This window comes from Thioalkalivibrio sp. ALE25 (assembly GCF_000377285.1).
Classification (GTDB): Bacteria; Pseudomonadota; Gammaproteobacteria; order Ectothiorhodospirales; family Ectothiorhodospiraceae; genus Thioalkalivibrio.
The window spans coordinates 108,450-321,045 of the sequence record NZ_KB897925.1; the positions used below are offsets into that span (position 1 = coordinate 108,450).

Annotated in this window: 215 protein-coding genes, 4 tRNA genes, 1 other RNA gene and 3 pseudogenes (1 of these 223 running past the window's edge); 147 read left to right on the forward strand and 76 right to left on the reverse strand. The window is 67.3% G+C overall.

Annotation, left to right across the window (positions count from 1 at the left end):
- From hemH to C996_RS0100650, 15 genes are all read left to right on the forward strand, one after another.
- On the forward strand, nucleotides 1-345 hold the 3' end of the coding sequence (gene hemH, locus C996_RS0100575; protein WP_018865549.1) for a ferrochelatase. 750 nt of this gene lie to the left of the window's left edge; only the last 345 of its 1,095 coding nucleotides appear in the window; its start codon lies off the left edge, out of view; its stop codon occupies nucleotides 343-345.
- A 22-nt stretch (nucleotides 346-367) separates the two neighbouring features.
- Nucleotides 368-1,126 carry a molybdopterin-binding protein gene (locus tag C996_RS0100580; RefSeq protein ID WP_018865550.1) on the forward strand — a complete coding sequence of 253 codons (759 nt, stop codon included), beginning with the start codon at nucleotides 368-370 and terminating at the stop codon, nucleotides 1,124-1,126.
- A 538-nt stretch (nucleotides 1,127-1,664) separates the two neighbouring features.
- Nucleotides 1,665-2,432, forward strand: a complete 768-nt coding sequence (locus C996_RS0100590; RefSeq protein WP_026279138.1) for an ABC transporter permease — start codon at nucleotides 1,665-1,667, stop codon at nucleotides 2,430-2,432.
- Nucleotides 2,433-2,575: 143 nt separating this feature from the next.
- A complete protein-coding gene (locus C996_RS0100595; protein ID WP_018865553.1) occupies nucleotides 2,576-3,358 on the forward strand; it encodes an ATP-binding cassette domain-containing protein in 783 nt (260 codons plus the stop codon).
- Nucleotides 3,359-3,417: 59 nt separating this feature from the next.
- A complete protein-coding gene (locus C996_RS0100600; protein WP_081618736.1) occupies nucleotides 3,418-4,209 on the forward strand; it encodes a GntR family transcriptional regulator in 792 nt (263 codons plus the stop codon).
- Nucleotides 4,206-5,951, forward strand: a complete 1,746-nt coding sequence (locus tag C996_RS0100605; protein ID WP_018865555.1) for a fumarate reductase/succinate dehydrogenase flavoprotein subunit — start codon at nucleotides 4,206-4,208, stop codon at nucleotides 5,949-5,951. Before C996_RS0100600 ends, C996_RS0100605 begins: the two co-directional genes overlap by 4 nt.
- 12 nt (nucleotides 5,952-5,963) lie before the next feature.
- Complete coding sequence (locus C996_RS0100610; RefSeq protein WP_017942684.1) at nucleotides 5,964-6,197, forward strand: ferredoxin family protein; 234 nt, start codon at nucleotides 5,964-5,966, stop codon at nucleotides 6,195-6,197.
- An 11-nt stretch (nucleotides 6,198-6,208) separates the two neighbouring features.
- Nucleotides 6,209-7,168, forward strand: coding sequence for a HEAT repeat domain-containing protein (locus C996_RS0100615; protein ID WP_018865556.1), 960 nt, complete (start codon nucleotides 6,209-6,211; stop codon nucleotides 7,166-7,168).
- 49 nt (nucleotides 7,169-7,217) lie between these two features.
- Nucleotides 7,218-7,541: a ferredoxin FdxA gene (gene fdxA, locus C996_RS0100620; protein WP_018865557.1), complete on the forward strand. Its 324-nt coding sequence runs from the start codon at nucleotides 7,218-7,220 to the stop codon at nucleotides 7,539-7,541.
- Nucleotides 7,542-7,547: 6 nt separating this feature from the next.
- Nucleotides 7,548-7,772, forward strand: a complete 225-nt coding sequence (locus C996_RS0100625) for a hypothetical protein (protein ID WP_026279139.1) — start codon at nucleotides 7,548-7,550, stop codon at nucleotides 7,770-7,772.
- Nucleotides 7,772-8,119: a gamma-butyrobetaine hydroxylase-like domain-containing protein gene (locus C996_RS0100630; protein WP_018865559.1), complete on the forward strand. Its 348-nt coding sequence runs from the start codon at nucleotides 7,772-7,774 to the stop codon at nucleotides 8,117-8,119. Before C996_RS0100625 ends, C996_RS0100630 begins: the two co-directional genes overlap by 1 nt.
- A gap of 5 nt (nucleotides 8,120-8,124) precedes the next feature.
- Complete coding sequence (locus C996_RS0100635) at nucleotides 8,125-8,901, forward strand: ferredoxin--NADP reductase (RefSeq protein ID WP_026279140.1); 777 nt, start codon at nucleotides 8,125-8,127, stop codon at nucleotides 8,899-8,901.
- Nucleotides 8,902-8,932: 31 nt separating this feature from the next.
- Entirely contained in the window at nucleotides 8,933-10,567 is a 1,635-nt protein-coding gene (locus C996_RS0100640; RefSeq protein WP_018865561.1) for an electron transfer flavoprotein-ubiquinone oxidoreductase, read from the forward strand.
- A gap of 50 nt (nucleotides 10,568-10,617) precedes the next feature.
- Nucleotides 10,618-11,367 carry an electron transfer flavoprotein subunit beta/FixA family protein gene (locus C996_RS0100645; protein WP_018865562.1) on the forward strand — a complete coding sequence of 250 codons (750 nt, stop codon included), beginning with the start codon at nucleotides 10,618-10,620 and terminating at the stop codon, nucleotides 11,365-11,367.
- Between the two features lies 1 nt (nucleotide 11,368).
- Nucleotides 11,369-12,346, forward strand: a complete 978-nt coding sequence (locus tag C996_RS0100650; protein WP_018865563.1) for an electron transfer flavoprotein subunit alpha/FixB family protein — start codon at nucleotides 11,369-11,371, stop codon at nucleotides 12,344-12,346.
- A 56-nt stretch (nucleotides 12,347-12,402) separates the two neighbouring features.
- Here the strand turns inward: C996_RS0100650 and C996_RS0100655 are convergent, their stop codons facing one another.
- Complete coding sequence (locus C996_RS0100655) at nucleotides 12,403-13,158, reverse strand: GntR family transcriptional regulator (RefSeq protein WP_018865564.1); 756 nt, start codon at nucleotides 13,156-13,158, stop codon at nucleotides 12,403-12,405.
- A gap of 433 nt (nucleotides 13,159-13,591) precedes the next feature.
- On the opposite strand from C996_RS0100655, the gene C996_RS0100660 reads away from it, so the two are divergent.
- From C996_RS0100660 to C996_RS0100700, 8 genes are all read left to right on the forward strand, one after another.
- Nucleotides 13,592-14,941 carry an ABC transporter substrate-binding protein gene (locus C996_RS0100660; protein WP_018879627.1) on the forward strand — a complete coding sequence of 450 codons (1,350 nt, stop codon included), beginning with the start codon at nucleotides 13,592-13,594 and terminating at the stop codon, nucleotides 14,939-14,941.
- A 280-nt stretch (nucleotides 14,942-15,221) separates the two neighbouring features.
- Nucleotides 15,222-16,058 (forward strand): DMT family transporter, encoded by an 837-nt coding sequence (locus C996_RS0100665; protein ID WP_018865566.1) that lies wholly within the window; start codon nucleotides 15,222-15,224, stop codon nucleotides 16,056-16,058.
- 430 nt (nucleotides 16,059-16,488) lie between these two features.
- Nucleotides 16,489-17,067, forward strand: a complete 579-nt coding sequence (locus tag C996_RS0100670; protein WP_018865567.1) for a 2OG-Fe(II) oxygenase — start codon at nucleotides 16,489-16,491, stop codon at nucleotides 17,065-17,067.
- A gap of 107 nt (nucleotides 17,068-17,174) precedes the next feature.
- A complete protein-coding gene (locus C996_RS0100675; protein WP_038035511.1) occupies nucleotides 17,175-19,310 on the forward strand; it encodes an adenosylcobalamin-dependent ribonucleoside-diphosphate reductase in 2,136 nt (711 codons plus the stop codon).
- Nucleotides 19,311-19,329: 19 nt separating this feature from the next.
- Nucleotides 19,330-20,031 carry a hypothetical protein gene (locus C996_RS0100680; protein ID WP_018865569.1) on the forward strand — a complete coding sequence of 234 codons (702 nt, stop codon included), beginning with the start codon at nucleotides 19,330-19,332 and terminating at the stop codon, nucleotides 20,029-20,031.
- A gap of 211 nt (nucleotides 20,032-20,242) precedes the next feature.
- Entirely contained in the window at nucleotides 20,243-20,671 is a 429-nt protein-coding gene (locus tag C996_RS0100685; protein ID WP_018865570.1) for a hypothetical protein, read from the forward strand.
- A gap of 351 nt (nucleotides 20,672-21,022) precedes the next feature.
- A complete protein-coding gene (locus tag C996_RS0100690; protein ID WP_018865571.1) occupies nucleotides 21,023-21,217 on the forward strand; it encodes an AlpA family transcriptional regulator in 195 nt (64 codons plus the stop codon).
- 56 nt (nucleotides 21,218-21,273) lie between these two features.
- Nucleotides 21,274-22,833: a replication endonuclease gene (locus tag C996_RS0100700; protein ID WP_231367121.1), complete on the forward strand. Its 1,560-nt coding sequence runs from the start codon at nucleotides 21,274-21,276 to the stop codon at nucleotides 22,831-22,833.
- A gap of 63 nt (nucleotides 22,834-22,896) precedes the next feature.
- Here the strand turns inward: C996_RS0100700 and C996_RS14465 are convergent, their stop codons facing one another.
- The 12 genes from C996_RS14465 to aroB form a co-directional block, all read right to left on the reverse strand.
- Nucleotides 22,897-23,511, reverse strand: a complete 615-nt coding sequence (locus C996_RS14465) for a hypothetical protein (protein WP_155985223.1) — start codon at nucleotides 23,509-23,511, stop codon at nucleotides 22,897-22,899.
- Nucleotides 23,511-23,879 carry a hypothetical protein gene (locus C996_RS14470; protein WP_155985224.1) on the reverse strand — a complete coding sequence of 123 codons (369 nt, stop codon included), beginning with the start codon at nucleotides 23,877-23,879 and terminating at the stop codon, nucleotides 23,511-23,513. The genes C996_RS14465 and C996_RS14470 overlap by 1 nt, the downstream gene beginning before the upstream one ends.
- An 11-nt stretch (nucleotides 23,880-23,890) precedes the next feature.
- On the reverse strand, nucleotides 23,891-24,628 hold the full coding sequence (locus C996_RS13885) for a TIGR04255 family protein (protein ID WP_081623656.1): 738 nt from the start codon (nucleotides 24,626-24,628) through the stop codon (nucleotides 23,891-23,893).
- A 177-nt stretch (nucleotides 24,629-24,805) separates the two neighbouring features.
- Nucleotides 24,806-24,882, reverse strand: a tRNA-Ile gene (locus C996_RS0100705).
- A 104-nt stretch (nucleotides 24,883-24,986) separates the two neighbouring features.
- On the reverse strand, nucleotides 24,987-26,897 hold the full coding sequence (gene rpoD / locus C996_RS0100710) for an RNA polymerase sigma factor RpoD (RefSeq protein ID WP_018865574.1): 1,911 nt from the start codon (nucleotides 26,895-26,897) through the stop codon (nucleotides 24,987-24,989).
- Between the two features lie 215 nt (nucleotides 26,898-27,112).
- Nucleotides 27,113-28,894: a DNA primase gene (gene dnaG, locus C996_RS0100715; protein ID WP_018865575.1), complete on the reverse strand. Its 1,782-nt coding sequence runs from the start codon at nucleotides 28,892-28,894 to the stop codon at nucleotides 27,113-27,115.
- A 66-nt stretch (nucleotides 28,895-28,960) separates the two neighbouring features.
- Nucleotides 28,961-29,371, reverse strand: a complete 411-nt coding sequence (locus C996_RS0100720) for a DUF86 domain-containing protein (protein WP_018865576.1) — start codon at nucleotides 29,369-29,371, stop codon at nucleotides 28,961-28,963.
- The gene (locus tag C996_RS0100725) at nucleotides 29,356-29,754 is read right to left on the reverse strand and encodes a nucleotidyltransferase family protein (RefSeq protein WP_018865577.1); all 399 of its coding nucleotides are present in this window, start codon (nucleotides 29,752-29,754) and stop codon (nucleotides 29,356-29,358) included. Before C996_RS0100725 ends, C996_RS0100720 begins: the two co-directional genes overlap by 16 nt.
- Nucleotides 29,755-29,882: 128 nt before the next feature.
- Complete coding sequence (gene gltB / locus C996_RS0100730; protein ID WP_018865578.1) at nucleotides 29,883-34,346, reverse strand: glutamate synthase large subunit; 4,464 nt, start codon at nucleotides 34,344-34,346, stop codon at nucleotides 29,883-29,885.
- A gap of 415 nt (nucleotides 34,347-34,761) precedes the next feature.
- A complete protein-coding gene (locus tag C996_RS0100735; RefSeq protein ID WP_026279141.1) occupies nucleotides 34,762-36,624 on the reverse strand; it encodes an SPOR domain-containing protein in 1,863 nt (620 codons plus the stop codon).
- 11 nt (nucleotides 36,625-36,635) lie between these two features.
- Complete coding sequence (locus tag C996_RS0100740; protein ID WP_018865579.1) at nucleotides 36,636-37,805, reverse strand: deoxyguanosinetriphosphate triphosphohydrolase; 1,170 nt, start codon at nucleotides 37,803-37,805, stop codon at nucleotides 36,636-36,638.
- A 4-nt stretch (nucleotides 37,806-37,809) separates the two neighbouring features.
- Nucleotides 37,810-38,919 carry a 3-dehydroquinate synthase gene (aroB, locus tag C996_RS0100745; protein WP_018865580.1) on the reverse strand — a complete coding sequence of 370 codons (1,110 nt, stop codon included), beginning with the start codon at nucleotides 38,917-38,919 and terminating at the stop codon, nucleotides 37,810-37,812.
- 179 nt (nucleotides 38,920-39,098) lie between these two features.
- Here aroB and rpsU point away from each other — a divergent pair, with 179 nt between their 5' ends.
- The 4 genes from rpsU to hemE all read left to right on the forward strand — a co-directional run bounded on the left by rpsU (nucleotide 39,099) and on the right by hemE (nucleotide 42,373).
- Nucleotides 39,099-39,314, forward strand: a complete 216-nt coding sequence (gene rpsU, locus C996_RS0100750; protein ID WP_012981683.1) for a 30S ribosomal protein S21 — start codon at nucleotides 39,099-39,101, stop codon at nucleotides 39,312-39,314.
- A 40-nt stretch (nucleotides 39,315-39,354) separates the two neighbouring features.
- Complete coding sequence (locus C996_RS0100755) at nucleotides 39,355-39,804, forward strand: GatB/YqeY domain-containing protein (protein WP_018865581.1); 450 nt, start codon at nucleotides 39,355-39,357, stop codon at nucleotides 39,802-39,804.
- Between the two features lie 98 nt (nucleotides 39,805-39,902).
- The gene (locus tag C996_RS0100760) at nucleotides 39,903-41,309 is read left to right on the forward strand and encodes an FAD-dependent oxidoreductase (RefSeq protein ID WP_018865582.1); all 1,407 of its coding nucleotides are present in this window, start codon (nucleotides 39,903-39,905) and stop codon (nucleotides 41,307-41,309) included.
- A gap of 8 nt (nucleotides 41,310-41,317) precedes the next feature.
- The gene (gene hemE / locus C996_RS0100765) at nucleotides 41,318-42,373 is read left to right on the forward strand and encodes a uroporphyrinogen decarboxylase (protein WP_018865583.1); all 1,056 of its coding nucleotides are present in this window, start codon (nucleotides 41,318-41,320) and stop codon (nucleotides 42,371-42,373) included.
- A gap of 278 nt (nucleotides 42,374-42,651) precedes the next feature.
- Here the strand turns inward: hemE and C996_RS0100770 are convergent, their stop codons facing one another.
- On the reverse strand, nucleotides 42,652-43,257 hold the full coding sequence (locus C996_RS0100770) for a hypothetical protein (protein WP_018865584.1): 606 nt from the start codon (nucleotides 43,255-43,257) through the stop codon (nucleotides 42,652-42,654).
- Nucleotides 43,257-45,635: a penicillin-binding protein 1A gene (locus C996_RS0100775; RefSeq protein WP_026279142.1), complete on the reverse strand. Its 2,379-nt coding sequence runs from the start codon at nucleotides 45,633-45,635 to the stop codon at nucleotides 43,257-43,259. Before C996_RS0100775 ends, C996_RS0100770 begins: the two co-directional genes overlap by 1 nt.
- Nucleotides 45,636-45,778: 143 nt before the next feature.
- Between C996_RS0100775 and C996_RS0100780 the strand changes: the two genes are divergently transcribed.
- From C996_RS0100780 to C996_RS0100805, 6 genes are all read left to right on the forward strand, one after another.
- Nucleotides 45,779-46,846, forward strand: a complete 1,068-nt coding sequence (locus C996_RS0100780) for a pilus assembly protein PilM (protein ID WP_018876524.1) — start codon at nucleotides 45,779-45,781, stop codon at nucleotides 46,844-46,846.
- Nucleotides 46,843-47,406: a PilN domain-containing protein gene (locus tag C996_RS0100785; RefSeq protein WP_018865587.1), complete on the forward strand. Its 564-nt coding sequence runs from the start codon at nucleotides 46,843-46,845 to the stop codon at nucleotides 47,404-47,406. Before C996_RS0100780 ends, C996_RS0100785 begins: the two co-directional genes overlap by 4 nt.
- The gene (locus C996_RS0100790; protein WP_018865588.1) at nucleotides 47,406-47,987 is read left to right on the forward strand and encodes a type 4a pilus biogenesis protein PilO; all 582 of its coding nucleotides are present in this window, start codon (nucleotides 47,406-47,408) and stop codon (nucleotides 47,985-47,987) included. Before C996_RS0100785 ends, C996_RS0100790 begins: the two co-directional genes overlap by 1 nt.
- A complete protein-coding gene (locus C996_RS0100795) occupies nucleotides 47,987-48,529 on the forward strand; it encodes a pilus assembly protein PilP (protein ID WP_018865589.1) in 543 nt (180 codons plus the stop codon). Before C996_RS0100790 ends, C996_RS0100795 begins: the two co-directional genes overlap by 1 nt.
- An 18-nt stretch (nucleotides 48,530-48,547) precedes the next feature.
- Complete coding sequence (gene pilQ / locus C996_RS0100800) at nucleotides 48,548-50,701, forward strand: type IV pilus secretin PilQ (protein ID WP_196799338.1); 2,154 nt, start codon at nucleotides 48,548-48,550, stop codon at nucleotides 50,699-50,701.
- Nucleotides 50,702-50,805: 104 nt separating this feature from the next.
- Nucleotides 50,806-51,357 (forward strand): shikimate kinase, encoded by a 552-nt coding sequence (locus tag C996_RS0100805; RefSeq protein WP_026279143.1) that lies wholly within the window; start codon nucleotides 50,806-50,808, stop codon nucleotides 51,355-51,357.
- Nucleotides 51,358-51,650: 293 nt separating this feature from the next.
- Here C996_RS0100805 and C996_RS0100810 read toward each other — a convergent pair whose 3' ends face one another.
- Both C996_RS0100810 and C996_RS0100815 read right to left on the reverse strand, forming a co-directional pair.
- Nucleotides 51,651-52,112, reverse strand: a complete 462-nt coding sequence (locus C996_RS0100810) for a nuclear transport factor 2 family protein (RefSeq protein ID WP_018865592.1) — start codon at nucleotides 52,110-52,112, stop codon at nucleotides 51,651-51,653.
- Nucleotides 52,088-52,498: a nuclear transport factor 2 family protein gene (locus C996_RS0100815; RefSeq protein ID WP_018865593.1), complete on the reverse strand. Its 411-nt coding sequence runs from the start codon at nucleotides 52,496-52,498 to the stop codon at nucleotides 52,088-52,090. The genes C996_RS0100810 and C996_RS0100815 overlap by 25 nt, the downstream gene beginning before the upstream one ends.
- A gap of 136 nt (nucleotides 52,499-52,634) precedes the next feature.
- Here C996_RS0100815 and C996_RS0100820 point away from each other — a divergent pair, with 136 nt between their 5' ends.
- Entirely contained in the window at nucleotides 52,635-53,525 is an 891-nt protein-coding gene (locus C996_RS0100820; RefSeq protein WP_018865594.1) for a PfkB family carbohydrate kinase, read from the forward strand.
- Between the two features lie 56 nt (nucleotides 53,526-53,581).
- Here the strand turns inward: C996_RS0100820 and C996_RS0100825 are convergent, their stop codons facing one another.
- The 15 genes from C996_RS0100825 to C996_RS0100895 form a co-directional block, all read right to left on the reverse strand.
- Nucleotides 53,582-53,851 carry an HPr family phosphocarrier protein gene (locus C996_RS0100825; RefSeq protein WP_018865595.1) on the reverse strand — a complete coding sequence of 90 codons (270 nt, stop codon included), beginning with the start codon at nucleotides 53,849-53,851 and terminating at the stop codon, nucleotides 53,582-53,584.
- Complete coding sequence (locus tag C996_RS0100830; RefSeq protein WP_018865596.1) at nucleotides 53,823-54,248, reverse strand: PTS sugar transporter subunit IIA; 426 nt, start codon at nucleotides 54,246-54,248, stop codon at nucleotides 53,823-53,825. Before C996_RS0100830 ends, C996_RS0100825 begins: the two co-directional genes overlap by 29 nt.
- A 51-nt stretch (nucleotides 54,249-54,299) precedes the next feature.
- Nucleotides 54,300-55,172 (reverse strand): RNase adapter RapZ, encoded by an 873-nt coding sequence (rapZ, locus tag C996_RS0100835; protein ID WP_018865597.1) that lies wholly within the window; start codon nucleotides 55,170-55,172, stop codon nucleotides 54,300-54,302.
- A 7-nt stretch (nucleotides 55,173-55,179) separates the two neighbouring features.
- A complete protein-coding gene (gene hprK / locus C996_RS0100840; RefSeq protein ID WP_018865598.1) occupies nucleotides 55,180-56,211 on the reverse strand; it encodes an HPr(Ser) kinase/phosphatase in 1,032 nt (343 codons plus the stop codon).
- A 51-nt stretch (nucleotides 56,212-56,262) separates the two neighbouring features.
- Nucleotides 56,263-56,730 (reverse strand): PTS sugar transporter subunit IIA, encoded by a 468-nt coding sequence (locus C996_RS0100845; protein WP_018865599.1) that lies wholly within the window; start codon nucleotides 56,728-56,730, stop codon nucleotides 56,263-56,265.
- 3 nt (nucleotides 56,731-56,733) lie between these two features.
- On the reverse strand, nucleotides 56,734-57,072 hold the full coding sequence (gene hpf, locus C996_RS0100850; protein ID WP_018865600.1) for a ribosome hibernation-promoting factor, HPF/YfiA family: 339 nt from the start codon (nucleotides 57,070-57,072) through the stop codon (nucleotides 56,734-56,736).
- A 16-nt stretch (nucleotides 57,073-57,088) separates the two neighbouring features.
- A complete protein-coding gene (locus tag C996_RS0100855) occupies nucleotides 57,089-58,570 on the reverse strand; it encodes an RNA polymerase factor sigma-54 (protein WP_018865601.1) in 1,482 nt (493 codons plus the stop codon).
- 89 nt (nucleotides 58,571-58,659) lie between these two features.
- The gene (gene lptB, locus C996_RS0100860) at nucleotides 58,660-59,430 is read right to left on the reverse strand and encodes an LPS export ABC transporter ATP-binding protein (RefSeq protein ID WP_018865602.1); all 771 of its coding nucleotides are present in this window, start codon (nucleotides 59,428-59,430) and stop codon (nucleotides 58,660-58,662) included.
- The gene (lptA, locus tag C996_RS0100865) at nucleotides 59,427-59,954 is read right to left on the reverse strand and encodes a lipopolysaccharide transport periplasmic protein LptA (protein WP_018865603.1); all 528 of its coding nucleotides are present in this window, start codon (nucleotides 59,952-59,954) and stop codon (nucleotides 59,427-59,429) included. Before lptA ends, lptB begins: the two co-directional genes overlap by 4 nt.
- Nucleotides 59,935-60,480: an LPS export ABC transporter periplasmic protein LptC gene (gene lptC, locus C996_RS0100870; RefSeq protein WP_018865604.1), complete on the reverse strand. Its 546-nt coding sequence runs from the start codon at nucleotides 60,478-60,480 to the stop codon at nucleotides 59,935-59,937. Before lptC ends, lptA begins: the two co-directional genes overlap by 20 nt.
- A gap of 38 nt (nucleotides 60,481-60,518) precedes the next feature.
- Complete coding sequence (locus tag C996_RS0100875) at nucleotides 60,519-61,058, reverse strand: HAD family hydrolase (protein WP_018865605.1); 540 nt, start codon at nucleotides 61,056-61,058, stop codon at nucleotides 60,519-60,521.
- The gene (locus tag C996_RS0100880) at nucleotides 61,058-62,035 is read right to left on the reverse strand and encodes a KpsF/GutQ family sugar-phosphate isomerase (RefSeq protein WP_018865606.1); all 978 of its coding nucleotides are present in this window, start codon (nucleotides 62,033-62,035) and stop codon (nucleotides 61,058-61,060) included. The genes C996_RS0100875 and C996_RS0100880 overlap by 1 nt, the downstream gene beginning before the upstream one ends.
- Nucleotides 62,032-63,009, reverse strand: coding sequence for a calcium/sodium antiporter (locus C996_RS0100885; protein WP_018865607.1), 978 nt, complete (start codon nucleotides 63,007-63,009; stop codon nucleotides 62,032-62,034). The genes C996_RS0100880 and C996_RS0100885 overlap by 4 nt, the downstream gene beginning before the upstream one ends.
- Before the next feature lie 56 nt (nucleotides 63,010-63,065).
- Nucleotides 63,066-63,992 carry an NAD-dependent epimerase/dehydratase family protein gene (locus C996_RS0100890; RefSeq protein WP_018865608.1) on the reverse strand — a complete coding sequence of 309 codons (927 nt, stop codon included), beginning with the start codon at nucleotides 63,990-63,992 and terminating at the stop codon, nucleotides 63,066-63,068.
- Between the two features lie 15 nt (nucleotides 63,993-64,007).
- Nucleotides 64,008-65,105 (reverse strand): LLM class flavin-dependent oxidoreductase, encoded by a 1,098-nt coding sequence (locus tag C996_RS0100895; RefSeq protein ID WP_018865609.1) that lies wholly within the window; start codon nucleotides 65,103-65,105, stop codon nucleotides 64,008-64,010.
- A 102-nt stretch (nucleotides 65,106-65,207) separates the two neighbouring features.
- On the opposite strand from C996_RS0100895, the gene C996_RS0100900 reads away from it, so the two are divergent.
- The 11 genes from C996_RS0100900 (at nucleotide 65,208) to hisC (ending at nucleotide 74,582) form a co-directional block, all read left to right on the forward strand.
- Nucleotides 65,208-65,861: a hypothetical protein gene (locus tag C996_RS0100900; RefSeq protein WP_018865610.1), complete on the forward strand. Its 654-nt coding sequence runs from the start codon at nucleotides 65,208-65,210 to the stop codon at nucleotides 65,859-65,861.
- Nucleotides 65,862-65,935: 74 nt separating this feature from the next.
- A complete protein-coding gene (locus C996_RS0100905; RefSeq protein WP_026143123.1) occupies nucleotides 65,936-66,769 on the forward strand; it encodes an ABC transporter ATP-binding protein in 834 nt (277 codons plus the stop codon).
- Nucleotides 66,762-67,544, forward strand: a complete 783-nt coding sequence (mlaE, locus tag C996_RS0100910) for a lipid asymmetry maintenance ABC transporter permease subunit MlaE (RefSeq protein ID WP_017942738.1) — start codon at nucleotides 66,762-66,764, stop codon at nucleotides 67,542-67,544. Before C996_RS0100905 ends, mlaE begins: the two co-directional genes overlap by 8 nt.
- A 27-nt stretch (nucleotides 67,545-67,571) precedes the next feature.
- Entirely contained in the window at nucleotides 67,572-68,030 is a 459-nt protein-coding gene (gene mlaD / locus C996_RS0100915; RefSeq protein ID WP_018865611.1) for an outer membrane lipid asymmetry maintenance protein MlaD, read from the forward strand.
- Nucleotides 68,031-68,076: 46 nt separating this feature from the next.
- Nucleotides 68,077-68,721 (forward strand): ABC transporter substrate-binding protein, encoded by a 645-nt coding sequence (locus tag C996_RS0100920; protein WP_018865612.1) that lies wholly within the window; start codon nucleotides 68,077-68,079, stop codon nucleotides 68,719-68,721.
- Entirely contained in the window at nucleotides 68,718-69,035 is a 318-nt protein-coding gene (locus C996_RS0100925; RefSeq protein WP_018865613.1) for a lipid asymmetry maintenance protein MlaB, read from the forward strand. The genes C996_RS0100920 and C996_RS0100925 overlap by 4 nt, the downstream gene beginning before the upstream one ends.
- Before the next feature lie 90 nt (nucleotides 69,036-69,125).
- Nucleotides 69,126-70,385 (forward strand): UDP-N-acetylglucosamine 1-carboxyvinyltransferase, encoded by a 1,260-nt coding sequence (gene murA / locus C996_RS0100930; protein ID WP_017942742.1) that lies wholly within the window; start codon nucleotides 69,126-69,128, stop codon nucleotides 70,383-70,385.
- Nucleotides 70,386-70,422: 37 nt separating this feature from the next.
- Nucleotides 70,423-71,073, forward strand: a complete 651-nt coding sequence (hisG, locus tag C996_RS0100935) for an ATP phosphoribosyltransferase (RefSeq protein WP_017942743.1) — start codon at nucleotides 70,423-70,425, stop codon at nucleotides 71,071-71,073.
- Between the two features lie 11 nt (nucleotides 71,074-71,084).
- Complete coding sequence (locus C996_RS0100940) at nucleotides 71,085-72,152, forward strand: 3-deoxy-7-phosphoheptulonate synthase (RefSeq protein WP_018865614.1); 1,068 nt, start codon at nucleotides 71,085-71,087, stop codon at nucleotides 72,150-72,152.
- A gap of 37 nt (nucleotides 72,153-72,189) precedes the next feature.
- Complete coding sequence (hisD, locus tag C996_RS0100945; RefSeq protein WP_018865615.1) at nucleotides 72,190-73,491, forward strand: histidinol dehydrogenase; 1,302 nt, start codon at nucleotides 72,190-72,192, stop codon at nucleotides 73,489-73,491.
- Nucleotides 73,488-74,582 carry a histidinol-phosphate transaminase gene (gene hisC, locus C996_RS0100950; RefSeq protein ID WP_026279145.1) on the forward strand — a complete coding sequence of 365 codons (1,095 nt, stop codon included), beginning with the start codon at nucleotides 73,488-73,490 and terminating at the stop codon, nucleotides 74,580-74,582. Before hisD ends, hisC begins: the two co-directional genes overlap by 4 nt.
- Nucleotides 74,583-74,811: 229 nt before the next feature.
- Here hisC and C996_RS0100955 read toward each other — a convergent pair whose 3' ends face one another.
- The 6 genes from C996_RS0100955 to C996_RS0100980 form a co-directional block, all read right to left on the reverse strand.
- Nucleotides 74,812-79,341: a DEAD/DEAH box helicase gene (locus C996_RS0100955; protein WP_018865617.1), complete on the reverse strand. Its 4,530-nt coding sequence runs from the start codon at nucleotides 79,339-79,341 to the stop codon at nucleotides 74,812-74,814.
- Between the two features lie 18 nt (nucleotides 79,342-79,359).
- Nucleotides 79,360-79,662, reverse strand: coding sequence for a hypothetical protein (locus C996_RS0100960; RefSeq protein WP_018865618.1), 303 nt, complete (start codon nucleotides 79,660-79,662; stop codon nucleotides 79,360-79,362).
- Between the two features lie 65 nt (nucleotides 79,663-79,727).
- Complete coding sequence (locus C996_RS0100965) at nucleotides 79,728-80,933, reverse strand: alkaline phosphatase family protein (protein ID WP_018865619.1); 1,206 nt, start codon at nucleotides 80,931-80,933, stop codon at nucleotides 79,728-79,730.
- A gap of 10 nt (nucleotides 80,934-80,943) precedes the next feature.
- The gene (locus C996_RS0100970) at nucleotides 80,944-81,264 is read right to left on the reverse strand and encodes a BolA family transcriptional regulator (protein ID WP_018865620.1); all 321 of its coding nucleotides are present in this window, start codon (nucleotides 81,262-81,264) and stop codon (nucleotides 80,944-80,946) included.
- Between the two features lie 113 nt (nucleotides 81,265-81,377).
- The gene (locus tag C996_RS0100975) at nucleotides 81,378-81,677 is read right to left on the reverse strand and encodes a type II toxin-antitoxin system RelE/ParE family toxin (RefSeq protein ID WP_018138965.1); all 300 of its coding nucleotides are present in this window, start codon (nucleotides 81,675-81,677) and stop codon (nucleotides 81,378-81,380) included.
- Nucleotides 81,674-81,898, reverse strand: coding sequence for an addiction module protein (locus C996_RS0100980; protein WP_018138966.1), 225 nt, complete (start codon nucleotides 81,896-81,898; stop codon nucleotides 81,674-81,676). Before C996_RS0100980 ends, C996_RS0100975 begins: the two co-directional genes overlap by 4 nt.
- A 118-nt stretch (nucleotides 81,899-82,016) precedes the next feature.
- On the opposite strand from C996_RS0100980, the gene C996_RS0100985 reads away from it, so the two are divergent.
- The 3 genes from C996_RS0100985 to C996_RS0100995 all read left to right on the forward strand — a co-directional run bounded on the left by C996_RS0100985 (nucleotide 82,017) and on the right by C996_RS0100995 (nucleotide 85,430).
- Complete coding sequence (locus tag C996_RS0100985) at nucleotides 82,017-82,685, forward strand: haloacid dehalogenase type II (RefSeq protein ID WP_018865621.1); 669 nt, start codon at nucleotides 82,017-82,019, stop codon at nucleotides 82,683-82,685.
- A 98-nt stretch (nucleotides 82,686-82,783) separates the two neighbouring features.
- Nucleotides 82,784-83,953 (forward strand): GNAT family N-acetyltransferase/peptidase C39 family protein, encoded by a 1,170-nt coding sequence (locus tag C996_RS0100990; protein ID WP_026279146.1) that lies wholly within the window; start codon nucleotides 82,784-82,786, stop codon nucleotides 83,951-83,953.
- On the forward strand, nucleotides 83,946-85,430 hold the full coding sequence (locus C996_RS0100995; protein ID WP_018865623.1) for a RimK family protein: 1,485 nt from the start codon (nucleotides 83,946-83,948) through the stop codon (nucleotides 85,428-85,430). The genes C996_RS0100990 and C996_RS0100995 overlap by 8 nt, the downstream gene beginning before the upstream one ends.
- 152 nt (nucleotides 85,431-85,582) lie before the next feature.
- On the opposite strand, the gene C996_RS0101000 is transcribed toward C996_RS0100995, so the two are convergent.
- Entirely contained in the window at nucleotides 85,583-86,128 is a 546-nt protein-coding gene (locus tag C996_RS0101000; protein WP_018865624.1) for a glycine cleavage system protein R, read from the reverse strand.
- 573 nt (nucleotides 86,129-86,701) lie between these two features.
- Between C996_RS0101000 and C996_RS13890 the strand changes: the two genes are divergently transcribed.
- Nucleotides 86,702-87,352, forward strand: a complete 651-nt coding sequence (locus C996_RS13890; RefSeq protein ID WP_081623657.1) for a TauD/TfdA family dioxygenase — start codon at nucleotides 86,702-86,704, stop codon at nucleotides 87,350-87,352.
- Nucleotides 87,349-88,296 carry a hypothetical protein gene (locus C996_RS14475; RefSeq protein WP_155985226.1) on the forward strand — a complete coding sequence of 316 codons (948 nt, stop codon included), beginning with the start codon at nucleotides 87,349-87,351 and terminating at the stop codon, nucleotides 88,294-88,296. The genes C996_RS13890 and C996_RS14475 overlap by 4 nt, the downstream gene beginning before the upstream one ends.
- A gap of 110 nt (nucleotides 88,297-88,406) precedes the next feature.
- Here the strand turns inward: C996_RS14475 and C996_RS13895 are convergent.
- The 3 genes and pseudogenes from C996_RS13895 to C996_RS0101020 form a co-directional block, all read right to left on the reverse strand.
- Nucleotides 88,407-89,175 (reverse strand): annotated as a pseudogene (locus tag C996_RS13895) (SDR family oxidoreductase).
- Between the two features lie 43 nt (nucleotides 89,176-89,218).
- Nucleotides 89,219-89,731: pseudogene (locus tag C996_RS13685) on the reverse strand (virulence RhuM family protein); the annotation flags it as partial.
- A gap of 96 nt (nucleotides 89,732-89,827) precedes the next feature.
- A complete protein-coding gene (locus C996_RS0101020; protein WP_018865627.1) occupies nucleotides 89,828-90,649 on the reverse strand; it encodes a TatD family hydrolase in 822 nt (273 codons plus the stop codon).
- Between the two features lie 391 nt (nucleotides 90,650-91,040).
- On the opposite strand from C996_RS0101020, the gene pepN reads away from it, so the two are divergent.
- The 6 genes from pepN to C996_RS0101050 all read left to right on the forward strand — a co-directional run bounded on the left by pepN (nucleotide 91,041) and on the right by C996_RS0101050 (nucleotide 98,919).
- The gene (pepN, locus tag C996_RS0101025; protein ID WP_018865628.1) at nucleotides 91,041-93,680 is read left to right on the forward strand and encodes an aminopeptidase N; all 2,640 of its coding nucleotides are present in this window, start codon (nucleotides 91,041-91,043) and stop codon (nucleotides 93,678-93,680) included.
- A gap of 261 nt (nucleotides 93,681-93,941) precedes the next feature.
- The gene (locus C996_RS0101030) at nucleotides 93,942-94,382 is read left to right on the forward strand and encodes a hypothetical protein (RefSeq protein WP_051076886.1); all 441 of its coding nucleotides are present in this window, start codon (nucleotides 93,942-93,944) and stop codon (nucleotides 94,380-94,382) included.
- A 146-nt stretch (nucleotides 94,383-94,528) separates the two neighbouring features.
- On the forward strand, nucleotides 94,529-96,094 hold the full coding sequence (locus C996_RS0101035; protein WP_018865630.1) for a TolC family protein: 1,566 nt from the start codon (nucleotides 94,529-94,531) through the stop codon (nucleotides 96,092-96,094).
- Nucleotides 96,094-97,518 carry a multicopper oxidase family protein gene (locus C996_RS0101040; protein WP_018865631.1) on the forward strand — a complete coding sequence of 475 codons (1,425 nt, stop codon included), beginning with the start codon at nucleotides 96,094-96,096 and terminating at the stop codon, nucleotides 97,516-97,518. The genes C996_RS0101035 and C996_RS0101040 overlap by 1 nt, the downstream gene beginning before the upstream one ends.
- Nucleotides 97,519-97,620: 102 nt before the next feature.
- On the forward strand, nucleotides 97,621-98,007 hold the full coding sequence (locus tag C996_RS0101045; RefSeq protein ID WP_018865632.1) for a copper resistance CopC family protein: 387 nt from the start codon (nucleotides 97,621-97,623) through the stop codon (nucleotides 98,005-98,007).
- 3 nt (nucleotides 98,008-98,010) lie between these two features.
- A complete protein-coding gene (locus tag C996_RS0101050; protein WP_018865633.1) occupies nucleotides 98,011-98,919 on the forward strand; it encodes a copper resistance D family protein in 909 nt (302 codons plus the stop codon).
- Between the two features lie 26 nt (nucleotides 98,920-98,945).
- On the opposite strand, the gene C996_RS0101055 is transcribed toward C996_RS0101050, so the two are convergent.
- On the reverse strand, nucleotides 98,946-100,067 hold the full coding sequence (locus tag C996_RS0101055) for a S1C family serine protease (protein WP_018865634.1): 1,122 nt from the start codon (nucleotides 100,065-100,067) through the stop codon (nucleotides 98,946-98,948).
- A gap of 42 nt (nucleotides 100,068-100,109) precedes the next feature.
- Between C996_RS0101055 and C996_RS0101060 the strand changes: the two genes are divergently transcribed.
- From C996_RS0101060 to C996_RS0101085, 6 genes are all read left to right on the forward strand, one after another.
- Nucleotides 100,110-100,859 carry a Nif3-like dinuclear metal center hexameric protein gene (locus C996_RS0101060; RefSeq protein WP_018865635.1) on the forward strand — a complete coding sequence of 250 codons (750 nt, stop codon included), beginning with the start codon at nucleotides 100,110-100,112 and terminating at the stop codon, nucleotides 100,857-100,859.
- A gap of 322 nt (nucleotides 100,860-101,181) precedes the next feature.
- A complete protein-coding gene (gene petA / locus C996_RS0101065; protein WP_026279149.1) occupies nucleotides 101,182-101,784 on the forward strand; it encodes a ubiquinol-cytochrome c reductase iron-sulfur subunit in 603 nt (200 codons plus the stop codon).
- Complete coding sequence (locus C996_RS0101070) at nucleotides 101,785-103,194, forward strand: cytochrome b N-terminal domain-containing protein (RefSeq protein ID WP_018865637.1); 1,410 nt, start codon at nucleotides 101,785-101,787, stop codon at nucleotides 103,192-103,194. It begins immediately after the preceding gene.
- Entirely contained in the window at nucleotides 103,194-103,937 is a 744-nt protein-coding gene (locus C996_RS0101075) for a cytochrome c1 (RefSeq protein ID WP_018865638.1), read from the forward strand. The genes C996_RS0101070 and C996_RS0101075 overlap by 1 nt, the downstream gene beginning before the upstream one ends.
- Before the next feature lie 106 nt (nucleotides 103,938-104,043).
- The gene (locus C996_RS0101080; protein ID WP_017942770.1) at nucleotides 104,044-104,670 is read left to right on the forward strand and encodes a glutathione S-transferase N-terminal domain-containing protein; all 627 of its coding nucleotides are present in this window, start codon (nucleotides 104,044-104,046) and stop codon (nucleotides 104,668-104,670) included.
- Entirely contained in the window at nucleotides 104,667-105,095 is a 429-nt protein-coding gene (locus C996_RS0101085) for a ClpXP protease specificity-enhancing factor (protein ID WP_018865639.1), read from the forward strand. Before C996_RS0101080 ends, C996_RS0101085 begins: the two co-directional genes overlap by 4 nt.
- A 67-nt stretch (nucleotides 105,096-105,162) precedes the next feature.
- Here C996_RS0101085 and C996_RS0101090 read toward each other — a convergent pair whose 3' ends face one another.
- Genes C996_RS0101090 through C996_RS0101100 form a run of 3 tightly spaced genes read right to left on the reverse strand, consistent with a single transcriptional unit; the run spans nucleotide 105,163 to nucleotide 108,780 of the window.
- Nucleotides 105,163-106,542 (reverse strand): FAD-binding oxidoreductase, encoded by a 1,380-nt coding sequence (locus tag C996_RS0101090; RefSeq protein WP_018865640.1) that lies wholly within the window; start codon nucleotides 106,540-106,542, stop codon nucleotides 105,163-105,165.
- A 9-nt stretch (nucleotides 106,543-106,551) separates the two neighbouring features.
- The gene (locus C996_RS0101095; RefSeq protein ID WP_018865641.1) at nucleotides 106,552-106,908 is read right to left on the reverse strand and encodes a YraN family protein; all 357 of its coding nucleotides are present in this window, start codon (nucleotides 106,906-106,908) and stop codon (nucleotides 106,552-106,554) included.
- On the reverse strand, nucleotides 106,909-108,780 hold the full coding sequence (locus C996_RS0101100) for a penicillin-binding protein activator (RefSeq protein ID WP_018865642.1): 1,872 nt from the start codon (nucleotides 108,778-108,780) through the stop codon (nucleotides 106,909-106,911).
- A 78-nt stretch (nucleotides 108,781-108,858) separates the two neighbouring features.
- Between C996_RS0101100 and rsmI the strand changes: the two genes are divergently transcribed.
- From rsmI to lpxC, 19 genes are all read left to right on the forward strand, one after another.
- Entirely contained in the window at nucleotides 108,859-109,695 is an 837-nt protein-coding gene (gene rsmI / locus C996_RS0101105; RefSeq protein ID WP_026279151.1) for a 16S rRNA (cytidine(1402)-2'-O)-methyltransferase, read from the forward strand.
- A 312-nt stretch (nucleotides 109,696-110,007) separates the two neighbouring features.
- Nucleotides 110,008-110,353, forward strand: an RNA gene (rnpB, locus tag C996_RS13855) — RNase P RNA component class A.
- 287 nt (nucleotides 110,354-110,640) lie between these two features.
- On the forward strand, nucleotides 110,641-111,081 hold the full coding sequence (mraZ, locus tag C996_RS0101110; protein WP_017942776.1) for a division/cell wall cluster transcriptional repressor MraZ: 441 nt from the start codon (nucleotides 110,641-110,643) through the stop codon (nucleotides 111,079-111,081).
- Between the two features lie 5 nt (nucleotides 111,082-111,086).
- Nucleotides 111,087-112,013, forward strand: coding sequence for a 16S rRNA (cytosine(1402)-N(4))-methyltransferase RsmH (rsmH, locus tag C996_RS0101115; protein ID WP_018865644.1), 927 nt, complete (start codon nucleotides 111,087-111,089; stop codon nucleotides 112,011-112,013).
- Complete coding sequence (ftsL, locus tag C996_RS0101120) at nucleotides 112,013-112,297, forward strand: cell division protein FtsL (protein ID WP_018865645.1); 285 nt, start codon at nucleotides 112,013-112,015, stop codon at nucleotides 112,295-112,297. Before rsmH ends, ftsL begins: the two co-directional genes overlap by 1 nt.
- Entirely contained in the window at nucleotides 112,285-114,000 is a 1,716-nt protein-coding gene (locus C996_RS0101125; RefSeq protein ID WP_018865646.1) for a penicillin-binding protein 2, read from the forward strand. Before ftsL ends, C996_RS0101125 begins: the two co-directional genes overlap by 13 nt.
- Complete coding sequence (locus tag C996_RS0101130) at nucleotides 113,997-115,538, forward strand: UDP-N-acetylmuramoyl-L-alanyl-D-glutamate--2,6-diaminopimelate ligase (RefSeq protein ID WP_018865647.1); 1,542 nt, start codon at nucleotides 113,997-113,999, stop codon at nucleotides 115,536-115,538. Before C996_RS0101125 ends, C996_RS0101130 begins: the two co-directional genes overlap by 4 nt.
- A complete protein-coding gene (murF, locus tag C996_RS0101135) occupies nucleotides 115,535-116,905 on the forward strand; it encodes a UDP-N-acetylmuramoyl-tripeptide--D-alanyl-D-alanine ligase (RefSeq protein WP_018865648.1) in 1,371 nt (456 codons plus the stop codon). The genes C996_RS0101130 and murF overlap by 4 nt, the downstream gene beginning before the upstream one ends.
- Nucleotides 116,886-117,968 carry a phospho-N-acetylmuramoyl-pentapeptide-transferase gene (gene mraY, locus C996_RS0101140; RefSeq protein WP_018881643.1) on the forward strand — a complete coding sequence of 361 codons (1,083 nt, stop codon included), beginning with the start codon at nucleotides 116,886-116,888 and terminating at the stop codon, nucleotides 117,966-117,968. The genes murF and mraY overlap by 20 nt, the downstream gene beginning before the upstream one ends.
- 4 nt (nucleotides 117,969-117,972) lie before the next feature.
- Nucleotides 117,973-119,316: a UDP-N-acetylmuramoyl-L-alanine--D-glutamate ligase gene (gene murD, locus C996_RS0101145; RefSeq protein ID WP_018865650.1), complete on the forward strand. Its 1,344-nt coding sequence runs from the start codon at nucleotides 117,973-117,975 to the stop codon at nucleotides 119,314-119,316.
- Complete coding sequence (ftsW, locus tag C996_RS0101150; protein ID WP_019583714.1) at nucleotides 119,313-120,518, forward strand: putative lipid II flippase FtsW; 1,206 nt, start codon at nucleotides 119,313-119,315, stop codon at nucleotides 120,516-120,518. The genes murD and ftsW overlap by 4 nt, the downstream gene beginning before the upstream one ends.
- A complete protein-coding gene (gene murG, locus C996_RS0101155; protein ID WP_018865652.1) occupies nucleotides 120,515-121,609 on the forward strand; it encodes an undecaprenyldiphospho-muramoylpentapeptide beta-N-acetylglucosaminyltransferase in 1,095 nt (364 codons plus the stop codon). The genes ftsW and murG overlap by 4 nt, the downstream gene beginning before the upstream one ends.
- On the forward strand, nucleotides 121,606-123,036 hold the full coding sequence (gene murC / locus C996_RS0101160; protein WP_018865653.1) for a UDP-N-acetylmuramate--L-alanine ligase: 1,431 nt from the start codon (nucleotides 121,606-121,608) through the stop codon (nucleotides 123,034-123,036). Before murG ends, murC begins: the two co-directional genes overlap by 4 nt.
- Complete coding sequence (gene murB / locus C996_RS0101165; RefSeq protein ID WP_018865654.1) at nucleotides 123,033-123,995, forward strand: UDP-N-acetylmuramate dehydrogenase; 963 nt, start codon at nucleotides 123,033-123,035, stop codon at nucleotides 123,993-123,995. Before murC ends, murB begins: the two co-directional genes overlap by 4 nt.
- Entirely contained in the window at nucleotides 123,992-124,930 is a 939-nt protein-coding gene (locus C996_RS0101170; RefSeq protein ID WP_018865655.1) for a D-alanine--D-alanine ligase, read from the forward strand. The genes murB and C996_RS0101170 overlap by 4 nt, the downstream gene beginning before the upstream one ends.
- Nucleotides 124,931-124,995: 65 nt before the next feature.
- Complete coding sequence (locus C996_RS0101175; RefSeq protein WP_026279152.1) at nucleotides 124,996-125,718, forward strand: cell division protein FtsQ/DivIB; 723 nt, start codon at nucleotides 124,996-124,998, stop codon at nucleotides 125,716-125,718.
- Between the two features lie 23 nt (nucleotides 125,719-125,741).
- Nucleotides 125,742-126,977: a cell division protein FtsA gene (gene ftsA, locus C996_RS0101180; RefSeq protein ID WP_018865657.1), complete on the forward strand. Its 1,236-nt coding sequence runs from the start codon at nucleotides 125,742-125,744 to the stop codon at nucleotides 126,975-126,977.
- 97 nt (nucleotides 126,978-127,074) lie between these two features.
- A complete protein-coding gene (ftsZ, locus tag C996_RS0101185; protein ID WP_017942791.1) occupies nucleotides 127,075-128,232 on the forward strand; it encodes a cell division protein FtsZ in 1,158 nt (385 codons plus the stop codon).
- A 124-nt stretch (nucleotides 128,233-128,356) separates the two neighbouring features.
- Complete coding sequence (gene lpxC / locus C996_RS0101190; RefSeq protein WP_231366535.1) at nucleotides 128,357-129,277, forward strand: UDP-3-O-acyl-N-acetylglucosamine deacetylase; 921 nt, start codon at nucleotides 128,357-128,359, stop codon at nucleotides 129,275-129,277.
- A 16-nt stretch (nucleotides 129,278-129,293) separates the two neighbouring features.
- Here the strand turns inward: lpxC and C996_RS0101195 are convergent, their stop codons facing one another.
- A complete protein-coding gene (locus tag C996_RS0101195; RefSeq protein ID WP_018865659.1) occupies nucleotides 129,294-129,734 on the reverse strand; it encodes a DciA family protein in 441 nt (146 codons plus the stop codon).
- A 45-nt stretch (nucleotides 129,735-129,779) separates the two neighbouring features.
- Here C996_RS0101195 and C996_RS0101200 point away from each other — a divergent pair, with 45 nt between their 5' ends.
- The 4 genes from C996_RS0101200 (at nucleotide 129,780) to C996_RS0101215 (ending at nucleotide 136,073) form a co-directional block, all read left to right on the forward strand.
- Entirely contained in the window at nucleotides 129,780-130,670 is an 891-nt protein-coding gene (locus C996_RS0101200; RefSeq protein WP_026279153.1) for a M23 family metallopeptidase, read from the forward strand.
- 422 nt (nucleotides 130,671-131,092) lie between these two features.
- Nucleotides 131,093-133,891, forward strand: a complete 2,799-nt coding sequence (secA, locus tag C996_RS0101205; RefSeq protein ID WP_018865661.1) for a preprotein translocase subunit SecA — start codon at nucleotides 131,093-131,095, stop codon at nucleotides 133,889-133,891.
- A gap of 12 nt (nucleotides 133,892-133,903) precedes the next feature.
- The gene (gene argJ, locus C996_RS0101210; protein WP_026279154.1) at nucleotides 133,904-135,115 is read left to right on the forward strand and encodes a bifunctional glutamate N-acetyltransferase/amino-acid acetyltransferase ArgJ; all 1,212 of its coding nucleotides are present in this window, start codon (nucleotides 133,904-133,906) and stop codon (nucleotides 135,113-135,115) included.
- Nucleotides 135,096-136,073 (forward strand): Nudix family hydrolase, encoded by a 978-nt coding sequence (locus tag C996_RS0101215; protein WP_018865663.1) that lies wholly within the window; start codon nucleotides 135,096-135,098, stop codon nucleotides 136,071-136,073. The genes argJ and C996_RS0101215 overlap by 20 nt, the downstream gene beginning before the upstream one ends.
- Before the next feature lie 33 nt (nucleotides 136,074-136,106).
- On the opposite strand, the gene zapD is transcribed toward C996_RS0101215, so the two are convergent.
- Genes zapD through pilB form a run of 5 tightly spaced genes read right to left on the reverse strand, consistent with a single transcriptional unit; the run spans nucleotide 136,107 to nucleotide 141,425 of the window.
- A complete protein-coding gene (gene zapD / locus C996_RS0101220) occupies nucleotides 136,107-136,877 on the reverse strand; it encodes a cell division protein ZapD (protein WP_018865664.1) in 771 nt (256 codons plus the stop codon).
- Nucleotides 136,878-136,933: 56 nt separating this feature from the next.
- Entirely contained in the window at nucleotides 136,934-137,578 is a 645-nt protein-coding gene (gene coaE, locus C996_RS0101225; protein WP_018865665.1) for a dephospho-CoA kinase, read from the reverse strand.
- 9 nt (nucleotides 137,579-137,587) lie between these two features.
- Nucleotides 137,588-138,451: an A24 family peptidase gene (locus C996_RS0101230; protein WP_018865666.1), complete on the reverse strand. Its 864-nt coding sequence runs from the start codon at nucleotides 138,449-138,451 to the stop codon at nucleotides 137,588-137,590.
- Between the two features lie 3 nt (nucleotides 138,452-138,454).
- Entirely contained in the window at nucleotides 138,455-139,666 is a 1,212-nt protein-coding gene (locus C996_RS0101235; protein WP_018865667.1) for a type II secretion system F family protein, read from the reverse strand.
- Nucleotides 139,667-139,709: 43 nt separating this feature from the next.
- Entirely contained in the window at nucleotides 139,710-141,425 is a 1,716-nt protein-coding gene (gene pilB / locus C996_RS0101240; RefSeq protein WP_018865668.1) for a type IV-A pilus assembly ATPase PilB, read from the reverse strand.
- 216 nt (nucleotides 141,426-141,641) lie between these two features.
- Here pilB and C996_RS0101245 point away from each other — a divergent pair.
- The 32 genes from C996_RS0101245 (at nucleotide 141,642) to rplQ (ending at nucleotide 156,726) form a co-directional block, all read left to right on the forward strand.
- Nucleotides 141,642-141,726: transfer RNA gene (locus tag C996_RS0101245), tRNA-Tyr, on the forward strand.
- 56 nt (nucleotides 141,727-141,782) lie between these two features.
- Nucleotides 141,783-141,856, forward strand: a tRNA-Gly gene (locus C996_RS0101250).
- Nucleotides 141,857-141,931: 75 nt separating this feature from the next.
- Nucleotides 141,932-142,007 (forward strand) — tRNA-Thr (locus C996_RS0101255).
- A gap of 66 nt (nucleotides 142,008-142,073) precedes the next feature.
- Nucleotides 142,074-143,264 (forward strand): elongation factor Tu, encoded by a 1,191-nt coding sequence (tuf, locus tag C996_RS0101260; RefSeq protein ID WP_018865669.1) that lies wholly within the window; start codon nucleotides 142,074-142,076, stop codon nucleotides 143,262-143,264.
- 5 nt (nucleotides 143,265-143,269) lie between these two features.
- On the forward strand, nucleotides 143,270-143,581 hold the full coding sequence (rpsJ, locus tag C996_RS0101265; protein WP_018865670.1) for a 30S ribosomal protein S10: 312 nt from the start codon (nucleotides 143,270-143,272) through the stop codon (nucleotides 143,579-143,581).
- 110 nt (nucleotides 143,582-143,691) lie between these two features.
- Nucleotides 143,692-144,336: a 50S ribosomal protein L3 gene (gene rplC / locus C996_RS0101270; RefSeq protein ID WP_018865671.1), complete on the forward strand. Its 645-nt coding sequence runs from the start codon at nucleotides 143,692-143,694 to the stop codon at nucleotides 144,334-144,336.
- 4 nt (nucleotides 144,337-144,340) lie between these two features.
- Nucleotides 144,341-144,946 carry a 50S ribosomal protein L4 gene (gene rplD, locus C996_RS0101275; RefSeq protein WP_018865672.1) on the forward strand — a complete coding sequence of 202 codons (606 nt, stop codon included), beginning with the start codon at nucleotides 144,341-144,343 and terminating at the stop codon, nucleotides 144,944-144,946.
- Entirely contained in the window at nucleotides 144,943-145,239 is a 297-nt protein-coding gene (gene rplW / locus C996_RS0101280; RefSeq protein ID WP_017941073.1) for a 50S ribosomal protein L23, read from the forward strand. The genes rplD and rplW overlap by 4 nt, the downstream gene beginning before the upstream one ends.
- A 2-nt stretch (nucleotides 145,240-145,241) precedes the next feature.
- Nucleotides 145,242-146,063: a 50S ribosomal protein L2 gene (gene rplB / locus C996_RS0101285; RefSeq protein ID WP_018865673.1), complete on the forward strand. Its 822-nt coding sequence runs from the start codon at nucleotides 145,242-145,244 to the stop codon at nucleotides 146,061-146,063.
- A gap of 12 nt (nucleotides 146,064-146,075) precedes the next feature.
- Nucleotides 146,076-146,348 (forward strand): 30S ribosomal protein S19, encoded by a 273-nt coding sequence (gene rpsS, locus C996_RS0101290; RefSeq protein WP_018139876.1) that lies wholly within the window; start codon nucleotides 146,076-146,078, stop codon nucleotides 146,346-146,348.
- Between the two features lie 9 nt (nucleotides 146,349-146,357).
- Nucleotides 146,358-146,699 (forward strand): 50S ribosomal protein L22, encoded by a 342-nt coding sequence (gene rplV, locus C996_RS0101295; protein WP_018865674.1) that lies wholly within the window; start codon nucleotides 146,358-146,360, stop codon nucleotides 146,697-146,699.
- A 2-nt stretch (nucleotides 146,700-146,701) separates the two neighbouring features.
- The gene (rpsC, locus tag C996_RS0101300) at nucleotides 146,702-147,382 is read left to right on the forward strand and encodes a 30S ribosomal protein S3 (RefSeq protein WP_018865675.1); all 681 of its coding nucleotides are present in this window, start codon (nucleotides 146,702-146,704) and stop codon (nucleotides 147,380-147,382) included.
- Between the two features lie 10 nt (nucleotides 147,383-147,392).
- Nucleotides 147,393-147,806: a 50S ribosomal protein L16 gene (gene rplP, locus C996_RS0101305; RefSeq protein WP_017941078.1), complete on the forward strand. Its 414-nt coding sequence runs from the start codon at nucleotides 147,393-147,395 to the stop codon at nucleotides 147,804-147,806.
- On the forward strand, nucleotides 147,806-148,000 hold the full coding sequence (rpmC, locus tag C996_RS0101310; RefSeq protein ID WP_018865676.1) for a 50S ribosomal protein L29: 195 nt from the start codon (nucleotides 147,806-147,808) through the stop codon (nucleotides 147,998-148,000). The genes rplP and rpmC overlap by 1 nt, the downstream gene beginning before the upstream one ends.
- A gap of 4 nt (nucleotides 148,001-148,004) precedes the next feature.
- A complete protein-coding gene (rpsQ, locus tag C996_RS0101315) occupies nucleotides 148,005-148,271 on the forward strand; it encodes a 30S ribosomal protein S17 (protein WP_018865677.1) in 267 nt (88 codons plus the stop codon).
- A gap of 22 nt (nucleotides 148,272-148,293) precedes the next feature.
- The gene (rplN, locus tag C996_RS0101320) at nucleotides 148,294-148,662 is read left to right on the forward strand and encodes a 50S ribosomal protein L14 (RefSeq protein ID WP_017941081.1); all 369 of its coding nucleotides are present in this window, start codon (nucleotides 148,294-148,296) and stop codon (nucleotides 148,660-148,662) included.
- Between the two features lie 7 nt (nucleotides 148,663-148,669).
- The gene (rplX, locus tag C996_RS0101325; RefSeq protein WP_018865678.1) at nucleotides 148,670-148,984 is read left to right on the forward strand and encodes a 50S ribosomal protein L24; all 315 of its coding nucleotides are present in this window, start codon (nucleotides 148,670-148,672) and stop codon (nucleotides 148,982-148,984) included.
- A gap of 17 nt (nucleotides 148,985-149,001) precedes the next feature.
- On the forward strand, nucleotides 149,002-149,541 hold the full coding sequence (gene rplE / locus C996_RS0101330) for a 50S ribosomal protein L5 (RefSeq protein WP_018865679.1): 540 nt from the start codon (nucleotides 149,002-149,004) through the stop codon (nucleotides 149,539-149,541).
- 15 nt (nucleotides 149,542-149,556) lie between these two features.
- Nucleotides 149,557-149,862: a 30S ribosomal protein S14 gene (rpsN, locus tag C996_RS0101335; RefSeq protein ID WP_018865680.1), complete on the forward strand. Its 306-nt coding sequence runs from the start codon at nucleotides 149,557-149,559 to the stop codon at nucleotides 149,860-149,862.
- A gap of 14 nt (nucleotides 149,863-149,876) precedes the next feature.
- Nucleotides 149,877-150,269, forward strand: a complete 393-nt coding sequence (rpsH, locus tag C996_RS0101340) for a 30S ribosomal protein S8 (protein WP_017941085.1) — start codon at nucleotides 149,877-149,879, stop codon at nucleotides 150,267-150,269.
- 10 nt (nucleotides 150,270-150,279) lie between these two features.
- Nucleotides 150,280-150,810 carry a 50S ribosomal protein L6 gene (gene rplF, locus C996_RS0101345; RefSeq protein WP_018865681.1) on the forward strand — a complete coding sequence of 177 codons (531 nt, stop codon included), beginning with the start codon at nucleotides 150,280-150,282 and terminating at the stop codon, nucleotides 150,808-150,810.
- 10 nt (nucleotides 150,811-150,820) lie between these two features.
- The gene (gene rplR, locus C996_RS0101350; RefSeq protein ID WP_017941087.1) at nucleotides 150,821-151,174 is read left to right on the forward strand and encodes a 50S ribosomal protein L18; all 354 of its coding nucleotides are present in this window, start codon (nucleotides 150,821-150,823) and stop codon (nucleotides 151,172-151,174) included.
- Nucleotides 151,175-151,200: 26 nt separating this feature from the next.
- Entirely contained in the window at nucleotides 151,201-151,707 is a 507-nt protein-coding gene (gene rpsE, locus C996_RS0101355; protein ID WP_018865682.1) for a 30S ribosomal protein S5, read from the forward strand.
- A gap of 3 nt (nucleotides 151,708-151,710) precedes the next feature.
- Nucleotides 151,711-151,890 carry a 50S ribosomal protein L30 gene (gene rpmD / locus C996_RS0101360; RefSeq protein ID WP_017941089.1) on the forward strand — a complete coding sequence of 60 codons (180 nt, stop codon included), beginning with the start codon at nucleotides 151,711-151,713 and terminating at the stop codon, nucleotides 151,888-151,890.
- A 2-nt stretch (nucleotides 151,891-151,892) separates the two neighbouring features.
- Nucleotides 151,893-152,324 (forward strand): 50S ribosomal protein L15, encoded by a 432-nt coding sequence (rplO, locus tag C996_RS0101365; protein ID WP_018865683.1) that lies wholly within the window; start codon nucleotides 151,893-151,895, stop codon nucleotides 152,322-152,324.
- Nucleotides 152,325-152,327: 3 nt separating this feature from the next.
- Nucleotides 152,328-153,674, forward strand: a complete 1,347-nt coding sequence (gene secY / locus C996_RS0101370; RefSeq protein WP_018146441.1) for a preprotein translocase subunit SecY — start codon at nucleotides 152,328-152,330, stop codon at nucleotides 153,672-153,674.
- A gap of 15 nt (nucleotides 153,675-153,689) precedes the next feature.
- Complete coding sequence (gene rpmJ / locus C996_RS13905) at nucleotides 153,690-153,803, forward strand: 50S ribosomal protein L36 (protein ID WP_018881305.1); 114 nt, start codon at nucleotides 153,690-153,692, stop codon at nucleotides 153,801-153,803.
- Nucleotides 153,804-153,869: 66 nt separating this feature from the next.
- Nucleotides 153,870-154,226: a 30S ribosomal protein S13 gene (gene rpsM, locus C996_RS0101375; protein WP_017941092.1), complete on the forward strand. Its 357-nt coding sequence runs from the start codon at nucleotides 153,870-153,872 to the stop codon at nucleotides 154,224-154,226.
- A 21-nt stretch (nucleotides 154,227-154,247) separates the two neighbouring features.
- Nucleotides 154,248-154,637 carry a 30S ribosomal protein S11 gene (rpsK, locus tag C996_RS0101380; protein ID WP_017941093.1) on the forward strand — a complete coding sequence of 130 codons (390 nt, stop codon included), beginning with the start codon at nucleotides 154,248-154,250 and terminating at the stop codon, nucleotides 154,635-154,637.
- Nucleotides 154,638-154,652: 15 nt separating this feature from the next.
- Complete coding sequence (gene rpsD / locus C996_RS0101385; protein WP_018865685.1) at nucleotides 154,653-155,273, forward strand: 30S ribosomal protein S4; 621 nt, start codon at nucleotides 154,653-154,655, stop codon at nucleotides 155,271-155,273.
- Between the two features lie 30 nt (nucleotides 155,274-155,303).
- Entirely contained in the window at nucleotides 155,304-156,293 is a 990-nt protein-coding gene (gene rpoA / locus C996_RS0101390; protein ID WP_018865686.1) for a DNA-directed RNA polymerase subunit alpha, read from the forward strand.
- Between the two features lie 43 nt (nucleotides 156,294-156,336).
- Nucleotides 156,337-156,726 (forward strand): 50S ribosomal protein L17, encoded by a 390-nt coding sequence (rplQ, locus tag C996_RS0101395; RefSeq protein WP_018865687.1) that lies wholly within the window; start codon nucleotides 156,337-156,339, stop codon nucleotides 156,724-156,726.
- Nucleotides 156,727-156,847: 121 nt separating this feature from the next.
- Here rplQ and uvrA read toward each other — a convergent pair whose 3' ends face one another.
- Nucleotides 156,848-159,700: an excinuclease ABC subunit UvrA gene (uvrA, locus tag C996_RS0101400; protein WP_018865688.1), complete on the reverse strand. Its 2,853-nt coding sequence runs from the start codon at nucleotides 159,698-159,700 to the stop codon at nucleotides 156,848-156,850.
- Between the two features lie 173 nt (nucleotides 159,701-159,873).
- On the opposite strand from uvrA, the gene C996_RS0101405 reads away from it, so the two are divergent.
- From C996_RS0101405 to lnt, 7 genes are all read left to right on the forward strand, one after another.
- Nucleotides 159,874-161,244, forward strand: a complete 1,371-nt coding sequence (locus tag C996_RS0101405; RefSeq protein WP_018865689.1) for an MFS transporter — start codon at nucleotides 159,874-159,876, stop codon at nucleotides 161,242-161,244.
- A 109-nt stretch (nucleotides 161,245-161,353) separates the two neighbouring features.
- Nucleotides 161,354-161,830: a single-stranded DNA-binding protein gene (ssb, locus tag C996_RS0101410; protein ID WP_018865690.1), complete on the forward strand. Its 477-nt coding sequence runs from the start codon at nucleotides 161,354-161,356 to the stop codon at nucleotides 161,828-161,830.
- 47 nt (nucleotides 161,831-161,877) lie between these two features.
- On the forward strand, nucleotides 161,878-163,230 hold the full coding sequence (miaB, locus tag C996_RS0101415; RefSeq protein WP_018865691.1) for a tRNA (N6-isopentenyl adenosine(37)-C2)-methylthiotransferase MiaB: 1,353 nt from the start codon (nucleotides 161,878-161,880) through the stop codon (nucleotides 163,228-163,230).
- Between the two features lie 5 nt (nucleotides 163,231-163,235).
- The gene (locus C996_RS0101420) at nucleotides 163,236-164,264 is read left to right on the forward strand and encodes a PhoH family protein (protein WP_018865692.1); all 1,029 of its coding nucleotides are present in this window, start codon (nucleotides 163,236-163,238) and stop codon (nucleotides 164,262-164,264) included.
- Nucleotides 164,254-164,766, forward strand: a complete 513-nt coding sequence (gene ybeY / locus C996_RS0101425) for an rRNA maturation RNase YbeY (RefSeq protein ID WP_018865693.1) — start codon at nucleotides 164,254-164,256, stop codon at nucleotides 164,764-164,766. The genes C996_RS0101420 and ybeY overlap by 11 nt, the downstream gene beginning before the upstream one ends.
- Nucleotides 164,759-165,691, forward strand: coding sequence for an HlyC/CorC family transporter (locus C996_RS0101430; RefSeq protein ID WP_018865694.1), 933 nt, complete (start codon nucleotides 164,759-164,761; stop codon nucleotides 165,689-165,691). Before ybeY ends, C996_RS0101430 begins: the two co-directional genes overlap by 8 nt.
- A gap of 5 nt (nucleotides 165,692-165,696) precedes the next feature.
- On the forward strand, nucleotides 165,697-167,199 hold the full coding sequence (lnt, locus tag C996_RS0101435) for an apolipoprotein N-acyltransferase (RefSeq protein WP_018865695.1): 1,503 nt from the start codon (nucleotides 165,697-165,699) through the stop codon (nucleotides 167,197-167,199).
- A gap of 18 nt (nucleotides 167,200-167,217) precedes the next feature.
- On the opposite strand, the gene C996_RS0101440 is transcribed toward lnt, so the two are convergent.
- Complete coding sequence (locus C996_RS0101440) at nucleotides 167,218-167,757, reverse strand: zinc ribbon-containing protein (RefSeq protein WP_018865696.1); 540 nt, start codon at nucleotides 167,755-167,757, stop codon at nucleotides 167,218-167,220.
- 107 nt (nucleotides 167,758-167,864) lie between these two features.
- A complete protein-coding gene (locus C996_RS0101445) occupies nucleotides 167,865-168,716 on the reverse strand; it encodes a DUF2189 domain-containing protein (RefSeq protein ID WP_018865697.1) in 852 nt (283 codons plus the stop codon).
- A 246-nt stretch (nucleotides 168,717-168,962) separates the two neighbouring features.
- On the opposite strand from C996_RS0101445, the gene leuS reads away from it, so the two are divergent.
- The 8 genes from leuS to C996_RS0101485 are packed head-to-tail and all read left to right on the forward strand — an operon-like array spanning nucleotide 168,963 to nucleotide 176,609.
- Complete coding sequence (leuS, locus tag C996_RS0101450; protein WP_018865698.1) at nucleotides 168,963-171,554, forward strand: leucine--tRNA ligase; 2,592 nt, start codon at nucleotides 168,963-168,965, stop codon at nucleotides 171,552-171,554.
- Complete coding sequence (gene lptE, locus C996_RS0101455) at nucleotides 171,551-172,090, forward strand: LPS assembly lipoprotein LptE (protein ID WP_018865699.1); 540 nt, start codon at nucleotides 171,551-171,553, stop codon at nucleotides 172,088-172,090. The genes leuS and lptE overlap by 4 nt, the downstream gene beginning before the upstream one ends.
- Entirely contained in the window at nucleotides 172,090-173,127 is a 1,038-nt protein-coding gene (gene holA / locus C996_RS0101460) for a DNA polymerase III subunit delta (protein WP_018865700.1), read from the forward strand. Before lptE ends, holA begins: the two co-directional genes overlap by 1 nt.
- Nucleotides 173,128-173,131: 4 nt before the next feature.
- The gene (locus C996_RS0101465) at nucleotides 173,132-174,436 is read left to right on the forward strand and encodes a glutamate-5-semialdehyde dehydrogenase (RefSeq protein ID WP_018865701.1); all 1,305 of its coding nucleotides are present in this window, start codon (nucleotides 173,132-173,134) and stop codon (nucleotides 174,434-174,436) included.
- A 45-nt stretch (nucleotides 174,437-174,481) separates the two neighbouring features.
- The gene (gene nadD / locus C996_RS0101470; protein WP_018865702.1) at nucleotides 174,482-175,132 is read left to right on the forward strand and encodes a nicotinate-nucleotide adenylyltransferase; all 651 of its coding nucleotides are present in this window, start codon (nucleotides 174,482-174,484) and stop codon (nucleotides 175,130-175,132) included.
- An 8-nt stretch (nucleotides 175,133-175,140) separates the two neighbouring features.
- Nucleotides 175,141-175,533, forward strand: coding sequence for a ribosome silencing factor (gene rsfS / locus C996_RS0101475; protein WP_026279156.1), 393 nt, complete (start codon nucleotides 175,141-175,143; stop codon nucleotides 175,531-175,533).
- A gap of 15 nt (nucleotides 175,534-175,548) precedes the next feature.
- Nucleotides 175,549-176,019: a 23S rRNA (pseudouridine(1915)-N(3))-methyltransferase RlmH gene (rlmH, locus tag C996_RS0101480; protein WP_018865704.1), complete on the forward strand. Its 471-nt coding sequence runs from the start codon at nucleotides 175,549-175,551 to the stop codon at nucleotides 176,017-176,019.
- Nucleotides 176,016-176,609, forward strand: a complete 594-nt coding sequence (locus tag C996_RS0101485) for a nucleoside triphosphate pyrophosphatase (protein ID WP_196799337.1) — start codon at nucleotides 176,016-176,018, stop codon at nucleotides 176,607-176,609. The genes rlmH and C996_RS0101485 overlap by 4 nt, the downstream gene beginning before the upstream one ends.
- Nucleotides 176,610-176,630: 21 nt before the next feature.
- On the opposite strand, the gene C996_RS0101490 is transcribed toward C996_RS0101485, so the two are convergent.
- Both C996_RS0101490 and C996_RS0101495 read right to left on the reverse strand, forming a co-directional pair.
- A complete protein-coding gene (locus C996_RS0101490) occupies nucleotides 176,631-177,053 on the reverse strand; it encodes a DNA polymerase III subunit chi (protein ID WP_018865706.1) in 423 nt (140 codons plus the stop codon).
- A gap of 16 nt (nucleotides 177,054-177,069) precedes the next feature.
- Nucleotides 177,070-178,563: a leucyl aminopeptidase gene (locus tag C996_RS0101495; protein ID WP_018865707.1), complete on the reverse strand. Its 1,494-nt coding sequence runs from the start codon at nucleotides 178,561-178,563 to the stop codon at nucleotides 177,070-177,072.
- 88 nt (nucleotides 178,564-178,651) lie between these two features.
- Between C996_RS0101495 and lptF the strand changes: the two genes are divergently transcribed.
- Genes lptF through C996_RS0101510 form a run of 3 tightly spaced genes read left to right on the forward strand, consistent with a single transcriptional unit; the run spans nucleotide 178,652 to nucleotide 181,469 of the window.
- A complete protein-coding gene (gene lptF, locus C996_RS0101500) occupies nucleotides 178,652-179,758 on the forward strand; it encodes an LPS export ABC transporter permease LptF (RefSeq protein WP_018865708.1) in 1,107 nt (368 codons plus the stop codon).
- Nucleotides 179,755-180,828 (forward strand): LPS export ABC transporter permease LptG, encoded by a 1,074-nt coding sequence (lptG, locus tag C996_RS0101505; protein WP_018865709.1) that lies wholly within the window; start codon nucleotides 179,755-179,757, stop codon nucleotides 180,826-180,828. The genes lptF and lptG overlap by 4 nt, the downstream gene beginning before the upstream one ends.
- Nucleotides 180,825-181,469 carry a GDSL-type esterase/lipase family protein gene (locus C996_RS0101510; protein ID WP_026279157.1) on the forward strand — a complete coding sequence of 215 codons (645 nt, stop codon included), beginning with the start codon at nucleotides 180,825-180,827 and terminating at the stop codon, nucleotides 181,467-181,469. The genes lptG and C996_RS0101510 overlap by 4 nt, the downstream gene beginning before the upstream one ends.
- Nucleotides 181,470-181,682: 213 nt before the next feature.
- On the opposite strand, the gene C996_RS0101515 is transcribed toward C996_RS0101510, so the two are convergent.
- Nucleotides 181,683-182,222 carry an RDD family protein gene (locus tag C996_RS0101515; protein WP_018865711.1) on the reverse strand — a complete coding sequence of 180 codons (540 nt, stop codon included), beginning with the start codon at nucleotides 182,220-182,222 and terminating at the stop codon, nucleotides 181,683-181,685.
- A 59-nt stretch (nucleotides 182,223-182,281) separates the two neighbouring features.
- On the opposite strand from C996_RS0101515, the gene C996_RS0101520 reads away from it, so the two are divergent.
- Nucleotides 182,282-182,635, forward strand: coding sequence for a PilZ domain-containing protein (locus C996_RS0101520; RefSeq protein ID WP_018865712.1), 354 nt, complete (start codon nucleotides 182,282-182,284; stop codon nucleotides 182,633-182,635).
- A 7-nt stretch (nucleotides 182,636-182,642) separates the two neighbouring features.
- Here C996_RS0101520 and glp read toward each other — a convergent pair whose 3' ends face one another.
- From glp to mobA, 3 genes are all read right to left on the reverse strand, one after another.
- A complete protein-coding gene (gene glp, locus C996_RS0101525) occupies nucleotides 182,643-183,899 on the reverse strand; it encodes a gephyrin-like molybdotransferase Glp (protein ID WP_018865713.1) in 1,257 nt (418 codons plus the stop codon).
- A 13-nt stretch (nucleotides 183,900-183,912) separates the two neighbouring features.
- The gene (gene mobB, locus C996_RS0101530) at nucleotides 183,913-184,449 is read right to left on the reverse strand and encodes a molybdopterin-guanine dinucleotide biosynthesis protein B (protein WP_018865714.1); all 537 of its coding nucleotides are present in this window, start codon (nucleotides 184,447-184,449) and stop codon (nucleotides 183,913-183,915) included.
- A 63-nt stretch (nucleotides 184,450-184,512) separates the two neighbouring features.
- Complete coding sequence (mobA, locus tag C996_RS0101535; protein ID WP_018865715.1) at nucleotides 184,513-185,223, reverse strand: molybdenum cofactor guanylyltransferase MobA; 711 nt, start codon at nucleotides 185,221-185,223, stop codon at nucleotides 184,513-184,515.
- Between mobA and C996_RS0101540 the strand changes: the two genes are divergently transcribed.
- From C996_RS0101540 to C996_RS0101555, 4 genes are all read left to right on the forward strand, one after another.
- Nucleotides 185,222-186,784, forward strand: a complete 1,563-nt coding sequence (locus C996_RS0101540; protein ID WP_026279158.1) for a nodulation protein NfeD — start codon at nucleotides 185,222-185,224, stop codon at nucleotides 186,782-186,784. The genes mobA and C996_RS0101540 overlap by 2 nt on opposite strands.
- A gap of 39 nt (nucleotides 186,785-186,823) precedes the next feature.
- The gene (locus C996_RS0101545) at nucleotides 186,824-187,636 is read left to right on the forward strand and encodes a slipin family protein (RefSeq protein ID WP_018865717.1); all 813 of its coding nucleotides are present in this window, start codon (nucleotides 186,824-186,826) and stop codon (nucleotides 187,634-187,636) included.
- 3 nt (nucleotides 187,637-187,639) lie between these two features.
- Entirely contained in the window at nucleotides 187,640-188,545 is a 906-nt protein-coding gene (gene xerD, locus C996_RS0101550) for a site-specific tyrosine recombinase XerD (protein WP_018865718.1), read from the forward strand.
- Between the two features lie 92 nt (nucleotides 188,546-188,637).
- The gene (locus C996_RS0101555; protein ID WP_018865719.1) at nucleotides 188,638-189,351 is read left to right on the forward strand and encodes a DsbC family protein; all 714 of its coding nucleotides are present in this window, start codon (nucleotides 188,638-188,640) and stop codon (nucleotides 189,349-189,351) included.
- 224 nt (nucleotides 189,352-189,575) lie between these two features.
- Here C996_RS0101555 and trxA read toward each other — a convergent pair whose 3' ends face one another.
- Nucleotides 189,576-190,451, reverse strand: coding sequence for a thioredoxin (gene trxA / locus C996_RS0101560; RefSeq protein ID WP_018865720.1), 876 nt, complete (start codon nucleotides 190,449-190,451; stop codon nucleotides 189,576-189,578).
- Between the two features lie 336 nt (nucleotides 190,452-190,787).
- Here trxA and parE point away from each other — a divergent pair, with 336 nt between their 5' ends.
- The gene (gene parE, locus C996_RS0101565; RefSeq protein ID WP_018865721.1) at nucleotides 190,788-192,674 is read left to right on the forward strand and encodes a DNA topoisomerase IV subunit B; all 1,887 of its coding nucleotides are present in this window, start codon (nucleotides 190,788-190,790) and stop codon (nucleotides 192,672-192,674) included.
- 118 nt (nucleotides 192,675-192,792) lie between these two features.
- Entirely contained in the window at nucleotides 192,793-194,007 is a 1,215-nt protein-coding gene (locus C996_RS0101570) for a hypothetical protein (RefSeq protein WP_231367122.1), read from the forward strand.
- 92 nt (nucleotides 194,008-194,099) lie between these two features.
- Here the strand turns inward: C996_RS0101570 and C996_RS0101575 are convergent, their stop codons facing one another.
- The 4 genes from C996_RS0101575 to C996_RS0101590 all read right to left on the reverse strand — a co-directional run bounded on the left by C996_RS0101575 (nucleotide 194,100) and on the right by C996_RS0101590 (nucleotide 199,450).
- Nucleotides 194,100-194,840 (reverse strand): PEP-CTERM sorting domain-containing protein, encoded by a 741-nt coding sequence (locus C996_RS0101575; RefSeq protein ID WP_018865723.1) that lies wholly within the window; start codon nucleotides 194,838-194,840, stop codon nucleotides 194,100-194,102.
- A gap of 371 nt (nucleotides 194,841-195,211) precedes the next feature.
- Nucleotides 195,212-196,315, reverse strand: a complete 1,104-nt coding sequence (locus tag C996_RS0101580) for an alkene reductase (protein ID WP_018865724.1) — start codon at nucleotides 196,313-196,315, stop codon at nucleotides 195,212-195,214.
- A gap of 329 nt (nucleotides 196,316-196,644) precedes the next feature.
- Nucleotides 196,645-197,808, reverse strand: a complete 1,164-nt coding sequence (locus tag C996_RS0101585) for a glycerate kinase (RefSeq protein ID WP_018865725.1) — start codon at nucleotides 197,806-197,808, stop codon at nucleotides 196,645-196,647.
- 280 nt (nucleotides 197,809-198,088) lie between these two features.
- Nucleotides 198,089-199,450, reverse strand: a complete 1,362-nt coding sequence (locus C996_RS0101590) for a GntP family permease (protein ID WP_018865726.1) — start codon at nucleotides 199,448-199,450, stop codon at nucleotides 198,089-198,091.
- Between the two features lie 94 nt (nucleotides 199,451-199,544).
- On the opposite strand from C996_RS0101590, the gene C996_RS0101595 reads away from it, so the two are divergent.
- The 4 genes from C996_RS0101595 (at nucleotide 199,545) to putP (ending at nucleotide 206,301) form a co-directional block, all read left to right on the forward strand.
- Complete coding sequence (locus tag C996_RS0101595; RefSeq protein WP_018865727.1) at nucleotides 199,545-200,180, forward strand: Spy/CpxP family protein refolding chaperone; 636 nt, start codon at nucleotides 199,545-199,547, stop codon at nucleotides 200,178-200,180.
- Between the two features lie 71 nt (nucleotides 200,181-200,251).
- Nucleotides 200,252-200,902, forward strand: a complete 651-nt coding sequence (locus tag C996_RS0101600; RefSeq protein WP_018865728.1) for a cupin domain-containing protein — start codon at nucleotides 200,252-200,254, stop codon at nucleotides 200,900-200,902.
- 96 nt (nucleotides 200,903-200,998) lie between these two features.
- The gene (gene putA, locus C996_RS0101605; RefSeq protein ID WP_018865729.1) at nucleotides 200,999-204,694 is read left to right on the forward strand and encodes a bifunctional proline dehydrogenase/L-glutamate gamma-semialdehyde dehydrogenase PutA; all 3,696 of its coding nucleotides are present in this window, start codon (nucleotides 200,999-201,001) and stop codon (nucleotides 204,692-204,694) included.
- A 131-nt stretch (nucleotides 204,695-204,825) separates the two neighbouring features.
- Nucleotides 204,826-206,301, forward strand: a complete 1,476-nt coding sequence (putP, locus tag C996_RS0101610; protein ID WP_018865730.1) for a sodium/proline symporter PutP — start codon at nucleotides 204,826-204,828, stop codon at nucleotides 206,299-206,301.
- Here the strand turns inward: putP and C996_RS0101615 are convergent, their stop codons facing one another.
- The gene (locus tag C996_RS0101615; protein ID WP_018865731.1) at nucleotides 206,302-206,640 is read right to left on the reverse strand and encodes a GIY-YIG nuclease family protein; all 339 of its coding nucleotides are present in this window, start codon (nucleotides 206,638-206,640) and stop codon (nucleotides 206,302-206,304) included.
- A 14-nt stretch (nucleotides 206,641-206,654) separates the two neighbouring features.
- Nucleotides 206,655-206,981 (reverse strand): DUF3634 family protein, encoded by a 327-nt coding sequence (locus tag C996_RS0101620; protein ID WP_018865732.1) that lies wholly within the window; start codon nucleotides 206,979-206,981, stop codon nucleotides 206,655-206,657.
- 350 nt (nucleotides 206,982-207,331) lie between these two features.
- Between C996_RS0101620 and C996_RS14695 the strand changes: the two genes are divergently transcribed.
- Nucleotides 207,332-207,778: a hypothetical protein gene (locus C996_RS14695; protein ID WP_231366539.1), complete on the forward strand. Its 447-nt coding sequence runs from the start codon at nucleotides 207,332-207,334 to the stop codon at nucleotides 207,776-207,778.
- A gap of 94 nt (nucleotides 207,779-207,872) precedes the next feature.
- On the opposite strand, the pseudogene C996_RS0101630 reads toward C996_RS14695, so the two are convergent.
- From C996_RS0101630 to C996_RS0101665, 8 genes and pseudogenes are all read right to left on the reverse strand, one after another.
- Nucleotides 207,873-208,046: pseudogene (locus C996_RS0101630) on the reverse strand (pirin-like C-terminal cupin domain-containing protein); the annotation flags it as partial.
- Between the two features lie 4 nt (nucleotides 208,047-208,050).
- Nucleotides 208,051-208,389, reverse strand: a complete 339-nt coding sequence (locus C996_RS0101635; RefSeq protein ID WP_038032830.1) for a DUF3634 family protein — start codon at nucleotides 208,387-208,389, stop codon at nucleotides 208,051-208,053.
- Nucleotides 208,390-208,495: 106 nt separating this feature from the next.
- Complete coding sequence (locus C996_RS0101640; protein WP_018865736.1) at nucleotides 208,496-209,443, reverse strand: nitroreductase family protein; 948 nt, start codon at nucleotides 209,441-209,443, stop codon at nucleotides 208,496-208,498.
- Between the two features lie 237 nt (nucleotides 209,444-209,680).
- On the reverse strand, nucleotides 209,681-210,190 hold the full coding sequence (locus C996_RS0101645) for a hypothetical protein (protein ID WP_018865737.1): 510 nt from the start codon (nucleotides 210,188-210,190) through the stop codon (nucleotides 209,681-209,683).
- Nucleotides 210,187-210,501, reverse strand: coding sequence for a hypothetical protein (locus tag C996_RS0101650; protein WP_018865738.1), 315 nt, complete (start codon nucleotides 210,499-210,501; stop codon nucleotides 210,187-210,189). The genes C996_RS0101645 and C996_RS0101650 overlap by 4 nt, the downstream gene beginning before the upstream one ends.
- 6 nt (nucleotides 210,502-210,507) lie before the next feature.
- Nucleotides 210,508-211,683, reverse strand: coding sequence for a hypothetical protein (locus C996_RS0101655; protein WP_018865739.1), 1,176 nt, complete (start codon nucleotides 211,681-211,683; stop codon nucleotides 210,508-210,510).
- Nucleotides 211,684-211,728: 45 nt separating this feature from the next.
- A complete protein-coding gene (locus C996_RS13690) occupies nucleotides 211,729-212,211 on the reverse strand; it encodes a hypothetical protein (protein ID WP_038035519.1) in 483 nt (160 codons plus the stop codon).
- 181 nt (nucleotides 212,212-212,392) lie between these two features.
- The coding region (locus C996_RS0101665; RefSeq protein ID WP_026279159.1) for a transposase at nucleotides 212,393-212,596 on the reverse strand (204 nt) is incomplete at its 5' end.

Genomic DNA, 212,596 nt, shown 5'->3' on the forward strand with positions numbered 1-212,596 from the left:
TCGCGCTTCGGGCGCGAGGAGTGGCTGCAGCCCTACACCGACAAGACCATGGAGGCCCTGCCGGGGCAGGGCGTGCGCTCGGTGGACGTGATCTGCCCCGGCTTCTCCGCCGACTGCCTGGAGACGATCGAGGAGATCGGCGACGAGAATCGCGAGATCTTCCAGGAGGCCGGTGGCGAACGCTTCCACTACATCCCGGCCCTGAACGACCGCGCCGACCACCTCGACTTCCTGGCCGGGCTGCTGCATCAGCATCTGGCGCCGTGGCTCAACGATCCGGACAACGCCCCCGAGGCGCGTGCCGCGGCCCGCGAGCGCGCGCTCGCGCTGGGCGCCAAACAGTAGCGCGGCGATGGAACGACCCGCGATGGCTGAACGGGAGCCGGGCGAGATCGAGATCGGCGCCGTGATCATTGGCGACGAACTCCTCAGCGGCAAGCGCCGGGACCGGCACCAGGCGCACCTGACCGAGGCGCTCGCCGAGAAGGGCCTGGAGCTATCGTGGATTCGGATCGTGGGTGACAACGCTCGCCTGTTGGTGCAGACGTTCCGCGAAACCCTGGCAAGCGGAGCCGAGGTGTTCAGCTTCGGCGGTATCGGAGCGACCCCGGATGATCGCACCCGCGCCTGCCTGGCCGAGGCGCTGGGTCGCCCGCTCCAGCGCCATCCGGAATTTGTCGATCTGCTGGAACGCCGCTTCGGTGACGAGGCCTATCCGCATCGTATCCGCATGGCCGAATTGCCCGAAGGCGCCAGCCTGATCCCGAACCCGATCAACGGTGTGCCCGGGTTTCGCTGCGAACGGCATTATTGTGTACCCGGATTTCCTGCCATGGCCGAGCCCATGGCGCGCTGGGTGCTGGACCAACGCTTCCCCCAGCGCAACGCGGAAGCAGGTTCAGTGGAAGAGAGCCTGATCCTGCAAAACACCACCGAGAGCTCGCTGGTGCCGGTGCTTGAGGCAATAGAGGCCGCATTCCCGGACCTGCGTATTTCCTGCCTGCCGCGCATGGATCGCGACGCGCCGCGGGTCGAATTGGGCGTACGCGGTCCCCGCGCCCGCGTCACCGAAGCCCATGCACGGCTACGCCAGACTTTGATCGAAGCGGGCTTCTTGGCCCACTGAGTCCTGGAGAGGTGCGCGATTCAATTCGCGTTTCCCCGATGGTCGGCGGCCTGCCGATCCTTGCCGCACTTGTCATCATGCACCTCGTATTTTCGGATTTGAGCGCCCCGTCGTGGGGCGCGTTCGCCCTTACGTGATGCACGGGGTCCGTGTCGCCGCCTGGTTCCCTTTCCCTCTGAACCGATAAGCCCTCTTCGAAACAGCATCTTAACCCCCTTTCTCGATGCCCCCGGGGCATTGGCATGGATGCTGCAAACACTTCCAGGCGTAAGAACACGTCAGAACAAGTTGAGTCGTGGCGTTACCGATCAATCCATTGGGCAAGACCTGATGGCCTCGAGGGAAGGGGTTTCAAATGACGAACAAGACTGTGCCGGTAGCAGACGAGACGGTGGAGAGTTCTCCTTCCGCGCCCGACAACCCGACGTCGACGGCCCCGGCAGCAGATACCGCGCCTTCGTCACAGGAAGCGCCTCGATCGGGCGCGTCTTCGCCTGGTGGAGCGGGTGACGCTTCTATCGGGGAGCGCCTGAAGGCGTTGAGCGCTACCTGGTGGGCGCGCTACAGCGTCCGGGCGCTATCGGTGGTGGTGCTGATCGGCCTCTGGCATCTGGCCTCCGTCAATGACTTCCGACTGCTCCTCAACTTCGAGAATGTACCCCGGCCCGGCGTTGTGGGCGCGGTGCTGTTGGATCTGTTGTCGTCCGATACTTTCTATCGGCATATCGGTGCCAGCGTCGAGCGCGTCGCCATCGCCTTTGGGTTAGCCACCGTCTTGGGTGTCGCCCTTGGTGTATTCATGGGCCGCAATCGTTTTGTGGAGGATGTCTTCTCTCCCTACGTGGAGATCTTCCGGCCCATCCCGGCGGTGGCCTGGATCCCGCTGGCGATCCTGATGCTCCCTACAGAACAGAGCAGCATTATTTTCATTACCTTTCTCGGGGCCTTTTTCCCGATCGTGCTGAACACCATGCACGGGGTTGATCAGACACCCAAGGACCTCGTGCGGGCCGCCCGCGCTCTGGGCGCTTCCAGTACCTCGATTCTGATTCATGTCGTCCTGCCGGCGGCGCTGCCCAGCATCGTGGCGGGCATGGCCATTGGTATGGGCATCGCATGGTTCTCGCTGCTGGCAGGCGAGATCATCAGTGGCCAGTACGGGATCGGCTACTTCACCTGGAGTTCCTACTCATTGATTCAGTACCCGCAGATCATTGTCGGGATGGTAACGATCGGCCTCCTGGGGACCCTGTCCACGCTGTTGGTGCGCTATGGCGCCCGGCCGTTCCTGCGCTGGCAGCGTTAGGACCAGCCGCACCTCTTTCGGATCATGCTAAGCAACGGGATAGCACAATGAGAATTGGAAATTTCTGGGCCTTTGGCGAAGGGCCCTCACGCAAGAAACCCGCACCGGGTGGGGCGCTGGCGGGTCGTGCCGAGGCAGGCCGAGTGCAGATCTCCGATGTGTCCATCGAGTTCAACACCAATGGCCGCCGTAACCTGGCGGTGGATGGAGCGAATCTGGAGATTGAGCCGGGCGAATTCATCTGTCTGCTGGGGCCTTCGGGTTGCGGCAAGTCGACCTTGATGAATGCGGTGGCCGGCTTCGTCGCGCCCACGGCGGGGCGTGTCGAGGTGGATGGCAAGCACGTGCGCGGGCCGGGGCCGGAGCGCGGCATGGTCTTCCAGCAGCACTCGCTGTTCCCCTGGAAGAGCGTGCGCAAGAACGTCGCCTTTGGCCCCCGCATGGCCGGTCACTCGAGGACCGAGTCCGACAGTATCGCGCGCACCTTCCTCGGGATGGTGGGGCTTTCGGCTTACGGCAACCACTTTCCGGCGCAATTGTCCGGGGGGATGCAGCAGCGGGTCGGCATCGCGCGCGCCTTGGCCAATTACCCTGACGTATTGCTGATGGACGAGCCGTTTGGGGCGCTCGATGCCCAGACCCGCTCGATGATGCAGCAAAACCTGGTGGATCTGCGCCAGGAGTTCCACACCACCATCGTGTTCGTCACACATGACATCGAGGAGGCTGTGTTCCTGGCGGACCGGATCATCGTGATGAGCGCGAGTCCGGGCCGGTTGATCAAGGATATCCGCGTCGACATCCCGCACCCGCGCACCCACGAGGTAGTGACCGAGCCCCGATTCGTCGAGCTGAAGAAGCAGTGTCTGGACCTGATTCGGGCCGAGACGACTCGGGCATTCGAGCAGCAGGGGCGGTCGGTCTAGAGCCGAAGAGCTACTGGATCCTCTTACACCTCATAACTTGTTATGATAGGCTAGTACATATGATCGATACGCACCGCCAAGCAGGGCTTGCAAGCACGGGACTCCCGCGTCCCGTGAGCCGGTCTGGCGGATCCGGGTCGCTCTACGGCTGGGTCCGCGACAGTCTGCGTCGCGAGATTCTCCAGGGAGTGCGCGCGCCAAACGAACGACTGGCCACCGAGAAGGAGCTGATCGAGGCCTTTGGGGTCAGCCGGATCACCGTGCGCAGGGCGCTTCGCGAGTTGCGCGCAGAAGGTCTGGTGGTAACCGCGCAGGGGCGCGGAATATTTGTCGCCCGCCCGCGGGTGAGCCAGGAGCTGCGGCGCATGGAGGCCTTTGGCGAGACGGTGACCCGTCAGATCGGTGAGGCCGATGTGCGCCTGCTTTCCATGCAGGAAATGACGCCGCCATCGCGGGTGACGCGCGAACTGGGGCTAGCGCCCGAGGACTCGGTCACCCGCATTCGCCAGGTGCAGTGCTTGCGGTCGGAGCCGGTCATGGTCAGTGAGAGCTTTCTGCCGCTGGCCATTGGGCGGCGCATATTCAGCCGCGATCTCACGGTGGACACCTTGTCCGTACTCAAAAATCGCCTGGGCCTCAGGGTGCGGAGTGCCCGTATCGAAATCGAGGCCTGTCACCCGGAGCCGGGGGTACAGGAAGCACTGGCGCTTCCGGTGGAGGCCCCGGTCCTGAAACTCATCCGTGTCTTTCTCGACCGCAGCGGTCGTGCCTTTGACGTGGAGTGTCTGTCGTTCCGCGAAGACACCTTCAACTGCAAGTTCCGTACGGATCCCAATGAGGAGTACCTATGAAAGTCAGCGAAATCGAAACAGTCGAGATGGATGTCCTGGTGATCGGCGGCGGGACCGGCGGTCCTCTGGCGGCCGTCACCGTCAAGGAAGAGAACCCCGAGCTGGATGTCATGTTGCTGGAAAAGGCCAACGTGAAACGTTCCGGCGCGATTTCCATGGGGATGGACGGCCTGAACAACGCCATCATCCCGGGTCGGGCCACGCCCGAGCAGTATGTAAAGGAGATCACCACGGCGAATGATGGCATCGTCCATCAGAAGGCGGTCCTGGCCTATGCCGAGCGTTCCTACGACATGATCCAGAAGCTGGACTCCTGGGGTGTGCACTTTCAGAAGGACGAGACCGGCGATTACGACGTGAAGAAGGTCCATCACATGGGTAGCTACGTGCTGCCCATGCCCGAGGGGCACAACGTCAAGAAGATCCTGTACCGGCGCCTGCGCCGTAACCGGGTGAAGGTGGAAAACCGTTACCAGGCCACCCGCCTGCTGAAGGATCGCGACGGCAAGATCGCCGGCGCCTTTGCGGTGAACACCCGGACCTCCGAGCCCATGCTGATCCGTGCCAAGGCCGTAATCATGGCAACGGGTGCGGCCGGGCGTCTTGGCCTTCCCACCTCCGGCTATTTGTACGGCACCTACGAGAACCCGACCAATGCGGGCGAGGGGCACGCGATGGCCTATCACGCCGGCGCCGACCTGGCGAACCTGGAGTGTTACCAGATCAACCCGTTGCTGAAGGACTACAACGGTCCGGCCTGTGCGTACGTGACCGGCCCGTTGGGCGGCTACACCGCGAATGCCCAGGGCGAGCGTTTCATCGAATGCGACTACTGGTCGGGCCAGATGATGCTGGAGTTCTACCGCGAGCTGGAAGGGGGCAAGGGCCCGGTCTACCTGAAGGTGGATCACCTCGCCGAGGAGACCATCCAGGAGATCGAGACGGTCCTGCATACCAACGAACGCCCGTCGCGCGAACGCTTCCATGCCGGGCGTGGTACCAACTATCGCGAGCACATGCTGGAGATGCACATCTCCGAGGTCGGTTTCTGCAGCGGCCACTCGGCTTCCGGGGTGTGGATCAACGAACACGGCGAGACCACCGTGCCGGGCCTGTATGCGGCCGGAGACATGGGCTCGGTGCCGCATAGTTACATGCTCGGTGCATTCGTATACGGCCAGATCTGCGGCGAGAGCGCGACGCGTTACGTCAGTGACTGGACTGACGCACCACTGGACGAGTCGCTGATTGCCGCAGAACTCGAACGCGTGATGGCACCGCTGAATGCGGAGGACGGCATTCCGCCGGAGCAGATGGAATACAAGGTGCGCCGCCTGGTGAACGACTACCTGCAGCCGCCCAAAGTGACCAAGAAAATGGAGATCGGACTCAGCCGCATCCTGCAGGTGCGCGAGGACCTGGCCAGGCTCCACGCCCGGGATCCCCACGAACTGCTGCGGGCCCTCGAGGTGCATGCGATTGTCGACTGCGCCGAGATGGCGGCGCGCGCCTCCATGGCACGCAAGGAGTCCCGGTGGGGGTTGTACCACTACTCCATCGACCACCCCGAGCGCGACGACGAGAACTGGTTCTGTCACAGCCGCCTGTACAAGGGCGAGGACGGAACCATGTGCACCGGTACGCGCCCGGTGGACCCCTACATCATCCCGCTGGATGACGACGAGCTGTCGGCCTATCAGTCCATGCGGATCGAAAACACCGACGAAGTCGCCGCCGAATAAAGGGGAAGTGACATGCCTGTAGCGAACCACAAGACGACTGTCCCGGTGGTCGTCGATGAAGAAAAGTGCATCGCCGACAAGGGGTGCCGGGTCTGCATCGACGTCTGCCCGCTGGATGTCCTGCTGATCGACGAAGTCACGGGCAAGGCCCATATGCATTACGACGAATGCTGGTACTGCATGCCGTGCGAGAAGGACTGTCCGACCGACGCGGTCACCGTGAATATCCCGTACCTGCTGAGCTGAAGGTGAACCCGATGAGCCAATACAACGACCCCGAACTGCAGGACATTGCAGACAAGCTGGCCTCCAACGATGTGGAAATGCGCCGAGTGGGGGTGCTTGCCCTGGTGGACAGTGCCGAACCTGAAGCCGCTGATCTGCTGACAATGGCCCTGAAGGACCCCGACCCTTCGGTCCGCCGCGAGGCGGCCAAGGTGGTCGACGAGTTCGAATCCGCCGACATTGCGGATGCCTTGCTGGCAGCCCTCAGCGACAGCGACGAAGCGGTCCGCAATGCTGCAGCACACGCCCTGGCGGACCTGAAGGATACCGATGCGGCGCAGCCGTTACTCGGTGCGCTGAAAGGCAGCGACGATCCATTTGTCATCGTCGGGGTGCTGGGGGCCCTCAAGCCTATGCGGCTTGCCGAGAGCTGCGAACCGGCTCTGGCCTTGCTTCAGCATGCGGATGCCGCCGTGCGTCGTGAGGCGGTATCCGTCCTCGGATGGCTGCGTTCCCCGGCGAATCTTCCGGTCCTGATCGAGCGGGCGCGCGAAGACGCCGACCCGGACGTGCGGCGGGTGGCCGTGAGCGCCCTGTCGTACGGCGATCCGGACTCGATTGGCGATGCCCTGCTGGCCGGGTTGCAGGACGAGAATTGGCAGGTCCGAGCCGAAGCGGCCTCCATGATTGGCAAGCTGCGACTGCGGTTGGCCCTGCAGAGTCTGATCGAAGGCACGCGCGATTCCTTCTGGCAGGTACGTGAGAAGGCCGTTGAGGCCCTGGGCACTTTGGGTGACCCGAAGGCTGTGGAGGCAGTGGGCGTGTGCACCGACGACCCGGTGTCGAACCTGCGCAAGGCCGCGGTTGGCGCCCTGGGCGAGATTGGGGATGCCAAGGCGCAGGCGTACGTGGAAAGCGCGATGGACGACCCGGATCCCGATGTCCGCAAGACCGCCCTTTGGGCCCAGTCGAAGCTGCGCGTGGCGAGCTGATTCGCCGCGTGCTTCACCGAGAGCGACACGTCGCCATACGGAGGCAACCGTGACTTACGTAGTGAACGAGAACTGTATCCGGTGCAAGTACACCGATTGCGTCGAAGTGTGTCCGGCGGACTGCTTCCACGAGGGCCCCAACATGCTGGTGATTGACCCGGTGGAGTGCATCGACTGTGACCTGTGTGTGCCGGAATGTCCGCCCGAGGCGATCCAGCCGGAAGGTGAGTTGGCCGAGGATCAGAAACATCTCCTCGACTTGAATGCCGAGCTAGCGGCTATCTGGCCGCTAATAACGTCGGCAAAGGACCCGCTGCCCGACGCGGAAGAGTGGATCGAACGTTCGGGCAAGCTGGCCGAGCTGGAGCGCTGATTCGTTATGTCTCGCCTTGTCATTACAAGCTGGGTAACGCGTGGCGCCTTTCTCGGGGCTTGGCTGGCCGGCGTGGCCTCCATGCTGGGTGCGCGTCCGGTGGACGACCCGGATAACCCCCTGTTGTGGCCGCCGGTCACCACCCTGGTGATCGAGGAAACTGTGCTCGCCGAACTGGCTCGCACCTGTCCCGTGGAGGGCGGCCCGCTGGCCGCCGGAGGGCGCGCGTAATGAGCATGCAACCGCCGAAGGAGATCCGCCTGCAGGGGCAGGCCGGCGAGGTTCAGTTTTGCTGGCCGACCGGCGAGGTTACCTGCAAGCGTTTCGAGGCATTGCGGCTGGCGTGTCGCTGCGCCCATTGCACTCTGGCCCGGCGTCGGGACGAACCGGTGACAGACGCCACTCAAGTGGACGTGGTCGACATCGTTCCGTTCGGGGTCAGTGGGGTGCGCTTCGTGTTCTCCGATGGCCACGAACAGGGTATCTATCCGTGGCGTTATTTGTGGGAGATCAGCGCCCGGGCCCCGGCCCATTCAACCAATGATGGAAACACAACCCGACTCGAATCTGGGAGGTAGACCCCATGGCAGCCTGTGACCCACAAGAAGTGCTGAGCGTGCACCACTGGAATGAAACGTTGTTCAGCTTCAAGACCACGCGCGATCCGGGCCTGCGCTTCGAGAACGGTCATTTCGTAATGATCGGCCTCGAGGTGGAGGGCAAGCCCTTGCTGCGGGCCTACAGCATCGTGAGCCCGAATCACGAGGAGTACCTCGAGTTTCTGAGCATCAAGGTGCCGGATGGTCCATTGACCTCGCGCCTGCAGCACATCAACGAGGGTGATCAGCTCCTGGTAAGCCGCAAGGCGACTGGCACGCTGGTGATCCACGATCTGCTGCCGGGCAAGAACCTGTATCTGTTCGGCACGGGCACTGGCCTCGCACCCTACATGAGCATTATCCGCGACCCGGAAACCTACGAGCGATTCGAGAAGGTGATCCTGGTCCACGGCGTGCGCTACAAAAGCGAGCTGGCCTACCAGGAATACCTGACCGAGGAGCTCCCGAACCACGAATACCTCGGCGAGCTCGCGCAGGAGCAGTTGCTCTATTACCCGACGGTCACGCGCGAGGACTTCGTTCACCAGGGCCGCATCACGGACCTGATCGAGAACGGCAAGATGGCTGAAGACCTCGGTCTGCCGCAGCTCGACCCGGAACAGGACCGCGCCATGATCTGTGGCAGCCCGGCGATGCTCGAGGACCTGTCGAACCTGCTGGATCAGATGGGCTTCACCGCCTCGCCCAAGACGGGCGTGCCGGGTGAGTACGTGATCGAGCGGGCCTTTGTCGAGCAGTAGTCCGGCGGCGCCGACTGAGCGGGAGATCACCATGGAACGCGAGCAGATCGAGATGGATGTGGTCATCGTCGGTGCGGGGCCTGCGGGCCTCGCGGCCTCGATCCGGCTGCGCCAGTTGGCGCAGGACCAGGGCCGGGACGATCTCTCGGTCTGCGTACTGGAAAAGGGGCCCGAGGTCGGGGCGCATATCCTTTCCGGTGCGGTGATCGATCCGCGCTCGCTCGACGAATTGATCCCCGACTGGCGCGATCTCGGAGCGCCGTTGAAAACGTCCGCCGTGGATGATCACTTCCTGTTGCTGCGCGAGCATGGAAGCCTGCGGCTGCCCACTCCCGGCGCACTGCGTAACGAGGGAAATTATGTGGGCTCGCTGGGCAACCTGTGCCGCTGGCTGGGCGAGCAGGCGGAGGCACTGGGGGTGGATATCTACCCGGGCTTCGCGGCGGCCGAAGTGCTGTACGACGAACAGGGTTCCGTGCGCGGTGTGGCCACCGCGGACACCGGCTTGCAGCCGGACGGTACGCCCGGCCCGCAGCACGAGCCCGGTGTGGAGATCGTGGCCGGGCGAACCCTGCTGGCGGAGGGCTGCCGTGGATCGTTGAGCCAGCAGGTGATTGCCGCCTACGAACTGGATCGAGATGCCGATCCGCAGACCTACGGCATTGGCATCAAGGAGGTCTGGGAAGTAGATGAATCCGTCCACCGCCCGGGCACCGTGGTGCATACCGTCGGCTGGCCCGTGGACGCCCGAACCTACGGCGGCGGCTTCCTGTACCACTTCGACGAGCGCCGCGTGTCCGTGGGGTTCGTGGTCGGACTCGATTACGCCAACCCGAACCTCTCGCCTTACCAGGAGATGCAGCGGTTCAAGACCCACCCGGAGATTCGCCGCCATCTCGAGGGTGGGCGCCGCCTGTCCTATGGTGCGCGGGCCTTGGTCGAAGGAGGGGTGCAGTCCTGCCCCAAGCTGGAATTCCCTGGCGGGATGCTGGTGGGAGATGCCGCGGGCCTGCTGAACGTGGCGCGCATCAAGGGCACCCACACCGCCATGAAGTCCGGGATGCTGGCGGCGGAGGCGGTGTTCGAGCATTGGGCGAACGCCTCCGAGCCAGCGGCGGCTACTGGCGTGGACCGGGCGTTGGCGGATTCCTGGGTCTGGTCCGAGCTTAGGCGCGCGCGCAATATCCGCCCCGCCTTTGCCCGCTGGGGATTGTGGGGCGGGCTGGCGTATGCCGCCGCAGACACCTATTTGTTCGGTGGCCGTGCGCCATGGACGTTCTCCCAGCACGCGGATCACGAGCAGTTACAGCGCCAGTCGGAGGCCTCGCCCATCGAGTATCCGGCGCCGGACGGGGAGCTTACATTCCCGTTGTTGTCGTCGGTGCACCTTTCGAACACCAACCATGACGAGCATCAGCCCTGCCATCTTCGGTTGCGTGATCCCGACGTCCCGATCCAGGTGAACCTGGCCGAATTCGGGGCGCCGGAGACACGCTACTGCCCAGCCGGGGTGTACGAGATTGTCGATGGCGACCAGGGGCCGCGCCTGCAGATCAACGCAGCCAACTGCGTGCACTGCAAGACCTGTGACATCAAGGACCCTACCCAGAATATCCAGTGGCAGGTACCGCAAGGCGGCGAGGGCCCGATCTATTCGGGCATGTAGGCCGCATCGAGGCCGATTGCCGGGCCGCAAAGTCAACGGGAGTGAATGCGATGAAAGTACTGGTCGGCGTAAAACGCGTGATCGATTACAACGTGAACATCCGCGTAAAGTCGGATGGTAGCGGTGTCGAGACTGAAAATGTCCGGATGTCCGCCAATCCCTTCGACGAGATTGCGCTGGAGGAGGCCGTACGCCTGAAAGAGGCTGGCATCTGCAGCGAATTGCTGGCGGTGACGGTGGGTGACGAGGCCAGTCAGGAGGTTCTGCGCAGCGCCCTGGCAATGGGCGCGGACCGCGCGATCCGGATCGATGTGCCGGAATCGCCGCAGCCCCTGAACGTGGCCGCGTTACTGGCCGCGGTCGCGCGCGAGGAAGCCGTCGACCTGGTGCTTCTTGGCAAGCAGGCGATCGACGATGACGCCAACCAGACCGGGCAGATGACCGCTGCATTGCTCGGCTGGCCCCAGGGTACCTTCGCGTCCGAGTTGACCATCGAAGAGGGCCGGGCGCGGGTAGCACGCGAGATCGATGGCGGGCAGCAGACCGTTGAACTGGACCTGCCCGCCGTGGTGACAGCGGACCTGCGACTCAACGAGCCCCGGTTCGTGAAGCTGCCCGCGATGATGAAGGCGAAGAAACGCCCCATCGAGGAGCGCACGCCCGAGGCCCTGGGCGTGGATATGCGTCCGCGGGTGGAGCGGGTCAAGGTTTCCGAGCCCGTTCCCCGCGAGGCGGGTGTGAAGGTCGCGGACGTGGACGAACTGCTGGACAAGCTGCGCAACGAAGCGGGGGTGATCTGAGATGGCGAACACGATACTGGTTGTAGCGGAGACGGCAGGGGAGACACTGGCCGCCAGCACCTTGTCCACCCTGACGGCCGCCCGCGAACTGGACGGTCCCATCGACGTCCTGGTAGCGGGTGCACGCCCCGCGGCGGCGGCCGAAAGCCTCGCCTCGATGGCCGGGGTCCGCCGTGTGCTGGTTGCCGAGGCGCCTCATCTGGCAGGCGGCCTTGCTGAGGATCTTTCCGGGTTGGTGGCTGGACATGTCGAGCACTACAGTCATGTGCTGGCGCCCGCCACCACGTTCGGGAAAAACCTGCTCCCCCGGGTGGCGGCGCTGGTCGACATCCAGATGGTCTCGGATGTCACCGTGATCGAGGACGCGGAGACGTTCGTGCACCCGATCTACGCGGGCAATGCCAACGAAACCTTGCGAGTGCTGGAGCCGCACAAGTTGCTGACCATACGCCCGACTGCGTTCGCCAAAGAGGTAGTGGGCGGCGGTGAGGCCCAGCTTGAACGCATTGACGTCGGTGAGACCCTGGCCCAGTCCCGCGAGGTCGAACTCCAACTCGACGAGTCGGACCGGCCGCAACTGGAATCCTCCGGGATCGTCGTTTCCGGGGGGCGAGCCTTCGGCAGCCTGGAGAAATTCCGTCTGCTGGAGGAACTGGCAGCGGATCTGAACGCCGCCGTGGGCGCCTCGCGGGCAGCCGTGGATGCCGGTTATGCCCCCAACGACTGCCAGGTGGGACAGACCGGCAAGGTGGTCGCACCGGAGCTGTACATTGCGGTGGGCATCTCCGGCGCCATTCAGCACCTCGCCGGCATGACCGGATCCAAGGTCATCGTCGCCATCAACAAGGACCCGGATGCCCCGATCTTCGGCGTGGCCGACTACGGCCTGGTCGGCGACCTGTTCGATATCCTGCCGGAGCTCCACGAGAAGATCCGGCAGCTGCGAAGCGAGCCGGCACCCGGTCTGGCAGAAGCTTGAGTCGTGTCCTGGCGGGGTAACCGGCGCGTACAGTGGCGGTTACCCCACGGGATCGGTTACGAACGATCGATCTCGAATCGATACTTGAACGAGTCGCCACTGAAAAACAGAAACTCGTAGTCGATGGGCCGTCCGGAGCGATCGTGGGTTAGACGTTCCACCTGCAGAACCGGGTCGGCTGCCGACAGGCCCAGCTCCTTCTGTACTTCGTTGTTCGCGAGCCCGGCATCGATGCTGATGTTGGCTGCACCCAGCGGGATGCCCGAGAGGTTCTCCAGGATCGGGAAGATGTCGCCCGAAAGATCCTGATTGAACAAGGGGCGCCCCACATCCAATGGGAAATAACTGACTTCCAGTGACACTGGGACCCGGTTCAGGTAGCGCACCCGCTTCACTTCGACCACCGAGCCGCTTGTTGCACCCCCAAGGTCGAGTGCGTCGCGCACATTCTTGGGCGGGACCATTTCTTCGATTGAAACCACCCGCGCCGTTGCTTCGTAGCCCTGGGCCGCCATGGCCTCGCCAAAGCCTTCCAGGCGCCGCACGTTCTGCACCGCCTTCGGCTTGCTGACAAAACTGCCCTTGCCCTGTGAGCTGAAGATCAGGCCTTCGTTGTGCAGGTCACGCAGTGCCTGACGAATGGTAATGCGGCTGACGCCGAACCGTCGGGTGAGTTCGCTCTCGGATGGGAGCTTCTGGTGCGGCTGGTAGGTGCCGTCGAGGATCCTTTGGCGCAATGTTTCCTTGATCTGGACATACAGGGGCTGCGGGGATTCCTGAAGCGTTTGGCGGTCCGGGGTGCTGGATTCCATGGGCGCGTCTCGTTCCTCGATTCAACTCATCATATCGTGTCATAGAAGGAGTGAGATGGGTAGGGGAACGGACGGTTTGGCTGAGCGAAGTCGGCCGCGGGGTGCCGAATACGGCAGGTGTATTGCTTGTCATGATTGCTGGCGTTCACAGCCGTTATCCGGCACTCCAATAGCGCAGGGATTCCCCAGGTTGGGGCGGTGACGGGCATGGCGGCGGAAGCCGAGGTATTCCTTATTGAAGAATAAAACTCAAGGAAAACAGAAAGGTGCGGATTGTTTTCCCTCGATTGCGGAGTGCGGCACGGAATCTGCTGCGTATCCGGTAGATCAGTCATGGCCTGTTAGTACAGGCAAGTCCCCGAGCCGGGTCTAGTCGGCTGATCAAACGTTGGATGCGCCATTTTGGCGGACACTTAATTTTGGGAGAAGAACCATGCGTTGGAAGCCAATCGTTGCCGGTGTAGCAATCGCGGCCTTTTCCGGGGCCGCGGTGGCCGAGACGATCCAGATCCGGGTCGGGCACCAGAGTCAGGTCACCAATACGGTATCGGGCGGGGTCGTCATCGAACGCCTGCGTCTATTCGAGGAACACTTGCCAACCGATGGCAGATACGAAGATGTCGATTTCGTCGTCCAGTACGCCGACTTCGACTCCGGTCCGCCGATTACCAACCGAATGATCGCCGGGCAGCTCGAGTTCGGGGTCATGGGCGACTACCCGCTAATCGTGAACGGCGCGACCTTCCAGAATACTGGTCGTGCCGAGTCCTTGTTCGTTGCCATGACTGGGTACAACGCCCGCGGTACGGGTAATGGCATTGTGGTTCCAGTCGATTCCCCTGCGCAGAGTCTGTCGGATCTCGCCGGCCAGCAGCTTTCGACGCCGTTCGGCAGTGCCGCCTGGGGTATGACCCTGGATGCGCTGAGCCAGGCCGGTATCCTGGATGACATCCAGCTTCGCGACCAGGGGCCACCGGTCGGGGTAGCGAATATCCGTACGGGTAACATCGATGCTCATTCGAACTTCACCCCGTGGTCCGAGGTGATGGAGTATCGCGGGTTTGGCCGTAAGGTCTTCGACGGTAGCGAAGTCGGCCAGCCGACGTTCCATGGGACCGTGGTCCGTGACGACTTCGCGGAAGAGCATCCGCGTGTGGTTGAGGCGTACATTGCAGCCACGATGGAGGCGCAGGACTGGATCATGGAAGACCCCATGCGGGCGGCGACCAAGCTGGAAGAGTGGACCACGATCGAGAAAGAGGTCCTGTACCTGTACTTCAGCGAGGGCGGCATTACGTCGGTCGATCCGACCCTGAAACCCGAGTGGGTGGACGCGCTGAAGTATCACCATGCGACGCTGCAGCGGGAGCGTTCGGTCCCCGAACTGGACTTTGACCGCTGGGTGGACGACAGCTTCGTGCGAGCCGTCTACGAGGCTCAAGGCAAGGACTACGAGGAGCAGCTGGGCAAGATCACCCGATCCGAACCGGGCGCGCCCGGACTTCCGCCGGCCGAGGTCTGGTTCGCCGAAGAAGGCATTATCAAGTACGACTCCATTGGCGAGATGCTGGCCGCGGTCGAAGAGGTCGAGGAGTCAGGTTCCGACGAGGTTCGTGCGACGTATGTCTACGACCACGGCACGGGCCTCAAGCTGTTCGGCCACGTGGCGTCGTTCGTGGAAACCGAGGACGACTACGTCGCGTTCATGCGGGCCGGTGACGCCGAGGAATATGCCAGCGAGAACGGTGGCACCACTGTCGAACTGGCCGCCCTTCGTTACTAGGGTTCTATCCATGTAGCGGGTTATCCGACTCGCTTGTCTGAGGAAGCCATGGCCGCTCCGATCGGCCATGGCTTTTTTCCTGACACAGGGCCGGCTGTCGCATTCGCAACGATGAAGCCGAGGGAGCAATCCAGCCTCTGTGCCCCACTGAACTCGCGGTGCGATTTTCGGCACCATGCCCTGCTCGTCACGCAACCGCTCGGGTTGCTCGGCCACCGCCGCCTCCCTCGGGGTATGGATGCATCGCATCCTCCTGTCAGATAGAAGGAATCCGACGCCGATGCCGGTGCGCTTAGCAACGCTGATGTCAGTGGCGCTCATAGCGTTCGCCGCCAATTCCATCCTGACGCGTGCCGCGTTCACCTCAACGTCCATTGATCCGGTCAGCTTTACCGCGATCCGGCTTGTCTCCGGAGCGATCATGCTGTGGCTGATCGTTCGGGCCCAGCCGACCCTTCCAGAAGGACGGGGCAGTTGGGGGTCAGCGCTCGCACTCTTCGTGTACGCCATCGGGTTTTCGTTCGCCTACATTTCCCTGACCGCGGCGACCGGAGCGCTGCTGCTGTTCGGCGCGGTCCAGGTGACCATGGTCAGTTGGTATCTGGCGGCCGGCGCACGATTGACGTCTCGCCAATGGATAGGCTTCGCCCTGGCTTTAGCAGGACTCATCTGGTTGCTGTCGCCCGGGCTCTCGGCACCGCCCCCGATTCCTGCTGCATTAATGATCGTGGCCGGCTTCGCTTGGGGTGTCTACACGCTGCGGGCGAGTGGCAGTGGCGATCCGACCCGGGTCACGGCATCCAACTTCCTCCTGGCGAGCTTGCCTGCGCTGGTCCTGGCGGTGGCTTTCAGTCCAGGCGCCGTCGTGGACATTCCGGGTGCACTACTGGCCGCGGCGTCGGGCGCCCTGGCCTCCGGTCTGGGATATGCGGTCTGGTACGCCGCGCTCAAGCTCATTCGGACCTCCACCGCTGCGGTTGCCCAGCTGAGCGTGCCGGTGATCACCGCCATTGCAGGGATCGGCCTCCTCGCGGAGCCGTTGACCCTGCGTCTGGTGTTCGCCGGCATTGTCGTGTTGGGTGGTATTGCGCTGGTGGTCGTAAAGCCGAAGAGCTGAAGACCGATGTTCGGCAACGTCGGAGAACGCGACGTCAGGCGGCATTGGATCTGCCGATGACGTCCTGGCTCAGGAAAATCGGAATGACCTCGTCGGCGGTTGTCATTATTTCGCCCCGTTCTGGTGTATAAGCAAGTCTTTTATTGGATAGCGCGTTGGCAGGGGGCCTCGGCGCTTTCGACCCGCCGTTCCGGCGGCTGCCGCATACCAAACACGGTAGGCGGCAGAAATTACTGATCGCGCATCCCCGTGCGATGTTGGATGAGGCTACAAGGGCTTGAAAACTGAACTGGTGATCCCCGCTCCCGACACAACCACTCCGCCAAGCGCGGTGTCCGGGGCTGTAGTTCCTGCGGCAATGCTCGGGGAGGGAGCATTCGGAGATACTTCCGTTCCCGACTGGCTGTATGGGCTCGCCGCCGGCGAGCCCGTGGTCTGGCCCGATTTCCTGCCAGCGGACACGGTCGATGCGCTGCATGACGAGGTCTATGCCCTGCGTGATGCCGCGCAGCTGGCGCAGGCGCGGATCGGTCGGGGTGGCGAGCGCCATCGCGACCGGGCCACCCGCGGTGACTGGATCCACTGGCTGGATGGTGCCAGCCCGGCCCAGCAGGCATTTATGGAGCGCCTGGATGCGTTACGGCTGGAGGTGGGCCGGTCGCTGATCCCGGGCCTGTTCGAGACGGAATCGCACTTTGCCCTGTACCCGCCCGGCACCCATTACGTCCGGCATGTGGATGCCTTCCAGGCCGGCAACTGCCGCCGGCTGTCGCTGGTGTTCTATCTGAACCGCGACTGGCACGAGCAGGACGGCGGCCAGCTCGCGATCTATGACGATGCCGGCCGCGAATGCCAGCGCATCCAGCCGACGGCTGGCACGCTGGTGATGTTCCTGAGCCAGACCGTGCCGCACGCGGTCCTGCCCACCCACCGCTGGCGCGCCAGCATCGCCTCCTGGATGCGCGTACGCGAGCTTGCCAACCCGCTCGCCGGGCTCGACCGCTTCTGACGCTTCTGAAACCGGTCGCGGCGCGTTCTTGCAGCCTGCGGCGCCGGCGCCCATGATCGGAGAAGGGCCTCAGCGCCCTTCGATCGAGCGCAACGCGGCGGGCCAATATGGGCAAGAGCCGGCAAAGGCAGGGCAACAATCGCCTCCCCCGAGACACGTCGTCCGACGTGCCCCTGCAGCCCTCTTCGGCTTCGATCTGGGCCGAGCGCTATCAGCTGCGTGACGCCCAGGGCGAGCCGGTGGATGCCTCGATGGAGGCGATGTTCGACCGTGTCGCCCGGGCCCTCGCCGCGGTCGAGGCGCCGGACAAACGCGCGTCGATCGAGCGCGAGTTCCGCTGGGCGCTGGACAACGGCGCCATCCCGGCCGGGCGCATCCTGGCCAATGCCGGGGCCGAGGCGTACACGCCGCAGACGACCCTGATCAACTGCACCGTCTCGCGCACGATCCGCGACTCGCTGCAGGCCATCCTCGAGGCCAATACCGCCGCCGGCCTGACACTCAAGGCCGGGGCCGGCATCGGCTACGACTTCAGCACCCTGCGCCCGAAGGGTGCGCTGGTCGCGGGTGCGGGCGCGCCGACCAACGGTCCGGTCGCCTTCATGCAGATCTTCGACCAGACCTGCCGCACCATCGGCGCGGCCGGTGGCCGCCGCGGGGCGCAGATGGCGACGCTGGATATCGGCCACCCGGACATCGAGCGCTTCATCCTCGCCAAGCGCCGCAAGGGGCGGCTGACCCAGTTCAATCTGTCCGTGCTGGTGCGCGACGCCTTCCTGGAGGCCGTGGAGCGCGACGATGAATGGGCGCTCGCCTTCCCGCTGTTGCCCGTCGAGCAGGACCGGGTGGCGACATCCGAGCTTGTCTATCGCGACTGGCCGGTGGTCGAGGACGGCTACCGCGTCGACGACCAGGGCCGGGTCGCCTGCCGTATCTACCGCCGCGTGCGCGCCCGCGAGCTGTGGGACACCCTGATGCGCAGCACCTACGACGTCGGCGAACCCGGCGTCATCCTGATCGATCAGGTCAACCGCGAGAACAACGCCTGGTTCGACGAGGTGATCCGGGCGACCAACCCCTGCGGCGAGGAGCCGTTGCCGCCGGACGGGGCCTGCCTGCTGGGGTCGGTGAACCTGACCCGGTTCGTCTCCGCGTCGTTCACCGCAGACGCCGCCTTCGACTGGGCGCGCTTCGAGCGGGTGGTGCGCGTGTTCACGCGCATGCTGGACAACGTCGCGGATATCTCCGGGCTGCCGCTGCCGGAGCAGCGCGCCGAGATGCTGCGCAAGCGCCGCCACGGCATGGGCATCCTCGGGCTCGGGTCGGCCCTGGCGATGCTGGGGGAGACCTACGGCTCGGAGTCGGCCGCCGACTTCACCGCAGAGGTCTGTCGTCGCCTGGCGCTGGAGAGCTGGCGCGCCGGGCTGGAGCTCGCGCGCGAGAAGGGCCCGGCGCCGATCATGGACGAGGACTTCACGCTGACCGCGGACATGCTCCGGCGTCAGCCGGCGCTGGCCGAGGCCGGCTATCAGGCGGGCGACGTGCTGAAGGGTCGGGAGCTGCATGCTCGCTTCAGCCCCTACATGCAGCGCATCGCCGAGGAGGATCCGGCGCTGGTCGCGGCGCTGGCCGAGGAGGGCGCGCGCTTTACCCACGCCACCTCCATCGCGCCCACCGGGACCATCAGCTTCTCGGTCGCCAACAACGCGAGCAACGGCATCGAGCCGACCTTTCTCCACCACACCACACGCAACATCCGCCGCCCCGGTCGACGTACCCGCGAGGCCGTGGACTGCTACTCATTTGAGCTGCTGGCCTACCGCGCCCGGGTCGATGCCGAGGCGGGGCCGGGGGATCTTCCCGCCAACGCGATCACCGCGGATCGGGTCAGTGTGGATGCCCACATCCGCATGCAGGCCGCCGCGCAGCCGTGGGTGGACTCGGCTATCTCCAAGACACTCAACGTCCCGAGCGATATCCCGTTCGAGGACTTCCAGCAGGTCTACCTGCAGGCCTGGCGGGCGGGGCTCAAGGGCTGCACCACCTACCGGCCCAACCCGCAGGCCCGGATGGGCGTGCTGGTGGACCCCGAGCGCCTGCGCAGTACCTGGTACACCTTCACCCTGGCGGACGGCCGGGAGCTGACCCTGCGCGGCGACGAAGAGGTCGAATACGAAGGCCAGGTCCACACCGCCGCGAATCTCTTTGCCGCGCTGGACGAGGGCTACTACGACGACGTCTGACGCCGTCGGGGAGGACACGATGCACCGGATCGACCAGCCCATCATCGCCTTTCGCCGCTCGGACACCCCGCAGGGCGAGGTCGCATCCGGCGGCGATGACCACCCGCTGGGCAAGCGCATCCCGTCGCGCCCAGAGGGCGAACTCGAGTCGGTCACCGAGAAGGTGCGCTACTGGACCCAGGACGGGCCGCAGACGGTCTATCTGGTGGTCAGCTTCGTGGCAGTCTCCGGCACGGTCAGCGGCGAGCGCGTGACCATCGAACGCCCGATCGAATTCTTCCTGCCCACCGGACAGCACTCCGAGTCCTACCAGTGGATCTCCGCCACCATGCGCAGCCTCTCGCTGGCGGCCCGTGGCGGCTACGCCGCACGCGCTCTGCGCGACCTGCGCAAGGTCACCTGGGACCGCGGCCCGGTCCGCTGCGGCGAAAACGAGTACGGCAAGCCGCTGTACCACCCCTCCGAGGTCGCCGCGATCGCCCACGCCCTGCAGCGCATCCTCCAGCGCCGCGGCTTCCTCGACCCGGAGGGCCACCCCCGCCCGCTACGCGAACTGGTCGCCAACTACCGCGACCGGGACCGGACCCCGGAAGTCTCCGCCAACCTGGAAGCCCCGCATCGGGTGGCCACCCCCGCCGCCTCCTGCCCGCAGTGCGATGGCCACCTCGAAATCATCGACGGCTGCCCGACCTGCCGTGACTGCGGCTATTCGAAGTGCTAGTGCCTTCGGGCGAAGGCGGGCGGGACCCGAACGGCTGGCGACTCTGAAACGAAGAAAACGAACCGGGTACCAGGCGCCGACACGCGATCGACCAAAGGCTCGCCCGGCCCTGAAGCCGCATGGATAACCCCTTGGCTTGCGGGGCCGCCGTAGAAATCTCGAAGGGGGTCTCGTAGTCTCCTCGGCCAGTCCATTCCGCTTTGGAGACATCGTGGCCCACATCCTGAACCCGTACGCTGACGATCAGCCCGAGCCTAAGCATATCGTGCTGCGCGCCCGCAGTGGCCAGGCGGTCTCCGCTGATTTCACCCTGCAGGATCGGCGGGGGCGCCAGAGCGCGGCGGAATATCTGTTTCATCTCTATTCCACCATCAAGCAGAAGCTGGACGAGCCGGTCCTGGATACCGCTGCGCCCTCGCCGGACGACCAGACCGCCATGCAGCGACTGATCCTCTACTCGGCGGGTGCCCATGACACCATGTTCGGCACTTTCAATGGTTCCAATACCTCCTCGGAGATGCCGGAGGAGGAGCGCAACGAGTTCGTCGAGATCTTCCTGCTGGCCTGCGCCACGGTCATCGAAGGCCAGCGAATCACCGTCGACCTCCAGCGCGGTCTCATCACCACCGAGACTGCCTGATCGTGAGTCGGGACAGGCCTTGCCTTTCGACCCGCCTTCACCAGAGAGGCAAAAAGCAAGGTCTGACCCTCCGGGCTGCGAACAAGAGCAACGCACCATCACCAACAATCGAGATTTGGAGCCCGCGATTCGCAATCTGACGAATGCTCTCCGTAAGCATCTTCAGGCTGAGTCGCAGTAGCAGCGGGGCGCGGGCGGGAGAGCGGCTTGTCCGCCCCGCCCGCCCGCGCTGCCGTATCCATCACGCATACACCTAGCGGCTAGATGTAGTACGTCTGGCGGCCATTGGGGATTCCGGTGGCTGTATCCCGGCGTTTGAATGATCGCGTCAATCCACGACGGAGCGCGATCATGCCCGACCAACTTCTGAACACCACGCAAGCCGCCCACTTCTTGGGCGTAAGCAAAGCCTTCCTCGAACGTGACCGCTGGGCGGGTGCTCGTATCCCGTTTATTCGTGTCGGTAGCCGTGCAGTCCGCTATCGCTTGAACGACCTGAACGACTATCTCGATCGTCAGGTTCGCCACTCCACGGCCGAAGGGTAAGTCCTGTGGCTGGACGCATGAGTACGACAGGCCAGGAGAGGCGGGGTCACACCCTCTTGGAGACTGGTTTTCATATCGACGGTTTCCAGAATGACTGGCGTTTTGAGGTTCGCCCCCGGCGTTGGCCGGATGGCAAGACGACTTTCCACCGTTGCCCGATCTGGGCGCCGAAGGGGTGGGACTACCCTCGGGACCACCTGGCGCATATCGAGCTTTGCCTACGGGTGTTGCCCATTCGGTGGCGTGCGATCTGTGAGAACCGATATCGCGAACGGTTGGAAAGAGACGGTCGAAGAGCCGCCAATCTGTGGCTGCTCGGACTCCGCCAACGAGCGAAGCGGGCGCCGGTCGCTCTGACCGCCAGTGATGAAGCCCTACGGCATAAAGCGGGCGAGCTGGCCAGGAAATGCGAGAAGCTCACGCTCGACGGTGCGCGTGCGATCGCTGAACACGCCGGGGCGCCTCGTGCCAGTGCGAAGACAGACGACGGAGAACTTCGACGCTACCGGTGCGGACGGTGGTGGCGCCGTCAGGTTCGCCAGCTTCAACTTGTCGCCGTGGAGGCTGTCGGTCGCGAACTCGCTTTGGTCTCCCTTCGAAAGCAGCTCTATCTGACCGACGTAGGGCATGCACTCGTGCGCCAGCGGAACCTGCGTAATCAGGCCACCCTTTCCACGATGGAAGCCGTCAACGAATTGGGCGATTCCTTTCGCCTGGACGAACTGGCAGAGCGATCGGTCTCGAACCCCCGCCTCAGGCGCAACGAACTCATGGCGAGAATCGCCGGTACGGAGATCGACGCGCGTGCCCAAGGCTATCGAGCCTTGTTCGTCACCATGACGTGCCCATCTCGCTTTCATGCGACGTCGGCCAAAACGGGGGAGGCGAATCCTCGGTTCGACGGTTCCACCCCAAAGGACGGGGCCGATTATCTGAACAAGGTATGGGCGAACGTCCGCCGCTGGTTCAAGGACGCCAGCGTGCCTTTCTACGGCATCCGGGTTCGTGAACCTCAGCACGACGGCACTCCACACGATCACTACCTGTTGTTCACGCCTCCCGATCAAGAGGCTCGCGTAGTGGAGATCATGCAGAGTTGGGCACTGAAGGACTCACCCAACGAACCCGGGGCCAGCCGCCATCGTTCTACCGTCGAATACATCGACTACAGCCGGGGCACTGCCACCGGCTACGTCGCCAAATACGTCAGCAAGAACATCGACGGCTATGGCCTGGAGGACCCATCTGTCGGACAAGTGTCAGAAACCCCGGCACAACGGGTCCAGGCATGGGCCTCGGCTTGGCGTATTCGCCAGTTCGCGTTCTACGGAACCCCGGCGGTAGGCATCTGGCGAGAGTTACGCCGCCTTCGAGGGGGTGCAGAAGATCCCATCCGATCCGCCGCGCTCGCAGCAGACGCAGGCCAATGGGACCGCTTCGTAGAAGAACTGCGCCGTTGCCCACTGGCCTTAATGAAGGCCTGGAGTGACGAGCTCGGCGCGTATGGAGAAGAGAAGGGTAATCAGGTGCTGGGCGTTGAGGCGCCGGGTTCGGACGTTTTCGTCGAAACGCGAACCCACACCTGGGAGCTTCGGAGTGCAGCGGGGCGCCCGTAGGGTGTCCCGCCTTGGAGTCCTGTCAATAACTGTACGCGCGGGGCACGATTGCAGGCATAGGGGCTATAGATCACTTCGGTCAACGCGTTCGTGAAGCCTCGTGAAGTGGATTGACAGCTTCAAAAGAAAAATATAGAAGCCTGCATTGCTGAGACGGAACAGTCGTGCGCCTACGGCGTTTTGGAACTCCTCCAGAGGAACGTTGTATACGTTGTCCAGTATCACGATCCGATCCGCGTCGTTTATATTTGACTCCGCAGGGAAGTGCGCAATGCTTGAAACACGATTGCTTCGAACGCTCTGGATGAACCCTGAGATCCTTGGCGCATCAAAACGCTCATGAGTTAGGAGGGTCTCGTAGTCCGAAAGTTTTATGGCTGGAGCGACGAGTACGCGCCGTCTTGGGCGACCTTGATTGTTCGGATCGATGTCGCAGCTGTTCGACAAAATCACGCCTGTAATGTGTTTTTGTTCGCCCGTTGAAGGGTCTCTTATCGGGATGTGAGTCCAAGCGTCGCCTTGAAGTACCTCGCCCACTTCTCGGTCGGTCGGGCTCCAGAAGAAGGCATCGATATCCGGGGTGTTCCCAAGCTGTCGTATTAATTCATCGTAGGATGAACCGCTGAGGTAATCCGGTAGATGAAGTTCAATCGCTTTAGCAAAGTCCTCGCGGTTCATCAGCTTGTTTCATAGAGGTCCCAAGCGTTATCAAAAAGGATCCCTAAAGCTTCTGTGTCAACCTCGTTTTGACGAGGGGAGAGTGCTTCGACGGCATGAGCTACGGCCGCGGCAAATTCTTCATGTTGGTTGAAGCGGAATGAGCTTGGTGTCCACGTCATCATAGAGGAGGGGTCAAGGCCTTCAGCATGGATACCCATGTTTTGCTCTTCGCCAAAATAAAATGAGGCCGGATGGGTGTCGGGGACGGTTGACGTCAACGCAATGGCCAAAGTTGAGGTCGCGCCTAAGATCATCCCGCCTGCGAATCGTGCGGTGCTGCCTGGCGGAGGAAGGGATTCATTACCTTGTTCGACGATAGGGTCCATTCTGTCATACCTCATTCAGGGCCTAGTTCTTGAAGCGTATCGCTAGTCAAAAGACTAAAGAAAATCTCTTTTTCAGTCGAATGAAGTTCTTCAATTATGTTGTCTGCGCGTTCCCAAAAATCACCCATATTGTTTTTCTGGATGCTGTCGACATCGATAAGTACACCCCGTAGGTCTTCCTTTGTCTTGCTTGACTGGACGCGGGTCTTTGTGAATATGCTAATGAAGTTCGTTATGCCATTAACATGATGTTCGCAATGGATCCGTTGTGTGCTGGGTGATGTGTTTAGGTTAGCAACTTTCAAATCGACATTGAGTTTAGAAAGGTCGTCAGGTGCTTCTTGTGACTCAATTATATTTCGATATTTAAGGGAGCAACGTTCTGCTGATTGAAGCTGATCTGTTTTCTTTAAAGAATTTAGCGTGTCGACGATTGCGCGCTTAAACGCATCCCAGCCTGGGTAGGGTCTTTGGACCGTGATGGCGAGAAGCTTTGGCCCAATCGCAATCTGGTACGTATCACCGACCAAGCGTTTTAGGGGCTGGTATTGAAGGCTTGGGTCGCTCGATACCAGGTGTTTGGGCAAGTCGGAGGCTGGCAGCGATTCAAGCTTCGTCACGTAGTTCTTCAAGTCGGGCAGCATCATCCCTGGGAGCAAGTCGGCCGAGCTGTCGCTATCCGGCACGAAGCGGATCTCGAAGGTTGCTTCGAAGATGGGTATGTGCTTCAGGCGAACGGGAAGATTCACAGTGGCCGGAACCTTGAATGTCGTGGGCGGATGTTCGCTCGGCGTTGGAGCGTCATCCGGCTAGGTTGTGACTCTACAGTATTAAAATTTGCTGGGAAGGGAAAGACGGAAGTGCCTACATTTCGCATACATGGGTAATTGTCGGCGATCGCCATTGGGCATAAGCCATTGAAAAATTGGTGGGCCCGGCTGGACTCGAACCAGCGACCAAGGGATTATGAGTCCCCTGCTCTAACCAACTGAGCTACAGGCCCGTATTCGGGGAGGGTACAAACGCCTGCGGCGCCATTCTACCCGGAAAGGGAGAGATGGCGCCGCAGCGGCAGGGCAGGTTCCGGCCGTCCGGCCGGGACGCCGGTTACTCGGCGTCGGTGTAGGTGCGCAGCAGTTCGGCGCGAGTCGGGTGGCGCAGCTTGCGCAGGGCCTTGGCCTCGATCTGGCGGATGCGCTCGCGGGTGACGTCGAACTGCTTGCCGACTTCCTCGAGGGTGTGGTCGGTGTTCATGTCGATGCCGAAGCGCATGCGCAGGACCTTGGCCTCGCGCGGGGTCAGCGTGGAGAGGATCTCGCGGGTGGCCTCGGTGAGGCTTTCCTGCGCGGCGGAGTCCGACGGCGAGGCGACCTTTTCGTCCTCGATGAAGTCGCCCAGGTGGGAGTCTTCATCGTCGCCGATCGGGGTCTCCATGGAGATCGGTTCCTTGGAGATCTTCAGCACCTTGCGGATCTTGTCCTCGGGCATCTCCATGCGCTCGGCCAGCTCTTCCGGCGTGGCCTCGCGGCCCATCTCCTGCAGCATCTGGCGGGAGACGCGGTTGAGCTTGTTGATGGTCTCGATCATGTGCACCGGGATGCGGATGGTCCGGGCCTGGTCCGCGATGGAGCGGGTGATGGCCTGGCGAATCCACCAGGTGGCGTAGGTCGAGAACTTGTAGCCGCGGCGGTATTCGAACTTGTCCACCGCCTTCATCAGGCCGATGTTGCCTTCCTGGATGAGGTCGAGGAACTGCAGGCCGCGGTTGGTGTACTTCTTGGCGATGGAGATCACCAGGCGCAGGTTGGCCTCGACCATCTCCTTCTTGGCGCGGCGGGCCTTGGCCTCGCCGATGGACATGCGGCGGTTGATCTCCTTGATCTCGGAGATGTTCAGGCTGGCCTCGTGCTCGATCTCGGCGAGCTTCTTCTGCAGGCGCACGATCTCGTCCTCGTGCTCGGCGAGGGCGGTGGTGTACTTGCCCTTGGCCTTGCAGGCTTCCTTGATCCAGTCGAGGTTGGTCTCGTTCTTGGGGAAGCTGTCGATGAAGGTCTTGCGCGGCATCTGCGCCTGTTCCACGGCCAGCGCCATGATACGGCGCTCGTGGCGGCGGATCTGGTCGATGCTGCCGTGCAGCTGGGTGGTCAGCTGGTCGACCATGCGCGGGACCAGCTTGAACTCCATGAAGTACTTGGCGGTGGCCTCGCGCGCGACGGCGTAGGCCTCGCGGTTGCCCTTCTCGAAGGCCTTGTGGGCCTTGGCGTGCAGCTTGCGCAGCTTCTCGAAGCGTTCGCGGGCCTCTTCCGGGTCCGGACCGGTGTCGACCGGTTCGGCGGCTTCTTCGTCTTCCTCGGCGTCCTCCACCTCGTCGACGATGGCATCCAGCTCGGCGCTGGCCTGCTGCTCGGCAGCCGCCGCGGCGGCTGCCTTCTGCTCGTCCTGGGCCTTCTGCGCCTGTTCCGGCGTCACCAGGCCGCGGGCCACGGCCTCGCCGTTGGCGTGGTCGTTCGGGTCGATGAAGGAGACCACCAGATCGGTCAGGCGACCGTTGTTTTCGACGATCTGGTCGTACTCGTGGATCAGTCGTTCGATCGCGCCCGGGTGGTGAGCCAGCGCGAACAGGACCTGCATCAGGCCTTCCTCGATGCGCTTGGCAATGCGGATCTCGCCCTCGCGGGTCAGCAGCTCGACCGTGCCCATCTCGCGCATGTACATGCGCACGGGGTCGGTGGTGCGACCGAAATCGGAATCGGCCGAGGCGAGCGCGGCCACGGCATCCTCGGCGTCCTCGTCGGCGGAGACGGAGCCGTCGGACAGCAGCAGGCTGTCGGCGTCCGGGGCCTGCTCGTGCACCGCGATGCCCATGTCGTTGATCATCGCGATGATGTCCTCGACCTGGTCAGAGTCGATGATCGAGTCGGGCAGGTGGTCGTTCACCTCGGTATACGTGAGGTATCCCTGCTCCTTGCCCTTGGCAATCAGTTCCTTGAGCTGGGATTGCTGCTCTTCACGATTCATTGCGGTCATACTCCGAGGTGCTTGGTCGAGCCGCTACAGGACGGCTCTAGGAAATTGGGGCGCAGAAAAATCAATCCTGTATTGTAGCAGAAGATTCTTATATTGCCGGTTGCCGGACGCTGATTGCGGTCAAGGCCCTGCGCGGCTCGTCGCGCGGCGCCCTCCAGCTGTCTGAACAATGCGGGCAATCGCGTCCGCTTCAAGGCCCGGGCTGGCTATTGCGGCCGGTCGAATCGCTGCAACTGCTCGGTAAGACGGGCGAGCTCGGCGCGTTGTTCCGTCCCCAGTTCGGTGCCGGGGCGAGTCAGTTCACGAATTCGCGAGCGGTAGTGCTGGCGCAGGAGCTGGCGGGCGCAGTCCAGTGCCGTCTGCCGGGTGACGGCCACCTCACCGTCGTCCAGGGCCTGGTGGGCCAGGGCCATCAGGCGCTGGAAGTGGCGTTCCTCGCGGAAGCGTTCCAGCAGTCCGGCGGTATGCCGCTCGGGGTTTTCGTCCAGGGCCGCAAGGAGCTCGCGCAGGGTGGCCGCGGCCACGCCGGGAAGTTCGACGAGCTGGCGGATTTCCGGTTGCGACCAGTCGAGTTCCGGGTGTTGCAGGACACGCGCTAGGAGGGCGCCCCACAGGGCCGGCGGGCTTTCGCCGCCGGGTGCCCGGCTGGCGGTGGGGTTGGCCGGAAGATCGCCCCCCGAACCCGAGGCCGTCGCGCGGGCGGGTTCGGGGGGCTGCTCGGACAAGACCTGTTCCAGGCGCTCGTGGCTCAGATGGGTCTCCTCGGCGATGCGTTCGACCAACTGGTCGCGGAACAGGGGATCGCGCGTGGTGGCGACCAGCTTCATCGCGGCATGCGCGAAGCGGGTGCGGCCTTCGGCGGTGTCGGTCGGGTGCTCCTCGCGCAGCAGCCGGACCAGCGTCTCGGACAGGGGCAGGGCACCGGCCAGCCGTTCTTCCCAGCCGGCGAGGCCGTCACGCAGCACCAGGCTGTCGGGGTCGTCCCCCTCGGGCAGAAACAACACGCGCACCTCGCGCAGGCCCTGGATCGCGGGCAGGGCCTCGGCCAGCGAGCGCCAGGCCGCGCGGCGCCCGGCGGCGTCGCCGTCGAAGCACAGGGTGATGCGCGAGACCTGGCGGAACAGGCTGTCCAGGTGGGCGCGGGTCAGGGCGGTGCCCATGCAGGCCACCGCGCGCCGAAAGCCGGCGCGGGCCAGCCCGACCACGTCCATATAGCCCTCGACCACCACGATGTCATCCAGCCGGGTGCCGGCCTTGCGCGCCTCGAACAGGCCGTAGATGGTCTGTCCCTTGTGGAAGACCTCGCTCTCCGGGCTGTTCAGGTACTTCGGCTCGCCGTCTTCGATCAGGCGCCCGCCGAAGCCGGTAATGCGCCCGCGCCGGTCGCGGATCGGGAACATGATGCGCGCACGGAAGCGCTCGCGGATGCCGCCGTCGTCGCGTCGCGCGGCCAGGCCGGCATCCACCAGTTGCTGCGGGGTGAAGCGGGGCTTGAGGGCCTCAAGCAGGCCCGAGGGCGGGGCCCAGCCGATCTGGTAGTCGCGGGCCGTGGTGCCGTCGATGCCACGGTTTTTCAGGTATTCGACTGCCTTCGGCGTCTGGCGCAGCTGCTGCACGTAGTAGTCGGCGGCCGCGTTGAGGGCCTCGTACAGCGGGGCGTGGGCCTCGCGTTTGTCGTCCCCTCCGGCCTCGCGCGGGACCTCCAGTCCGGCCTGTTCGGCCAGCTGCTCCACCGCCTCGGGGAAGCTCAGGTTCTCGTACTCCATCAGGAAGCTGATGGCCGTGCCGTGCGCCCCGCAGCCGAAGCAGTGATAGAACTGTTTTTGCGGCGAGACATAGAACGACGGCGTCTTCTCGCCGTGGAACGGACAGCAGGCGGCGAACTCGCGCCCGGCCTTCTTCAGGCTCACGCGGCGCTGGATCACCTCGACGATGTCGCTGCGCTCGAGCAGCTCGTCGATAAATGCCTGTGGAATGAGGCCTGCCATGGGGGTCTGCTGGGGTGCCTGAGCCGTGGGGGTATCCGGATGATACCGGCTGCCGCGGCTTGTGGGTCAGATGCGGTCGGAAACCACGCGTGCGAAGGCCCGAAAATCATCCAGATGCCGGGAGCAGACCGAGTGGGTGATGTCCCAGTTGATGCGTTCGTAGTTGTGCACGGCGATGTTGCGGAAGCCGACCGCCTTCTTGAGTCGCTCGGCCAGGGTCTGCTCGATCACGCCGCCTTCGACGAGGCGGTCGAACGTCTCGCCCATGGTGTTGGGCGGCGGGAGGTCGAGCGAGGTGACCAGGTGTGCCCCGATGTCTACGCATTGCTGCACGGCGCGCGACAAGTTCAGGGCAATGATGTCCTGAGTGTCCGGGTCCCGGGCCAGTTCCTCGGCCGTGGCGGGGCAACGCTGGCTGACCCGGTTAACGCAGTACCGTAGGGTCTCGAGTTTCTGCTCGACTACGCGCGGGTCCACGCGTCTCTCCGCTCGGCCAGGATGCGATTACGGTAGGGCAGGAAATCGGCCTGCTCGATCAGGTGACGGGTCAGGTAGCGCGCGTGGGTCTCGTCGCTGCCAAGCACGCGGATGCCCCGAGTCATGATCTCGCCCAGCAGGGGTTCGCCCGCCTGAGTCAGGTCCACGAGGTCCACCGGACGCCCGGTGGCCGCGGCCAGGGCATCGATCAGCTCGATGCGTGCCTGGGTATCCAGAGGCGATCCGGCGCTGACGGCGAGGTCGAGGTCGCTGTCGAACCGTGCGCCGCTGCGAGCCAGCGATCCGAACAGGATGGCCAGCTCCAGTTCCGGATGTTGTTCCAGCGTGCGCCGGATATCCGCAATTTCGGCTCTCGTTTCCATGGCCTCGAGTCTAGCAGGAGTATCGGCTTGCCCGACGGTTCTCCAAACGCCTCGGTTCCGCACTGAGACGGGCCAAAACAAAACGGGCCCCGTGAGGGGCCCGCGTCGTCGTGCCGCCGGGTGGCGGGTCAGGCGGCCTGGCGCAGGTTGGCCAGCAGGCCCCGGAGTTCGGAGGCCTTGGGCTTCACCAGCCAGAACGAGCCCTGGTAGTCGTCGAAACGTTCCAGGATCTCGCGGCCCCAGGCGCTGTCCGTCTCGTGCACGAACTCGGTGATGAGTTCCTCGAGATAGTTGCGGTGCGCCTCCATGTCCTCGGTGTCGAGGCGGTGCAGGTCGATCAGCTCGTTGTTGATGCGGTCCGGGAAGTCGTTCTCCCGGTCCAGCACGAACGCGAAGCCGCCGGTCATGCCCGCGCCGAAGTTGATGCCGGTGTTGCCCAGCACCACCATCACGCCGCCGGTCATGTACTCGCAGCCGTGGTCGCCGATGCCTTCCACCACGGCGATCGCGCCGGAGTTGCGCACCCCGAAGCGTTCGCCGCACTGGCCGGCGGCGAACAGCTTGCCGCCGGTCGCGCCATACAGGCAGGTGTTGCCCATGATGGTGGTGTCCTGGCTGGCGAAGCCCGAGCCTTCCGGCGGGCGGATCACCAGCTTGCCGCCGGTCATGCCCTTGCCGACGTAGTCGTTGGCATCGCCTTCCAGGTACAGGTGCAGGCCGCCGGCGTTCCAGACGCCGAAGCTCTGCCCGGCCGTGCCCTTCATACGCACGGTGATCGGGGCATCGGACATGCCCTGGTTGCCGTGGCGCTTGGCGATCTCGCCGGACAGGCGCGCGCCGATCGAGCGGTCGGTGTTGGCAACGTCGAAACGGTACTCGCCACCGGCCTTGTTCTCGATCGCCTCGAGCATCTCGGCGACCATCTTCTCGGCCAGCTCGCCCTTGTCGAACGGCTCGTTCTTCGGCTCCTTGCAGAAGCGTGGCTTGTCGGCGAGGTCGCCGCTGGCCAGCAGGCCGTTCAGGTCCAGGTGCTGCTGCTTCGGCGTCTCGCCCGGCAGGATCTCCAGCAGATCGGTACGGCCGATCAGATCCGTCAGGCTGCGCACGCCCAGCTTCGCCATCCACTCGCGGGTCTCGCGGGCGACAAACTGGAAGTAGTGCATGACCATCTCGGGCAGGCCGATGAAGTGGTTCATGCGCAGCACCTTGTCCTGCGTGGCGACACCCGTTGCGCAGTTGTTCAGGTGGCAGATCCGCAGGTACTTGCAGCCCAGCGCGACCATCGGGCCGGTGCCGAAGCCGAAGCTCTCCGCACCCAGGATCGCCGCCTTGATCACGTCGAGGCCGGTCTTCAGGCCGCCGTCGGTCTGCAGCCGCACCTTGTCGCGCAGGTCGTTGCCGCGCAGGGTCGCGTGGGTCTCGGTCAGGCCCAGCTCCCACGGGGTGCCGGCGTACTTCACCGAGGTCAGCGGGCTGGCGCCGGTGCCGCCGTCGTAACCGGAGATGGTGATCAGGTCGGCGTAGGCCTTGGCCACGCCGGCGGCGATCGTGCCAACCCCGGCCTCGGAGACCAGCTTCACCGAGACCAGCGCATCCGGATTGACCTGCTTGAGGTCGAAGATCAGCTGCGCCAGGTCCTCGATGGAGTAAATGTCGTGGTGCGGCGGCGGCGAGATCAGGGCCACGCCCGGATTCGAGTAGCGCAGCTCCGCGATCATCTTGTTGACCTTGTGGCCCGGCAGCTGGCCGCCCTCGCCGGGCTTCGCGCCCTGGGCAACCTTGATCTGCAGCACCTCGGCGTTGACCAGGTAGTGCGGGGTCACGCCGAAGCGGCCGGAGGCCACCTGCTTGATCTTGGACATGCGCTCGGTGCCGTAGCGGGAGACGGCCTCGCCGCCCTCGCCGGAGTTGGAGCGCCCGCCTAGGCGGTTCATCGCGGTGGCCAGGGCCTCGTGGGCCTCCGGCGACAGCGCGCCCAGGCTCATGCCAGCGGAGTCGAAGCGCGGCAGGATCTCGGCCTCGGGCTCGACCTCGTCCAGCGCGATCGGCTCGATGTCGTCGCGGACCTTCAGCAGGTCGCGCAGCACGGTCACCGGGCGTTCGTTCACCAGGTCTGCATATTCCTGGTACACGCCGTAGTCGCCGGACTGCACGGCGCGGTGCAGGGTCTGGATCACGTCCGGGTTGTAGGCGTGGTACTCGCCACCGTGGACGTACTTCAGCAGGCCGCCCTGGCCGGCGCTCTTGCGCGGGTTCCAGGCGCGCTTGGACAGCGTCTCCAGGTCCGCCTCGATATCGGCGAAGCGGGTGCCCTTGATGCGGCTGGTGGTGCCGGTGAAGCAGGTGTCCACGACCTCGTCGGCCAGGCCGACGATCTCGAACAGCTGCGCGCCGCGGTAGCTGGCGATGGTGGAGATGCCCATCTTCGACAGGATCTTGAACAGGCCCTTGTTGATGCCGCGGCGGTAGTTCTGCGCCAGGGTCAGTGGGTCCGCGTTCGGGATCTCGCCGGACTCGCACATGCCGTGCAGCGCGGAGTAGGCCAGGTACGGGTAGATCGCAGTGGCGCCATAGCCGAGCAGGACCGCGAAGTGGTGCGGGTCGCGCACGGTGGCGGTCTCGGCGACGATGTTCGCGTCGGTGCGCAGCTTGGCGCGGATCAGGGCGTGATGCACCGCGCCCACGGCCAGCGCGGCCGGGATCGGGCGGCGTTCCGGGTCGATGCCGCGGTCCGACAGCACCAGCACCACGGCACCGCCGCGCACGGCCTCCACCGCGTTTGCGGTCAGGGCCTTCACGGCGTCTTCCAGCGAACCGGAGTGGACGTCGTAGTTGAGGTCCATGCGCTCGATGCGGAAGGCGTCCTCGGTCTGGTTGCACAGCTCGCGGAACTTGGCCTCGGACAGCACCGGGGAGTCGGATACCAGGCGGTGGGCGTGGTCCGGGGTCTCCTCGAACAGGTTCTGCTCGCGGCCGAAGCAGGTCTCCAGCGACATCACGATGCTCTCGCGCAGCGGGTCGATCGCCGGGTTGGTGACCTGGGCGAACTGCTGGCGGAAGTAGTCGTACAGTGAGCGGGTGTGCTGCGACAGCACCGCGAACGGGGTGTCGTCGCCCATCGAGCCCACGGCCTCCTGACCGGCCTCGGCCAGCACGCGCAGGATCTGGTCGCGCTCCTCGAAGGTCACGTCGAACAGCTTTTCGTAGGTCTCCAGGCGCTCGGCCGGCATCGGCTCGCCGGAGAACAGCTGGTTGTCGTCCAGCTGGCTCTTCAGGTGTTTCTCGTGGGCGCGCAGCCACTGGCGGTAGGGCTGGCGCGTGCGGTTGATGCGGTCGACGTCCTCGGGCTGCAGCAGCTCGCCGGACTCGGTGTCCACGGCCAGCATCTGCCCGGGCTTCAGGCGACCCTTGGCGACCACGTCCTCGGGGGCGTAGTCATATACGCCGATCTCCGAGGCCAGGGTGATGTGGCGGTCCTTGGTGATCACGTAGCGCGCCGGGCGCAGGCCGTTGCGGTCCAGGGTGCAGGCGGCGTAGCGGCCGTCGGTCAGCACGATCCCGGCCGGGCCGTCCCAGGGCTCCATGTGCATGGAGTTGTATTCGTAGAAGGCGCGCAGGTCGGAGTCCATGTGCGCGACGTTCTGCCACGCCGGCGGGACCAGCAGGCGCATCGCGCGGAACAGGTCCATGCCGCCGGCCAGCAGGACCTCCAGCATGTTGTCCAGGCTCTGCGAGTCGGAGCCCTCCAGGTTGACCAGCGGCTCCAGCTCGGCCAGTTCCGGCAGCTTCTCGGTGGCGAACTTGTGCTGGCGTGCGACCGCCCAGTTGCGGTTGCCCTGCACGGTGTTGATCTCGCCGTTGTGGGCGAGGAAGCGGAACGGCTGCGCCAGGCCCCACTGCGGGAAGGTGTTGGTGGAGAAGCGCTGGTGGAACACGCAGATCGCGGTTTCCAGCTCCGGGCGCTGCAGGTCGCGGTAGAACACCGGCAGGTTCTCCGGCATCACCAGGCCCTTGTAGGAGACCACGCGCGCGGACAGGCTCGGCACGTAGAACACCGGGTCGTCGCCCATTGCGATCTCGGCGCGGCGGCGTACCACAAACAGGGCGCGCTCGAAGTCATCGCCGTCCATGTCGGCCGGGGCGTTGATGAACACCTGCAGGATGTGCGGCTGGCTCTTCAGGGCCTCGGCGCCACAGGCGTCTTCCGGGTTGACCGGGACCTCGCGCCAGCCGGCAAGCGTAAGCGGGCCGCGCTCGATCGCGTCCTCCACGGCGGCACGCGTCTCGGCGATCTTTTCCGGATTGATGAATACGATACCGGCGGCGAAGCGCTCGGCCAGTTCGATGTTCGACTCCGAGGCCAGGGTGCGCAGGAAGGCCTCGGGGGCCTTCATCAGCAGCCCGCAACCGTCGCCGGTCTTGCCGTCCGCGGCGATCGCGCCGCGGTGGGTCATGCGTTCCAGTGCCTTGATTGCCGTGTCCACCACCCAGTGGCTGGCGACGCCGTCCATGTGCGCAATGAGGCCGAAGCCGCAGTTGTCGCGCTCGAATTCGGGGCGGTAGAGGGTGCCGTTCAGTTGGTTCTGTCGCATCGGTGAACTCCGGTCGCAGCGCGCAGGGCCTTGCGCGGGCGCGGTACGTGGGTCAGGGCCGTCCCTGGGAACAAGAACACGAAAAAAGGCGCAGGAATATAGCGAACCGCCATTCTGCCGGCAAACCGGGCCCGGTCAAAAAGACACGACACCCGCGCAGGTAAAGCCCGGCGAGGCTATTCACCACGAAGCACACGAAGGCACGAAGAAGGTCAAGGCATTTTCACCACAGAGGACACGGAGGGCACAGAGAAAAGAAAGGAATTGGTGATACTTGGGCGAATGCGGCTTTAAAGGCGCCTTGCCCTTCAACCCTGATTTTCTCCGTGTCCTCTGTGCACTCCGTGGTTCAAAACGCCCTTGAAGTTGACCTTCTTCGTGCCTTCGTGTGCTTCGTGGTGAACAAGGCCCTTGATCAGTCGCGGACGGCGTTCTGGACGGAGCCGATGGAGCGGATCCAGGGCTCGTCGTTGCGCACTGCGGCCGGCAGGTCCTCGGCGGCGCGCTGGGCGGCCGCCCGGTCGGAGAAGACTCCGGCCAGGATGACCACGAAGTCGCGGTTGTTGACCCGGGTCGGGATGTAGCGGATGGCACCCAGATCGTGCTGGTCCGCGTATGCGCGTGCGGCCTCCATGTTCGGCGCGGCCAGCAGCTGGATGGTCGTGGCGCTGCCGTCCTGGTTGTTCAGCCAGTCGCGGTCACTGGCCAGACGCGCGGCGTCGGCGTCGTCCACGGCCGGTGCTTCGGCGGCGGGTTCCGGCTCGGGTTCCGGTTCCGGCTCTGGCGCCGGTTCCGGTGCGGGCTCGGGGGTTGGCTCCGGCTCGGGTGCTGGCTCCGGCTCCGGAGCGGGTTCTGCGTCACCGGCTTCTGCGGTGGGTTCAGGTTCGGGTTCGGGTGCTTCTGCGGCCGGTTCCGGGGAGTCGGTCCCGGGCGCGGACGGTTCGGCCGCGGCCGGCGGGGGCAGATCCAGCGGGTCGGCCACGGCGATCTCGTCATCGTGCGCGGGCGCCGGCTCGGGCCTGGGTTCGGGCTCGGCCTCGGTGACGCGCGGTTCGGGCAGGGGTAGCTCGATGATCTCGCTGTCGGCGGGCGCGGGCTCGCCCTCCAGCAGTTGCCAGGCGACCGGTGCGGCGATCCCCAGTGCCACGGTGATGGCGACGGCGGGTACGAACCAGCGCTGGTTCCAGAACGCGGCGTTTTCCGGTGCCGGGGGCTCGGGGATACGGTCGTCGGCCGCAATGCTGCCCGGCTCGCTCGCGGAGCTCTCCGGGGCGGGAGGCTCGGCGGTGGAGGCGGACAGGGCTTCGGCCGCGGGCGTGAAGTCCTCGTCGTCGCGGCTCGCCCGGAGGCTCGGTTCCGGTTCCGGGGCGGGCTCGGGGGTCGGCTCGGGCTCCCTGCGAGCGGCGTGAAAGGCCGGTTCTTCTGTGTCCGGTTCCGGGTCGGGGGTATCGACCTCGGCGGCGTCCCCTGCGGCCACGCCGGGCGCGGCACTGCCGGTGGTCGCCGCGGCGCCGGCCCGGCGCTCGCTGCGGCACTGGCGTTCGAGAAAGCTGTTGGCCTCGCGGTTGAGGTTGCCCGGCAGGCCCTGGCTGGTGGTCTGCAGGTGGGCAATGGCGTCCGCGTCCAGCAGGCGGTCGGGGTCGGTCAGGCCCGCCGCCTGCAGGCGGTGGCGCAGGTAGGCGGCGGTCTGTTCCAGGTTGAAGGCGCGCAGGCTGACTCGGGTGACCTGATCCTCGTCGGAGGGATCGGGCAGGTACAGGCGGCGGCGCAGCAGGCCGCCGGACCCCACCAGGATGATGCGCGGGGCGCGGCCGTGCTTGGCGAGGACCTCGCTGCGCATCCGCATCAGATTGTTGACGATGTCGGTCCCCACCAGGTGGGCGTCGTCCATAGCAATGACAGGGTCGACGCCGTCGGCGACGCGGTCGGCCAGCAATTCGGTCAGGGGGCGGTCGGGGTCGTCCGCGTTCTGCGAGCGCAGGTAGTTGCGAATGGTGTTGTCCACCGATTCGAACTGGGTATTGATCCGTGCGCGGAAGGCAATCAGCTCGAACGGGTCGGGCAGCATGGCCAGCAGCCGCATCAGCTGCAGGCTGCGTCCGGAGCCGTTCTCCCCGGTCATCAGGACGACCGCCCCGGGGCCGTTCAGAGCAGCCCGTGCCGATTCCAGCTGGCCGTCCAGCAGCGGGTCGCCGTAGATGAAGGTCTCGTCGGGGGCGTCGTCAAACGGCGGCGCGTGCAGGCCGAGTTGTTCCAGGCATTGTTCGGAAAGCGCCATCGGATTCGGTCTCAGGTCAGCGTGCCCAGGTCGAACAGGCGGTGGTGTTCGCGGATGGCGTGGCGGTCGGTCATGCCGGCGATGTAGTCGGCGATGGCGCGTTGCAGGGCGTGCGGATCATGCGCGGCGATTGCGTCTGCGTGGCGCTGGAAGTTCTCGGGCATCAGGCGGGGCTCGGACTCGAACGCGGCGAACAGGTCGTGGATCAGCTGACGTGCCTTGTGCATGACCCCGTGGACCTGATGGTGATGGTAGAGGTTCTCGCGCAGGAAGCCCTTGAGTTCACGCGCCTGCTCGGCCACCTCCGGGCTGAAGCGGATCAGGGCCTCCCCGGCGCGGCGGACGTCATCGGCGGACTGCGGGCGGTGGCGGTCGATGGCCGCCTGGCTGCTCCCGATCAGGTCGCTGACCAGGGTGTCGATCATGCGGCGCACGGTCTCGTGCTGGGTTCGCCGTGGATCCAGATCCGGATAGCGGGCCTGGACCTTCTCGCGGCAGTCGCGGAACAGGGTGACCTCGGCGAGGCGGTCCATGGTGAGCAGACCCGAGCGAAGGCCGTCGTCGACGTCGTGATTGTTGTAGGCGATCTCGTCGGCCACGTTGGCGAGCTGGGCCTCCAGGCTCGGCTGTTCCTTCTGCAGGAAGCGCACCCCGACCTCGCCCAGCTGGCGGGCCTTTTCGGGCGAGCAGTGCTTGAGGATGCCCTCGCGCGTCTCGAAGGTCAGGTTGAGGCCGTCGAACTCGGCGTAGTGGCGCTCCAGCAGATCGACGATGCGCAGGGACTGCAGGTTGTGCTCGAAGCCGCCGTGCTCGCGCATGCAGGCATTCAGGGCGTGCTGCCCGGCGTGCCCGAACGGCGTGTGGCCGAGGTCATGCGCCAGGGCGATGGCTTCGACCAGGTCCTCGTTGAGTTGCAGGGCGCGCGCGATCGAGCGCCCGATCTGCGCGACCTCCAGCGAGTGGGTCAGACGGTTGCGGAACAGGTCGCCCTCGTGGCTGATGAAGACCTGGGTCTTGTACTCCAGGCGGCGAAAGGCGCTGGAGTGCACGATGCGATCGCGATCGCGCTGGAAGTCGCTGCGGTGGCGGGGGGCGGGCTCCGTCTGAGCGCGCCCGCGCGAGTGCGCGGGATCGCAGGCCCAGGGTGCCAGTCCCGGTGTGAGGCTGCCGGGCGTGGTCATGGCCTCAGGCGACACGGGCATGCTCGCGCAGGGTATGGTCCAGGGCCGCCGGATCGAATGCGTCGGTCAGCACGGCCTCGCCAATGCCGCGCAGCAGGACCAGCCGCAGGCGGCCACTGGCGACCTTCTTGTCGATGGCCATCAATTCGCGGAAGCGCTCCGGGGTGACCTCGGCCGGGGGCTCCAGGGCCAGGCCGGCGCGTCGGATCAGGGCCTCCGCGCGTTCGCGGCCGGCGCGGTCCAGCCAGCCCATGCGCTCCGACATGCGTGCGGCCATGGCCATGCCGGTGCCGACGGCCTCGCCGTGCAGCCAGGCGCCATAGCCCATGCCGGCCTCGATCGCGTGGCCAAAGGTATGGCCCAGGTTCAGCAGAGCGCGGATGCCGCCCTCGCGCTCGTCGGCGGCGACGATCTCGGCCTTGCAGGCGCAGGAACGGCGAATGGCGTAGGCCAGCGCCTCCGGGTCCAGCGCGCCGAGGGCGTCGATGTGCTCCTCCAGCCAGGCGAAGAAATCGGCGTCGCGGATCAGGCCGTATTTGATGACCTCGGCCAGGCCGGCCTGCAGCTCGCGCCGGGGCAGGGTCTTCAGGGTGTCGGTGTCGATCACGACCGCGCGCGGCTGGTGGAAGGCGCCGATCATGTTCTTGCCCAGCGGGTGGTTGACCCCGGTCTTGCCGCCCACAGAGGAGTCGACCTGGGCGAGCAGGGTGGTCGGCACCTGCACAAAGTCGATGCCGCGCTGGTAGATGGCGGCGGCAAACCCGGCGATGTCGCCGACCACGCCGCCGCCGAGGGCGACAATCCGGCTGCCCCGGTCCAGGCGAGTCTCCAGAAGCCGGGTCAGGATGCTCTCCACCGTGGCCAGGGTCTTGTGCTGTTCGCCGTCGGGCAGTTCGATCCACAACGGCTCGCCGTCAAGGTCGCAGGCCGCGAGGCTGCGGCGCAGGGCGTCGCCGTACAGGGGGCCCACGGTGGTGTTGGTCACCACCGCGACGCGCCGGCCCGCCAGCGCCGGGCGCAGGTGTTCCGGGGCGGCCAGCATGCCCGGCCCGATGTGGATCGGGTAGGCGCGCTCGCCCAGTTCGACATTGAGGCTTTCCATGTACGCCATCATAGCGTGCGGGCCGATGATGGCGTAAGCCGGGCATGCGCCGTGCTGCGGATCGCTTCACGGACTTTTGCAATTGGTGCGGGTTGGATTACCATAGGGAGTTCTGCATGGTCGCCCGGAGTGTTGGCGGCCGGTTTTGTTGTTTTTGATCGAAAAGATCCAGCATCCGTTTCGGAGATTGTATGCCGCACGTACGAGTTCGTGAGAATGAGCCCTTCGAGGTCGCCCTGCGCCGTTTCAAGCGCACCTGCGAGAAGGCCGGCGTGGTCGCGGAAGTCCGCCGCCGCGAGTACTACGAAAAGCCGACCACCGAACGCAAGCGCAAGGCCGCGGCCGCGGTGAAGCGCCAGTTGAAGAAGAACTCCCGCGACATGACCCGCCGGGTGCGCCTGTACTGAACCCCTGTCCGGGTAGCTGCCCGGACCCGAGGACCCGACCATGTCGCTCAAGGCCCGGTTGCAGGATGACGTGAAGCAGGCCATGCGGGCCCGGGAGAAGGACCGCCTGGCGGCATTGCGCATGATTCAGGCCGAGGTGTCGCAGTTCGAGGTCGACGAGCGGCGCGAGGCCGACGACGACACCGTTCTGGCAATCCTCAATCGCATGCTCAAGCAGCGGCGCGACTCCATCGATCAGTACCAGAAGGGTGGTCGCGAGGATCTCGCCGCGCGCGAGGCCGCGGAGATCGCCATCATCGAGGAATACATGCCGGAGCCGCTGGATGCGGCGGCCCTCGATCAGCTGGTGCAGGAGGCGATCGCCGAGACCGGCGCCGCGGCCCCCGGCGACATGGGCAAGGTGATGGGCGTACTCAAGCCCCGGGTCTTCGGTCGTGCCGACATGGGTGTGGTGAGCCAGAAGGTCCGGTCCGCACTGGGGCATTCTTGACCGTTACGCTCGTTTGAGCGAAACGGACCATTCCTGAACGCATGAACGGTTGAACCCCGTGGCGTCATGCCGCCGGTTCCCGTCGGAGCGAGTGATCCATGGCTTCCAATCCGATGCAGTTCCTGGACCTGCCGCGCCAGGACCCTCAGAAGACCCCCGCCGAGATTCGTATCCACGAGTTCGGCGAGATCATTGGTCAGTTCGACCCGGCGACCGCGGGGCAGCAGGCGGGCCGCTGTCTGGCTTGCGGCAATCCCTATTGCGAATGGAAATGCCCGGTCCACAACTTCATCCCCAACTGGCTGAAGCTGGTGGAGGAAGGCAACCTGTTTGCCGCGGCCGAGCTCTCGCACAAGACCAACTCCCTGCCCGAGGTCTGCGGCCGCGTGTGCCCGCAGGACCGTCTTTGCGAGGGCGCCTGCACCCTGAATGACGGCTTCGGCGCGGTCACCATCGGCTCGGTCGAGAAGTACATCACAGACGAGGCATTGAAGGCCGGCTGGCGCCCGGATCTCTCTGACGTCACCGCGACCGGCAAGCGGGTCGCGGTGATTGGCGCCGGCCCCGCGGGGCTGGGCTGCGCCGATATCCTGGCGCGTAACGGCGTGCAGGCGGTGGTGTTCGATCGCTATCCGGAAATCGGTGGCCTGCTGACCTTTGGTATCCCGCCGTTCAAGCTGGAAAAGCACGTCATCCGCACCCGCCGCGAGATCCTCGAGGGCATGGGGGTCGAGTTCCGTCTGAATACCGAGATCGGCCGCGACATCGCGATGGACGCCCTGCTGGAGGAATACGATGCCGTGTTCCTCGGCATGGGCACCTACACGGCGATGCAGGGCGGCTTTCCCGGCGAGGACCTGCCGGGCGTGTATCCGGCCCTGCCGTTCCTGATCTCCAACATCCGCCAGGTGATGAACTGGCCGCAGGAAGAGGGCGGCGAGTTCATCGACATGGCCGGGCAGCGCGTGGTCGTGCTGGGCGGCGGCGATACCGCGATGGACTGCAACCGCACCTCGATTCGCCAGGGCGCCGCCTCGGTGACCTGCGCCTACCGGCGCGACGAAGAGAACATGCCCGGCTCGCGCAAGGAAGTGGTGCATGCGCGCGAAGAGGGCGTGCACTTCGAATTCAACGTGCAGCCGGTGGAGATCGTCGGCGACGGCAAGGTGGAGGGCGTAAAGGTCGTGCGCACCCAGATGGGTGCCCCGGACGAACGCGGCCGCCGCCGTCCCGAACCGGTCCCCGGCTCCGAGCACGTGATCCCGGCCGACCGGGTGCTGATCGCCTTCGGCTTTCGTCCGTCGCCCTCCGACTGGTTTGCCGACTACAAGATCGGTATCGACGAGGGCGGGCGCGTGCAGACCGCGGGCGAGCATGCCTTCCAGACCGGCAACCCGAAGGTGTTTGCCGGCGGCGACATGGTGCGCGGCTCCGACCTGGTGGTCACCGCCGTCTTCGAGGGCCGCGAGGCCGCCGAAGGCATCCTCGAATACCTCGGCGTCTGAGCCTTTCGATGTCCAATAGCCTGAAAAACGATCGTCTCCTGCGGGCCCAGTTGCGCGAGCCGGTGGACCGTCCGCCGATCTGGATCATGCGCCAGGCCGGTCGCTATCTGCCGGAATACCGCGAGACCCGCGCGCAGGCCGGCAGCTTCATGAGCCTTTGCCAGAACCCGGAACTGGCCTGCGAAGTCACCATGCAGCCGCTGCGCCGGTTCCCGCTGGACGCCGCGATCCTGTTCTCCGACATCCTGACCATTCCGGATGCGATGGGGCTGGGGCTGTACTTCGAGACCGGCGAGGGCCCGCGATTCCGCGAGCCGGTCCGCACGCTGGAGGCGATCGAGAACCTCCCGGTGCCCGACCCGGAGCAGGAACTGCGCTACGTGATGGATGCGGTGCGCCTGATCCGCCGCGAATTGGACGGCCAGGTGCCGCTGATCGGCTTCGCCGGCAGCCCGTGGACCCTGGCGACCTATATGGTCGAGGGCCAGGGCTCGCGCGACTTCGCCGAGACCAAGCGTCTGATGTACGGCGAGCCGCAGGCGATGCACGCCCTGCTGCAGAAGGTGGCCACCGCGGTCACCGACTACCTCAACGCCCAGATCCGCGCCGGCGCCCAGTCGGTGATGATCTTCGACACCTGGGGCGGTTCCCTGACCCCGCGCGCTTATCGCGAGTTTTCGCTGGCCTACATGCAGCGCATCGTCGATGGCCTGATCCGCGAGAACGACGGTCGCCGTGTGCCGGTGACGCTGTTCACCAAGGGCGGCGGGGCCTGGCTGGAGACGATGGCCGATACCGGGGCGGATGCCCTGGGCCTGGACTGGACCATCGAGATCGGCGAGGCCAGCCGGCGGGTCGGTGACCGTGTCGCGTTGCAGGGCAATCTCGACCCGTCGGTGCTCTACGCGCCGGAGGCCGTGGTGCGCGAGGAGACGCAGCGGGTGCTGGACGGTTTCGATCGCGATACCGGGCATGTCTTCAACCTGGGCCATGGCGTTCACCCGGGCATCGATCCCGAGCGCGTCGCGGCGATGGTGGATACGGTCACGAACTACCGCCGATAGCGGCATGCGGTTCGCCGCCGCCCGGGCTGGCCGCCGGGGTGTTACTAGGAGCCTGTCGGATTTGGGAGTGATCTGCTGCGCGTATGGGAGAGCGGCCCCTGTTCCGCTCTCTCTCGTTACATAGTCCCCACTATGCGCCTCGAGAGACCGAAAAAAGGGTCTCACTCTCCCATCACGCTCGCGACGACCACCCAAGCCCGATAGGCTCCTGGGCGATCGCAGCGCGCCGGCGGCGCTTGATCTCGATCCCCTGGTTAGTCCGCTGCTGCCGGCGCTTCTTAGGCGTCGGCCTCTGCCAGCAGCCTTTCTACCTCCGCGCGCGTGGCCCGGGGCATCGGTCGCCCGTCCACCGGGGAGGGGGGCGACTGGCGCAACCCGTCCAGCGGGAAGACCGTGAGTTCCACGTCGGTGTCGTCGGGGCCGCGAAAGGCGAGGAAGGGAATACGCTGCTCGCGGCCCTGACGGCTGCGATAGCGGCGTTCCCCGGTCTCGCACTGGATACCCCGTTCACCCAGTTCCAGGATTACCTCCTCCACGGTCTCGGCAAAACCATGCAGATTGAGCAGGGGCTGGGATTCGACCAGGCCCTGGAGCAGGGGGCCGACCAGGCGCGGCTCGAGATGGCGCAGGCGCTCCATCACGATCAGGGCCGCCGCCAGTCGTTCACGATAGGCGGCGCGGCTGGCCGGGCTGGCGAACAGCCGACTGCGCTCGATGGCGGCATCCTGGATCTCCAGATTGCCGGGCATCTCGTGACGGTTGTCCACTCCCAGGTGCTCGGCGGCCTTGCGCTTGGCGAGCGCAAAGTCGCGGATGCCGTCGTCAAGCATGATGCGCGCGGCCTCCTGCGCCAGTTCCTGGCGGATACGCGAAGGGGCGCCCATCAAAACACCAGTTCGGGTTGCTGACTGCCGCTGTCGCCGTCTCCGTTGCTCCCCGGGATCACGTGGCCGCGCTCCGGGATCTGATGGGGCAGTAGCCACTGGTTGCGCGCGCCCGGCGTGTCGTCACTGGGCGCGCGCTGGCCATTCGGCAGGATGGCGACGCGCACGAGGTCGTCGGGGCGCTCCAGCGGGCGTTCCGGCTCATCCGCCAGAACGCTCCCCATGAAGCGCGTCCAGATCGGCAGTGCCGCACGTCCGCCGCTTTCGCGCCGGCCCAGTTCGCGATTGTCGTCAAACCCGATCCAGGCGGTCGCGACCAGGTCCGCGTTGAACCCGGCGAACCATGCGTCGCGGTAATCGTTGGTGGTGCCGGTCTTGCCGGCCAGGTCGGAGCGCCCGAGCTCCAGGGCGCGCCGGCCCGTGCCCGAGGTGATGACGCCGCGCAGCATCTCGCCCATCTGCCAGGCGACCCCGGGCTGCAGGACCGGAGTGGGGTCGGTGTACTGCAGGGGCCCGCTGCTCGCGACCAGCGGCAGGTCCTGCCCCCTGGGGCTGGAGCAGGGGGCCGGGCAGGCGCGTTCGGTGGGGGCCTCGTAGAGCACCTCGCCATCCACGGTCTCGATGCGGGTGATGATCCAGGGGCTGTTCAGGCGGCCGCCGCTGGCGAATACCCCATAGGCGTTGTTGAGCTGCAGCGGGGTCAGGGTCCCCGTGCCCAGGACCATGGACAGGTTGTTTGGCTGGGTTTCCAGGTCCAGGCCGAAGCGGGTCAGTTCCAGGTGGACGTTCCCGGTACCCAGGCGGTCCAGCAGCCGGATAGACGCGAGGTTGCGGGAGTTGGCCAGTGCCTCGCGCAGGGTAGTCTCGCCATGGAAACGCCGCGTGTAGTTCTGGGGCCGCCATTCCGCCCCGAGCGCCGGGTCGTTGAAGACCATCGGGGCGTCGATGACGGTCCCTTCGGGGCGGTAGCCCTCGCGCAGGGCGAGGGCGTACACCAGTGGCTTGAAGGCCGAGCCGGGCTGGCGCTGGGCCTGGGTCGTCCGGTCGTAGCGGTTCTCGAAGAAATCGAACCCGCCGGCCAGGGCTGTGATGGCACCGTCCTCCGGGGCCTGCGCGATCACGGCCCCGGTAACCTCCGGCTTCTGCGCCAGGCGCCAGCGCCCGTCGGTGTAGGGGCGGATGCGGATGACGTCGCCGCGGGCGAAATCGGGCGATCCGGCCCATTCGCGGTCCTCCGGCAGGATTGTCTGCTCGCCGATGCGGCCACCGTCGACCCGCAGGGTCCCGTCCTCGTCCAGGCCCAGCACCACTGCGGGAAAAAGCAGGCGTCCGTGGATGCCGATGGCCTTCAGTGCCCGTTCGCGGGCATCGGAATCGTCCAGGGTGGCCTCCGGAATGCGCATCTCCGGACCGCGAAAACCGTGACGCTCGTCATATTCCAGCAATCCTTCCCGGAGGGCCTGATTGGCCGCTTCCTGCTGGCGGGAATCAATCGTGGTGTGCACCTGGAGCCCGCGGCGATAGGCCTCGTCACCCCACAGGTTCACAACCATCTGGCGTGCCATCTCCGCGACCCAGTGGGCGTCGATTTCGGTCGCGGCGGTGTGGCGTTCCGACAGGACCGGGCGCGACACCGCCGTTTCGAAGGCGGCCTCGTCGATTGCGCCGGTCTCCAACATCCGTCGCAGCACATAGTTGCGGCGGATCTCGGCGCGTTCGGGGCTGGCGACCGGGTTGGTCGTGGAGGGGGCCTTGGGCAGGGCCGCGAGGGTGGCGATCTCGTCCAGTTCCAGATCCTCCAGCGACCGGCCGAAGTAGACCCGCGAGGCAGCCTCGATACCGTAGGCCCGCTGGCCCAGATAGATCTTGTTCAGATACAGCTCGAGGATCTCGTCCTTGGACATTTCCTGTTCCAGACGGATGGCCAGGAAGATCTCGCGGAGCTTGCGTTCATACGTACGGTCGCGCGTAAGAAAGATGTTGCGCGCCAGCTGCATGGTGATCGTGCTGCCGCCCTGGGTGCGCTGGCCGCCGGTGGAGACGAGGTTCAGCGCGGCCCGGGCCAGGCCCATCACGTCCACGCCGGGATGATCGTAGAAGCGCTCGTCCTCGGCTGCGATAAAGGCGTCGCGAACCTGCTGCGGGATGGCGTCGATCGGCACCGGGATGCGCCGTTCTTCCGCGAACTCGCCCATCAGGCGTCCATCCGCACTGCGTACCTGCAGGGGTGTCTGCAGGCGTACGTCCCGCACGGCGTCCGCCTCGGGGAGGGTGGGCGCATAGTAGATGTACAGGGCCGCCAGGGCGACGGACAGGCCGATACCGGCTGCCAGAATCAGGGCCAGCAGCGCCGAAATAATCTTCAAGACCGGATTCATGACAGCAAAAAAAGTGAGGCCAAGGTGAGAAGTCGCATTCAATGCGACTTGCAACCTCGAAGTCGCGGTGTATATTGTGAACGAGCTAGCATACGTGATTGTAACGCTACCAGTTACTTTCGTTGGGGTATACAGGGGGATGTGTGCTGAGTCTCGGAAAATCCAAACATGGGGTCCTGGGCGTGGACATCAGCTCGGCAGCCGTCAAGGTGCTGGAGCTGGCGCGACAGGGTAAGGGGTACCGGGTCGAGGCCTTCGCGGTCGAGCCGTTGCCGGACGGGGTGATGGTCGACAAGGTCTGTCAGGACACCGAGGCCGTGGGCAATGCCCTGGCCCGGGCGGTCAAGCGGTCCGGGACTCGACTCAAGCATTGTGCGATGGCCGTCCCCTCTTCCGCTGTCATCACCAAGACCATTCAAATGTCGGCCGCGCTGGGCGATGCGGAACTCGAAGGCCAGGTCTTCGTGGAGGCCGATCAGTACATCCCCTACACCCTCGAAGAGGTCAACCTGGACTTCCAGGTCCTGGGCAAGAACGAGAAGAACCCGCAGATGGTGGATGTCCTCGTGGTGGCCTCGCGCCGCGAGAACGTCGATTCGCGCGTGGCCATTGCCGAGGCCGCCAAGCTGACCCCCGAGCTGGTGGACGTCGAGGCCTACGCGATCGAGCACACCGCCGAGCGCCTGATGGAGCAGATCCCCGATCGCGAAAGCAAGCCTATCGTGGCGGTGGTGGACGTCGGCTCCTCGGTCACCGCGGTGTACGTCGTCAGCCAGGACGAGGGCGTGGTCTACACCCGCGAGCAGAATTTCGGCGGTCGCATGCTTACCGAGGAGATTATGCGCCGCTACAGCATGAACTATCAGGAAGCCGGGTCCGCCAAGATGAGCGGTGACCTGCCGGCCGACTACGGCAGCTCCATCCTCGAGCCCTTCAAGCAGACCATGGTCGACCAGATCCAGCGGCTGCTGCAGTACTTCTACGTCACGCGCCCGCAGGACACCATCGACCACATCCTCCTGGGCGGCGGGTGTGCGGCCATCCCGGGTGTGGACGAACTGCTGGAGGAGGCTGCCGGCACGCCGGTCTCCATCGCCAATCCGTTCCGCGGCATGGCGCTGGCCAAGCGGGTCAACCAGGAACGCTTCGCCAATGATGCCCCGGCGCTGATGACCGCCTGTGGCCTGGCCATGCGGGGGTATGCGTCATGATCTACATCAACCTCCTTCCCTGGCGCGAGAAGGCCCGCGAGCAACGGCGCAAGCAGTTCTTCGGTGCGGCCGGCGGCGCCGCCGTGGTCGGCGTCCTGCTGGCCTTCGCCGGCTACAGCTTCATGGGCGCGCTGATTGACCATCAGCAGTCGCGCAACCAGATGCTGGAGAGCGAGATCCGCGAGCTGGACCGCCAGATTGCCCGGATCCGAGATCTGGACGAGCAGCGCGAGGCGCTTATCGCCCGCATGGAAGTGATCCAGACCCTGCAGGCCCGCCGTCCCGAGGCGGTCCACCTGTTTGACCAGCTGGTCGAGACGCTGCCCGATGGCACATTCCTCAGCGAGGTTCGTCAGGAGGGCGAGAATGTCCGGCTGGTCGGGCGTTCCGAGTCCAACACGCGGATCTCCGCGCTGATGCGCCGGATCGACGCGTCGCCCTGGCTGGGCAGTTCCAACCTGCAGATCATCGAGACCCGGGAAGAGGGCCGTCTCCAGGTGCGTGACTTCCGTCTGGATGCCACGCAGACCCGGCCGGATGCCGAAGAGGGGGATTCCTGATGGATCTCAAGGAACTCAACCAGATCGACTTCAACAACATCGGGGAGGCCTCCTGGGGCGTCAAGGGCCTGATCCTGGTCGTGATTGTCCTGGCCATCCTCGGTCTGTCCTACTACCTGTTCATCGGTGATCAGCGCACGGATCTCGAGCGCGCGGAGAGCCGTGAGCTGCAGCTGCGCGACGAGTTCGAGGACAAACAGCAGCGCGCTGCCAACCTTCAGGCCTACGAGGACCAGCTCGAGGAGATGGAGCGCATGTTCGCCTCCCTGCTCGAGCTGCTGCCCAGCAGCGCGGAGATCCCCAGTCTGCTGGTGGACATCTCGCAGACCGGATTGCAGGCGGGGCTGGAAATCGAGCTGTTCGAGCCCCGCGGCGAGAACCGCCGTGACTTCTACGCCGAGGTCCCGATCCGGCTGCGGGTCCGCGGTGGATACGAGGACCTTGCCGAGTTCGTCAGCGGGGTGTCGGCCCTGCCTCGGGTGGTGACCATGCACAACATGCATATCCGTCCCGGTGATTCCGACAATGACCTGCTGATGGATGCGGTCGCCCGTACCTACCGCTACCTGGAGGAGAACTGATGAAGCATTCTTCCATGCAGGTGGTGTGGCCCGGGTTGGCCCTGGTGCTGGCGGGTGGCTTCCTGCTTTCCGGCTGCACCCAGGATAACCGCGACCTCGAGCGCTATATCGCCGAGGTAAAGGAGCGCCCTGGGAGCGGGATCGAGCCGATCCCGACCCTGGACCCGCACGAACCGTACCTCTATCCCGGACATACGCGGTCGCCGTTTGACTCGTCGGTAATCGCGCAGCCGGAGCTGGCGGCGGCCGAGGGGCAGCCGGGTGATGCCGAGGTCGATCCCGATCGCCCGCGCGAGTTCCTCGAGGGCTTCCCGCTGGATTCCCTGCGTATGGTCGGGTCGCTGGAGCAGCATGGCGTTCGCTATGCCCTGGTCCGAACCCCGGACCGCGGGGTCCAGCGGGTAACGGAAGGCAACTACATGGGACAGAACCACGGCGAAATCGTCGAAATCACGCCCACCCAGATCCGGCTGATCGAGGTGGTGCCGGATGCCTTCGGGGGCCATGTGGAACGCGAGAATTCGGTAGCGCTGACCGAATAGCGGTTGGGGGAGAAGAACATGATGACGAGCATTCGCCGCAAGGTCGGCATAACCAACAGGGGATTCAACATGGGTTCTTCCATGCGCGCTTTCGCAGGGACGGTCGTGGCCGGCCTGCTGTTCATGGTGTCCCAGGGGGTGGCTGCCACCGAACTGGAAGAGATCCGGGCCGGCAGCCTGAGCGGGGACCGGGTGCAGGTGAACCTGCGCTTCTCCGAAGCGCCGCCTTCCGACATCCGTGCCTTCGCGATTGATTCGCCGCCGCGTATTGCGCTGGATCTGCCCAACGTGGGCAACTCGTTGCCACAGCGCGAGACCGACCTGAACGTGGGGCCCATCCTGCGCGCAAGCTCCGTAGAGGCGGGCAACCGCACGCGCGTGGTCCTCAATCTGACCCAGGCCTCCGAGTACCAGACCCGGGTGGAGGGCAATAACCTGATCCTGACCCTGGGTCGCGGGGTCTCCGAGGCGGATGCCCGAACCCAGCAGGTCGTGGACCGCGCGGGTGAACCGACCCCGGTCACCCGCAGTGCGCGCCCGGTCGAGATTACCGGAATCGACTTCCGTCGCGGGAGCGAGGGCGAGGGTCGCGTCGAGGTCGATCTCTCGCGCTCCGGCGCCGAGATCAACGTCCGTGAGCAGGCGGGGCGCATCGAGATGACCTTCCCCCGCGCGATGATCGACGAAGCCCTCGAGCGCCGCCTCGACGTCGTCGACTTTGCCACCCCGGTGCATATGATCGACACCGTCGCGGAACGTGACCGCGTGCGTATGGAGGTCGAGGCGCGCGGGGAATACGAGATCCTGTCCTACCAGAGCGACCGCCAGTTTGTCCTCGAGGTCGCCCCGATCTCCGAGGCGGAGCGCCAGGCCCGTGCGCGTGAGGAAGAGGAATTCGAGGGTGAACGCCTGTCGCTGAATTTCCAGGACATCGAGGTGCGCTCCGTCCTGCAGCTGCTGGCGGACTTCACCGATCTGAACATCGTGGTCAGCGATACCGTGGGGGGCAACATCACGCTGCGGTTGAACAACGTCCCCTGGGACCAGGCGCTGGACATCATTCTGCGCGCCCGCGGCCTCGACAAGCGCATGGACGGCAACGTCCTGTACGTCGCCCCCAGCCAGGAGATCGCCGCGCGCGAACGCATGGAGATGGAGGCCGAACGTGATCGCCAGGAGCTCGAGCCCCTGCGCACCGAGTTCGTGCAGATCAATTTCGCCCAAGCCGAACAGATCGCTTCCCTGATCCGGAGTGACGAGGGGGCGCAATTCCTTTCCGAGCGCGGCAATGTCACGATCGATAGCCGCACAAATACGCTGCTGGTGCAGGACACTCAGAGCCGCATCGAGGACGTGCGGCGCTTGGTCTCGACGCTGGATGTGCCGGTGCAGCAGGTCCTGATCGAGACGCGTATCGTCATTGCTCGAGACAGCTTTAATCGCGAACTTGGTGCCCGTTTTGGTGTTTCTGGTTCGCGTGGCGAGGGGCGACGGACTCAGCTCGGTGCGGGTGGGTCTCTTGACGGCGCGAGTGCCGCGCGAGGGACGTCTTCTGGCAGCCGAGGGGCCGGTGAGTTGGCGACCGGGGTCGAACTAGGCAATCGTTTGAATAGTTCGTTACCTGCAGGGAATGACGCAGGTCGTGCTGGCATCAGTATTCTGCGAAGCGGGGTGTTGCTGGATCTTGAACTCTCGGCGTTGGAGGTTGAGGGCCGGGGCGAGATCATCTCCAGCCCGCGTGTTATCACGGCAAACGGTCAGACCGCGTATATCAAGGACGGTCAAGAAATTCCGTATCAGGAGGCGACAGCATCCGGGGCGACCTCTACCCAGTTCATCGAGGCTCTTCTGGCGACCGAGGTAACCCCTCAGATCACGCCCAACGGTAATGTCATTCTCGACATTCGCGTGAACAAGGATGAGCCTGATTTTGCCCAGGCGGTACTCGGTGTGCCGACTATCAACAAGCGTGAGGTTGAGACACAAGTCTTTGTCGGGGACGGAGAGACGGTGGTTCTTGGTGGTGTCTACGAAATCGAGAGCAGCGAGTCTCTGGAAAAGGTGCCATTCTTTGGTGATATACCGTTCTTGGGTAATTTGTTCCGGAATCGTGCGACCGAGAATGCGAAGGCAGAGCTGTTGATCTTTGTGACGCCGCGGGTGCTTGACTAGGCGCACGGAGCGCCCGTTGCGCGCGAGGTTTAACGTCCGAACCAGAAAGCCGGGGCCTGTCCCTGGCTTTTCTTTGGTGGGTGCAGCCAGTAGCCTTGGTGACCATGCAGAACATCGTATTGGTAGGCCCGATGGGGGCCGGCAAGAGCACTATCGGGCGTGGCCTGGCCGGGCTGCTGCGGCGTCCCTTCTTCGATACCGATCAGGAGATCCAGCGGCGTACCGGCGTGGATATCCCGACCATCTTCGAGTTCGAGGGCGAGGCGGGGTTTCGCAAACGCGAGACGGCAATGCTGGAATCCCTGCTGCAACAGGAGGGGGCTGTCATCGCCACGGGCGGCGGGATTGTCGAACGCCCGGAGAACCGCGAGCGGCTGCGCGATCAGTTCGTGATCTACCTGCGCGTCCCGGTTGAAGAGCAGTTCCGCCGCACTCGGCGCAACCGCAAGCGTCCGCTGATCGCGGAGGCGGCGGATCCGAAGGCGCGGCTGCAGGAGCTGTTCGAGGCGCGAGACCCGCTCTATCAGGAGATCGCCAGCCTGACCCTGGAGGGCAAGGGTCGCCGTGTGCGCGACGCCGTCAAAGGCGTGTGCTCGGCCCTCCAGGTCCAGCGCCCCGACCTCTGCCAACCCCGCTCCGACGCTGGGTCGAATTGACCACGAAGCTCACGAAGACACGAAGTAGGTCAAAAGCGTTTTGACCACAGAGGTCACGGAGGACACAGAGAAGGGAAAGGATTTGTGTGCCACTTAGCCCACAAAGGTACGAGATCGTCCCGATTCTTTGGTTTTCGAACCCTTGAACCACAGTGGTTGTGAACGTCCCCGGCAGACGTGACATCCCCTTACCGGCCGCCCAAGAATTCAGCCCTTCTTCGTGTTCTTCGTGCCCTCTGTGGTGCAACCGCCCTTGACCTTCAATTCCGCGTGGGCCTGCGTGGTGCAGGCGGCTAGTGGCGGGTGTTGCCGCCGCCGTCGGGGACGAACATGCCTTCCTGGGAGGGGGGCGAGCGGCGGCCGTGCGAGGCGTGATGGAACAGGAGCCGCCAGCGCGAATCCACCCGCCGCCAGGTCTGGCTGATCAGGATGGTCCCGGTCGGCGCCACGTCGCCCGGGCGGGTGATCGCCTCCTCGATGACCAGGCTGATGACTTCGCCGCTCTCGTGGCGCCCCACGATCTTCGGCTCGATGCCGATATTCAGTTCGCGCGCGAAGACCAGCAGCCAGCTCTCCATCACCTCCGCCACGCCGCGGTGCGCGCGCGGGCTGCCCGGGTGGATGCAGACGATGTCCGGCCGCTCGGCCCACAGGCGCATCATCTGCTCGATGTCGGCGGCGCGGAACGCGGTGTAGTACGCCTCGACGCAGCGGTCGGCATCGGTCTCCATCAGTGCATGCCCCCGGTCGGCCATTCCGGGGCCGGTTCCGGGTCCGGGCTGGCGTGGTGGAGCACCATGCGCCAGCTGTCGCCCACCTGGCGGTAGCCGTTGGTCGCCAGCATCACGCCCCGGCGCTCGCCGTGGACGTAGAGGTTTTCCCGCAGGACGTGCAGGACGAGGTCATCGCCCGGGATCGCCGTCACCTGGGTGCGGTGGACCACGACGCCGCGCATGCCGGGCAGAATGTCGTCCCAGCTCTCCAGGATCACGTCCGTGCCCTGCAGACGCTCGCCCCCGGGGTGGATGCAGACGCACTCGTCGCTGTCGTGCCAGACCTCGCGCATGCCCTGCGGGTCGCCCGCCTGAAAGGCTTCGTAGAACGCGGCTTCCGCGGACTGGGGAGAGGGGAACGTGGCCATACGCGTTGGGGGAGCTCCAGAAACGGAATGCTTATTGTCGCAGGAGCGCTTCCCGATGACGAATGCGGGGCGGGCCGGGAGATGACGTGGTCGGCTCGAGCCGCCAGAATGGCGCCCCCGGACCTCTGGAGCCCGCATGGCACGCATCCTCGCCACCGGCATTGTGACCCTCGACCATACCCTCGACGTCGCCGCATTTCCCGCCGAGGACGCGGAGATCCGCGCGCTCGCCAGCACGACCCAGCCCGGCGGCAACGCCACCAATACCGCGGCGATCCTGGCCCAGTTCGGGCACCGCCCGGGGCTGGCCGCGGTGATTGCCCGGGGCGCGGGCGGGGATGCCCTGGTCGAGCAGTTGCAGGCGCGCGGGCTGGACGTACGGCACTGCGTGCGGCGGCCCGGAGCGACGCCGACCTCGCATATCCTGCGTTCCCGGGCCACCGGCAGCCGTACCATCGTCCACCACCGCGATCTCCCCGAACTGGAGGAAGCGGATGTCTCCGGCGTGCCCTGGTCGGAATACGACTGGCTGCACTTCGAGGGCCGTAACCCCGAAGCCCTGGTCGCGATCCTGGCAGCCACGCGCGCAAGTATCTTCGACCAGCCCGTATCGCTGGAGCTGGAGAAACCCCGTCCCGGCCTGGAGGCCTGCCTGGAGTATGCCGACGTCCTGATGCTTTCGCGGGACTGGGCCGCCACCGTGGCGGATACACCGGAGGACGCGCTGCGGCAGATGGCGAGCCGCTTCCCCGACCGCATCCTGACCGTGACGGCCGGAAGCGCCGGGGCCTGGCTGGCTGCCCGTGGCGCGATCCACCACTGTGCACCCACGCCCGGTCTGCAGGTCGTGGACAGCGTGGGTGCGGGAGATGCCTTCAATGCCGGCCTGATCGATGCACTGGTCTCCGGCACGCCCCCCGAGCAGGCTTTGTACGCGGCCGTGCGCCTGGCCGAGCGCAAGCTCGCGCAGCGCGGGTTCGAGGGGCTGGCGGCGGCGGTGTCCGACCTCGGTGCCGGGCCGGGTTAGGGCCGGGAGAAGGGGGATAGCCGCCTGTTCAGCGGCACACAGGCGTCAGTGGAGGGTCAGGCCTCTTCGCCGAAACGGTCGGCCACCAGTTCGGTCAGCGCGTCCAGCGCCTCGGGGGCGTCCTCGCCTTCGGTCTCGATGGTGATCTCGCTGCCCTGGGCCGCGGCCAGCATCATGACCCCCATGATGCTCTTGCCGTTGACTTCCTGCTGGTTGCGGGAGACGGTGACATCGGCGGCGTACTGGCTGGCCAGGCTGACAAACTTGGCCGCAGCACGCGCGTGCATCCCCAGGCGGTTAACGATGGGGACTACGCGCTGCGGCATCGCTGCACTCCTGGTCGCAGAGAAGGATTCCGTCATGCCCGCCGGACAGGGCCTTGTTGACCAGCTCGGTCAGCGGGAGATGCTGGTAGTTGAGGACGCGGATCAGCATCGGCAGGTTGATCCCGGCGATCACGCGCGCGTTGGCCCCGCGAGCCACTCGGCTGGCGACGTTGGAGGGGGTGGAACCGAACATGTCGGTCAGGATCAGTACCCCGGCGCCACTGTCCAGAGTGGTCAGGCGCTCGCGGGCGCGGGCCAGGACCTCGTCGGGGTCGTCGTTCTGGGACATCGCCATGGACTCGCAGTCATCGGGCAGGCCGCCAAGCATGCTTTGTGCGGTCTGCAAGAGGGTGTCGCCCAGGTTTTGATGCGTGATCAGAATGAGACCAACGCCCATGGATCTGCTCCAATTGCGGGTTCCGTAGGGGCCTGCCCCCGCGCTTCGTGGTTACTGCTTGCCCAGCTCGCGGTGACGGGTGCTAACAGTAACATGTTCCCGGTCCCGCCACGCCCCCGCAAGGCGTTCGACCAGGTATACCGAGCGGTGTCGGCCGCCGGTGCAGCCGATCGAGACCGTCACGTAACTGCGGTGGTCCTCCAGCAGCCGCGGGAGCCACTGCGAGAGAAAGCCCTGGATGCTGTCGAACATGGCCGCGACCTCCCCGTGCCCCTCGAGGAACTCGCATACGGCCGGGTCGCGGCCGGTCAGGCCGGCCAGCTCGCGTTCGTAGTAGGGGTTGGGCAGACAGCGCACGTCGAATACGAAGTCCGAGTCCATCGGCGCGCCGTGCTTGAAGCCGAAGGACTGGAACAGCAGGGACAGCTCGTGCTCTCCGCGCTCGCCCATGCGGTCGCGCAGGGTACGGGCCAGGTCGTGCATCGACAGCCGCGAGGTGTCCACCGTCAGGTCGGCCTCCGCCGCGACGTGGCCCAGCCACTCGCGTTCGCGGTCGATGGCCTCCACCAGGGGCACGCCATCGCGCGCCAGCGGGTGACGCCGCCGGGTCAGGTGGTAGCGCCGCAGCAGTACGTCGCTTGAGGCCTGCAGGAACAGGACCTCCACCTGCAGGCCCTCCGCCCGTAGCCCGGCCAGCAGGCTGGCAAACCCCTTCAGGGCCTCCAGCCCGCTGCGCACGTCGACGCCGACCGCCAGGTGGCGATCGCCCTCGGTGTCGTAGTGGCCCTGGCGCACCTGGCGAATCAGGTCCGGCAGCAGCGGCAGCGGGAGGTTGTCCACACAGAAATAGCCCGCGTCCTCCAGGGTGTGCAGGGCGACGGTCTTGCCGGATCCGGACAGACCGCTGACGATCAGCAGGCGCATGGCGGACTCAGCCCTCCGGGTCCGGGTTAGGGACGGTCGTGGCGGGCACGGCCCGGTGGTAGGGCGGCTCCTCGGCCTCGCCGCTCATCTGCCGGCGCTGGCGGGCGCGCAGGTCATCCCCGGCGATGTAGCCCTGCATGTGCAGCATGTGGTTGCGCACGGCGGCCTCGATCATCACCGCGATGTTGCGACCCGGCGCCACCGGGAGGCTGATCAGCGGAATCCGCAGGCCGAGGATGTCGATCTCGCCGCGGCGCCCGTTCAGCCGGTCGTCGGGGACCGGCGAGGGCTCGCCGTGATCGCGCAGGTCGATAATCAGCCGCAGGTACTTGCCGCCCTTGATTGCGGAGTCGCCGTACATCGCGCGGATGTTCAGCACCCCCAGGCCGCGTACCTCGAGCAGGTCCTGGAGCAGGGCCGGGCAGTGACCGCGCACGATGTCGGGGGCGATGCGCGCGAACTCGGGGGCATCGTCGGCGATCAGGCGGTGCCCGCGCGAGATCAGCTCCAGCGCCACCTCGCTCTTGCCGACGCTGGAGGCCCCGCTGATCAGGACGCCGATGCCGAGGATCTCCATGAACACGCCATGGCGCACCTCGAAGTGCGCCAGACGCTGCTGCAGGAAGTAGCGCAGCAGCGCGATGATCTCGTGGCTGCTGGTGCTGGAGCACAGGATCAGCGGCAGCGCCTCCTGCGGGGCATGGGGCATCTCCGAGAACGGGCAGGTGTCCTCGGCGAAGATCACCGCGGTGGTGCCGGTGCGGGCCATCTCCAGGATCAGGTCGTTGCGCTGGTCGTCGCTGAGGCCGGCGATGTAGCGGGCCTCGAAGTCCCCGATGACCTGGATGCGGTTGGGTCGGATCAGGTTGAGGTGGCCGGCCAGAGGCAGGTCATCCCCGTCCTCGCCGACCAGCTTGCGGTCGGGGGCGGCGTGCTCGCCATGCACGAAGCGCAGATCCAGGCGGTTGCCCATAGCCTGGATCAGGCTCTCCACGTTGATGTCGCGGGCAATCCCGCCTTCGCCCAGTGCCTCGTTCATGAGCAGGGCCGGCGGGGATCGGTGGCGTGGCAGGGTGCGGGGCGCACGGGATCAGCCCTCGCGGAAGCGGCGGACGAGTTCCTGTTCCAGGCTGGCGGCATCGCCGGCCCGGCGCAGGGCGGCAATGGTGTCCGGTTGCGAAAGCCCGCGCGCCAGCTGGGCCAGCAGGTCGAGGTGATCGCTGGTGGCGGCCTCCGGGACCAGCAGAGCGATCAGGATATCGACCGGCTCGTGGTCCATGGCGTCGAAGTCGACGCCGCTCTCCAGGCGCAGGACGGCCACGCGCGGAGCCTCGAGATCGGCCAGGCGGCCATGGGGGATCGCAACCCCATGGCCCAGGCCGGTGGAGCCCAGCTTTTCGCGCGCGGACAGGGCCTCGAAGATCGCGGTGCTGCCCGGTCCGCCGGCATCACCGCCGCCGGCGAGGAGTTCCGACAGGGCCTCCAGGGCCCGCTTCTGACTGGAGCATTCCGGCTCCAGGCGGATGCGCTCGGCGGTGATCAGCTCGGCAATGGACATGGGTCAGGAGGCCTGCTCACGGTTGCGCTGGGCGCCCTCGGCCCGGTGATGATCCTTGACCTTTTCCTTGTGCTTGATCAGCTGGCGGTCGACCTTGTCGATCAGCGCGTCGATGGCGGCGTACATGTCCTCGTGGGAGGCCTCCGCGTGGATGTGATTGCCGCTGACCTGGAGATTCGCCTCGGCCTTGTTGAACTGGTTCTGGGTCTTCTCGTGGGTCAGCACGACGTGCACGTCGATGACCTTGTCGAAGTGGCGTTCCAGCTTCGCGAACTTCTCGTTGACGTAGTCGCGCAGGGCGTCGGTGAGGTCCACATGGTGGCCGGTCAGGTTGATCTGCATGGTCGGGACTCCTTGGTTACTTGTGGCCGGTGGGCATGGAGGCCATCTGCCGGCGTTCGCTGGATGAAGGGATGTGCATCGCCTCGCGGTACTTGGCCACGGTGCGACGCGCCACATTGATGCCCCGGTCCGCCAGGATCTGGGCGAGCCGGGCATCGCTGAGCGGCTTGTTCGCGGGTTCGTCGTCGATCAATTCGCGAATCATGGCACGGATGGCGGTGGCGGAACACTCGCCACCGTCGTTGGTGCCGACATGGCTGGAGAAGAAATACTTGAACTCGAAGACCCCGCGCGGGGTGTGCATGTATTTCTGGGTGGTCACCCGGGAGATGGTCGATTCGTGCATCTCCAGGATCTCGGCGATATCGCGCAGGATCAATGGCTGCATCGCGACCTCGCCGTGTTCCAGGAAGCCTTGCTGGCGATGGACAATCGCCTCGGCGACGCGCAGCAGGGTGTCGTTGCGGCTGTGCAGGCTCTTCAGGAACCAGCGCGCCTCCTGCAGCTGGTCGCGCATGAAGGCACTGTCGCGGGCATCCGATACCTGGCGCACCATGCCGGCGTAGAGGTCGTTGATACGGATGCGTGGCGCGATTTCCGGGTTCAGCTCCACGCGCCAGCCCTCCGGGGTGTGGCGCACGTAGACATCGGGCACCACGTATTCGGAGGTGGCGGCACTGATCTGCGCGCCCGGCCGCGGGTTCAGGGTGCGGATCAGGTCCAGGGCGCGCGCCAGTTCGTCCGGGTCGCGCACACCCGACTGGCGTTGCAGGGCTTTGTAATCGCGCTTGCCCAGGCTGTCCATGCCGTGTTCCAGGATCGCCCGGGCGGCCTCGCGGGCGGGGGCGTCCGGGGCCAGTTCGCGCAGCTGAATCTCCAGGCATTCGCGCAGATCGCGCGCGCCCACGCCCAGGGGGTCGCACTGCTGGATCCAGTGCAGGACTGCCTCGACCTCATCCACGCCGACGGGCTCTTCCTCGCCGCGGCTGATGGTCTCGGCCAGCGTCTCGAGGTCGCCTTCGAGATAGCCGTCGGGGCTGATCGCGTCGATCAGGGCCGCGCCGATGCGCTGGTCGCGCGGAGTCAGGTGGCTCAGGTGCAGCTGCCACAGCAGGTGGTCCTGCAGGCCCTCGCCGTCGTCGTCGCTGGTGTTTTCCAGCGGGTCGCGGTCATCCACGCCCTTGGGGGCGGGCGGCGGTTCGTAGATGTCGTCCCAGCGGCTGTCGGTGGTGAGCTCCTCGGGAATCACGTCATCGCTGGTGGTAGTGGCCTCCATGCGGTCGCCTTCCACCACCTCGCCCTCCGCGTCCAGGCGCTCGGCCCCGCCCATGTCGTCCTCGTCTTCCACCTGTTCGAGCATGGGGTTGCTCTCCAGCGCCTGCTGGATCTCCACCTGCAGCTCGAGCGTGGACAACTGCAACAGGCGGATCGCCTGCTGCAGTTGCGGGGTCATGGTGAGCGTCTGACCCAGCTGAAGATTCAGGCCGGGTTTCAGCATTGGCTGTGCGGGTCGCGGGTGACCATAAGAGCGATCTTAAATGCTGCCTCGTGGTTTGTGCACCGGCGCGGGTTGTGCGCGTGCCGGAATCACAGGCGGAAATTCTCGCCGAGATAGACCCGGCGCACCTGGGGGTCGGCCAGTAGCTCGTCGGGTGTCCCGGCGGCCAGCAGGCGCCCCTCGCTCAGAATATAGGCCCTGTGGCAGATCCCGAGGGTCTCGCGCACGTTGTGATCGGAGATCAGAACCCCGATGCCGCGCGCTGCAAGGTGGCGAATTACATCCTGGATATCGCCCACCGAGATCGGGTCCACCCCGGCAAAGGGCTCGTCCAGGCAGATGAATTGCGGGTCACCGGCCAGGGCCCGCGCAATCTCGGCGCGCCGACGTTCGCCGCCGGACAGCGCGATCCCGGGGCTGTGGCGCACGGTCTCGAGCTGAAACTCCTCGATCAGCGCGTCGCCGATACGCCGGCGTTCGTGGCGGTCCAGTCCGGGACGCAGTTCCAGCACGGCCTGCAGGTTGTCCCACACGCTCAGGCGGCGAAAGATCGAGGCCTCCTGGGGCAGGTAGCCGAGACCGGCGCGGGCGCGCACGTGGATGGGCGCGCGGGTGATGTCGTGCCCGCCCAGGGTGATGCGCCCGGCGTTAGGGCGGATCAGCCCGACCAGGCTGTAGAAGCAGGTGGTCTTGCCGGCGCCGTTGGGACCCAGCAGGCCGACCACCTCGCCCGGTGCGAGGTCGACATCCACCTGGTCGAGCACGGTGCGCTGGCCGTAGCGCTTGGTCAGTTCGCGCCCGATCAGGCGATCACGGGCCTCGGCGGGTGCTGGCGCCGGGCTGGTGGCGGGTGCGTTCATTCGTCGTCGCGTGGCTGGATGGTGATGCGTACGCGTTCGCTGTCGTCCTCGCCGCGTTCGGCCTCGATCACGTCGGTGGTCAGGTCGTAGGTGATGCGCTTGCCGCGCGCCTCTTCGCTGGCGGTGATCACATGGGCCTGGTCGGTGAGGATCATGCGGTCATCGTTCAGCAGGTAGTCGATGCGCAGCGCGGTGGCGATGCGCATCTCGCCGGTCTCGGGGTCGGGGGATTCCAGGCGGGCCGGCTCGCCGTGGGCCTCCATCTCGTAGGGGCGACGATCCCGGGTGCGCACGTAGACCGTGTCGGCCTCCAGCGTCATGTCGCCGCGGATCACGATCACGTCCCCGGTGTAGGTGCCCAGGCCCTGGCGTTCGTCCATCTCCGCGTGGTCGGCGGTGATCTCCACCGGCAGCGAGGGTCCCGACCCCTGCTGGCCCAGGGCCGGCGTCGCCAGCAGGGCGGAGAGGAGGCCGGCCGCCGCAAGCAGGCCCGGCAGGCGGCGGCTATTCGGGATCGGGGTCATGCGCGGGGTCCTCCTCGCTCGCCTCGCTGTAGAGCGAGTACACGTCATGGAACAGCTCTATGGTATCCGCTCGCGAGTCCACGCGCAGGCCGGTGCCGCGCTGGAACAGCCCGGGCTGGTTCAGGGTGGAGAGGGCGTCCGAGGTGGCGACCATGGTGTCTGTGGCGATGCGTACATCCCGCGAGTCGATGACCGTCTGCACGCGTTCGCCGAGGGCTGGTTGTACGCCGTGGGTGGGGCCGACCAGGTCCAGGGTTTCGTCAGCCGGGCGGTGCAGGGCCGCCGGGGCGGTCCAGCGCCATTCGATACCGCCATCGGCGAACAGGTCGAGTTCCGGGTCATCCACCCACTGCGGCCCGTCGCGGCCGAATTCGCGCAGTCGGGTGCCCTGCAGCCGGTGGGTCCGCTCACCGTCGTCGCTGGTGGCGTGCAGCGTGAATCCGTCGATCTGCAGGGTCACCTCGCCCTCGGGCGGGGTGACCTCGGCGGTTGCGGGGCTTGCGCACGCCAGCGTGAACAGGACCAACGGCGGCGCCAGACCGTACCGGTTGCGTCTCCGCCGGCTCATCCGTTCAGGTAGGTCTCGAGCAGGGCGTCCAGCCGGTCCTGCGCGGCCAGCAGCCCCTCGCAGGCCTCGCGCACGGCGCCGCGCCCGCCGTGGGCCTCGGTGACCCACTGGGCGTGGCGGCATACCAGCGGGTGGGCGTCCCCGACCGCGATCCCGAGCCCGACCCGCTGCATGGCCGGCAGATCGACGATGTCGTCGCCCATGAAGGCGGCTTCCGCCGGGTCATGGCCGGTGCGCTGCAGCAACTCGTGCAGGGCCTCGCCCTTGTCGCGGCGGCCCTGGATCAGGTGCTCCACGCCCAGGTCCCGCATGCGGTGTTCGACCACCCCGGAGGTGCGCCCGGTCAGGATGGCGATGTCGAGGCCGCCGTCCAGCGCCAGGCGGATCCCGTGGCCGTCGCGGCTGTTGAAGGCCTTGTACTGCTCGCCGCCATCGCCCAGGAACAGGCTGCCGTCGGTCAGCACGCCGTCCACGTCCAGGATAAGCAGGCGTACGGCCTGCTGGCGGGTGCGCAGGGTCGCGGCATCCAGGTTCATCAGGCCACCCCGGCGCGCAGCAGGTCGTGCATGTTGATCACGCCGACCAGGCGCTGGTCGGCGTCGGTGACCGGCAGGGCGTTGATGCGCCGGCTCTCCATGGTCTCGAGTGCCGTGACCGCCAGCCAGTCGGGCTGCGCGGTGTGGCCGCCGGTGGTCATCGCCTCGCCGATGGTCAGGCCGTCCAGGCTGTGCCCGGCATCCAGGGTGCGGCGCAGGTCGCCATCGGTGAACACGCCCTGGATGCGGTCGTCGGCGCCGGCCACGATCACCAGCCCGAGGCCCTTGCGGGTGATCTCGAACAGGGCGTCCTTCAGCGGGGCCTCCGGCGTGATGCGCGGGATCGCGTCGCCGGTATGCATGATGTCGGCGACATGCACCAGCAGCCGCCGGCCCAGCCGGCCGCCGGGGTGCGAGCGGGCGAAGTCGTTGGCGGTGAAGCCGCGTGCATCCAGTACCGCGACCGCCAGGGCGTCGCCCATCGCCAGCGCCGCGGTGGTGCTGGAGGTGGGGGCCAGGCCCAGCGGGCAGGCCTCGCGCTCGACACTGACATCGAGGTGCACGGTGGCGTCGGCGCCCAGGCGCGAGCCGGGGTTGCCGGTCATCGCGATCAGCGGCACGCCCAGGCGCCGGATCAGCGGCAGGATGGTGAGGATTTCGTCGGTCTCGCCGGAGTTCGACAGCGCGATGACCACATCCTCGCGGGTGATCATTCCGAGATCGCCATGGCTGGCCTCGCCCGGGTGCACGAAGAACGCGGGGGTGCCGGTGGAGGCCAGGGTCGCGGCCAGCTTGCTGCCAATGTGCCCGGACTTGCCCATGCCGGTGACGATCACGCGGCCCTTGCACTCGAGGATGCAGCGGCAGGCCTCGAGGAAGCTGTCGTCGATGCGCCGGGCGAGGTTGTGCACGGCCTCGGCCTCGTCGTTGAGGACGGCCAGGGCCAGGTTGCGGGTGGTTTCGGGGTTGAAGTTCATGCAGTTGCCGTAATTCCCAAATAGACAAGGTAGCTTGCGAAGGCGACGAGGAGAAGGGCGCCCTGCCAGCGCAGGATCTGTCCCCGGCGGCCCAGCGCGATCAGGAACAGGGCCACCGTCAGTGCCAGCATCACGGGATAGTCGCGTGCGAGGACGTCGGCGTCGATTGCCAGCGGCGCGATCAGGGCCGGAACGGCCAGCACCGCGAGCAGGTTGAACAGGTTGGAGCCGACCACGTTGCCGATCGCCAGCCCCGCCTCGCGGCGGAAGGCGGCGACCACCGATGTGGCCAGCTCGGGCAGGCTGGTGCCGATCGCGACGATGGTCAGGCCGATGACCAGATCGCTGACTCCCAGTTGTTCGGCGATTTCCACCGCGCCCCAGACCAGGGCCTGGCTGCTGGCCAGCAGGAGCAGCAGCCCGAACACCAGCCACGCGATCGCGGGACCGAGGCGATCGCTGTCCGGGATGGTCTCCACCATGCCGCGCACGACTTCGGGGGCATCCTCGCCCGAGGCCTGTTGCGCGCGGCGGGCGGTCAACGCCATCCAGGCGGTGAATGCGGTCAGTCCCGCGAGCAGGGCGATGCCTTCCATCCGGCCCAGCTCGCCGCCGACCAGCAGGAGCAGTACGCCGAAGCTGACCAGCAACAGGATCGGCAGTTCGCGGCGAACCATGCCGCGGCCAATCGCCAGTGGTGCGACCACCGTGGCGGCCCCCAGCACCAGTGCGATGTTAGCGATGTTCGAGCCGATCGCGTTGCCTACCGCCACGCCCGGGTTGCCCTGCAGGCTCGCGAGGACCGAGACCACGAGTTCCGGGGCCGAGGTGCCGAAGGCGACAACGGTCAGGCCGATGACCAGCGGGCTCACGCCGACCCCGCGGGCAAAGGCGGAGGCGCCGAACACGAAGCGGTCGGCACTCCAGGTCAGCAGGATCAGGCCGACGATGACGGCGGCGATGGGTAGGGCCATGGGGCAGACGGGTCCCGAACGGTCAGGCCGCGATTGTAGCGGATCGGGGCGCTGTGTCAGTGGCGCAGGCGCTCCAGGCACGCGGTGGTACTGACCCGCGGGACCCAGCCGAGCTGCTCGCGAGCGCGGGTGCAGTCCAGCACCAGCGGGCCGTCCAGCCCGCGCACCCACCCGGGGTCGCCCGCGCGGGCGCTCAGGCGCCAGGCCAGCGGGTGCAGGGCGCGGATCAGCCCCAGGGGGACCGGTACCCCCCAGCGCCGCTGGTGGTGAGCCATGGCCCGCAGTGACCAGGCGGGTTCGGCCCCCAGATTGAAGGTGCCCTGTGTGCGGGTGGTCACGCTGCGGGCGATCGCCGCCGCGGCGTCGTCCTCCCACAGGATCTGCACCGGTTGCTCGCCCCCGGCGGGATAGAGACGTCCGCGGGCGATCTGCAGCAGCAGCGGGTGCGCATGCGGCCCGACGATCGCGGGCGGACGCAGGATGGTCACGCGGCATTCAGGGTGTTCGCGGGCGAGGGCGCGCAGGGCCTGCTCCACGGCCACCTTGTCCTCCGCATAGGGGAAGCGCGGTCGGGTCGGGTGGTCTTCGGTCAGGGGCTGCGGGCTGTCCGGCCAGGGGCCGTAGACCGCGGCGCTGGACAGGAATACGAGGTGGCGCACGCCGGCGGCGATGGCGGTCCGAAAGACCTGATCACTGAGGGCGACATTCTGCTGCCGGACCCAGGCACGGTCGTGGCGGCGGCCGTGGCCCCCCATCAACTGGAAGGCGAGGTGCACCAGGGTGTCGACCCCGGCCAGATCCTCCGGCCGGAGCCGCGTCAGGTCGCCCACACGGGCCTCGCAGAGGGCGGCGCCTCCCGGCGGGGGGAGTGCCGGCGGAGTCCGGTCCAGCGCGAGGATGCGCAGGATCGCCGGCTCGCGCGCCAGGGCGGGCAGCAGGGCCTGTCCCACGCATCCGGCCGCGCCGGTCACGGCGATATGCATGGGTCCGTGTGGCCCTCAGGTCGCGCTACGGGCGACGGCTGGAGCGGGATCGGCGAACGCGGGCATGACCTCCTCCGCGAAGCAGTCCATGGACTCCTCGGCCAGGGCCTGCGGGACGGCGCCGGCGCCGAAGGCGAGCAGGACCTGGTCGACCCCCGCCTCGCGCAGTCCCTCGATGCGCTCGCGACACTCGGCGGGCGTGCCGACCAGCGTCATGCCCAGCATATCGAGGATCTTCAGGTTGATCCCGGCCTTGACCAGATGGCGGAAGCGGCCCAGCGAACGGTAGTAGTCGTAGCCGTCGATCAGGCGTTCCAGCACCGGCAGGGTCTGCTGGAACATGTGGCGATAGAACCACTCGAACGCGGGCTTGGCCTCGCGCCGGGCGCGTTTGCCGTCCGGCAGGCACAGCACCCCGAGGGTCATCCCGACGCGCGGCGGATGGGCGATATCGGTGCGCGAGGCGTCCCAGGCCTCGTGGTACAGGCGGATGTCCTCGCGGATCATCTGCCAGGGCTTGAACGGGCCCGCCAGCGCCCCGATGCCCTGCTCGGCCGCCCAGGTGAAGGATTCCGGGCTGACCGCGGCGGTCCAGATCGGCGGGTGCGGGGCCTGCACCGGGCGCGGCATCACGGGTACGTCGTCCAGGTGATGGAACGGGCCGTCCTGGGTGATGCGGCCGGTCGCGAAGGCCTGGCGCAGCGCGTCCAGCCCGGCATCGACCCGCGCGCGGGACTCGCTCATCTCGGCCCCGAATGTGGCATATTCGCGCGGCGAGAAGCCGCGCCCGATCCCGAGGTCCAGCCGACCGCCGGAGAGCTGGTCCAGCATGCCGACCCGCTGGGCCACCCGCAGCGGGTGGTGGTAGGGCAGGGGCACTACGCCGAGCCCCAGGCGCAGGTGCTCGGTGCGCTGGCTGGCGGCGGCCAGGACCAGGTCCGGCGCGGTGGAGTGCGAGAACTCCGGCATCAGGTGATGTTCCACCAGCCAGGCGGTGCCGAAGCCCAGGCGGTCGGCCCGCTCCCACAGGCGCAGGGTGTTCTCCAGCACCTCCGATTCGGAGGTCTGCAGGAAGTCGGGCACCGAGAGTTCATGGAACAGGTCGAAGCGCATGGCGCAACTGTGCCGCGCGCACGGGGGCGATACAAGCAGACTGCGCGAGGATACGGTTACAACGTGGTGATGGCCGGGCGGTGACGGCACGGAAGGAGAGACATGACGAACGATCAGGAAGCGCTGGCGCTGCAGGCCGCCGGAGTCGCGGGCCCCGGCGAGGACTGGTGGGAAGGCTTCTTCCCGGAGGATCTGCCGCGCGAGTGGCAACTCGAGTATTACACCCACTATCACAGCCGCCTGCTGCTGCCCGCCGCGCTGTGGCTGGAGACCTCGGCCCCCGCGTTCGGCGACTGGGGCGAGGCCGTCGCCCCCGCGCTGCGGCTGACGCTCGAGTGGCCGGCGGAGGTTACGCCCGAGTCGGGGGCCGCGCGGGCGCTCGCGCTTGCCGAGGCCGCGGGCCCCTGTCTGCAGGCAGTGGCGCCGGGGCCGATGACGGCGGCGCAGGTCTCGGCGATCCGGGAGGCGCTCGAGGCGGCCGGCCTGGCGCGACTGATGGTCTATGGACCCGGTGAGCCACATACGATCACCCACGCCGAGGCGGCTTTGTTTTATCCGGCCCCGACGGGATCGACGACCGTGGGTGGAGCCTGGCAGATCACCCCCGAGCCGGGCCTGGGCGCGCCGGGCTGGCGTGCGCTGGTGGAGGCCCTGGGTGCGGCCGGCGGAAGCGGCGAGACTCCGGTCTTCCTGCGGGCCCGCCCGGACCGTCTGTCGGACTTTCGGACCATCGCCCAGCTACTGGGAATGGGATGAGCATCTCCCCGTGGGTTTGACGGTCCACCGGCCGGCGGCCAGACTTCCGGGTTCCTTAATGGCGAGGAGCGCGCGTGGCTGACCCGGCAGTGGCAGACAGTCCGCATATCGTGATCGAGAACCTGCGTTTCCGGCGCGGGCGCAAGGTGGTCTTCGACGACCTGTCGATGCGTATCCCGCGCGGGCAGGTGACGACCGTGATGGGCCCCAGCGGCAGCGGCAAGACGACCCTGCTGCGCCTGATCGGCGGACAGCTGCGCCCGGATGCGGGGCGCATCTGGGTGGATGGCCAGGAGGTGGCGAAGCTCTCCACCCGCCGCCTGTACGCCCTGCGCAAGCGCATGGGCATGCTGTTCCAGAGCGGCGCGCTGCTGACCGACCTTTCCGTATTCGAGAACGTCGCCTTCCCGCTGCGCGAGCACACCGATCTGCCGGAGGATGTGCTGCACGCACTGGTGCTGCTGAAGCTGGAGGCGGTGGGTCTGCGCGCGGCGCGCGAGCTGGACCCGGCCTCGCTGTCCGGGGGCATGGCCCGGCGCGTCGCCCTGGCGCGGGCCATCGCGCTGGACCCGGACCTGATCCTCTACGACGAACCGTTCACCGGGCTGGATCCGATCACCATGGGCCAGATCGTCAGCCTGATTCGCCAGACCAACGAGAGCCTGGGGCTCACCAGCGTGCTGGTCTCGCACGATGTGGCGGAGGCCATGGCGATCTCCGACCATGTGGTGCTGATCGCCAATGGCCGGGTGGTGGATGCCGGGCCGCCGGACGAGCTGGAGGCGCGCGCCTCCGACTGGAGCGCGCAGTTCCTGCAGGGCCGCCCGGACGGGCCGGTGCCGTTCCACTATCCGGGCGCGTCCTATCGCGACGACCTGCTGGGACAGGGGGAGCGCCGCGATGACTGACGCGATTGCCTCGCTGGGCCGGACCACGATCAACGCCCTGGTGGTGTTCGGTCGCGCCTTCGTCTTCCTGATGCGGGTGCTGGCGAGCCTCGATATCGTCATCCGTCGGTTCGGCCTGACGCTGGCCCAGGTGTATTCGGTGGGCGTGCGCTCGCTGCTGATCATCATCGTGTCGGGGCTGTTCGTCGGCATGGTGCTCGGGTATCAGGGCTACATCACGCTGGTGAACTTCGGCGCGGCCGAGGCCCTGGGCGGGGTGGTGGCGCTGTCGCTGGTGCGCGAGCTGGGGCCGGTGGTCACCGCGCTGCTGTTCGCCGGCCGCGCCGGCTCGGCGCTGACCGCGGAGCTGGGCCTGATGAAGACCACGGAGCAGCTCTCGGCGATGGAGATGATGGCGGTGAATCCGTACCGCCGGATCTTCGCGCCGCGCTTTGTCGCCGGATTCCTCTCCATGCCGCTGCTGGCCGCGATCTTCAGCGCCGTGGGGGTGATGGGGGGCTACCTCGTCGGGGTGGGGCTGCTGGGCGTGGACAGCGGCGCCTACTTCTCGCAGATGCAGTCGGTGACCGACTGGAACGAGGATGTGCTGTCCGGCGTGATCAAGAGCATCGTGTTCGGCTTCGTGGTGACCTGGATCGCGGTGTTCCAGGGCTTCAACGCGCAGCCGACCTCCGAGGGCATCTCGCGCGCGACCACGCAAACGGTGGTGGTCGCGTCGCTGGCGGTGCTGGGCCTCGATTTCATCCTGACCGGGCTGATGTTCGGCGCGGGCTGACCAACGTATTGCTAGGCAGGTGCAATAATGAAAGTACGTTTCTTCGAGCTGGCGGTGGGTGTCTTCGTACTGCTGGGCATCGGGGCGCTGTTCTACCTGGCGGTCCAGGTCAGCAACGTGACCGACTACCACGACCGCGACACCTACACGGTGACCGGCTACTTCGACAACATCGGCGGGCTCAAGACCCGGACCCCGGTCACGGTCTCGGGTGTGCGCATCGGCCGGGTCGCGGATATCCGCTACGATCCGGAGCGCTTCCGCGCCGAGGTGACCCTCGCCATCCGCTCGGAGCACGACTATCTGCCGATGGATACGCAGGCGGCCATCCATACCGCGGGGCTGCTGGGCGAGCAGTACATCGCCCTGGAGCCGGGAGGCGACTACGAAACCCTGCAGGACGGCGACGAGCTGATGTTTACCCAGTCGGCCCTGGTGCTGGAGAACCTCATTGGTCGTTTCATGACCAACATGGGTAGTGACTGATTCGCCCAAACCCGGAGCAAGAGACATGACACGGTTGCGTGACTATATGTGGAGCCTGCCGCTGGGGCTGATGGTCCTGCTGCTGGCGGCGCCGGCCCAGGCCGACAATCCCGCCGAGATCATCCAGCAGTCCATCGACGCGGTGTACGAGGAGCTGCGCGCCAACGAGTCGCGTGCGCAGGAGGATCCCGACTTCGTGATCGGTGTCATCGAGGACAAGATCCTGCCGGGCGTGGACGTCAATGGCATGGCCCGGCTGGTCCTGGCGCGCCACTGGCGGGATGCCAGCAGCGAGCAGCAAAGCCGGTTTACCGAGGCCTTCAAGAACACGCTGCTGCAGGCCTACGGGGTGCAACTGGCCGACCATCTGGACAAGGATGTGCGCGTGATCGAGCGCCGCTCGCGCCAGGACGAGCGCATGGCGGTGGTGGCCACCGAGGTGGTGATGGGCTCCGGCCAGTCGAACATCCAGGTGAACTACCGCCTGCGCCCGGTGAACGGCGAATGGAAGGTCTTCGATGTCGAGGCCGAGGGGCTCAGCTTCGTGGGCAACTTCCGCACCCGCTTCAACGAGGAGATCAACCGCGACGGTCTGGACGCCCTGATCGAGCGCCTGGAAGACGGGGACGAGAGTCTGGTCGAGGACGCGGTGGGCGATGCCATCCAGGACAACGGGGCCGGCAACCCGTGAGCGATGCACAGATCCGGGCCGATGACGGTGGCCTGGTCGTCAGCGGGCCGCTGACCTTCGCCACCGTCTCCGGGCTGGAGGCCCGGGCGCGCGGGCTGATGGCGCACCTGCCGGAGCATGCACGGGTGGACCTGTCCCGGGCCGGACGCATCGACAGCGCCGGCGTGGCCTTCCTCGTCATCCTCTGGCGCCGGGCGCGGGAGCAGGGCCGCACGCTGGTCTTCGAACCCCTGCCGGACGGGCTTCGGCCGCTGCTGGGGCTGTATGACCTGGAGGCGATCATCACCGACTCCGCGGCCCGATCCGTGGCCTGACCCGGGCGAACGGGCGAGTGCCGCGCGGATTCGTTATCATGGCGCGTTTCGCCGGGCCATGGTCGGTCCGGCGGTGAATCCGGGCACCCCATGGACAAGCTGATCATCACCGGAGGCGGCCGACTCGAGGGTCAGGTCTGGATCTCCGGGGCCAAGAACGCCGTGTTGCCGATCCTGTCCGCCACCCTGCTGGCGGACGGGCCGATGACCATTGGCAACGTCCCGCACCTGCAGGACGTCACCACGACCATGGAGCTGCTCGGGCGCATGGGCGTAAGCCTGACGGTCAACGAGCGCATGCGCATCGAGGTCGACCCCACCACGCTGACTCAGTGCGTGGCACCGTACGATCTGGTGAAGACCATGCGCGCCTCCATCCTGGTGCTGGGGCCGTTGCTGGCGCGCTTCGGCGAGGCCGAGGTGTCGCTCCCGGGTGGCTGTGCGATTGGCTCGCGGCCGGTGAATCTGCACCTGCGTGGCCTCGAGGCCCTGGGCGCCGAGATTGATGTCGACGGCGGCTACATCCATGCGCGCGCGGATCGCCTGAAGGGCGCGCGGGTGGTGTTCGACCAGGTCACCGTGACCGGTACCGAGAACCTGCTGATGGCCGCGACCCTGGCCGAGGGCGAGACTCTGATCGAGAACGCCGCGCGCGAGCCGGAGGTGATCGATCTGGCGGACTGCCTGACGGCGATGGGGGCGAAGATCCAGGGCGCCGGCACCGACACCATCCGGGTGCAGGGCGTGGAACGCCTGCACGGCTGCGAATACGACGTGATGCCGGATCGAATCGAGACCGGTACGTTCCTGGTTGCGGCGGCCGTGACCCGCGGGCGCGTACGCTGCCGCAATACCCGTCCCGAGCTACTGGATGCGGTCCTGGCCAAGCTGGTCGAGGCCGGTGCCCGCGTGGATACCGGGCCCGACTGGATCGAACTGGACATGGAAGGCCGCCGGCCGAAGGCGGTGAACCTGCGCACCGCGCCGTTCCCGGCCTTCCCGACCGACATGCAGGCGCAGATGATGGTGCTGAACACGGTCGCCGAGGGCACCGGCTCGGTGGTGGAGACGGTCTTCGAGAACCGCTTCATGCATGCGCTGGAGCTGCAGCGCATGGGCGCGCACATCACGATCGAGGGCAATACCGCGATCGTCGAGGGTGTGGAACGGCTGGTCGGCGCGCCGGTGATGGCGACCGACCTGCGGGCCTCGGCCAGCCTGATCATCGCCGGTCTGGTGGCCGAGGGCGAGACCGAGGTGGACCGCATCTACCATATCGACCGCGGCTACGAGTGCATCGAGGAAAAACTGAGCCAGATCGGCGCGACCATCCGTCGCGAGCCGGTCTGATACGCGACTCACACGGAACCGGACGAACGCCTGACCCATGATGGATCCCAACGCCCTGACCATCGCCCTGTCCAAGGGCCGTATCCTCAAGGACACCCTGCCGCTGCTGGCCAGCGCCGGGATTGAACTGCTGGAGGATCCGGACAAGACGCGCAAGCTGATCCTCGACACCAACCGTGAGGACGTGAAGATCGTGGTGGTGCGCGCGACCGACGTGCCCACCTATGTGCAGCACGGCGCGGCATCCATTGGCGTGGCCGGCAAGGACGTCCTGATGGAGCATGGGGCCGCGGGGCTGTACGAGCCGCTGGACCTGCATATCGCCCAGTGTCGCCTGATGCTGGCCGGGCGCCCGGGCCAGCAGCCGGACCCGCAGCAGCGCCTGCGCATCGCCACCAAGTTCGTGAACATCACGCAGAACTATTTCGCCCAGCAGGGCCGTCAGGTCGAGATCATCAAGCTCTACGGCTCGATGGAACTGGCGCCGCTGGTCGGTCTGGCCGACTACATCGTGGACCTGGTCGATACCGGGAACACCCTCAAGGCCAATGGCCTGGAGCCGCTGGAACTGATTACCCCTATCAGTTCCCGGTTGATCGTGAACCAGGCAGCCATGAAGATGCGACATAGAACCATTCAAAATCTCATCGAGGGCCTGCGGGAGGCCGTCACGCCCGCGACGACGTAACCGAGAACACCATGACCGCCGATACCGACGACCTCCGAATCCGCGAAATCCAGGAGGTGTCCGCCCCGGACACCGTCCGCGAGGAGCTGCCGATCACCGATGCGGCCGCCGACACCGTGTTCGAGGCACGCCAGGCCTGCCATCGCATCCTGCACGGTGAGGACGATCGCCTGCAGGTGATCGTCGGCCCCTGCTCGATCCACGACGTGGATGCCGCGCTGGACTATGCCGATCACCTGAAGACCCTGCGCGAGGAACTCTCCGATGCCCTGCACATCGTGATGCGGGTGTATTTCGAGAAGCCGCGCACCACGGTCGGCTGGAAGGGCCTGATCAACGACCCGGACCTGGACGGCAGCTTCCACATCAACAAGGGCCTGCGCGTGGCGCGCGGGCTGCTGCGCGATCTGGCGGTCAAGGGCATGCCGGCGGCTACCGAATACCTCGACCTGATCAGCCCGCAGTACATCGCGGACCTGGTCGCCTGGGGCGCGATCGGCGCTCGCACCACCGAGAGCCAGGTGCACCGCGAACTGGCCTCCGGCCTGTCCTGCCCGGTGGGCTTCAAGAACTCCACCGACGGCAGCCTGCGGGTGGCGATCGACGCGATCCGCTCCGCCTCGCGCCCGCACCACTTCCTGTCGGTGACCAAGGCCGGTCGCTCGGCGATCTTTTCCACCACCGGCAACGACGACTGTCACATCATCCTGCGCGGCGGCAAGCAGCCGAACTACGATGCCGCGAGCATCGAACAGGCCTGCAAGGAGCTGCGCATGGCCGAGTTGCCGGAGATGGTGATGGTCGACTGCAGCCACGCGAACAGCCGCAAGGACCCGCAACAGCAGGTCGAGGTGGCACGGGTGCTGGGCGAACAGATCGCCGACGGTGACCGACGCATCATGGGTGTGATGCTGGAGAGCCACCTGACCGGCGGCCGCCAGGACATCCTGCCCGGCAAGCCGCTGAAATATGGCCAGAGCATTACCGATGCCTGCATGGGCTGGGACGACAGCGAGGCCACCCTGCGCCTGCTGGCCGAGGCCGTGCGCGCCCGCCGCAAGACGCCCGTGCCTGCCTGACAAGACGCCCGTGCCCGTCTGAACCGAGGAATACGCCATGCCCTCCATTGCCCGACTCGATACCCAGCAGCCCGACTTCGACCAGGCCCTGGAGCACCTGCTGTCCTGGGAGTCCGTTGCCGACACCGGCGTACGCGATGCGGTGGACGAGATCCTGGGGGCCGTGCGCGCCGAGGGTGACGCGGCCGTGCTGCGCTACACCGCAAAATTCGATCGCCTCGAGCGCACTGCGGTCGCGGACCTGGAGATCCCGCACGAGCGCCTGCAGGCCGCGCTGGAGTCGATCCCGCCGGAGCAGCGCGCGGCATTGGAGACCGCCGCCGCGCGCATCCGCCAGTACGCCGAACACCAGAAGATGCAGGACTGGGACTTCACCGACGAAGATGGCACGGTCCTCGGTCAGCGCGTGACCGCGCTGGATTCCGTCGGCCTTTATGTGCCCGGTGGCAAGGCGGCCTACCCGTCCTCCGTGCTGATGAACGCGGTCCCGGCGAAGGTCGCCGGGGTGGAGCTGCTGGTGATGGTCGTGCCCGCCCCGGGCGGCGAATTGAACGATCTGGTGCTGGCCGCAGCCGCCGTGGCCGGGGTGGACCGCGTGTTCACCGTGGGCGGCGCCCAGGCGGTGGCGGCCCTGGCCTATGGCACCGATACCATCCCGGCGGTGGACAAGATCGTCGGCCCCGGCAACATCTTTGTCGCCGCAGCCAAGCGCGAGGTATTCGGGACGGTCGGCATCGACATGATCGCCGGTCCGTCCGAGATCCTGGTGGTCTGCGACGGCGAGACCGACCCGGACTGGATCGCGGCCGACCTGTTCTCGCAGGCCGAGCATGACGAACAGGCCCAGTCCATCCTGCTGTCCTGGGACGCGGCCTTCCTCGACCGCGTCGCCGAGGCCATGGACCGTCTGCTGGCCGAGATGCCGCGCGCCGAGATCATCCGCACCAGCCTCGACAAGCGCGGTGCGCTGGTGAAGGTACGCGACTCCGCCGAGGCCGTTGCCGTCGCCAACCGCATCGCCCCGGAACACCTGGAGCTGTCCGTGGCCGACCCGCAGGCGATGCTGGACGCCGGCCTGCGCCACGCCGGCGCGATCTTCATGGGCCGCTACACCTCCGAGGCCCTGGGCGACTACTGCGCCGGGCCCAACCACGTGCTGCCGACCTCGCGCACCGCGCGCTTCTCCTCGCCGCTGGGGGTGTACGACTTCCAGAAGCGCTCGAGCATCATCCACTGCTCGGCCGAGGGCGCGGCGACGCTCGGCAAGACCGCCGCCGCCCTCGCGCACGGCGAGGGCCTGACCGCCCACGCGCGATCCGCCGAACTGCGCAGTCGATGACCGCACGCTCGACACGAACCCCGGACGCCCTGATGCGCCCGGAGGTGCTGGCGCAGCCGGCCTATCAGGTGGCCGACGCCACCGGCCTGATCAAGCTGGACGCGATGGAGAACCCGCACCCCTGGCCCGGCGCGCTGGAAGACGCCTGGCTGGAGGCCCTGCGCGACCCGCAACTGAACCGCTATCCGGATGCCCAGGCGCTGGGCCTGGCCGGGCAGGTGCGCGCCGCCCACGGCGTGCCCGAAGCGGCCGGGCTGATGTTCGGCAACGGCTCCGACGAGCTGATCCAGATCCTGATCACGGCGATCGCCGGATCTGGGCGACCGGTGCTGGCGCCGGAGCCGACCTTCGTGATGTATGGCGTGCTGGCCCGGGCGCTGGGCGTGCCGTTCGTTGGCGTGCCCCTGAACGCGGACTTCACCCTGGATCTCGCGGCGATGCGCGCGGCGATGGCCGAGCACAACCCGGCCGTGGTGTTCCTGGCCTATCCCAACAATCCCACCGGGACGCTCGACGACGCCGCGACCGTGGAGACGATCGTCGACGAGAACCCGGGCGTCACCGTGGTCGACGAGGCCTACGCCCCGTTCGCTGCGCACAGCTTCCTCGCGCGCGTTGGCGAGGATGACGGGCTGATGGTGATGCGCACGGTCTCCAAGCTGGGCCTCGCCGGCGCACGGCTCGGCTATCTGGCCGGAACCCCGGCCTGGGTCGACGCGCTGGACCGCCTGCGCCTGCCGTACAACATCAACACCCTGACCCAGCGCTCCGTGGCCTTCGCCCTGGAGCACCGCGAGGCGCTGGATGCCCAGGCCCGAGGCATCATCGAGGAACGCGACCGCCTGAGCGAGCGCCTGACTGCGACGACGGGCGTCGAGCAGGTCTTTCCCAGCCAGGCCAACTTCATCCTGTTCCGGGTACGCGCCGGGGCGGGGCATGCGACCTTCGCCGCCCTGCGCGACGCCGGGATCCTGATCAAGGACGTCGGCCGCGCGCACCCCCTGCTCGCCGACTGCCTGCGCGTAACCGTCGGCCGGCCCGACGAGAACGACGCGTTCCTCGCCGCCCTAGGGCAGGTCCTCTCCACCTGACGACTTCCGGGTTGCACCACCATGGGCAGGGGCTTCGCCTGCGAGCAGGCTCCTACTGGCTGGGGGCATGTGAACGCCGCGCTGCGACGAATTTCGCCCAATCCTCCACAACCCGAAAGCCCTTCTTCCAACCTCCCCGTCTTCCTGCAGACCACAAACCGAACTTCTCCGTGGCCTCTGTGCGCTCTGTGGTGAAAAGCCCTTCCTGGCCCTTTCCCTGCAAGGTGGGTTAGCGGCGTCCGGCGGGCGGTTCCAGGCGCAGGCCGCGGACCTCGCCCATGGCACCGCCGGCGCGCAGGGCGGCGGCGAACGGGGACTGGCGGGCGGGTTCGCCGTTGATGCTCTCGATGGTGATGCCGCGGCGCTTCGGCAGCCAGGCGCTGCTGGCGAGCTGACGAATCGCCTCGGTGACGAGTGCCGCGTGGGCCTCGCCGGTGTCGATGCCGGGGATGGTCTCCCAGACGAACAGTTGGCGACCGGAGGCGGCCAGGTACAGCAGCGGCTGGCCGCCGGCCAGGGCTACCAGCGCCCCGGCGACCCGGCGCAGGCGGCCCTCGGCCGCTTCCGGCGGCTGCGGCCAGGGCAGGAGCTGGCCCCAGGGGCTGGCCGGGTCGACGCTTGCCAGCCACTGCGGTTCGGGGGTGTCGTCGGCCGCTCGTTCCAGGGCGCGCAGGCGGTCCACCGCGCCAGCGCGGGCGAACTGCGCGCCAGTCAGGCCCTCCACGAAGTGGCCGCGGCGCAGCTTGCCGGTGTCCTCCATCGCGCGGTAGACGGGATACACGCGCCCGAAGCCGCCCGGCAGGCCCTCGGCGCGGGCCATATCGCGGCTGACCACACCGTAGCGGGCCAGCAGGTTCTCGGCCTGTTCGCGGGCGCGCTCGGTCAGCGACACGCCGGGGTCGATCAGCTCGGCGACCCGTGACCAGCGCCCGCCGGCCAGACCCTGTCCCGGGCGTCGCCGGCCGCGCGCGGAGGTCCTGCGCTGGCCCAGGCTGCGCAGCGGCGCGAAGGTGTCATTGGTGATCTGCCCGGCCCAGACCAGGTCCCAGATCGCGGTTTCGATCGCGTCCTGGCGCGCGTCCGGTTGTGCGCTGCGGGCCGCGCGCTCCAGCTCCAGGTAGAAGCAGGCGCCGCGCCGGTCCAGGGCCTCCAGGATCGCCTGCGCCAGCGGGTCGTCGTTGGTGGGGGTATCCGTGGCATCGGCCTCCGGCTCCAGCAGCACCATTGCCTGTTCGCGGCGCAGGAAGCGGATGCGCCCGTCGCGCTGGCCCAGCGCACCACTGCCCACCCATACGAACTCCCCGGAGGCGGTGATGCGGTCGAGCGCATCCAGCGAGAAGTCGCGCACCCGCATCGGCAGTACGTGGGCGGTCCAGGCGGACCAGGGCAGGGCGATGCCCTCCAGTTGCGTCAGCGTGTCGCGCAGGGCGCCGGCCCCGCGGCCGGGCTCGGTCAGGCCTTGCCAGGCGGGCAGGAAGCGGCCCAGCGCACGGGCATCGACCGCGGCCGCCTCGTCGCGCAGCCGCGCCAGGGTGCGGCGTTTCAGTCGCCGCAGGATGTCCAGTTCGCACCAGTCCTCGCCGGTGCCCTGCGGGCGGATCTCGCCGCGCAGCAGCACGCCGGCACGTTCCAGGCTCTCGAGCGCCGGCAGCAGGGCGCCCGGCGCGAGGCCATAGCGAGCGCCCAGGTCCTCGTTGCGGAACGGTCCGTGGGTACGGGCGTAGCGGCGCAGCAGCTGTTCCAGCGGGCGCTGCGGCGGTTCCAGGAAGGCGGCGGGCAGGCCGGGCGGGGGCACCACGCCCAGGGCATCGCGGTACAGCGCGGCGTCCTCGGAGGCGATCCAGCGCGGCGCGCCGGCGATGCGTACCTCCACCGCGCGCAGGGATCGGGTGAGCTGTTCCAGCCACGGCCCCGGCGCCTCGGCGCAGGCGGCCGCGACCTCGTCCGGGGTCAGGTCCCCGCGCCGGCGCAGCAGGTCGTGCAGCGCGTCGGCGTCTTGCACCCGGGTCGCCTCGGTGGCGTGCGCCAGCTCGGCCTCCAGCTCGGCCAGGGCCTCGGGGTCGATCAGCTCGCGCAGCTCGGCCTGGCCCAGCAGTTCGGCCAGCATGCCGCGGTCCAGCGTCAGCGCCTGGGCCTTGCGCTCGGCCATCGGCGCGTCCTGCTCGTAGATGTAGGCCGCGACGTAGGCGAACACCAGGCTGCGGGCGAACGGCGAGGCCTGCGGCGTCTCCACCTCGTGTACGCGGATGCGGCGTTCCTGCACCCCGCGCAGGATCTGGCGCAGGGCGTCCAGGTCGAACACGTCGGCCAGCACCTGGCGGTAGGTCTCCAGCACCACCGGGAAGCTCGCGTACTCGCGCACCGAGGCCAGCAGCTGCTGCGACTTCAGCCGCTGCGCCCACAGCGGGGTGCGCTGGCCGGGGCGGTTGCGTACCAGCAGCAGGGCGCGCGCCGCGTTTTCGCGAAAGGCGCTGGCGAACAGGGTGGAGTTGCCCAGCTCGCGGGTGACCGCCTCCTCCAGTTCCTCCGGGTCGGGGAACAAGGCGTCCAGCTCGGGCAGGTCCTCGCTGTCGGCCAGGCGCAGCACGATGCCGTCGTCGGTGTACATCACCTGCACCTCGAAGCCGGAGCGGCTAGTCAGCGCGCCCTGCAGGGCCAGCGCCCAGGGGGCGTGCACGCGCGCGCCGAATGGCGTCAGGATGCAGACGCGCCAGTCGCCAACCTCGTCGCGGAAGCGTTCGACCACGATGCGCTGGTCGGAGGGCAGCTGTCCGGTGGCCTCGCGCTGCTCGTCGATGTAGTCGCTGAGGGTCTCCACCGCCGCCTCCGACAGTGGCGCGTGTTCCCGGAGCCAGGCCGCGCGCTCGGCGCGGCCCATGCGTGCCAGCCGCTCGGTGGCGGCGCCGATGGCCTGGCCGAGCTGGATCGGGCGGCCGGGGCCGTCGCCATGCCAGAACGGGAGCTTGCCGACCTCGCCGGGGGCGGGGGAGACGAGCACGCGGTCACGGGTGATCGCCTCCACGTGCCAGGTGCTGGCACCCAGGGTCACGTTCTCGCCGGTCTTCAGCTCGAACACCATCTCCTCGTCCAGTTCGCCGATGCGCGGCCCGCCCTCGCCGACATGCACGCCGTACAGCCCGCGGTCGGGGATGGTCCCGGCGTTCAGGCGCGCGGCCAGTGCCGCCCCCCGGCGCGGGGTCAGCTCGTCGCGGGCGCGGTCCCAGGCGAGCCAGGGGCGCAGGTCGGCGAAGTCGGTGCTCGGGTAGTGGCCGGAGAGCATGTCCAGCGTGGCCTCGAGCAGTGGCCGCGACAGCTCGCGCCAGGGCGCGGCGCGGCGGACCAGCGCGTACAGCTCGTCCACCGTGCGCGGGCGTTCGCAGACCATCGCGACGATCTGCTGGGCGAGTACGTCCAGCGGGTTGTGCGGGGCGTGGATCGGTTCCAGCGCGCCGGCCTGCATGCGCTCGCCGATCACCGCGCATTCGAGCAGGTCGCCGCGAAAGCGCGGCAGCAGCAGCGAGCGCGAGACCTGGCCCACGCCGTGCCCGGCACGCCCGGCGCGCTGCAGCCCGCGCGCGACCGCGCCGGGGGATTCGACCATGATCACCAGGTCCACCGCGCCCATGTCGATGCCGAGCTCCAGCGAACTGGTCGCGACGATGCCGCGCAGGCGCCCGGTCTTCAGACGGCCCTCGATCTCGGCGCGGCGCTCGTGGGACACGCTGCCGTGGTGAGCGGCGACCAGGTCCTCCACCGGTTCGGCATCCTCCGGCTGTTGTTCGCGCCAGGCCTCGTTGATGCGCTGCACCAGACGCTCGCACAGCCCGCGACTGTTGACGAACACGATGGTGGATCGGTGCTCGAGGATCGCGGCCAGCAGGCGCGGCTCCAGGCGTGCGGCGCGGTCGCCGCCAGCGGTGGGGAGCTGCCCGGTGCCCTGGCCGTACACCGCGCCGAGGATGGAGCCGGACGGGATCGGGCCGGACGAGGGGTTCGTCGTATCCGGGCCCTCGACGGTCGGCGCTGCGTGCGCGGCGGGCGGCTCCTCGGGGGCGAGGATCTCCAGGTCCAGACGCGGGGGCTCGGCGGCGTCGATCACCTCCACCTCGCGGTCGCCGCCGAGAAAAGCGCGTGCCACTTCCACCGGGTGCACGGTGGCGGACAGCCCGATGCGCTGCGGGTCCTCGCCGCAGCGCTCGGCCAGGCGTTCCAGCGACAGGGCGAGATGCGCGCCGCGCTTGTTGCCGGCCAGCGCGTGCACCTCGTCGATGATCACCGTGTGGACGGATTCGAGGTTCTCGGCGGCCTTCGAACCCAGCAGCAGGTACAGCGACTCCGGCGTGGTTACCAGGATGTCTCCGGGTTCGCGCGCCTGCGCGCGGCGCTCGGCCTGCGGGGTGTCGCCGGTGCGGATGTGCACGACCGGCTCGCCTGAGGTCTCGCCAAGGCGAGCGGCGGTCTGCGCGATCCCGGTCAGCGGGGCGCGCAGGTTGCGTTCGATGTCGGTGGCCAGCGCCTTCAGCGGCGAGATGTACAGCACCGAGTAGCCGCGCCGGGCATCCGGGGCGGGCTCGCCGGTCAGGCGGTCAATGGCGCTGAGGAAGGCGGCGAGGGTCTTGCCGCTGCCGGTGGGGGCGATCAGCAGGCAGTGATGGCCGGCCCGGATCGCGGGCCAGCCGCGCGACTGGATCGCGGTCGCCTGCCCGAAGGCCTCGCCGAACCAGGTATCGGTCGCGGGGCGAAAGGGCGTGACCGGCATCGGCTCGCGTATGACGAGTCAGGCGTGGCCGACGGTGGTGTCGGTGGTGGCGTGGAAGTAGTCGCTGTCGCGCGCCAGCTCGTCGATCAGCTCGTGCAGCATGGCCAGACGGCTCTCGGCGTCCGAGAACGGGGCGCAGTCCTCGCACAACGGATCGCCGCAGGGCTGGCGGCTGTACAGCCAGAAGTGCACGGCACCGGCCAGCAGGCCGTCGGCGACGTCGCCGGTTTCGGCGGCCTGGCCGTCATCGGCGAGCCGGTTCGCCAGCTCGATCAGGTGCTGGGCGGCGTTGTTGTAGGTCTGGTCGGCGGTGTCGTTCATGGGATCTCGGGACAGTCTTGTTTCAGCCAGCGCCAGCCCGTTTGACCGGCACAGAACCCGGCAGTTTACCGCGACTGGCCGATATTCCGAAGAAACAGGGGAATATGCCGCTCTTCCGGCGACAGGCCGCCGTGGGCGCCGACGAAGAACGGCCCCTCGTCGTCGTCCGGCGGGTCCACCAGGTAGGCGTCCTCCGCGGGCAGCAGCAGGTAGTCGCCGGCGCGTGCCCGCAGCTCGGGGTGCTCACGGTGATGCCCCGGGGGCAGGCCCAGCGTGCCGGGCCCCAGCCAGTCAGCGGCGGGGACTGCGGCTACGTCCGCGCCGAAGGCGGCGTCCAGGGCCGTCAGGAAGTCCGTGTCGCGTCCTTCGCGTACATGGGCGATGGCGGCACGTGGCTCGCCGGTCAGGCGGTGGCGCAGGCAGGCCTGCACCGCCGGGTGCTCGCGCAGGTCCAGGCGGCGTTCCATGGTGCGCATGCCGTGGTCGGCGGTAGTCAGGAACACGCTCTCCGGGCGCTGGATCTGCGCGCAGGTCGCGGTGTAGGCCAGGTCCAGCTGCTTCAGATGGCGCTCCACCTCCGGGCTCTCCGGGCCGTAGGCGTGGCCCAGGTGGTCGAGCTCCGACCAGTAGACGTAGGTGAAATGCGGCCCCGGCGTCGCGTTCACATGCGCGGCCACTCGTGCCGGCAGCTCGGACAGGTCCTCGAAGCCGATGAACGCGGCGGAGCCGTTCATCATGCGGTTGTAGGGTGTGCCGCCGATCCAGTCCGGGCCGATCATGGTGGTGTGGCAGCCGAGCCGGTCGACCAGGCGGTCTGGCCGTACGCGGCCGGTCAGCTCGCGGTAGCCGAGCGTGGCCGGGCGGTCCTCGGCGTCGCGCTCCTGGCCCATCAGCACCGTCAGCGTGCGCTCGGCAGACGGCAGCCGGGTGTGCCAGCCGAGCAGGCCGTGCTGCGCGGGTGCGCGCCCGGTCAGGATGCTGGTGATCGCGGTCGCCGTGGTGCTGGGGAACACGGTCTCGAGGTCGGTTACGTAGTCCGCGCCCAGCAGCGGCGTGTGGCGGCGATAGCGGGTGGCAAAACCGTCGATCAGCCACAGCACGATATGGCGGTCCGGCCCCAGGTGTTCGGATACACCCGCCAGCGGCGGGTGGCTGGCCACCGGGTTCAGGCTGGCCTCGATCTGGCCGAGCAGGTCCATCAGCCCCGGCGCTTCCAGCCGGGCGCGCAGGATGTCATCCACGACCGAGTCGGCCGCGGCGTTAGCCGTCATCGACAAGCGATCAGGCCTTGCCGCCGTCGCCACCCATGCAGGGCGGGGAGTCGGCGACCTTGCCGGCACGCTCGAACCACTGGTCCGGGTCCAGCGTGTGCAGCGCCAGGGCATGGATGCCCCCGGCCAGCTCGTCGGCCAGGGCCTGGTTCACCAGCCGGTGCCGCGCGATCAGCTTCTGATCACGAAAGGCGTCGGACACCACCGTCACCTTGAAATGCGACTCCGAACCCGGCGGCACGTTGTGCATGTGGCTCTCGTTCACCACCTCCAGATGCTCGGGCGCAAAGCGCTCCTCCAGCTTCCGGGTAATGGTCTCCTGCATGCTCATCGACGACTCCAGTGCTTCGATTGACGGGACATCGCACTCAGTGTGCCGTGTCGTACCCGCATGTCCAGATCCTTGGCCAGCCGCATGGCTGCCGCTGTCTGGGGGGGCAGTCATCAGCCTTCCCGTGTGCGTTCCTTCCAGTAATCCGGGTGGCGATGCAGGTGCATGACCGCGAGAATCAGGATGCCCCCGTCCTCTTCTGCGTAGAGAACCCCGTACGGAAACCGCTTCACGAATGAGCGCCGCACTTCGCCCTCCAGAACGGTCCAGGCACGCGGGTAGGCGATGGCGCGTTGCACCGCTGCAAACACTTCAACTGCAAAATCGTTCCCGAGGCCGGGCTCGATTTCTTCGTAGTACTGAACGGCCTCGGTGAGTTCTTGCTCCGCTTCCGGGTGAAAGCGAAAACTCATCGTTCAAACCGGCTCCATATCCTCTCGAAGACCTGTTCGCCCGGAATCGCTTCGACTGTGCCCGAGCGGATCTCTTCCAGGCGCTTCCGCGAGACCTCCGCCCATTTGCGGTCCACGCCCGCATCGGGCGGGTTCAGGCTGCGCAGGAGGGAATCGACCACCAGAGCGCGCTCTTCCACGGGCAGGGACTCGGCTTCGTCAATAAGGTCTTTGATCTTCATGTCACCATCTTCCTGGTATCGCTGGGGGGCGATGACCGGCGCAAGCGGAATTCTCATACTGGCATCTTGCGGCCGGTAGTGCGAGATGGCGGTTTGGTGGTTACATCCGGGAGGGGCTATGCGGCAGACGCTGGCGTTTGATGTGTACGGGACGCTGATCGATACCCAGGGGGTTACGGCGACGCTCGAAGGGTGGATGGGCGAGCGGGCGCCGGTGCTGGCGCGGGCCTGGCGCGAGAAGCAGCTGGAGTACACCTTCCGGCGCGGGCTGATGGGGGCGTACGCGGATTTCGATACCTGCACCGAGCAGGCGCTGCGGTACTGCTGCGAGGCACTGGGTATCGCGCTTGAAGCGGAGCAGGAGGCGGAGCTGTTGCGGTGCTATCGAGAGCTCCCGGCCTTCGCCGATGCGGGGTCGGCCCTGGACGAGTTGCGGGCGGAGGGACACCGTCTGTTCGCGTTCTCCAACGGGACCACTGAGACGGTCAGCGGGCTGCTGCGGAACGCCGGGCTGGGGGATCGCTTCGAGGATCTCGTCAGCGTGGACGAGATCGGTTGCTTCAAGCCGGACCCGCGCGTGTACCGGCATTTCCTGCAGCGGGCCAATGCCTCGCCCACGGATGCGTGGTTGATCTCGGGCAACCCCTTTGACGTGATCGGCGCGCAGGCTGCGAGCATACGCACGGTCTGGCTCGACCGTGCGCGGCAGGGTCTTTTCGACCCCTGGGGCGGGGAGCCCACGGCCACCATCGGCGGCCTGGACGAACTGTCCGGGGCACTGCGTTAGCCGGGGTCTTGCCGTCGGCAAATATTCCTGCTGGAGCGGGCTATTGGCGCCCGGTGGTTGCGCTACGATGGAGACCGGGCCGCCGCCGGGAGAGGAGCGTGAGCCAGCAGGTCAAGCAACGGGTTGCGCCCACAGTGGAATCGCCCTTGATCCGTCCGGCTACGCTGGAGGATCTGGAGGCACTGGTCGCGCTGGAGGATGCGGCGTTCGAGATCGATCGCATCTCGCGGCGGCAGTTTCGCTACCTGCTGACGCGCGGGCATGCGGCCACGCTGGTGGCGGAGGGACCCGGCGGGGAGGGCCTGCTCGGCTACGTGATGCTGCTGTTCAGCCGCGGGACGTCGCTGGCGCGGCTGTACTCGATTGCGGTCAGCGCGCGGGCGCGCGGCCAGGGGCTGGGGCGGCGTCTGGTGGAGGCGGCGGAAGATGCGGCGCGCCAGCACGGGCGGACCGATCTGCGCCTGGAGGTGCGGCGCGACAATGCGGCCAGCCTGGCCCTGTTCCGCGGGCTCGGCTATCGCGACTTCGGCACGATCGACGACTACTACGAGGACCACATGGATGCGCTGCGGCTGCAGAAGTCGCTGGCGACCGGCCCCGATCCGGCGCTGGTGCGCGCGCCGTACTATGCGCAGACGCTGGAGTTCACCTGCGGCCCGGCCGCGCTGATGATGGCGATGCGCGCGGTGGACCCGGCGCTGAAGCTGGACCGGCGCCTGGAGCTGCGCCTGTGGCGCGACGCCACCACGATTTTTATGACCTCGGGCCACGGCGGTTGCGGGCCGTACGGGCTCGCGCTGGCGGCCGCCCATCGTGGGTTCGAGGTGGAACTGCTGGTGCGCGATCGCGGCGTGGCGTTCGCGGATTCCGTGCGCAGCGCGGAGAAGAAGGAGGTGATGCAGCTGGTGCAGGAGGACATGGTCGAGGAGCTGGAACAGCTGGGGGTGCCGGTGGTGCACGGTCCGGTGAACGTATCCCAGCTGGAGGCGCGCTTTGCCGAGGGCGGGGTGCCGGTGGTGCTGATCAGCAGCGTGCGGCTGTATGCCGAGCGCTTCCCGCACTGGGTCACGGTGACGGGCTTCGACGAGCGCTTTGTCTACGTGCATGACCCGTTCGTGGACGTGGAGCAAGGGGAGCGCGCGGTGGACTCGGTGAACATGCCGATCGCGCGTGCGGACTTCGAGCGCATGGCGCGCTACGGCCGCGCGGGGCTGCAGGCGGCGGTGATCGTCGGCCCGCGCCGTACGGCGGAGGGCGCGCATGCCTGAGCACCGCATCCTGGTCGAGCGCCGGGCGGACTGGAAGTCGCACTTCCCCGACCTTCCGGTCATGGCTATTGACGACTACCTGCGTGGCCCCGCTGCCGACGACCCGGCCAACCTGCGTGTGATCAACCTGTGCCGCAGCCAGCGTTACCTGTCCGCCGGGTACTACGGCTCGCTGCTGGCGGAGGCGCGCGGGCACCGGGTGATCCCCAGCGTACGCACCCTGCAGGACCTGTCGCGCAAGTCCATCTACAGCCTGGATACCGAGGAGCTGGACGAGCGCGTGGCACGCGTTCTGGGCCGCAGCCGCCAGGGCGCGCAGCCCGAGCGCCTGGAGCTGACCGTGCTGTTCGGCCAGTGCGACGAGCCGGCGCTGCAGGAGATCGCCGGCCAGCTGTTCGCCCTGTTCCCCGCGCCGATGTTCCGGGTGGAGTTCCGGCTGCAGGGACGCTGGCAGATTCACGCCCTGCGCCCGTTTGCGCTGAACGCGCTGGAACCCGAGCAGGAGCCGGCCTTCTTCGCAGCGCTGGAGCGATACCTCTCCAAGCCCTGGCGGCGCCGCCGCGGGGCGCGCAGTGCGCGCTACGAGTTGGCCATCCTGCACAACCCGGACGAGGCCATGGCCCCGTCCACGCCGGCCACGCTCAAGCGCTTCGCCCGCGCCGGGCAGGAGCAGGGGATGGATGTCGAGCTGATCCAGGCGCGCGATCTGCCACGGCTGGCGGAGTTCGACGCCCTGTTCATCCGCGAGACCACCGCGATCGACCACTACACCTATCGCTTCGCGCGCAAGGCCGAGGCCGAGGGCATGGTGGTGATCGATGACGCCGACTCCATCCTGCGCTGCACCAACAAGGTCTATCTGGCCGAGCGCCTGGCCGCCCATCGCGTGCCGACGCCAAAGACCGTGATCCTCAACCGCGAGACTATCCTGCGCGCGGAGGAACAGATCGGCTATCCCGTGGTGCTCAAGATCCCGGACGGCAGCTTCTCGCGCGGGGTGTTCAAGGCGAACGACCGCGCCGAGCTGGAATCCATCGCCCGGCGCCTGCTGAAGGAGAGCGATCTGATCCTCGCCCAGGAGTTTGTCTACACCGAGTTCGACTGGCGCATCGGCGTGCTCAACCGCCAGCCGCTGTATGCCTCGCAGTACCTGATGTCGCGCAAGCACTGGCAGATCGTCAACCACGACGCCAAGGGCGGCCCGCGCGAGGGCGGCTTTCGCACGCTGGCACTGGCGGACATTCCCGCCGCCGTGGTCAAGACGGCCGTCAAGGCCGCCAACCTGATCGGCAATGGCCTCTACGGCGTCGATCTCAAGCAGACCCCGCGCGGCGTGATGGTCATCGAGGTCAACGACAACCCCAACCTCGACGCCGGCATCGAGGACAAGGTCCTCGGCGAAACGCTCTACACCACCCTGATGCAGGACTTCGTCCACCGCCTCGACGCCGCCCGCCGCCACCGCGCCGCGCCCTGATTGGCAACGAGAGTCCGCCAGTCGCCGCGTCGTAGGATGCGATGAGCGAAGCGAATCGCATCGGGGCCGCACCGAACGGGGAGTGGTGCGTTTCGCTGCGCTCAACGGCACCCTACGGTTGCAGGATGTTGCCTACCTGCGTTGGGAGGCGGTCAGGCTACCGCCTCGGGTGGTTCCTGCAGCGGGTCGTGGAGTTCGAGGTCGACCATCAGCTCGTTGGCCAGGGCCTCCAGGTCGTCCTGCAGGGTGTGCAGGTCCAGGCCTTCCGGCACGCCCAGGCGGGCCATTGCGCGGAACATCGGCTCGCCGGTCATCGAGCCCGGTTCGCAGGCCGTCTCCAGCGTCTCGACACTCACGCCGTGGCGCGAGAGCACGGCGGTAATGTCCTGCACGATCCCCGGTCGGTCGTGCCCGATCAGGTCCAGCACCACCGGATGCCGCGCCGCCGGGGGCAGCTCGCTGCCGCGCTGGGTATGCACCTGCAGCCCGTCGCCTGCCAGCTCGCGCAGCGCCGCCTCCAGTGCGTCTGCGCTCTCGGCATCCACCTCCAGCAGCACCACCCCGGCAAATTGCCCGGCCAGCTGCGCCATCCGACTCTCCAGCCAGTTGCCGCCCGCCGAGCGAGCTCGCGCCGCCACCGCGCTCACCAGCCCCGGCCGGTCCGGCCCCACCAGCGTCAGAATCACCGAAGTCTTCATACGCGCCGTCCTCGCACCAATCCCAAATAGGCCCATCATCCTGCGCGCCCCCGCCGTCCGAGGCAATCCGAGCTCTGGTAGCTTCACTTGAACCGAGCGGCTGAACCCGTGGGTTATCCGGGTTGGACCATTGGCGTTCGCGCGCGGGCCATCTTTAATGCACAATCCGTGAATGGTTATCCGCCCGCCCAGCAACCCGCGGACCGCCGGCGAGCAGCGATACCCCGCCCCAGCCGCCCGTCCGAGCTCGAAAGCCACCCATTCCGGGCTTTGTGTGACTACCCACCCATCGTCGCCGGCGAGCGGGTCCCGCCGCGGGCGTAGCATGGGGTCAGACCCCGTGGTTCCGGTCCAACAGACCGGCAGAGGAGATTGCCGGCGCGCGCACCCCAGACGATGTGTCCCGCGGCTGCTCAAGAACAGGACAGTACGGAGACGCGCGTGCATTCAACTCCTGCTTCCGGCCCGCTGCCGCGGACGTTTCGCCCGCCACGTAGCTTTTCTTCCGAAAAAGGGGGTATTGCCTCAAGAGTCGCTCCGCTCAGGCATTACACGTAAAAGGCAACGTTGCTGATGCTAAGCAGCCTGAAACAGAAAGGGTGGTGGAAAGGGAAACGCCGAGGGCCTAGCCTGGATGATGATTTGTGTCAGATCGCAAACCGTCTAGGCCAACCCGTTGGCGCTAGGCGAAAAAGCACCGTTTTGGAAGTTCTCAAACCCAAGTCCGCTGAGTCAGCTTATCCCAATTCGCTTAGCGCACAGCACGAACGATCGTCATTCCCATATCACGTTGACACGGCGCATTGGCCAACACCATGTAAATTCGTCGTTATGGGTTGCAAATCTCCTGGAATCCGCGATCGAAAAACGATTCTGATTGACTGGGAATCGTTGAAATTAGATGACTCCGATATCGATCTTCTGCAGAGTGCCGTGTTCCTTGTAAAGAATGGTGCGCGATCGTTTTATTCGTCGATCATCTCAACTAATAACCCTTTCGTACGCTATGACACTGGGTGTATGCAGGCAACCGGGCCGGATTCTAAGATGGCGCTGAAAATTCTACAGTCTTCCTTCGAGAAAGCGGAAAAGATAGGCGTTCGATGGGAAAAGGACGATATTTTGGTGATAGATAATTGGAGGTTCTTGCACGGCCGAGATCGTTTGGGTGGCGATTTAAGTGTCAGCGAATCTCGCGAGTTGCATAGAGTGCTGGTGAAATGAATAAGAGAATTAGCCCGGCGTTTTCAGAAGAAGCCTTGTTCTCGAAATCCAAGATATACATGGCAAGAGGGTTAAGGGCAAAAAATGAAGTCGCTCTGGATGAGTATCAGCTGTGGGCATCGCTAGCTTTGGAATTATTAGCGAAGTCATCTCTGAGCACTATACATCCTGCGTTGGTTGCTGATCCTACCCACTACCAGTCTCTCTTTTCAGCTTGCGGTCATCCTCTTTCTCCAGATGTTAAAACAATTACAGCTAAAACATTATTCGAACGTTTATCGCATGTATCGAAAAAGTTTGACAAAAGGATTCAGAAGTTTTGTGAGCAGCAAGCTTTGAGAAGGAATTCTGAAATTCATTCAGGTGAGTCGCCTTTTTCGGGAATGTCTCCTGACGCGTGGGAGGCTAAGTTTTGGCACGCTGCGTATACTCTCCTCGATATACAAGGAAAAGAGCTTGAGCAGTGGTTGGGAGCTGATGAAGCACAAGCGCCGAGGCAGTTATTGGGAGATGCCAGGAAGGCAACGTCGATGATGGTCCAAACAAGGATCGATCATGCGTTGGAAGACTTTAAGTCAACCCACAAGAGCGAAAAGAAGCGCGAAGAGCTTATCGAAGAATCAAAGAAAGCGAAATCTTGGGCATATTATGATAAGTTTGATTTCTATGTGGATGGATATGACCTTCATGAATGCCCCGCCTGTGGCGGAATGGGTGTAATGGGGGGTACCCAGTACGACGAAGAAATATCTGATGACCAAGATCCGTATGACCCGTTCACGGAATACGTTGAAATCACATATGCCACCGAAGAATTCGCTTGCCCAGTTTGTGGGTTACGCCTGCATGGAGCTCAGGAAGTTAACGCATCTTCCCTTCCAGAAGAATTTTATGAAAGGGAAGAAAGGGAGCGCGAATTTGAGCCCGATTATGGTAATGATTAGCCAAGACTGTCTTTTAAAGGTTCGGTCCGGGGTAGATGTCGGGTGCCTTTCGGGGGTGTATGTGAGAGGTGAAATACGCGCTTAGGATTTCGAGTTCTACTCAATAACGGTCAGTCGGTGTAGATCATGCGGCGGGTCATGCCGCCGTCGGCGGTCCAGATCTGGCCGGTGACGAAGCCGGCGTCGGGTCCGAGCAGGAAGGTGGTCAGGGCGGCGATGTCGGCCGGCTGGCCGACGCGGCCGGCTGGGTGCTGGGCGCGGTCCTGCGCGGATAGCGGCTCGGCCTGTTGCTGGTCGGGGCGGCGGGTGTCGATCCAGCCGGGGCGGATGGCGTTGACGCGGACCTCCGGGCCGGCGCTGATGGCCAGGGCATGGGTGAAGGCGTCCAGCCCGCCCTTGCTGGCGGCGTAGGCCTCGGTGTCTGGCTCCGACTGCAGCGCGGGTGGAGCTGATGTTCACGATGGCGCCCCGTCGGCGGCGCAGCAGGGGCAGGGCGTGCTTGCCAAGCAGGAAGGCGCCGGTGAGGTTGGTATCCAGCCAGCGCTGCCAGTCGGCCAGCTCCAGTTCTTCCAGTGGCCCGGAGTGCGGGTCGCTGATGCCGGCGTTGTTCACCAGGGCATCGAGGCCGCCGTGCCATTCCTCCGTATGCCGGATGGCCTCGCGGACCTGCTCCTCGTCGCGGACGTCCAGCTTGATGGCCCGGGCGGCGGGCCCCAGGCGCGCGGCGGCCTGTTCGCATTCGGTGCCATCGATATCGGCCAGCACCACCTGCCAGCCATCCCGTACCAGGCGCTCGGCGATACCGAGGCCGATCCCGCGCGCCGCGCCGGTGAGCAGTGCGACCCGAGAGTCACGTTGATGGGGAGTGTGTTCAGACATGGAAGGTCACGGGTGAGTCTTGCTGACCAAGGTTGGCGCGGTGGGCGGGGCGGGTCACGATGTTGACCAGCCCGCGACCGGCTTCGACGCCCAGTTCCGGGCTGCGGGCGGTACGGCGCACCAGTTCCAGTGCGGCTTCCAGCTCCCGGGCATTGGTCTCGAAGCGCTGGCGGTTGAGTGTCCAGCCGCGCGTCAGGTGTTCACGCAGTACGCGGGTGGCCCATTGGCGGAAGCGCACAGCACGGCGGGAGTTGACCCGGTAGCCGACCGAGATGATGGCGTCCAGGTTGTAGTGCTTGATACGTCGTGAGACCTGGCGGGTGCCTTCCTCCCGAACTACCGAGGAATCCTCGGTAGTTGCCGGTTCATCGAGTTCGTCGTCTTTGTAGATGTTCTTTAGATGCAGACCGACGTTGTCGGTGGAGGTGTCGAAGAGCTCGGCCATTTGCCGCTGCGTCAACCAAACCGTATCGCGCCCGGTGTCCAGTCGGACCTCCACGACGTGGTCGGCATCATCTTCGTAGATGACGATCGGAGTTTCGTTTTCCTGGCTCATGTTGGCTCCTCTTCCTTGAGGGTTTGCCGTCTTGTAGCCCTTGCCTGTCCGTTCTTCCTGTTGGTGGCAAGGTGGCTAGTCATTTTCACCAGGGTGTCACTCGACGGTGGCGGCCGGCAGGTTATAAAAGGCGCGGGCGGTGGCGGTGGTGTGGGTGGCGAGGTCTTCCGGGGTCTCGTCGCGCAGCTGGGCCACGTATTCGCCGATGTGGGGGAGGAAGGCGGGTTCGTTGCGGCGGCCGTTGCCGATCTTCTTGCCGCTGCCCTTGGGCAGGGTGCGCGGCAGGAGGTAGGGGGCGTCGGTCTCGATCATCAGGCGGCCGCGCGGGATGCGCGGGACCAGCGGATGCAGGTGGGTGCCGCGGCGTTCGTCGCAGACCCAGCCGGTGATGCCGATGTGGCAGTCGAGGTCGAGGTATTCGGCCAGGGCGTCGGCCTCGCCGGTAAAGCAGTGCACTACGGCGGCCGGCAGCTTGTCGCGCCAGCGGCGCAGGATCTGCGCGAAGTCGTGGTGGGCGTCGCGCTCGTGCAGGAATACCGGCAGGCCGAGATCCGCGGCCAGCTCCAGCTGGGCCTCGAAGGCGATGCGCTGCTGCGGGCGCGGCGAGTGGTCGCGGTTGTAGTCCAGCCCCATCTCGCCCATGGCGACGACGTTGTCGTCCGCGCGGGCGAGGTCACTGAACCGCGCGGCGATCGCGTCGGTCCATTGCTTTGCCAGGTGCGGATGCACGCCCAGCGTGGCGCGGCAGCAGTCCGGGTACTGGTCGGCGATCTCCAGGCACTTCTCGCTCTGGTGGGCGTCGGCGCCGGTGATCAGCATCCAGGAGACGCCGGCCTCGCGGGCGCGCTCGAGGACCTCGTCGCGTTCCTTGTTGAAGGATTCGTGGGTGAGGTTGAAGCAGATATCGATCCATTCCATGCGCGGTATGCTAACGGATTGGACGCGCAGCGCCAGATCCCCGGCGCCGTCATTGCGATGGGGCGAATCCCAAGAACGCGCAGTGCGCTGCGCGGCCGTGGGTTGTCACGGCGTGCGAGCCCATCGCTCTGCCAGCTTTGGGAGATTGCCGCGGCGCCTTCGGCGCCTCGCAATGACGGGAAACCAGTAGCGTCATCGCGAGGAGCATAGCGACGTGGCACGAAAGCGCGAAGCGCGTTGAACGGCCGCAGGCCGGCCCGGAGGGCGAGCGCAGCGAGTAATCTCTGGGAGGAACCCCGGCGTTGCAATGGCGGGGCTGTGGTCCGGGTTTGGGGCTGTGGCCGTGTGGGCGTGTTAAACCTTGTGCAGAGCTTTTGATCGGGAGTTTGGAATGCGTGATGCGAGTCCCCAGGCGGTTTATCTGAGCGATTACCAGCCGCCGGCGTTTGTGGTGGAGAGCCTGGAGCTGGACTTTGATCTGGCGGCGGCGACCACCGAGGTGACCACGCGCATGGCGGTACGGCGCAATCCGCAGGCGGCGGAGCCGAACGAGGCGCTGCGGCTCTGCGGCGATGGCGTCGAGCTGGTGTCGCTGACCGTGGATGGGGCGCAGCCGGGCGAGGGCCTGCTGGAGCAGGATGCCGAGGGCCTGCTGCTGCACGGCTTGCCGGAGGCGGTGCGGCTCGAGATTGTCAGCCGCTGCCACCCGGAGCAGAACACCGCATTGGAAGGCCTGTACGCCTCCAGCGGCATGCTGTGTACCCAGTGCGAGCCGGAGGGCTTTCGCCGCATCACGTTCTTCCCCGATCGTCCGGATGTGCTGACCACCTACCGCGTGCGCCTGGAAGCGGACCGGGCGCAGTACCCGGTGCTGCTGGCCAACGGCAACCGCGTGGAGGCCGGCGAGCTGGACGGCGGGCGCCACTACGCGGTGTGGGAGGACCCGTTCCCCAAGCCGTCGTACCTGTTTGCGCTGGTCGCCGGGGATCTGGCCTGCCAGCGCGACACCTTCACCACCATGTCCGGGCGCGAGGTCGCGCTGGAGCTGTTTGTGGAGGCGCACAACGCCGATCGCTGCGACCATGCGCTGGCCTCGCTGAAGCGCGCGATGCGCTATGACGAGGAGGCCTTCGGCCGCGAATACGATCTGGACGTGTACATGATCGTCGCGGTCGACGACTTCAACATGGGGGCGATGGAGAACAAGGGACTGAACCTGTTCAACGCCAAGTACGTGCTGGCCAGCCCCGACACCGCCACCGACAGCGACTTTGTTGCCATCGAGTCGGTGATCGCCCACGAGTACTTCCACAACTGGTCCGGCAACCGCGTGACCTGCCGCGACTGGTTCCAGCTGTCGCTCAAGGAAGGGCTCACGGTCTTCCGCGACCAGGAGTTCACCACCGACTGCACCCTGTTTGGCGTCAAGCGCATCGACGATGTCGCCATGCTGCGCGCCTTCCAGTTCCCGGAGGACGCCGGACCGCTCGCGCACCCGGTGCGCCCGGACCACTACGCCGAGATCAACAACTTCTACACCCTGACCGTCTACGAGAAGGGCGCGGAGCTGATCCGCATGCTGCGCACCCTGATCGGGCGCGAGACCTTCCGTCGCGGGCTGGACCTATACTTCGAGCGCTTCGACGGCCAGGCAGTGACCACCGACGACTTCGTCGCGGTGATGGCCGAGGCCAGCGGGCGCGATCTCTCCCGCTTCAAGCGCTGGTACACCCAGGCCGGCACGCCGCATGTGACCGCAAGCACCGCGTTCGACGGTCCCGGCGGCCCGGCCCGCATCACGCTCGCGCAGGAGACCCCTGCGACCCCGGGGCAGGCGCACAAGGAGCCGGTGGTGATCCCGGTGCGCATGGCCTTCCTCGATGCCGACGGCCAGCGCATCCGCGCGCGTCGGGAAGGCGACGAAGCCGCGCGCGACGAATGGGTGCTGGAGCTGGACGCCGCCGAGCACACCTTCTGCTTCGAGGATCTGTCCGCCGAGCCTGTCGCGATCTCCTGGCTGCGCGGCTTCTCAGCCCCGGTGATCCTGAACGCCAACCAGGGCGTGGACGAACTGGCGCACCTGCTGGCGCATGACGATGATGCCTTCGCCCGCTGGGAGGCCGCGCAGACCCTGTTCCGTCGCGCCATCCGCGCGCGTATCGAGCACGACGCCGCGGACTCCGCGCTGGAGGCCGCCACCGAACACGCCCTGCGTGCCCTGATCGAGGACCCGGCGATCGAGCCCGTGTTGCTGGCGACCATCCTGCAGCTGCCGCCCACGCGCGAGCTGGCCGAGCTGTTCGAGCGCGTCGATCCGGTGCGCCTGCGCATGGAGCGCGACGACCTGGAGAAGCGTCTTTATGCCCCGCTGGCGGGTGCGATGCAGCAGATCCAGCCGAAGCTGGACGATGTGGACAACGGGGCCTTCACCGCCGAGGCGATGGGCCGGCGCCAGCTGCGCAACCGCCTGCTGGCGCTGCGCGTGGCCGCCGGCGACCAGGCCGCGGTACCCGAGGCCCTGGCGCAGTACCAGAAGGCGCGCAGCATGACCATGCGCATGGGTGCGCTGAACGCGGTGAACGAGCTGGATCACGAGGCCCGCGAGGTGCTGCTGACGGACTTCGAGCAGCGCTACCGCGACGACCCGCTGGTGCTGGACAAGTACTTCGGCCTGCAGGCCGGCAGTCAGGTCCCGGGTGGCTTCGAGCGCCTGGAGGCGCTGCTGGAGCACCCCGGGTTCCGCTGGACCAACCCGAACCGGGTGCGCGCGGTGCTGGGGCCGTTCATGGCGCGCAATGAACGTCACTTCCACCAGGAAGACGGCGAGGGCTATCGCCGCATGGGCGGCTTCGTCGAGAAGCTGGACGCGATGAACCCGCAGACCGCCGCGCGCCTGGCCCAGCCGCTGACGCGCTGGCAAAAGGTGGACAGCGTTCGCGGCGAGCAGATGCGCGCGGAACTCGAGCGCCTCGCCGCGCTCGAACTGTCGCGCGACCTGCGCGACGTGATCGAGCGCGCGCTGGCGGAGTAGGCCAGCCCCCTGGCCGATGGGGCGCAGGAATGGCCCCGGCCGCCCAGGGCACCAACAGGGCCAGCCCCGGATTTGTAGGAGACGAGCCTCTCGCCGATGGGGCGCTGGTCTGGTCCCAATCGGCCAGAGGGCTGGCCTCCTACAAGGGGTGGCGCCCAAGGGTGTGGGTTGTGGTATGTTGCAGGCCGCTTGCTGGGCCGAGATGGCCCCAAACGAGGTTTGGCCGACGTGAAACGGGTCTTCCATCGACTGCTGTGCTGGATGCTGGTGCTGGCGATCGCCGGCCTGCCGGCGCTTGCGGCTGTCGCGAGTGAGGAAGGCGGTCACGCCGGGCATGCGATGCACGGGGCCCAGTCAAAGGGCGACCAGCCTGCGGATCACGCGGCCCATGATCACTCACATGATCACGCGCACGGCGACCACTATGATCACCATGCGCAGGACGATCACGCCGATACTCGGCATGGCGGCGACCACGCCCATGAAGCATCCGATTCCTCTGACGCCAGCGGGGTGATCGTGCACGTGGATTGCGTGGACGCGGCCTGTCTGGCGAGCTGCTCGGCCTGCAGCCACTGCCAGGGCATGCCGTCCATCACCAGTATGCACCTGCTGGCCCCGGTGACGCAGGCCATTACGCTGTATTCCTTCCAGAGCGGTCCGCCTGCGGCCGCGTTATACCGACCCCCGATCCTCTCCTGATCTGACTGTACCGGCCCGAGCGCCGGGGCTGTCCGTATGCCCGGGTTCCACCCGGTGGTGGCGGATGGCAAGGCCGTGTCGCGCGTTCGCGCGGGATGCGGAATCGAAGTCCGATCAAGGAGATTTTCACGATGCGAGCAACCCGATTGCTGCTCCCCGTCGTTTCGGTGCTGTTCCTCGCCGGTTGCGCGGTCACCGCGCCCGAGCTGGACCGCTCCGAACTGGCGGAGGACATCTCGGTGCAGGGGATCGACCTGCCCGAGTCGGAGATGCCCCGCCCCTCTGGCGAGCTGACGCTCGAGGAGGCCATTCATCAGGCCCTGTGGCGCAACCCGCGCATGCAGCAGGCCTACGCCAAGCTGGATCTGACGGCCGCCGATGTGGTCGAAGCCGCCCAGTTTTCCAATCCCACCCTGTCGCTGTCGGTGATGCGCCCCGAGGGCGGTGGCGGCAACGAGACGGGGGTCGGCCTGGCCTGGGGGATCTCCGGCCTGCTGATGCGCAGTGCCCGTCAGGACATTGCCGAATCCCACTGGGAGTCCACCCGTCTGCAGCTGGCCGAAGGCATGGTGGCCCTGGCCTCGGACACCGAGCGTGCCTGGTATGACGCGGTGGCCGCGCGCCAGCGGGCCCAGGTGCAGGCGCTGGAGACCCGTGCGGCGGATCTCGGGTCGCTACTGGGCGAGCGCTTTTTTGACGCCGGCAATATTACCGACCTGAAGCGTGCCCAGTTGAACATTCGTGCCGCCGAAGCACGTCTGAAACTCGAGGATGCGCGTCAGCGCGAGCGTGAGACCCGGCTGCGCCTGGCTCACCTGATGGGCCTGCCCGGCGAGGTCGACGACTGGGAGGTCCCCGGCAAGCTGCCGCTGCCGCTGGCCGGTGTGGACGATCGCGATGCCCTGGTCGAGCAGGCGCTGGAGCAGCGTCTGGATCTGCGGGCCCTGGATCACGCCCTGGAGGGGCTCACCGAGGGTGTGGCTCTGGTGCGGCGCTATCGCTGGCTGGGGGATATCGAGCCCGGTATCGAGTTCGAACGCGAGACGGACGGCACTCGCCTGTGGGGCGGTGGCATCTCCTTCACCCTGCCGATCTTCAACCAGAACCAGGCCGGCATCGCGCGGGCCGAGGCGCGGCTGGAGGACGGCGAGGCCCGCCGGGCCCGGCTGGAGCAGGCGGTGACCGCCGATGTCCACCAGCACTTCGTGCGGCTGGCCCATCACCGGGACAAGTTCGGCACGAAACGCTACGAACTGCTCCCTGCCCGCGAAATCGAGCTGGAGCGCATGCAGGAGCGCGTGAACTTCATGTTCGACGATGTCTTCGACCTGCTGGTGACCAAGCAGGAGGAGCTGGCCGACTGGCAGCGCGCGGTGGCCGCGCTGGGCGAGTACTGGCGGGCCCGGGTCGACCTGGCCTTCACCGTGGCCGGCGAGCTGCCGGGCGGGGCGCCGGGTGACGAGGGCTATCTTGAAACCGACGCACTCGAGCATGACCCGTCCGCGATGGATCACGGGGACCACGGCGGTCACGGCGGTCACGGAGACCACGGAGACCACGGAGACCACGGGGATCACGGGGATCACGGGGATCACGGGGATCACGGGGATCACGGGGATCACGGGGATCACGGGGATCACGGAGATCACGGAGATCACGGAGATCATGACCACGGTGACCACGGCAACGACGGTCACGGAGGGCATCACTGATGAAACGGCGTAACTTCCTGCTGGCCGCCGGCGCGGCAATGCTGCCGGCAACTACCCTGACCCGGGTAATGGCCGAAACGGGTCACGAGCACCACAACGAGGGCGACGCCACGCCCGGCGAGCGCACCGAACAGGGCTACATGCCGGTGCACACGCCGAACGGCTGGACCCTGCCGTACGAGATGAACAACGGCGTGAAGGAGTTCCACCTGGTCGCCGAGGAGATCGAGCACGAGTTCGCGCCCGGTTCGGTGGCCAAGTGCTGGGGCTACAACGGCACCACCCCGGGGCCGACCATCGAGGCGGTGGAGGGCGACCGGGTCCGCATCTACGTAACCAACCGCCTGCCGGAATACACCTCGGTGCACTGGCACGGCATCCATCTGCCCTCGGGCATGGACGGGGTGAAGGGCGTGACCCAGCCGCCGATCCACCCGGGCGAGACCTTCGTCTACGAGTTCGAGTTGAACCAGCACGGCACGCACATGTACCACCCGCATGCCGACGAGATGGTGCAGATGGCGATGGGGATGATGGGGATGTTCATCATCCACCCGAAGGACGGCGAGATCGAGCCGGTGGATCGCGACTACGCGATCCTGCTGCACAACTGGGCCCTGCATCCCGGTACCCGCACGCCCGATCCGTCGATCATGGTCGATTTCGACTTGTGGTCGATGAACTCCAAGGTGTTCCCGGCCATTGATTCACTGGTGGCGAGAACCGGGGAACGCGTGCGTATCCGCATGGGCAACCTGTCGATGTGGAACCACCCGATGCATGTGCATGGGGTGTCGTTCGAGGTCACCGGCTCCGATGGCGGGCGTTGGCCGCGCGAACAGTGGCGCAAGGAGACCACCGAGATCGTCGCGGTCGGCCAGACCCGCGATATCGAGTTCGTCGCACCACCTGGTGACTGGGCGTTCCACTGCCACATGACGCATCACACCATGAACCCGATGGGGCACGGCATCGCCAACACCCTGGGCGTGGATCAGTCCGGTCTCGAGGAGGAGATCCGTACGCTGCTGCCCGGCTATATGGCCATGGGCGAACACGGCATGGCGGATCACCAGGACCACACCGATGGTGGCCACATGCGCGGGCCCGAGAATACCCTGCCGATGGGCATGGGCCAGGGGCCGTTCGGCAACATCGGCATGGGTGGCATGTTCACCCTGATCAAGGTGCGCGATGACCAGGAGCCCGGGGACTTCAGCGATCCCGGCTGGTACTGGCACCCGGACGGGGAGGTGGCCCGCCGCGTGAGCAGTGATCCTGATTTCGGCAGTCCGGTGCGCCGCGGCAAGGTCGCGGGGGCGGATTCCGACGGGCTCCCGACCCCCAGCCGCGATGCCCATGGCGGGCACGGAGGCCGCGGGGGGCATGGAGGACACAATGGCCACGGAGGCCACAACCACTGAGCTTCCACCGGCGCGGGTGCCAGGGCCACCGCAAGGTGGTCCCGGTGGCCTACGGCCGGTGGGCTGTGACACGACTGCACTTAAGAAAGAGGAAACTCAATCATGATAACGATTCGTACCCGCAATACCCTGCGTTCGGCCCTTGCGGCCCTTGCGGCCCTTGCGGCCCTGCTGCTGGCGTTCGCCAGCCCCCTGCTGGCCCACGAAGGCGAGATGGGGCATGTCCCGGAGGACGGTTCCACGGTGCAGGGCACCCCGGAGGAGATCGGGATTCACTTCGATGGTGCGATGCGCATTACCCAGTTCGACGTGATCGGCCCGCGTGGCCGGGTCTCCCTGGAAGACCAGCCCGGCAATGACCCGACCGAGGAATACCATGTGCGCCCGGCCGGCGACCTGGAACCGGGGCGTTACGAGGTGCGCTGGCGTGGCCTGGCTCGTGACGGCCACATGATGTCCGGGACCTTCCGCTTTACGGTGGAGGACTGAGCCGTGGCCTGGCTGTCCGCGCTTGCCGGTGTGGATGCCTGGACGGTCGCCATGATCGTGGTGGCGGCCGGCTTCTATGCCGGTGCCTTGCTGGCGGCCGGGGCGGTGCTGTTTCGCCTGGCGTTTCCGGATCTGCCTGATCCGGAACGTCGGGCGGCCAGCCGCACGGGTGCGATCTCGGCCTGGGTCGCGATCGTGCTGGCCCTGATCGAGTGGCCGTTGCAGGCCGGGTATCTCGGGGGCGGCAATGGTGCCGCCGCAGTCGATCCGATGCTGCTCGGCGTCGTATTCGAGGGCGCGCAGGGGACTCAGCTGATCCTGGCCGTGAGCGGTTTGCTGCTGGTGCAGGCGATCCTGCTGGATGCCCGACGCCTGCCGGGGCTCGGGCATGGTCTGAGTCTCGGAGGCGTGTTGCTGGTCATGCTTGCCTTCGTGCAGGTCGGGCACACGGTGGACGAGCCGCGCGTCCTGCTGGGAGGGCTGCTGGTGCTGCATCTGCTGACTGCGGCCTTCTGGATCGGTTCGTTGTGGCCGCTGTATCGCCTGGCGGGGCACCCGCCGGCGGGTCGTGATGCCGCGCGCATCCTGGCGCGCTTTGGCCTGGTGGCGGTGTTCGGGGTCGGGCTGCTGGTGCTGGCCGGTGTGGTGCTGGCGGCCTTGCTGCTGGGCGGTGTCACGCCATTGCTCACCACGGGCTATGGGCAGTTCCTGATCGGCAAGGTCCTGATCGTCGGATTGCTCCTGCTACTGGCCGCCGCGAACAAGTGGCGGCTGGTGCCGGCGTTCGAGCGCGGCGAACCCGGGGCCCCCGGGCGGCTGCGCCGCAGTATCGCGCTGGAGGGCGGTCTGGTCGGGTCGATCCTGCTGCTGACCGCGGTACTGACCACGGTCAGTTCGCCGGCCGGTGGATAGGCGACGCGGGCGCTAGCGGTTCGGCGTCAGATGGGTCGCTGGGCGACCGTGGCGGCGAGTTCGACGTCCTCGCCCTCGCGCTGGACACGGATGTCCAGGGTCGCGCCGGGCGAGGTGCGGGCGATCACGTTGAGCGCTTCTCGCGGGGTGTTCACGCTGCTGCCGTCCAGGTGGGTGATGATGTCCCCCGGTCGGATTCCAGCTTCTTCCGCAGGCCCCTCGCGCAGGATGCCGGCGACCAGCACGCCGCGCGGCGTGTCCAGGCCGAAGGATTCGGCCAGTTCGCGGTTCATCGCCTGGACCTCGATCCCCAGCCAGCCGCGGGCGACATAGCCCTGTTCGATGATCTCGGTCATCACGCTGCGCGCCAGATCCACCGGGATCGCGAAGCCGATGCCGTGGGAGCCGCCGGAGCGCGAGAAGATCGCGGTGTTGATGCCGACGACCTCGCCGCGCGCATTGATCAGCGCGCCGCCGGAATTGCCCGGATTGATCGCCGCGTCGGTCTGGATGAAGTCCTCGAAGGTGTTGATCCCGAGCTGGTTGCGCCCGGTGGCGGAGACGATCCCCTGGGTCACCGTCTGGCCGACGCCGAAGGGGTTGCCGATGGCGAGCACGACGTCGCCCACCCGCAGGTCGCTGGAGTGCCCCACCGTGGCCACACCGAGCCCCGGCGCGCGCACGCGCAGAACGGCAAGGTCGGTATCCGGATCGATGCCGATGATCTCGGCGGGGTGGGCCTCGCCGCCGGGGAGCATGATGGCAATGGCATCAGCCTCCTCGATCACGTGGTGATTGGTGAGGATGTGCCCCTGTTCGGTCATGATGACCCCGGAACCGAGGCTGGACTGCTCCTGTTCACCCGGCGGAAGGGGCTGGCCGAAGAATTCATGCAGGCCGAGGCCGGAGGGCCGGTCGATGGTGCGCGAGGTCATGATGTTGACGACCGCGGGCGCGGCGCGGCGTACGCCGTCGGCGTAGCTGGCCGGCGCACCCGTGGCGCCCGGGGCCGGCACGGGTTCGGCGACCTGCAGATCGGCGCCGGATTCGTCGCGGCCGAGGATCTCGGGGAAGAACACCGCGATCACCACGGCCAGGGCAATGCCGGTCAGCGCGGCTTGCAGCAGAAAGCGAGAGAAATTCACCATATGCCGAATATACCGAATCAGCGTTCAACAGGGGATCCCGCCGTGGTCAATCGCGATGAACTGATGCAGGCACTGAATGCGGAGCTCGAGCCGGAGCGCTTCCGCGATTACTGCCCGAATGGCCTGCAGGTGGAGGGGCGCCGCGAGATCCGCCGGATCGTCAGCGGGGTGACCGCCTCCCTGGCACTGGTGGAGGCGGCGGTGGAGGCCGGGGCCGACCTGATCCTGGTGCACCACGGGTACTTCTGGAAGGGCGAACCGCAGGAGGTGACCGGCATGAAGCGCGAGCGCATGCGCCTGCTGCTGGCGCATGACATTAACCTGGTCGCCTTCCACCTGCCGCTGGATGCCCACCCTGTGCTTGGCAACAACACCCAGTTGGCCGGGCGCCTGGGATTCGCGATCGACGGTGTGCTGCGCGAGGACGGCGTCGGCCAGGTGGGGAGCCCGGCGCGGGTGATGTCGGCGCCCGACATGCAGGCGCATATCAGCAACGTGCTGGGGCGCGAGGCGCTGTGCGTGGAGGCCGGTGACCATCCCATCCGCCGCATCGCCTGGTGTACCGGCGGGGCCCAGTCCCTGCTTACCGAGGCCGCGGCACAGGGAGTGGATGCCTACATCAGTGGCGAGATCTCCGAGCAGACCACCCACGAGGCGCGCGAGCTGGGGGTGCACTACTTCGCTGCCGGACATCATGCGACCGAGCGCTACGGGGCCCCGGCCCTGGGCCAGTGGTGCGCGGAGCGCTTCGGTCTCGAACACCAGTTTATCGAGATCGACAATCCCGCCTGAGCGGGGGTGATCCCGCCCGCACGCGACTGCGTGCGAGATTGCAGTGCAGCCTGTTCGCTTTGGGGGCGTGCCGGACACCCCGTCCGCGCCCGTCTGTAATCAGTTGGTTATGTAGGTTTTCGACGCGCGTGACCAAGCGCAATGCTCGGTCTTAAGGCAGTAATCTACTTGACCTTATTAGCGTGTTCGGGAATTCTATCGGATTTTACAGCCCGCCCAGATGGGTATTCGCGCGTGCGGCCAAGGCCCCTCGCGTTCAGGCTGCGCCTTGGTTGCGTGGCTGCGGGAATACGATTTCAACACGTTGTTTGGAGAGACAAACATGGCAAACCAAGGCGTAAACCGAGGCCGGCGCCGGTTCCTCGTCGCCGCGACATCTGTCGTAGGCGGAGCCGGGGTCGCCGCTGTCGCGGCCCCGTTCCTGGCGTCCTTGCAGCCCAGCGCGCGCGCTCAGGCGGCCGGGGCCCCTGTCGAGTTCGACGTGTCCGCTGTCGAGCCGGGCCAGCGTGTCAGCGTCGAATGGCGCGGCCAGCCCATCTGGGTCGTGCGACGCACCGAAGAGATGATCGCCGGTTTGTCCGAGGTGACCGACCGTCTGCGTGATCCGGAGTCCGAGGTCGAGAGCCAGCAGCCGGAATACGCGCAGAACGAGCACCGTTCGCGCAATCCCGAGTTCCTGGTCGTGATCGGCATCTGCACCCATCTGGGCTGCTCGCCCACCTACCGCCCGGAGATCGGCGACCCCGAGATGGGTTCCGACTGGCAGGGTGGCTGGCTGTGCGGCTGCCACGGCTCCCGCTTCGACCTGGCCGGCCGCGTGTATCGCAACATGCCGGCGGCGACCAACCTGGTGATCCCGCGCCACATGTACCGCACGGACACCTTGCTTGTCATTGGTGAAGACGAAGACGGGGAGGCGATCTAAATGGCCAGCAATCCTGATACCAAGATCCAGGGCGGTCTGCTGGGCTGGGTCGATGCCCGCTTCCCGCTCTCCCAGATGTGGAACGAGCATCTGGCGCAGTACTACGCGCCGAAGAACTTCAACTTCTGGTATTTCTTCGGCTCCCTGGCGCTGCTGGTGCTGGTCATCCAGATCGTCTCCGGCATCTTCCTGACCATGTTCTACAAGCCCGATGCGGAACTCGCGTTCGCGTCGGTCGAGTACATCATGCGCGACGTGGAGTGGGGCTGGCTGATCCGCTACATGCATTCCACCGGCGCCTCGATGTTCTTCGTGGTCGTCTATCTGCACATGTTCCGGGCGCTGCTGTACGGCTCCTACAAGAAGCCGCGCGAGCTGATCTGGATCTTCGGTGTGCTGATCTACCTGGTGCTGATGGCCGAGGCCTTCGCCGGCTACCTGCTGCCGTGGGGCCAGATGTCCTACTGGGGCGCGCAGGTGATCGTGAACCTGTTCCAGACCATCCCGTATATCGGGCCGGATCTGGTGACCTGGATTCGCGGTGACTTCCTGCTCTCCGATGCCACGCTGAACCGCTTCTTTGCGCTGCACGTGATTGCCCTGCCGCTGGTGCTGATCATGCTGGTGGCCGCGCACATCATTGCGCTGCACGAAGTGGGCTCCAACAACCCGGACGGCATCAACATCAAGGAAAACAAGGACGAGAACGGCATCCCGAAGGATGGCATCCCGTTCCACCCGTACTACTCCGTGAAGGATCTGGTCGGTGTCGGCGTGTTCCTGATGGTCTTTGCCGTGATCATGTTCTTCTTCCCGACCGGTGGCGGCCTGTTCCTGAAGCCGGACAACATGATCCCGGCCGACCCGCTGGTCACCCCGGATCTCATCCCGCCGGTGTGGTACTTCACCTCGATGTATTCGGTGCTGCGATCCGTGCCGGATCCGTTCCTCGGCGTGGTCGCGATGGGCCTTGCGGTGGTGATGCTGTTCTTCATCCCGTGGCTGGATCGCAATCCGGTACTGTCGATGCGCTACCGCTCGTTCGCGGCCAAGTTCAACCTGGCGGTGTTCGTGGTGGCCTTCGTGATCCTCGGCTGGCTGGGTCTGCAGCAGGCCACCACGGAAGTGAGCGAGATGAGCCTGCGCTTCTCCACGGTCTACTTCGCGTTCTTCTTCCTGCTGTGGTTCCTCAGCAAGGAACGCTCCGCGGTCTTCAGCCTGATCGCATTCGCCGTGGTGGTGGGCATCTACACGATCTACGACATCCTGCGTTTCGATCCGAGTGACGCGAGTCTGATCATGTGGTCCTGGCTGATTCCGACCGTGTATCTGTTCGTGACCATGGTGGCCCCCGCCTTCGCGCGTGGCCTGGGCCGTGACCGTGCCGTTCCGGAAAGGGTGACTTCGTAATGAAAACGCTGATTGCAACTACGTTCCTGGCCGCTGCGGCCCTGTTCACCGTCCCGGCCGCCTCGGCGGCCGGGTACGACGGTGACCTGGAGAAGGCCAATATTGACGTGACCAATGAGGCCTCGCTGCAGCGCGGTGCCAACCTGTTCATGAACTACTGCATGGGTTGCCACTCCACGGAGTACATGCGCTACAACCGCGTCGCGCGGGATATCGGGCTGACCGAGCAGCACATGGAAGAGAACTTCATCTTCATTACCGACGAAGCCGGTGATCCGGTCGGTGTGGGTTCGCTGATGAAGAACGCCATGAGCGACGACTACGGCGAAGAGGCCTTCGGCGTGGTCCCGCCCGACCTGACCATGACCACCCGCATCCATGGCGAGGACTGGGTCTACACCTTCCTGAAGAGCTTCTATGTGGATGAGTCGCGTCCGCTGGGCGCGAACAATACCGTGTTCAGCAACGTCGGCATGCCGCACGTGCTGTGGGAGCTCCAGGGCTGGCAGGAGAAGGTTGTCGACGAGGACGGCAACGAGCGTCTCGAGTTGGCGCGCTCCGGTAGCATGACGCCCAGCGAATACGACCGCGCCGTGCGCGACATCGTCACCTACCTCTCCTACATGGGCGAGCCGATGCAGCTGGACCGCCAGCGGATCGGCCTGTACGTCCTGATTTTCCTCGGGATCTTCACGATCCTGGCCTACTTCTTGAAAAAGGAGTACTGGAAAGACGTACACTAGGCGGCCTGAACCGTCGCCGGCGCACTGATCAAGGATGATCGCGCGCCGGTGTTATTGACCGTCTGCCCGGCGTGGCCTCGTGCCTGGCCGGGCTAGGGAGAAAGCCATGGCGCTGGTCGCCAACCGTCGTTCCGTTATGACCCTGTTTTCTGCTCACGACTGTGTGCGCTGCCACCGGGTGCGCATCATCCTTGCGGAGAAGGACATCGCCGTGGATGTCGTGAATCTCGGGCCGGACGAGCTGCCCGAGGATCTCTCCGATCTGAATCCGTACAACGAGGTCCCGACCCTGGTGGATCGCGATCTGGCCCTGTACGGGACGCATGTCATCACCGAATACCTGGACGAGCGTTTTCCGCATCCGCCGTTGATGCCGGTGGATCCGGTTTCGCGGGCGGCCGCGCGGCTGGCGCTTTATCGCGTGGAACGCGACTGGTACGAGGGGCTGGACGCGGTCTACAAGGCCTCCGGCTCGGGGTTGACCAAGGCGCGCAAGATCCTGCGCGAGAGCCTGGTGAGCTCGGCGGAGATCTTCGAACTCAAGCCGTACTTCCTGAGTGACGAGTTCTCCATCGTTGACTGTGCCATCGCGCCCGTGATGTGGCGGCTTCCGGCGGTCGGTATCGACCTGGCCTCGCTGCCGCAGGCGATCCAGGAATACGCCGACCGTGTGTGCAAGCGCGAGTCTTTCCAGGTGAGTCTGACCGAGGCCGAGCGCGAGCTGCGCCTGTGACTTCGTCGCGCCCCTATCTGCTCCGTGCGCTGTGGGAGTGGGTCACGGATAACGGCTTCACGCCGCATATCCTGGTCGACGCCACGGTCGAGGGTGTGGTCGTGCCCGAGGCCTTTGTGGATCAGGGCAAGATCACCCTGAACGTTGGTCCCTCCGCGGTACAGGCGCTGAATATCGGGGACGACGCCGTGGCCTTCTCGGCCCGCTTCGCCGGCAACCCGAAGGATGTGTTTGTGCCGATGCCAGCGGTCCTGGCGGTCTACGCCCGCGAGAACGGGCAGGGCATGATGTTCGGCAGTGAGCCGGGGCCCGGCCCCGAGGACGATGGTCCAGGCGCGCCGCCGGATGGGTCCGGTGATGGCGGGGGCGGAGAGGATGCCCCGGCGCCCAGGCGCAAGGGGCCGTCGCTCAAGGTCGTCAAGTAGTGCGCAGGGCCCCGTATGGGGCCCGTTTCTTTTCCGGGGATGTGTGCCGTACGAAGGGGGCGTCGCCTCAGGCCGGGCCGGGTGCCTTGCCGGGGTTGAGGATGTTGTCGGGATCGAACTCGCGCTTGATGCCCGCCATCAGCCCCAGTGCCACCGGGTCCAGCTCGCGCGCCACATAGGGCCGCTTGACCAGCCCGATGCCGTGTTCGCCGGACAGGGTGCCGCCGAGCGCCAGGACCAGCGTAAAGACCCCGTCGAGGCAGCGTTCGGCCGCCGCCAGCTCCTGAGGGTCGTCCGGGTTGACCAGCAGGTTCACGTGGATGTTGCCGTTGCCGGCATGGCCGAAATTCACGATCTTGATCGCGTGCTCCGTCGCCAGGCGGTCCAGGCCCGCGATCAGCTCGGGGATGCGCGAGACCGGCACGACCACGTCCTCGTTGATCTTCTTCGGCGCCACGGTCCGCAGCGCCGGGGACAGGGCCTTGCGTACGGCCCACAGGGCCTGTGCCGCCTCGGGGGTGTCGGCGCTGTGGGTCTCCAGGCAACCGGGGCCCTCGGCCGCGGCGCGCACGCCGGCGGTGGTGGCGTCGATACCGGCCTCGGTGCCATCCGTTTCGATCATCAGGATGGCGCCGGCGTCCGCGGGCAGGGGGCAGTCCGGATCATAGTCGCGAATCATGGCAATGGCGGAGTGGTCCATGAATTCCAGTGCCGAGGGGACTTCCGCTCGGGCCATCAGGCGCGAGACGGCGCGGGCAGCGCCGCCGACATCGCGATATACCGCCTGGATCAGGCGGGTCGCCTCCGGCCTGGGGGTGAGGCGCAGCGTGGCCTCCGTGATCACGGCCAGCGTGCCCTCGGAGCCGATCAGCAGCCGGGTGAGGTCGTAGCCCACGACGCCCTTGGTGGTGTGGACCCCGGTGCGGAAGGCCTCCCCGGTTCCGGCGACGCCAGCGAGGCCCAGGGTGTTGTCTCTCGGGGTGCCGTACTTCACCGCATGCGGCCCCGCGGAGTTGTACGCCAGGTTGCCGCCCAGGGTGCAGTAGGCGCTGCTGGTCGGATCCGGTGGCCAGAAGAAGCCATGGCGTCCCGCGGCCTCCTGGATTTCGCCGTTGGTGACGCCGGGTTCCGCGATCAGCCAGCGATTGTCCGGGTCCACCTCGAGGATGCGGTTCATGTGCTCGAAGGACACCACCAGCCCCCCGTGATCCGGCACTGCGGCACCCGTGGTGCCCGTCCCGCGTCCGCGGCAGGTGAGGGCGACGCCCAGGCGCCGGCACAGCCGTACCAGCTCGCGCACGGTATCCGCGTCGCGCGGGAAGGCCACCGCGTCGGGCACCGCGTGGAGCTTCGAGTTGTCCGCGCCATACGTCCAGCAGTCCGCCGGATCGAGTAGCCGATCGCCGGGTGCCAGCAGTTGTTCCAGTTCGCGGGTCAGTGGAGTCATGGGGTGGGCTTAATCGGTGGGTGCCTGGATGGCGTCCTGCAGCCAGTCGATCCGGTCGCGGCCATCCAGGGTCATGACATCGAAACGCACCGGCCCGTTCCAGGCATGCTCCTGCAAATAGGCCTCGGCGACCCGGAGCAGGCGCGCCTGCTTGCGTCGGTCGATGCTCTCCGCGCCGCCGCCGAATCCCGGGTGGCTGCGCTTGCGTACCTCCACCAGCACCAGCGTGTCGCCCTCCTGGGCGACGAGGTCGAGCTCGCCATACGGACGGCGGACGTTGCGCGCCCGGATCTCCAGGCCGCGGGTCTCGAGGTAGGCGGCGGCCCGGTCCTCGGCGGCCTGCCCCGAGACGCCCGGGCGAAACACTCAGGAGCCTCCGGCGGGGAGGTCGATGCGCCGGGGTTCGCCGCGCTCGAAGCGCGCCCAGGCCGGTTCCCGCACCCATTCGTGATTGAACGGGTTCAGTCCCCAGGTCCCGGTGGCGCCGACCAGCTGGTGATGCGGGGCGGCGCGCACCGCTTCCTGGCGCAGGCTCAGGCGCAGCGCATCCATCCCCAGGGCGACAAAACGGGGCAGTGCCTCGTCGCCGGCGTCCGCCTCTTCGCCCAGCGGGCTTACCCGGTCGAACAGGCGCGGCGCGTCGGGAAATACGATCCCGTTCAGGTCGGCATCGCGATTCGCATCCGGACGGCCCGAATAGACATGGGCCGTCGCCATCATCGGCAGGTGGCTCGCGCGGTGAAAGTGCAGGTGCGGCACGATACGCCGCACCTGCGGGGCCGACCCGGCGATGAACAGATGGTCCACATCGGCACGTACCTGCGGATCCGCCTCCAGTTCCAGCCCGGTCCGGCGCGCCACCTCGCGAATGCGGGATTCGCTTTGCGGGATCCCCAGGGCATTGCCAATGGTGGCGTTCAGTTCGCCCGCAGTGGGCTGGACCCGGATCACGTCGCGCGGGCGTCGATCGTCCTCGGCGAGCGTCGCCTGGTAGGCGCTCGCCACGCGATCGCCGAAGGCCCCCTCCGGCAGGATCACAAGCGGATGCAGCCAGCCGGCGCGCGCGGCGCGATCGGCCACGGCCCGGGCGTCCTCTTCCGGGTTCAGAGCCAGCGTGGTCATCGCTTCGTGGGCAATGGTGCCGGCCCGGTTCAGCAGCACGGATGGAACGGCCTGATCGCTGGTTGCGACCTGCTGAACCGATTCGCGCCGCAGTGGGCCGATGATGCGCGCGACGCCCGATTCCACGCCGCGCCGGTAGAGCGCGGCCGCGGCATCCGGCTCCCCGCGAGTGTCGCGCACGATCAGGCGCCCTTTACTGCTCCCCTCTGCGTAGTAGGCCCGGGTGATCCCGTCCAGGACCGCATTGCCGAGTTCGCCGAGATCGCCCGACAGGGGCAGGAGCACCAGAGTGTCGCCCGGCGCGTCCGGCGTCAGGGGATGGGACGCCAGCAGCTCCGGCAGCAGGCTGTTGGCCGGGTGCGAGGGATGGCGTTCCCGCCACTGGCCAGCGGCCTGGCGTGCTGCGTCCTGCGTGTCGGCGCCGCGCAGCAGCCGGAACAGGCTGACCCAGGCATCGCCATCCGGCGGGTGGTTGCCCATCACTCGTTCGCGCTGGGCCGGGCGCAGGGCCGCGAGCAGACCCCACAGGCGCTGCTGGTTCTCGCTGTGCAGATCCGGCTCCATGATCAGGAGCCCATCCAGGCGCAGGCGGGCGTCCAGGGCCTGATACCATTGGCCTTCGTGTTCCAGCAGCCGGGCGTGGAGCGACAGGCCTTCACGATAGACCTCCGGTGAACGCGTCGGATCGTCCGGATCGTCCGCCCCGAGACGCTCGCGGGCCAGGCCCCAGTCGCGCTGGGCCGCCGCCAGGCGCGCGCCCAGCAGGCGGCCGGCCTGGGAGTCCCGTTCGGCGTCGGGCAGCTCGGCCCAGAGGGTGTCGGCCCGCTCCAGCTGATCCGGCGTCGCCGGGTCCAGAGCCAGGACGGCCTCGATGGCGCTCCGGACCGTCTCAGGTTCCGGGCGCGAGCGCGCCTCGCTCAGCAGCAGGCTGGCGCGGACCTCCGGCGGGAGTTCGGCCAGATCCACGCGGGGTTCGGGCTCCGGGGCCGGTTCCGGGTCCGGGCGCGGCGTGGCGCACCCGACCACAATGGCCGCCGCCAGCAGCAACAGGGCAAGGCGGGACAGGGGCCGGGCGTGTCCGGCGCGATGAAGGGGTCGGGGCACGATGGTGGTCACGAGGTTTCCCTGGCGAATGAGGAGTCAGTATTGAAAGCGCATCAGGCCGTGTCAACGAACTGGGGCACGTTGTGGGTCGTGGCCACGCCGATTGGTAATCTCGGCGACATGAGCCCGCGTGCGGGCGAGATCCTGGCCCGGGTGCAGCGCATTGCCGCGGAGGATACGCGACACAGCGCCGGACTGCTGGCCCACCTGGGTGTGCATACGCCGCTGGTCAGCCTGCACGAGCACAACGAGGCCGAGCGAATCCCGGCGCTGCTCGAGGCATTGCAGGCGGGGGAGTCGGTGGCCCTGGTCTCGGATGCGGGCACGCCGCTGGTGTCCGATCCCGGCTTCCGTCTGGTGCGCGCGGCGCGGGAGGTGGGCGCGCCGGTGCGGGCCGTTCCGGGCCCCAGCGCCCCGCTGGCGGCGCTGGCCGTGGCGGGGTTGCCATCCGACCGGTTCTGTTTCGAGGGCTTTCTGCCGCACGCGGCCGGGGCGCGTCGGCGGCAGCTGGAGGTGCTGCTGGCCCAGCCGGTTACGACGATCGTGTTCGAGTCGTCTCATCGTATCCGGGCTGCGGCCGGGGACCTTGCCGGACTGGCGCCCGAGCGCGAGGTATTCCTGGCGCGCGAGCTGACCAAGCAGTTCGAGGAGCACTACCGGGGCGTCGCTGCGGACCTCCCGGCCTGGCTGGATGCGGATGCCAACCGCACCCGCGGCGAGTTTGTCCTGATCCTGGGGGCGGCGCCGGCCCCGGAAACCGGCGGCGAGGCCGACGAGCCGCTGGCGGCCGAACACGAGCGCCTGCTCGCCGCGCTACTGCAGGAGCTCCCCCTCAAGCGTGCCGCGCGCCTGCTCTCCGATGCCACCGACCTGCCACGCAACCGCGTCTACTCCCGCGCCCTGGCCCTCAAGGACGCCCAAAGCTAAGGCCTGTTTTTCACCACGAAGCACACGAAGGGACGAAGAAGGGCAAGGTCAAGGGCGCTTCAGAGGAAGTCGCGAAGGTTTGAAGGAATGAATGCGGGTTGAACCCACTGGGCTCGGACGGTGTAGCAATGAGTGTCCGGCCAATCCTGCCAGCAGTAACGCCCTTCTATCCTTCCAGCCTTCCTGTCATTGCTTTTGACCTTGCCCTTCTTCGTGCCTTCGTGTGCTTCGTGGTGAACAAAAGGGGGGCGTCGGCGGCCAGGCCCCTGAAAAGCCTTGCGTTCCGGGGCGGGGCGGCGTACAAGGAGCGCGGGAGTCGGCCGGGCAGTCGCTGCATCCTCGGATGTGGAGGAAAGTCCGGGCTCCACAGGGCAGGACGCCAGGTAACACCTGGGCGGCGCGAGCCGACGGAAAGTGCCGCAGAAAATACACCGCCGATGGCCTTCGGGCACAGGTAAGGGTGAAATGGTGCGGTAAGAGCGCACCGCGCGACTGGTAACAGTTCGTGGCAGGGTAAACCCCGTCCGGAGCAAGGCCAAATAGGGGTGCATGGTGTGGCCCGCATCGCACCCGGGTAGGCTGCACGAGGCGTCCGGTGACGGACGTCCCAGATGAATGACTGTCCACGACAGAACCCGGCTTATGGCCGGCTCCCACTTTTTCCCACCTGTGAGTCTCCCGCCGCCGTGCCGGTTCGGGCCGGTCCCGCTGTGTCCGCGGCAAACTTGTAAAGTGATGCATGAAGTTTGGGCCTCAACGCGAGGCTTTTAATACCCTTCTTCCAGCTCTTTCGGCGCCCTCGCGTCGGTCGCGCTAAGTCTCTGTGATTCAACGCTTATTTTTTGTTTTTCGGGGTCGATTTTCTTGACTCTGGAGGATGCCCGTACCTATAGTGTCGAAAAGTGGGTCAAAGTGGGGAAAGGTGGGTAACCACCGCTACCAGCCATGTTTCGAGGCGTCAGCCAGCTCAATCTGGATGCGAAGGGCCGCCTGGCCATGCCGGCGCGGTATCGCGACGACCTCGCTGCGAGCTGCAACAGCCAGCTCGTGATTACCGTTGATCCCTCCCGTTGCCTCCTCCTCTACCCGTTTCCGGAATGGGAGCGCATCGAGCAGAACCTGATGTCCCGCCCCAACATGAATCCCAAGGTGCGCAATCTGCAGCGCCTGCTGGTGGGTCATGCCACCGAATGCGAGCTGGATGGCAGCGGCCGGTTGCTGCTGCCCACGCCCCTGCGTCAGTACGCCGGCCTGGAAAAGCGGGTCGTGCTGCTGGGGCAGGGCAAGAAGTTCGAGATCTGGGACGAGGCCACCTGGGAGGAGACCTGCGCCCAGGTGCTGGGGGGTGACGTGGATGACGAAGCGCTCGAGTCCATCGCGTTGTGACGGGCATGGAATCCGTCTCCCATATTCCGGTGCTGCGCGACGCGGTGCTGGAGGGCCTGGCCGTGCGAGCTGACGGCTTCTATGTCGATGGCACCTTCGGCCGCGGTGGCCATAGCCGGGCCATCCTGGCGCGGCTGGGGCCGGAGGGCCGGCTGCTGGCCATGGACCGTGATCCGGAAGCCGCGGCGTCCGCCGAGGTGCTGGCCGACGACCCCCGCTTCGCCTTCGAGGCCGGGCCGTTCTCGACCATGGCGGACACGCTGCGCCGGCGCTTTCCCGAACGCGGCCCGGACGGGGTGTTCCTGGATCTGGGCGTGTCCTCGCCGCAGCTCGATACGCCCGAGCGCGGCTTCAGCTTTCAGCATGATGGTCCGCTGGATATGCGCATGGACCCCGCCAGCGGCGAGAGCGCCGCGGACTGGCTGGCGCGCGCCGACGAGGGCGAGATCGCCGATGTGATCTACCACTATGGCGAGGAGCGCCACTCGCGGCGCATCGCCCGCGCCATCGTGGCCGCGCGCGCCGAGGCGCCGATTACCCGTACCGCCGCGCTGGCCGAGATCGTGCGCCGGGCCGTGCCGAAGCGCGAGCCGGGCAAGCACCCGGCGACCCGTACCTTCCAGGCCCTGCGCATCTTTGTGAACCGGGAGCTGGCCGAACTGGAGCAGTGGCTGGCCACGATCCCGGACGTCCTGCCGCCCGGCGCGCGGCTGGTGGTCATCAGCTTTCATTCGCTGGAAGACCGCATGGTGAAGCAGGCCCTGCGCAAGCCGGTGTCCGACGTGCGGCTGCCGAAGGGTCTGCCGGTGATGCCGGAGGAGCCGGAGCGCAAGCTGCGGCCGGTCGGCAAGCCGGTGCACGCCGATCGCGAGGAACAGCGCATCAATCCGCGCTCGCGCTCGGCCGTGCTGCGTGTCGGGGAGCGACTCTGATGGTCGCGCGCGGACTTCTGGCAGTGGCGCTGGCGACCGGCGTGTTTGCCTCGGCGATCGGGGTCGTCGCGGCGAAGCACGAGGCCCGCCAGGCCTTCGTCGACCAGCAGCAGGCGCTCGCCCAGCGCGATGTCCTGAATCTGGAATGGACGCAGTTGCAGATCGAGCAGTCGACCTGGGCGACCCAGGGCCGGGTCGAGGAACAGGCGCGCCGGCAGCTGGACATGATCCAGCCGGATTCCGACCGCATCGTGGTGATCGGGGGTGATGTGTGGGCGCGCTGAAGCGGCAGATCAGCGGCGGTCGCCTGAAGGTCGTGATCGGCGTGTTCGCGCTGGCGGGTATCGCGTTGCTGTTGCGCGCCGTCGACCTGCAGGTGCTGGAGCGCGACTTCCTGACCTCGCAGGGCGAACAGCGCCAGGTGCGCACCCTGACCGAGTCCGCCCATCGCGGCATGATCACCGACCGCCATGGCGAACCGCTGGCGATCTCGGCCCCGGTGCAGACCGCCTGGGCCAATCCGCAGGACCTGATGGAACAGCGCGATCGCTGGTCGGATCTGGCGGCGGCGCTGGAGGTGGAGCCTGCGTGGCTGGCGGAGCGGATCGAGAGCCGGTCCTCGCGCGAGTTCGTCTATCTGCGCCGCCACATGCTGCCGGAACAGGCCGAACGCGTGGCCGCGCTGCGCATGCAGGGGGTGGGGCTGACCCGCGAGTTCCGTCGCTACTATCCGCACGGCGAGGCGACGTCGCACGTACTCGGCTACACCAACATCGACGATCAGGGCCAGGAGGGCGTCGAGCTGGCCTTCGATCAGTGGCTCTCGGGCCAGCCGGGAGCCAAGCGCGTGCTGCGCGATCGCCACGGCCGCACCATCCGCGACGTCGCCAGCATTCGCCCCGCGCGGGACGGCAATACGCTGGCGCTGACCCTGGATCAGCGCCTGCAGTACCTGGCCTACCGCGAGCTGAAGGCCGCGGTCGCCGAACACAACGCGCGGGGCGGCTCCGCGGTGATGCTGGACGCCCGCAGCGGCGAGGTGCTCGCGCTGGTCAACCAGCCCGGCTTCAATCCGAATAACCGTGGTGCCATCCGTTCCGACCGCGCTCGCAACCGCGCCATCACCGATACCATGGAGCCGGGCTCGGTGATGAAGCCCTTCACCGTCGCGGCGGCCCTGGATGCCGGGGTGGTGGATGCCAACGCCACGCTGGAGACCGGCCCCGGTACCATGCGTGTCGGGCGCCTGACCGTTCGTGACCTGCGCGATTACGGGACCATCGACCTGACCACCCTGATTGCCCGCTCCAGCAACGTCGGGGCCACGCAGCTGGCGCTGGAAACCCCGGCGGATCGCTTCTGGCAGACCCTCCACCAGGCCGGATTCGGGCAGGCGCCGGGCACCCATTTCCCCGGCGAGGCCCGCGGGCGCCTGCGGGACTTCACCACCTGGCGCGAGGTCGAGCAGGCCACGCTCGGCTATGGCTACGGCCTGTCGCTGTCGCCGCTGCAGATGGCGGCCGCCTACACCGCCTTCGCCAACGACGGCGAGCGCGTGCCGGTCCGGCTGGTGCGCACCGCCGACGACCTGCGCGAACCGGCGCGGGTGATGTCCCCGCGCACCGCGCGCCAGGTACTGGCGATGATGGAACACGTGATCGGCACCGAGGGCACGGCCCGCCAGGCGGCGATCGATGGCTACCGGGTGGCCGGCAAGACCGGCACCAGCCGCAAGAGCGGCCCGGGCGGCTATACCGAGGACCGCTATTTCTCCAGTTTTGTCGGCCTGGCCCCGGCCTCCGATCCGCGCTTCGTGATGGCCGTGGTCATCGACGAACCCGATGCCGGGGTCTACTACGGCGGCGCCGTCGCGGCCCCCGTGTTCCGGCAGGTGGTGGGCTCGGCCCTGCGCATGTTCAATGTGCGTCCGGACGCGATGCCGGAAATCCCGATGCGCCTGGCGGCGGAACACGAGGGGGCCACATGATGGCCGCCCGCGATACCCGAGGCGAGGCTGCACCCGTGCTGGGCGATCTGCTGCCCGCCGGGTCCCTGCGCCCCGACCAGGCGGCCCTGCCGGTCGCCGACCTGGTCCAGGACAGCCGCCGGGTCGGCCCCGGCGCGGTCTTTGTGGCCCTGGCCGGCACCCACGGGCACGGCCTGGCGCACGCCGCCGATGCGGCTGGCCGTGGCGCCCGGGTCATCCTCTGGGACGAGGGCGAGCCCCCGGAATCCGCCGTGGAGGTCCCGCTGATCCATGTGCCGGGCCTGCGCGACCGGCTGCCGCAGATGGCGCGCGCTTTGTTCGGGGCGTGGCCGGAGGCGGCCCCCCTGGTGGCGGTGACCGGCACCGATGGCAAGACCACGGTGACCCACCTGATCGCGCTCGCCCTGGAGGCCCTGGGCCGGCCCACCGGCCTGATCGGCACCCTCGGCGTTGGGCGTCCCGGGCAGCTGGAGGCGACCGGGCACACCACGCCCGGGGTGCTCGATCTGCATCGTCATCTGGCGGATCTGGCGGGGTCCGGTTGCCAGGCCGTGGCGCTGGAGGCCTCCTCGCACGGTCTGGCGCAGGGGCGCCTTGCCGGGGCCCCGATCACGGTCGGCGTGCTGACCTGCCTGAGTTCCGACCACCTCGATTTCCACGGCAGTCAGGAGGCCTATGCCGAGGCCAAGGCCCGCCTGTTCGCCTGGCCCGGCCTGCAGACGGCGGTGCTGAACATCGACGACGCCTTCGGGCGCCGGATCGCCGGGGGACTGCCGCCGGGTGTTCGCGCCCTGACCTACAGCGCGACCGGGGCGCCGGCCGACCTGCGCGCCCGCGACGTGGCGGCGACGCCGGACGGGCTGTGCTTCACGCTCGAGACCGAGGGCCAGACCCGCACGGTCCAGTCCACGCTGTTCGGCCTGTTCCAGGTGGGCAACCTGCTCGCGACCCTTGCCACGCTGCAGGCGCTGGGCCTGGAGCGTGAACAGGCCATCGCCGCCCTCGCGCGGCTGCCCGGCGTGCCCGGGCGCATGGAGCGCTTCCCGCTGCCCAACGGGGCCCTGGCGGTGGTCGACTATGCCCACACCGCCGAGGCGCTGGACGCCGCCTTGCGCGCCCTGCGGCCTCACACCGAGGGACGCCTGAGCGTGGTCTTCGGGTGCGGTGGCGAGCGCGACCGCGGCAAGCGTCCGGCGATGGGACGGGTGGCCTGCGAGCGTGCGGACGTGGTCTTCGTGACCGACGACAACCCGCGCGGCGAGGACCCGGCCGAGATCCGAGCCGAGATTCTTGCCGGCTGTGCCGCGGCCGCCGAATGCCACGAGATTGGTGACCGCGCCACCGCGATCGCCAGTGCCCTGGCGGAGGCCGGCGCGGGCGATGTGGTGCTGGTGGCCGGCAAGGGCCACGAGACCACTCAGGAGATTCGCGGGCAACGGTATCCGTTCAGCGACCGCGAGCAGGTGCGAACCGTGGGGCGCCGGCATCTGCAGGACACGCGCGACCCGCAGCGCGCGACCGGGGAGGAGGGAGAATGATTCGCATGACCAGCCAGGAACTGGCCGAGGCCGTGAAGGGGCGCCTGCAGGGGGCGGGCGACGTGGCCTTCGAGGGCGTGTTCACGGACACCCGCGAGCCCCGCCCCGGGGCGCTGTTTATCGCGCTGAAGGGGCCCAACTTCGATGCCCACACGCAGGTGGCCGCCGATCTGCCGGCGCCGGTGCTGCTGGTGGAGCGCGCCCTGGATGTCCCGCAGCCGCAGGTCATTGTCTCCGATACGCGCGAGGCCCTGGGGCGACTCGGCCGCCACTGGCGCCGCCAGAGCCGGGCGCGGGTGATCGCCCTGACCGGTTCGAACGGCAAGACCACCACCAAGGAGATGCTGCGCTGCATCCTCGAGGGCGCAGGCTCCGTGCATGCCACCGCGGGCAATCTGAACAACGAGATCGGCGCGCCACTGACGCTGCTGGCCATGCCGCAGGACGTGGACTACGCAGTGATCGAGCTGGGCGCCAATCACGCCGGCGAGATCGGCCGTATGGTGCGCTGGGTCGAGCCGCAGGTGGCCATGATCACCAATGCCGGGCGCGCACATCTGGAGGGCTTCGGGAGCCTCGAGGGCGTGGCGCATGCCAAGGCCGAGATCTACTCCGGGCTGCCCGCCCAGGGCGGTACCGCCGTGATCAATCTGGACGACCCGTTTGCCGACTACTGGCTGTCCCTGAACGAGCACCACCACTGCCAGCGCTTCTCGCTGGAGGGCGGCGGCGAGGTCGAGGGGATGTGGCAGGCCCCGGACCGGCTGCGGCTGGCGATCCTCGGCGCCGGGCGCGACCTGCGCCTGGCCGGCCCCGGGCGCCATCTCGCGGCGAACGCCGTCGCTGCGGCCGCCGCGGCCAACGCGGTGGGCATCGGGATCGACCGCATCGTCGAGGGCCTGGCGCGCTGGAAGCCCGTCCGCGGGCGCCTGCAGGAACTGTGGCATGTCACTGGCGCACGCCTGTGGGACGACAGCTACAACGCCAATCCGGACTCGCTGCGGGCCGGGCTGGAGGTGCTGGCGGCCATGCCCGGCCGGCGCATCCTGGTGCTGGGCGCGATGGGCGAGCTGGGCTCGGAGACCCGCGAACTGCATCGCGAAACGGGCCGGCTGGCCCGGGCCATGGGCATCGACCACTGCCTCGCCCTGGGCGACGCCGCGCGCGACAGTGCCGAGGCGTTCGGTGACGGTGGCGAATGGTTTGCCGATCACGGCGCATTGCAGGCGCGCCTGGAGGCGCTCCTGGCCGAGGGTACGACGGTGCTGGTGAAGGGCTCGCGCAGCCAGCACATGGAACGGATCATCGAGGGGCTGGATCTGGCCTCGGCAGCGCCGGAGGTGGCGGATGCTCTACGCGCTGACTGAGTACCTGAGCCAGTTCTATTCCGCGTTCACGGTCTTTCAGTACCTGACCGTTCGCGCCATCCTCGGGGTGGTCACGGCGCTGGCGATCGCGCTGCTGATCGGCCCGGCGATGATTCGCCGCCTCACTGTCGGCAAGGTCGGCCAGCAGATCCGTGACGACGGCCCCGAGTCGCACCTGACCAAGGCCGGCACCCCGACCATGGGCGGCGCGCTGATTCTGGTCGCGGTGGCCATCGCCACCCTGCTCTGGAGCGACCTGACCAACCGCTTCGTCTGGCTCGTGCTGCTGACGACCCTCGCGTTCGGTGCGGTCGGCGGCTGGGATGACTACCTGAAGCTGCGCTATGGCAACAGCAAGGGGCTGTCGGCGCGCGCCAAGATCCTGTGGCAGACCCTGTTCGCCCTGATCGCGGCCGGCGTGATCATGTACACCGCGCAGGGCCCGGTGGAGACCACGTTCTACCTGCCGGTGTTCAAGGACATCCAGTTCAGCCTGGGCTGGTTGTTCATCCCGCTGGTCTGGCTGGTCGTGGTCGGTTCCTCGAACGCGGTGAACCTCACCGACGGGCTGGACGGCCTGGCGATCATGCCTGCGGTGCTGGTGGCCGGGGCCCTGGGCGTGTTTGCCTACGCGGCGGGTCATGCGGTGTTCGCCGACTATCTCGGCATCCCGGCGGTGCCCGGGGTGGGCGAGGTCGTGATCTTCACCGCCGCGCTGGTCGGCGCCGGGCTCGGGTTCCTGTGGTTCAACACCTACCCGGCCCAGGTCTTCATGGGCGATGTCGGGGCCCTCGCGCTGGGCGCGGCCCTGGGCATGCTGGCGATCCTGACCCGGCAGGAGATCGTCCTGCTGATCATGGGCGGCATCTTCGTGCTGGAGACGCTGTCGGTGATGCTGCAGGTCGCCTCGTTCAAGCTCACCGGGCGGCGCATCTTCCGCATGGCGCCGCTGCATCACCACTTCGAACTCAAGGGCTGGCCGGAGCCGCGCGTGATCGTGCGTTTCTGGATCCTGACCGTGGTGTTCGTGCTGATCGGTCTCGCGACCCTGAAGGTGCGCTGATCCCATGATGCGAGCCAGCGGCGACAACCTGATCGTGGGCCTGGGGGCGACCGGACTGTCGGTGGCCCGCTTCCTGCGCGCGCAGGGCCAGTCGTTTGCGCTCACCGATACCCGGGCGGCCCCCGCGGCGCTGGCTACGGGCGCGGACTGGGTGAACGCCGCCTGGGTGGGGCCGCTGGACGATCTGGATGCCACGGCCTTCGCCCGAATTGTGGTCTCGCCCGGTGTCGCCCTGGAACACCCCGTCCTGCAGCAGGCGCAGGCGGCCGGTGCCCGCCTGATCGGGGACATCGATCTGTTGGCCGAGCAGGCGACCGCCCCGGTGATCGCGATCACCGGCTCCAACGGCAAGAGCACCGTGACCGCCCTGGTGGGCGAGCTGCTCCAGGCCGCTGGCTACCGTGTCGCGGTCGGCGGCAACTTCGGGACCCCGGCGCTGGACCTGCTGGAATCGGCGCCCGATCTGTACGTGCTGGAGCTGTCCAGCTTCCAGCTGGAGCGCAGCCACACATTGGCGCCGGCCGCCGCCGCCATCCTGAATATCTCCCCCGACCACCTGGATCGCTACGCCGACCTGGACGCCTATGTGCGCGCCAAGGCCCGGATCCTGGATCGCGCCCAGCGCGGCGTGCTGAATCGCGAGGACACCTGGCTGCGCGAGATCGCGCTGCCGCAGGACCTGCAGGTGATCTCCTTCGGTCTCGACGCCCCGCCGCGTGCGGTCGACTTCGGCGTGCGTCCGGCCCCCGAGGATGGCCCCGAGCTGGTGCATGGCGACGAGGGCCTTCTCGCCACGGGTCGCCTGCGCCTGCGGGGGCAGCACAACTGGGCCAACGCCCTGGCCGCGCTGGCGCTGGCCTGGCCGTGGCTGGAGCCAGGCGCGCCCCGGGCCCGCGCACTGGCGGCGCTCGCCGAGTTCCCCGGGCTGCCGCACCGCTCGCAGTGGATTGCCGAGGTCGACGGGGTCGCATACATCAACGACTCCAAGGGTACCAACGTGGGCGCCACCCTGGCCGCGCTGCGCGGTACGCCGGGGCCGCTGGTGCTGATTGCCGGGGGGCAGGGCAAGGGCCAGGACTTCGCCCCGCTGGCGGATTACATCCCGGGCAAGGTCCGCGGGGTGGTCCTGCTGGGCGAAGACGCGCCGGCCATCGCCCGCGCCCTGGCATCAGTGGTGCCGGTGCAGCGCGTCGACGACATGGCCGCCGCGGTCGCCCAGGCCGCCGCCTGGGCGGAGCCCGGGGATACCGTGCTGCTGTCGCCGGGCTGTGCCAGCCTGGACATGTACGAGAATTACCAGGCGCGCGGCGACGACTTCGCCCGCGCGGTGCGGGGGCTCGCGGCATGAGTGTCTCGAGTAGCCGCCTCGGACTGCCGGATCGCGGCCTGGTGGCCGGCCTGCGCGATCACGTGGACCTGCCTCTGCTGGCGGTCGCGGCGACCCTGCTGGGGATCGGGCTGGTGATGGTCGCCTCGGCCTCCATGGGGTTGGGCGAGCGCTATTTCGGCAATACCTGGCACTTCTTCCAGCGCCAGGTGATCTTCGCCGCTATCGGTCTGGCGGTGGCGACCTTCCTGTGGTCGGTTCCGCTGGCGCGCTGGGAGCGCGCGGGGCCTTGGTTGCTGATCCTGGTGATGGTGCTGCTGATCGCCGTGCTGATCCCCGGGGTGGGCCGCACGGTGAACGGGGCGACCCGCTGGATCCCGCTGGGCATGTTCAACCTCCAGGTGGCGGAGCTGGTGAAATTGCTGGTGGTGATGTACCTCGCCGGCTACATCGTGCGCCACTACTCGACGCTGCGCCTGCATTTCCTCGGCTTCATCCGTCCGCTGATCGTGCTCGGGGTGGGCACCATCCTGATGCTGCTGCAGCCCGACTTCGGGGGGGCGGCGATCATGCTGGCGATCGGCATGGGCATGCTGTTCCTGGCCGGTGCCAAGCTGTGGCAGTTCGCCGCGCTGGGGGTCACGATCGGCGCCGGTATGGCGGTGGTGGCGGTCGCGGCACCCTACCGCGTGGCGCGCCTGACGGCCTTCCTCGACCCCTGGCAGGACCCGTTCGCCACCGGCTTTCAGCTGACCCAGTCGCTGATCGCGATCGGCTCCGGCGGCTGGTTCGGGGCCGGGCTGGGCAACAGCGTGCAGAAGCTGTTCTACCTGCCGGAGGCGCACAACGATTTCCTGTTTGCGGTCTTTGCCGAGGAGTTCGGCTTCGTCGGCGTTATCGCCCTGATCGCGCTGTTCGGGGTGCTGGTCTGGCGCTGCATCCGTATCGGCCTGTATGCCGAGCGCGCCGGCCATGCCTTCGCCTCCCATCTGGCGTTCGGTGTGGCGATCTGGATGGGCCTGCAGGCCTTCCTGAACCTCGCCGTGAACATGGGGCTGCTCCCGACCAAGGGGCTGACCCTGCCGTTTCTCAGTTACGGCGGCAGTTCGCTGATTGTCTCGCTGGCGGCCATCGGCCTGGTGATGCGCGTCTACCGCGAGGCCCAGGTGCCCGCTCCCCGGGCGGCGCAGCCGTCCCGTCGCCGGCGGGGAGGTGCGGCATGAACGCCCCGCGCATCCTGATCATGGCTGGCGGCACCGGAGGCCACGTGTTCCCCGGGCTGGCGGTGGCCGAGGAGCTGCGTGCCCGCGGCGCCGAGGTGCGCTGGCTGGGTACCACCCGCGGCGTGGAGGCGCGGCTGGTACCGGAGTCCGGCATCGAACTGACAACCCTCCCCATCGCCGGGATTCGCGGCAAGGGCGTGATCGGACTGGCGCTGGCGCCGTGGCGGCTGGGTCTGTCGCTGTGGGCGGCGCTGGGCCTGATGACGCGCCTGCGCCCGGACGCCGTGATCGGTTTCGGCGGCTTCGCGGCCGGGCCCGGCGGCCTGATGGCGGCCGCGCTGGGGCGCCCCCTGGCGATCCACGAACAGAACGCGGTGGCCGGCCTGACCAACCGCTGGCTGGCGAAGGTCGCCGACCGGGTGTACTCCGGCTTCGAGCACAGTTTTCCCGAACGGGTGGCGGTCACGGTCGTGGGCAACCCGGTGCGCGCGCAGATCGCCGGCCTGCCCGTCCCGGAGGTCCGCTTCGACGAGCGCGAAGGCCCGCTGAACATCCTGGTCCTGGGGGGCAGCCTGGGTGCCCGCTCCCTTAATCGGACCCTGCCCGCGGGCCTGGCGATGGTGGCGGCGCAACAGCCCCTGAACATCCGCCACCAGGCCGGCGAACGCACCCTGGAGGAGGCCCGGGCCGCCTACGCCGAAGCCGGGCTGGCGGCCGAGATCTCCGCCTTTATCGAGGACATGGCCGCCGCTTACGCCTGGGCGGACCTGGTGATCTGTCGCGCCGGGGCCCTGACCGTGGCCGAGGTGGCCGCCGCCGGGGTGCCGGCGATCTTCGTCCCCTATCCACATGCGGTGGATGACCACCAGACCGCGAACGCCGAGGCCCTGGTGCGCGCGGGCGCGGCCTGGATGATCGCGGATGCCGAACTGACGGCCCAGGCCATCTTTGACCGGGTCGGGCCGCTGGATCGCGAGGCCCTGCGGGCCCGCGCGGTCCTGGCGCGCGAGCAGGCCTGCCCGGACACGGTGCAGCGCCTGGCCGACGCCTGCATGGAGATGGCGGGTGCCCGCCCGGAGGGATCGTCATGAACGCCACGCGCCTGCCGCGTCACGCAATGCGCCGCATTCGCCGTATCCACTGCGTCGGGATCGGGGGTTCCGGCATGAGCGGGATCGCCGAGGTCCTGCACCAGCTGGGTTACCGGGTCTCCGGTTCCGACCTGGGGCAGTCGGCGATGGTCGAGCGCCTGAAGGCGATGGACATCCCGGTGGTGGCGGCCCATACCGAGGCGAACGTGGCGGACGCGGACGTGCTGGTGGTTTCCAGCGCGATCAACCCGTCCAACCCAGAGGTCCAGGAGGCCCGTCGTCGGGGTATCCCGATTGTGCGCCGCGCCGAAATGCTCGCCGAACTGATGCGTTTTCGCTACGGCATCGCGGTGGCCGGCACCCACGGCAAGACGACCACCACCAGCCTGGTCGCCAGTGTCCTGGCGGAGGCGGGCATGGATCCGACCTTTGTGATCGGCGGGCGCCTGAACAGCACGGCCAGTCACTCCAACCTCGGGGCCGGTGACTACCTCGTGGCCGAGGCCGACGAGAGCGATGCCTCGTTCCTCCATCTGCAGCCAATGATCAGCATCGTGACCAACATCGATGCCGATCACCTGGGGACCTATGGCAACGACTTCGGCAAGCTGCGCGCCACCTTCCTCGAGTTCCTGCATCACCTGCCGTTCTACGGCATCGCCGTGCTGTGCGCGGACGACCCGCAGGTGCGCGACCTGTATCCGGAACTGGAGCGCCCGCGCCTGACCTACGGCATCGAGCAGCCGGCCGACGTGCGCGCCCTGAATGTGCGCCAGGAAGGCGTGCGCATGTACTTCGATCTGGCCCTGCCGGGGCAGGCCGCATTCCCCGTGACCCTCAACCTGCCCGGCCGCCACAACGTGCTGAACGCCCTGGCCGCGGCGGCGGTCGCGCACGAGCTGGAGGTGGCGCCGACCGCGATCCAGGCCGCGCTGGAGCGTTTCCAGGGCATCGGCCGGCGCTTCCAGGTCCAGTCCTGGCAGGCCCCCAGCGGCCCGGTGACCCTGGTCGACGACTACGGCCATCACCCGCGGGAGATCGCCGCGACCCAGGCCGCCGCGCGCGATGCCTGGCCGGATCGGCGGCGCATCACGATCTTCCAGCCGCATCGCTATACCCGCACGCGTGACCTGTTCGAGGACTTTGTCGAGGCGCTGTCGGAGACCGATGTGCTGATCCTGCTGGAGGTGTATGCCGCCGGCGAGGAGCCGATCCCCAGTGCCGACGGCCGCAGCCTGGCGCGGGCCATCCGCCTGCGCGGTCAGGTCGAACCGGTGTTTGTCGAACGCGCCGACGACGTCGTCGACGTCCTCGGGCGCATGCTGCACGCGGATGACGTGGTCATTGCCCAGGGCGCCGGCGACATCGGCCGGCTGGCCGGTCTGCTCCCCGAACAGCTGAGCGCGTCCGGCGAGGGGGGCACATGATGGCGGCGCGCGAGATCGAGCCGATGGCGACGCCGTTCGCCGGGGAGCCGCGCGGGCGGCTGCAGGCCCGGGTGCCGCTGGCCGGGCTCACGTCGTGGCGGGTCGGCGGGCCGGCCGACTGGCTGTTCCAGCCGGTCGACCTCGACGATCTGGTGGCCGCGTTGCGCGACCACGCGAGCCACGCCCCGCAGATGCCGGTGACCTTCCTCGGGCTTGGCAGCAACGTGCTGATCCGCGACGGGGGTGTCGACGGGCTGGTGGTGCACCTGTCGGGTGTCCTCAACGAGCGCCGGCGCCTGGACGGTGACCGTCTGCTGCTGGGCGCCGGGCTGGCCTGTGCCCAGGCCGCGCGCTTCGGGGCCCGCGAGGGGCTGGTCGGGGCCGAGTTCCTGGCCGGCATCCCGGGCACGGTGGGGGGCGCGCTGTACATGAATGCGGGGGCCTGGGGCGGCGAGATCTGGCCGCTGGTGGAATCGGTGGCCACGGTGGATGTGCGCGGTGAACTGCATACCCGCACGCCGGCGGATTACTCCATCGGCTACCGCAGTGTCCGGGGCCCGGAAGACGAATGGTTCACCGGCTGCGTGCTGCGGCTGGCCCCGGGCGACCCCGAAGCCGGAACCCGACGCATCCGCGAACTCCTGCGCGAGCGCTCGGCGAAGCAGCCGCTGGGTCTGCCGTCCTGCGGTTCGGTCTTCCGTAATCCGGAGGGGGATCACGCGGCGCGTCTGGTGGAGGCGGCCGGGTTGAAGGGCCTGCGCCGCGGCGCGGCGGAGATCTCGCCCAAGCACGCCAATTTCATCACCCACGACGGGACGGCCCGCGCCGCCGATATCGAATGGCTGTTGCGCCACGCCCAGGACGCGGTGGAGCGGCGCTTCGGGGTGCACCTGGAGCCGGAGGTCCGGGTGCTGGGCCGCGCCGCGGGTGCGAACGAGACAAGCGAGGGAACGGCATGAGCAAGCGAAGCGCACAAGACTACGGCCGGGTCGCGGTCCTGATGGGTGGCTGGTCCGGCGAGCGCGACATCTCGCTCCAGAGTGGCCAGGCCGTGCTGGCGGCCCTGCAGCGCCAGGGCGTGGATGCCCACCCGCTGGACCTGACCCGCGAGAGTGCCCGCTGCCTGGCGCTGGAGGGCTTCGACCGGGTGTTTATCGTGCTCCACGGCGAATGTGGCGAGGACGGCACGTTGCAGGGCTGCCTCGACATGGCGGGTGTGCCATACACCGGGACCGGCGTGCTTGGCTCCGCGCTGGGCATGGACAAGCTGGCCTGCAAGCGGCTGTGGGCGGGCAGCAATCTGCCCAGCGCGCCCTACCGCCTGCTGACACCCGGTTTCGATCCGGAGGCGGTCGCCGAGGCCCTGGGCCTGCCGCTGATCGTGAAGCCGGCCCGCGGGGGCTCCAGCCTCGGCATCACGCGGGTCGATCGCGTCGCGGATCTGCCGGCGGCGTTCGAGGCGGCCCGGCTGCAGCCGGGCCAGGTGTTCGCCGAGCAGTGGATCCGCGGGCGCGAGTACACCGTCGCGATCCTCGGCAACGAGCCGCTGCCCGTGGTGGAGATCCGTACCCCGGGTGGGTTCTACGACTACCACGCCAAGTACGAGGCCGATGATACCGGCTACGTCTGCCCGCCCCCGCTGGATTCGAGCGCGCTTCTGGAGCTGCAGTCCCTGGCGATCGCGGCCTTCGCGACGCTGGAGGGCTGCGGCTGGGGCCGGGTTGACATCCTGCAGGACGAGCACGGCGAGAACTTCCTGATCGAGGTGAACACCATCCCGGGCATGACCGATCACTCCCTGGTGCCCAAGGCGGCCGCGCAGGCCGGGATCGACTTTGACGAGCTGTGCCTGCGCATCCTCGATTCCAGTTTCGAGTGTGGAGGGCTGCGTTGAACGCACGCCGCACAACCCGACCCGCGCGCCGGCCGCAGTCGCAGGGGCCATCGCCCTTGCGCCGCCTGGCTGGCCCGGGGCTGCGCCTGATGGCCGGCATGGGCCTCGCCGGGATGCTGGTGCTGGGCGCGCTGGCCTGGCTGCAGTTCGACCCGGATGCCTGGCTGCCGATCGAGCGCATCGAGGTGACCGGCAACCCGCAGCACGCGGATGTCGCGGCCGTGCAGGAGTTGGCCCGCGCCCATGCATCGGGCTTCGTCGGGGTCGAGCTGGAGCGCCTGCGCGCGGCGCTGGAGGCCCAGCCCTGGGTGGACACGGTGCGCCTGCGCCGCCAGTGGCCGGACACGCTGGTGGTCGAGATCCGCGAGCCGGTGCCGGTGGCGCAATGGGGCGACGATCACCTGGTCGACCGCCACGGCCGGCTGTTCGGGCCGGTGGCGCTGGATGACTGGGAGGGGCTGCCGGCCCTCGCAGGGACGGATGGGCGGCAGGTGGTGCTGATGCATCGCTACCTGGAGGTCTCCGCGCGCCTGGCCGATGCCGGGCTGGAGGTCACCGGGCTGCAGGAAGGGGCCCGCCATGACTGGAGCATCCACCTGGCGGACGGCGTGCGCGTGCTGATGGGGCGGGATGCCGATCTGAGCCGCCTGGGTCAGCTGGTCCGCGCGGTGCCGGCGATTCGCGACTATCGCGATGCCCCGGTGGAACGGATCGACCTGCGCTATCCGCACGGGCTCGCGGTGGCCTGGGCGGATGCGGCGGATGACGGTGCGGGGGACGCCCGATGACACGAACGACAGGACGCAGAAAGATGATGGCAAAGAAGTCGGAACCCGGTCTGATCGTCGGCCTGGACGTCGGGACCTCGAAGATCGAGGCGGTGGTCGGGGAGCTGACCGAGGAAGGCGAGATCGAGATCATCGGGATCGGCTCCTCCCCTTCGCGCGGGCTGAAGAAGGGTGTGGTGGTGAACATCGAGTCCACCGTCCAGTCGATCCAGCGCGCGGTGGAGGAGGCCGAGCTGATGGCCGGCTGCGAGATCCATTCGGTCTACACCGGGATCGCCGGCTCCCACATCAAGAGCTACAACTCCACCGGCGTGGTGGCGATCAAGGACGGCGAGGTGGTCGCGGGTGACGTCGACCGGGTGATCGACGCCGCGCGCGCGATCGCGATCCCGGCCGACCAGCGCATCCTCCATGTGCTGCCGCAGGAATACATCATCGACGAGCAGGAGGGCATCCGCGAGCCGATCGGGATGTCCGGGGTGCGGCTGGAGGCCAAGGTGCATCTGGTCACCGGCGCGGTGTCCGCGGCGCAGAACATCGTCAAGTGCGTGGAGCGCTGCGGGCTGCGGGTGGACGACATCATCCTGGAACAGCTCGCCTCCAGCTATTCGGTGCTCAGCGAGGACGAGAAGGACCTGGGTGTCTGCCTGGTGGACATCGGCGGTGGCACCACCGACATCGCGGTGTTCGCCCATGGCGCGATCATGCACACCGCGGTGATCCCGATTGCCGGGGATCAGGTGACCAACGACATCGCGGTCGCCCTGCGCACGCCGACCCAGTACGCCGACGAACTCAAGATCAAGTACGCCTGCGCGCTGCGCTCGCTGGCCGACCCGGGCGAGAGCATCGAGGTGCCCGGGGTGGGCGATCGGGCCGCGCGTCGGCTGTCGCGTCAGACGCTCGCCTCCGTGGTCGAGCCGCGCTACGAGGAACTGCTGCAGCTGGTGCAGGCGGAGCTGCGCCGCAGCGGAACCGAGGAAATGATCGCCGCCGGGGTCGTACTGACCGGCGGATCGTCTCGAATGGAAGGTGTGGTGGACCTCGCCGAAGAGGTCTTCCACATGCCCGTACGCCTGGGGGTGCCGCAACGCGTCACCGGGCTCCTGGATGTGGTGAAGAATCCGATCCACGCGACGGGAGTGGGGCTGCTGCTCTACGCCCGCGAGTCGCGTGCGGAGCAGGAGGCCCGGCCCGTGAGCAGCGGGTTCCAGGGCGTATGGGCGCGCATGAAGCGCTGGTTTTCCGGGCAGTTCTGATGACCAGGACACCGGAATCTTTGGGGGTCGGACCGCTCTCCGGCCATGACGCAGGCCAACAGAAGTACCTGTACACACGCAACGAGAGGACGCAATCATGACGTTCGAACTGATGGATACCTATAGCCAGAACGCGACGATCAAGGTCGTCGGCGTCGGGGGCGGCGGCGGCAACGCCGTGCAGCACATGGTCAACTCGCAACTGGAGGGCGTGGACTTCATCTGCGCCAATACCGATGCCCAGGCCCTGAAGAGCCTGGATTCCAAGACGCTGCTGCAACTGGGTGGCGACATCACCAAGGGCCTGGGGGCCGGGGCGGATCCCTCCGTGGGCCGCGAGGCTGCGCTGGAGGATCGCGAGCGCATCCAGGACCTGCTGCAGGGCGCGGACATGGTCTTCATTACCGCCGGCATGGGCGGTGGTACGGGTACCGGGGCCGCGCCGGTGGTGGCGCAGATCGCCAAGGAGATGAACATCCTGACCGTGGCGGTGGTCACCAAGCCGTTCCCGTTCGAGGGCAAGCGCCGCATGCAGGTGGCCATGTCCGGGATCAAGGCCCTGACCGAGCAGGTCGACTCGCTGATCACCATCCCCAACGAGAAGCTGCTGACGGTGCTGGGCAAGAACACCACGCTGCTGGACGCCTTCAAGGCCGCCAATGACGTGCTGTTCGGCGCGGTGCAGGGCATTGCCGAGCTGATCACCCGCCCGGGCCTGATCAACGTCGACTTCGCCGACGTGCGCAACGTGATGCGCGAGATGGGTATGGCGATGATGGGGACCGGCTCTGGTTCCGGCGAGGACCGTGCCCGTGAGGCGGCCGAAGCCGCGATCGCCAGCCCGTTGCTGGAGGACATCGATATCTCCGGCGCGCGCGGCATCCTGGTGAACGTGACCGGCGGCATGGATGTCGGTATCGGCGAGTTCGAGGAAGTCGGGGAGGCGGTGAAGGCCCTGGCCTCGGAAGACGCCAACGTCGTCGTCGGGACGGTGATCGACCCCGAGATGACCGACGAGCTGCGGGTCACCCTGGTGGCGACCGGCCTGGGGGCCCCGGCTTCGCAGTCCGAACGTCCGCAGGTGCGGGTGGTTGATGCCCAGCCGAAGAAGGCGGTCGGTTCCGACGTCGAAGTCGACCTCGATCAGCCGACCGTCAAGCGCCGCGGTGGCGACAATCTGGCGGTGGACTACAACCAGCAGCAAGGCATTGATGTGCTGGATATTCCGGCCTTTCTGCGCAAACAGGCGGACTAAGAGCGCCGGCACATGCAGGACGAGCGGAATCCTGCAATAATGCGGCAATCGTTGTGTGCATGAGGAGCCCGGGAGGGCCCGGGCTCCCCTTATGCGCTCTCCTGAAAGAGAGAGGCTCAATTCGTTGATCAGGCAAAGAACGCTCAAGAACAGCATTCGGGCGACCGGGGTGGGACTGCATACCGGAGAGAAGGTGGTGCTGACCCTGCGGCCGGCCCCGGTGAACACCGGGATTGTGTTCCATCGCTGCGATCTTGATCCGTCCGTGGAGATCCGCGCCTGTGCCGACAATGTCGGCGACACGCGACTTTCGACCACGCTGGTCAATGGCGATGTCCGGGTCTCGACCGTAGAGCATCTGCTCTCGGCCATAGCCGGACTGGGCATCGACAACCTGCACGTCGACGTGAGCGCCGCCGAGGTGCCCATCATGGACGGCAGTGCCGGTCCCTTCGTGTTTCTGCTGCAGTCCGCCGGGCTGAAAGAGCAGGACGCGCCCAAGGAATTCATTCGGGTCAAGCGCAGCGTGGAAGTCCGCGAGGGCGACAAATGGGTGCGCTTCGATCCCTACGAGGGGTTCAAGGTCGGTTTCTGCATCGACTTCGAACACCCGATGTTCACCGACGGGAGCCAGCGCGCCGAGCTGGATTTCTCGTCCACCTCCTTCGTGAAGGAGGTCTCGCGTGCCCGAACCTTCGGGTTTATGCGCGACATCGAGGCCCTGCGGGCCAACCAGCTGGCGCTGGGCGGCAGCCTGGACAATGCCGTGGTGCTCGATGACTACAAGATCCTGAACGAGAACGGTCTGCGCTACGACAACGAGTTGGTCAAGCACAAGATCCTCGACGTGGTCGGGGACCTGTACCTGCTCGGCCACAGCCTGATCGGCGCCTTCACCGGGCACAAGTCCGGGCATGCACTGAATAATCAGCTGATCCGCCAACTCGCGGCCGACGAGACGGCCTGGGAAAAGGTCACCTTCGAGGACCCGAACGAGCGCCTGCCGATCTCCTTCGGCCAGCTGGCACCGACGCCGGCGGGCTGAATACCGCGGCGCCGATTCAGTCCGGCTTCGGCGCGGACGGGCGCGCCGCGCGGGCGAGCCGTTCCAGCGCACCGGCCAGTTCGGGATCCTCAATGCGGGAGGCGGTGTCGGCGAGGATCTGCCGGGCCGCTTCCGGGATCTCGCGCCGTTCCAGCCGCGCGGCCGGTTCGGCAGGGCGGGGCACCCGGGACAGCCGGATGCGCATCTGCTCGATGCCCTCGAAGCCCGCGGCACGCAGGGTCTTGAGCAGTTCGCGTTGCTGGAAGCGCAGCTCGGTCGCCAGGCCGCGGTCCGCGCAGATCGCGACCAGGGTGTCCTCGCGCAGGGTGAACGCCAGTCGCCGCGCCTTCAGCGCATTGCCGGCGAGGCCCTCGAGGGCGCGCTCCACGCCGCGGTCGCGGCCGGAGTGCGCGGACCAGTCGCGGGCGATGAAGCGGGTGATCCGCTGCGGTGTCATCCCGGCAACCCGGTCGCGCGAGGCGGAGAGAACAAGAGGATTCGCATGCAGTTGATCGTACTACGTCCGGACGGCCTTTGTGCACGCCTGCCCCTGTGGGCGATGGCCGTGTCGGGGGGCGTGCTGGTGCTGCTGATGGCGGCCGCGGTGGTGGCGGCCTATCTGGTCGGCCAGAGCCAGCGCGAGGTGGTCCGGATTCCGGTGACCAATACCCTGGATCCCGTGGCCGTCGAGACGGTGGAGCGCGAAGCCGCCCGCGAGGGCCTGAATCATCTGGTCGAACGGGTCGTGGCGCTGGAACGCCAGTTGTCGCGTGTGGATCTGCGCATCCGCTCGGTGGGCGACTCCCTCGGGCTGGACGTGGCCGATCTGGCGCCGGAGACCGGGGGGCAGGGCGGGCCCCTGCTGGAAGGACCGGATTCGCCGCTGGAGGTGCACGACCGCCTGCTGGCGCTGGAGCACCTGCTGGGCCGGCACAGCGCCGCGGTGGACCTCGTGGGCTCCGAGCTGCGCCTGGATGCCTCGCGCGAGGCCCTGTCGCCGCGGCTTCGTCCGGTCGAGGATGATGCCTGGATCAGCTCGGCGTTTGGCTACCGCGAGGATCCGTTCACCGGCAATCGGCGGTTCCACTCAGGGATGGACTTTGCCGGTCGGCCCGGCTCCGAGATCCGCGCGGCGGGTGGCGGTCTGGTGGTGTTCGCGGGGCGGCGCAGCAGCTTCGGCAACCTGGTCGAGATCGCCCACGGCGGCGGCCTGAACACGCGCTACGCCCACAATGCGGAGATCCTGGTCGAGGCTGGCGAGCGCGTGGAGGCCGGCCAGGTGATCGCGACCATGGGCCGCACCGGCCGCGCGACCGACACCCACCTGCACTACGAGGTGGTGGATGCCGGCAAGGCCCTCAATCCCTACAACTTCCTTCCCGATCGGGACTGACACCTAGGGAGACGCTGATTGAATCGCACGTCCGCGCTCGAGTCGCTTTTGCGTGCGAACAAGGCGCGGTGACTGCCGTGCAGTCACTCTGCACAAGGGAACCGCAACGCCGTGCGCGCGCCCGTTTTTGATCAGCAACGGGCGCCCGAGCCCCTGCATTCAATCGCTTGCGGGGTTGGTGCCCCCTATTCCCCGACCCTGCGTTGCGCCCCTTGCGGGTAGAACCACTACCCGCTGCACGACGCGCCTTGTCTCGGAAAACAGGGGGCACCAACGCGGACGTGCGATTAAATCACTCCCTAGTGGCTGCGCGGCGCGGGATTCGGCGTCGGTGGCCTCCCGGAAAGCCGCTTTCCCGGCACAGCGTTTCCCCGGCGGATCGTTTATCCTAGGCGGGTTTCAGCCAACCCTTACGGATCCCCATGGTCAAGCAGCTCGTTCAGAAGATCTTCGGTAGTCGCAACGATCGCATCCTCAAGCGCTATACCCGCGCGGTGGAACGCATCAATGCCCTGGCCGACTCCACCGAGGCGCTGTCGCGGGACGAGCTGCGCCACAAGACCCGGGAATTCCAGCGCCGCCTGGGCGAGGGCGAGGACCTGGAGAAGCTCCTGCCGGAAGCCTTTGCCGTGTGCCGCGCGATGAGCGCGCAGGTGATGGGCCTGCGCCATTTCGACGTGCAGTTGATCGGCGGCATGGTCCTGAACGACGGCCGCATTGCCGAGATGCGTACCGGCGAGGGGAAGACCCTGGTCGCGACCCTGCCGGCCTATCTCAACGCACTGACCGGCGACGGGGTGCACGTGGTCACGGTGAACGACTACCTGGCCCGGCGCGATGCCGCCTGGATGGGGCGTCTCTATCACGCGCTGGGGCTCTCGGTGGGCGTGGTCAACAGCTCCGGCGGCCTGGGCGTGGACTCCGCCTCCTATCTCTTCGATCCGGATTATCACGCCGAGGAGGGCGGGTTCGAGCACCTGCGCCCGGTCACCCGTCGGGAGGCCTACGCGGCGGACATCACCTACGGGACCAACAACGAGTTCGGCTTCGATTACCTGCGCGACAACATGGCCTTCTCGGCCGACCAGCGGGTGCAGCGGGCGCTCAACTTCGCGGTGGTGGACGAGGTCGACTCGATCCTGATCGACGAGGCGCGTACCCCGCTGATCATCTCCGGCCCCAGCGGCGACAGCTCGGAACTCTACGAGCGGCTCAACACCATCCCGCCGCAGCTCACTCGTCAGGAAGACGAGGAGAGCGAGGGCGACTACTTTGTCGACGAGAAGGCCAAACAGGTCTTCCTCAGCGAAGAGGGTCACGAGAAGGCCGAGGAACTGCTGCGCCAGGCGGGTCTGCTGGAAGAACACCAGACCCTGTACGACTCCGCGAGCATCGCGGTCCTGCATCACCTGAACGCGGCCCTGCGCGCGCACGCCCTGTTCCATCGCGACGTCGACTATCTGGTGCGCGACGACAAGGTCCAGATCATCGACGAGTTCACCGGACGCATCATGGCCGGGCGGCGCTGGTCCGAGGGGCTGCACCAGGCCATCGAGGCGAAGGAAGGCGTGCCGATCCAGCGCGAGAATCAGACGCTCGCCTCGATCACCTTCCAGAACTACTTCCGGCTGTACGACAAACTCGCCGGCATGACTGGTACCGCGGACACCGAGGCATACGAGTTCAAGACCATCTATGACCTGGAAGTGGTCGTGATCCCCGGCAACAAACCGCTGGTGCGCGAAGACATGCAGGACCTGGTGTTCCTGACCCAGGAAGAGAAATACACCGCCATCATCAAGGAGATCCAGTGGTGCGTGGATCGCGGCCAGCCGGTGCTGGTCGGCACTGCATCCGTCGAGGCCTCCGAACGCCTGGCCCAGGCCCTCAAAAAGACCGGCATCGCCTTCGAGGTCCTGAACGCCAAGCAGCACGAGCGCGAGGCCTCGATCATTGCCCAGGCCGGCCGTCCCAAAGCCGTGACCCTGGCGACCAACATGGCCGGGCGCGGCACCGACATCGTCCTGGGCGGCTCGCTGGATGCCGAACTGGCCGAGGTGGATCCGGAGGACACGGCCCGGCAGGAGGCCATCCGGGCCGACTGGCAGCAGCGCCATGATGCCGTGCTCGAGTCCGGCGGTCTGCACATCATCGGCTCCGAGCGCCACGAGTCGCGGCGCATCGACAACCAGCTGCGCGGGCGCTCCGGGCGTCAGGGTGACCCGGGCTCCAGCCGTTTCTTCCTGTCGCTGGAAGACAACCTGATGCGGGTGTTCGCCTCCGAGCGCGTGCGCGGGCTGATGCAGCGCCTGGGCATGAAGGAGGGTGAGGCGATCGAGAACGCCTGGGTCTCCCGCGCCATCGAGAACGCCCAGCGCAAGGTCGAGGCCCACAACTTCGATATCCGCAAGCAGCTGCTGGAATACGACGACGTGGCCAACGACCAGCGCCGGGTGATCTATGACCAGCGCGCCGAACTACTGACCACCGAAGACATCAGCGACACCATCGACACCCTGGTCGAGGACGTCGTCAACGCCCAGATCAGCCAGTACATCCCGCCGGGCTCGATCGAGGACGAGTGGGACGTTGAGGGCCTGCAGCAGGCCCTCAACGGCGAGTTCGGGCTGGACCTGCCGGTGCAGCAGTGGCTGGACGACGAGGACGACCTCCACGAAGAGCCGCTGCGCGAACGCATCGTGGGGCATGCCCGCGAGATGCTGGCCGGCAAGCGCGAGCAGCTGGGCGACGAGACCATGAACCGGCTGCAGCGTGACGTGATGCTGCAGGTCCTGGACAGCCAGTGGAAGGAACACCTGGCCGCGATGGACTACCTGCGCCAGGGCATCGGGCTGCGCGGCTACGCTCAGCGCAACCCGAAGCAGGAGTACAAGAAGGAAGCCTTCGCCATGTTCCAGTCCCTGCTGGAACGCATCAAGCACGATGTCGTGAAGTTCCTGCTGCGCATGCAGCTGCGGTCGCCGGAGGAGGTCGAGGCGCTACAGCCGAAGAAGGCCGCGCCGGCCGAGGACGACCTGCAGTTCCAGCACCAGAACCCCGACAGCGCCCTGAAGCCCGATGCCGAAGGCGAGGCGGAGGGCCGCGAGCCGGTCGCCAGTGGCGAGGCCCCCTATCGTCGCGAGGAGCCCAAGCTGGGACGCAACGAGCCTTGCTGGTGCGGTTCGGGCAAGAAGTTCAAGCACTGCCACGGCAAGCTGTAGGGGACGCCCACAATGGCCGTTGGATTGATCGCCCCGGAGGTCCTTCATCCCGTGCCGGGCATCCGCCTGGCCGCGACCGCAGCTGGCGTCCGGTACGCCGGCCGTGACGATCTGGTCCTGATCGACGCCGGCCCGGAAGCGACCATCGCCGCGCTCTACACCACCAATGCCTTCCGCGCGGCGCCCGTGGTGGTGGCCGCCGAGCACCAGGCGCGGGGGCACGCTCGCTGGCTGCTGATCAATGCCGGCAACGCCAATGCCGGTACGGGCGAGCCCGGGCTGGCCGCCGCGCGCGCCTCCTGCGAGGCGGTGGCCGGCCTGACCGGGACCGTCGCGGATGCGGTCCTGCCGTTTTCCACCGGCGTGATCGGGGAGCCGCTGCCGGTCGAGCGGATCGTCGCGGCCCTGCCGGTCCTGTACGCCGGGTTGGCGCCCAATACCTGGATGCAGGCCGGGCGTGCGATCATGACCACCGATACCGTGCTCAAGGGCTGCAGCCGCCGCGTCTCCCTGTCGCAGGGCGAAGTGACCCTGACGGGCATCGCCAAGGGTTCCGGCATGATCCACCCGGACATGGCGACCATGCTGGCCTTCATCGGGACCGATCTCGCCATCGACGCCGCCGAACTCGAGGGCCTGCTGCGCGTGGCCAACCGCGACAGCTTCAATGCGATCACGGTGGACGGCGATACCTCGACCAACGATGCGGTCGTGGTGATGGCCAGTGGCGCCAGCGGCGCTGGGCTCGCCACGCCGGCGGATCGGGAGGCGTTTCTCGCCGCGCTGGCGGCGGTGTGTCTGGAGCTGGCCCAGGCGATCGTGCGCGATGGCGAGGGCGCGACCAAGTTCGTGACCGTGGAGGTGACCGGGGCGCGGGAGCGCGAAGAAGCGGCGCAGGTGGCCGAGACGGTCGCGCTGTCCCCGCTGGTGAAGACCGCGTTGTTCGCCTCGGACCCCAACTGGGGCCGGATCCTGGCGGCGGTGGGGCGCGCCGGTGTGCCGGACCTGGCGATCGAGCGGGTCGCGATCCACGTGAATGATGTGGAGATCGTTCGCGACGGTGGCCGGGCCCCGGCCTATGCAGAGGCCGATGGCCAGCGGGCCTTCGGCGCGGACGAGATTCATGTGCGCATCGACCTCGGCCGGGGCCCCGCGGGCGCGCGCAAGTACACCTGCGACTTCTCCCACGAGTACGTGCGCATCAATGCCGAATACCGGTCCTGAACCGGTTGTCTCCCGGCCGGTCGAGGTCGCGATCGGGCTGATCCTGGATGCCCGGGGCCGCGTGCTCGTCACGCGCCGTGCGCGCGGGCAGCACCTGGCCGGGTTTCGGGAATTCCCCGGGGGCAAGGTGGCCGCGGGGGAATCGCCGGCCACGGCCCTGGCCCGCGAGCTGGATGAGGAACTGGGCGTCCGGGTCGGCGCTGCGGTTCAGTGCCTGACCATTGATCACCGCTATTCGGAGCGCGCCGTGCGCCTGCACGTGTTTCGCGTGAGCACGTGGTCCGGCGAACCCGCGCCGCGCGAAGGCCAGACCATGGCGTGGCTGCGCCCGGACACCCTCGACCCGGCGGATTTCCCGGCGGCCAACCGCGCGATGCTCAACGCGCTGCGGCTCCCCGAGCGCTATCTGATCACCCCGTCCCCGGACGATGCGGGCCAGGCCGACGCGATCGCGGAGCGCGTGGTCCGGGCCCTGCGCGCGGGCCGGGCCGGCATGGTCCAGGTTCGGGCGCCGGCGCTGGACGCGTCGGCCTATCGCGACTTCCTCGCGGCCATCGCCGGGCCCGCCGGCGCGCTGGGTATCCCGGTGCTGGCCAACGCCCCGGCGGACTGGCTGACCGGGTTCCCGGAGGTGGGGCTGCATCTGCCGGAGCGGCGCTGGCGCGAACTGGAGACGCGTCCGGACCGGGGTGGCTGGATCGGCGCGTCGGTGCATGACCGGGCCGGGCTCGCGCGGGTCGCCGCGCTGGGGCTGGATTTCGTGGTCCTCGGGCCGGTGGAGGTGACCGCCACCCACCCCGGGGCCGAGGTGCTGGGCTGGGAGCGCTTCACTGCCTGGACGGCCGGTGCGGGCGTACCGGTTTATGCGCTGGGAGGCATGACCCCGGGGCACCTGGCCCAGGCGCGCCGGGCGGGAGCGCAGGGGATTGCCGGCATTCGCGGGCTGCTGGACGGTTGATCCCGTCGCCGGGCAACGAGCCCGGTCACGGTGTCAGATCGCGCAGCAGCAGAGCTGGAAGGGGACGTCGCGACTGGCCGGAACCGGGCGCTCGCGGAAGTCGCCCGGGGCGAAGAAGCGCACGGTAAAGCGCTGGCGTCCGCCGCTGATCTCCGGATAGACCCCGAGGGTGGGGTCGACGGTCACCCGGATCAGCTGCCAGGCATGGCTGGTGTCCAGGCTGCGCTCGAAGTAGCCCTCCTCCGCTGTGACCGGCTCCGCGTGGCCCGAGCGGCGCATGTAGCGCAGCACCTGGGCGGTCGCCTCGGCGACGGTATTGAGCGGCTCGAACCACTCCAGCAGGAGTTCGCTGCGCGCCTGGCTTGGCTGTGCGAGCCAGTAGTGGTAGATCGGCAGGTCGAAGTCGAAGGCGCCGCCCGGCAGGGCCATGCGCTGGCGTACGCTGGAGAAGAACTCGCTGCCGCGCACGCGGTGATCGAGGGCGCCGGCCTGTTCCTCCAGCGCATCATGGAGCCGCTTCTGCGTGTCCATGGTTTCGCGGAAGCGCTCGGCATCCACGCCCGGCTGGTTGGCCAGGCGGTTCAGGTTGACCGTCTGGCGTTCGATCTCGCCCATCAGCTCGCGTTTGATGTCGACGCGGGTCACCAGCGCGTAGATATCGACCAGGGAGACCAGGGCCTCGTGGTGGTCGAACGGCCGCCCCGACTCCAGTGCGTCGGCGAAGCGCGCGTTCAGGGCCTCCAGTCGCAGCAGGAGGCGCACGCGTTCATGCAGCGGTTGTTCGAAGGTCAGGGTCTGGCTCACGGCGTGCCCGTTCGGCAGGAGGGCTGAAGGTGCATGGCCCGGGAATCCCGGCAGTATCAGGTATTCGGGGGGCGGATTTCCACCCGGGAGGCGGTCGTGGCGGACAGCTCGCGCAGGGCGGCGTCGCGTTCTGCTACCTGGTTCGCCAAGTCGGCCTCCGTTGTGGCTTCGCGATTGCGGATTTCGCTGTCCCCGCGCAGGCGGCGCTCCTCGGGATTCATCTGGGCCGCCAGGATGGCCTCCACCTCGGCGCTGCTGCGGCCGTCACGCTGGGTGACGCGGGCGATCTGCTCGTGGGGCTCGCAGTGGACCACGATCACATGGTCGAAGCGGTTCTCCCAGCCGGCCTCGAACAGCAGTGGAACCACGATCAGGGCGTAGGGCGTGTCGGATGGCAGCGCGGCGAGGTCTTCCTCGATGCGGGCCTCCACCGCGGGGTGGACCAGGGCCTCCAGCGCCTGGCGCTCCCCCGGGTCGGCAAAGATCCGGCTGCGCAGGGCGCCGCGGTCCAGGTGCCCGCGGGCATCCAGGACGCCGGGCCCGAAGCGGTTCACGATGGCAGCGTAGAGGTCGTGTCCCGGTGTCTGCAGCTCGCGGTTGATGGCGTCGGCATCCAGCACCGGCACGCCGAGGCTGGCGAACAACCCCGCGACCCGGCTCTTGCCGCAGCCGATCCCCCCGGTGAGTCCGACCCGCAGCATGCCCGTCGCCTAGAATCCCTGGGGGAAGTAGAGGGCCAGCAGCTCGTCTCCCCAGATCAGCGCGAGCCAGCCGGCGGCGGCGAGATAGGGGCCGAACGGGATCGGGATATTGCGATCACGGCCGCGCAGCAGGATCAACGCAATCCCGACTACGGCGCCGACCAGCGAGGCCAGCAGCAGGATGACCGGCAGGGCCTGCCAGCCCAGCCAGGCGCCCAGCGCGGCCAGCAGCTTGAAGTCCCCGAAGCCCATGCCCTCCTTGCCGGTCAGCAGGCGGAAGCCATGGAAGATCAGCCACAGCACCAGGTAGCCGGCGACGGCGCCAATGACCGCCGACTGCAGGTCGGTGAAGGTCCCCGGGATATTGACCAGCAGGCCCAGCCACAGCAGGGGCAGGGTCAGCTGGTCCGGGAGCAGGGTCGTGCGCGCGTCGATGCCGGCCGCCGCAATCAGCACGCCGGTGAACACCAGGGCCAGGAGGCCTGTGGCGTTCGGCCCCAGGTGCCAGATCGTCACGATGAACAGCAGCGCGGTGAGCGCCTCGACCGCGGGATACTGCCAGCTGATGCGGGTGCCGCAGCCAGGGCAGCGCCCGCGCAAAAGCAGATAGCTGAGGAGGGGCACGTTCTCCAGCGCTCGGATCGGGCGTTGGCATTGCGGGCAGCGCGAGCGCGGGCGCACCAGGTCGAAACGCTCCTCTGCGCCCGGCGGTTCGTGCTCGAGGATGGCGCGGGCCTCGCGTTCCCAGTCGCGTTCCAGCATCACCGGCAGGCGCGCGATGACCACGTTCAGGAAACTGCCGATCAGCAGCCCGAAGACCCCGGCGATCGGCAGGGCCCAGGCGCCCAGTTGCGCGCCGGTCTCGGCCAGCATTCCCTAGATCACCTGACCCATCTGGAAGATGGGCAGGTACATGGCGATGACCAGACCGCCGACCAGCACGCCCAGAACCACCATGATCAGCGGTTCCAGCAGGCTGGACAGGCTGTCGACGGCGTTGTCGACCTCGTCCTCGTAGAAGTCCGCGACCTTGGCCAGCATGGAGTCCAGTGAGCCGGATTCCTCGCCGATCGCGACCATCTGCACCACCATGTTGGGGAACACGCCGGTATTGCGCATCGACCATTGCAACTGCCCGCCTGCCTCGGTCTCGTCGCGCATGCGCAGGGTCGCCTCGCGGTAGACCGCGTTGCCGGTGGCCCCGGAGACCGAGGTCAGGGCATCCACCAGCGGGACCCCTGCGGAGAACATGGTCGACAGCGTGCGGGCGAAGCGCGCGATCGCGGCCTTGCGCAGGATCGGCCCGAAGGCCGGGGCCTTGAGGATGATGATGTCGAGGAAGCGGGCGAAACGTGGCGAGCGCCGCTTGGCCTGCACGAAGACGAAGCCGATCGCCACCATGACCCCGAGGATCGCCCACCACCAGCTCTGGGTGAACTCCGAGAGGTCCACCACCATCCGCGTGAACACCGGCAGGTCGGCACCGAAGCCCTGGAACAGGGCCTCGAACTGCGGGACCACGTAGATCAGCAGGATCGCGGTGACCACGATGGCCACCACGACGACCGCTGCGGGGTAGAACAGGGCCTTCTTGATCTTGGCCTTCAGGGCCTCGGTCTTTTCCTTGTAGGTGGCGATCTTGTCCAGCAGGGTCTCGAGCGTCCCCGCCTGCTCGCCCGCCTCGACGAGGTTGGTGACCAGGTCGTCGAAGTGACGCGGGTGCTTGGACAGGGCCTTGGCAAAGGTCTCGCCGCCTTCCACGTCCGCTTTCAGTTTCAGAACGAGGTCGCGCATCGCGGGTTTCTCGTTCCCGCGGCCGACGATCTCGAACGCCTGCACAAGAGGTACACCGGACTGCAGCATCGTGGTCATCTGCCGCAGGAAGTAAGCGATATCCGCCGGCACGATCTTCTTGTTGCCGCCGGAGAACAGCGACTTCGGCTTCTTGCGGATCTTGACGACGTTAATGCCGTTCTTGCGCAGTTCGGCGCGCGCGGTGGCCTCATTGTCGGCCGGGGTCTCGCCCTTGACCCGGTCGCCGTTCTTGTTCAGTCCTTCCCAGGTGTAGATCGTCCCGGAGTCGGCCATCCCCCTGTCCCCCTGTAGCTGGTGACCCGTGCCCCTTGCGGCACTAGTCCTTGGTCACGCGATTGACTTCCTCGAGGCTGGTCAGCCCCGCCATTACCTTCATCAGACCGGCGCGGCGCAGGTCCTCGATGCCTTCCTTTTCTGCCTGTTCCGCCAGCTGCATGGAGTTGTAGCCCTCCAGGATGCCGCGCTGCATCTCCTCGCTGATGGGCATGACCTGGTAGATCCCGAGGCGGCCCTTGTAGCCGTTGGTGCACTGGTCACATCCCACCGCGCGATAGGCAGTCACCCCGGCCTGGATATCGGCGTCGGTGAAGCCCTCCTTGCGCAGGACCTCTTCCGGCAGCTGTTCCGGTTCCTTGCAGTTCGGACACAGGCGCCGCGCCAGGCGCTGGGCGATGATCAGCAGGATCGACGACGCGATGTTGTACGGTGGCACGCCCATGTTGGCGAGGCGGGTCAGCGTCTGCGGCGCGTCGTTGGTATGCAGGGTAGAGAGCACCAGGTGGCCGGTCTGCGCGGCCTTGATCGCGATCTCGGCGGTCTCGAGGTCACGGATCTCCCCGACCATGATCACGTCCGGATCCTGGCGCAGGAAGGCGCGCAGGGCGCTGGCGAAGGTCAGGCCGACCTTCGGGTTCACGTTGACCTGGTTGACCCCGGGCATGTTGATTTCCGACGGGTCTTCGGCGGTGGAGATGTTGCGGTCCGCGGTGTTCAGGATGCCGAGGCCGGTATAGAGGGATACGGTCTTGCCCGACCCGGTGGGGCCGGTCACCAGGATCATCCCGTAGGGCCGGCTGAGCGCCTGCAGATAGGCTTCCTTCTGATGTTCCTCGTAGCCCAGTTGGTCGATCCCCATCGACGCGCTGCTGGGGTCGAGGATACGCATCACGATCTTCTCGCCGTACAGCGTCGGCAGGGTGCTGACACGAAAGTCGATCGCCCGCGTCCGTGACAGCTTCAGCTTGATCCGTCCATCCTGGGGTACGCGGCGTTCGGCGATGTCCATGCGCGACATCACCTTGACCCGCGCGGTGATTCGCGGTGCCAGGGAGTTCGGCGGGTGGGCCACTTCGTGCAGCACGCCGTCGATGCGAAAGCGCACGCGGAAGTCCTTCTCGAAGGGCTCGAGATGGATGTCGGAGGCCTTGCGGTTGATGGCGTCCATCAACAGCTTGTTGACGAAGCGCACTACCGGGGCATCGTCCGCCCCTTCGGCGGTGTCCGAGCTGTCCTTGTCGTCGTCGCCCGATTCGATTGCCAGGCTGTCGAGGCCGTCGTCCCCCAGGTCGTCCATCAGCGACGAGGCGGCGCTCAGGGCGCTGTCGATCAAGCGGTCGAGCTTGTGCGACTCGACCAGCACGGCCTCCACCGGCATGCCCGTGGCGAACTTGAACTCGTCGGTGGCGCCAAGATTGGTCGGGTCGGAGACGGCGATGTAGAGCCGGTTGCCGCGCACCATCAGCGGGAGGGCGTGATGCTTCTGGATCAGCTTCTCGTTCAGATGATCCTTGGGCAGCAGTTCCGGCTCGAAGGTCGCGAGGTCGAATACCGGCAGCCCGAATTCCTCGGCGGCGGCCTCCGCGAGCCGGGCCTCCGCCACCTGGCCCTTGCTGGCCAGCAGGGTCATCAGGGGGGTCTGCTGGGACTGGGCCTCCTCGACCAGCTGGGAGGCGATGTCCTCCGCGATCAGGCCGGCCTCGACCAGGCGTTTGGCCAGCCCGGGGAGCCGCGGTGCCGTAGTGGTGTTCGCCATGGGCCTCTGCGTATACAAACCAGTGATGGGCCACACAATACGTGCGTCCGCGGCGGAAGGGAAACGCCCTGGCGGACCACTGGCGCCCCCCGCTGTGCCCCCGATCATAGGAATCAACCCCGCAGAAGACAAGGCTGTTGCGCCGCGGCCGGAAGCGAATGCTCGAGGCGCTTGACGCTGCGCTTCGCGCTGGTTCAGAATACGCGGCTTGATCGAGGAGGGATACCCAAGCGGTCAACGGGGGCAGACTGTAAATCTGCTGGCTCAGCCTTCGGAGGTTCGAATCCTCCTCCCTCCACCATCGAGTTTTTGAAGCCAGCGGCCATAGTGGGCGGTGGTCAGGCAAGCCAGGGTTCTGCGGGTGTAGTTCAATGGTAGAACCTCAGCCTTCCAAGCTGATGATGTGGGTTCGATTCCCATCACCCGCTCCACGTTTGGCCTGTTGTGGTGCGTCCTTGCGGGCGGCCCGGCCGAGGCCCTGGCAGCCATAGCAATAGAGTTATCCGGCTCATGTAGCTCAGTCGGTAGAGCACTTCCTTGGTAAGGAAGAGGTCACCGGTTCGAATCCGGTCATGAGCTCCATATTAATGTCAGCGTACAACCTGCGTCGCTGTTGAGTTTTAGCGTCACGATCCGGGGAAGCGAGAAATGTCCAAGGAAAAGTTCGAGCGTAAGAAGCCGCATGTGAATGTGGGGACGATTGGTCATGTGGACCATGGGAAAACGACGCTGACGGCGGCGATGACGGCGGTGCTGGGCAAGAAGTACGGGAGCGAAGCCCGTGCGTTTGACCAGATCGACAATGCGCCGGAAGAGAAGGCGCGCGGGATCACGATTGCGACCGCGCACGTCGAATACGAAAGCGACATTCGCCACTATGCGCACGTCGACTGCCCCGGGCACGCGGACTATGTGAAGAACATGATCACGGGTGCGGCGCAGATGGACGGCGCGATCCTGGTGGTGTCGGCGGCCGATGGCCCGATGCCGCAGACCCGCGAGCACATCCTGCTGGCGCGTCAGGTGGGTGTGCCGTACATCGTGGTGTTCCTGAACAAGGCCGACATGGTCGACGATCCGGAGCTGCTGGAGCTGGTCGAGATGGAAGTTCGCGACCTGCTGTCCTCCTACGACTTCCCGGGTGACGACACCCCGGTGATCACCGGTTCCGCGCTGAAGGCGCTGGAAGGTGACGAGAGCGAAGTGGGCGCCCCGGCGATCTACAAGCTGGTGGAGGCGATGGACAGCTGGATTCCGGAGCCCGAGCGTGCCGTGGACGGCGCGTTCCTGATGCCGGTGGAAGATGTCTTCTCGATCTCCGGTCGTGGCACCGTGGTGACCGGTCGTGTCGAGCGGGGTGTGGTGAAGGTTGGCGAGGAAATCGAGATCGTCGGCATTCGTGACACCCAGAAGACCACCGTCACCGGCGTCGAGATGTTCCGCAAGCTGCTGGACCAGGGCGAAGCGGGCGACAACGTCGGCATCCTGCTGCGTGGCACCAAGCGTGACGACGTGCAGCGCGGTCAGGTGCTGTGCAAGCCGGGTTCGATCACCCCGCACACGCATTTCGAGGCCGAGGTGTACATCCTGGGCAAGGACGAGGGCGGTCGTCATACGCCGTTCTTCAATGGGTACCGCCCGCAGTTCTACTTCCGTACGACCGACGTGACGGGTTCGGTGGAACTGCCGGAAGGCACCGAGATGGTGATGCCGGGCGACAACGTCAAGATGACGGTGTCCCTGATCAACCCGATCGCGATGGAAGACGGGCTGCGCTTTGCGATCCGCGAAGGTGGCCGCACCGTCGGCGCCGGCGTCGTCTCCAAGATTATTGAGTGAACGAGATGGCTAACCAGCGCATTCGAATTCGTCTGAAGGCCTTTGATCATCGACTGATCGACCGCTCCGCGGCCGAGATTGTCGAGACCGCGAAGCGGACCGGCGCCCGGGTCAAAGGGCCGATTCCGCTGCCGACCAAGCGCGAGGCGTACACGGTCCTGGTCTCCCCGCACGTCAACAAGGACGCGCGTGACCAGTACGAGCTGCGTACGCACAAGCGCCTGATGGATATCCTCGATCCGACCGACAAGACCGTGGATGCCCTGATGAAGCTGGATCTGGCCGCGGGCGTCAATGTTCAGATCAGGCTTAACTAACGTTAAATTTTCTGCCATACTATTGGGCTTTCCGTGGCCCGGCGGAATTTTCGCCGGGCCACGGCTTTAGGGCGCTTGATAGCGCCGTCTGATACGGAAGGGGTTTTGTAATGGCTCTTGGACTCATCGGTCGCAAGCTCGGCATGTCGCGCGTCTTTACGGACGACGGCGTCTCCGTGCCGGTCACGGTGCTGGAGGTGGACAACAATCGCGTGGTCCAGATCAAGCGCACTGAAGGCGACGGCTACAACGCGGTCCAGGTGACGGCGGGCTCGCGCAAGCCGTCTCGGGTAAGCAAGCCGGAGGCCGGTCACTTTGCTGCGGCGTCGGTGGAACCGGGTCGTGGTCTGTGGGAATTCCGCGTGGACGAGGCCGATCTGGAAGGCCTGGCCGCCGGTGATGCGATCACCGTTGACCGGTTCGAGGAAGGTCAGATCGTCGACGTGACCGCGCAGAGCAAGGGCAAGGGCTTCCAGGGTGCGGTGAAGCGTCACAACTTCCGCACCCAGGACGCGACCCATGGCAACTCGCTGGCGCACCGTGCCCCGGGTTCCATTGGGCAGAACCAGAGCCCCGGCCGTGTGTTCAAGGGCAAGAAGATGGCCGGCCACATGGGCGCGGAGCGCAAGACCATCCAGAACCTCAAGGTGGTGCGTGTCGACGCCGATCGCAGTCTGGTCCTGGTTCAGGGTGCCGTGCCGGGCGCGCCGAGTTCCGACGTGATGATTCGTCCGGCCGTGAAGGCGAAGGGTTAAGACAATGCAAGTAACGACTGCCGATACCGGGGCCAGCGTCGAGCTGTCCGCCGTCTGCTTCGAGCGGGAATTCAACGAATCCCTGGTGCATCAGAGCGTGGTCGCGCAGCTCGCCGGAGCCCGCAGCGGCACCCGTGCGCAAAAGACGCGCGCCCAGGTGAGCGGCGGCGGCATCAAGCCGTTCCGCCAGAAGGGCACCGGCCGTGCGCGTGCCGGCACCATCCGCAGCCCGCTGTGGACCGGGGGCGGCAAGGTATTCGCGGCGCGCACCCAGGATTTCTCGCAGAAGCTCAACAAGAAGATGTATCGCGCCGCGATGGCGTCGATCCTCTCCGAGCTGCTGCGCCAGGATCGCCTGAAGGTGGTTGCGGGCTTTGCCGTTGAATCCGGCAAGACCCGCGACGGCGTCGCGAAGCTGAAGGAACTGGGCCTGGAGAAGGGTCTGGTGGTCCTGGCCGAAGAGGACGCGATGACCGCCCGCGCCCTCGGCAACGTGCCGCACGTGGACGTGATCGACGTCAACGGCGTCAATCCTGCCAACCTGGTCGGGGCCGAGACGGTCGTGATCACGGAAGGCGCCATCCGCAAGCTCGAGGAGTGGCTGGCATGAATTCGCGTCTGATGCAGATTATTCAGGGTCCGGTGGTGTCCGAGAAATCGACCAACGCCGGGGAAGTCGGGCAGTACGTGTTTCGCGTGCTGCCGGATGCCGACAAGGCCGAGATCAAGGCCGCGATCGAGAAGCTGTTCGAGGTTCGTGTCCAGCAGGTCCGCACGCTGAACCAGCAGGGCAAGAACAAGCGCTTCGGTCGCCAGTTCGGTCGTCGTAACCACTGGAAGAAGGCCTATGTCGCGCTCGCCGAGGGCGAGAGCATCGACATGGGTGAAGGAGAACAGGTCTAGTCATGGCGATTATCAAGACCAATCCGACGTCGGCCGGACGCCGTCACGCGGTTCAGATCCGCGGTGACGGTCTGCACAAGGGCGCCCCGCATGCGGCGCTGGTGGAGAAGCAGACGCGCACGGGCGGCCGAAACAATTCCGGGCGCATCACCACCCGTCATGTGGGCGGTGGGCACAAGCAGCGCTATCGCATCGTCGACTTCAAGCGGAACAAGGACAACGTGCCGGGCAAGGTTGAACGGCTCGAATATGACCCGAACCGTAGCGCTCATCTCGCACTGGTGCTGTACGCGGACGGCGAACGCCGGTACATTATCGCGCCTCGCGGCCTGAAGCAGGGTGACGCGGTGCACAGCGGCTCGCAGGCGCCGATTCGTGTCGGTAACGCCATGCCGTTGCGCTCGATCCCGGTCGGCACGGTGATTCACTGCATCGAGATGAAGCCGGGCAAGGGCGCCCAGATCGCCCGTTCCGCCGGTGCCTCGGCCCAGGTCGTGGCCCGCGAAGGCGCCCACGCCACCATCCGGCTGCGCTCCGGCGAGATGCGTCGCATCCCGTCCGAATGCCGCGCCACGGTGGGGGAGGTCGGGCATACGGAGCACAGCCTGAAGAAGTTCGGGAAGGCCGGTGCCAAGCGCTGGACGGGGGTGCGCCCGACCGTGCGCGGCACCGCGATGAACCCGGTCGACCATCCGCATGGTGGTGGTGAAGGGCGCAACTTCGGGCGTCACCCGGTGACCCCGTGGGGCCGTCCGACCAAGGGTTACAAGACCCGCAACAACAAACGTACCGACGGCATGATCGTGCGTCGGCGCAAGAAGTAACGGAGTGCCAGCATGCCGCGTTCACTGAAAAAAGGCCCGTTCGTCGACCACCACCTGCGCAAGAAGGTGGAAGAGGCGCGCGAGAAGAACGATCGCCGGCCGATCAAGACCTGGTCGCGTCGCTCGATGATTATCCCGCAGATGGTGGGTCTCACCCTCGCGGTTCACAACGGGCGTCAGCATGTTCCGGTGCTGGTCAACGAAAACATGGTCGGCCACAAGCTGGGCGAGTTTGCGTTGACGCGGACCTTCAAGGGTCACATCGCCAACAAGAAGTCGCGCTGAGGACGAACGATGGAGACGATTGCAAAACTGCGCTACGCGCGCATCTCGCCGCAGAAAACGCGGCTGGTCGCCGACCAGGTTCGTGGTATGCGCGTGGAAGAGGCCCTGAACGAGCTGACCTTCAGCCCGAAGAAGCCGGCCGCCATCGTGAAAAAGGTGCTGGAATCCGCGATCGCCAATGCGGAGAACAACGACGGCGCCGACATCGACGAGCTGCGCATCTCGCGCATCCAGGTCGACGAGGGCCCCGTGCTCAAGCGCATGCAGGCGCGTGCCAAGGGCCGCGGCAACCGCATCATGAAGCGCACCAGTCACATCGTGATTGGCGTTAGCGAGAAGGGAGCGAACTAACCATGGGTCAGAAAGTACATCCAACCGGCATCCGGCTGGGCATTTCTCGCCCGTGGTCGGCGACCTGGTACGCCGACGGTCGTGAATTTGGCGAGACGCTGAACAACGACATCAAGCTGCGCGAATTCCTGCAGAAGAAACTCGCGCACGCGTCGGTGAGCCGCATTACTATCGAGCGTCCGGCCAAGGCCGCGCACATCACGATCCATACGGCGCGTCCGGGGATCGTGATCGGCAAGAAGGGCGAGGACATCGAGAAGCTGCGTCGTGAAGTCGCGGCGGAGACGGGCCTGGACCAGGGCAACGTCAAGATCAATATCGAGGAAGTGCGCAAGCCCGAGATCGAGGCCCAGCTGGTGGCGGAAGGGATTGCCCAGCAGCTCGAGCGCCGCATCATGTTCCGCCGTGCGATGAAGCGCGCCGTCGGCAATGCCATGCGCCTGGGTGCCCAGGGGATCAAGGTGCACGTCTCCGGCCGTCTGAACGGCGCCGAGATCGCGCGTTCCGAGTGGTACCGGGAAGGGCGTGTGCCGCTGCACACCCTGCGTGCCGATATCGACTACGGCTTCGCCGAGGCCCGTACGACCTACGGGATCATCGGTGTGAAGGTGTGGATCTTCAAGGGCGAAGTCTTCGGTCTCGAGCCGGTCGAAGGGACGCGCGCTGCGGCCAACGCGAGCTAGGACATAGACCATGTTGCAGCCAAAAAGAACCAAATTCCGCAAGCAGTTCAAGGGCCGGAACCGGGGCATGGCCTCGACCGGTGCCAAGGTCAGCTTCGGCGAGTACGGCCTGCAGGCCGTTGAACGCGGTCGCATTACCGCGCGCCAGATCGAGGCCGCGCGTCGTGCGATGGTGCGTCACATCAAGCGTGGCGGGAAGATCTGGATCCGGGTGTTCCCGGACGTGCCGGTGACCAAGAAGCCGCTTGAAGTGCGTATGGGCAAGGGCAAGGGTGGCGTGGAGTACTGGGTCTGCAAGATCCAGCCCGGCCGCGTGCTCTACGAGATGGAAGGCGTTCACGAGGACGTGGCCCGCGAGGCCATGCGCCTGGCCGCCGCCAAGCTCCCGGTCAAGACGGTCTTCACCCGTCGGCAGGTGATGTAATGAAAGCAGAAGAACTCAGAAAGAAGTCGGATGACGATCTGAACCAGGAGCTGGAAGCGCTCTACAAGGAGCAGTTCGGCCTCCGTATGCAGAAGGCGATCGGACAGCTCGCGCGCCCGGATCGCGTCGGCAAGGTGCGGCGCGAGATCGCGCAGATCAAGACGCTGATGAATGAACGCAGAAGGGCAGGCTAAGAAGATGACCGAAGAAGGTTCCAAGACTCAGCGTTCCGTCGTGGGGCGGGTGATCAGCGACAAGATGGACAAGACCCGGACGGTCCTGGTCGAGCGTCGCGTGCGTCATCCGCTGTACGGCAAGTTCATCCGCCGCAGCACGAAACTGCACGTCCACGACGAGGAGAACGTTTCCCGCATGGGCGATCGGGTTCGTATCCGTGAATGCCGGCCGGTTTCCAAGCAGAAGCGCTTTGCCCTGATCGAAGTGGTCGGGCAGGACGCGCTCTGAATCGGCTGCCAGGAGATAAGTCATGATTCAAATGCAGACCGTGCTCGAGGCCGCCGATAACAGCGGCGCCCGACGCATCCAGTGCATCAAGGTGCTGGGCGGCTCGCACCGCCGGTACGCCCGTGTGGGCGATGTCATCAAGGTGAGCGTCAAGGACGCGATCCCGCGTGGCAAGGTCAAGAAGGGCGATGTGTACGACGCCGTCGTGGTGCGTACCGCCTCCGGCGTGCGGCGCCCGGATGGTTCGATCATCCGCTTCGACCGCAACGCCGCGGTCCTGCTGAACAACCAGCACCAGCCGATCGGCACCCGTATCTTCGGGCCGGTGACGCGTGAACTGCGAGGGGAGAAGTACATGAAGATTATCTCCCTCGCCCCGGAAGTGCTGTGAGGACGTGATGAACAAGATTCGCAAGGGCGACGATGTCGTCGTGATCGCGGGCAAGGACAAGGGTCGCCGCGGGACCATCATCAAGGTCCTGGACGGCAAGGTCCTGGTCCAGAACATCAACATGGTGAAGAAGCATCAGAAGCCGAACCCGCAGCAGGGTGTCGGTGGCGGGATCATCGAGAAGGAAATGCCGATCGATGTCTCGAACGTGATGCTCTTCAACCCGGCAACCGACAAGGGTGATCGCGTGTCGTTCAAGACCCTGGAAGACGGCCGCAAGGTGCGGGTCTTTCGCTCGAACGGCGAGGTCGTGGACGCATAACGCGGGACGGACGGTTTATGGAACGCTTGAGAGAAGAATACGAATCCAACGTGAAGCAGGCCCTGCGCGAGCAGTTCGGCTATGCCAACGTGATGGAGATTCCGCGCATCACCAAAGTGACCCTCAATATGGGTCTCGGCGATGCGGTCGCGGACAAGAAGGTGATCGAACACGCGGTCGGTGATATGACTGCGATCGCCGGGCAGAAGCCGGTGGTCACCAAGGCACGCAAGTCGATTGCGGGCTTCAAGATCCGTGATGATTATCCCATCGGCTGCAAGGTGACCCTGCGGCGCCGGCAGATGTACGAATTCCTGGATCGCCTGATCAATGTGGCGCTGCCCCGGGTACGCGACTTCCGCGGTTTTTCCGCGAAGGCGTTCGACGGCCGCGGCAACTACAGCCTGGGCATCAAGGAACAGATCATCTTTCCGGAGATTGACTACGACCGTGTCGACAAGCTGCGCGGCATGGACATCACCATCACAACCAGCGCAAAGACGGACGCGGAAGCCAAGGCCCTTCTGGAGGCCTTCCGATTCCCGTTCCGGCAGTAAACGAGGTAGGCGCACATGGCGAAGGTATCGATGGTCGAGCGCGAGAAAAAGCGCGAACGACTGGTAAAGAAGTACGCGGCCAAGCGGGCCGAACTCAAGGCAATCCTGGTGGACGACACCAAGTCCTCCGAGGAACGTCTGGCGGCCATGCATGCGCTGCAGAAACTGCCGCGTGATTCGTCGCGCGTGCGTCAGAAGAACCGCTGTGGCGTGACCGGCCGGCCGAAGGGCTATTACCGCCGGTTTGGCCTGGGGCGCAACAAGCTGCGGGAATACGCCATGAAGGGCGAGATTCCGGGCCTGCGCAAGGCGAGCTGGTAAGGAGATTTGAAGCGATGATGACCGATCCGATTTCCGACATGCTCACCCGCGTGCGCAATGCGCAGCGCGCGAACAAGGAGCAGGTCGCCATTCCCTACAGCAAGGCCAAGGAGCGCATCCTGAAGGTCTTCGCGGAAGAGGGTTTCGTGGGCGACATGCAGGTCGAGGGCGAAGCCGCACAGAAGAAGCTTGTGGTGAAGCTGAAGTATTTCGAGGGACGGCCGGTCATCGAGACCGTCGAACGGATTTCCCGCCCGGGTCTGCGGATCTATCGCGGCAAGGACGAACTGCCGCGGATCAACGCGGGCCTTGGTGTCGCGGTGATCTCCACGCCGCAGGGTGTCATGAGTGACCGCGCAGCCCGGGCCGCTGGCCAGGGTGGCGAGGTCCTCTGCAAGATCTACTGAGGAATCAGCCATGTCGCGCATTGCAAATCTGCCGATCCAGCTGCCGAGCGGTGTGTCCGTGGAGCAGACGGACAGCGAGATCAAGATCAAGGGCCCGAAGGGCGAGCTTCAGCTCACCTGCCCCGAGGCGGTGACGGTTACCGTCGAGGACGGCGTGGTGCGTGTGAAGGCCGCCGAGAATGCGAAAAACGTCGCGCTCGCCGGTACCATCCGTGCGCTGCTCGGGAATCATGTCCACGGTGTCAGCCAGGGGTTCGAACGGGCCCTGGAGCTGGTGGGTGTCGGCTACCGCGCGCAGATGCAGGGCGCGAAGCTGAACCTGACCCTCGGGTATTCGCATCCGATCGACTTCGAGATCCCCGAGGGTGTGACGGTGGAAACGCCGACCCCGACCGAGGTCGTGGTCAAGGGGACCGATCGCCAGAAGGTGGGCCAGGTGGCCGCGAATATTCGCGCCTTCCGCCCGCCGGAGCCCTACAAGGGCAAGGGCGTGAAGTACAAAGACGAGCGCATTGTGCGCAAAGAAGCCAAGAAGAAGTAGGTAGGCACCAGTGGACAAGAAAGAGGCCAGACTTAAGAGGGCGCGTCGCGCACGGTTCAAGATCCGTGAGCTGGGGGTGCATCGTCTCTGTATCCACCGGACGCCCCGCCACATGTACGCGCAGATCATTGCCCCGTCCGGCGACGCGGTACTCGCCGCGGCGTCAACGGTGGAGAAGGATCTGAAGAATGCCGGCGGTTCGACCGGGAACGCCGAGGCGGCGGCCCGTGTGGGGCAGGCGATTGCCGAGCGCGCGCGCAAGGCCGGTATTGAACAGGTCGCGTTTGACCGCGCGGGTTTCCGTTATCACGGACGGGTGAAGGCTCTGGCCGACGCCGCACGTGAAAACGGCCTGCAGTTCTAGTCAAACGGGATCGAGCGGAGAGAGATATGGCACGTAACGATGTAAGCGAAGCGCAAGACGGCCTGCAGGAAAAGCTGATTGGCGTGAACCGCGTGGCCAAGGTGGTCAAGGGCGGTCGCCAGTTCCGGTTTGCCGCACTGACGGTGGTGGGCGACGGAGAAGGTCGCGTGGGCTATGGCTATGCCAAGGCGCGCGAGGTTCCGGCCGCGATCCAGAAGGCAATGCAGCAGGCGCGGATGGAGATGCGCAACGTGGCCCTGCACGAAGGGACCCTGCACTACGCGGTCAATGGCCGCCACGGTGCCGCGAACGTCTACATGCAGCCCGCCTCGGAAGGTACCGGGATCATCGCCGGCGGGGCCATGCGTGCCGTGCTGGAAGTGGCCGGGGTGCGTAACGTGCTTGCCAAGTGCGTGGGATCGCGCAATCCGATTAACGTCGTGCAGGCCACGATCGACGGGCTCACCACGGTGAGCTCGCCGGAGCGTGTGGCGGCCAAGCGCGGCAAGACCGTTGACGAAGTGACGAGCTAAGCCATGAGCAAGCTGAAACTGACCCTGGTACGCAGCACCGCCGGCCGCATCGCATCGCACAAGGCGTGCGTCCGCGGCTTGGGGCTGCGCAAGACCCACAGCACCTCGACGGTCGAGGCCACCCCGGAAAATCTGGGCATGGTCAAGAAGGTGTCGTACCTGCTGAAGGTAGAGGAAGTCTAACGATGCGACTGAATGAGATTGCAAGCCCCGACGGCGCCCGCAAGCCGGGCAAGCGCGTCGGTCGTGGCATTGGTTCCGGTCTGGGCAAGACTGGCGGCCGTGGCCACAAGGGCCAGAAGTCCCGCTCCGGCGGCTTCACCAAGGTCGGCTTCGAAGGCGGCCAGATGCCGTTGCAGCGGCGCCTGCCGAAGGTGGGCTTCCGCTCCCGCAAGCAGCAGTACGCGGCCGAAGTGCGCCTGAGCGAGCTGGCCAAGGTGGACGGCGACGTGACCCTGGAAAGCCTCAAGGCCGCCGGTGTCGTGCGCAGCGACGCCCAGAGCGCGAAGATCTTCGCCTCCGGTGAAGTCTCCCGTGCCTGCGCCGTGAAGGGCGTGGGTGTGACCAAGGGTGCGCGGGCCGCGATCGAAGCGGCCGGCGGGAGCGTCGAGGCCTAAATAATGGCGCGTGGAGCGACAGCACGTTCCGGTGGCGGACTCACCGGTTTTACCGAGTTACGCCAACGCTTGCTGTTCGTGCTGGGCGCCCTGGTGGTGTACCGGATCGGTACGTTCATCCCGGTGCCGGGCATCAACCCGGTCGCGGTGTCGCAGTTCTTCGAGCAACAAAGCGGCACCATTCTGGACATGTTCAACATGTTCTCGGGCGGGGCGCTGGAAAGGCTGTCGATCTTTGCCCTCGGGGTGATGCCGTATATCTCCGCCGCGATCATCATGCAGCTGCTGGCGGCCACGGTGCCGGCCTTGCAGCAGCTGAAGAAGGAAGGCGAGCAGGGGCGGCGCAAGATCACGCAGTACACGCGCTACGGGACCGTGGCGCTGGCGCTGTTTCAGAGTATCGGGATCGGGATTGCTCTGAATGGACAGACCATTCAGGGCATGCCGATGGCGCTGAACCCGGGGCCGATCTTTATCTTTACGGTGGTCGTCTCGCTGGTGACCGGTACCCTGTTCCTGATGTGGCTGGGCGAGCAGATTACCGAGCGCGGCATCGGCAACGGGATCTCGATCATCATCTTCGCCGGCATTGTCGCGGGGCTGCCGGGCGCCATTGGTGGCACCCTCGAGCTGGCGCGGACCGGCGAACTGGCGGCGGCGTTCGTGGTGATCCTGATCGTGCTGGCGCTGGCGGTGACGGCGTTCGTCGTGTTCGTCGAACGCGGTCAGCGACGCGTCACGATCAACTATGCGAAGCGTCAGGTGGGGCGGAAGATGGTTGGCGGGCAGTCCTCGCACCTGCCGCTGAAGTTGAACATGGCCGGGGTGATTCCGCCGATCTTCGCGTCCAGTATCATCCTGTTTCCGTCGACGCTGGGGCAGTGGTTCGGGCAGGCGGAAGGGATGGACTGGCTGCGCGAGATCTCGACGACGCTCGCTCCGGGGCAGCCGCTGTATGTGATGTTCTATGCGGCCGCAATTATTTTCTTCTGCTTCTTCTACACCGCGCTGGTGTTCAACTCCCGGGATACCGCGGAGAACCTGAAGAAGCAGGGCGCCTTCATTCCGGGGATTCGTCCCGGGGTGCAGACGGAACGGTTTATTGACGGGGTCATGACACGGCTGACGGCGGTGGGCGCGGTCTATATCACTGCGGTCTGCCTGCTGCCCGAGTTCCTGATCCTGTACTGGAACGTGCCGTTCTACTTCGGTGGGACGTCGCTTCTGATCATCGTGATCGTGGTGATGGATTTCATGGCGCAGCTGCAGTCGCACCTGGTGTCCCACCAGTACGAAGGGTTGATGAAGAAAGCGAATCTGAAGGGTTTCGGCGGGACCGGGATCCGCTAGACCAGGAGAAAAACCATGAAGGTACGTGCATCTGTAAAGCCGATCTGCCGAAACTGCAAGGTGATTCGGCGTAACGGTGTGGTGCGGGTGATCTGTTCGGATGCCCGCCACAAGCAACGCCAGGGCTAACGCTTGGCGTAACGGATATTCATTGCTACTATAGCCGGCTTTGCCGGATTTAGATGGAGAGGTTGGATGGCTCGCGTCGCTGGAATCAATATTCCTGACCAGAAGCACACGGTAATCGCGCTGACCGCGATCTATGGCATTGGCCCCACCCGGGCCGGCCTGATCTGCGATGCCGCGGGTGTGCGTCGGGACATCAAGGTGCGGGATCTGACCGATGCCGAAGTCGATGCCCTGCGCGCGCAGATCGACAAGATCCCCGTGGAAGGGGATCTGCGCCGGGAAGTCAGCATGAACATCAAGCGGCTCATGGACCTGGGCTGCTACCGGGGCGTGCGTCACCGCCGCGGCCTCCCGTTGCGGGGTCAGCAGACGCAGACGAATGCACGCACCCGCAAGGGCCCGCGTCGCCCGATTCGCAAGTAATCAGACTGGGATCTCAGGTACATGGCACAAGCGCAGACTCGGACCAAGAAGAAGGTCCGCAAGAATATCGCCGAGGGCGTGGCTCACGTATATGCCACGTTCAACAACACGATCATCACGATCACGGACCGGCAGGGCAACACGATCAGCTGGGCCACCTCGGGTGGCTCTGGTTTCCGTGGTTCCCGCAAATCCACGCCGTTCGCGGCGCAGATTGCGGCCGAGCGAGCCGGGACGACTGCGGCCGAGCACGGCGTGAAGAATCTCGACGTGATGGTGCGGGGCCCGGGTCCGGGTCGCGAATCGGCGGTACGTGCGCTGAACAATGCCGGGTTCAAGATCACGAATATCAGTGATGTGACCCCGATCCCTCACAACGGCTGCCGGCCGCCCAAGAAACGCCGCGTTTAAGGCTGGAGTTCGAGAATGGCTCGTTACATTGGACCGAAGTGCAAGCTCAGCCGCCGCGAAGGCGTGGATCTGGGCCTGAAGAGCGGCGCCCGCGCGCTGGAAACCAAGTGCAAGCTGGACAAGCCGCCGGGTCAGCACGGTGAACGCCGTACCCGCCTGTCCGACTATGCCGTGCAGCTGCGCGAGAAGCAGAAGCTGCGCCGGATCTACGGCGTGCTGGAGAAGCAGTTCCGCAACTATTACAAGAAGGCCGCCCAGCGCAAGGGCTCGACCGGCGAGAACCTGCTGAAGCTGCTGGAAGGTCGTCTGGACAACGTCGTGTACCGCATGGGCTTCGGCGCCACCCGCTCGGAAGCGCGGCAGCTGGTGGCGCATCGCGCGATCATGGTGAATGGCCAGGTGGTGAACATCGCCGCCTATCAGGTTCAGCCGTCGGATGTGGTCACGGTCCGCGAGAAGGCCCGCAAGCAGGTCCGCATCCAGGATGCGATGACCCTGGCCGAGCAGACCGGTTTCCCGAGCTGGGTCGAAGTCGACACCAGCAAGTTCGAAGGGACCTTCAAGGCGATCCCGGACCGTTCGGATCTGCCCGCGGACATCAACGAGTCGCTCGTCGTCGAGCTGTACTCGAAGTAATCGTTTTTCGGCCTGGCGCCAGGAGTCACAATGCAGTCGAACGAACTGGTCAAGAAACAGCAGATCGAGGTCGAGGCCGAGAACCGGAATCAGGCCAAGGTCGCGCTCGAGCCGCTGGAACGCGGTTTCGGGCATACCCTGGGCAATGCCCTGCGGCGTGTGCTGCTGTCGTCCATCCCCGGTGCCGCGATCGTCGAGGCCCGGATCGAGGGCGTGCTGCACGAATACACCACGATCGAAGGGGTGCAGGAGGACGTCGTTGACATCCTGCTGAACCTCAAGGGCGTGGCGCTGCGCATGCACAGCCGTGACGAATCCACCCTGACCCTGAAGAAGAAGGGTCCGTGCGTGGTGACGGCGGGTGACATCCAGGTGGACCATGACGTGGAGGTCGTGAATCCTGAACACGTGATCGCGACCATCACCAAGAACGTCGACCTGGACGTGACGCTGACCGCGCGGGCCGGCCGTGGCTATGAGCCCGTGAGCGCCCGACGCCAGTCCGAGGCGGGCGACGATACGGGCATCGGCCGACTGCTGCTGGATGCCAGCTTCAGCCCGATCCGCCGCGTGTCCTACCGCGTCGAGAGCGCGCGTCTGGCGCAGCGTACCGACATGGACCGCCTGGTGCTGGAACTGGAGACCAACGGTGCGATCGCGCCGGATGACGCGGTGCGTCAGGCAGCGACGATCCTGCAGGGCCAGCTGGCCCCGTTCGTCGACCTCCAGGAAGAGGCCGGCGAGGTGGTCGGGACCGCCGGTGGTGCGATCGACCCGGTCCTGCTGCGTCCGGTGGACGAACTGGAGCTCACGGTGCGTTCGGCGAACTGCCTGAAGGCGGAGAACCTGTACTACATCGGGGACCTGGTTCAGCGCACCGAGGTCGAGCTGTTGCGCGCGCCGAACCTCGGCAAGAAGTCGCTCACCGAGATCAAGGACACGCTGGCGACCCATGGGCTGTCGCTGGGCATGCGTCTCGAGAACTGGCCGCCGCCGGGTCTGCGCGACGACAACGAGTAATCACGGCGCCCTGCGCCCATCGTTTTTCTAGAGGAAGCCTCTCATGCGTCATCGTCATTCCGGCCGTCAGCTGGGCCGTAACAGCTCGCACCGCAAGGCCACGTTTCAGGCCCTGTCCGTGGCCCTGTTCCGGCACGAACTGATCAAGACCACGCTGCCCAAGGCGAAGGAACTGCGCCGGGTCGCCGAGCCGCTGATCACCATGGCCAAGGAAGACAGCGTGCATGGCCGTCGCACGGCCTTTGCGCGTCTGCGCGACAAGGAGATCGTGGGCAAGCTGTTCAGTGAGCTGGGTCCGCGCTATCAGCAGCGCCCGGGTGGGTATCTGCGTATCCTCAAGTGTGGCAATCGTCCGGGTGACAACGCCCCGATGGCCTACGTGGAGCTGGTGGATCGCCCCGAGGGCGATTCCGGGGACGGCGAAGCCGCCTGAGATTTCGCAGTGCAATGAACCGCACCCTCTCGGGGGTGGCGGTCCCAAGAAAGCCGGCCTCGTGCCGGCTTTCTTGCGTCCGGGGCGGGGTGTTTGCGAGCCGGTCGCGGGATGCGCGGCTTCAGTTGGAGACGGCCCGAGGGCGGGCGGCCGGGGCCAGGAGCGGCGCGAGGAACTGGCCGGTGTGGCTGTTGGGGGTGGCGGCGACGGTCTCCGGGGTGCCGGCGACCAGCAGTTCGCCGCCGCCGCTGCCGCCTTCGGGCCCGATGTCGATCAGCCAGTCAGCGGTCTTGATCACGTCGAGGTTGTGCTCGATCACGACGATGGTGTTGCCGTGGTCGCGCAGGCGGTGGAGCACGCGCAGGAGCTGGGCGATGTCTTCGAAATGGAGCCCGGTGGTGGGTTCGTCGAGGATATAGAGGGTGCGTCCGGTGTCGCGCTTGGAGAGCTCGCGCGCCAGCTTGATGCGCTGGGCCTCGCCGCCGGAGAGGGTGGTCGCGTTCTGGCCGAGCTGGATGTAGGACAGCCCGACCTCCATCAGCATCTCCAGCTTGCGGTGGATGACCGGCACGGGCTGGAAGAAGTCGAGGGCCTCTTCCACAGTCATCTCGAGGACCTCGTGGATGTTCTTGCCCTTGTAGCGCACCTCCAGCGTCTCGCGGTTGTAGCGATGGCCCTTGCAGACGTCACAGGGCACGAAGACATCCGGGAGGAAGTGCATCTCGACCTTGATCACGCCATCCCCCTGGCAGGCCTCGCAGCGCCCGCCACGGACGTTGAAAGAGAAGCGCCCCGGCTTGTAGCCGCGCGAGCGGGCTTCGGCGGTTGCGGCGAACAGCTCGCGGATGGGTGTGAACAGTCCGGTGTAGGTCGCCGGGTTCGAGCGCGGTGTGCGCCCGATCGGGCTCTGGTCGATGTCGACGACCTTGTCGATGCGTTCCAGGCCGTCGATGCGCTCGTGGGCCTCGATGTGGTGGCGGCCCCCATGCAGGGCGGTCGCGACGGCCGGATAAAGGGTGTTGTTGACCAGGGTCGACTTGCCGGATCCGGACACGCCGGTGACGCAGGTGAACAGGCCCGTAGGGAAGGCGAAATCGCCGCCCTTGAGATTGTTGCCGCGCGCGCCGATCACCCGGATTTCGGCTTCCGGATCGGCAGCGTGGCGCTGTTCCGGGACCGCGATAGATCGTGTGCCCCGCAGGTAGGCACCGGTGAGTGATTCAGGATGCGCGGCGACGGCCTCGGGGGTCCCGGAGGCGACGATTTGGCCCCCGTGGCGGCCGGCGCCCGGTCCGATGTCCACTACGTGATCGGCCTGTCGGATGGCGTCTTCGTCATGCTCGACGACAATCACGGTGTTGCCGAGGTCGCGCAGGTGGCTGAGGGTGTTCAGCAGCCGCGCATTGTCGCGCTGGTGCAGGCCGATGGAGGGTTCGTCGAGGATGTACATGACGCCGACCAGGGCCGAGCCGATCTGCGACGCCAGCCGGATGCGCTGGGCTTCCCCGCCGGACAGGGTGTCGGCGGAGCGGTCCAGCGTCAGGTAGTCGAGCCCGACATCGTTGAGGAAGCCGAGGCGCGCGGAGATCTCGCGCACGATCTTCTCCGCGATCTGGGCGAAACGCCCGGGCAGGCGCAGGTCGCTGAAGAAGGTCTGGGCATTGGCCACGCTCATGTGCGTGACCTCCGGCAAGGTCAAGTCATTGACGAACACATGGCGCGCGGCGGAATTCAGGCGCGTGCCGTGGCAGTCGGGGCAGGGCTGCTCCGCCAGGTAGCGGCCCAGCTCCTCGCGCACGGCAGAGGAGTCGGTCTCGCGGTAGCGCCGTTCGAGGTTCGGGATCACGCCCTCGAACACGCGTTCGTCGGTGCGCAGGCGGCCGTTGGCGGCGGGCGTGGCGAGCTTGACCTTCTCCTTGCCGGAGCCGTGCAGGACCACCGCGCGCACCTCCGCGGGGAGCTCCTGCCACGGGGTCTCTACGTCGAAGCCGTAGTGCCGGGCCAGGCTGGTCAGCAGGCTGAAGTACCAGGCGTTGCGTCGGTCCCAGCCGCGCACGGCCCCGCCGGCCAGGCTCAGCTCCGGCTGCGAGACCACGCGCTCGGGATCGAAGAACTGGTGTACGCCCAGGCCGTCGCAGGTGGGGCAGGCCCCGGCCGGGTTGTTGAACGAGAACAGGCGCGGCTCCAGCTCGCGCAGCGCATACCCGCAGACCGGGCAGGCGAAGCGGGCGGAGAAGATCATCGGTTCGCGTTCCGGCTCGTCCATCCAGGCGATCAGGGCCAGGCCGTCGGCGAGCTCGGTGGCCGTCTCGAAGGACTCGGCCAGACGCTGGCGCAGGTCCTCGCGCACGCGGAAGCGGTCGATCACGATCTCGATGTTGTGCTTGCGCTTCGGGTCCAGCGCCGGCAGGGCATCGAGGTCGTGAATCTCGCCATTGATGCGCGCGCGCAGGTACCCCTGGGAACGCATCGCCTCCAGCATCTTGTGATGCTCGCCCTTGCGTCCGCGCACCACGGGCGCGAGCAGCATGACCTTGTCGCCCTCCGGCAGCTCCAGCACCTGGTCCACCATCTGCGAGATGGTCTGCGCGGCCAGGGTCTCGCCATGTTCCGGGCAGCGCGGTTCGCCGGCGCGGGCGAACAGCAGGCGCAGGTAGTCGTAGATCTCGGTAATGGTGCCGACGGTGGAGCGCGGGTTGTGCGAGGTGCTCTTCTGTTCGATGGAGATCGCCGGCGACAGGCCCTCGATCTGGTCGACGTCGGGTTTCTCCATCATCGACAGGAACTGCCGGGCATAGGTGGACAGGCTCTCCACGTAGCGGCGCTGGCCTTCGGCAAACAGGGTGTCGAAGGCCAGCGACGACTTGCCCGAGCCGGAGACGCCGGTGATCACGATCAGCCGCTCGCGCGGCAGATCGAGGTCCACGTTTTTCAGGTTATGGGTACGGGCGCCGCGAATGCTGATGCTGTCCATGGGGCTGGGTCGACTCCACCGGGTTGCGTCGCGCGGTGTGCCCGGCGATCCGGGGTACCGCAAACCGACCATGTTAACACCCGGGCGTGCGGCGCCATGGTTTCCGCGCCGGGGTTGCCGGTAAACTCCGCTGCCATGAACACCCCTCCGTCCATGCGCCGGTTCCGGACGCCATGAGCCCGCGCGAGTTGCGCGCCACCACCGGGCTCGCGGCGATCTATGGCGTGCGCATGGCGGGCCTGTTCATGGTCCTGCCCGTCTTTATGCTGCATGCCGACCGTATCCCTGGCGCGACCCCGCTGCTGATGGGGCTGGCGCTGGGGATCTACGGCCTCACCCAGGCGGTCCTGCAGATCCCGTTCGGGCTGCTGTCCGACCGCGTGGGGCGCAAGCCGCTGATCCTGGCCGGCCTGCTGCTGTTCGTTGCCGGCAGCCTGGTGGCCGCGCTGGCGGAGACCATCCACGGCATCATCCTCGGGCGTGCCCTGCAGGGGGCCGGCGCGGTGGCCGCGGTGATCCTGGCCCTGACGGCGGACCTGGTCGGCGAGGAGCGCCGGATGCGGGCGCTGGCTGCCATCGGCTTGACCATCGGTCTGACCTTTACCGCCGCGATGGCCCTGGGCCCGTTGGTGGACCGTGCGGCGGGGCTGGAGGGGGTCTTCGGCCTCTCTGCGCTGCTCGGGCTGGTCGCGATCGTGATCCTGTTCCTGTGGGTGCCGAGCCCGGATCGGGTGCGCAGGCATCCGGACATGGTGCCGGTGTGGTCCGCGTTGCCGCGGGTCCTGCGCGCCCCCGACCTGTTGCGCCTGAATCTCGGCATCTTCGTGCTGCACCTGGTGCTGGCCGCGAACTTCCTGGTGATCCCGGTCCTGCTGCTGGAGACCCTGGCGCTGCCCGGGGCGAGTCACTGGAAGTTCTATGTGCCGGTCCTGCTGGCGGGGTTCGTGCTGATGCTGCCGGGGATCATCTTCGGCGAGCGGCGGCGGCGCGTGCACGGCGTGCTGCGCGCGGCGATCCTCCTGCTGGCCGGGGTGCAGGTCCTGCTGGCCCTGCTGGTGCTGGACGGTGGCGGCCTGTGGACGCTGGGCGCCTTGATGATCCTGTTCTTCGCCGCGTTCAATCTACTGGAGGCCGGATTGCCGTCCCTGGTGGCACGCGTCGCGCCGGTGGCCCACAAGGGCACCGCGATGGGCGGCTTCGCCACCGCGCAGTTCCTCGGGATCTTCGCCGGCGGAGTGCTGGGGGGCGCCTTGCTGACGGTCGCCGGGCCGGTCGGCGTGTTCCTCGCCGGGGTGCCTTTGCTGCTGCTGTGGTGGTGGGGGGCGCGCGGGATGCAGCCGCGCTACCGCTCCAACCGCGTGCTGGCGCTGCCCGCCCACTGGTCCGGTCGCGAGGCCGAGCTGCTGCGACTGATCGCGCACTGGCCGGGGGTGCACGAGGCCGAGCTGTCGCCGGACGCCGGGTCCCTCTACCTGAAGGTGGAGCCCGGCGGTCCGGATACCCCCGAGCTGGCGGCCTGGCTGGCGCGCCCGCCCTCCCGGTAGCGCCGGCAGGACGTGCCCGCTCCGCGTCGTGGACCGGTGCACTGTCGCGGCGGGGGCGGGCTGCTACACTATCGGGTCTGTCTCTCCATGCCCGACTGAAGGAGGCCCCATGGCCCGCGGCGTCAACAAAGTCATCCTGCTCGGCAACCTCGGGGCCGACCCGGAAAAGCGCGAGACCCCCAACGGGGTTACCGTCACCAACCTGCGTCTGGCAACGTCGGAACAGTGGACCGACAAGAATTCCGGCGAGAAGCGCGAGAACACCGAATGGCACCGGGTGGTGATGTTCGGGCGCCTGGCGGATATCGCCGCGCAGTATCTGTCCAAGGGCTCGCAGGTCTATATCGAAGGCAAGATCCAGACGCGCAAGTGGCAGGACCAGTCCGGCAACGACCGCTACAGCACCGAGGTGGTCGCCAACGACATGCAGCTGATCGGCGGTCGCGGGGGCGGCGGCGGTGGCGGGTTCGATCAGGACCCGGGCTATGGCGGCGGCAATGCCTATGGCGGTGGCGGCCAGCAGGGTGGCAACCGCAGCAGCGCCCCGGTCTCCGGTGGCTTTGATGACGACGACGTCCCCTTCTAGAACGCACGGCGATCCCTGACCGGCCCAACCAGCGAAGTACCGAGAGCATGATCCGCAAGGTCTATATTCAGACGCACGGCTGCCAGATGAACGAGTACGACTCCGATCGCATGCTCGACGCGCTGCGCGAGCTGCACGGGGCCGAGCGTACCGACGATCCGGAGCAGGCCGATGTCCTGTTGATGAACACCTGCTCCATCCGCGAGAAGGCGCAGGAGAAGGTCTTCTCGCTGCTGGGGCGCTGGCGCCAGATCAAGGAGCGCCGGCCGGAGGTAATCATCGGCGTGGGGGGCTGTGTCGCCAGCCAGGAGGGTGATGCCCTGCGCGAACGCGCTCCGTACGTGGACCTGGTGTTCGGCCCGCAGACGCTGCACCGCCTGCCGGCCATGATCCAGTCGGTGCGCCGCGAGCGCGCGCCGGTGGTGGATATCTCCTTCCCCGAGATCGAGAAGTTCGACCGCTTGCCGGAGCCGAAGGCCGATGGCCCGACCGCGTTCGTCTCGGTGATGGAGGGCTGTTCCAAGTACTGCAGCTTCTGCGTGGTGCCCTATACCCGCGGTGACGAGATCAGCCGGCCGTTCGACGACGTGATCGCCGAGGTGGTCGCGCTGGCCGCGCAGGGGGTCCGGGAGATCAACCTGCTGGGACAAAACGTGAATGCCTATCAGGGGCCGATGGAGGACGGTGATACCGCCGACCTCGCGCTGCTGATTCACTACGTCGCCGCGGTGGACGGGATCGAACGCATCCGCTTCACCACCTCGCACCCGGTGGAGTTCTCCGATTCGCTGATCCAGGCCTTTGCCGACGAGCCCAAGCTGGTCAGTCACCTGCACCTGCCGGTACAGAGCGGCTCCGACCGCATCCTGGCGCAGATGAAACGCGGCCACACGATTCTGGAATACAAGTCCAAGATCCGCCGCCTGCGCGAGGCGCGCCCGGACCTGGACCTGTCCTCCGACTTCATCGTCGGCTTCCCCGGCGAGACGGATGCCGACCACGCGGCGACTATGAAGCTGATCGAGGAGCTGCACTTCGACTTCTCCTTCAGCTTCATCTACAGCGCCCGTCCGGGCACACCGGCGGCCTCGCTGCCGGACGACGTGCCGCTGGCCACCAAGAAGGCCCGTCTGGCCGAGCTGCAGGCCCTGATCGAGCAGCACGGGCGCGAACGCAACCAGGCCATGGTCGGCAACATCGAGCCCGTGCTGGTCGAGGGCCCGGCCAAGCGCAATCCCGGCGAACTGGCCGGACGCACGGCGAACAACCGCATCGTGAACTTCGCCGGCGACCCCGGCCTGATCGGGCAGATGATCCCGGTCGAGATCACCGATGCCCTGGCGCATTCCCTGCGCGGCCGAACCGTGGAGCGGGCCATGTCTGCGGCCGTCGGCGCCTGACCGGAATGGCCAATCGTCTGGATTTCACCCTGGAACCCGGTGACCAGGAGACGCTCGCGCGGATCTCCGGGCCGCTGGATGCCCATCTGCGCCTGATCGAGTCGCGCCTGGGCGTGGCCGTGCACAACCGCGGCCCGCGCTTTAATCTGACCGGCCCGAAGACCGCGGTGCAGGCGGCCGGGGCGCTGATCCACGACCTCCATCGCATGGCGCAGGAGGAGCCGGTCAGCCTGGAACAGGTGCATACGGCGCTGCAGACGGCGCATGTCGAAGGCCTGGCCGAGCCCGATGGCAATGCGGGCGATCCGTCGCTGCGTCTCAAGCGCGCGGTGATCCGCGGGCGCGGCCCGCGTCAGGCGAAGTACCTGGCGGCGATCGCGCAGCACGACCTCAGTTTCGGCATCGGGCCGGCCGGTACCGGCAAGACCTTCCTCGCGGTCGCCGCCGCCGTCGCGGCGCTGGAACAGGACCGCGTGCAGCGCCTGGTGCTGGTGCGCCCGGCGGTGGAGGCCGGCGAGCGTCTGGGTTTCCTGCCCGGCGACCTGGCGCAGAAGATCGACCCCTACCTGCGCCCGATGTACGACGCGCTGTACGAACTGATGGGCTTCGACCAGACCGCGCGCCTGATGGAGCGTCAGGTGATCGAGGTGGCCCCGCTGGCCTACATGCGCGGGCGCACCCTGAATGAGGCCTTCATCATCCTCGACGAGGCGCAGAACACCACGGTTGAGCAGATGAAGATGTTCCTGACCCGCATCGGCTTTGGTTCCACGGCGGTCGTCAACGGCGACATCACCCAGGTCGACCTGCCGCGCGGCCAGCGCTCCGGGCTCAAGCACGCGATGCAGATCCTGAACGACGTGGAGGGCGTACATATCACCCGCTTCCAGGCGGGTGACGTGGTGCGCCATCCGCTGGTGCAGCGCATTGTGGAGGCCTACGACGCCCACGACAGCGCCTCCGGCAAACCGGATGCGGCGCCCGAGTCCGGTGCCGGCGCCGCTGTGGACGGGCAGGACGCCGATGGGGCTTGAGGTTGCGGTGCAGTACGCCGTGCCGCGCGCCGGCCTGCCGGCTGCCACCACCCTGCACCGCGCGGCCCGCGCGGCCTGGCACGGCGCCGGCGAGGCCGCGGTGACGCTGCGCCTGGTGGATGTCGACGAGGGGCGCACCCTGAACCATGCCTTCCGCGGCCGAGACTACGCGACCAATGTACTGTCCTTCCCCGCACCGGAGCTGCCACCCGGTCTGCCGCCCGAGGCGAACGCCTATCTCGGCGACGTCATCCTGTGCGCGCCGGTGCTGGCGCGCGAGGCGGTGGAGCAGGGCAAGCCCCTGGCCGCCCACTACCACCACATGGTGGTGCACGGGATGCTGCACCTGCAGGGGATGGATCACCAGACGCCGGACGAGGCCGCGCGGATGGAGGCCGTTGAGCGCTCCATCCTGGCCGGGTTAGGCTATCCCGACCCCTACGCCGAGCATCCGGTCCGTGCCCTGACGCCGCACCCAGCCGGAAACGCCCCCGATGCCTGAACCCGAACCCGACGAGCAACCGATCTGGCGGCGCTGGCTGGCCCGCGTCGCCGAGACCCTGCGTCCGCGCCGCGAGCCGGCCACCCGCCGCGAGCTGATCGAGACCCTGCGGGGCGCCCACGCCCGCGAACTGGTCGACCCCGAGGCCCTGACCATGTTGGAGGGCGTGCTCAACGTCGCCGACATGCAGGTGCGCGACATCATGATCCCGCGCGCGCAGATGGAAGTGGTCCGCCGGGATGCGGGGCTCTCCGAGTTTCTCCCCGACGTGGTGGCCTCCGCGCACTCGCGGCTGCCGGTAGTCGGGGATCACCGTGACGAGGTCGTTGGCGTCCTGCTGGCCAAGGACCTGCTGCGCTTCTTCGGCGAGCCCGACGATGCTGCCTTCGACATGCAGGAGATCCTGCGCCCGGCGGTGTTCGTGCCGGAGAGCAAGCGTCTGAACGTGCTGCTGAAGGAGTTCCGCCTGAGCCGCAACCACATGGCGATCGTGGTGGACGAGTACGGTGGCGTGGCCGGACTGGTGACCATCGAGGACGTGCTGGAGCAGATCGTCGGCGAGATCGAGGACGAGCACGATGTCGAGGACTACCTGACCCAGATCATGCAGCACCCCGGCGGGCGCTACACCATCAAGGCGCTGACGCCGATGGAGGAGTTCAACGCCTACTTCCAGACCGCCTACAGCGAGGCCGACTTCGACACCATCGGAGGCCTAGTGCTGTCGCACTTCGGGCATGTGCCGCGGCGTGGCGAACAGATCGTGGTGGATGGCATGCAGTTTCGCGTATTGCGGGCCGACAACCGGCGTCTGCATCTGCTGGAGATGCGCCTGCCGGAGCCGGATGGCCGCGTGACCACCGGCGAGGGGGCGCAGCCATTCGATGGCCCGGCCCCGGAGCCGGGCGACCACCGCGCCCCCTGACGGTCATGCCGATCCGTGTCGCGGACTTGCCGCCCTGGGCCGCGGGGCTGGTGGCCCTGCTGGCCGGGGCGGGGGCGACCCTGGCCTTTGCCCCGGTGGGCTGGTTCCTGGCGGCCCCACTGGCCCTGGCCGCCTGGTTTGCCCTGCTGCCCGGGGTGACCCCGCGCCGGGCCGCCGGGATCGGCTATGCCTTTGGTCTCGGGTTTTTCGGCGTCGGGGTGACCTGGATCTTCAACAGCCTGCTGGTGTTCGGCCAGGCCCCGCTGGTCGTGGCCTCGCTGATTACCGTGCTGTTTGTGCTGGCCATGGCGGTCTATCCGGCGCTGCTGGCCGCGCTGGCGGCGCGCTTCCTGCCGCTGGGGCGTCCGGCCGGGATGCTGGCGCTGGCCGGTGGCCTGGTGCTGATGGAGCTGGCGCGCTCCTGGCTGTTCTCCGGCTTTCCCTGGCTCCTGTTCGGGCACACCGTACTGGATACACCGCTGCAGCCCTGGCTGCCGCTGGCCGGCGAGCTGGGGGCGGGGCTGGTCGTGGCGCTGCTGGCGGTGGCCGTGGTCAGCGTGTTCCGGGCCGGGCAGCGCGGGGCGGGCGCGGGGCTGGTCGGGGTGCTGGTGCTGGCTTCGCTCGTGCCGGGGCTCGCACGCTGGGTGGAGCCGGGCGGCGAGGCGCTCTCGGTGGCCATGGTGCAGGGCAATATCGATCAGGCACGCAAGTGGGATGCCGACGGCATCGAGTATTCGCTGGGGATCTACCAGGAACTGACCCGCGAGGCAGGGGACGTGGATCTGGTGGTCTGGCCGGAGACCGCGATCCCGGCGTTCTATGTGGAAGTGCAGCGCCCGCTGGGGCAGCTCGCGCAGTCGCTGGCGGAGCACGATGCCGAGCTGCTGGTCGGGGTGTTCGACCATGCTTCGGCCGGCCGTCACGTCTACAACTCGGTGATCAACGTGACCACCGGCGCGGGGTACAACAAGCGCCAGCTGGTCCCGTTCGGCGAATATATCCCGCTGCGCGGCCAGCTCGACTGGCTGGACCGGCTGCTGGCGATCCCGATGTCCGACCTGTCCCCGGGGACCGGTGACGGGCGCATGCGGGTGGCCGGCCAGACGGCCGGGGTCAGCATCTGTTACGAGTCTGCGTATTCGCGCCACATCCGGGCCGCGCTGCCGGAGGCGGGATTCCTGGTCAATGTCTCCAACGACGCCTGGTTCGGCGACAGCCTGGCGCCGGCCCAGCATCTGCAGATCGCCCGGGTGCGGGCGGTGGAGACCGGGCGCCCGATGATCCGCGCGACCAATACCGGGATCTCGGCCCTGATCGATGCCGATGGCCGCATTCTGGAGCGTTCGGGCTCCTTTACCCGCGAGGTGGTCACCGGCACCCTGCAGCCGCGTCAGGGCGTGACGCCGGCGACGGCTACCGGGGCGGGCCCGGCCGTGCTTGCCGCGCTGGTGCTGGTGATTGCCGGTGCCGCCGTCGGGCGCCGGCGCGGCGCCCGCAGGGCCGACTGAACCCGTCTACCGGGCGGGTTATTCCGCCTCGGTCCCTCCGGGGCCGCGGCGGAAGGTGGTGTTGTGGCAGTTGGAGCACGGGGGGATGCGGCCGACCCGGGTCATGTGCAGCGGATGGCCGCACTTCTTGCACAGCAGCTCGCCCGGGCCGGTGATCTCGCCGGTATGCCACTCGCCCATCACCTGGGCGCGCGCGGTCAGTTCGGTGATCTCGATCCGGGTGCGGTCGGCGATCCGCTCCAGGGCGTTCTTGATGCCGGCCTCGATCAGGCCCAGATCGATCTGCAGCCAGCCGCGCCAGTCAGAGCTGCGACTGTCCAGGTAGGCGCCGAGGTCCTGCAGGTCGCGGCGCAGGTAGTCCATCACCTCGTGGGCCTCTTCGCGGGTCAGGTCGCTGGCCTTCTGCACACGGTCGCGGGCGTTCTCCAGGGCCTCGGTGATGGCCTTGCTGGTCTTGTCTTCCAGTTTCTCGAGGTCCTCGGTGACCTCGTTCAGCATGCGGTGATAGGCATCGCTCAGGCGCGATTCGCGCTCCTGATCCTTCTGTTCTTCGCTCATCGGCCTCTCCTTTGCGAGCGTAGATGGTGGCGTGTCCCTAACGTTAGCACGAGCGCGGGCCCCCGGAGCCCGCGCCCCGGGGACGACCGCGCTTGGCCTGTCGGAGCTCAGCTTGCCTCGACCATATCCCGGTAGCCATGCCACATGGCGAAACCCAGCCACGGGAAGATCACGATCAGGGCCAGCAGGCCGGTTGCGATCGACACCATGAACAGGGCCGTGATGATCAGGGCCCACAGAATCAGGGTGCCCGGGTTGTGGTTGAAGGCCTTCAGGCTGACACCAATGGACTCGATCAGGCTCTTTTGCGGGGCATCGGCGCGCACCCGGTGATCCAGGAGGGCCGGGATGGTCGCCAGGCTCAGGGCGAAGACCACCAGCCCGAACACGATGGCGGCCAGCACGACCCCCACCAGCGAGATGATCCCGGCGCCGCTGCCGAGCATCGCACCCACCAGATGGTGCAACTGCCCCATCATGGCGAGTTCGCCGATGTTGAGGACCGCGATCCACATCCACACGAAACTGGCCCAGATCACGAACAGCACGGCCAGGAGCGCGGCAAAGCCCCAGATCGATCCGCCCAGGGTGCCCAGCCAGCCGAGTCCGGCACCGCCCGGCTCGCCGCGTTCCTTCTGCAGCGCCAGGTAGTTCACCCCCACCGCGAGTACAGGGCCGAGCAGCAGGATGCCGGCGAGGAAGGAAAAGGCCATCCACGGCTGGTTCCACGACAGGCCCAACAGGACCAGGCTGGCCAGCGCAATCACCAGGCCGTGTACGAGGGCCACCGGCGTCTTCCAGAGGTCGCGCCAGCCCTTGCCGAGCCAGGTGCCGAGGTCCTCGGGCGCGACTTCACGGATCGCGGGCGAGTCGGTCTCGGGCGTGTGTTCGGGATGGGTCTCGCCCAGATCCTCCGGGTAGGCCCGCTGCACAACGGGGATCTCGTCCTTCTCGTGCATGTCCTTCCTCCTTGGAACGTCAGGTTCAACGTTTCCGGTTGCTTTACCCAGTGAGGCAGTCCGGGCCGGGGGCATGTTCCTGAATTGACGTGACGCGGTTCACAGGCCGCCGGTGATCCGGGTGTCCCTCCGGATCTCTGCCCTGCGCCGCGCGAGGCTGCGGGGCGCTGTTTCCCTTGGAGGGGGTGGGGGGCGCTGGTATTCTGCGCAGTTCTTTGTTTTCGGCGATCAGGACAGGTGAGGCGCATGCAGGAGCACTATTCCCCCGAGGCGGTCGAGGCGCAGGCACAGCGCCAGTGGGAGGAGGCCGACTGCTTCCGCGCGCGCGAGGACGCCGCCGGCGAGCCGTTCTACTGCCTGTCCATGTTCCCCTACCCCTCGGGCAAGCTGCACATGGGGCATGTGCGCAACTACACCATCGGTGACGTGATCGCCCGCTTCCAGCGCATGCAGGGCAAAAGCGTGCTACAGCCGATGGGCTGGGATGCCTTCGGCCTGCCGGCGGAAAACGCGGCGATGCAGAACCACGTCCCGCCGGCCGCGTGGACGCGCCAGAACATCGAGCAGATGCGCACCCAGCTCAAGCGCCTGGGCTTTGCCTACGACTGGTCGCGCGAGTTCGCGACCTGCGATGCCGACTACTACCGCTGGGAACAGTGGCTGTTCGTGCGCCTGCTGAAGAAGGGCCTGGTCTATCGCAAGAAGGCGACCGTGAACTGGGACCCGGTGGACCAGACCGTACTCGCCAACGAGCAGGTGATCGAGGGCCGTGGCTGGCGCTCCGGCGCGCTGGTCGAGCGCCGCGAGATGCCGCAGTGGTTCCTGCGCATCACCGACTACGCCGACGAGCTGCTGGAGGCCCTGGACGACCTCAACGGCTGGCCGGACCAGGTGCGCACCATGCAGCGCAACTGGATCGGGCGTTCCGAGGGCGTGGAGCTGGAGTTCGCGGTGGATGGCGGCGAACCGCTGACCGTCTATACCACGCGTCCGGACACCCTGTTCGGCGTCTCCTACATGGCGCTGGCCCCGGAACACCCGCGGGTGCAGGCGCTGGCGGAACATGATGCCGAACTGGCTGCGTTCGTCGCTGACTGCGCGCAGGGCGGGGTGGCCGAGGCCGATCTGGCGACCATGGAGAAGAAGGGTCGGTCGCTGGGCTTTACCGCCCGCCATCCGCTGACTGGTGCGGAGGTCCCGGTCTGGGTCGCCAACTTCGTGTTGATGGAATACGGCACCGGCGCGGTGATGGCGGTGCCGGCACACGACGAACGCGACCACGAGTTCGCGACGAAATACGACCTGCCGATCTGGCAGGTGATCGCCCCGGCCGACGGTACCGAGTGCGACGTACAGGCCGCGGCCTTCACCGATCCCGGTGTGCTGGTGAACTCCGGCGACTTCGACGGGCAGGCCTCCGAGGCGGCCAAGGCCGCGATCGCCGAACACCTGGAGCAGGCCGGGCTGGGCCGGCGCCGGCGCAACTACCGCCTGCGCGACTGGGGCATCTCGCGCCAGCGCTACTGGGGCTGCCCGATCCCGGTGATCCACTGCGACGACTGCGGGGCGGTGCCGGTGCCGGAAGCCGACCTGCCGGTGCGCCTGCCGGAGGACGTGATCCCGGACGGCGCCGGCTCGCCGCTGGCGCGCATGCCGGAGTTCTTCGAGGCGACCTGCCCGGAATGTGGCAAGCCGGCACGGCGCGAGACCGACACCTTCGACACCTTCTTCGAATCCAGCTGGTACTTCGCCCGCTACGCCTGCGCGGACAACGACACCGCGATGCTGGACCCGCGCGCCGATCACTGGTTGCCGGTGGACCAGTACGTCGGCGGTATCGAGCATGCGGTGCTGCACCTGCTGTACGCGCGCTTCTTCCACAAGCTGCTGCGCGACGAGGGCCTGGTGGCCTCCGACGAGCCATTCACCCGGCTGCTGACCCAGGGCATGGTGATCGCGCCGACCTTCTACCGCGAACGCGGTGACGGCGGGAAGGACTGGATCAACCCGGCCGATGTCGAGCTGGAACGCGCCGAGGACGGTTCGGTGAAGGCCGCGCGCCATCGCGAGGACGGCCAGCCGGTCGTCGTGGGCGGTATGGAGAAGATGTCCAAGTCGAAGAACAACGGCGTGGACCCGCAGGCCCTGATCGAGCGCTTCGGCGCCGACACCGCGCGGCTGTTCACCATGTTCGCCGCACCGCCGGACCTGTCGCTGGAGTGGTCCGACTCCGGCGTCGAGGGTGCGCAGCGCTTCATCAAGCGCCTGTGGCGGGCGGTGCACGAGCACGTGAACGGCGATGCCCCGGCTGCGCTGGACGTGGACGCGCTGGACGACGCCGGGCGCGAGCTGCGGCGCAAGCTGCACGACACCATCGCCAAGGTCACCGACGACATCGGCCGGCGCCAGACCTTCAACACGGCGGTGGCCGCGAACATGGAGCTGCTGAACGACCTCGGCAAATTCCCGAAGGATTCGCCCCAGGCTCCGGTAGTGCGCCAGGAGGCCCTGGAGGGCATCGTGCGCATGCTGGCGCCGATCACCCCGCACGTGACCGAGACCCTGTGGCGCGCGCTGGGCCATGACGAGCTGGTCGCGACCACCGCCTGGCCGACGGTCGACGAGGCCGCGCGCCAGGCCGCACAGGAGACCCTGGCGGTGCAGGTAAACGGCAAGCGCCGCGCCGAGATCGCGGTCCCGGCCGGCGCCGACAAGGACGCCATTGAGAGTGTTGCCCGCAACGACGAGAACGTGCAGCGCCATCTCGAGGGCCACCATGTGGTCAAGGTGATCGTGGTCCCGGGCCGGCTGGTCAACTTCGTGGTGAAGCCGCAATGACCGCCCTGCTGCGCGCCGCGCTGGTCCTGGTGCTGGTGGCCGCACTGGCCGCCTGCGGTTTCCAGCTGCGCGGTAGTGGCGAGTGGCCGGAGGCGCTGCAGCCGGTGCAGATCACCGGGATCAATGCGCGTGACTCGCTGTACCGCGAGCTGGCCGTGACCCTGGGCTCCGCCGGCGTGGAGATCGTCAACCAGCGCCCCGAGGGGCAGGGCGCGATCCTCGAGATCCGCTCGGTCAACGACCAGCGTCGCACCCTGTCGGTGACCGAGGCGGCGCGGGTTTCCGAGTACGAGCTGGTCCGCACGGTCGAGGTCCGCCTGCGCCCGGTCGACGGCGAAGCAGTGGACCTGGGGCCGCTGCGCGCCTCGCGCATCTACCTGTTCGACGGGACCGCCGTGCTCAGCCGTGGCGAGCGCGAGGCCACGCTGCGCGAGGCGATGGACCGTGACATCGTGGGTCAGCTGCAGCGCCGGATCGCGGCACTGACCGAGCCGGACGGCCGCCTGCGCGAACCGGCGGAGGAGCCGGCCCCGTAATGGCGCTGGATATCGCCCGCCTGGAGCAGGATCTCGCCCGGGGGCTGGCGCCGATCTACCTGCTGCTGGCCGAGGAGCCGCTGCAGGCGATCGAGGCGGCCGACGCGATCCGCGCGGCCGCCCGCGAGCAGGGCTTCCTCGAGCGCACGGTGCTGGACCTGACCGCGCAGTCCGACTGGGGGCCGTTCGAGGCCGCGATCCGCGACCGCTCGCTGTTCGCCGAGCGCACGGTGCTGGACCTGCGCCTGGCCACCGGCAAACCGGGCAAGACCGGTGGCGACCACCTGAAGGCCTATGCCGGCGATCCGCAGGACGACCTGGTGCTGTTGCTCCAGTTGCCGCGTCCCGACCGCGATATGCGCCGGGCGGCCTGGTTCAAGGCCCTGGAAAACCGTGCGGTGGTGATCCATGCGCGGCCGGTGCCGCCGGCCCAGCTGGGCAGCTGGATCCGAGCGCGCCTGCAGAAGAACGGGCTGCGCATCACCGACCCGGCGCTGGCGCTGCTGGTCGCGCGGGTGGAGGGCAACCTGCTGGCCGCGCGCCAGGAGATCGAGAAGCTGGCGCTGGCCGGCGTGACCGAGATCGACGAGACGGTGCTGGCGGAGGCCACCACCGACGCCGCGCGTTTCGAGTTGTTCGCCCTGGCCCCGACCGCGCTGCGCGGCGATGTCCGCCACGCGTTGCGCATGCTGGAGGGCTTGCTGGAGGAGGGCCAGGCGGAGCCGCTGATCCTGTGGGCGCTGGCGCGCGAATGCCGGCTGCTGGTGCAGGCGATGGAGCGCAAGGCCGCCGGCGCGCCCGACAAGGAGGCCTTCCAGGGCAGCTTCGGCGACAGCCAGAAGGCCCTGCGCCAGGCGATGTCGCGACTGAGCCTGACGCAGGCGCGGGGCCTGCTGGCCGAGGCCGCGCGCGTGGATCGCGTGATCAAGGGTCAGGAAAACGGCAATGCCCGGCAGGGGTTGCTAGACTTGGTGGCCCGTATGGCGGGGCGCCCGCTGACCGTGGCCGCACCCGCCCTGAACCCGGAACGAGTCTGACCGCATGAACGCTGCCGTGAACCCCACCGAATCCGTAGCCGACGATGTGATCGCCCAGGTCGAGGCGCTGGGCCGTGCCGCGCGCGTGGCCTCGCGGCGCATGGCCGAGGCCGAGCCGGGCGCGAAGAACGCGGCCCTGCACGCGATCGCCGAGGGCATCGCCGCGCGCCGTGCCGAACTGGCGGAGGCCAACAGCCGCGACCTGGAGGCGGGACGCGAGCGCGGCCTGGACGCCGCGATGCTGGATCGCCTGGCGCTGACCGATGCCCGCATCGACACCATGATCGAGGGCTGCCGCCAGGTGGCGGGCCTGCCCGATCCGGTGGGCACCATCTCCGACATGGCCTATCAACCAAGCGGCATCCAGGTCGGCCAGATGCGCGTGCCGCTGGGCGTGATCGGCATCATCTACGAGTCGCGCCCGAACGTGACCATCGACGCCGCCGCGCTGTGCCTGAAGTCCGGCAACGCCGCGATCCTGCGCGGCGGCTCCGAGGCCCTGCACTCCAACCAGGCGCTGGCCGCGATCATCCAGGCCGGGCTGGAGCAGGCCGGGCTGCCGCGCGAGGCGGTGCAGGTGGTGCCGACCACCGACCGCGCGGCGGTGGGCGCGCTGCTGCGCATGCCGCAGTACGTGGACGTGATCGTCCCGCGCGGTGGCAAGGGCCTGATCGAACGCGTCAGCAACGAGTCGCAGATCCCGGTGATCAAGCACCTGGACGGCGTCTGCCACGTGTACGTGGACGGCGGGGCCGATCTCGACAAGGCGCTGGCGGTCGCGGTGAACGCCAAGACCCAGCGCTATGGCACCTGCAACACCATGGAGACGCTGCTGGTGCACGCGGATCAGGCCGAGGCCTTCCTGCCGCGCCTGGCGACGGCCCTGGCGGAACATCAGGTGAGCCTGCGAGGCTGCGCGCGCACCCGGGCCATCCTCGCGCACACCGGGACGGACATCGCCGAGGCCACCGAGGACGACTGGGTGGCCGAATACCTGGGGCCGATCCTCGCGATCCGCGTGGTCGACGACCTCGATATGGCGATGGACCACATCAATACCTATGGCTCGCACCATACCGACAGCATCGTGACCGAGGACTACACCCGGGCCCGGCGCTTCCTGCGCGCGGTGGACTCCAGCTCGGTGATGGTGAATGCCTCCACCCGCTTCGCCGACGGCTTCGAGTACGGCCTGGGTGCGGAGATCGGCATCTCCACCGACAAGCTGCACGCGCGCGGCCCGGTGGGCCTGCACGGGCTGACGACCCTCAAGTACGTGGTGTTCGGCGACGGTCATGTGCGTGGCTGAGAAAGACGCGCGATTGGATCAGCGTCTCTCTGGGGCACGCCCGGCGTGATCGGGATCCTCGGCGGCACCTTCGATCCGATCCACTTCGGGCATCTGCGTCCGGCGCTGGAGATCCAGCAGCATCTGGGCTTGGAACGGGTACACTTCATCCCCTGCCACGTGCCGCCGCATCGCGCGAGCCCGGGCACCGGCAGCGACGACCGGCTGGCGATGGTGGAGAGTGCCATCGCGGACGTGCCGGGGTTTGTGGCCGATCGCCGTGAACTGGATCGCGAAGGGCCGTCCTACACCGTCGACACCCTGCTCAGCTTCCGCGAGGAGCTGGGGCCGGAGGCACCGCTGGTGCTGATCATGGGCATGGACGCCTTCGCCGGCCTGCCGTCGTGGAACCGCTGGAAGCAGATCTTCGATCTGGCGCATATCGTGGTCTCGCATCGTCCCGGCAGCCCGGCCTCGCAGGATCTGGGGGGCTGGCTGGGTAATGCCGCAACCCGCGACCCGGCGGTGCTGCGCAATGCCCCGGGCGGGCGGGTCTATTTCCAGCCGGTGACCCAGCTCGATATCTCCGCCACCGCGATCCGGGATGAACTGCAGGCCGGGCGCAGCCCGCGCTTCCTGCTCCCCGGCGCCGTCAATCGCTACATCCACGACCGCGGCCTGTACCGGGCCGTGTCGAACCGCAATCACGGGATATGACCGACAGCATGAACAGTGAACAACTCCTGGAGCTGGTGACCACCGCTCTTGACGACATGAAGGCCCAGAACATCCGCAGCATCGACGTCCGCGGCAAGACCACGCTGGCAGACTACATGGTGATCGCCTCCGGGACCTCCGGGCGTCACGTGCAGTCCACCGCGGAGTCGGTGGCAATGAAGGCCAAGGAGGCCGGCATCCAGCCGCTGGGGGTCGAGGGCCAGGAGAGCCAGGAGTGGGTGCTGGTGGACCTGAACGACGTGATCGTCCACGTGATGCTCCCGGAGACCCGCGACTTCTACAACCTGGAAAAGCTCTGGCTGGCCGAGGAGGCCGCGGATACCGAAAAGGCCGCGCCCGAGGACCCCAGCCTGGAGCGCGTCCGCCGCCTGCGCGGCTGACCGGGGCGCGCCGCCATGCGCCTGGACCTGATTGCGATCGGCAAGCGCATGCCCGACTGGGTGGCGGCCGGGTTCGACGAGTACGCCGGTCGTCTGCCGCGCGAGCTGAACCTGAACCTGCAGGCCCTGGCCGGCCCCTCCGGGGCCAAGTCCATGGATACGGCCACGCTGCTGCGGCGCGAGGGCGAGATCCTGCTGAAGGCCATCCCCGAGGGCGCCCGCGTGATCCTGCTGGACGAGCGCGGCAAGGGCGTGGACACCAGGGGCGTCGCGCGGCGCCTGGCGGACTGGCAGCAGGACGGGCGCGATGTCGCGCTGGTGATCGGCGGGGCCGCGGGGCTGGATGAGGCCGTGCGCACCCGTGCAGAATGGGCCTGGTCGCTGTCGCCGCTGACCTTCCCGCACATGCTGGTGCGGGTGCTGGTCGCCGAGCAGCTCTACCGCGCCTGGTCGCTGCTGAACAACCACCCCTACCACCGCGCGTGACGCCCGTGGCCCATCCGCTGCTGCTGGCCTCCGCATCCCCGCGCCGCCGCGAACTGCTGGAGCAGATCCAGCTCGCCTACGAGGTGGCCCCGATGGACGTGGACGAGACCCCACGCCCGGGCGAGTCCCCGGAGGCGCTGGTCGAACGCCTCGCCATCGCCAAGGCCGAGGCGGCCATCGCGTGCGGCATCCCGGGGCAGTGGGTGCTGGCCGCGGATACCGTCGTCGCGGTGGGCGACGAGGCCCTGGGAAAGCCCGCGGATTGCGCCGATGCCGAGGCCATGCTGCAACGCCTTTCCAGCGGGGAGCACCGGGTGGTATCCGGCATGGCGCTGGGCCGGCCCGGTGCATCCATGCGGGCGCGTACCGTGACGACCCGCGTGCGCATGCGCCCGCTGACGTCATCCGACATCGAGGCCTACTGGGCGACCGGCGAGCCGCGTGGCAAGGCCGGCGCCTATGCCATCCAGGGCCGCGGCGCCGCCTTTGTCGAGTGGATCGAGGGGTCCTACACCAATGTGGTCGGTCTGCCCCTGTTCGAGCTGGAGGCCTGGCTGCGCGAGATTCCCGATCCGCCACCGCGCGTCTGAACCGCCGCCGTCAGCGTCCCTTTACTGGATGTTGTGGTGCTCCAGCGGGTAGCCGCGTTCCTTGAAGTAGCGGTAGCGGGCGCGGCCCGCCTCGCGTTCCGACTCCTCGCCACCGACGATATCCGCGACCCGCTCGAAGCGCCCGCAGTACTCCGGCACCTCCGGCGCCAGGTTGATCAGCACATCACAGCGATCCGACGGGGCATGGGCCTCGTGCAGGGAGACCGGGACGTCCGCATCGCGCACGTCGGTGCTGTGCGGCAGGAACGCGGTGTCCTCGAAGGTCCACAGCCACTCGTCCAGCGTGCGCGTCAGCTCCGGCGAGCCGGTGTGGATGTGCACGCGATGGCCCTGGCCGCTGGCCTTTTTCGCCAGGCGGCAGGTGAAGCGCAGGCGCGCCTCCGGGGCCGGGTCCTGCAGCAGGTAGAAGCTGACGTGGGTCATCCGCGCCCGACCCGGATCAGGCCTGGTCGAGCAGGTAGCGCATCAGCATCGGCACTGGGCGGCCGGTCGCGCCCTTCTCCTTGCCGCTCTTCCAGGCCACGCCGGCGATATCGACATGCGCCCAGGTGTAGTCCTCGGTATAGCGCGACAGGAAGCAGGCGGCGGTGATGGTGCCGGCCGGACGCCCGCCGATATTGGCCATGTCGGCGAAATTGCTCTTCAGCTGTTCCTGGTACTCCGGCCACAGCGGGAGCTGCCAGCCGCGATCGCCGGTCTCCTCGCCGGCAGCCAGCAGGCCCTTCGCCAGGCGCTCGTTGTTGCCCAGGATCGCCGCGCCCTGATGGCCCAGCGCGATGATGCAGGCCCCGGTCAGGGTGGCGATGTCGATGACCACCTTCGGCTTGTAGCGCTCGACCCAGGTCAGCGCATCGGCCAGCACCAGGCGGCCCTCGGCGTCGGTGTTCAGGATCTCGACGGTCTGCCCGGACAGGGTGGTGACGATGTCGCCCGGGCGCGTCGCGCGGCCATCGGGCATGTTCTCGGCACTGGTGACCACGCCGACCACGTTGACCGGCAGCCCCAGCTCGCAGCAGGCCTCGATCACCCCGAACACGCTGGCGGCGCCGCACATGTCGTACTTCATCTCGTCCATCTCGGCGCCGGGCTTCAGCGAGATGCCGCCGGTGTCGAAGGTGATGCCCTTGCCGACCAGCACCACCGGGGCGTCGCCCTTCTTGCCGCCGGAGTACTCCATCGCGATCAGGCGCGGCGGGCGCTCGGAACCCTTGCCGACCGCCAGGATGGCGCCAGCCCCGAGCTTCTCCAGGTCCTTCTCGTCCAGGACCGTGGCCTTCAGCTGCTTGTATTGCTTCGCCATCTCGCGGGCGGTGTCGGCCAGGCTCTCCGGGTAGCAGACATTCGGCGGGGTGTTGCCCAGGTCCTTCGCGCGGTTCACGCCGGTGGCGATCGCCGCGGCCTCGGTGCAGGCCTGCTTCGCGGCCTCGGCGTCCTTGCGTTCCACGCACAGCTGGATCTTGTCCAGCTTCACCGGGGTCGTCTTCTCCTTGCCCTTGAACGGGGTGAAGCGGTAGGCGGTATCCGAGATCGCCGCGACCAGGGTGTGCACCACCCAGGCGATGTCCTTGCCGCGCGGCTGGAAGTCCGCGACCGCGATCGCGGCGCTGGTGGCCGGGCGCTCGACCAGTGCGGCGGCCAGGGCCTGCGCCGCCTTGCGCGCGGCGCGGGCGTCGAAGTCCTTCTTCGCCCCCAGGCCGATCAGGAGTGCGCTACCCTTCCCCTGATTGCCTGGGCTGCCACCGCCGGGCAGCAACAGCCGGCTGCCGGCCTCGCCATCCATCTCGCCGGCCTTCAGCAGTGCCGCGATCTCGCCGTCGCGCGCGGCATCCAGGGCGCTGGCGCCCGCGGCCGGCTTGCGCTTGTGATTGATGCCGGCGGCGCGGATCCCGGCGCGGGGTTTGTCGAGGGTCGAGGTGGTGACGGAGAATTGCATGAATGCCTCCCGAAAATGAGTTCCATCATGGTACCAGCGCCACGCGGCGACCGACCACGCGCCGCGCGGGCCGCGGGGTAATGCGCGCATGATCCTGCGCCGTGCCGAACGCTTCATCGCCCGCGAGCTGCTGGTCACCCAGACCGCGGTCACCATCGTCCTGCTGCTGGTCATCATCGGCGGCGTGCTGGCGCGGGTGCTGCGGGACGTCGCCGAGGGCACGATCCCGGTCGATTTTCTGCCGCCGCTGGTGGCCTTCGGTGCCTTCAAGGGCATTGTCTTCCTCTGGCCGGTGGCGCTGTTTCTGGCCTTCATGCTGGTGCTGGGCCGGTTGCAGCGCGACAGCGAACTGGTCGCGCTGCAGGCCAGCGGCATGTCCTTCGCCGCGCTTTATCGCGCGCTTTTGTGGGTGGCCGTGCCCGCGACGCTGCTGCTGCTGGTGCTGATGATGCTGGTGGTGCCGCGTACCGAGGCCCAGATCGATCAGTTCCGCGACCTGGCCGAGCAGCGCTCCGACCTGGTCGGGATTACCCCCGGGCGTTTCCTGCGCTCGCGGGTGGGCGAGCAGGTCTTCTTCGCCGAGCGCCTGAGCGAAGACCGCGAGGCGCTGCTGGAGGTGTTCATCTACCGGGAGGTGGAGGGCGAGGCGCAGGTGACCGTGGCCGAGCGCGCGATCCCCGATCCCGGGGCGGAGGGCAGCGGCTTCCTGATCCTCGAGAACGGCTACCGCCACGTCGGTGTGCCGGGCGAAAGCAGCTTCCGCATGCTCGAGTTCGAGCGCCTGCGGACCCAGATCACCGAACCGGACGCCGGGGCGGGGCGCCGCTCGCTGAACGCGATGTCGACGCTGGATCTCTGGGAGGAGCGGCATCGCCCCGACCACCGCGCGGAGCTGGAATGGCGCCTCGCCATGCCGCTGTCGATCCTGGTGCTGAGCCTGATCGCGCTGCCGCTGGCGCAGGTGCCGCCGCGCACCGGCCGTTATGCGCGTATCCCGGCGGCGATCGGCGTCTACGTGCTGTATGCCAACCTGTTGATCCTGGGGCAGGGCCAGCTGGCGGACGGGCGCACGCCGCTGGCCCTGGGCCTGTGGTGGACGCACGGCTCGATGCTGGTGCTTTGGCTGGTGCTCGCCTGGCGCAAGGGCATGCTGGGCCTCGGCCGGGCCATGGAGCGTGACGAGGTGACGCCATGACGACGGTGCTGGGGCGCTACATCATGCGCCAGGTCCTGATCGGGACCGCGCTGGCCGTGGTCCTGCTGGTGGCGCTGGATGCGGTGTTCGCGCTGATCGACGAGCTGCGCGACACCGGGCGAGGCAACTACGGGCTGACCGAGGCGCTTTTGTACGTGGCGCTGACCCTGCCGCGGCGGATGTACGACATGCTGCCGTCGGCGGCGTTGCTGGGTGGTCTGTTGTGGCTGGGCAATCTGGCCGCGAACAGCGAGCTGACCGCGATGCGCGCGGCCGGGATGACACTGGGCCGCTTTATCGGCTGGGTGATGCAGGCCGGCCTGGTCGTCGTGGTGGCGATGGTGGTGGTGGGCGAGTTCTTCGCCCCGGCCGCCGAGAGCCGGGCGCAGAACCTGAAGGCGACGGCCTTCGACGAACAGCTGAGCGTGAGCCCGATCGGGCTGTGGGCACGCGATGGCCGGCGCATGGTGCAGGCGGATACCGTGTTGCCGGGCAATCGGCTGATCGGGGTGCGCATCATCGAGGTGGACGCGAATCGCGAGCCGCGCGAGATCACGCGCGCCCAGAGCGCACAGTACGAGGGCGGGGCCTGGCGGCTGCAGGACGTGGAACGCTCAAGGCTGTCGCTGGAACGTGTCGAGTCGGAGCGTCTGGAGACCGAAACCATCGAGCGGCTGATCGCGCCGGAATACTTCGACGTGCTGGTGGTCGAGCCGGGCCAGATGGCGGCGCAGAACCTGGCGCGCTATATCGGCTACCTGCAGGAGAATCGCCTGGATTCGGCCCCCTATGAGGTCGCGTTCTGGCAACGCCTGACCCTGCCGGCCAGCACCTTCGTGATGCTGCTGCTGGCCATCCCGTTCCTGTTCGGTTCCCAGCGCGAGGGCGGGGCCGGCCGCCGGTTGTTCATCGGCATCGCGATCGGCGTGTCCTTCGCCATCGTGATGCGCGCGATGACCCACCTGGGCCTGGTCTACAACCTGCCGTCCTTCGTCGCCGCCAGCCTGCCGGTCGTGCTGTTCCTGATCCTGGCACTGGTGGCGCTTTATCGCATGGGGCGCCAGACATAATGGCCTGGCTGCGCGCGGGATTCCTGCTGGGGCTGGTCGCCATGCTGGCGGCCTGCGGGGGCGGCGTCCCGGACGACTTCGATCCGCTCCCGCGCCAGGCGACAGTACTGGCCTTCGGCGACAGTGTGACCCACGGGACCGGGGCCGGAGCGGGCGAGGACTACCCGGCGCGCCTGGCGACGATCACCGGCTGGACGGTCGTCAACGACGGGGTGCCCGGGGATCGCGCCAGCAGCGCCCGCGAGCGTCTCGCCCCGAGCCTGCGCGCGCACGAGCCCGATCTGGTGCTGATCTGGCTGGGCGGCAACGATTTCCTGCGCCAGCGCGACCCGGCCGCGGTGCGCGAGGATCTGCGTGTACTGGTGGAGACCGTTCGCGACCATGGAGCCCAGCCCCTGCTGCTGGGGGTGCCGCGGGCCTCCGCCCTGGGCGCGGCCACCGGCCGCCTGCGGGACGACCCGATCTACCGCGAGCTGGCGCACGAGGAACAGGTGCCCCTGATCGAGGGCGTGCTCTCGGGGGTGCTGTCCGAGAGCGATCTGCGCGCGGACCCGGTCCACCCCAACGCCCGCGGCTACCGCCGCATCGCCACCGAGATCGCCGAGGCCCTGGACGACCTCGGCCTCTGGCTCGCCCCCTGACGTTTGACTTCACGAAAGGTCAAATGCGGTTTACAGGAAGCTTGGAAGATGGGAAGGGGATTGTGTTGGGGCGTCAGGATGAAACCGAACGACGATGGCAGGGCCCCCGCTCGGGCAACCCGAGCGCCAAACCCAAAAATCCTTCCTGTCTTCCAGACTTCCTGTAAACCGCCCTTGTCCTTCTTTACGGTGAGAGCAAGTGGTGAGGGGGCTTCAGGTCTTGCGGTTCTGTTTCCAGCGGGGTTTGGCGAGGCCGGGGATGCGCACCAGTTCGGTGCCGGTGAGCCAGTCGTGCAGCATCCAGCGCCGCGGGTGGAACTGCGACAGGCCGATCGCGAACAGCGCCGCCGCGGTAACCACGGTAACGGCGACCGCGCCGTATTCGCGCACCGCCCAGATGGCCATCAGGATCACCAGCCACTGGGCGACCGCAACCAGATAGCGCAGCGTCGCCTGCCAGGCATTGACGGCGTGCCCGCCCTCGGTGCGCAGCTGGATGTTCCAGGCCTGCATGCCGAGCGTCTGCCCGGTGCGCGTCCAGAACCAGTAGAAGAACCCCCAGGCCACGATCAGGTTGAGCACGAAATGGGCGCGGGGCGAGTACAGCCCGGTCGTGTTGCCGAGGATGACCACCAGCAGGCCGAGGACCATCCAGATCGCCACCAGCAGCAGGGCGTCGTAGACGATGGCGGCCAGGCGGCGCAGCAGGCTGGAGGGCTGGCCGTCGATGGACGAGGCGGCGGTTTCGGTCATGGGCGTTCCGGGTGGTTCTGGATTTGGCCGCGGGTGCGGAGTGGGCGTAGTCTTGCCGCATGGAGCGACGCTTTCAACGTATCCCCCTGGAATTTCCGGCTACCCTGCTCACCGATGGCGGGGGTGGTCCGGTCCGGGTGGAGGATATCTCCCTGAAGGGTGTGCTGCTGGAGGGCGCGGATCTTCCCGCGATGGCCGATGGCGACGAGGTCAGTGTCGACATCCCGCTCAGCGAGGAGGCGCGGATCACCTTCGAGGGCCGGGTGCGCTGGCACGAGGGCCTGTGGCTGGGCGTGGAGATCGAGGCCATGCCGCTGGAATCCGCCTCCCACCTGCGCCGTCTGGTCGAGCTCAACCTCGGTGACGAGGCCCTGCTGGAGCGCGAATTCGCCGCGCTGATCCAGGCCGACTGACTCGGCCTCAGGGGGTCGGAAAGATCTCTCGGAACGGCAGGACCTCCACCCAGTCACCCGCACGGGCCCCGGCGGATTCGCGTGGCAGGACGACGTAGGCGTTGGCCTCGCTCATCGCGCGCAACTGATGTGAACCCTGGCCGCCGGCGGCGCGCACCACCCAGCCGCGTTCGTCGGTCTCCAGCACTGCGCGCTGGAAATCCTTGCGTCCCGGGGTCTTGCGGAGGTCTTCCAGCAGGCGCGCGTTCAGGGTCTGCGGTGTGGTCGCTGCGCGCCCGGCCAGTTGCTGCAGGGCCGGACGCACCAGCAGGGCGAAGGTGGTCATTACGGCCACCGGGTTGCCCGGCAGACCGAAGAAGTGGGCCTGGCCGAAATGCCCGAAGGCCAGGGGGCGTCCGGGCTTGATGGCCAGCTTCCAGAAGCCGACCTGGCCGGAGGCCTGCAGCACGCGGGTCACATGGTCGGCATCGCCGACCGAGACCCCCCCGGTGGTGATGATCACGTCGGCCGTTTCCCCGGCACGCGTCAGGGCCTCGCGTACCGCATCCTCGGTGTCGCGGATGACACCGTAGTCCTGCACCTCGACCGGGTAGGCCGCGAGCAGCGCCCGCAGGGTGTGGCGGTTGCTGTCATGGATCTGCCCCGGGCCCAGTGGCTGGTCCACGGGCACCAGTTCGTCCCCGGTCGAGAAGAAGGCCACGCGCGGCCGGCGCAGTACCTTCACCCGGGCAATGCCCTGGCTCGCCAGCACCCCGATCTCGGCGGCGCCCAGGGTTGTCCCGGCGGCATACAGCGGGGTCCCGGCGGCGGTGTCGCCACCCGGGCCGCGGATGTTGTGGCCCGTGGCGAGGTCACCGTTTTGCAGAAGGATGGTGGCGCCGTCCCGTTCCACCTGCTCCTGCATCACGACCAGTTCGGCCCCTTCCGGTACCACCGCGCCAGTCAGGATGCGCACGCACTGGCCCGGTTGCAGTTCGCCATCCCAGGGGTGCCCGGCCGCCGAGGTGCCCACCAGTGCCAGGCGCGCACCCTTGGCGGCGTCCGTCGCGCGCAGGGCGTAGCCATCCATGGCGGAGACCGCGGCGGGTGGTACGTCGATGCGCGCGGCCACGGGCTCCGCCAGGGTCCGCCCGAGGGCCTGCTCCAGCGCCACTGTCTCCTGTTCCTCGAGGCTCTGGCAGGCTTCCAGGATCGCGGTACGGGCCTGTTCCAGGGTCTTGGCGTTGGGATCGAACTCGTCGCAGCCGGGGGCAGCCTCGGACATGGGGGTCTCCGGGTCAGGGGTGGATGTCCAGGTAGTCGATGACGAAGGCCGCCACTGCGTCGGGGTCATTCACCGGCAGCAGCGGGCCGTCGAAGTCCAGTGTGGTGGCATCGGTGGCGACCGCGACCACGCCGGGGATCTCGCGGTACAGCGGGGCCTTGCCCACCGACGGCCGATGCACCTCGATCTTGGGCAGGTCCCATTGCTTGAAACCCTCGACCAGGATCAGGTCGGAGCGACGCGGGTCCAGGCGCGCGCAGAGCATGTCCAGGTCCGGCACGCGGCCATCGTCGGTCTCCGGGGTCTCCACCATCAGGGCGTAGCGCCGACCGGAGGCCACCAGCATCTGGTCGGCGCCGGCATGGCGCAGCTCATGACTGTCCTTGCCCGGCTTGTCCACGTCGAACTCGTGGTGGGCATGCTTGATCATCGCCGGACGCAGGCCGCGGGCTCGCAGGGCCGGGATCACGCCCTTCAGCAGGGTGGTCTTGCCGCTGCCGCTCCAGGCGGCGAAGCCGATGCGCGGGAGCTTGGAGGTGGACTGGATCATGGTGGCCTGCCTGCGTTAAGCGCGTCCGAGTATAGCGAGATCCGGCCGGGGCGCGAGGGGCGTTCAGCCCATCAGGTCCCCGGGGGTGTTGATGTTGGCGAATGCCTCCGGCTGATCGGAGAAGTCCACCGTGATCGCGCCGATCTCGTTAAACCAGCGTCCCACCGCCAGCGAACCATGCGCGAGATCGCTCTGCAGGCGCGTCGCCACCGCGGGCTCGAGCAGGGCGAACAGGGGCTGCAGGCGGTGGCCGTCGTGGGCAATGGCGGCGGGCGCCGGGTGGGTCTCCAGGGCCTGGCGCAGGCGGCATTCCAGGTCCAGGGGCAGCGCGGGTGCGTCCACCGGCGCGCACAGGATCGCGTGGCCGGGGAAGGCCGCGAAGGCCGCGGCGATCCCGGCCAGCGGGCCGCGATAATCGGCGTGGGAATCGGTCAGGACGGGAAACCCCAGCGCTTGATAACGGTCGATATCGGTATTGCTGCTGATGGCCAGGCGCGGCGCCTGGGGGCGCAGGCGCGCGATGGCGTGTTCGATCAGGGGGCGGCCCCGATACTCGACCCAGCCCTTGTTGCGCCCGCCCATGCGCAGGCCCTGACCGCCGGCCAGTATCACGGCGGCGAGATTCTCGGGCGGGGTCTGCTTTGCCTGCGGGTCCATGCGGGTCTGCGGGTTCGGCGCGGGTCCGGCCTTTGGTTTATCGTGGTGGGCGAGTCGGCTGTCGCGTGTGCGCACGCAGTGTACGACGAATCCACCCTGACGGGAGAGGAAGCCCATGCGGGTTTCATTTGGACGCAAGGCAGGAGCGGGCGGAGGGCGCCGCTGGCGCCACCTGCTGTGGTTGACCCTTGTGGTGCTCGGGGCCGGCTGGCTGGCCGCTTCGAGCCTGGCCCAGACCGCGGATCGCCACGGCCTGTTGCTGACGGTGAATGACGCGATCGGCCCGGCCACCGGCGACTACATCCGCCGGGGGATCGAGCGGGCCGAGGCCGAGGACGCCGAGATCCTGGTCCTGATGCTGGATACCCCGGGCGGTCTGGATTCCAGCATGCGCAGCATCATCAAGAACATCCTGCAATCGGATGTGCCGGTGGTCACGTATGTCCACCCGGCGGGTTCCCGCGCGGCCAGCGCCGGCACCTACATGCTTTACGGGTCGCATGTCGCGGCCATGACCCCGGCCACCAATCTGGGCTCGGCCACCCCGGTGCAGATGGGCGGTGGCGGGCTCCCGGGCATGGACCCGCCGGAGCCGGACGAGGACGCGCGCGACGATACGGAAACCGACGAGGCCAATGGCGAGGCGCGCGACGACGAAACCGACGCGGCGGATGAGCCCGCGGATGAGAATGGAGCCGCCAACGGCGAGGTCGAACCCGCCAGCGAGGAGGAACTGCTGGAGGACGACCCGGCCCCGCGCCGCGGCGGCGACGCGATGGAGCGCAAGGTGCTGGAGGACGCGGTGTCCTATATCCGCGGCCTGGCGGAACGCTACGGACGCAATGCCGACTGGGCGGAAGAGACCGTACGCGAGGGCTCCAACCTGACCGCGACCGCCGCGCTGGAGCAGAACGTCATCGACTTCGTGGCGGACAACCTGAGCGACCTGCTCGCCCAGATCGACGGGCATACCGTGCGCATGCACGACGGCGAGCGCACGCTGGCGACCGAAGGGCTGGAGATCGTGCGCATGGATCCGGACTGGCGTACCCAGTTGCTGTCCGTGATCACCAACCCGAACATCGCCTATATCCTGATGCTGCTGGGGATCTACGGCATCATCTTCGAACTGGCCAATCCGGGCGCGATCTACCCCGGCGTGATCGGTTCGATCGCGCTGATCCTGGCGTTCTTTGCGCTGCAGGTGATGCCGGTGAACTATGCGGGCCTGGCGCTGATGCTGCTGGGCATGATCTTCATGATTGCGGAGGCCTTCGTGCCCAGTTTCGGGGCGCTGGGCATAGGAGGCATCGTGGCATTCACGACCGGTTCCATCATCCTGTGGGACGACCCCAACCTGAACGTGGCCCTGCCACTGGTGATCGGCACGGCCATCGCCATCGGCATCCTGTCCGTCTGGGTGCTGGGACGGCTGTTCAGCCTGCGCGGCAAGAAGCCCGCCACCGGCTATGAAGAGATGATCGGGATGATCGGCGAGGCGCGCGAGGACTTCGATCGCAGCGGCCGGGTCTGGGTCCACAGCGAACAGTGGAACGCCGAGACCTCGGCACCGGTCCGCGAGGGACAGAAGGTGCGGGTGACCGCGATCGAAGGACTCAGGCTGCGGGTCGAACCCGTGACTGAAGAAGACACCCCGGGCACTGCCACGACCGGCTGACCGGTCGCCGCCGAGCCCATAACGCAGAAGGAGCAGGACATGAACGATCTCGGTTTCTTTGTCGTCCCGCTAGTCATCCTGGTCGCCATCATCGTGATGTCGATCAAGGTGCTGCGCGAGTACGAGCGCGGCGTCATCTTCTTCCTCGGCCGTTTTCAGTCGGTGAAGGGTCCGGGTCTGATCATCGTGATCCCGGGCATCCAGCAGATGGTGCGGATCGACCTGCGCATCATCACGCTCGACGTGCCCAGCCAGGACGTGATCTCGCAGGACAACGTGACGGTACGCGTGAACGCGGTGCTGTACTTCCGCGTGGTGGATTCCGCCAAGTCGGTGATCCAGGTCGAGGACTACTACGCCGCCACCAGCCAGCTCGCGCAGACCACGCTGCGCTCGGTGCTCGGCAAGCATGATCTGGACGAGATGCTCTCCGAGCGCGACAAGCTGAACAACGACATCCAGGAGATCCTCGATGCCCAGACCGACGCCTGGGGCATCAAGGTCACCAATGTCGAGATCAAGCATGTCGACCTGGACGACTCCATGATCCGCGCGATCGCGCGCCAGGCCGAGGCCGAGCGCGAACGCCGCGCCAAGGTCATCCACGCCGAGGGCGAACTGCAGGCGGCCGAAAAGCTGGTGCAGGCGGCGCAGCAGATGGAGGCCAGCCCCTCTTCGCTGCAACTGCGCTACATGCAGACGATGTCCGACATGTCGACCAACGGCAACGCCAACACCATCTTCTTCCCGCTGCCGCTGGAACTGACCAAGGTCTTCGAGAACCTGGCCGGCAAGTTCCGCGCGGAGAACCCGGACGCCCCGGGCAATGCCGGGAAACCTGGTGGCCAGTAACGCGTGAGCGTCGCCACGGCGGCATCTCCGGCCCTCGACCGTTTCCTGGACGAGCTCTGGGCGGTCGAGGGTCTGTCCGACCACACCCTGTCGGCCTACCGGCGCGATCTGGAGGGTCTGGCGCACTGGCTGGAACCCAGGGGGGCAAGCCTGGAATCCGCCCGTGCGGCCGATCTCCTGGGCTATGTCAGCGCCCGCATGCAGGCCGGGGCACGGCCGAAGTCCATCACCCGGGCACTGTCCAGCATCCGGCGTTTTTATCGCTATCTGGTCCACCAGGGCGAGCGCGAGGATGATCCGAGCGCCGGGATCGAGTCCCCCCGGGCCGGGCGCCCGTTGCCGGACAGCCTGTCCGAGGCCCAGGTGGAGGCCCTGCTGCGGGCCCCCGATATCGACGATGCGGTCGGGTTGCGGGATCGCGCGATGCTGGAACTGATGTATGCCACCGGACTGCGGGTCTCCGAACTGGTGGGGCTGGAGCAGTCGGAGGTGAACAGTCGGCAGGGCGTGGTGCGCATTACCGGCAAGGGCGACAAGGAACGCCTGATCCCGCTGGGCGAGGAGGCGGCCCACTGGCTGGCCCGCTATCAGCGCGAGGCACGGCCGGACCTGATGGACGGTCACCCGCCCAGCGAGGCGGTGTTCGTCACCCGGCGTGGCGGCGGGCTCACGCGTCAGGCCTTCTGGTACCGCATCAAGGCTCACGCGCGCCGTGCCGGCATCGAGTCGCCACTGTCGCCGCACACCCTGCGCCATGCATTTGCCACGCATCTGCTGGACCACGGGGCGGACCTGCGCGTGGTGCAGATGCTGCTGGGCCACAGCAGTCTGTCGACCACACAAATCTATACCCACGTCGCACGCGCCCGCCTGCAGAGCCTGCATGCGGAACATCATCCCCGCGGCTGACGTCTATTACCGGACTCCGCCAGATGGCCCGGGGATACCCCCGCGAGGCTGGTAAACTGGCGCCGCTTTTTTGTATCGACACGAGAGAATCCATGTCCCTGAAACGTGCTCTTCCCCTTGCTGCGGCCCTGGCCGTCATCAGTACCCCGCTCATGGCCACCGAGGCCATCGAGGAATACATGGCCCGGGTCATCCCGGATACCGAGATCGACAGCATCCGCGAGACGCCGATGGAAGGTGTCTTTGAGGTCCGTTACGGCACCGATATCCTCTATGTCTCCGAGGACGGGCGCTATCTGATCCAGGGCAACATGGTCGACCTGGAGACCCGCGAAAACCTGACCCAGTCCGCGCTCAGCGGCGTGCGCGCGGACATGTTCGCCGCCATTGACGACAGTGAGTTGGTGACCTACTCGCCGAACGGAGAGACCCGGGGCGTGCTGAACATCTTCACCGATCCGAACTGCCCCTACTGCCGCGAGATCCATCAGGACCTGCCGGAGTATCTGTCGGCCGGGATCAAGGTGCGTTACCTGATGTTCCCGGTGCTGGGACGTGATTCCCCGGAGATCATGGACCGTATCTGGTGCGCGGAGGATCGCGAAGAGGCGATGGACCGGGCCAAGGAAGGCGACAAGCTGAGCGATATCGACAGCAGCTGCGCCACGCCGCAGGATCAGCACATGGCCATGGGGCAGCAGCTCGGCCTGCGCGGCACCCCGGCGCTGATCACCGAGGGTGGCCAGCAGCTCTCCGGTTACCAGGAACCGCAGGCCGTGATCGAGCGCATCCTCGGCAGCAACTGATCCGGACGTCGACCGGGCCGCAGCCAGCGGCCCGGCTCGACCCACCCGGGAAGGGCCCCTTTGTGGGAGCGAGCCTGCTCGCGAATCCCCGCGCCAATCGCCGAGGGGGCTCGGCTCCTACGTGGGGCTTGCCGCGTGCTGCAGGAGGCCAGCCCTCTGGCCGATGGGGCGACGTCGAAGTCTTAGCCGTCTGCAAGGATGCTGTGACGGCAATCGGAGCCCGGTCAGTACAGCAGCGAGGCCATCTGCCGGCGGAACTGACCGACCAGCGGGTGATCGTTGCCGAGGACCTCGAACGCGGCCAGCAGGCCCTTCTGGCCGGCCCCGTCGTTGTAGGAGCGGTGCTGTTTCATCAGTTGCAGGTACAGCCCCAGCGCCTCCTCGGCGCGGCCGGACAGCATCGCGTAGGCGGCCATCTGCTCCAGTGCCTCGGGGCGCGGATCGCCTTCCTGCAGCTCCTGTGCCAGCGCCTGCGGGTCGATGCCGGCGGCCGTCTTGGCGAATACCAGGCGGGCACGCAGGGCCTTCGCCTCTTCCTTTTCGCTCTGGTCCAGCGGGAGCTTGCCGAGCTCGGCCTCGGCGGCTTCCGGGTCGCCGGCTTGGGCGAGCGCGCGGGCCAGCTCGATGCGCAGGTCGCCGTTGTCCGGGTCCTCTTCCAGCGCCGCGCGCAGCGTGGCGAGGGCCGCGTCCGTGTCTCCGGCCTGGGCCTGTTCGCGGGCCTTCTCGATCAGCTTGTCGGAGGGCTTCTCCAGGTACTGGTCGATCATCGCGCGGATGTTCGGCTCCGGCTGCACGCCCATGAACTGGTCCACCGGCTTGCCGTGACGGAAGATCATCACCGTGGGCAGGCTGCGCACACCGTACTGCTGCGCCAGGGCCTGCTGCTCGTCGCTGTTGACCTTGGCCAGGCGGAACTTGCCGGCGTACTGCGCGGCCAGTTGCTGCAGCAGCGGCATCAGCTGCTGGCAGGGCCCGCACCAGGCGGCCCAGAAATCCACCACGACCGGGCGCTTGTGGGATTCGTCCAGAACGGCCTGCTGGAAATCCTCCTGGGTCACGTCGAGGATGTCGTTGCCAGTGATGCTCGCGGCTTCTTCCATCGGAAACCTCCTGTGAAGACGGGGATACGGAATCTGTCCTGCATTGTTGGGATCGGCCCCGGGATTGCAAGCAGCCTTTCCCCCGCGGGCTTTGGTACGCTGCGCACAGTCCGGGACGAGGGGACACGCCGGTAACGAAACCCGCCACCCTCGTCATCGCGAGGCGCGCAGCGCTGTGGCGATCCATGCGTGTGGCCCCGGCGCCGGCAGGCGCGGACGTCGGGGCTTGCGTTGAGGGGTCGCTTCGTCGCCTTCGGCTCCTCGCAATGACGGTGCATGATGGCCGAGGCGGTGCCCGGCGCGGGGCACGGTCCATATCAATAAAGGGGTTCCTGTGTGAGCTATTCCGCATCCGATATCGAGGTCCTCGAGGGGCTGGACCCGGTGCGCAAGCGCCCGGGCATGTATACCGACACCACTCGCCCGAACCACCTCGCCCAGGAGGTGATCGACAACTCGGTGGACGAGGCGATCAGCGGCCACGCGAAGCGGATCGACGTGGTCCTGCACAAGGACGACTCGGTCTCCGTGTCGGATGACGGCCGCGGCATGCCGGTGGATCTGCACCCGCGCGAGAACCGCCCGGGGGTCGAGGTGATCCTCTCCACGCTGCATGCGGGCGGGAAGTTTTCCGACAAGAACTACCAGTTCTCCGGGGGTCTGCACGGGGTGGGCGTCTCGGTGGTCAATGCGCTGTCGCAGCAGCTCGAGGTGCAGATCAAGCGCGACGGGCGCGAGTACCGTATGGCCTTCGCCGGCGGCCACAAGACCCAGGACCTGGAGGCGGTGGGGGAGGTCGGCAAGCGCAATACCGGCACCACACTGCATTTCTGGCCGGACCCGCAGTACTTCGATTCGGCGAAGTTCTCGGTGCCGAAGCTCAAGCACATCCTGCGCGCCAAGGCCGTGCTGTGCCCGGGCCTGACGGTCACGTTCCGCGACGAGACCACCGGCGAGGCCTGCGAGTGGTGCTATCAGGCGGGGCTGCGCGACTATCTGGTGGAGGCCCTGGATGGCCTCGATCGTGTGCCGGAAGAGCCATTCATGGGCTCGGTCTCCGGGGCCACCGAGGCTGCCGACTGGGCCGTCACCTGGCTGCCGGAGGGCGGCGAGGTGGTCAGCGAGAGCTACGTGAACCTGATCCCGACGACTCAGGGTGGCACGCACGTGAACGGCCTGCGCACCGGTCTGACCGATGCCGTGCGCGAGTTCTGCGAGTTTCGCAGCCTGCTGCCGCGCGGGATCAAGCTGGCGCCGGAGGATGTCTGGGAGCGGGTCTCCAGCGTGCTGTCGTTCAAGATGCAGGACCCGCAGTTTGCCGGGCAGACCAAGGAACGCCTGTCCTCGCGCCAGGCCGCGCCGTTTGTCTCCGGCGTGGTCAAGGATGCCTTCAGCCTGTGGCTGAACCAGCACCCGCAGCAGGGCGAGCGCATTGCCGAGCTGGCGATCCAGAACGCGCAGAAGCGCAGCCGTGCCGGGCGCAAGGTGGTGCGCAAGAAGGTCACTCAGGGGCCGACCCTGCCGGGCAAGCTGGCCGACTGCGCCAGCCAGGACCTGGAGCGCACCGAGCTGTTCCTGGTCGAGGGCGACTCGGCCGGCGGCTCCGCCAAGCAGGCGCGTGACCGCGACTTTCAGGCGATCATGCCGCTGCGTGGCAAGATCCTGAATGCCTGGGAGGTCGATCCCGACCAGGTGCTGGGTTCCCAGGAGATCCATGACATCTCCGTGGCCCTGGGCGTGGATCCGGGGCAGACCAGCCTCGACGGGCTGCGCTACGGCAAGGTCTGCATCCTGGCCGACGCCGACTCCGACGGCGCGCACATCGCCACCCTCCTGTGCGCGCTGTTCCTGAAGCACTTCCGCCCGCTGGTGGAGCGGGGGCATATCTACATCGCGATGCCGCCGCTTTATCGCGTGGACGTCGGCAAGCAGACCTTCTACGCGCTGGACGACGACGAGAAGGCCGGCGTGCTGGAACGCATCGAGGCGGAGAAGATGAAGGGCAAGGTCTCCGTGACCCGTTTCAAGGGCCTGGGCGAGATGAACCCCCTACAGCTGCGCGAGACCACCATGAACCCGGACACCCGGCGCCTGGTGCAGCTCACCCTGGACGCCGCCGACGACACCCAGCAACTGATGGACATGCTGCTCGGCAAGAAGCGCGCCTCCGAACGCCGCGCCTGGCTGGAAGGCAAGGGCCACCTGGCCGACGTCGCCGTCTAGGAAGCACGGAGCACGGTACACGCTCGCGCTCGCGCTCGAGTCGGACGCAGCGTGGATCCGAATTTCCCGGGCCGCCTGGGCTATGATTCCCGGGGCATCGATCGAGCGGGGTTCGGATATGGCGGGTTGGCGGGGGGTAACGGCACGCGGCCTGGCCGTGCTCGGGCTGCTGGGTTTCGGGGTCTTGTTAGGCGGCTGCGCGACGGTGGAATCTCGGGTGGTCGTGGCGCAGGCGGAACGGCCTGATGTCCCCACGACGAGTCCGCTGCGTGAGGGGATTGGGTACGTGGGGGTGCGCAACGAGGTGTCGCGCTCGCGGTTAACGCCGGGGTTCCTCCAGGGGCGCGTCGAGTCCTACTTGCGCCAGGCTGGCGTGTTCGACCCGTCCGATGACAGCCCTTATTTCCTGCAGATGGACGTTTTGGAGCATGACGAGCCCTGGGTTGGTCGCGACATGACCGTGACCCAGCGTGTGCGCTACACGTTGAGCGAGCGCGAGACCGGCGAGGTCGTGTATTCGCAGGAACAGGAGAACGCGCATACCGCCCAGGCCGGCGAGGCCTGGCAGGCCAGCGACCGCATCCGGATTGCCCGCGAGGGTGCGCTGCAGGCCAGTGTGGACGAACTCATCGAGCGACTCCTGCAGCAGGCCTGGGCGCAGCCGGTACCCGAGCCGGAGGGCGAGGTCGTCGCGGAGACCCGGGCGGAGCCTGCCGAAGAAGTGGCCGAGTCGCGACTGCCGGCGCCGCCAGTCCGGGAGCGGGTGCGCGAACCGGCGCCGGTTGCGCCCGTCGAGTCGGCGGCGGCCCCGAGGCCGGCCCCCGAGGTTGTCGAGCCCGCACCGGCCCCGGCGAGCCCGCCCGCAGCGTCCCCGATGGATTCCACGGATGATCCCCTACTGGACGGCATGTGGCGGTTCGCCAATCCGCTCCATGGCTACGAGCTGCGCTTCGACATGAAATTCATGACCGCGCAAACGGCCCCGGAGGGCGGGACCGGGGTCTGGGCCACCAACTCGGGTGCCGACGGCCGTGTCTGGTATGTGCGCAGCCACGTCCAGTACAACGTTGCGGGTGACGGGATCCGCGAAATGGCGACCGGTCTGCGGGACTGGTGGCGCGAGGGGGACACGGTGAAGGTCGGCGTGATCGCCCGCAACCAGGTCGAATGGGAGATTTCCCAGGGTGACCTCAGCCGCATCCATGTCGGGTTGCAGAGTCCGCGGCCTGCGGTTTATACGCTGGAGGCGGTGGACGGCCTCGCCTATCCGCCACACCGGACGCTGCGCGCCTTCGAGGCGGATCGCTACCGCCTGGTGCAGTCCATGCGCTGATGCGACGCCCGGTTTACCCGGCCGCGCAGTTGTCTGGTTTTCTGGCGCGCAGGCGCCCCCGCCGACGGCGGGGGTAATGGTGGACTCCGGGGTTACCCGGCTTTCGGGTCACGCCGGCGCATCACGATGCCGAGTGCCAGCAAACCGATGGCCATCAGGGCGATGGCTTCAGGTTCCGGGACCGGGGTGGGATCCCCGCGCAGGAACTGGATGGAGTTGACGACCAGTTGCGCTCCCGCGCCGGTATCGGCATAGGCGTCGAACAGCGGCCCCAGGAGCAGGCTCTGGCCATTGTTGCCGAGGACCGCTGCGGATCCGCCGGCCAGGCTGCCGAGACCGGTTGCGCCCGCGCCGGCCGTCCAGCCGCTGGACCAGACGCCCCAGCCCGGATTCTGCAGGCCGATCAGGTCCGGGAGATCCAGGAAGATCGGATGGCCGTCGATTTCGAGGGTCGCGTCGTTTGTGCCGGTGCGGTTGTCGGCACCCATGAAATCGGAGAAGCCGGAGCCGGTGTTCCAGGTGGTGCCCAGCACCAGCCCGTCGCCTGCCAGATAGCCGGAAAGACTGGTCTGGACGTCGGAGAACCTAAAACCACCCTGCTCGCCGAAGATCACCATGTCGTACTGGTTGTTGGTGATCAGGCTGTTGAAGGTGGCGGTATTGTTCGTAAACGTGGTTGTGCCACTCAATCCCAGGCTGTCGAGCGCACTGGGTACCACGCTCGTGCCCGCCGTTGCGTCCTCGAAGTGCAGGATCGCGAAGGCGTGGGCGGCAGAGATATTCATTGCCAGGACAAGACCACCCAGAACGGTGGTAAGCGACTTCTTGTTCATCTTTCTTCCTTGTCGACAGGTGACCCGAGGCCGAGGGTCTCGCGTCATGTTCCTTTATGCGGTTCGGGGCGGGTGCCCCGGAGCAAAAATCGTAGCCCGGCGGTCTGCAAGCAATTCAGGGGCCATATCAACAAGGTATTGATTTATTGATCGTAAAAGTTTGGGCTTGGGCGGTGCTGGTTGGAATGTGTAAAAAATACTGACGCCGCAGCCGCGTGCCAGGGGCAGTGGGTGTCGAGTGGCCCCTTGTCGCGCCTCAGCGGAGCGAAGGGGTTACCCGACGCCGACCCTTGCGCGCTGCATGGCGAGCACGAGGTGACTCAATCCGGGGTGGGGTGAATGCCCTGCAACCCGGGTCTCGCACCTGCGGATCAGGTCAGTGCAGGGTAGTCCGTGTAGCCTTGTGCGTCGCCGCCGTAGAAGGTGGCTTCGTCCCACTCGTTGAGCGGGGCGCCCCGGCGGAAGCGTTCGGGCAGGTCCGGGTTGGCGATGAACGGGCGGCCGAAGGTGACCAGGTCGCAGCGCCCGGCTGCGATGCGCTGGCAGGCCTCGTCGGCGGTATAGGCGCCGTTGCCGATGTAGGTGCGGCTGAAGCGCGAGCGGATCGCGTCGATGATGGATTCCGGGCGGCCCGTCTCGTGGTTGCCCTGGAAGGAGTCCTCCACCACCTCGATGTAGGCGATGCCGGTGGCGTCCAGGGCCTGGGCGAAGGCGCTATATGTCGCGAGTGGGTCGTCGTCGTGCATGCCGTTGAAGCTGCCGGTGGGGCTTACGCGGATGCCGACCCGCTCCGGGCCCCAGACCTCGATCACGGCTTGGACCACCTCCAGTGGGAGACGGATGCGGTTTTCCACCGGGCCGCCGTAGGCATCGCTGCGGTGGTTGCTGCCGCTACGGAGGAACTGGTCCAGCAGGTAGCCGTTGGCCGCGTGGATCTGCACGCCGTCGAAGCCGGCGGCCTTCGCGTTCTGTGCGCCCTGGCGGTACTGCTCCACGATCCCGGGCAGTTCGTCCAGCTCCAGCGCGCGCGGCTCCTGCACCTCGACCATGCCGGAGTCGGCACTGATGAAGGTATAGGCGCCCTCGGGCCGGATCGCGGAGGGGGCGACCGGCAGCACGCCATCGGGCTGCAGCTCCGGGCGCGAGATACGGCCGACATGCCACAGCTGCGCCTGGATGCGCCCGCCGGCGTTGTGCACGCCCGTGGTCACCTTGTGCCAGCCCTCCACCTGTTCCGCCGAGTGGATGCCGGGGGTGAAGGCGTAGCCCTTGCCCTGTGGCGAGACCTGGGTGGCCTCGCTGATGATCAAGCCGGCACCGGCGCGCTGGGCGTAGTACTCGGCGTTGAGGTCGGTGGGTACGTCTCCGGGCTGGGCCGCGCGCGAGCGCGTGAGCGGCGACATCAGCACCCGGTTCGGCAGTTCCAGCGGGCCCAGGGTATAGGGGCGAAAGAGCGCGTCATCCTGCTCGGTCATGGATCGTTCCTTGGTTGTCTTGGGAAACGCTGATTAATGTACATGCTCGCGTTGGCACCCCAGGTTTTCCGAGGCAAGGCGCGGTGCGCAGCCGGTAGTCGTTCTACCGGCAAGGGCCGCAACGCAGGATCGGGGAACCTGGGGTACCGACCCCGAAGGGGCTCGGCCGCTTTTGCCTGCGCACGGCGTTGCGGCTCCCTTGTGCAGAATGACTGCACGGCAGTCACCGCGCCTTGTTCGCACGCAAAAGCGACTCGAGCGCGAGCGTGCACATTAATCAGCGTTTCCCTTGGCGTCCGGGCTGTCGGACCGGATCTGCCCGCGCGCGTTCAGTGGGGTGGCGTTGGGGCCGGCGCGGATGGCGAGTTCGGCGGCTGACGGGCCTCGACCAGGGCGCGGGTGCGCTCGGCGATGTAGCGCGCGGGGTGGGCCAGGGCCTCGTCCAGGGTAATGCTCCCATCGCACAGGGCGCGGGCGTCGCTCAGGCCAAAGGCGGCCAGTTCGGCCGGGTCGCAGGCGATGGAGCCGGCCACCGCCACGACCGGCACCTGATGCTCGCGGGCGCGACGTACCACCTCGGCGACGACCTTGCCGTGCGAGGTCTGGCCGTCGAGCTGGCCCTCGCCGGTGATGACCAGGTCGGCCTCCCGCAGCGCGGCATCCAGTCCGATCAGCTCGGCCAGATAGCCGGCCCCCATGCGGGCGCGGCCGCCGAGAACGCAGTCCAGCGCGAAGCCGAGCCCGCCGGCGGCGCCCGCCCCCGGGGTGTCGACGGGCCGCTGCAACTGCCCCGCGGCCTCGATGGCGGCGGCCAGGCGCTCCATGTGGGCATCCATGGCCGGGATGTCTGCGGTCTTCAGGCCCTTTTGCGGTCCGAACACGGCCGCCGCGCCATGCGGCCCGGTCAGCGGGTTGTCGACGTCGTTCAGGACGGTGATGTCGACGCGGGCCAGGCGCGGGTCCAGTGTGTCGAAGTCCACCCGTTGTAGATCCGCGAGGCCCGCGGGGTGGGGCGGCAGGCGCTGCCCTTGCGCATCGAGGAAACGCACGCCCAGCGCGGCCAGCATGCCCGCGCCGCCGTCCACCGTGCCGCTGCCGCCGAGACCGATCAGCAGGTGTTCGGCGCCCGCGTCCAGGGCGGCCAGCATCAACTCGCCGACCCCGAAGCTGTGGAGCTGCCAGGGGTCTTGGCGATCATCGGGGATCCGGTCCAGGCCGCAGGCGGAGGCGACATCGATCACCGCGCGCCGCTCGCGATGATCGCAGCCCCAGCCGGCACTCAGGTGGGTGCCGGTGGGGCTGGTCACGTCGGACAGGTGCCAGGCCCAGCCGAGGGTATGGCTGACCAGACGGGCCGTGCCCTCGCCACCGTCGGCCATGGGCAGGGCGCGTATCCGGGCATCCGGGCGGGTCGCGTGCACGCCCCGGGCCATGGCGGCCGCCACGTCCTCGGCTTCGAGGCTTCCCTTGTAGCTGTCCGGGCACACCACCACCCGGAAATGACCAGGGGGACGCTGACTAATCGGCACGTTCGCGCTCGAGTCGACTCTGCGCGCTGACAAGGCGCGGTGAGTGAAGTGTAGCCGAGCTACATGAGCGAGCTGCAACGCCGTCAGCGCGCAGAATCGGCCGAGCCCCTTCGGGGTTGGTGCCCCCTGTTCCCCGATCCTGCGTTGCGCCGCTTGCGGGTAGGACCATTAACTGCTGCACGACGCGCCTTGTCTCGGGAAACAGGGGGCACCAACGCGAGCGTGCCGATTGGTCAGCGTCCCCCTAGACAAAGATCAGCCCCAGGATGTAGATGGTGATCATTGCGCTGATGCCCTGCAGCAGCGTGGCGGTGGTGAACGCCTTGTACGCGGTGGACACCTTCATGCGGCTGAACTGGGTGACCACCCAGAAGAAGCTGTCATTCGCGTGCGAGACGGTCATCGCGCCGGCACCCACGGCCATCACCGCCAGGACCATGCCCATGGTGGAATCCAGGCCCAGCGAGGCCAACATCGGCGCGATCATGCTGGACGCGGTGACCAGTGCCACGGTGGACGAGCCCTGTGCGGATTTCAGAGCAGCCGCTATCAGGAACGGCACCAGCAGGCCCAGGCCCAGGCCGCTCAGCAGGTCGCCCAGCTGATCGCCGATCGGGGTCTCGCGCAGCACGTTGCCGAAGGCGCCGCCCGCGCCGGTGATCAGGATGATCGGCGCGGCCAGCAGGATCGCGTCCACCGTCATCTGGTGGAAGCGGTCCTTGATGCCGGCCCCCTTGATCAGCAGCAGCGCGAAGATCACGCCGATCGCCAGCGCCACCACCGGGGTGCCAAGGAAGATCAGGGCCGCGGCGAGCATGCCGGGGTCGCTATCGCGGGTGGCCAGCGCGGCCACCGAGCCGATGGAGATCAGTACGATCGGCGCCAGGATGGGCATGAAGGCGCCCAGGGTCGTCGGGCGATGCTCCAGCTTGATCTCTTCCTTCTCGATCTCCTGGCCAGTCGCTTCGCTGATCGGGTCCGGTTCCAGCAGCTCGTCGTCGTTGGCCTTCGCGTAGCGGCTGGCCCACAGCCAGCCGACGGCGGCCGCCACCGCGGACACGAACAGGCCGACCAGGATCACCAGGCCCAGCGCATCGGCGATGCCGACATTGCTGGCGGCCGCGATCGGCCCGGGGGTGGGCGGCACGAAGTTGTGGGTGGCGAACAGGCCGGTGGCCAGCGCGACACTCATGGCGACCACCGAGATGCCGGCAGTCTTGGCCAGGGCGTTCTTCAGCGAGTTCAGGATCACGTAGCCCGAGTCGCAGAACACCGGGATGGACACGATGTAGCCGATGATCGATACCGTCAGGGTGGGGAAGCGGTCGGACAGCGTGCGGATGATTGCCTCCGCCATCACCACGGCCGCACCGGTGCGGTCGAGGATCACCCCGATGATCGTGCCCAGCGCGATCACGATGCCGATATAGCCCAGGGTGCTGCCGAAGCCGTCGTTGATGACGCTGATGGCCTCGCGCGGGGCGATGCCGCCGATGATCGCCATCACAAAGGCGGCGATCAGCAGGGCCAGGAACGGGTGCACGCGCAGTTTGGCCGTGGCGAACACCAGCGCGGCAACGACCACAATCAGTCCGATAATCAGCATGTCGCGTCCTTTCTGTTTTGGTTGTTCTGGGTGCCGCTCTGGAGTCTAGACGTCCCGTAGTGATCCCGCGCCCCGAGATCGCCCGTGATCTACAATGCGAAAACTTTTCACCGTCGAGGGTTCCATCATGCATCGTATGTTCCGCTTTTCCGGGGGGCTGGTTGTGGGGCTTGCTCTGGCCGTTGCGGCGCCGGCTGCGGCCAATCCGTACTCCGAATTGCAGGCACGCGAGATCAAGGCACTCTCCGCGCAGGAGACCGAGGATTTGCTGGAAGGGCGGGGTATGGGCATGGCGCTGCCGGCCGAACTGCATGGCTATCCGGGGCCGATGCATGTGCTGGAGGTGGCCGACTCGCTGGAGCTGACGCCCGAGCAGCGGCGCGAGACCGAGCGCCTGTTCGCGGCGATGCGGGAGCAGGCGCGTGATCTCGGCCGGCGCATCGTGGAGCGGGAGCGGGAGCTGGATGCGCGCTTCGCGGAAGGCGAGATCAGCAGCGCGACCATCGAGTCGCTGACCGTCGAGATCGGCGAGCTGCGTGGCCGCCTGCGCCACGTGCATCTGTCCTACCACCTGGAGATGGACGCGCTGCTCGACGCGGAGCAGAAGGCGCGCTATCGAGAGGCCCGTGGCTATCAGGGCGAGTCCGGTGGCTCGCCAGGGGCGCATTCCGGGGGCGGCCATCACGACCATCATGGTCATCATCCGGGGCGCGAAGGGCACCACCACTGAGGGCCTGCTCTGCCTGTCCAGGAACTAACAGCGGGTCGCGTGTTCGACTGGGGAGGTGAACGGAGCGCGCGATGGAAGCCCTGAATCTGGATCTGCAGCAGCCGGTGGTGGTGGAGACGGCCGCCATGTCGTGGAGCGGCAGCCGCGCCGAAGGCGTGGTGCGCAAGCCGCTGGAACGCGAGCTGGCGGAAGCGGGCCGTGCGACCAGCATTGTCCAGTTCCAGCCGGGTGCCCGCTTCCCGCCGCACACCCATGCACTGGGCGAAGAGATCCTGGTTCTGGACGGCGTGTTCTCCGACGAGGCCGGGGACTATCCCGCCGGGACCTACCTGCGCAACCCGCCCGGTTCCCGCCACGCGCCGCATTCGGACCCCGGCTGCACATTGTTCGTGAAGCTTGAGCAGTTCGCCCCGGAGGACCGCGACAAGGTGGTGGTGGATACCCGTTCGGCGCCCTTCCAGCCGGGCATCGGCGGGCTGCGGGTCCTGCATCTGCACAGCTTCGGGACCGAGCACACCGCCCTGGTGCACTGGCCGACCGGCGAACATTTCCAGCCCCATCGGCACTGGGGCGGGGAGGAGATCTTGGTGCTGTCCGGTGAATTCATCGACGAGCACGGGCGTTACCCCGCCGGCACGTGGATTCGCAGCCCGCACCTGAGCCAGCACAATCCCTGGGTGGAACAGGAGACCCTGATCTACGTGAAGACGGGGCATCTTTGACCCTGGGGCCCCGAGGACCCCGGACGCGCCCGTCTATGCTTCCAGTCAGAGGGCGGCGCCCGGTCGAGCCAACCCCGGCACCGCAGGAGCAGGCCGATGACGCAGCCCCACACCCGCCCGCACCCGACACGCGACCCGGCGTCCGATCCCCACCGCGCCCGCATCCGTGAGGCCTACACGGCCGACGAGGCGGCCGTACTGCGGGAGTTGCGCGGCGGCATCCGGATGGATGCCGAGGCCCGCGCCCGCATCGCGGCGGAGGCCGCGCGCATCGTCGAGCGGGTACGCGCCGAGACCACGCCGTCGATGATGGAGAGCTTCCTGGCCGAGTACGGCCTGTCCACCGAGGAGGGGGTCGGCCTGATGTGCCTGGCGGAGGCGCTGCTGCGGGTGCCGGATGCCGAGACCATCGACGAACTGATCCAGGACAAGATCGAGCCCTCCGACTGGGCAGCCCACCTCGGGCACTCGTCGTCCCCGCTGGTGAATACCTCGACCTGGGCGCTGATGCTGACCGGCAAGGTGCTGAACGACGATCCGCAGCGCCCGGCCGCCGCCCTGCGCGGCCTGATCCGGCGTGTCGGCGAGCCGCTGGTGCGCACGGCCGTCGCGCAGTCGATGAAGCTGCTCGGTCGCCAGTTCGTGCTTGGCGAGACCATCGCCCAGGGCATGCGCAATGCCCGCGAGAGGGAACGCGAGGGCTACACCTATTCCTACGACATGCTGGGCGAGGCCGCGCGCACCGATGCCGATGCCCGCCGCTATCACCAGGCCTATGCCACGGCGATCGCCGAGATCGCGAACCAGGCGCAAGGCGACGTGCGCTCCAGCCCCGGCATCTCGGTCAAGCTCTCCGCGCTGCACCCGCGCTACGAGTACACCCAGCGCGCGACGGTCATGGCGGAGCTGGTGCCGCGGGCGCAGGAGCTGGCGCGTCAGGCCGCGCGCGCCGGCATCGGGTTCAATATCGACGCCGAGGAGCAGGACCGTCTGGACCTGTCGCTGGACGTGATCGAGGCCCTGCTGGCGGACCCGGAGCTGAAGGGCTGGGACGGCTTTGGCGTGGTCGTACAGGCCTACGGCCGCCGCGCGGCCCCGGTGATCGAGGCGCTGTATGCGCTGGCGCAGCGGCTGGACCGGCGCATCATGGTGCGTCTGGTCAAGGGCGCCTACTGGGATACCGAGATCAAGCAGGCCCAGGAGCTGGGCGTGGAACGCTTCCCGGTCTTCACCCGCAAGGTCAACACGGATGTCAGCTACATCGCCTGTGCGCAGATGCTGCTGGACCGGCGCGACCGCATCTACCCGCAGTTTGCTACCCACAATGCGCACACCTGCGCGGCGGTGCTGGCGATGGCCGGCGACGCCCGTGACGGCTTCGAATTCCAGCGCCTGCACGGCATGGGGGAATCGGTGCACGCGATCGTCAAGGCGACGGCCGGCACCCGCTGCCGCATCTACGCGCCGGTGGGGGCGCACCGCGACCTGCTGGCCTATCTGGTGCGGCGCCTGCTGGAGAATGGCGCCAACAGCTCGTTCGTCAACCAGGTGGTGGACAGCAGCATCCCGCCCGCGGAGATCGCGCGCGATCCCATCGCCGACCTGGACGCGCTGGGCGACGCCGTGGCCAACCCGGCCATCCGTGACCCGGTCGATCTCTACCGGCCACAGCGACAGAACTCGCGCGGGTACCGCGTCAACGAGCCGGCCTCCATCCTGCCGCTGCTGGCCGCGCGCGAGGCGTTCGCGCAGACGCAGTGGCAGGCCGCACCCATGCTGGTGGAAGGTCACGCGGCGCAGGGCGCGCCGCGCGTTGCGGTCTCCCCCTCCGATCCCGGTGCCGTGGTCGGCGAGGTCCGCGAGGCCACGGCGGCGGAGGTCGAACAGGCGCTGGGGACGGCCCTGTCCGGGTTTGTCGACTGGTCAGCGCACCCGGTGACGGCGCGCGCCGATCTGCTGCGGGCGATCGCGGACCGCTACGAGGAACATGCCCCGGAACTGATCGCACTGGCCAACCGCGAGGCCGGGAAGACCGTCTGGGACGGCATTGCCGAGGTGCGCGAGGCGGCCGATTTCCTGCGCTACTACGCGGGCGAGGCCGAACGCCTGGGGCAGGAGGCGGAGCTGGAGCCACGCGGCGTGTTCGTCTGCATCAGTCCCTGGAATTTCCCCCTGGCGATCTTCACCGGGCAGGTCGCCGCGGCCCTGGCCATGGGCAATACCGTGGTCGCCAAGCCGGCTGAGCAGACCCCGCTGATCGCCGCCCGCGCGGTCGAGCTGATGCGTGCGGCCGGTCTCCCGCAGTCGGCCCTGCAGCTGTTGCCGGGCGATGGCCCGACGGTGGGCGGGCCGCTGACCGCCGACCCGCGCATTGCCGGGGTCTGCTTTACCGGTTCCACCGAGGTCGCGCAGCGGATTCACCGCAGCCTGGCGGACAACGCCGGGCCGGATGCGGTCCTGATCGCGGAGACCGGCGGGTTGAACGCGATGATCGTGGACAGCTCGGCGCTGACCGAGCAGGCGGTGCGCGACATCCTGGCCTCCGCCTTCCAGTCCGCCGGGCAGCGCTGCTCGGCGCTGCGCATGCTCTACGTGCAGGACGAGGCCCACGACCGCCTGCTGGAGATGCTGCAGGGTGCGATGGACGCGCTGAGCATCGGCGATCCCTGGCAGCTGGCGACCGACGTCTCGCCGGTGATCGATGCCGAGGCGCAGGCGGATATCCGCGACTACCTGCGGACACAGGAGGAGCAGGGGCGGCTGCTGAAGTCCCTCCCGGTACCGGAGCACGGCCGCTTTGTCGCACCGTCCATCGTCCGGTTGTCCGGGATCGGCGAGCTGGAGCGCGAAGTGTTCGGGCCGGTGCTGCACGTGGCGCGCTTTCGGGCCCGCGAGCTGGATGCGGTGGTGGATGCCATCAACGCCCGCGGCTATGGTCTGACCTTCGGTCTACATACCCGCATCGACGACCGCGTGCAGCAGGTGGTGGAACGCCTGCGCGTGGGCAACCAGTACGTCAATCGCAACCAGATCGGCGCCATCGTCGGCTCGCAGCCGTTCGGCGGAGAGGGGCTCTCCGGCACCGGGCCGAAGGCGGGCGGGCCGCTGTACCTGACGCGCTTTGCCCGTCGCACGTCCATTGCCGCGGAGCGGCCGGACCCGCCGGAGGCGGGCGCGCAGGCGGAATGGGTGGCCCCGCAGCGCCTGCAGCAGGCCCTGGATGCCCTGGACGGGAGCGATTGGGCCAAGCGCACCGACCGCATGCACCTGCTGCGCGAGGCGCTGCCCGAGCGCACGGGTCTGCTACGCAAGGCCCTGGCGGAGACCGCGGCCTTCGACACCAGTCCGCAGACGCTGCCGGGTCCGACCGGCGAGAGCAATCGTCTGCGCCTGTATCCGCGCGGTCCGGTGCTGTGCCTGGGGCAGGGTGCGGAGATCGCGCTGGCGCAGGCGGTGCAGGCGCTGGGGGCGGGCTGCCCGGTGATCATGCTGGCGCCGGGGGCCGAGCGCGCGGCGCGCGCGCTGCACGGGAAGGGCGTGCCGCTGGTCGGGATCGACGGCGCGCTGGAACCGGACGCACTGGCCGCGCTGGAGGGGCTGGTCGCGGTGGCCGCAGCCGGCGTGAGCGACTGGACCCGAGCGCTGCGTCAGGCGCTGGCACAGCGGGACGGGCCGATCGTTGCGCTGGAAACCGCCCTGATCGCGCCCGAACGCTTTGTGGTGGAGCGCCACCTGTGCATCGATACGACGGCCGCCGGCGGCAACGCCAGCCTGCTGGCGGCGGCCGACTGAGCAGAACGTGAGGATCACGCCGCACTGACGACGCGAGGCCGCCGGGCGGCACGGCGTCCTCTACACTTGATCGAGACGCGACCGAGTACCACAACAACAAGGGCCATCGGCCTGATACGAGGAGACGCTCCATGGAGATCAACATGCCGATGCCCACCCTGGTGACCTTTGCCGCCTATCTGGCGGCGATGCTGATCCTCGGGATCGCGGCCTACCGCACGACCACCACGCTGTCGGACTATGTGCTCGGCGGGCGCCGCCTGGGACCGGGGGTGGCCGCGCTGAGTGCCGGGGCCTCGGACATGAGTGGGTGGCTGCTGCTGGGGCTCCCCGGTGCGATCTACGTGTCCGGCCTGTCCGAGTTGTGGATCGGGGTCGGGCTGGTGGTCGGGGCGCTGCTGAACTGGCTGTTCGTGGCCGGGCGTCTGCGCCGCTTCACCGCGCTGGCGAAGGACTCCCTGACCATCCCGGACTTCCTCGAGAACCGCTTCGAGGACCGCACGCGTATCCTGCGCGTGGTCTCCGCGATCGTGATCCTGGTGTTCTTCACCCTGTATATCTCGGCCGGGCTGGTCGGGGGCGGTCTGCTGTTCCAGAGCTCGTTCGGCATGGATTACGAGACCGCCGTGTGGGTCGGCGCCATCGTGATCATCAGCTATACCTTCCTCGGCGGCTTCCTCGCGGTCAGCTGGACCGACTTCCTGCAGGGCATCCTGATGTTCCTGACGCTCCTGGTGGTGCCGATGTTCGCGGTGGTGCTGGTCGGTGGCTGGGGCAGTGTGCAGAGCGAGGTCGCCGCCGTGGATCCGACGCATGTGCAGGTGCTGCAGGGCATGACCTTCCTCGGCATGATCTCGCTGCTGGCCTGGGGGCTGGGCTATTTCGGCCAGCCGCATATCCTGGCGCGCTTTATGGCGCTGCGCTCCGAGCGCGACGTGCCGCGCGCCACGCTGATCGGCATGACCTGGATGGTCCTGGCCCTGATCGGCGCGGTGGCCACGGGCTACATGGGGATCGCCTACTTTGCCGACGCGCCGCTGGCAGACGGCGAGACCGTGCTGATCGAGCTGATCCGCGCGCTGTTCAACCCGTGGGTGGCGGGCATCCTGATGGCGGCGATCCTCGCCGCGATCATGAGCACCATCGACTCGCAGCTGATCGTCTCCGCCAGTGCGATCACCAACGATTTCTACCGCGGCATCCTGCGCACCGAGGCGGGGGCGACCGAGCTGGTGTGGATCAGCCGTGCCGCCGTACTGGGCGTGTCGCTGGTGGCCCTGCTGCTGGCAATGGCGCCGGAGGCCGGGGTGCTGGACCTGGTGGCCTACGCCTGGGGTGGCTTTGGCGCGGCCTTTGGCCCGGTGATCATCCTCGCGCTGTACTGGTCGCGGATGACGCGCAACGGGGCGCTGGCCGGCATGGTGGTCGGCGCGGTTACCGTGATCCTCTGGAACCAGGCCGAGGGCGGGCTGTTCGACGTCTACGAGTTGCTGCCCGGCTTTATCTTCGCGACCGTGGCCATCGTCGTGGTGAGCCTGCTGACCGGCAAGCCTTCCGCCTCGGTGCAGGAGCAGTTCCGGCACTCGCGCCAGCAGCCGCTGGAGTAGTCACGTCGCCGAGGGCAGCCGGCAGATGCTGGCGGCGTGTGCCCAGTCGCGGGCGAGGGCCCGTTTTGCGGCGGGGCTGTAGCGCTTGATGCGCAGCTCCATGCGCAGCGCCTCGCCACGAGAGGCAAAAGGCCGCGCGGCGAGCAGCTGCCTGGGCCGGTGCATCCGGGTGAAACGGGCACCGCGGCCGCTGCCATGGGCCGCCATGCGGGCGGCCAGGCGCGGTGTCACCCCGGTGTAGATGCGCCCACCCGCGCATTCCAGCAGGTAGACGAACCAGGCCCCGGCGTGCTGGCCGGTCTCCTCGGGTGTGGGAGCGGGCGCGGGCGCGCAAGCCACGGGCACGGATTCGGTCAGCGCCGCTTCTTGCGGCGCTTGCGGCCTACCTTGATGCGCTGCAGGGCGTGCTGCAGTTCGGATCTGGCCTCTCGGGGTATCGAGGCCGATCCGCGCAGTTGCAGCCCCTGCTGGCGGCGCACGGCGGTCAGGCGACCGTGCTGGATGCCGTAGCGGCGAACCACGTCCCGTACCGTGTGCTGGAACGACTTTGGCGGGTCGCCACGGCGGACCCGCGGCTGTCCGTCCTCGATCTCGATGCTGAAGATGATGCTGACCTGCCAGATCAGCACGGCACCGGCTGCCAGTAGCAGCGCGATCATCAGTAGCAGGGCCAGCAGCATGCAGGTGTCTCCTTCCTTTGCCCAAGCGGGCCGCGCGGTACGCGGTTTGCGGTCCTCGCGGCCGTCTGCCGCGTGCCCATAGTGTCGGTCCCGGGCCACCGGAACACCACCCCCGCCAGGGCAGCATGCCGGCAACCCGGTTCCGGCGGACCGGATCGTGCTTGCCGATCAATGCAACCCGGACGCGGGGCCGGATGGCGCACGCGGCGCGCCATGGGGCGCCCTGGCCGATCAGCGGCAGGGCCTGGCATGGTCCCTGCTTTTCCACCGGTCCGAGCCGGGACTCGCGTTCCGGAAGTGCACACTGTCCGCTACTAGCGCCGGACGGATGAAACCCGAGGAGCCGAGCCATGCTTGACGGAATCGGAGCCAGCGCCGCATTCAATCGCCCCCAATACGGGAACACACCCGGTGGTCAGGGTAATGGGCAGTCCCCTGCCCATGCCGCTGCACAGTCGACGCAGGAGGCGCGCACTGCCAGCGGGCAGGAGACCCGGGCCAACCCCGCAGACGCCCCGCATGCCCAGGGCCCGGCACAGGCGCCCGCCCTGTCCGCACCGGCCATCCAGGTGCTGGCCACGTCGAGTACAACGTCGATCACAACGGATAGCGCCCCCATGGGCGCGATGGCCCCGGCGGCGGGCCTGGCCAGCTTTGCCGGTTCGGCTGTTGCGCCGGGCGTGCAGCCGGCGTCGGTTGACGCGGCTGCCGGGTTTGGCGAGACGCTGCAACCCGACGGCACACTGGATGCTACCGATCCGGCCAATCGGGGTTCGCAGGTGGATACCGAGATCTGACCCGGACGCCCGGGTCGGCCCCGGTTCCGCTGACCTGCGCGGCGTAATCGAGAGCATCCTGTGGCGCAACTCTCGCGGGTACCGGCCCCGGTAGTCAGGGCAGCGGGATGAACTCGTGCTCGTCGCCCGGGACCTTCGGGAAGCGGCCGTCCTGCCAGTCCTGCTTGGCCTGTTCGATGCGCTCGCGGCGGCTGGAGACGAAATTCCATTCGATGTGGCGCTCGCCTACGGGGGCGCCGCCTACCAGGGCGATGGTCGAGGCCGTGGTGGTGTTATCCCGTCGCGCGCATGCCGCCGCCACCGCCACCGCCGCCGCCCGGCGGGGGTGTCCAGACGTTGCGAAAGGCCTGGTGTGTCTTCTTTGGGAGATCGCGGGAGAAACGCAGCTGCACGCCGGCGTCGGTGCGCACGGCGGTGATCCGGCCGCGCTGCAGCCGGAACTGGCGCGCGACCTCCTCGCAGCCGCGCAGGAAAGCGGTCGGCGGTTTGCCGCGCCGCACGCGGGCCGCACCATCGCGCAGTTCCACCGCAAACACCTGCCGTGCATGCCAGAGCATCAGCGCCAGGCCAAGGCCCAGCAGGGCGAACATAATGAGCAGGGTGAGCAGCATCACGAGTAATGGCGTCGGACGAAAGGTGAACGGGGGTTCAGTGTAGCGCACGCCATTCATGCCCCTGCCGCGTGTCGTTTCAAATGGGCGCGGGCGGGCGCTGCCCTCAGCGTTTCAGCATCTCGTCCAGCGGGCGTCGCGGCGTGGGGTGGGGCGTGCCGTCCGGGCGGCCGAGCGCGAACAGCAGTTGTGGCTGGCCCCCGCCCAGCAGTTCGGCCAGTTTGGGGCGCCATTCTGTCTGCTGGATCGGCTGATTCAGATAACGGGCGCAGAGCCCGTGCCGCGTGGCCTCAAGCAGTACGCGCTGCAGGGCCTGCCCGGCCGTCAGCCACTGCATCGGGCCCTCGATCCCGGTGCCCAGTGCCAGCAGTACCGGTGCGGCCCGGGCCGCGCGGGCCTCGTCCCGGGCCATTACTCGGGCGGATACCAGGTGGCGCACGCTCCAGCGGGTCAGACCACCGCTCAGGCGCCCGACTGGCAGCCCGTCGCCATGGGAGGGCGCGCGCATCCAGTGCGCCAGCTCGCGGCGCCAGGCGGGGTTCTTCCACTGCGCCGCCGTCGCCGCCCGGACCCGCTCGGCGACTTCCCCGCGGCATTCCGGGTCCGTGATCGGACGCAGCCAGGCCCCTTCCTGGCGGGCGGCCTGTACGAGGGTGGCGATGATGTCCGCGGAGGGTTGGTCCGGCCGAAAACGGCCGCGCCAGGAATGGCGCGCGCCGATCCACTCCCGCAGGGGTGCCAGCTCCTGCCGGTCCGGCCCGCTGTGGTGCCCGGTCAGCAGGCGCACGAACGGGCCGCTGCCCGCCTGTTCCGGGCGTACGTTCAGGCCTTGGCCGTCCGCGGCGGCGGCCATGCGCAGGTTCAGCACCGCGCAGCCACAGCTGATGATGCGCTCGCGCCCGGTCGGGTCGTTCACGGGCAGCGAGCGCGCCGGATCGGTCCAGACCTCGACCCCTGCGCGATCCACGCGGAACCGCCAGGGCTGGGTGTTGTGCGAAGAGGGCGCCTGCCCGGCCAGGCGCAGCCACTCGCGGATGACGGGGTCGATCTCCATGTCGCCAACATACCGCCGCCCAGCGCAGCTGGCGACTGTTGCCGGTGCAGCCGCAAGCAGATCACGACGCTGTGCCTGTCCCGCCCGGGCTGCCGGCGGTGATAGGTCGTAATTCAGGGGTTACAGCGATCAGCCGATTAGCCGTCGGTACAAGGCGAAGTCGGCATCGAGGTCGGGGTCTGTTTCATCCAGTGGCGGTGCGCATTGCCGACCCGCAGGTCAGCAAGGTTGAGTCCTTCATGATCGATCTCCGGGCGACACCGGTGCCGAGTCCCCTGCGGGTCTCGATTTGGGGGTGTCCAGAGGGTTCAGCCACCAGATGGTGAACAGCAGCAGGGCGGTGGAGATGGGGTACATCGCGAGGCTCATGCCGGTGGACGGTATGACGATGGCGGCCGGGAGGCCCGCTACCAGCCCGGCCTTGATGGTCAGCGGCACCTTGCGCAATGGCCGGTTCATCAGGCAGGCGCCTGCGTAGAGGGCGATCCAGCCCCACAGCCCGGCGATTGCGGCAAACAGGCTTCTGGCTTCAAAGATGATCCGGGCGCGGGTGAAGTCTTCTTCGTGGATTCCCCGGTCCCGCGCCAGGTGCGAGGCATCGTCGAAGACCGAGCCGAGTCCCCACGCCGTAGAGAAATAGCCGCTGCCCAGCCAGAACAACCAGGCCAGGAACCAGAAGAAAATGACGCTGGATACGGCCAGTAACACGAGCATGGCGGCCTTCAGGCCCAGTTTCAGGATTCTCATGGCTTACCTCTGGATGCGCTCAGGGCGTTACGAATGGGCGCCCGGAATACGAACAGGGCGCGGACCGCGTACGGCATCAGCAGCGGGAGGCCGAACACCAGCATCCGTTCGAGCTGTGGAGGTGTCCCGTCGGGCATGCCCCATACGGCCAGGAAGAACACCGGGAAAGGGGCAAGCAGGGCCAGAGCCGCGTAGAACACCCGTGTACCCAGGCGTGCACGGGCACGGGCTCCGAGGATGATCAGGGCGAATAGGGCCGCGTAAACGAAAAGAAAAAGCAGAATCCACGTAAACAAGGCCAGTGTGAACATGGATCGTTACTCCCTGCCTTGTGGCGTGACCGAGGCATCCGGAAGCGCGGTGTGCATCTGGATCCAGGGTGCCCCGAGACGCCCTGGGTACTCTTCCAGGAGCAGCCGGTCACCCTCGCGTACCTCTCGGTAGAGCGCACCTCCGACCGTTACCCCGTATCCCCGTTGGGGGCCGTCCCATCCATCCACGCGCAGGTAACGGCGAGTGCCTCCCCGGCTGCTCCTCATGGTGGTCTTTTCCTGCACCTCCACCACGTATTGGGCGGGTGCCGCCTGGTCGAACGCCATGTTCACTTCGCGCAGCAGGCCGTAGCTGGTCATCAGGGCACCCAGATAACCCGCCAGGGCCAGTTCGAGCAGGACCAGATGCGTTCGTGACGTGCGGCCGACCAGTACGATGCTCAGCACCATCAACGAGCCGACCACGACGGCCGCGAGGGTGAGCGCAAGCGGCAGCAGGCCCGCCAGGCTGGCAGGTGCAGGCAGGGGCGAAAACATGATGGGGGCCAGCAGCGCCGTCCCGCCCATCAGCAGGGCCGTACTGGCACCCGCGAACAGCGCCGCCTTCCATGCAAATGGCTCCCTGCGGCCGCGTACCGCGGCGGGAACCTCCGCCTCCAGTGCCTCGGCGATCTCGCGCAAGCCCGGGACGAATGCCCGGGCGAGCACGATCGGTCTTGGTTTCTTGCGCCGCCTCGGCGATTTGACCTCCACCCAGATCCGTTCGCGCCGAACCCGGAGCTGGCGGAACCGAACATCCTGCTCTTCGCATTGTTCGAGGAGGCGCAGCATTCGTGCCTGTGTCGTGGCGCAACCCGTGAGGGCGCGGCAGAGGCTTTGCTGGTCCGTGACCAGGTAAAAGGCCCGGTCGAACGCTCGGTTTCCGGTGCGGCAGGCCACGGAGAGGCCAATGGCCGTAAAAGGGTAGTCCCACCAGCGTCGAGCCTTGACGCGAAGCTCGATATCGGGGGCCTGGTCGAAGCCGATGCGTTGTAAAGGCGCGCGACGGCTTCCGGTTTTCTGCTCGCTGTAAAGGGCGTCCTCGGGCGGGTTGCCCATTGGTGTTCCGGTGTACGGGTTGTTGAATGTCAGGGCCTGCAATTTCCAGCGGTCCTCCATCCTGTGTCGGTAGCCAATGACCGCCATTCCGATCATCGTGACCAATCCAGCCAGCATCCACATCCGCACGTCCCTTGTGGCAGTGTGTGAGCGCGAACCCGTCGGGCCCTACTCGGTGTCGCTCCGGGGTGAGCTGCCCGGATTCCATTCCGCCTGCATCGCGAACAGATCGACCAGTGCCCGGGCATTCGGATCGTCACAGCCGTGTTGGTCGATGCGCCGCTTCACCTGGGCCTGGATGTCTTCCTGGCCGCGAAGCAGGGTCGCCGCGATCTGCTCTTGGGTGGCTTCGGGGTGCTGGTCCTCCAGCGCCATGACGGAGCGCAGGTAGACCATCTGCTGATTAGCCAGAAACGCGATCATCTGATCCTCTTCGACTTCCGTGCAGCGCATGGCGGCCGTACCGGCGGCGACGAATTGACTCAGGATGGTCAGGATCTCGGGTGGTTCATCGGCCTCAGCCGGGGCCATCAGCCCCAGCAAGAGCAACCATCCGAGCGTTGCGGCCCCGATGGTCGAAGCGCAAAGGCGGTGCGATCGCGTACACGAGGCAAGGCCCGGGCGGGCCGAATTGCGGCGGGTCTTCTTCATCGTTTCCCTCCCTGGAAACATTGCCAACACCCTTGATCGGGTGTGCCCCTAATCTAGGGAAATGCGGATTAATGTGCACGCACGCGCTCGAGTCGCTTTTGCGTGCGAACAAGGCGCGGTGAGGTTGTGTGCGTCAAGTTGTGCAGAAGTGAGTCAGCCATGTTCGGTTGGTCGGTATGGCTCAGGCGGCCTCGGCCTGCCTCAGCAGGATTTTCTTGTGCTCTTTGAGCAGATCCATGTTCAGGTAGCGGTTGTCCTCCAGCCAGCCTTCGTGGATTTCGACGGCCAGGGCCCGTACCAGGCGTAGACAGCTGTGGGTGTTGGGGAAGATCCGGACCACCCGGGTCCGGCGGCGGATCTCCTCGTTCAGCCGCTCGAGCATGTT

Coding starts and splice junctions, on each gene's coding strand:
- C996_RS0100580 (WP_018865550.1), top strand. CDS start 368: ATGGCTGAACGGGAGCCGGGCGAGATCGAGATCGGCGCCGTGATCATT.
- C996_RS0100600 (WP_081618736.1), top strand. CDS start 3,418: ATGATCGATACGCACCGCCAAGCAGGGCTTGCAAGCACGGGACTCCCG.
- C996_RS0100605 (WP_018865555.1), top strand. CDS start 4,206: ATGAAAGTCAGCGAAATCGAAACAGTCGAGATGGATGTCCTGGTGATC.
- C996_RS0100610 (WP_017942684.1), top strand. CDS start 5,964: ATGCCTGTAGCGAACCACAAGACGACTGTCCCGGTGGTCGTCGATGAA.
- C996_RS0100615 (WP_018865556.1), top strand. CDS start 6,209: ATGAGCCAATACAACGACCCCGAACTGCAGGACATTGCAGACAAGCTG.
- C996_RS0100625 (WP_026279139.1), top strand. CDS start 7,548: ATGTCTCGCCTTGTCATTACAAGCTGGGTAACGCGTGGCGCCTTTCTC.
- C996_RS0100630 (WP_018865559.1), top strand. CDS start 7,772: ATGAGCATGCAACCGCCGAAGGAGATCCGCCTGCAGGGGCAGGCCGGC.
- C996_RS0100635 (WP_026279140.1), top strand. CDS start 8,125: ATGGCAGCCTGTGACCCACAAGAAGTGCTGAGCGTGCACCACTGGAAT.
- C996_RS0100640 (WP_018865561.1), top strand. CDS start 8,933: ATGGAACGCGAGCAGATCGAGATGGATGTGGTCATCGTCGGTGCGGGG.
- C996_RS0100645 (WP_018865562.1), top strand. CDS start 10,618: ATGAAAGTACTGGTCGGCGTAAAACGCGTGATCGATTACAACGTGAAC.
- C996_RS0100650 (WP_018865563.1), top strand. CDS start 11,369: ATGGCGAACACGATACTGGTTGTAGCGGAGACGGCAGGGGAGACACTG.
- C996_RS0100655 (WP_018865564.1), bottom strand. CDS start 13,158: ATGGAATCCAGCACCCCGGACCGCCAAACGCTTCAGGAATCCCCGCAG.
- C996_RS0100660 (WP_018879627.1), top strand. CDS start 13,592: ATGCGTTGGAAGCCAATCGTTGCCGGTGTAGCAATCGCGGCCTTTTCC.
- C996_RS0100665 (WP_018865566.1), top strand. CDS start 15,222: ATGCCGGTGCGCTTAGCAACGCTGATGTCAGTGGCGCTCATAGCGTTC.
- C996_RS0100675 (WP_038035511.1), top strand. CDS start 17,175: ATGGGCAAGAGCCGGCAAAGGCAGGGCAACAATCGCCTCCCCCGAGAC.
- C996_RS0100680 (WP_018865569.1), top strand. CDS start 19,330: ATGCACCGGATCGACCAGCCCATCATCGCCTTTCGCCGCTCGGACACC.
- C996_RS0100690 (WP_018865571.1), top strand. CDS start 21,023: ATGCCCGACCAACTTCTGAACACCACGCAAGCCGCCCACTTCTTGGGC.
- C996_RS14465 (WP_155985223.1), bottom strand. CDS start 23,511: ATGAACCGCGAGGACTTTGCTAAAGCGATTGAACTTCATCTACCGGAT.
- C996_RS14470 (WP_155985224.1), bottom strand. CDS start 23,879: ATGGACCCTATCGTCGAACAAGGTAATGAATCCCTTCCTCCGCCAGGC.
- rpoD (WP_018865574.1), bottom strand. CDS start 26,897: ATGAATCGTGAAGAGCAGCAATCCCAGCTCAAGGAACTGATTGCCAAG.
- dnaG (WP_018865575.1), bottom strand. CDS start 28,894: ATGGCAGGCCTCATTCCACAGGCATTTATCGACGAGCTGCTCGAGCGC.
- C996_RS0100725 (WP_018865577.1), bottom strand. CDS start 29,754: ATGGAAACGAGAGCCGAAATTGCGGATATCCGGCGCACGCTGGAACAA.
- gltB (WP_018865578.1), bottom strand. CDS start 34,346: ATGCGACAGAACCAACTGAACGGCACCCTCTACCGCCCCGAATTCGAG.
- C996_RS0100735 (WP_026279141.1), bottom strand. CDS start 36,624: ATGGCGCTTTCCGAACAATGCCTGGAACAACTCGGCCTGCACGCGCCG.
- C996_RS0100740 (WP_018865579.1), bottom strand. CDS start 37,805: ATGACCACGCCCGGCAGCCTCACACCGGGACTGGCACCCTGGGCCTGC.
- aroB (WP_018865580.1), bottom strand. CDS start 38,919: ATGATGGCGTACATGGAAAGCCTCAATGTCGAACTGGGCGAGCGCGCC.
- rpsU (WP_012981683.1), top strand. CDS start 39,099: ATGCCGCACGTACGAGTTCGTGAGAATGAGCCCTTCGAGGTCGCCCTG.
- C996_RS0100755 (WP_018865581.1), top strand. CDS start 39,355: ATGTCGCTCAAGGCCCGGTTGCAGGATGACGTGAAGCAGGCCATGCGG.
- C996_RS0100760 (WP_018865582.1), top strand. CDS start 39,903: ATGGCTTCCAATCCGATGCAGTTCCTGGACCTGCCGCGCCAGGACCCT.
- hemE (WP_018865583.1), top strand. CDS start 41,318: ATGTCCAATAGCCTGAAAAACGATCGTCTCCTGCGGGCCCAGTTGCGC.
- C996_RS0100770 (WP_018865584.1), bottom strand. CDS start 43,257: ATGGGCGCCCCTTCGCGTATCCGCCAGGAACTGGCGCAGGAGGCCGCG.
- C996_RS0100775 (WP_026279142.1), bottom strand. CDS start 45,635: ATGAATCCGGTCTTGAAGATTATTTCGGCGCTGCTGGCCCTGATTCTG.
- C996_RS0100785 (WP_018865587.1), top strand. CDS start 46,843: ATGATCTACATCAACCTCCTTCCCTGGCGCGAGAAGGCCCGCGAGCAA.
- C996_RS0100790 (WP_018865588.1), top strand. CDS start 47,406: ATGGATCTCAAGGAACTCAACCAGATCGACTTCAACAACATCGGGGAG.
- C996_RS0100795 (WP_018865589.1), top strand. CDS start 47,987: ATGAAGCATTCTTCCATGCAGGTGGTGTGGCCCGGGTTGGCCCTGGTG.
- pilQ (WP_196799338.1), top strand. CDS start 48,548: ATGATGACGAGCATTCGCCGCAAGGTCGGCATAACCAACAGGGGATTC.
- C996_RS0100805 (WP_026279143.1), top strand. CDS start 50,806: ATGCAGAACATCGTATTGGTAGGCCCGATGGGGGCCGGCAAGAGCACT.
- C996_RS0100810 (WP_018865592.1), bottom strand. CDS start 52,112: ATGGCCGACCGGGGGCATGCACTGATGGAGACCGATGCCGACCGCTGC.
- C996_RS0100815 (WP_018865593.1), bottom strand. CDS start 52,498: ATGGCCACGTTCCCCTCTCCCCAGTCCGCGGAAGCCGCGTTCTACGAA.
- C996_RS0100820 (WP_018865594.1), top strand. CDS start 52,635: ATGGCACGCATCCTCGCCACCGGCATTGTGACCCTCGACCATACCCTC.
- C996_RS0100825 (WP_018865595.1), bottom strand. CDS start 53,851: ATGCCGCAGCGCGTAGTCCCCATCGTTAACCGCCTGGGGATGCACGCG.
- C996_RS0100830 (WP_018865596.1), bottom strand. CDS start 54,248: ATGGGCGTTGGTCTCATTCTGATCACGCATCAAAACCTGGGCGACACC.
- rapZ (WP_018865597.1), bottom strand. CDS start 55,172: ATGCGCCTGCTGATCGTCAGCGGTCTGTCCGGATCCGGCAAGACCGTC.
- hprK (WP_018865598.1), bottom strand. CDS start 56,211: ATGAACGAGGCACTGGGCGAAGGCGGGATTGCCCGCGACATCAACGTG.
- C996_RS0100845 (WP_018865599.1), bottom strand. CDS start 56,730: ATGTCCATTGCCGAGCTGATCACCGCCGAGCGCATCCGCCTGGAGCCG.
- hpf (WP_018865600.1), bottom strand. CDS start 57,072: ATGCAGATCAACCTGACCGGCCACCATGTGGACCTCACCGACGCCCTG.
- C996_RS0100855 (WP_018865601.1), bottom strand. CDS start 58,570: ATGCTGAAACCCGGCCTGAATCTTCAGCTGGGTCAGACGCTCACCATG.
- lptB (WP_018865602.1), bottom strand. CDS start 59,430: ATGAACGCACCCGCCACCAGCCCGGCGCCAGCACCCGCCGAGGCCCGT.
- lptA (WP_018865603.1), bottom strand. CDS start 59,954: ATGACCCCGATCCCGAATAGCCGCCGCCTGCCGGGCCTGCTTGCGGCG.
- C996_RS0100875 (WP_018865605.1), bottom strand. CDS start 61,058: ATGAACCTGGATGCCGCGACCCTGCGCACCCGCCAGCAGGCCGTACGC.
- C996_RS0100880 (WP_018865606.1), bottom strand. CDS start 62,035: ATGAACTTCAACCCCGAAACCACCCGCAACCTGGCCCTGGCCGTCCTC.
- C996_RS0100885 (WP_018865607.1), bottom strand. CDS start 63,009: ATGGCCCTACCCATCGCCGCCGTCATCGTCGGCCTGATCCTGCTGACC.
- C996_RS0100890 (WP_018865608.1), bottom strand. CDS start 63,992: ATGCATATCGCCGTGACCGGCGCGGCCGGATGCGTGGGACAGGCCCTG.
- C996_RS0100895 (WP_018865609.1), bottom strand. CDS start 65,105: ATGCGCTTCGACCTGTTCCATGAACTCTCGGTGCCCGACTTCCTGCAG.
- C996_RS0100900 (WP_018865610.1), top strand. CDS start 65,208: ATGACGAACGATCAGGAAGCGCTGGCGCTGCAGGCCGCCGGAGTCGCG.
- mlaE (WP_017942738.1), top strand. CDS start 66,762: ATGACTGACGCGATTGCCTCGCTGGGCCGGACCACGATCAACGCCCTG.
- mlaD (WP_018865611.1), top strand. CDS start 67,572: ATGAAAGTACGTTTCTTCGAGCTGGCGGTGGGTGTCTTCGTACTGCTG.
- C996_RS0100920 (WP_018865612.1), top strand. CDS start 68,077: ATGTGGAGCCTGCCGCTGGGGCTGATGGTCCTGCTGCTGGCGGCGCCG.
- murA (WP_017942742.1), top strand. CDS start 69,126: ATGGACAAGCTGATCATCACCGGAGGCGGCCGACTCGAGGGTCAGGTC.
- hisG (WP_017942743.1), top strand. CDS start 70,423: ATGATGGATCCCAACGCCCTGACCATCGCCCTGTCCAAGGGCCGTATC.
- C996_RS0100940 (WP_018865614.1), top strand. CDS start 71,085: ATGACCGCCGATACCGACGACCTCCGAATCCGCGAAATCCAGGAGGTG.
- hisD (WP_018865615.1), top strand. CDS start 72,190: ATGCCCTCCATTGCCCGACTCGATACCCAGCAGCCCGACTTCGACCAG.
- hisC (WP_026279145.1), top strand. CDS start 73,488: ATGACCGCACGCTCGACACGAACCCCGGACGCCCTGATGCGCCCGGAG.
- C996_RS0100955 (WP_018865617.1), bottom strand. CDS start 79,341: ATGCCGGTCACGCCCTTTCGCCCCGCGACCGATACCTGGTTCGGCGAG.
- C996_RS0100960 (WP_018865618.1), bottom strand. CDS start 79,662: ATGAACGACACCGCCGACCAGACCTACAACAACGCCGCCCAGCACCTG.
- C996_RS0100965 (WP_018865619.1), bottom strand. CDS start 80,933: ATGACGGCTAACGCCGCGGCCGACTCGGTCGTGGATGACATCCTGCGC.
- C996_RS0100970 (WP_018865620.1), bottom strand. CDS start 81,264: ATGAGCATGCAGGAGACCATTACCCGGAAGCTGGAGGAGCGCTTTGCG.
- C996_RS0100975 (WP_018138965.1), bottom strand. CDS start 81,677: ATGAGTTTTCGCTTTCACCCGGAAGCGGAGCAAGAACTCACCGAGGCC.
- C996_RS0100980 (WP_018138966.1), bottom strand. CDS start 81,898: ATGAAGATCAAAGACCTTATTGACGAAGCCGAGTCCCTGCCCGTGGAA.
- C996_RS0100985 (WP_018865621.1), top strand. CDS start 82,017: ATGCGGCAGACGCTGGCGTTTGATGTGTACGGGACGCTGATCGATACC.
- C996_RS0100995 (WP_018865623.1), top strand. CDS start 83,946: ATGCCTGAGCACCGCATCCTGGTCGAGCGCCGGGCGGACTGGAAGTCG.
- C996_RS0101000 (WP_018865624.1), bottom strand. CDS start 86,128: ATGAAGACTTCGGTGATTCTGACGCTGGTGGGGCCGGACCGGCCGGGG.
- C996_RS13890 (WP_081623657.1), top strand. CDS start 86,702: ATGCTAAGCAGCCTGAAACAGAAAGGGTGGTGGAAAGGGAAACGCCGA.
- C996_RS14475 (WP_155985226.1), top strand. CDS start 87,349: ATGAATAAGAGAATTAGCCCGGCGTTTTCAGAAGAAGCCTTGTTCTCG.
- C996_RS0101020 (WP_018865627.1), bottom strand. CDS start 90,649: ATGGAATGGATCGATATCTGCTTCAACCTCACCCACGAATCCTTCAAC.
- pepN (WP_018865628.1), top strand. CDS start 91,041: ATGCGTGATGCGAGTCCCCAGGCGGTTTATCTGAGCGATTACCAGCCG.
- C996_RS0101030 (WP_051076886.1), top strand. CDS start 93,942: ATGCTGGTGCTGGCGATCGCCGGCCTGCCGGCGCTTGCGGCTGTCGCG.
- C996_RS0101040 (WP_018865631.1), top strand. CDS start 96,094: ATGAAACGGCGTAACTTCCTGCTGGCCGCCGGCGCGGCAATGCTGCCG.
- C996_RS0101045 (WP_018865632.1), top strand. CDS start 97,621: ATGATAACGATTCGTACCCGCAATACCCTGCGTTCGGCCCTTGCGGCC.
- C996_RS0101055 (WP_018865634.1), bottom strand. CDS start 100,067: ATGGTGAATTTCTCTCGCTTTCTGCTGCAAGCCGCGCTGACCGGCATT.
- petA (WP_026279149.1), top strand. CDS start 101,182: ATGGCAAACCAAGGCGTAAACCGAGGCCGGCGCCGGTTCCTCGTCGCC.
- C996_RS0101070 (WP_018865637.1), top strand. CDS start 101,785: ATGGCCAGCAATCCTGATACCAAGATCCAGGGCGGTCTGCTGGGCTGG.
- C996_RS0101075 (WP_018865638.1), top strand. CDS start 103,194: ATGAAAACGCTGATTGCAACTACGTTCCTGGCCGCTGCGGCCCTGTTC.
- C996_RS0101080 (WP_017942770.1), top strand. CDS start 104,044: ATGGCGCTGGTCGCCAACCGTCGTTCCGTTATGACCCTGTTTTCTGCT.
- C996_RS0101090 (WP_018865640.1), bottom strand. CDS start 106,542: ATGACTCCACTGACCCGCGAACTGGAACAACTGCTGGCACCCGGCGAT.
- mraZ (WP_017942776.1), top strand. CDS start 110,641: ATGTTTCGAGGCGTCAGCCAGCTCAATCTGGATGCGAAGGGCCGCCTG.
- rsmH (WP_018865644.1), top strand. CDS start 111,087: ATGGAATCCGTCTCCCATATTCCGGTGCTGCGCGACGCGGTGCTGGAG.
- ftsL (WP_018865645.1), top strand. CDS start 112,013: ATGGTCGCGCGCGGACTTCTGGCAGTGGCGCTGGCGACCGGCGTGTTT.
- C996_RS0101130 (WP_018865647.1), top strand. CDS start 113,997: ATGATGGCCGCCCGCGATACCCGAGGCGAGGCTGCACCCGTGCTGGGC.
- murF (WP_018865648.1), top strand. CDS start 115,535: ATGATTCGCATGACCAGCCAGGAACTGGCCGAGGCCGTGAAGGGGCGC.
- mraY (WP_018881643.1), top strand. CDS start 116,886: ATGCTCTACGCGCTGACTGAGTACCTGAGCCAGTTCTATTCCGCGTTC.
- murD (WP_018865650.1), top strand. CDS start 117,973: ATGATGCGAGCCAGCGGCGACAACCTGATCGTGGGCCTGGGGGCGACC.
- ftsW (WP_019583714.1), top strand. CDS start 119,313: ATGAGTGTCTCGAGTAGCCGCCTCGGACTGCCGGATCGCGGCCTGGTG.
- murG (WP_018865652.1), top strand. CDS start 120,515: ATGAACGCCCCGCGCATCCTGATCATGGCTGGCGGCACCGGAGGCCAC.
- murC (WP_018865653.1), top strand. CDS start 121,606: ATGAACGCCACGCGCCTGCCGCGTCACGCAATGCGCCGCATTCGCCGT.
- murB (WP_018865654.1), top strand. CDS start 123,033: ATGATGGCGGCGCGCGAGATCGAGCCGATGGCGACGCCGTTCGCCGGG.
- C996_RS0101170 (WP_018865655.1), top strand. CDS start 123,992: ATGAGCAAGCGAAGCGCACAAGACTACGGCCGGGTCGCGGTCCTGATG.
- ftsA (WP_018865657.1), top strand. CDS start 125,742: ATGATGGCAAAGAAGTCGGAACCCGGTCTGATCGTCGGCCTGGACGTC.
- ftsZ (WP_017942791.1), top strand. CDS start 127,075: ATGACGTTCGAACTGATGGATACCTATAGCCAGAACGCGACGATCAAG.
- C996_RS0101195 (WP_018865659.1), bottom strand. CDS start 129,734: ATGACACCGCAGCGGATCACCCGCTTCATCGCCCGCGACTGGTCCGCG.
- C996_RS0101200 (WP_026279153.1), top strand. CDS start 129,780: ATGCAGTTGATCGTACTACGTCCGGACGGCCTTTGTGCACGCCTGCCC.
- secA (WP_018865661.1), top strand. CDS start 131,093: ATGGTCAAGCAGCTCGTTCAGAAGATCTTCGGTAGTCGCAACGATCGC.
- argJ (WP_026279154.1), top strand. CDS start 133,904: ATGGCCGTTGGATTGATCGCCCCGGAGGTCCTTCATCCCGTGCCGGGC.
- C996_RS0101215 (WP_018865663.1), top strand. CDS start 135,096: ATGCCGAATACCGGTCCTGAACCGGTTGTCTCCCGGCCGGTCGAGGTC.
- coaE (WP_018865665.1), bottom strand. CDS start 137,578: ATGCTGCGGGTCGGACTCACCGGGGGGATCGGCTGCGGCAAGAGCCGG.
- C996_RS0101230 (WP_018865666.1), bottom strand. CDS start 138,451: ATGCTGGCCGAGACCGGCGCGCAACTGGGCGCCTGGGCCCTGCCGATC.
- C996_RS0101235 (WP_018865667.1), bottom strand. CDS start 139,666: ATGGCCGACTCCGGGACGATCTACACCTGGGAAGGACTGAACAAGAAC.
- pilB (WP_018865668.1), bottom strand. CDS start 141,425: ATGGCGAACACCACTACGGCACCGCGGCTCCCCGGGCTGGCCAAACGC.
- tuf (WP_018865669.1), top strand. CDS start 142,074: ATGTCCAAGGAAAAGTTCGAGCGTAAGAAGCCGCATGTGAATGTGGGG.
- rpsJ (WP_018865670.1), top strand. CDS start 143,270: ATGGCTAACCAGCGCATTCGAATTCGTCTGAAGGCCTTTGATCATCGA.
- rplC (WP_018865671.1), top strand. CDS start 143,692: ATGGCTCTTGGACTCATCGGTCGCAAGCTCGGCATGTCGCGCGTCTTT.
- rplD (WP_018865672.1), top strand. CDS start 144,341: ATGCAAGTAACGACTGCCGATACCGGGGCCAGCGTCGAGCTGTCCGCC.
- rplW (WP_017941073.1), top strand. CDS start 144,943: ATGAATTCGCGTCTGATGCAGATTATTCAGGGTCCGGTGGTGTCCGAG.
- rplB (WP_018865673.1), top strand. CDS start 145,242: ATGGCGATTATCAAGACCAATCCGACGTCGGCCGGACGCCGTCACGCG.
- rpsS (WP_018139876.1), top strand. CDS start 146,076: ATGCCGCGTTCACTGAAAAAAGGCCCGTTCGTCGACCACCACCTGCGC.
- rplV (WP_018865674.1), top strand. CDS start 146,358: ATGGAGACGATTGCAAAACTGCGCTACGCGCGCATCTCGCCGCAGAAA.
- rpsC (WP_018865675.1), top strand. CDS start 146,702: ATGGGTCAGAAAGTACATCCAACCGGCATCCGGCTGGGCATTTCTCGC.
- rplP (WP_017941078.1), top strand. CDS start 147,393: ATGTTGCAGCCAAAAAGAACCAAATTCCGCAAGCAGTTCAAGGGCCGG.
- rpmC (WP_018865676.1), top strand. CDS start 147,806: ATGAAAGCAGAAGAACTCAGAAAGAAGTCGGATGACGATCTGAACCAG.
- rpsQ (WP_018865677.1), top strand. CDS start 148,005: ATGACCGAAGAAGGTTCCAAGACTCAGCGTTCCGTCGTGGGGCGGGTG.
- rplN (WP_017941081.1), top strand. CDS start 148,294: ATGATTCAAATGCAGACCGTGCTCGAGGCCGCCGATAACAGCGGCGCC.
- rplX (WP_018865678.1), top strand. CDS start 148,670: ATGAACAAGATTCGCAAGGGCGACGATGTCGTCGTGATCGCGGGCAAG.
- rplE (WP_018865679.1), top strand. CDS start 149,002: ATGGAACGCTTGAGAGAAGAATACGAATCCAACGTGAAGCAGGCCCTG.
- rpsN (WP_018865680.1), top strand. CDS start 149,557: ATGGCGAAGGTATCGATGGTCGAGCGCGAGAAAAAGCGCGAACGACTG.
- rpsH (WP_017941085.1), top strand. CDS start 149,877: ATGATGACCGATCCGATTTCCGACATGCTCACCCGCGTGCGCAATGCG.
- rplF (WP_018865681.1), top strand. CDS start 150,280: ATGTCGCGCATTGCAAATCTGCCGATCCAGCTGCCGAGCGGTGTGTCC.
- rpsE (WP_018865682.1), top strand. CDS start 151,201: ATGGCACGTAACGATGTAAGCGAAGCGCAAGACGGCCTGCAGGAAAAG.
- rpmD (WP_017941089.1), top strand. CDS start 151,711: ATGAGCAAGCTGAAACTGACCCTGGTACGCAGCACCGCCGGCCGCATC.
- rplO (WP_018865683.1), top strand. CDS start 151,893: ATGCGACTGAATGAGATTGCAAGCCCCGACGGCGCCCGCAAGCCGGGC.
- secY (WP_018146441.1), top strand. CDS start 152,328: ATGGCGCGTGGAGCGACAGCACGTTCCGGTGGCGGACTCACCGGTTTT.
- rpmJ (WP_018881305.1), top strand. CDS start 153,690: ATGAAGGTACGTGCATCTGTAAAGCCGATCTGCCGAAACTGCAAGGTG.
- rpsM (WP_017941092.1), top strand. CDS start 153,870: ATGGCTCGCGTCGCTGGAATCAATATTCCTGACCAGAAGCACACGGTA.
- rpsK (WP_017941093.1), top strand. CDS start 154,248: ATGGCACAAGCGCAGACTCGGACCAAGAAGAAGGTCCGCAAGAATATC.
- rpsD (WP_018865685.1), top strand. CDS start 154,653: ATGGCTCGTTACATTGGACCGAAGTGCAAGCTCAGCCGCCGCGAAGGC.
- rpoA (WP_018865686.1), top strand. CDS start 155,304: ATGCAGTCGAACGAACTGGTCAAGAAACAGCAGATCGAGGTCGAGGCC.
- rplQ (WP_018865687.1), top strand. CDS start 156,337: ATGCGTCATCGTCATTCCGGCCGTCAGCTGGGCCGTAACAGCTCGCAC.
- uvrA (WP_018865688.1), bottom strand. CDS start 159,700: ATGGACAGCATCAGCATTCGCGGCGCCCGTACCCATAACCTGAAAAAC.
- C996_RS0101405 (WP_018865689.1), top strand. CDS start 159,874: ATGAGCCCGCGCGAGTTGCGCGCCACCACCGGGCTCGCGGCGATCTAT.
- ssb (WP_018865690.1), top strand. CDS start 161,354: ATGGCCCGCGGCGTCAACAAAGTCATCCTGCTCGGCAACCTCGGGGCC.
- miaB (WP_018865691.1), top strand. CDS start 161,878: ATGATCCGCAAGGTCTATATTCAGACGCACGGCTGCCAGATGAACGAG.
- C996_RS0101420 (WP_018865692.1), top strand. CDS start 163,236: ATGGCCAATCGTCTGGATTTCACCCTGGAACCCGGTGACCAGGAGACG.
- ybeY (WP_018865693.1), top strand. CDS start 164,254: ATGGGGCTTGAGGTTGCGGTGCAGTACGCCGTGCCGCGCGCCGGCCTG.
- C996_RS0101430 (WP_018865694.1), top strand. CDS start 164,759: ATGCCTGAACCCGAACCCGACGAGCAACCGATCTGGCGGCGCTGGCTG.
- lnt (WP_018865695.1), top strand. CDS start 165,697: ATGCCGATCCGTGTCGCGGACTTGCCGCCCTGGGCCGCGGGGCTGGTG.
- C996_RS0101440 (WP_018865696.1), bottom strand. CDS start 167,757: ATGAGCGAAGAACAGAAGGATCAGGAGCGCGAATCGCGCCTGAGCGAT.
- C996_RS0101445 (WP_018865697.1), bottom strand. CDS start 168,716: ATGCACGAGAAGGACGAGATCCCCGTTGTGCAGCGGGCCTACCCGGAG.
- leuS (WP_018865698.1), top strand. CDS start 168,963: ATGCAGGAGCACTATTCCCCCGAGGCGGTCGAGGCGCAGGCACAGCGC.
- lptE (WP_018865699.1), top strand. CDS start 171,551: ATGACCGCCCTGCTGCGCGCCGCGCTGGTCCTGGTGCTGGTGGCCGCA.
- holA (WP_018865700.1), top strand. CDS start 172,090: ATGGCGCTGGATATCGCCCGCCTGGAGCAGGATCTCGCCCGGGGGCTG.
- C996_RS0101465 (WP_018865701.1), top strand. CDS start 173,132: ATGAACGCTGCCGTGAACCCCACCGAATCCGTAGCCGACGATGTGATC.
- rsfS (WP_026279156.1), top strand. CDS start 175,141: ATGAACAGTGAACAACTCCTGGAGCTGGTGACCACCGCTCTTGACGAC.
- rlmH (WP_018865704.1), top strand. CDS start 175,549: ATGCGCCTGGACCTGATTGCGATCGGCAAGCGCATGCCCGACTGGGTG.
- C996_RS0101490 (WP_018865706.1), bottom strand. CDS start 177,053: ATGACCCACGTCAGCTTCTACCTGCTGCAGGACCCGGCCCCGGAGGCG.
- C996_RS0101495 (WP_018865707.1), bottom strand. CDS start 178,563: ATGCAATTCTCCGTCACCACCTCGACCCTCGACAAACCCCGCGCCGGG.
- lptF (WP_018865708.1), top strand. CDS start 178,652: ATGATCCTGCGCCGTGCCGAACGCTTCATCGCCCGCGAGCTGCTGGTC.
- lptG (WP_018865709.1), top strand. CDS start 179,755: ATGACGACGGTGCTGGGGCGCTACATCATGCGCCAGGTCCTGATCGGG.
- C996_RS0101515 (WP_018865711.1), bottom strand. CDS start 182,222: ATGACCGAAACCGCCGCCTCGTCCATCGACGGCCAGCCCTCCAGCCTG.
- C996_RS0101520 (WP_018865712.1), top strand. CDS start 182,282: ATGGAGCGACGCTTTCAACGTATCCCCCTGGAATTTCCGGCTACCCTG.
- glp (WP_018865713.1), bottom strand. CDS start 183,899: ATGTCCGAGGCTGCCCCCGGCTGCGACGAGTTCGATCCCAACGCCAAG.
- mobB (WP_018865714.1), bottom strand. CDS start 184,449: ATGATCCAGTCCACCTCCAAGCTCCCGCGCATCGGCTTCGCCGCCTGG.
- C996_RS0101540 (WP_026279158.1), top strand. CDS start 185,222: ATGCGGGTTTCATTTGGACGCAAGGCAGGAGCGGGCGGAGGGCGCCGC.
- mobA (WP_018865715.1), bottom strand. CDS start 185,223: ATGGGCTTCCTCTCCCGTCAGGGTGGATTCGTCGTACACTGCGTGCGC.
- C996_RS0101545 (WP_018865717.1), top strand. CDS start 186,824: ATGAACGATCTCGGTTTCTTTGTCGTCCCGCTAGTCATCCTGGTCGCC.
- C996_RS0101555 (WP_018865719.1), top strand. CDS start 188,638: ATGTCCCTGAAACGTGCTCTTCCCCTTGCTGCGGCCCTGGCCGTCATC.
- trxA (WP_018865720.1), bottom strand. CDS start 190,451: ATGGAAGAAGCCGCGAGCATCACTGGCAACGACATCCTCGACGTGACC.
- C996_RS0101570 (WP_231367122.1), top strand. CDS start 192,793: ATGGCGGGTTGGCGGGGGGTAACGGCACGCGGCCTGGCCGTGCTCGGG.
- C996_RS0101575 (WP_018865723.1), bottom strand. CDS start 194,840: ATGAACAAGAAGTCGCTTACCACCGTTCTGGGTGGTCTTGTCCTGGCA.
- C996_RS0101580 (WP_018865724.1), bottom strand. CDS start 196,315: ATGACCGAGCAGGATGACGCGCTCTTTCGCCCCTATACCCTGGGCCCG.
- C996_RS0101590 (WP_018865726.1), bottom strand. CDS start 199,450: ATGCTGATTATCGGACTGATTGTGGTCGTTGCCGCGCTGGTGTTCGCC.
- C996_RS0101595 (WP_018865727.1), top strand. CDS start 199,545: ATGCGAAAACTTTTCACCGTCGAGGGTTCCATCATGCATCGTATGTTC.
- C996_RS0101600 (WP_018865728.1), top strand. CDS start 200,252: ATGGAAGCCCTGAATCTGGATCTGCAGCAGCCGGTGGTGGTGGAGACG.
- putA (WP_018865729.1), top strand. CDS start 200,999: ATGACGCAGCCCCACACCCGCCCGCACCCGACACGCGACCCGGCGTCC.
- putP (WP_018865730.1), top strand. CDS start 204,826: ATGGAGATCAACATGCCGATGCCCACCCTGGTGACCTTTGCCGCCTAT.
- C996_RS0101620 (WP_018865732.1), bottom strand. CDS start 206,981: ATGCTGCTGGCCCTGCTACTGATGATCGCGCTGCTACTGGCAGCCGGT.
- C996_RS14695 (WP_231366539.1), top strand. CDS start 207,332: ATGCTTGACGGAATCGGAGCCAGCGCCGCATTCAATCGCCCCCAATAC.
- C996_RS0101635 (WP_038032830.1), bottom strand. CDS start 208,389: ATGCTGCTCACCCTGCTCATTATGTTCGCCCTGCTGGGCCTTGGCCTG.
- C996_RS0101640 (WP_018865736.1), bottom strand. CDS start 209,443: ATGGAGATCGACCCCGTCATCCGCGAGTGGCTGCGCCTGGCCGGGCAG.
- C996_RS0101645 (WP_018865737.1), bottom strand. CDS start 210,190: ATGAGAATCCTGAAACTGGGCCTGAAGGCCGCCATGCTCGTGTTACTG.
- C996_RS0101650 (WP_018865738.1), bottom strand. CDS start 210,501: ATGTTCACACTGGCCTTGTTTACGTGGATTCTGCTTTTTCTTTTCGTT.
- C996_RS0101655 (WP_018865739.1), bottom strand. CDS start 211,683: ATGTGGATGCTGGCTGGATTGGTCACGATGATCGGAATGGCGGTCATT.
- C996_RS13690 (WP_038035519.1), bottom strand. CDS start 212,211: ATGAAGAAGACCCGCCGCAATTCGGCCCGCCCGGGCCTTGCCTCGTGT.